The 230,686-nt window shown below is 40.1% G+C and carries 196 protein-coding genes, 2 tRNA genes and 6 pseudogenes (2 of these 204 only partly in view); 115 read left to right on the forward strand and 89 right to left on the reverse strand.

Features of this window, described 5'->3' with window-relative positions; translation table 11 throughout:
* The 3 genes from QI031_RS27515 to QI031_RS27525 all read left to right on the forward strand — a co-directional run.
* Positions 1 to 1,978, forward strand: partial view of a cation-translocating P-type ATPase gene (locus QI031_RS27515; RefSeq protein ID WP_281482741.1) — the 3' portion only. 881 nt of this gene lie to the left of the window's left edge; 1,978 of the gene's 2,859 nt are visible here — the last part of the coding sequence; its start codon lies off the left edge, out of view; its stop codon occupies positions 1,976 to 1,978.
* 291 nt (positions 1,979 to 2,269) lie between these two features.
* A complete protein-coding gene (recF, locus tag QI031_RS27520) occupies positions 2,270 to 3,388 on the forward strand; it encodes a DNA replication/repair protein RecF (RefSeq protein WP_281482742.1) in 1,119 nt (372 codons plus the stop codon).
* Between the two features lie 80 nt (positions 3,389 to 3,468).
* Complete coding sequence (locus QI031_RS27525) at positions 3,469 to 3,882, forward strand: hypothetical protein (protein ID WP_281482743.1); 414 nt, start codon at positions 3,469 to 3,471, stop codon at positions 3,880 to 3,882.
* Between the two features lie 10 nt (positions 3,883 to 3,892).
* Here the strand turns inward: QI031_RS27525 and QI031_RS27530 are convergent, their stop codons facing one another.
* On the reverse strand, positions 3,893 to 4,348 hold the full coding sequence (locus tag QI031_RS27530) for an MgtC/SapB family protein (protein ID WP_281482744.1): 456 nt from the start codon (positions 4,346 to 4,348) through the stop codon (positions 3,893 to 3,895).
* 286 nt (positions 4,349 to 4,634) lie between these two features.
* On the opposite strand from QI031_RS27530, the gene QI031_RS27535 reads away from it, so the two are divergent.
* Entirely contained in the window at positions 4,635 to 6,944 is a 2,310-nt protein-coding gene (locus QI031_RS27535; protein ID WP_281482745.1) for a putative PEP-binding protein, read from the forward strand.
* A gap of 239 nt (positions 6,945 to 7,183) precedes the next feature.
* Positions 7,184 to 8,311: a hypothetical protein gene (locus QI031_RS27540; protein WP_281482746.1), complete on the forward strand. Its 1,128-nt coding sequence runs from the start codon at positions 7,184 to 7,186 to the stop codon at positions 8,309 to 8,311.
* 214 nt (positions 8,312 to 8,525) lie between these two features.
* Here QI031_RS27540 and QI031_RS27545 read toward each other — a convergent pair whose 3' ends face one another.
* The 3 genes from QI031_RS27545 to QI031_RS27555 form a co-directional block, all read right to left on the reverse strand.
* Positions 8,526 to 9,341 carry a hypothetical protein gene (locus tag QI031_RS27545; RefSeq protein WP_281482747.1) on the reverse strand — a complete coding sequence of 272 codons (816 nt, stop codon included), beginning with the start codon at positions 9,339 to 9,341 and terminating at the stop codon, positions 8,526 to 8,528.
* Positions 9,342 to 9,389: 48 nt separating this feature from the next.
* Positions 9,390 to 9,542, reverse strand: a complete 153-nt coding sequence (locus tag QI031_RS27550) for a hypothetical protein (RefSeq protein ID WP_425525994.1) — start codon at positions 9,540 to 9,542, stop codon at positions 9,390 to 9,392.
* Positions 9,543 to 9,765: 223 nt separating this feature from the next.
* Positions 9,766 to 10,410, reverse strand: coding sequence for a DUF1361 domain-containing protein (locus QI031_RS27555; RefSeq protein WP_281482748.1), 645 nt, complete (start codon positions 10,408 to 10,410; stop codon positions 9,766 to 9,768).
* 290 nt (positions 10,411 to 10,700) lie between these two features.
* Here QI031_RS27555 and QI031_RS27560 point away from each other — a divergent pair, with 290 nt between their 5' ends.
* The gene (locus tag QI031_RS27560; RefSeq protein WP_281482749.1) at positions 10,701 to 11,381 is read left to right on the forward strand and encodes a HEAT repeat domain-containing protein; all 681 of its coding nucleotides are present in this window, start codon (positions 10,701 to 10,703) and stop codon (positions 11,379 to 11,381) included.
* Between the two features lie 59 nt (positions 11,382 to 11,440).
* Positions 11,441 to 12,007 (forward strand): phycobiliprotein lyase, encoded by a 567-nt coding sequence (locus tag QI031_RS27565; RefSeq protein ID WP_281482750.1) that lies wholly within the window; start codon positions 11,441 to 11,443, stop codon positions 12,005 to 12,007.
* Between the two features lie 139 nt (positions 12,008 to 12,146).
* On the opposite strand, the gene QI031_RS27570 is transcribed toward QI031_RS27565, so the two are convergent.
* From QI031_RS27570 to QI031_RS27580, 3 genes are all read right to left on the reverse strand, one after another.
* A complete protein-coding gene (locus tag QI031_RS27570) occupies positions 12,147 to 13,751 on the reverse strand; it encodes an NB-ARC domain-containing protein (RefSeq protein WP_281482751.1) in 1,605 nt (534 codons plus the stop codon).
* A 176-nt stretch (positions 13,752 to 13,927) separates the two neighbouring features.
* Complete coding sequence (locus QI031_RS27575; RefSeq protein WP_281482752.1) at positions 13,928 to 16,480, reverse strand: bifunctional serine/threonine-protein kinase/ABC transporter substrate-binding protein; 2,553 nt, start codon at positions 16,478 to 16,480, stop codon at positions 13,928 to 13,930.
* A 374-nt stretch (positions 16,481 to 16,854) separates the two neighbouring features.
* Positions 16,855 to 18,447, reverse strand: a complete 1,593-nt coding sequence (locus QI031_RS27580) for an iron uptake porin (protein ID WP_281482753.1) — start codon at positions 18,445 to 18,447, stop codon at positions 16,855 to 16,857.
* Between the two features lie 236 nt (positions 18,448 to 18,683).
* Between QI031_RS27580 and QI031_RS27585 the strand changes: the two genes are divergently transcribed.
* The gene (locus tag QI031_RS27585; protein ID WP_281482754.1) at positions 18,684 to 21,020 is read left to right on the forward strand and encodes a tetratricopeptide repeat protein; all 2,337 of its coding nucleotides are present in this window, start codon (positions 18,684 to 18,686) and stop codon (positions 21,018 to 21,020) included.
* 155 nt (positions 21,021 to 21,175) lie between these two features.
* Here the strand turns inward: QI031_RS27585 and QI031_RS27590 are convergent, their stop codons facing one another.
* The 3 genes from QI031_RS27590 to QI031_RS27600 all read right to left on the reverse strand — a co-directional run bounded on the left by QI031_RS27590 (position 21,176) and on the right by QI031_RS27600 (position 24,111).
* Positions 21,176 to 21,514, reverse strand: coding sequence for a glycine-rich domain-containing protein (locus tag QI031_RS27590; protein WP_281482755.1), 339 nt, complete (start codon positions 21,512 to 21,514; stop codon positions 21,176 to 21,178).
* 192 nt (positions 21,515 to 21,706) lie between these two features.
* Complete coding sequence (locus QI031_RS27595; RefSeq protein WP_281482756.1) at positions 21,707 to 22,324, reverse strand: hypothetical protein; 618 nt, start codon at positions 22,322 to 22,324, stop codon at positions 21,707 to 21,709.
* Between the two features lie 308 nt (positions 22,325 to 22,632).
* Positions 22,633 to 24,111: a site-2 protease family protein gene (locus QI031_RS27600; protein ID WP_281486141.1), complete on the reverse strand. Its 1,479-nt coding sequence runs from the start codon at positions 24,109 to 24,111 to the stop codon at positions 22,633 to 22,635.
* 192 nt (positions 24,112 to 24,303) lie between these two features.
* Between QI031_RS27600 and QI031_RS27605 the strand changes: the two genes are divergently transcribed.
* Both QI031_RS27605 and QI031_RS27610 read left to right on the forward strand, forming a co-directional pair.
* Positions 24,304 to 25,038 (forward strand): MBL fold metallo-hydrolase, encoded by a 735-nt coding sequence (locus QI031_RS27605; RefSeq protein ID WP_281482757.1) that lies wholly within the window; start codon positions 24,304 to 24,306, stop codon positions 25,036 to 25,038.
* A 102-nt stretch (positions 25,039 to 25,140) separates the two neighbouring features.
* Positions 25,141 to 25,443 carry a hypothetical protein gene (locus tag QI031_RS27610; RefSeq protein WP_281482758.1) on the forward strand — a complete coding sequence of 101 codons (303 nt, stop codon included), beginning with the start codon at positions 25,141 to 25,143 and terminating at the stop codon, positions 25,441 to 25,443.
* A 162-nt stretch (positions 25,444 to 25,605) separates the two neighbouring features.
* Here the strand turns inward: QI031_RS27610 and QI031_RS27615 are convergent.
* Positions 25,606 to 26,831, reverse strand: a protein-coding gene (locus QI031_RS27615) for an ISAzo13 family transposase (RefSeq protein ID WP_425526025.1) whose coding sequence is annotated in 2 segments (ribosomal slippage) — positions 25,606 to 26,348 and positions 26,348 to 26,831 — 1,227 coding nt in all. Because the reading frame shifts where the segments join, the coding sequence is not laid out codon by codon here.
* 133 nt (positions 26,832 to 26,964) lie between these two features.
* On the opposite strand from QI031_RS27615, the gene QI031_RS27620 reads away from it, so the two are divergent.
* On the forward strand, positions 26,965 to 27,612 hold the full coding sequence (locus QI031_RS27620) for a hypothetical protein (RefSeq protein WP_281482759.1): 648 nt from the start codon (positions 26,965 to 26,967) through the stop codon (positions 27,610 to 27,612).
* Positions 27,613 to 27,809: 197 nt separating this feature from the next.
* On the opposite strand, the gene ctpA is transcribed toward QI031_RS27620, so the two are convergent.
* Positions 27,810 to 29,063 (reverse strand): carboxyl-terminal processing protease CtpA, encoded by a 1,254-nt coding sequence (gene ctpA / locus QI031_RS27625; protein ID WP_281482760.1) that lies wholly within the window; start codon positions 29,061 to 29,063, stop codon positions 27,810 to 27,812.
* 367 nt (positions 29,064 to 29,430) lie between these two features.
* On the opposite strand from ctpA, the gene petB reads away from it, so the two are divergent.
* The 5 genes from petB to QI031_RS27650 all read left to right on the forward strand — a co-directional run bounded on the left by petB (position 29,431) and on the right by QI031_RS27650 (position 33,772).
* Entirely contained in the window at positions 29,431 to 30,078 is a 648-nt protein-coding gene (petB, locus tag QI031_RS27630; protein ID WP_281482761.1) for a cytochrome b6, read from the forward strand.
* A 228-nt stretch (positions 30,079 to 30,306) separates the two neighbouring features.
* Positions 30,307 to 30,789, forward strand: coding sequence for a cytochrome b6-f complex subunit IV (petD, locus tag QI031_RS27635; protein WP_281482762.1), 483 nt, complete (start codon positions 30,307 to 30,309; stop codon positions 30,787 to 30,789).
* A gap of 628 nt (positions 30,790 to 31,417) precedes the next feature.
* Entirely contained in the window at positions 31,418 to 31,870 is a 453-nt protein-coding gene (locus QI031_RS27640; protein ID WP_281482763.1) for an ATP-binding protein, read from the forward strand.
* 274 nt (positions 31,871 to 32,144) lie between these two features.
* Positions 32,145 to 33,308, forward strand: coding sequence for a glycosyltransferase (locus tag QI031_RS27645; protein ID WP_281482764.1), 1,164 nt, complete (start codon positions 32,145 to 32,147; stop codon positions 33,306 to 33,308).
* A gap of 92 nt (positions 33,309 to 33,400) precedes the next feature.
* The gene (locus QI031_RS27650; protein ID WP_281482765.1) at positions 33,401 to 33,772 is read left to right on the forward strand and encodes a hypothetical protein; all 372 of its coding nucleotides are present in this window, start codon (positions 33,401 to 33,403) and stop codon (positions 33,770 to 33,772) included.
* A gap of 430 nt (positions 33,773 to 34,202) precedes the next feature.
* Here QI031_RS27650 and QI031_RS27655 read toward each other — a convergent pair whose 3' ends face one another.
* Entirely contained in the window at positions 34,203 to 35,387 is a 1,185-nt protein-coding gene (locus QI031_RS27655) for an NAD(P)H-quinone oxidoreductase subunit H (RefSeq protein WP_281482766.1), read from the reverse strand.
* Between the two features lie 236 nt (positions 35,388 to 35,623).
* On the opposite strand from QI031_RS27655, the gene rsmH reads away from it, so the two are divergent.
* The 3 genes and pseudogenes from rsmH to QI031_RS27670 form a co-directional block, all read left to right on the forward strand.
* Positions 35,624 to 36,556: a 16S rRNA (cytosine(1402)-N(4))-methyltransferase RsmH gene (gene rsmH, locus QI031_RS27660; RefSeq protein WP_281482767.1), complete on the forward strand. Its 933-nt coding sequence runs from the start codon at positions 35,624 to 35,626 to the stop codon at positions 36,554 to 36,556.
* An 826-nt stretch (positions 36,557 to 37,382) separates the two neighbouring features.
* Positions 37,383 to 38,816, forward strand: a complete 1,434-nt coding sequence (locus QI031_RS27665; protein ID WP_281482768.1) for a BCD family MFS transporter — start codon at positions 37,383 to 37,385, stop codon at positions 38,814 to 38,816.
* Positions 38,817 to 39,256: 440 nt separating this feature from the next.
* Positions 39,257 to 39,451 (forward strand): annotated as a pseudogene (locus QI031_RS27670) (ISKra4 family transposase); the annotation flags it as partial.
* Between the two features lie 6 nt (positions 39,452 to 39,457).
* Here QI031_RS27670 and QI031_RS27675 read toward each other — a convergent pair.
* Entirely contained in the window at positions 39,458 to 39,919 is a 462-nt protein-coding gene (locus QI031_RS27675; RefSeq protein WP_281482769.1) for a DEAD/DEAH box helicase family protein, read from the reverse strand.
* 210 nt (positions 39,920 to 40,129) lie between these two features.
* Between QI031_RS27675 and QI031_RS27680 the strand changes: the two genes are divergently transcribed.
* Both QI031_RS27680 and QI031_RS27685 read left to right on the forward strand, forming a co-directional pair.
* On the forward strand, positions 40,130 to 40,402 hold the full coding sequence (locus tag QI031_RS27680; RefSeq protein WP_281482770.1) for a hypothetical protein: 273 nt from the start codon (positions 40,130 to 40,132) through the stop codon (positions 40,400 to 40,402).
* On the forward strand, positions 40,399 to 40,767 hold the full coding sequence (locus QI031_RS27685; protein WP_281482771.1) for a clan AA aspartic protease: 369 nt from the start codon (positions 40,399 to 40,401) through the stop codon (positions 40,765 to 40,767). The genes QI031_RS27680 and QI031_RS27685 overlap by 4 nt, the downstream gene beginning before the upstream one ends.
* A gap of 159 nt (positions 40,768 to 40,926) precedes the next feature.
* Here QI031_RS27685 and QI031_RS27690 read toward each other — a convergent pair whose 3' ends face one another.
* On the reverse strand, positions 40,927 to 41,226 hold the full coding sequence (locus QI031_RS27690) for a HigA family addiction module antitoxin (RefSeq protein ID WP_281482772.1): 300 nt from the start codon (positions 41,224 to 41,226) through the stop codon (positions 40,927 to 40,929).
* A 186-nt stretch (positions 41,227 to 41,412) separates the two neighbouring features.
* Between QI031_RS27690 and QI031_RS27695 the strand changes: the two genes are divergently transcribed.
* The 3 genes from QI031_RS27695 to QI031_RS27705 all read left to right on the forward strand — a co-directional run bounded on the left by QI031_RS27695 (position 41,413) and on the right by QI031_RS27705 (position 44,139).
* The gene (locus QI031_RS27695) at positions 41,413 to 42,219 is read left to right on the forward strand and encodes an inositol monophosphatase family protein (protein ID WP_281482773.1); all 807 of its coding nucleotides are present in this window, start codon (positions 41,413 to 41,415) and stop codon (positions 42,217 to 42,219) included.
* Positions 42,220 to 42,407: 188 nt separating this feature from the next.
* Positions 42,408 to 42,959: a hypothetical protein gene (locus tag QI031_RS27700; RefSeq protein WP_281482774.1), complete on the forward strand. Its 552-nt coding sequence runs from the start codon at positions 42,408 to 42,410 to the stop codon at positions 42,957 to 42,959.
* A 226-nt stretch (positions 42,960 to 43,185) separates the two neighbouring features.
* Positions 43,186 to 44,139, forward strand: coding sequence for an MDR/zinc-dependent alcohol dehydrogenase-like family protein (locus tag QI031_RS27705; protein ID WP_281482775.1), 954 nt, complete (start codon positions 43,186 to 43,188; stop codon positions 44,137 to 44,139).
* Between the two features lie 276 nt (positions 44,140 to 44,415).
* On the opposite strand, the gene QI031_RS27710 is transcribed toward QI031_RS27705, so the two are convergent.
* The 4 genes from QI031_RS27710 to petP form a co-directional block, all read right to left on the reverse strand.
* Complete coding sequence (locus QI031_RS27710) at positions 44,416 to 44,703, reverse strand: hypothetical protein (RefSeq protein ID WP_281482776.1); 288 nt, start codon at positions 44,701 to 44,703, stop codon at positions 44,416 to 44,418.
* A gap of 84 nt (positions 44,704 to 44,787) precedes the next feature.
* Complete coding sequence (gene chlG / locus QI031_RS27715) at positions 44,788 to 45,828, reverse strand: chlorophyll synthase ChlG (RefSeq protein WP_281482777.1); 1,041 nt, start codon at positions 45,826 to 45,828, stop codon at positions 44,788 to 44,790.
* A gap of 68 nt (positions 45,829 to 45,896) precedes the next feature.
* A complete protein-coding gene (locus tag QI031_RS27720; protein ID WP_281482778.1) occupies positions 45,897 to 46,997 on the reverse strand; it encodes a Get3/ArsA fold putative tail anchor-mediating ATPase NosAFP in 1,101 nt (366 codons plus the stop codon).
* A gap of 85 nt (positions 46,998 to 47,082) precedes the next feature.
* Positions 47,083 to 47,277, reverse strand: coding sequence for a cytochrome b6f subunit PetP (gene petP / locus QI031_RS27725; protein ID WP_281482779.1), 195 nt, complete (start codon positions 47,275 to 47,277; stop codon positions 47,083 to 47,085).
* A gap of 250 nt (positions 47,278 to 47,527) precedes the next feature.
* On the opposite strand from petP, the gene QI031_RS27730 reads away from it, so the two are divergent.
* The 12 genes from QI031_RS27730 to QI031_RS27785 all read left to right on the forward strand — a co-directional run bounded on the left by QI031_RS27730 (position 47,528) and on the right by QI031_RS27785 (position 59,796).
* Positions 47,528 to 48,298 (forward strand): Uma2 family endonuclease, encoded by a 771-nt coding sequence (locus QI031_RS27730; protein ID WP_281482780.1) that lies wholly within the window; start codon positions 47,528 to 47,530, stop codon positions 48,296 to 48,298.
* Between the two features lie 211 nt (positions 48,299 to 48,509).
* Positions 48,510 to 49,316: an ABC transporter permease gene (locus tag QI031_RS27735; RefSeq protein ID WP_281482781.1), complete on the forward strand. Its 807-nt coding sequence runs from the start codon at positions 48,510 to 48,512 to the stop codon at positions 49,314 to 49,316.
* On the forward strand, positions 49,317 to 50,057 hold the full coding sequence (locus QI031_RS27740; RefSeq protein ID WP_281482782.1) for an ABC transporter ATP-binding protein: 741 nt from the start codon (positions 49,317 to 49,319) through the stop codon (positions 50,055 to 50,057).
* A gap of 224 nt (positions 50,058 to 50,281) precedes the next feature.
* The gene (locus QI031_RS27745) at positions 50,282 to 51,694 is read left to right on the forward strand and encodes a class I SAM-dependent methyltransferase (protein ID WP_281482783.1); all 1,413 of its coding nucleotides are present in this window, start codon (positions 50,282 to 50,284) and stop codon (positions 51,692 to 51,694) included.
* Between the two features lie 53 nt (positions 51,695 to 51,747).
* Positions 51,748 to 52,839: a glycosyltransferase family 4 protein gene (locus QI031_RS27750; protein ID WP_281482784.1), complete on the forward strand. Its 1,092-nt coding sequence runs from the start codon at positions 51,748 to 51,750 to the stop codon at positions 52,837 to 52,839.
* The gene (locus tag QI031_RS27755) at positions 52,836 to 54,029 is read left to right on the forward strand and encodes a glycosyltransferase family 4 protein (protein ID WP_281482785.1); all 1,194 of its coding nucleotides are present in this window, start codon (positions 52,836 to 52,838) and stop codon (positions 54,027 to 54,029) included. The genes QI031_RS27750 and QI031_RS27755 overlap by 4 nt, the downstream gene beginning before the upstream one ends.
* Positions 54,030 to 54,156: 127 nt before the next feature.
* Positions 54,157 to 55,407 (forward strand): SAM-dependent methyltransferase, encoded by a 1,251-nt coding sequence (locus QI031_RS27760; protein ID WP_281482786.1) that lies wholly within the window; start codon positions 54,157 to 54,159, stop codon positions 55,405 to 55,407.
* A gap of 271 nt (positions 55,408 to 55,678) precedes the next feature.
* A complete protein-coding gene (locus QI031_RS27765) occupies positions 55,679 to 55,909 on the forward strand; it encodes an AbrB/MazE/SpoVT family DNA-binding domain-containing protein (protein WP_281482787.1) in 231 nt (76 codons plus the stop codon).
* Positions 55,906 to 56,316: a type II toxin-antitoxin system VapC family toxin gene (locus QI031_RS27770; protein WP_281482788.1), complete on the forward strand. Its 411-nt coding sequence runs from the start codon at positions 55,906 to 55,908 to the stop codon at positions 56,314 to 56,316. The genes QI031_RS27765 and QI031_RS27770 overlap by 4 nt, the downstream gene beginning before the upstream one ends.
* Before the next feature lie 7 nt (positions 56,317 to 56,323).
* Positions 56,324 to 57,289: a GDP-mannose 4,6-dehydratase gene (locus QI031_RS27775; RefSeq protein WP_281482789.1), complete on the forward strand. Its 966-nt coding sequence runs from the start codon at positions 56,324 to 56,326 to the stop codon at positions 57,287 to 57,289.
* Between the two features lie 136 nt (positions 57,290 to 57,425).
* Positions 57,426 to 58,715: a glycosyltransferase family 4 protein gene (locus tag QI031_RS27780; RefSeq protein ID WP_281482790.1), complete on the forward strand. Its 1,290-nt coding sequence runs from the start codon at positions 57,426 to 57,428 to the stop codon at positions 58,713 to 58,715.
* Between the two features lie 19 nt (positions 58,716 to 58,734).
* The gene (locus QI031_RS27785) at positions 58,735 to 59,796 is read left to right on the forward strand and encodes a glycosyltransferase family 4 protein (RefSeq protein WP_281482791.1); all 1,062 of its coding nucleotides are present in this window, start codon (positions 58,735 to 58,737) and stop codon (positions 59,794 to 59,796) included.
* A gap of 337 nt (positions 59,797 to 60,133) precedes the next feature.
* Here the strand turns inward: QI031_RS27785 and QI031_RS27790 are convergent.
* Positions 60,134 to 60,206, reverse strand: a tRNA-Arg gene (locus QI031_RS27790).
* Positions 60,207 to 60,509: 303 nt separating this feature from the next.
* Complete coding sequence (locus QI031_RS27795) at positions 60,510 to 61,724, reverse strand: murein hydrolase activator EnvC family protein (protein WP_281482792.1); 1,215 nt, start codon at positions 61,722 to 61,724, stop codon at positions 60,510 to 60,512.
* Here QI031_RS27795 and QI031_RS27800 point away from each other — a divergent pair.
* Positions 61,712 to 62,188: a formylmethanofuran dehydrogenase subunit E family protein gene (locus QI031_RS27800; RefSeq protein WP_281482793.1), complete on the forward strand. Its 477-nt coding sequence runs from the start codon at positions 61,712 to 61,714 to the stop codon at positions 62,186 to 62,188. The two genes, QI031_RS27795 and QI031_RS27800, sit on opposite strands and share 13 nt — an antisense overlap.
* A gap of 102 nt (positions 62,189 to 62,290) precedes the next feature.
* Here the strand turns inward: QI031_RS27800 and QI031_RS27805 are convergent, their stop codons facing one another.
* A complete protein-coding gene (locus tag QI031_RS27805) occupies positions 62,291 to 63,445 on the reverse strand; it encodes a glycoside hydrolase family 10-like protein (RefSeq protein WP_281482794.1) in 1,155 nt (384 codons plus the stop codon).
* Between the two features lie 33 nt (positions 63,446 to 63,478).
* On the reverse strand, positions 63,479 to 64,294 hold the full coding sequence (locus tag QI031_RS27810) for a DUF1206 domain-containing protein (protein ID WP_281482795.1): 816 nt from the start codon (positions 64,292 to 64,294) through the stop codon (positions 63,479 to 63,481).
* 208 nt (positions 64,295 to 64,502) lie between these two features.
* Here QI031_RS27810 and QI031_RS27815 point away from each other — a divergent pair, with 208 nt between their 5' ends.
* The 3 genes from QI031_RS27815 (at position 64,503) to QI031_RS27825 (ending at position 67,523) form a co-directional block, all read left to right on the forward strand.
* Positions 64,503 to 65,366, forward strand: coding sequence for an alpha/beta fold hydrolase (locus tag QI031_RS27815; RefSeq protein WP_281482796.1), 864 nt, complete (start codon positions 64,503 to 64,505; stop codon positions 65,364 to 65,366).
* Positions 65,367 to 65,681: 315 nt separating this feature from the next.
* A complete protein-coding gene (locus QI031_RS27820; protein WP_281482797.1) occupies positions 65,682 to 66,143 on the forward strand; it encodes a pentapeptide repeat-containing protein in 462 nt (153 codons plus the stop codon).
* Positions 66,144 to 67,091: 948 nt separating this feature from the next.
* On the forward strand, positions 67,092 to 67,523 hold the full coding sequence (locus QI031_RS27825; RefSeq protein WP_281482798.1) for a CAAD domain-containing protein: 432 nt from the start codon (positions 67,092 to 67,094) through the stop codon (positions 67,521 to 67,523).
* A 423-nt stretch (positions 67,524 to 67,946) separates the two neighbouring features.
* Here QI031_RS27825 and QI031_RS27830 read toward each other — a convergent pair whose 3' ends face one another.
* The 3 genes from QI031_RS27830 to cpcD/petH form a co-directional block, all read right to left on the reverse strand.
* Positions 67,947 to 69,026, reverse strand: a complete 1,080-nt coding sequence (locus QI031_RS27830) for an S-layer homology domain-containing protein (RefSeq protein WP_281482799.1) — start codon at positions 69,024 to 69,026, stop codon at positions 67,947 to 67,949.
* A gap of 289 nt (positions 69,027 to 69,315) precedes the next feature.
* The gene (locus tag QI031_RS27835; protein WP_281486142.1) at positions 69,316 to 70,605 is read right to left on the reverse strand and encodes a homoserine dehydrogenase; all 1,290 of its coding nucleotides are present in this window, start codon (positions 70,603 to 70,605) and stop codon (positions 69,316 to 69,318) included.
* Between the two features lie 123 nt (positions 70,606 to 70,728).
* Complete coding sequence (cpcD/petH, locus tag QI031_RS27840; protein WP_281482800.1) at positions 70,729 to 72,009, reverse strand: bifunctional rod-capping linker CpcD/ferredoxin--NADP reductase PetH; 1,281 nt, start codon at positions 72,007 to 72,009, stop codon at positions 70,729 to 70,731.
* Positions 72,010 to 73,203: 1,194 nt separating this feature from the next.
* On the opposite strand from cpcD/petH, the gene QI031_RS27845 reads away from it, so the two are divergent.
* From QI031_RS27845 to QI031_RS27885, 9 genes and pseudogenes are all read left to right on the forward strand, one after another.
* A complete protein-coding gene (locus QI031_RS27845) occupies positions 73,204 to 74,208 on the forward strand; it encodes a phosphoribulokinase (protein ID WP_281482801.1) in 1,005 nt (334 codons plus the stop codon).
* A gap of 274 nt (positions 74,209 to 74,482) precedes the next feature.
* Positions 74,483 to 75,745: a methionine adenosyltransferase gene (metK, locus tag QI031_RS27850; protein WP_281482802.1), complete on the forward strand. Its 1,263-nt coding sequence runs from the start codon at positions 74,483 to 74,485 to the stop codon at positions 75,743 to 75,745.
* Positions 75,746 to 76,598: 853 nt separating this feature from the next.
* The gene (locus QI031_RS27855; protein WP_281482803.1) at positions 76,599 to 78,323 is read left to right on the forward strand and encodes a sensor histidine kinase; all 1,725 of its coding nucleotides are present in this window, start codon (positions 76,599 to 76,601) and stop codon (positions 78,321 to 78,323) included.
* 60 nt (positions 78,324 to 78,383) lie between these two features.
* Positions 78,384 to 78,987 (forward strand): annotated as a pseudogene (locus tag QI031_RS27860) (Uma2 family endonuclease).
* A 227-nt stretch (positions 78,988 to 79,214) separates the two neighbouring features.
* Complete coding sequence (locus tag QI031_RS27865) at positions 79,215 to 79,979, forward strand: hypothetical protein (RefSeq protein ID WP_281482804.1); 765 nt, start codon at positions 79,215 to 79,217, stop codon at positions 79,977 to 79,979.
* A 153-nt stretch (positions 79,980 to 80,132) separates the two neighbouring features.
* Entirely contained in the window at positions 80,133 to 82,457 is a 2,325-nt protein-coding gene (pcrA, locus tag QI031_RS27870) for a DNA helicase PcrA (protein WP_281482805.1), read from the forward strand.
* Positions 82,458 to 82,538: 81 nt separating this feature from the next.
* Positions 82,539 to 82,838: a hypothetical protein gene (locus tag QI031_RS27875; protein WP_281482806.1), complete on the forward strand. Its 300-nt coding sequence runs from the start codon at positions 82,539 to 82,541 to the stop codon at positions 82,836 to 82,838.
* A gap of 140 nt (positions 82,839 to 82,978) precedes the next feature.
* The gene (locus QI031_RS27880) at positions 82,979 to 83,512 is read left to right on the forward strand and encodes a methanogen output domain 1-containing protein (protein WP_281482807.1); all 534 of its coding nucleotides are present in this window, start codon (positions 82,979 to 82,981) and stop codon (positions 83,510 to 83,512) included.
* Positions 83,513 to 83,792: 280 nt separating this feature from the next.
* Positions 83,793 to 85,163 carry an ATP-binding protein gene (locus QI031_RS27885; protein WP_281482808.1) on the forward strand — a complete coding sequence of 457 codons (1,371 nt, stop codon included), beginning with the start codon at positions 83,793 to 83,795 and terminating at the stop codon, positions 85,161 to 85,163.
* A gap of 111 nt (positions 85,164 to 85,274) precedes the next feature.
* On the opposite strand, the gene QI031_RS27890 is transcribed toward QI031_RS27885, so the two are convergent.
* From QI031_RS27890 to QI031_RS27915, 7 genes are all read right to left on the reverse strand, one after another.
* Positions 85,275 to 85,862 carry an IS630 family transposase gene (locus QI031_RS27890; protein ID WP_343217867.1) on the reverse strand — a complete coding sequence of 196 codons (588 nt, stop codon included), beginning with the start codon at positions 85,860 to 85,862 and terminating at the stop codon, positions 85,275 to 85,277.
* Positions 85,847 to 86,347 (reverse strand): helix-turn-helix domain-containing protein, encoded by a 501-nt coding sequence (locus QI031_RS27895; RefSeq protein ID WP_281480997.1) that lies wholly within the window; start codon positions 86,345 to 86,347, stop codon positions 85,847 to 85,849. Before QI031_RS27895 ends, QI031_RS27890 begins: the two co-directional genes overlap by 16 nt.
* Positions 86,348 to 86,443: 96 nt before the next feature.
* Positions 86,444 to 86,638, reverse strand: a complete 195-nt coding sequence (locus QI031_RS31825) for a type II toxin-antitoxin system VapC family toxin (protein ID WP_425526048.1) — start codon at positions 86,636 to 86,638, stop codon at positions 86,444 to 86,446.
* A gap of 221 nt (positions 86,639 to 86,859) precedes the next feature.
* Positions 86,860 to 88,422, reverse strand: a complete 1,563-nt coding sequence (locus QI031_RS27900) for an NAD(P)H-quinone oxidoreductase subunit N (RefSeq protein ID WP_281482809.1) — start codon at positions 88,420 to 88,422, stop codon at positions 86,860 to 86,862.
* 253 nt (positions 88,423 to 88,675) lie between these two features.
* Positions 88,676 to 88,987, reverse strand: coding sequence for an RNA-binding regulator (locus QI031_RS27905; RefSeq protein WP_281482810.1), 312 nt, complete (start codon positions 88,985 to 88,987; stop codon positions 88,676 to 88,678).
* A gap of 395 nt (positions 88,988 to 89,382) precedes the next feature.
* Complete coding sequence (locus QI031_RS27910) at positions 89,383 to 89,520, reverse strand: hypothetical protein (protein ID WP_281482811.1); 138 nt, start codon at positions 89,518 to 89,520, stop codon at positions 89,383 to 89,385.
* Positions 89,507 to 89,722, reverse strand: coding sequence for a hypothetical protein (locus QI031_RS27915; RefSeq protein ID WP_281482812.1), 216 nt, complete (start codon positions 89,720 to 89,722; stop codon positions 89,507 to 89,509). Before QI031_RS27915 ends, QI031_RS27910 begins: the two co-directional genes overlap by 14 nt.
* A 648-nt stretch (positions 89,723 to 90,370) precedes the next feature.
* On the opposite strand from QI031_RS27915, the gene topA reads away from it, so the two are divergent.
* The 5 genes from topA to QI031_RS27940 all read left to right on the forward strand — a co-directional run bounded on the left by topA (position 90,371) and on the right by QI031_RS27940 (position 98,402).
* The gene (gene topA / locus QI031_RS27920; protein WP_281482813.1) at positions 90,371 to 93,022 is read left to right on the forward strand and encodes a type I DNA topoisomerase; all 2,652 of its coding nucleotides are present in this window, start codon (positions 90,371 to 90,373) and stop codon (positions 93,020 to 93,022) included.
* A gap of 695 nt (positions 93,023 to 93,717) precedes the next feature.
* Positions 93,718 to 94,218 (forward strand): type II 3-dehydroquinate dehydratase, encoded by a 501-nt coding sequence (aroQ, locus tag QI031_RS27925; RefSeq protein WP_281482814.1) that lies wholly within the window; start codon positions 93,718 to 93,720, stop codon positions 94,216 to 94,218.
* Between the two features lie 256 nt (positions 94,219 to 94,474).
* The gene (locus QI031_RS27930) at positions 94,475 to 95,356 is read left to right on the forward strand and encodes an ADP-ribosylglycohydrolase family protein (protein WP_343217830.1); all 882 of its coding nucleotides are present in this window, start codon (positions 94,475 to 94,477) and stop codon (positions 95,354 to 95,356) included.
* 209 nt (positions 95,357 to 95,565) lie between these two features.
* A complete protein-coding gene (locus QI031_RS27935) occupies positions 95,566 to 98,184 on the forward strand; it encodes an HD family phosphohydrolase (RefSeq protein WP_281482816.1) in 2,619 nt (872 codons plus the stop codon).
* A 2-nt stretch (positions 98,185 to 98,186) separates the two neighbouring features.
* A complete protein-coding gene (locus QI031_RS27940) occupies positions 98,187 to 98,402 on the forward strand; it encodes a hypothetical protein (RefSeq protein ID WP_281482817.1) in 216 nt (71 codons plus the stop codon).
* Between the two features lie 78 nt (positions 98,403 to 98,480).
* Here QI031_RS27940 and QI031_RS27945 read toward each other — a convergent pair whose 3' ends face one another.
* The 4 genes from QI031_RS27945 to QI031_RS27960 all read right to left on the reverse strand — a co-directional run bounded on the left by QI031_RS27945 (position 98,481) and on the right by QI031_RS27960 (position 102,048).
* Complete coding sequence (locus QI031_RS27945) at positions 98,481 to 99,305, reverse strand: hypothetical protein (RefSeq protein ID WP_281482818.1); 825 nt, start codon at positions 99,303 to 99,305, stop codon at positions 98,481 to 98,483.
* A gap of 771 nt (positions 99,306 to 100,076) precedes the next feature.
* Entirely contained in the window at positions 100,077 to 100,451 is a 375-nt protein-coding gene (locus QI031_RS27950) for a DUF4870 domain-containing protein (RefSeq protein ID WP_281482819.1), read from the reverse strand.
* A gap of 149 nt (positions 100,452 to 100,600) precedes the next feature.
* Positions 100,601 to 101,146, reverse strand: coding sequence for a DoxX family protein (locus QI031_RS27955; RefSeq protein ID WP_281482820.1), 546 nt, complete (start codon positions 101,144 to 101,146; stop codon positions 100,601 to 100,603).
* Positions 101,143 to 102,048: an SMP-30/gluconolactonase/LRE family protein gene (locus QI031_RS27960; protein WP_281482821.1), complete on the reverse strand. Its 906-nt coding sequence runs from the start codon at positions 102,046 to 102,048 to the stop codon at positions 101,143 to 101,145. The genes QI031_RS27955 and QI031_RS27960 overlap by 4 nt, the downstream gene beginning before the upstream one ends.
* A gap of 842 nt (positions 102,049 to 102,890) precedes the next feature.
* On the opposite strand from QI031_RS27960, the gene QI031_RS27965 reads away from it, so the two are divergent.
* From QI031_RS27965 to QI031_RS28010, 10 genes are all read left to right on the forward strand, one after another.
* Complete coding sequence (locus QI031_RS27965; RefSeq protein WP_281482822.1) at positions 102,891 to 104,465, forward strand: GMC oxidoreductase; 1,575 nt, start codon at positions 102,891 to 102,893, stop codon at positions 104,463 to 104,465.
* The gene (locus tag QI031_RS27970; protein WP_281482823.1) at positions 104,462 to 104,962 is read left to right on the forward strand and encodes a DUF1622 domain-containing protein; all 501 of its coding nucleotides are present in this window, start codon (positions 104,462 to 104,464) and stop codon (positions 104,960 to 104,962) included. The genes QI031_RS27965 and QI031_RS27970 overlap by 4 nt, the downstream gene beginning before the upstream one ends.
* Before the next feature lie 30 nt (positions 104,963 to 104,992).
* The gene (locus QI031_RS27975) at positions 104,993 to 105,421 is read left to right on the forward strand and encodes a hypothetical protein (RefSeq protein ID WP_281482824.1); all 429 of its coding nucleotides are present in this window, start codon (positions 104,993 to 104,995) and stop codon (positions 105,419 to 105,421) included.
* Positions 105,422 to 106,162: 741 nt separating this feature from the next.
* Complete coding sequence (locus QI031_RS27980; protein WP_281482825.1) at positions 106,163 to 107,578, forward strand: cation:proton antiporter; 1,416 nt, start codon at positions 106,163 to 106,165, stop codon at positions 107,576 to 107,578.
* A gap of 85 nt (positions 107,579 to 107,663) precedes the next feature.
* The gene (locus QI031_RS27985; RefSeq protein WP_281482826.1) at positions 107,664 to 107,999 is read left to right on the forward strand and encodes a cation:proton antiporter subunit C; all 336 of its coding nucleotides are present in this window, start codon (positions 107,664 to 107,666) and stop codon (positions 107,997 to 107,999) included.
* Positions 107,996 to 109,435, forward strand: a complete 1,440-nt coding sequence (locus QI031_RS27990; protein ID WP_281482827.1) for a cation:proton antiporter — start codon at positions 107,996 to 107,998, stop codon at positions 109,433 to 109,435. Before QI031_RS27985 ends, QI031_RS27990 begins: the two co-directional genes overlap by 4 nt.
* Positions 109,420 to 109,809: a Na+/H+ antiporter subunit E gene (locus tag QI031_RS27995; RefSeq protein WP_281482828.1), complete on the forward strand. Its 390-nt coding sequence runs from the start codon at positions 109,420 to 109,422 to the stop codon at positions 109,807 to 109,809. The genes QI031_RS27990 and QI031_RS27995 overlap by 16 nt, the downstream gene beginning before the upstream one ends.
* On the forward strand, positions 109,806 to 110,063 hold the full coding sequence (locus tag QI031_RS28000; protein WP_281482829.1) for a hypothetical protein: 258 nt from the start codon (positions 109,806 to 109,808) through the stop codon (positions 110,061 to 110,063). The genes QI031_RS27995 and QI031_RS28000 overlap by 4 nt, the downstream gene beginning before the upstream one ends.
* Entirely contained in the window at positions 110,060 to 110,341 is a 282-nt protein-coding gene (locus tag QI031_RS28005; RefSeq protein ID WP_281482830.1) for a monovalent cation/H(+) antiporter subunit G, read from the forward strand. Before QI031_RS28000 ends, QI031_RS28005 begins: the two co-directional genes overlap by 4 nt.
* Positions 110,334 to 110,900, forward strand: coding sequence for a DUF4040 domain-containing protein (locus QI031_RS28010; protein ID WP_281482831.1), 567 nt, complete (start codon positions 110,334 to 110,336; stop codon positions 110,898 to 110,900). The genes QI031_RS28005 and QI031_RS28010 overlap by 8 nt, the downstream gene beginning before the upstream one ends.
* Before the next feature lie 270 nt (positions 110,901 to 111,170).
* Here the strand turns inward: QI031_RS28010 and QI031_RS28015 are convergent, their stop codons facing one another.
* From QI031_RS28015 to QI031_RS28025, 3 genes are all read right to left on the reverse strand, one after another.
* Complete coding sequence (locus QI031_RS28015) at positions 111,171 to 111,887, reverse strand: pirin family protein (protein ID WP_281486143.1); 717 nt, start codon at positions 111,885 to 111,887, stop codon at positions 111,171 to 111,173.
* 400 nt (positions 111,888 to 112,287) lie between these two features.
* Positions 112,288 to 112,854: a DNA starvation/stationary phase protection protein Dps gene (dps, locus tag QI031_RS28020; protein ID WP_281482832.1), complete on the reverse strand. Its 567-nt coding sequence runs from the start codon at positions 112,852 to 112,854 to the stop codon at positions 112,288 to 112,290.
* Between the two features lie 138 nt (positions 112,855 to 112,992).
* Positions 112,993 to 114,045 (reverse strand): aldo/keto reductase, encoded by a 1,053-nt coding sequence (locus tag QI031_RS28025; RefSeq protein WP_281482833.1) that lies wholly within the window; start codon positions 114,043 to 114,045, stop codon positions 112,993 to 112,995.
* 223 nt (positions 114,046 to 114,268) lie between these two features.
* Between QI031_RS28025 and QI031_RS28030 the strand changes: the two genes are divergently transcribed.
* The 3 genes from QI031_RS28030 to QI031_RS28040 all read left to right on the forward strand — a co-directional run bounded on the left by QI031_RS28030 (position 114,269) and on the right by QI031_RS28040 (position 116,401).
* Positions 114,269 to 114,682: a thiol-disulfide oxidoreductase DCC family protein gene (locus QI031_RS28030; protein ID WP_281482834.1), complete on the forward strand. Its 414-nt coding sequence runs from the start codon at positions 114,269 to 114,271 to the stop codon at positions 114,680 to 114,682.
* Between the two features lie 275 nt (positions 114,683 to 114,957).
* Positions 114,958 to 115,293 (forward strand): type II toxin-antitoxin system RelE/ParE family toxin, encoded by a 336-nt coding sequence (locus QI031_RS28035; protein ID WP_281482835.1) that lies wholly within the window; start codon positions 114,958 to 114,960, stop codon positions 115,291 to 115,293.
* A complete protein-coding gene (locus QI031_RS28040) occupies positions 115,286 to 116,401 on the forward strand; it encodes a HigA family addiction module antitoxin (protein ID WP_281482836.1) in 1,116 nt (371 codons plus the stop codon). The genes QI031_RS28035 and QI031_RS28040 overlap by 8 nt, the downstream gene beginning before the upstream one ends.
* 7 nt (positions 116,402 to 116,408) lie before the next feature.
* Here QI031_RS28040 and QI031_RS28045 read toward each other — a convergent pair whose 3' ends face one another.
* Complete coding sequence (locus tag QI031_RS28045; protein WP_281482837.1) at positions 116,409 to 116,837, reverse strand: hypothetical protein; 429 nt, start codon at positions 116,835 to 116,837, stop codon at positions 116,409 to 116,411.
* Positions 116,838 to 117,360: 523 nt separating this feature from the next.
* On the opposite strand from QI031_RS28045, the gene QI031_RS28050 reads away from it, so the two are divergent.
* The gene (locus QI031_RS28050; RefSeq protein ID WP_281482838.1) at positions 117,361 to 118,623 is read left to right on the forward strand and encodes a hypothetical protein; all 1,263 of its coding nucleotides are present in this window, start codon (positions 117,361 to 117,363) and stop codon (positions 118,621 to 118,623) included.
* 363 nt (positions 118,624 to 118,986) lie between these two features.
* Here QI031_RS28050 and QI031_RS28055 read toward each other — a convergent pair whose 3' ends face one another.
* From QI031_RS28055 to QI031_RS28065, 3 genes are all read right to left on the reverse strand, one after another.
* On the reverse strand, positions 118,987 to 119,661 hold the full coding sequence (locus QI031_RS28055) for a DUF6875 domain-containing protein (RefSeq protein ID WP_281482839.1): 675 nt from the start codon (positions 119,659 to 119,661) through the stop codon (positions 118,987 to 118,989).
* Between the two features lie 769 nt (positions 119,662 to 120,430).
* A complete protein-coding gene (locus QI031_RS28060) occupies positions 120,431 to 120,754 on the reverse strand; it encodes a type II toxin-antitoxin system PemK/MazF family toxin (protein WP_281482840.1) in 324 nt (107 codons plus the stop codon).
* Positions 120,748 to 121,008, reverse strand: coding sequence for an AbrB/MazE/SpoVT family DNA-binding domain-containing protein (locus QI031_RS28065; protein WP_281482841.1), 261 nt, complete (start codon positions 121,006 to 121,008; stop codon positions 120,748 to 120,750). The genes QI031_RS28060 and QI031_RS28065 overlap by 7 nt, the downstream gene beginning before the upstream one ends.
* A 271-nt stretch (positions 121,009 to 121,279) precedes the next feature.
* On the opposite strand from QI031_RS28065, the gene bioU reads away from it, so the two are divergent.
* Positions 121,280 to 122,302 carry a (S)-8-amino-7-oxononanoate synthase BioU gene (gene bioU, locus QI031_RS28070; RefSeq protein ID WP_281482842.1) on the forward strand — a complete coding sequence of 341 codons (1,023 nt, stop codon included), beginning with the start codon at positions 121,280 to 121,282 and terminating at the stop codon, positions 122,300 to 122,302.
* 68 nt (positions 122,303 to 122,370) lie between these two features.
* Here bioU and QI031_RS28075 read toward each other — a convergent pair whose 3' ends face one another.
* The 5 genes from QI031_RS28075 to QI031_RS28095 form a co-directional block, all read right to left on the reverse strand.
* The gene (locus tag QI031_RS28075) at positions 122,371 to 122,748 is read right to left on the reverse strand and encodes a four helix bundle protein (protein WP_281482843.1); all 378 of its coding nucleotides are present in this window, start codon (positions 122,746 to 122,748) and stop codon (positions 122,371 to 122,373) included.
* Positions 122,749 to 122,784: 36 nt separating this feature from the next.
* On the reverse strand, positions 122,785 to 123,342 hold the full coding sequence (locus tag QI031_RS28080) for a hypothetical protein (protein WP_281486144.1): 558 nt from the start codon (positions 123,340 to 123,342) through the stop codon (positions 122,785 to 122,787).
* A 72-nt stretch (positions 123,343 to 123,414) separates the two neighbouring features.
* A complete protein-coding gene (locus QI031_RS28085; protein ID WP_281482844.1) occupies positions 123,415 to 124,638 on the reverse strand; it encodes a type II secretion system F family protein in 1,224 nt (407 codons plus the stop codon).
* A 198-nt stretch (positions 124,639 to 124,836) separates the two neighbouring features.
* Entirely contained in the window at positions 124,837 to 125,988 is a 1,152-nt protein-coding gene (locus QI031_RS28090; RefSeq protein WP_484832958.1) for a type IV pilus twitching motility protein PilT, read from the reverse strand.
* Between the two features lie 57 nt (positions 125,989 to 126,045).
* Entirely contained in the window at positions 126,046 to 128,058 is a 2,013-nt protein-coding gene (locus tag QI031_RS28095; protein ID WP_281482846.1) for a GspE/PulE family protein, read from the reverse strand.
* Positions 128,059 to 128,588: 530 nt separating this feature from the next.
* Between QI031_RS28095 and grpE the strand changes: the two genes are divergently transcribed.
* From grpE to rsgA, 5 genes are all read left to right on the forward strand, one after another.
* Entirely contained in the window at positions 128,589 to 129,335 is a 747-nt protein-coding gene (grpE, locus tag QI031_RS28100; RefSeq protein WP_281482847.1) for a nucleotide exchange factor GrpE, read from the forward strand.
* Positions 129,336 to 129,619: 284 nt separating this feature from the next.
* Positions 129,620 to 131,581 (forward strand): molecular chaperone DnaK, encoded by a 1,962-nt coding sequence (dnaK, locus tag QI031_RS28105; RefSeq protein WP_281482848.1) that lies wholly within the window; start codon positions 129,620 to 129,622, stop codon positions 131,579 to 131,581.
* 643 nt (positions 131,582 to 132,224) lie between these two features.
* Positions 132,225 to 133,355, forward strand: a complete 1,131-nt coding sequence (gene dnaJ, locus QI031_RS28110) for a molecular chaperone DnaJ (protein ID WP_281482849.1) — start codon at positions 132,225 to 132,227, stop codon at positions 133,353 to 133,355.
* Positions 133,355 to 133,612, forward strand: coding sequence for a sulfurtransferase TusA family protein (locus QI031_RS28115; protein ID WP_281486145.1), 258 nt, complete (start codon positions 133,355 to 133,357; stop codon positions 133,610 to 133,612). The genes dnaJ and QI031_RS28115 overlap by 1 nt, the downstream gene beginning before the upstream one ends.
* Positions 133,609 to 134,670 (forward strand): small ribosomal subunit biogenesis GTPase RsgA, encoded by a 1,062-nt coding sequence (gene rsgA, locus QI031_RS28120; protein WP_281482850.1) that lies wholly within the window; start codon positions 133,609 to 133,611, stop codon positions 134,668 to 134,670. Before QI031_RS28115 ends, rsgA begins: the two co-directional genes overlap by 4 nt.
* Before the next feature lie 61 nt (positions 134,671 to 134,731).
* Here rsgA and QI031_RS28125 read toward each other — a convergent pair whose 3' ends face one another.
* Positions 134,732 to 135,838 carry a saccharopine dehydrogenase family protein gene (locus QI031_RS28125; RefSeq protein WP_281482851.1) on the reverse strand — a complete coding sequence of 369 codons (1,107 nt, stop codon included), beginning with the start codon at positions 135,836 to 135,838 and terminating at the stop codon, positions 134,732 to 134,734.
* Positions 135,839 to 136,424: 586 nt separating this feature from the next.
* Between QI031_RS28125 and QI031_RS28130 the strand changes: the two genes are divergently transcribed.
* The 11 genes and pseudogenes from QI031_RS28130 to QI031_RS28180 all read left to right on the forward strand — a co-directional run bounded on the left by QI031_RS28130 (position 136,425) and on the right by QI031_RS28180 (position 150,942).
* Complete coding sequence (locus tag QI031_RS28130; protein ID WP_281482852.1) at positions 136,425 to 136,874, forward strand: PIN domain-containing protein; 450 nt, start codon at positions 136,425 to 136,427, stop codon at positions 136,872 to 136,874.
* 169 nt (positions 136,875 to 137,043) lie between these two features.
* Positions 137,044 to 137,385 (forward strand): helix-turn-helix transcriptional regulator, encoded by a 342-nt coding sequence (locus tag QI031_RS28135; RefSeq protein ID WP_281482853.1) that lies wholly within the window; start codon positions 137,044 to 137,046, stop codon positions 137,383 to 137,385.
* Between the two features lie 273 nt (positions 137,386 to 137,658).
* Positions 137,659 to 138,357 carry a rhomboid family intramembrane serine protease gene (locus QI031_RS28140; RefSeq protein WP_281482854.1) on the forward strand — a complete coding sequence of 233 codons (699 nt, stop codon included), beginning with the start codon at positions 137,659 to 137,661 and terminating at the stop codon, positions 138,355 to 138,357.
* Between the two features lie 243 nt (positions 138,358 to 138,600).
* Positions 138,601 to 141,177: a PAS domain-containing hybrid sensor histidine kinase/response regulator gene (locus QI031_RS28145; RefSeq protein WP_281482855.1), complete on the forward strand. Its 2,577-nt coding sequence runs from the start codon at positions 138,601 to 138,603 to the stop codon at positions 141,175 to 141,177.
* A 141-nt stretch (positions 141,178 to 141,318) separates the two neighbouring features.
* Positions 141,319 to 142,923: a murein biosynthesis integral membrane protein MurJ gene (gene murJ / locus QI031_RS28150; protein WP_281482856.1), complete on the forward strand. Its 1,605-nt coding sequence runs from the start codon at positions 141,319 to 141,321 to the stop codon at positions 142,921 to 142,923.
* A gap of 152 nt (positions 142,924 to 143,075) precedes the next feature.
* A pseudogene (locus tag QI031_RS28155) lies at positions 143,076 to 144,136 on the forward strand (IS630 family transposase).
* Between the two features lie 268 nt (positions 144,137 to 144,404).
* Positions 144,405 to 145,301, forward strand: a complete 897-nt coding sequence (locus QI031_RS28160; RefSeq protein WP_281482857.1) for a pyridoxamine 5'-phosphate oxidase family protein — start codon at positions 144,405 to 144,407, stop codon at positions 145,299 to 145,301.
* 244 nt (positions 145,302 to 145,545) lie between these two features.
* A pseudogene (locus QI031_RS28165) lies at positions 145,546 to 145,812 on the forward strand (IS701 family transposase); the annotation flags it as partial.
* A 100-nt stretch (positions 145,813 to 145,912) separates the two neighbouring features.
* The gene (locus QI031_RS28170) at positions 145,913 to 147,100 is read left to right on the forward strand and encodes a sigma-70 family RNA polymerase sigma factor (protein ID WP_281482859.1); all 1,188 of its coding nucleotides are present in this window, start codon (positions 145,913 to 145,915) and stop codon (positions 147,098 to 147,100) included.
* 27 nt (positions 147,101 to 147,127) lie between these two features.
* Positions 147,128 to 148,336 carry a DUF1822 family protein gene (locus QI031_RS28175; protein WP_281482860.1) on the forward strand — a complete coding sequence of 403 codons (1,209 nt, stop codon included), beginning with the start codon at positions 147,128 to 147,130 and terminating at the stop codon, positions 148,334 to 148,336.
* A gap of 83 nt (positions 148,337 to 148,419) precedes the next feature.
* A complete protein-coding gene (locus QI031_RS28180; RefSeq protein WP_281482861.1) occupies positions 148,420 to 150,942 on the forward strand; it encodes a CHASE2 domain-containing protein in 2,523 nt (840 codons plus the stop codon).
* Between the two features lie 92 nt (positions 150,943 to 151,034).
* Here QI031_RS28180 and QI031_RS28185 read toward each other — a convergent pair whose 3' ends face one another.
* The 6 genes from QI031_RS28185 to QI031_RS31830 form a co-directional block, all read right to left on the reverse strand.
* A complete protein-coding gene (locus QI031_RS28185) occupies positions 151,035 to 151,805 on the reverse strand; it encodes an Rpn family recombination-promoting nuclease/putative transposase (protein ID WP_281482862.1) in 771 nt (256 codons plus the stop codon).
* A gap of 46 nt (positions 151,806 to 151,851) precedes the next feature.
* Positions 151,852 to 151,983: a hypothetical protein gene (locus QI031_RS28190; protein ID WP_281482863.1), complete on the reverse strand. Its 132-nt coding sequence runs from the start codon at positions 151,981 to 151,983 to the stop codon at positions 151,852 to 151,854.
* Positions 151,984 to 152,145: a hypothetical protein gene (locus tag QI031_RS28195; protein ID WP_281482864.1), complete on the reverse strand. Its 162-nt coding sequence runs from the start codon at positions 152,143 to 152,145 to the stop codon at positions 151,984 to 151,986.
* A gap of 49 nt (positions 152,146 to 152,194) precedes the next feature.
* A complete protein-coding gene (locus QI031_RS28200) occupies positions 152,195 to 153,697 on the reverse strand; it encodes an HlyD family secretion protein (protein WP_281482865.1) in 1,503 nt (500 codons plus the stop codon).
* A 392-nt stretch (positions 153,698 to 154,089) separates the two neighbouring features.
* Positions 154,090 to 156,288 carry a peptidase domain-containing ABC transporter gene (locus QI031_RS28205; RefSeq protein WP_281482866.1) on the reverse strand — a complete coding sequence of 733 codons (2,199 nt, stop codon included), beginning with the start codon at positions 156,286 to 156,288 and terminating at the stop codon, positions 154,090 to 154,092.
* Positions 156,289 to 156,688: 400 nt separating this feature from the next.
* Entirely contained in the window at positions 156,689 to 157,021 is a 333-nt protein-coding gene (locus tag QI031_RS31830) for a beta/gamma crystallin-related protein (protein ID WP_425525995.1), read from the reverse strand.
* Positions 157,022 to 157,682: 661 nt separating this feature from the next.
* Between QI031_RS31830 and QI031_RS28210 the strand changes: the two genes are divergently transcribed.
* Both QI031_RS28210 and QI031_RS28215 read left to right on the forward strand, forming a co-directional pair.
* Positions 157,683 to 160,577 (forward strand): two-partner secretion domain-containing protein, encoded by a 2,895-nt coding sequence (locus tag QI031_RS28210; protein ID WP_281482867.1) that lies wholly within the window; start codon positions 157,683 to 157,685, stop codon positions 160,575 to 160,577.
* 22 nt (positions 160,578 to 160,599) lie between these two features.
* Positions 160,600 to 163,212, forward strand: a complete 2,613-nt coding sequence (locus tag QI031_RS28215; protein ID WP_281482868.1) for a CHAT domain-containing protein — start codon at positions 160,600 to 160,602, stop codon at positions 163,210 to 163,212.
* 285 nt (positions 163,213 to 163,497) lie between these two features.
* On the opposite strand, the gene QI031_RS28220 is transcribed toward QI031_RS28215, so the two are convergent.
* Entirely contained in the window at positions 163,498 to 164,325 is an 828-nt protein-coding gene (locus QI031_RS28220; RefSeq protein WP_281482869.1) for a DUF928 domain-containing protein, read from the reverse strand.
* Positions 164,326 to 164,674: 349 nt separating this feature from the next.
* Between QI031_RS28220 and QI031_RS28225 the strand changes: the two genes are divergently transcribed.
* The 9 genes and pseudogenes from QI031_RS28225 to QI031_RS28265 all read left to right on the forward strand — a co-directional run bounded on the left by QI031_RS28225 (position 164,675) and on the right by QI031_RS28265 (position 183,613).
* Positions 164,675 to 164,908 (forward strand): hypothetical protein, encoded by a 234-nt coding sequence (locus QI031_RS28225; RefSeq protein ID WP_281482870.1) that lies wholly within the window; start codon positions 164,675 to 164,677, stop codon positions 164,906 to 164,908.
* Between the two features lie 836 nt (positions 164,909 to 165,744).
* Entirely contained in the window at positions 165,745 to 167,562 is a 1,818-nt protein-coding gene (locus QI031_RS28230; protein WP_281482871.1) for a ShlB/FhaC/HecB family hemolysin secretion/activation protein, read from the forward strand.
* Between the two features lie 146 nt (positions 167,563 to 167,708).
* Complete coding sequence (locus QI031_RS28235) at positions 167,709 to 170,183, forward strand: S-layer family protein (RefSeq protein WP_281486146.1); 2,475 nt, start codon at positions 167,709 to 167,711, stop codon at positions 170,181 to 170,183.
* Positions 170,184 to 170,227: 44 nt separating this feature from the next.
* A complete protein-coding gene (locus QI031_RS28240; RefSeq protein WP_281482872.1) occupies positions 170,228 to 172,711 on the forward strand; it encodes a two-partner secretion domain-containing protein in 2,484 nt (827 codons plus the stop codon).
* A gap of 84 nt (positions 172,712 to 172,795) precedes the next feature.
* Positions 172,796 to 175,500 (forward strand): annotated as a pseudogene (locus QI031_RS28245) (two-partner secretion domain-containing protein).
* Between the two features lie 116 nt (positions 175,501 to 175,616).
* Complete coding sequence (locus QI031_RS28250; protein WP_281482873.1) at positions 175,617 to 178,184, forward strand: CHAT domain-containing protein; 2,568 nt, start codon at positions 175,617 to 175,619, stop codon at positions 178,182 to 178,184.
* A gap of 188 nt (positions 178,185 to 178,372) precedes the next feature.
* Entirely contained in the window at positions 178,373 to 179,287 is a 915-nt protein-coding gene (locus QI031_RS28255) for a DUF928 domain-containing protein (protein ID WP_281482874.1), read from the forward strand.
* 250 nt (positions 179,288 to 179,537) lie between these two features.
* Positions 179,538 to 182,315 (forward strand): CHASE2 domain-containing protein, encoded by a 2,778-nt coding sequence (locus QI031_RS28260; protein WP_281482875.1) that lies wholly within the window; start codon positions 179,538 to 179,540, stop codon positions 182,313 to 182,315.
* Positions 182,312 to 183,613 (forward strand): sensor histidine kinase, encoded by a 1,302-nt coding sequence (locus QI031_RS28265; RefSeq protein WP_281482876.1) that lies wholly within the window; start codon positions 182,312 to 182,314, stop codon positions 183,611 to 183,613. The genes QI031_RS28260 and QI031_RS28265 overlap by 4 nt, the downstream gene beginning before the upstream one ends.
* Before the next feature lie 359 nt (positions 183,614 to 183,972).
* Here QI031_RS28265 and QI031_RS28270 read toward each other — a convergent pair whose 3' ends face one another.
* The 5 genes from QI031_RS28270 to QI031_RS28290 form a co-directional block, all read right to left on the reverse strand.
* The gene (locus QI031_RS28270) at positions 183,973 to 184,179 is read right to left on the reverse strand and encodes a pentapeptide repeat-containing protein (RefSeq protein WP_281482877.1); all 207 of its coding nucleotides are present in this window, start codon (positions 184,177 to 184,179) and stop codon (positions 183,973 to 183,975) included.
* A gap of 172 nt (positions 184,180 to 184,351) precedes the next feature.
* Complete coding sequence (locus QI031_RS31835) at positions 184,352 to 184,498, reverse strand: pentapeptide repeat-containing protein (RefSeq protein WP_281482878.1); 147 nt, start codon at positions 184,496 to 184,498, stop codon at positions 184,352 to 184,354.
* 97 nt (positions 184,499 to 184,595) lie between these two features.
* Positions 184,596 to 185,057: a ferredoxin gene (locus QI031_RS28280; protein WP_281482879.1), complete on the reverse strand. Its 462-nt coding sequence runs from the start codon at positions 185,055 to 185,057 to the stop codon at positions 184,596 to 184,598.
* A complete protein-coding gene (locus QI031_RS28285) occupies positions 185,057 to 185,443 on the reverse strand; it encodes a DUF1257 domain-containing protein (RefSeq protein ID WP_281482880.1) in 387 nt (128 codons plus the stop codon). Before QI031_RS28285 ends, QI031_RS28280 begins: the two co-directional genes overlap by 1 nt.
* 38 nt (positions 185,444 to 185,481) lie before the next feature.
* Positions 185,482 to 185,691 carry a DUF2997 domain-containing protein gene (locus tag QI031_RS28290; protein ID WP_281482881.1) on the reverse strand — a complete coding sequence of 70 codons (210 nt, stop codon included), beginning with the start codon at positions 185,689 to 185,691 and terminating at the stop codon, positions 185,482 to 185,484.
* A 513-nt stretch (positions 185,692 to 186,204) separates the two neighbouring features.
* Here QI031_RS28290 and QI031_RS28295 point away from each other — a divergent pair.
* Positions 186,205 to 186,450 carry a UPF0175 family protein gene (locus QI031_RS28295; RefSeq protein WP_281482882.1) on the forward strand — a complete coding sequence of 82 codons (246 nt, stop codon included), beginning with the start codon at positions 186,205 to 186,207 and terminating at the stop codon, positions 186,448 to 186,450.
* Between the two features lie 262 nt (positions 186,451 to 186,712).
* On the opposite strand, the gene QI031_RS28300 is transcribed toward QI031_RS28295, so the two are convergent.
* The 3 genes from QI031_RS28300 to QI031_RS28310 all read right to left on the reverse strand — a co-directional run bounded on the left by QI031_RS28300 (position 186,713) and on the right by QI031_RS28310 (position 190,775).
* The gene (locus QI031_RS28300) at positions 186,713 to 187,477 is read right to left on the reverse strand and encodes a COP23 domain-containing protein (protein WP_281482883.1); all 765 of its coding nucleotides are present in this window, start codon (positions 187,475 to 187,477) and stop codon (positions 186,713 to 186,715) included.
* A gap of 71 nt (positions 187,478 to 187,548) precedes the next feature.
* Positions 187,549 to 189,270, reverse strand: coding sequence for a M48 family metalloprotease (locus tag QI031_RS28305; protein ID WP_281482884.1), 1,722 nt, complete (start codon positions 189,268 to 189,270; stop codon positions 187,549 to 187,551).
* A 125-nt stretch (positions 189,271 to 189,395) separates the two neighbouring features.
* Positions 189,396 to 190,775, reverse strand: a complete 1,380-nt coding sequence (locus tag QI031_RS28310; protein WP_281482885.1) for a sensor histidine kinase — start codon at positions 190,773 to 190,775, stop codon at positions 189,396 to 189,398.
* Positions 190,776 to 190,917: 142 nt separating this feature from the next.
* On the opposite strand from QI031_RS28310, the gene QI031_RS28315 reads away from it, so the two are divergent.
* Together QI031_RS28315 and QI031_RS28320 are read left to right on the forward strand one after the other, a co-directional pair.
* Positions 190,918 to 191,610, forward strand: coding sequence for a response regulator transcription factor (locus QI031_RS28315; protein WP_281482886.1), 693 nt, complete (start codon positions 190,918 to 190,920; stop codon positions 191,608 to 191,610).
* A gap of 158 nt (positions 191,611 to 191,768) precedes the next feature.
* The gene (locus tag QI031_RS28320) at positions 191,769 to 192,071 is read left to right on the forward strand and encodes a hypothetical protein (RefSeq protein WP_281482887.1); all 303 of its coding nucleotides are present in this window, start codon (positions 191,769 to 191,771) and stop codon (positions 192,069 to 192,071) included.
* A 184-nt stretch (positions 192,072 to 192,255) separates the two neighbouring features.
* Here the strand turns inward: QI031_RS28320 and QI031_RS28325 are convergent, their stop codons facing one another.
* On the reverse strand, positions 192,256 to 193,302 hold the full coding sequence (locus QI031_RS28325) for an N-acetyltransferase DgcN family protein (RefSeq protein WP_281482888.1): 1,047 nt from the start codon (positions 193,300 to 193,302) through the stop codon (positions 192,256 to 192,258).
* A complete protein-coding gene (locus QI031_RS28330; protein ID WP_281482889.1) occupies positions 193,286 to 194,338 on the reverse strand; it encodes a dipeptide epimerase in 1,053 nt (350 codons plus the stop codon). The genes QI031_RS28325 and QI031_RS28330 overlap by 17 nt, the downstream gene beginning before the upstream one ends.
* Before the next feature lie 108 nt (positions 194,339 to 194,446).
* Between QI031_RS28330 and QI031_RS28335 the strand changes: the two genes are divergently transcribed.
* Complete coding sequence (locus QI031_RS28335; RefSeq protein WP_281482890.1) at positions 194,447 to 194,995, forward strand: NUDIX hydrolase; 549 nt, start codon at positions 194,447 to 194,449, stop codon at positions 194,993 to 194,995.
* Positions 194,996 to 195,101: 106 nt separating this feature from the next.
* Here QI031_RS28335 and QI031_RS28340 read toward each other — a convergent pair whose 3' ends face one another.
* Complete coding sequence (locus QI031_RS28340) at positions 195,102 to 197,363, reverse strand: IMS domain-containing protein (protein ID WP_281482891.1); 2,262 nt, start codon at positions 197,361 to 197,363, stop codon at positions 195,102 to 195,104.
* A gap of 776 nt (positions 197,364 to 198,139) precedes the next feature.
* Here QI031_RS28340 and pdhA point away from each other — a divergent pair.
* From pdhA to QI031_RS28355, 3 genes are all read left to right on the forward strand, one after another.
* Complete coding sequence (gene pdhA, locus QI031_RS28345; RefSeq protein ID WP_281482892.1) at positions 198,140 to 199,174, forward strand: pyruvate dehydrogenase (acetyl-transferring) E1 component subunit alpha; 1,035 nt, start codon at positions 198,140 to 198,142, stop codon at positions 199,172 to 199,174.
* A 231-nt stretch (positions 199,175 to 199,405) separates the two neighbouring features.
* Positions 199,406 to 200,275 carry an aldose epimerase family protein gene (locus QI031_RS28350; RefSeq protein WP_281482893.1) on the forward strand — a complete coding sequence of 290 codons (870 nt, stop codon included), beginning with the start codon at positions 199,406 to 199,408 and terminating at the stop codon, positions 200,273 to 200,275.
* Between the two features lie 61 nt (positions 200,276 to 200,336).
* Positions 200,337 to 200,408: transfer RNA gene (locus QI031_RS28355), tRNA-Lys, on the forward strand.
* Positions 200,409 to 200,593: 185 nt separating this feature from the next.
* On the opposite strand, the gene QI031_RS28360 is transcribed toward QI031_RS28355, so the two are convergent.
* Positions 200,594 to 201,355, reverse strand: a complete 762-nt coding sequence (locus tag QI031_RS28360; protein ID WP_281482894.1) for a circadian clock KaiB family protein — start codon at positions 201,353 to 201,355, stop codon at positions 200,594 to 200,596.
* Between the two features lie 190 nt (positions 201,356 to 201,545).
* A complete protein-coding gene (locus QI031_RS28365; protein WP_281482895.1) occupies positions 201,546 to 202,817 on the reverse strand; it encodes a type IV pilus twitching motility protein PilT in 1,272 nt (423 codons plus the stop codon).
* A 720-nt stretch (positions 202,818 to 203,537) separates the two neighbouring features.
* Between QI031_RS28365 and QI031_RS28370 the strand changes: the two genes are divergently transcribed.
* Both QI031_RS28370 and wecB read left to right on the forward strand, forming a co-directional pair.
* Positions 203,538 to 203,912: a hypothetical protein gene (locus QI031_RS28370; RefSeq protein WP_214439043.1), complete on the forward strand. Its 375-nt coding sequence runs from the start codon at positions 203,538 to 203,540 to the stop codon at positions 203,910 to 203,912.
* Between the two features lie 246 nt (positions 203,913 to 204,158).
* The gene (gene wecB, locus QI031_RS28375) at positions 204,159 to 205,274 is read left to right on the forward strand and encodes a non-hydrolyzing UDP-N-acetylglucosamine 2-epimerase (protein ID WP_281482896.1); all 1,116 of its coding nucleotides are present in this window, start codon (positions 204,159 to 204,161) and stop codon (positions 205,272 to 205,274) included.
* Positions 205,275 to 205,470: 196 nt separating this feature from the next.
* Here wecB and QI031_RS28380 read toward each other — a convergent pair whose 3' ends face one another.
* The 5 genes from QI031_RS28380 to QI031_RS28400 form a co-directional block, all read right to left on the reverse strand.
* Positions 205,471 to 206,073 carry a peptidoglycan-binding protein gene (locus tag QI031_RS28380; protein ID WP_281482897.1) on the reverse strand — a complete coding sequence of 201 codons (603 nt, stop codon included), beginning with the start codon at positions 206,071 to 206,073 and terminating at the stop codon, positions 205,471 to 205,473.
* Between the two features lie 225 nt (positions 206,074 to 206,298).
* Positions 206,299 to 207,210, reverse strand: coding sequence for a M23 family metallopeptidase (locus QI031_RS28385; RefSeq protein ID WP_281482898.1), 912 nt, complete (start codon positions 207,208 to 207,210; stop codon positions 206,299 to 206,301).
* Positions 207,211 to 207,760: 550 nt separating this feature from the next.
* Positions 207,761 to 208,300, reverse strand: a complete 540-nt coding sequence (locus QI031_RS28390; RefSeq protein ID WP_281482899.1) for a pentapeptide repeat-containing protein — start codon at positions 208,298 to 208,300, stop codon at positions 207,761 to 207,763.
* Positions 208,301 to 208,571: 271 nt separating this feature from the next.
* Positions 208,572 to 209,084, reverse strand: coding sequence for a GNAT family N-acetyltransferase (locus QI031_RS28395; protein WP_281482900.1), 513 nt, complete (start codon positions 209,082 to 209,084; stop codon positions 208,572 to 208,574).
* 971 nt (positions 209,085 to 210,055) lie between these two features.
* Positions 210,056 to 210,577: a phosphoribosyltransferase gene (locus tag QI031_RS28400; protein WP_281482901.1), complete on the reverse strand. Its 522-nt coding sequence runs from the start codon at positions 210,575 to 210,577 to the stop codon at positions 210,056 to 210,058.
* Positions 210,578 to 210,654: 77 nt separating this feature from the next.
* Here QI031_RS28400 and QI031_RS28405 point away from each other — a divergent pair, with 77 nt between their 5' ends.
* Positions 210,655 to 212,097, forward strand: coding sequence for an MFS transporter (locus tag QI031_RS28405; protein WP_281482902.1), 1,443 nt, complete (start codon positions 210,655 to 210,657; stop codon positions 212,095 to 212,097).
* A gap of 178 nt (positions 212,098 to 212,275) precedes the next feature.
* On the opposite strand, the gene QI031_RS28410 is transcribed toward QI031_RS28405, so the two are convergent.
* From QI031_RS28410 to QI031_RS28440, 8 genes are all read right to left on the reverse strand, one after another.
* Positions 212,276 to 212,464 (reverse strand): type II toxin-antitoxin system PemK/MazF family toxin, encoded by a 189-nt coding sequence (locus QI031_RS28410; protein ID WP_281482903.1) that lies wholly within the window; start codon positions 212,462 to 212,464, stop codon positions 212,276 to 212,278.
* A complete protein-coding gene (locus tag QI031_RS28415) occupies positions 212,457 to 212,648 on the reverse strand; it encodes a hypothetical protein (RefSeq protein WP_281482904.1) in 192 nt (63 codons plus the stop codon). Before QI031_RS28415 ends, QI031_RS28410 begins: the two co-directional genes overlap by 8 nt.
* A gap of 42 nt (positions 212,649 to 212,690) precedes the next feature.
* Complete coding sequence (locus tag QI031_RS28420; protein WP_281486147.1) at positions 212,691 to 212,906, reverse strand: DUF4926 domain-containing protein; 216 nt, start codon at positions 212,904 to 212,906, stop codon at positions 212,691 to 212,693.
* Positions 212,907 to 213,067: 161 nt separating this feature from the next.
* Positions 213,068 to 213,277, reverse strand: a complete 210-nt coding sequence (locus QI031_RS28425) for a DUF6887 family protein (RefSeq protein ID WP_281482905.1) — start codon at positions 213,275 to 213,277, stop codon at positions 213,068 to 213,070.
* The gene (locus QI031_RS31840; RefSeq protein WP_425525996.1) at positions 213,274 to 213,456 is read right to left on the reverse strand and encodes a DUF6888 family protein; all 183 of its coding nucleotides are present in this window, start codon (positions 213,454 to 213,456) and stop codon (positions 213,274 to 213,276) included. The genes QI031_RS28425 and QI031_RS31840 overlap by 4 nt, the downstream gene beginning before the upstream one ends.
* Before the next feature lie 202 nt (positions 213,457 to 213,658).
* The gene (locus tag QI031_RS28430) at positions 213,659 to 214,114 is read right to left on the reverse strand and encodes a hypothetical protein (protein WP_281482906.1); all 456 of its coding nucleotides are present in this window, start codon (positions 214,112 to 214,114) and stop codon (positions 213,659 to 213,661) included.
* Positions 214,115 to 214,127: 13 nt separating this feature from the next.
* A complete protein-coding gene (locus tag QI031_RS28435) occupies positions 214,128 to 215,531 on the reverse strand; it encodes a hypothetical protein (RefSeq protein ID WP_281482907.1) in 1,404 nt (467 codons plus the stop codon).
* A gap of 593 nt (positions 215,532 to 216,124) precedes the next feature.
* Complete coding sequence (locus QI031_RS28440; RefSeq protein WP_281482908.1) at positions 216,125 to 216,505, reverse strand: hypothetical protein; 381 nt, start codon at positions 216,503 to 216,505, stop codon at positions 216,125 to 216,127.
* Positions 216,506 to 217,752: 1,247 nt separating this feature from the next.
* Between QI031_RS28440 and QI031_RS28445 the strand changes: the two genes are divergently transcribed.
* From QI031_RS28445 to petJ, 4 genes are all read left to right on the forward strand, one after another.
* A complete protein-coding gene (locus QI031_RS28445) occupies positions 217,753 to 217,968 on the forward strand; it encodes a hypothetical protein (RefSeq protein WP_281482909.1) in 216 nt (71 codons plus the stop codon).
* A 125-nt stretch (positions 217,969 to 218,093) separates the two neighbouring features.
* A complete protein-coding gene (gene psbV / locus QI031_RS28450) occupies positions 218,094 to 218,585 on the forward strand; it encodes a photosystem II cytochrome c-550 (protein WP_281482910.1) in 492 nt (163 codons plus the stop codon).
* 253 nt (positions 218,586 to 218,838) lie between these two features.
* The gene (petE, locus tag QI031_RS28455; protein WP_281482911.1) at positions 218,839 to 219,258 is read left to right on the forward strand and encodes a plastocyanin; all 420 of its coding nucleotides are present in this window, start codon (positions 218,839 to 218,841) and stop codon (positions 219,256 to 219,258) included.
* A gap of 271 nt (positions 219,259 to 219,529) precedes the next feature.
* The gene (gene petJ / locus QI031_RS28460; protein WP_281486148.1) at positions 219,530 to 219,874 is read left to right on the forward strand and encodes a cytochrome c6 PetJ; all 345 of its coding nucleotides are present in this window, start codon (positions 219,530 to 219,532) and stop codon (positions 219,872 to 219,874) included.
* Between the two features lie 142 nt (positions 219,875 to 220,016).
* Here the strand turns inward: petJ and QI031_RS28465 are convergent, their stop codons facing one another.
* Positions 220,017 to 221,489, reverse strand: a complete 1,473-nt coding sequence (locus QI031_RS28465; RefSeq protein ID WP_281482912.1) for a hypothetical protein — start codon at positions 221,487 to 221,489, stop codon at positions 220,017 to 220,019.
* 443 nt (positions 221,490 to 221,932) lie between these two features.
* Between QI031_RS28465 and QI031_RS28470 the strand changes: the two genes are divergently transcribed.
* Positions 221,933 to 222,628 carry an esterase/lipase family protein gene (locus QI031_RS28470; protein WP_281482913.1) on the forward strand — a complete coding sequence of 232 codons (696 nt, stop codon included), beginning with the start codon at positions 221,933 to 221,935 and terminating at the stop codon, positions 222,626 to 222,628.
* Between the two features lie 105 nt (positions 222,629 to 222,733).
* Here the strand turns inward: QI031_RS28470 and QI031_RS28475 are convergent, their stop codons facing one another.
* Both QI031_RS28475 and QI031_RS28480 read right to left on the reverse strand, forming a co-directional pair.
* Positions 222,734 to 223,798 (reverse strand): WD40 repeat domain-containing protein, encoded by a 1,065-nt coding sequence (locus tag QI031_RS28475; protein ID WP_281482914.1) that lies wholly within the window; start codon positions 223,796 to 223,798, stop codon positions 222,734 to 222,736.
* A gap of 41 nt (positions 223,799 to 223,839) precedes the next feature.
* The gene (locus QI031_RS28480) at positions 223,840 to 224,385 is read right to left on the reverse strand and encodes a ferric reductase-like transmembrane domain-containing protein (RefSeq protein ID WP_281482915.1); all 546 of its coding nucleotides are present in this window, start codon (positions 224,383 to 224,385) and stop codon (positions 223,840 to 223,842) included.
* 770 nt (positions 224,386 to 225,155) lie between these two features.
* Between QI031_RS28480 and QI031_RS28485 the strand changes: the two are divergent.
* Positions 225,156 to 225,272: pseudogene (locus QI031_RS28485) on the forward strand (IS630 family transposase); the annotation flags it as partial.
* 187 nt (positions 225,273 to 225,459) lie between these two features.
* Positions 225,460 to 226,299 (forward strand): GNAT family N-acetyltransferase, encoded by an 840-nt coding sequence (locus tag QI031_RS28490; protein ID WP_281482916.1) that lies wholly within the window; start codon positions 225,460 to 225,462, stop codon positions 226,297 to 226,299.
* Between the two features lie 128 nt (positions 226,300 to 226,427).
* On the opposite strand, the gene QI031_RS28495 is transcribed toward QI031_RS28490, so the two are convergent.
* Entirely contained in the window at positions 226,428 to 227,354 is a 927-nt protein-coding gene (locus tag QI031_RS28495) for an amino acid ABC transporter permease (protein ID WP_281482917.1), read from the reverse strand.
* 167 nt (positions 227,355 to 227,521) lie between these two features.
* Positions 227,522 to 228,562 carry an amino acid ABC transporter substrate-binding protein gene (locus tag QI031_RS28500; protein WP_281482918.1) on the reverse strand — a complete coding sequence of 347 codons (1,041 nt, stop codon included), beginning with the start codon at positions 228,560 to 228,562 and terminating at the stop codon, positions 227,522 to 227,524.
* A 431-nt stretch (positions 228,563 to 228,993) separates the two neighbouring features.
* Here QI031_RS28500 and QI031_RS28505 point away from each other — a divergent pair, with 431 nt between their 5' ends.
* Together QI031_RS28505 and QI031_RS28510 are read left to right on the forward strand one after the other, a co-directional pair.
* Positions 228,994 to 229,551 (forward strand): hypothetical protein, encoded by a 558-nt coding sequence (locus tag QI031_RS28505; protein ID WP_281482919.1) that lies wholly within the window; start codon positions 228,994 to 228,996, stop codon positions 229,549 to 229,551.
* Positions 229,552 to 229,628: 77 nt separating this feature from the next.
* Positions 229,629 to 230,273, forward strand: coding sequence for a DUF3318 domain-containing protein (locus tag QI031_RS28510; RefSeq protein WP_281482920.1), 645 nt, complete (start codon positions 229,629 to 229,631; stop codon positions 230,271 to 230,273).
* A 146-nt stretch (positions 230,274 to 230,419) separates the two neighbouring features.
* Here the strand turns inward: QI031_RS28510 and QI031_RS28515 are convergent, their stop codons facing one another.
* Positions 230,420 to 230,686, reverse strand: the 3' end of a protein-coding gene (locus QI031_RS28515; RefSeq protein WP_281482921.1) for a 7-carboxy-7-deazaguanine synthase QueE. 531 nt of this gene lie beyond the right edge of the window; only the last 267 of its 798 coding nucleotides appear in the window; its start codon lies off the right edge, out of view; it ends in the stop codon at positions 230,420 to 230,422.

Here is a 230,686-nt window from a genome sequence, read left to right on the forward strand (position 1 = left end):
CCAAGAATTGTTGGAAGTATCCTTAAGTATGGCAGTGGCAGTAGTTCCAGAAGGTTTGCCTGCTGTAATTACTGTCACCTTGGCACTGGGAACTCAGCGGATGGTGCGCCACAATGCCTTGATTCGCAAATTGCCAGCAGTAGAAACATTAGGTTCTGTAACCACCATTTGTTCTGACAAAACTGGCACTCTAACTCAGAACAAAATGGTAGTGCAGTCAGTTTATACAAATGACCATACTTTTCGAGTTACAGGCGAAGGTTATGCTCCTACAGGAGATTTTCAATTAAGTGAGCAAAAAATTTCTATAGATGAGCATCCAGAGATTCCTGCTTTATTAGTCGCTTGCGCCGTTTGTAATGACGCAGTGCTGCAAAAAGAAAAAGGGGAATGGGCAATTTTAGGAGACCCTACAGAGGGCGCATTAGTCACCTTGGCAGGCAAAGCAGGTATTGAAAAAGATCAGTGGGACAGTAAATTATCCCGTGTTGGTGAATTTCCCTTTTCTTCAGAACGCAAACGCATGAGCATCATTGCTCAAGTAGAATCAATAGCCACAGGTGAACCATCCACAGCAGTTGACCCGGCGATCGCAGGGTTTGTCAATTCTGAACCTTACTTAATGTTCACCAAAGGTTCACCAGAGTTAATTTTGGCACGTTGTACTGAAATTTATTTGGGTACTAAATCAGCTCCTTTAACTGAAGCACAACGCACGCAAATTTTGGCAGCAAATGACCAAATGGCGAGTAAAGGTTTGCGGGTACTTGGTTTCGCCTACAAACCTTTAGCTGAGATTCCGCCGGAAGGCTCAGATGAGACATCTGAACAAAATTTGGTGTGGTTAGGACTAGTAGGAATGCTAGATGCCCCCCGCCCAGAAGTGAGAGCCGCAGTCCAAGAGTCTCGTGAAGCAGGTATGCGTCCAGTAATGATTACTGGCGATCATCAATTAACCGCACGAGCGATCGCTGTGGATTTGGGCATAGCCCAAGAAGGTGATACAGTCCTCACAGGGCAAGAATTGCAACGAATGAGCGACCAAGAACTAGAAGAAAACGTTGACTTGGTAAGCATCTATGCCAGGGTGGCTCCAGAACATAAACTCAGAATTGTCCAAGCACTGCAACGCCGCGGTCGATTTGTCGCCATGACAGGCGATGGTGTTAACGATGCCCCTGCTTTAAAACAAGCTGATATCGGGATTGCAATGGGTATCACTGGTACTGATGTGAGTAAAGAAGCCAGTGATATGGTCTTATTAGATGACAACTTCGCCACGATTGTTGCCGCCACCAAAGAAGGCAGAGTCGTTTACACCAACATTCGCCGCTTTATTAAATACATCTTGGGTAGTAACATCGGTGAAGTTCTCACCATCGCTGCTGCCCCACTTTTAGGATTGGGAGGTGTTCCTTTAACTCCACTGCAAATTCTGTGGATGAACTTAGTTACAGACGGTTTACCAGCCTTGGCATTAGCTGTAGAACCCCCGGAACCAGACGTAATGAAGCGTCCGCCCTTTAGTCCCCGTGAAAGTATTTTTGCTAGGGGTCTGGGTTCTTATATGATTCGGATTGGGATTATTTTTGCCATCATTACAATTATTTTGATGGAGTGGGCATATTATCATTCCCAGGCAGTGGTGGGGCTAGGACTAAGTCCAGAACGCTGGAAGACAATGGTATTTACTTCTTTGTGTATTGCCCAAATGGGTCACGCGATCGCCATTCGCTCTAATAACAGACTGACTATCGAAATGAATCCCTTCTCTAATATTTTTGTATTGGCGGCTGTGGTTGTCACAACGATTTTGCAGTTAATGCTGATTTACGTTCCCCCCCTGCGAGATTTCTTTGGTACACACTGGCTACCTCCGACAGAGTTGGCAATTTGTATTGGCTTTAGTGCTTTGATGTTTGTGTGGGTGGAATTAGAAAAGCTATTCTTACGCATTATCGGCAAGAAGAGTGTATAAAAAACATGAAGTTTTTGGGCATAGGGCAAGTGGGAATGGGGCATGGGGAAGAAGTAATCAGTTATCACTGTTGACTGATAACTGATTTAACCATCCATGAAGGGATGGAGTTTCCCGCCGCTTTCAATAAAATAAGCATTTTGAGTTTTGACTTTTGAACAGCGGTACTAACCTTTTCAAGGTAGGTAAAAATGTTAGATAATGCTCCTCTTTAAATTTCTTAACTCTGTGTTCTTTGTGTCTCTGTGGTTTATAAATTTTAACCATAGCGGCTAATACCCACATTCACTCATGTATCTCAAAACCCTACACCTTCGACAATTTCGCAACTACCAAGAGCAAAAAATTGAGTTTACTGCTGCTAAAACAATTTTGGTAGGTAATAACGCTCAGGGAAAATCTAATTTGTTGGAGGCGGTAGAGTTGTTAGCAACATTGCGATCGCATCGCATGGCACGCGATCGCGATTTAATTAAGGAAGGGGAATCTGTATCTCAAATTCAAGCCACCCTAGAGCGACAAACTGGCATCAGCGATTTAACTTTAACTCTGCGTCGTAATGGTCGCCGCAGCGTTGCTCTTAATGGCGAGTCGATGCGGCGACAAATGGATTTTCTTGGTGTTCTTAATGCGGTGCAGTTTTCCAGCTTGGATTTAGATTTAGTGCGCGGCGGCCCTGATGGTCGCCGTAATTGGTTAGATACACTTTTAATTCAACTTGAACCGATTTATGCTCACATTTTGCAGCAGTATAATCAGGTATTACGTCAACGCAATGCCTTTTTAAAACAAGCTCAAGATGCAGCTTCTAGTCCTAAGAACTTAGAACAATTAGCATTGTGGGATGCACAATTAGCAGCCACAGGAACAAAAGTAATTAGAAGACGCGATCGCGCCATTCAAAGACTTGCTCCGATTGCTGCTGCTTGGCACGCTAATATTAGCGGCAGCACAGAAGTTTTACAAATCCAATATGTGCCTAGTGTACCCTTAACACAAAATCAGCCAGAAGAAGTACAGCTAGCTTTTTTAACAAAAATTCAACAGCGAGCCGTTGCCGAAATGTACCGAGGTACTACCCTTGTCGGTCCCCATCGTGACGAAGTAGAATTGACAATTAACCAAACACCTGCTCGTCAGTATGGTTCTCAAGGTCAACAACGAACTTTAGTATTAGCTCTAAAACTAGCAGAATTACAATTAATTGAAGAAGTCGTCAAAGAGCCTCCATTACTCTTGTTGGATGACGTTTTAGCCGAGTTAGACCCATCGCGCCAAAATCAATTACTTGATGCCATTCAAGACCGTTTTCAAACCTTAATTACCACCACTCACATAAGTTCTTTTGACTCCCAGTGGTTAAATTCTTCTCAAGTTCTGCTTGTAAATGCAGGAAAACTATCATCGTGAGTGGGTATGAACATAAAGAGACAACAAAGAAAATACTTAATCTTACTCAATTTAATTTTTAATTCCCGAAGGGATGCCCCATGCCCAAAACAAACCATACCTTAGATCAAAATGAAATTGCATCACTAGGTGCATCATTACGAGAAATTGAGCAAAAATCACTAAAACAAGCTCACAAAGAAGGTAATACAAGAATTTGGTTTCAAGGTGAAGAACCGTATTTTGATGTCTTCTTTGAATTTAACAATAATAAAATTTCATGGTTTCAATTTACATTTCGCGGTAAATCTATTTCCTGGGATACAAGAAAACCAGAATTGCAAACAGGTACTACCAACGAATTATGTCTTGATGATGTGAGCTTTTATGCAGCTAGCAAAACGATTGAAAACGATCAAAAATCAGATGTGGAGTTTATTGATTTAGTTAAATCAATATTAGAAACTAGATCAAAAGAAGCTATTTTTGCTCAGGCATTAGCATTATTTAGTTAGTGAGCATTAACTAGATATCTTCTAATCTTTTAAACAATTTGAGAACTATAAAAGTTAACACAGCACCAATTAATCCTAACCGCCATAAACCAAATCCAGCCGTAATTCCCAAACCAGCAGAAACCCAAATAGATGCAGCTGATGTCAATCCGTGGATCTTTAATCGCTGTGATGTTTTGGAAGAGTTGCTGACAATTTCTCCAGCCCCAATAAATCCTACTCCCGCTGCAATACCCTGAATCACGCGACTGAGAGCATCAGAACTTGGTTGTAGCGAAACTATCTGTAGAGGTATGAGAACAAACACAGCAGAACCAAGACATACTAACATGTGGGTTCTTAAACCTGCCGGCTTATTCTTAACTTCACGTTCTACGCCAATAATTGATCCTATCAGTAAAGCAAGGCATAGCCTCAAGACGATGTTCAGCCAATCATCGGGTGCAATATAGTAAGCGTTTGACAATTTCTGTTACTAGGAAAAAATACTACATACTATAATACCAATTAATGTAGATCAAAATATTCTGACTTAAATTTTAATAACTTAAATACAAAATCAATATTTTCTTGAATCAAACATATTGAATAATACTTTTATAGCTATACAATAATCTTTTATATTTGTTTACTAGTCTGCTCAAGAAGATATTATTTTTATTCAAAAAGCTCATATTTCATTTATAATCTATGTCAACATTAATTATATTCACTAACAGCGAGATTATTACAACTGATAATTAATATACTGAGTGGATAAACTCTACTGGCTTAACCAAATTAAACTACAAGACCGTGCCCAAGTAGGTGACAAAGCATTTGACTTGAGCAGAATTATACAGCGTGGCTATCCAGTGATACCTGGTTTTGTAGTTTCAGCAGAAGTTTTACGACAATTCCTAGAAACTCTCAACAGTTCAGAGTCATTAGTTGCAGATTTACCTTATTCTTCTTTGCACCTGGATGTAGCTAATTGGCGGCAACTTCAACAGGTAGCAGGTCGCTTGCGTCAAGAAATTATGACAGCGACTGTACCATCACAGTGGGTAAGTGCGATTTTTCAGGCAACTAGAGAATGGGAAAGTAATTATCTAATTTTGCGACCAACCTTAGCATTATCAAAGGTGATGCCAGGGTTGGGTAATACATCTGGGTTACTAGAGTCAACATTTTGCTACTGTAATGAAGAAGCGATCGCCAAAGCATTAAAGCATACCTGGAGCCAACTATTCCGTGCTAGAAGTTTATTGTACTGGCAGCGATTAGGAATTAGCCTCCAAAAAATTAATTTAGCAGTATTGGTACAACCAGTTCAAAATGCGCTCGCTAGTGGCTTAATTAATGCTAATTCCTCAGGGTGGAAGATAGAGGCGACTTGGGGATTAGGAATTGCGATCGCTCAAGGAGATGTGTCACCAGACACATACTACTTGCAACATGGTACTGAGGTTGTCTTAAAGCGCCATTTAGGCAACAAAATGCTAGCTTATCGTTTTGACAATGGCACACCTGTAGATGTTTCGCACTCGATACTTAACTCAGTAGTAACAGCAGATAACACTGGTATATCAGCTTATGTACTTGAAGAAGCTCAACAAAAACAGTACGCTTTACAAGAAGAATACCTGCAACAAGTAATCACTCTGGGGAATCAACTTGTGAGTGAATTAGGTAAAAATTTTACCGTTGAATGGACTATTTCTGAGTCAGATTCAGCGCCCAAGCTCTACTTAACACAAGTGAGTAGTCCCCAATCTGCAATTCCCAATTTACAGTTTATTAAAGGATTGGGGGCAGCAACTGGACGCGTCACAGCAACAGCTTATGTAATTGCCAATTCTCAACAAAAACCAGAACAACTTCCTCAAGGAGTAATTTTAGTAGTTAAAGCATTAACACCTGATTGGTTGCCACTGCTACAACAAATTGCTGGAATTATTACACAACAGGGAGGATTAACCAGCCATGCTGCAATTCTGGCTAGAGAGCTTGGTATCCCTTCTGTCGTGAGTGCTACTGATGCCACCATCCTCATTCACAATGGCGAACGGCTACTTTTGGATGGTGATAAAGGCGAAATCTATCGGATCAAAGAAGACAGATCAAAAGAAGTAGAACATCAGGAACACCATCACCTTATAACTCCATCACCTACACCTAACCTACCCATGATTGCTACCCAGCTGTTGGTTAATCTCAGTCAACCCAACTTGGTAGAACAAGTGCAAAGTTTACCTGTGGATGGGGTAGGATTATTGCGCTCAGAATTAATGTTACTAAGTACATTAGAGGGACAGCATCCCCAGAGTTGGCTTCTAAATGGACGGCGGACAGAATTGTTAGAGTTATGGTCTGAGCAAATTATGCGGTTTGCTCGGATATTTGCTCCTAGACCAATATTTTATCGCTCTTTAGATTGGCGATCGCCCGATTTTCCCTCATACGCGAATAGTCCACAGTCGAAGTTAGGCGATCGCGGTACATTTAACTATATAGCCAATCCGGAAGTTTTTGAATTGGAACTGGCAGCTTTAGCAACTGTGCAAAAAGCTGGTTACAGCAATATTCACCTATTATTGCCTTTTGTGCGGAGTGTGGCAGAATTTTCCTTTTGTCGGCAAAAGGTTGAGCAAGCAGGGTTAACTCAGATCTCCCAGTTTCAACTGTGGATTATGGCAGAAGTGCCAAGTGTGTTGTTTTTATTACCAGAGTATATCAAAGCAGGTGTAACTGGAATTTCCATAGGTACAAATGATTTAACTCAACTGCTGCTAGGAGTAGATCGAGAAGAAGGACAATTAGCAAAAGTATTTAATGAACGTCATCCGGCGGTAATGAGAGCGATCGCCCAATTGATCAAAATGGCGAAAAGTGCGGGCATACCATGTTCAATCTGCGGTCAAGCACCAGCACTTTATCCCGAAATCATTGATCAACTAGTGGAATGGGGTATAACTTCGATTTCTGTCGAACCAGAAGCCGTAGAGCGAACATATCAGGCGATCGCTCGTGCCGAACAACGCTTGATTTTAGCAATGGCACGTCAGCAAATGAATCAGTAGGCACTGAGTCTAAGTAAAATCATCATGGTTTTTAGACTCATAACATAAATCTTTTTAAATCAGCATCACAATTTGACTAATACGCCGGGAATAATATTTTTTTGACTAATTTACATACGCTAAATCACCTATAAAATATCAATTATAGACTTTCAGTAAAGTTTATTTACAGCTCAAAAATAATTGTTTAAGCTATGTTTAGCTGGCTACGAAATACTCATGACATCGGATGACAAAGAATGTTTATTAAGCAGGAAATTTTAAACAATAATTTAGAACCAGTTTTGCATAGAGAAAATAAAAGTGGTGTTGAATCTTTAGCACAACAATGGGCTAAAAAATATGTGCAGAATCTCCAGGTTGATAGCAATCAAGAAAACTCCGAACCGCTAAATTTGTCAGAGATAGTCTCGCCAGCTGGAAGAAAGAAAACTGCTCAAAAAATAATGGAATCTTTACGCAGTGTCAGTGCTAAAGCCTGGAATAAAACAGAGGCACTGCTATCTCACCAAGTCAAGCAGCATTCCATAGATCCTGACATTATTAATCCCTGGGAGATGGCAGCGGATTCTTTTAAAATTTACCAAAAAACTTTAGATGTATACACCCAGCAAGTTACATCAAGACCCTTATCTGAGATTATAAAACTAGCCAAGTCAGGTGAGCCGCTTTACGAACAAGCCTTGTTAGTGTGTACAGAACAAATAGCTCCTAATCAACTGGCTACAGTAATTGGTGCAGATATCGGAGCTATTAGACAAAAATACACAAGTGTTGATCCTAGAGTCGTCGGCTTTGTGAATATGCAGTTTCATTACACTAGCCAAATGCTCTTACAACTGCTAGAACCTTTAGAGCGATCGCTTGTTGGTGCATACTTTAAAGTCATTGATGACCATTTATATATGCCATTGCAACGTGCTTACGAAGCAGCGGCAGAACATAATTATAATTCCTTAGCCTTATCCGCAGTACAACAGTTATTACCAGCTAGTACGCAAATTGCCCAGAACATTTGTCAAAGAGTAATTGAACTTTACCCAAATTATTACTCCATGTCTGGTGTTTTAAGCGACCCAGTAATCAAAACTTCTAGTATTCGAGATGTGGAGATGTTCCAAGTATACCTATGGGTATGTACCTTAGAAGGAAGTATCGCCGCTATTCAACAAGAGTTGTTTCCTTTATGTGTAATGCTTTATCCGACATTAAAAGTGCATTGGGAAATAATTCGCCAAATGCTGCACTTATTAGGACAGGAAATAAACACTCGCCTGACTTCTGAACAAGCTGACACCTTAATGCCATATTTTCAGGCTTTGTGGCACATGTTCTCTCCACAGGTGTTTGGTGAACTTGGTTTGTAAAAAAGTCGAATTACCAAAAATGAAGGATGAAAAATCAAAAAACTTCATCCTTCCATAAATAAGAAATAAAAAGGAAATTTTTAATTTAAGTAAGTCGGTGCAATAAAACCAAACTATGTAACGAAAAGTAAATAAGGCTCAAACTCTTTCTCCCCCTGCTCCCTGCTCCCTGCCCCCTGCTTTATTCCAACAATAATTATTTACACCGACCTACTTATTTTGTATATCCAGTTTCTCTTAAAAACTTACGTAAGTTAGCAAAATACTGGAGGCGATCGCTTTTTTGATAAGCTTGTTGCACTCGTTGCCAACCATCTTGCCCTTGACCTAACAAATACTTATCTGCCAAGTAAGGTGCTAAAAATCCTTTACCGTCGTCGCCTTGTTGCCTTGCCTGATTGTAAGTTTTCCATAATTCAAAGGCATCATTGTAGATTAATTTGGGATAGCGACGAGTAACATCAATCATTTTTCCTTGACGATATTGCCAAATTTGCAAAGGATACCCAGAAGCCGCATAAGCTGTAAAAGCGTAAGCAAAGCGATCGTCTCTACTTTCAAACTCTGGTAGCCCGTCTTTATCTACATCTTGGAGCCGATATCCACCATTGCCCCAATCATGACGAACTTGAGTATACTTTTTGGATTTGCTGTCGTAACGGTAAATCAATGAATAAGTACAACAGTGCGCTCCGCCTGTGAAAAAATCGGCAATTACTTCTGGTTCTTGATTGCCGTCTAAATCTAGGACTGGTAACTTATTATCTGTAAAAACCCCAGCAGGTCGGTCATATTCGCTTTCTTGGGGCAATTTTTGATCTAAAACAGTTTGACCAGCCCGGATAATTTGCAACCGAACATTTTTATACTGGTATTCTTCTGGTTTGTCATAAGATATTTTTGCCTGTACATTGCCCGATTGCCCTGCGATCGTTTCTGCTGTGCTGGGTTGAGTGAATACAGCTGACATGCTTAAAACAGCTAAACCGATCAGAGATTGATTGATGAAAGTACGAATAATATTGATCATGAGTGTTGTATATAGCTGGTTCTACTTTATACAACACTCCAAAAATGATCAATATCGGAAAATTGCTGCTGCTTGCGTAGACTCTGGCATTTGTTCTGGCTCAACAGTGTAAACCTCACCACCATTTAAAAGTGTCTGAATGGCAGCATCTAATATGTCTTCATCGTTTGGTTCTGGCTCTGGGTGTAAATCTACAGTCATTACTTGAAAATAATGTCATCAATAATTAAATTCCTATCTATTTCAAAGCTTCAATTACCAAAATTCATCTTTCTTTCGACAATAAATTACCCACTATGTACACCATTCTTTAGATGGATAAACAAGTGGGTAGAGATATAAATATTTTGAACTTAAAACTTAGTTTGCTGTTTAAAGCTAAAAGATAAGTTGATTAATTTTTGTTCATCCAGCATTTAAAGGATTAAATTTGGTGGTGTTGCGAATTGATGCCTGTCTCTGTTTGCCGTTGCCTAGCAAAACCCAAAGATATTTGTTTCATCAGCCAGTACAAACCTATAAGGATTAAAAAACTGACAGTAATAATCACCAACGGCTGTTTGCCAATAAGTTCCTCTACGCCTCTGGTGAGTAAAGCATCTGGTTGAGTGATGAAATCCCAACTGTTGAAACGCAAGAACCGCCCCCAATAAATACCAACAGCACAGAGAGCATGAGTAATTAATTCAACTCCTAAAATCCATTGACTTTTCCCAATGCGGTGTAAATAGTGACCCAAGTTAATTAGGGAAATTACATAAGCTTCAAACCCAGCTAAAATTACCACTAGATAAACAGGAATTAGCACTAAGGTAATCATCCATATCGATTGAATTGTGCGGATGTCGTGGATAAGATGAATTACATCAGTCAACAAATAAGGTGCATTTGGTAAAAACGCGTAGAATACCAAGAATCCTAGCCACCAAACCCAAGAACGGCCGCGTCTGCCACGAAATAGCCAGACACTTAAAGCTAAAGGGATAAAAGCCAGAAACAAATTCCAAGTCATCCAACTCATGTTAATACGCAAGACCTGCAAAACTCTGGCTATCAATTCCTCTTTCATAGCTATTTACTCACAAGACGTGTGATTGATTTAGATTTGCTTTGTATATTAATTTTAGTAACCGCTTGACAAAACAACTAAAATATGGGTTAGGTCTTATCATTGTTTCAGGAAGTTTATTTTCTGGAAAACTAGATAAGGTTTTTGTACATTTTATTAAGTTGGACTGTAGAAATAACCAGCTTAAGTAACTAGTATAGCCAGAAAATAAATAGAAACACCACGATGGCAACAGCCTGATCAGCTAATCAGTTAAAGTAAAGATAAGTAAAGAAAGTGCTTTAAACTAAATGGCTGCTCTACCTTTAGAAGAAATCTCTGCTCAATTAGAAAGTCCAAATTTGCGCGATCGCATGGTAGCCTTGGCTAATCTGCGCCATGTATCTCCCGAAGATGCAGTACCTTTAATCAAAAAAGTTTTGGATGATGAATCTCTGCAACTGCGCTCTATGGCTGTATTTGCCCTAGGAGTTAAGCCAACACCAGAAAGTTATCCAATTTTAGTCAAAATTTTGGAGAACGACCCAGACTATGGCATTCGTGCTGATGCTGCTGGTGCTTTAGGATATTTGGGTGATGCTAGGGCTTTTGAGGCACTAGCACGAGCATTTTATGAAGATACTGATTGGCTAGTACGTTTTAGTGCAGCAGTTTCCTTGGGTAATATTAAAGATCCCCGCGCTAGTGAAATTCTCATTCAGGCTTTAGATAGCAAAGAAGTTGTTTTACAAGAAGCTGCAATTTCCGCACTAGGAGAAATTGAAGATATTGAATCTGTAGATGTGATTTTGCGGTTTGCCCAATCAGAAGATTGGTTAATACGGCAGCGTCTTGCAGAAGCTTTGGGACATCTGCCTACCGCCAAAAGCATCTCAGCTTTAAAATATCTAGCAAAAGACAACCATCCCCATGTTGCCGAAGCTGCAAAAATTTCTCTCCAGAGGCTTGAAGAAATAGGCTATCAAGCTTAGTATTCGGGCTTCCTGGTATCTTTTAATCATAATTAAGTGGGATTTTTAGCATTTGAATCATGAATATTGAAGAGTTTTTTCAGTTAAGTGCTGGTAAATGGTTTTCCCACCGTACTAGCCACCATTTGGCTTTTAATAAATCTGAAGATGGCAAATCAGACATTATCATTGAAATGCTGGCAGCAGACCATCCAGAGGTAATTAAATTATGTCAGCTTGACGAAATTATTCCTAATTCAGCTGCTTGTGGTGCTAAAGTTACTTGGAACGGCACAATCGAACAGGATCAAAAAAAGCACAGCGGCTCCACTGTGTTAGTTTTAGTTCCTGATGTGGATAAAGCCAACGAAGGTAAGTTACTGCGGGAAACAGGCGATACCAAAAAAGCCCTTGTCACTGGACATTATAAAATTGGCACTGATGAGGCGCTGATCCTAACTACAGAGTCCGAAACTATCTGTTCTGAAGAACGCTTGTGGTTTGCTAGTCCCAATTTGCGGATGCGTGTACTTGTTATCAAGCGCGCTGACGGTTTTAGTACGGCTTCTTTTACTTCTGAAATTCGCATGGGTGGTAGTCCCGCAGCGGCCAAGGTATCAGAGGCGGCTAACCCCGTATCAAGTTAGTCTTGCTGTTTATAGACACTCAAAGACATAGCGAAACCCAACAAAGCTTTGATCATGTTGGGTTTTATTTCTCAAACGCCACTCACTTGAAGTCGGGAAACCGCAAACCTCTACAGGTTTTAATTTTTTACATAAATTTTCAAATATCCTCTAAGCTAGATTTTTTACAAGCCGAAATCAGATATGAAATGTTCTGGTATGCGTACTCCAAAGACAATTCTTTATCCTTCAATAAAGACAGAACTTGCTTTAATTCCTCTTCAAGATCTTGCTCCTGAATACGCAACTCGGTCAATAACATTTTTTGAATAGGTTTAACAATCCGCCTGATTTGCTCTTGATTTAGTTCCTCATCTTTGGGATATTCGGTGATGAAACTATGAATAATAAATAGCTCTGAATAATCAATTTTTTTGCTGTTAATTACTTGAAAAATCTCTCTAGAGTTTTCTTTAACAAATCTTTCTGTAGTATACTTCAAAATTACTGGATCTAATATATAAAGTGTGGTAATATCTTCTGTATTTTTAACAATGAAAGAGCGTTTTGCGATTAAATCATCTAAAACTTTAAACAACTGATTATAAGAAAAAACTTGATGACTATCTTGTACTAATTGATGCCATGTAGCTGAATTACGTCTGAGAGCTACCCAGTAAATAAGAGTTGTTTCTACTTTTGATAGCTCTTGAAATTGTTGATCTAAAAATTCAGTAATTACATCATCAACATAAATTGATGTATTTTCTAAAAAATCTGATAAATCTAAAGACACGTTCTGAACTTTCCGTGCAATTCTTTTCAGTATCCACGGGTTGCTATAGCGTTTACTAAACTCCTCTAGTTCACTATCTGTGGCATAAATACCTTCTGCTCTTAAAATTTTCGTTGCTTCTTCATAGTCCAAAACTTTTAATCTTTTTAAACGAACTAGTTTTCCTTCTAATATTTCAATATTCGGAGTTATTGTTCTACTAAGTAATAATAAACTGCTTTTGTGTGCTTCTTTAGCAACTCTATCTACAAATACGCTATAGTTCGCATAATCTTCGCTATCATCGTCTGCAACTTCTTCCCAACCATCCATTACTATTAAACATTTGTAATTATCTAAATACTGAATTATTTGAGAAATGTCACCTGATTCTTTTTCGCCTTTAGATAAAAAATGTATTAGTTTTATCAATATTTCTAGAAAAGGGGGTGCTGATGTCAAAGAAAGCCAGATCAAATAATCATATTTATCGGCGATTTTATCTACTAAATGACGAGCTAAAGCACTTTTTCCAATTCCCCCTATTCCATGAATTACAACTAACCGACAGCGTTCTTTAATGAGCCATTGCTGAATTTCGGCTAACTCTTTTGTACGACCATAAAAGTTAAATATCTCTGGTGCTTCGCTGAGGTTTTTACGGCGTTCTACATCATTTTCTGCGACATCTTCCCATTTTAAGTTTAATACTTGGCAAAAAGCCTTGAAAGTATCAGCTTTAATGGGTTGTCTTGCTTCCCGAAAGCGTTTCCAAGTCGCTAGTGCAACAGCAAATATTTCGGTATTGTCCCAGTTTTTATGCGGCTCTAGAATTTTACTTGCTTCCCTAAGAAATATTTCATCCGTATCCCAAGCCTTTTCAATCTTGCCTACTGCCTCAATTCTTTCCTTTTTGGCTTGTTCAATTTTTTTTATCCTGGCTTTTTTAATGAAAAGTTTTCCGCTTTGAGAAACTTTGAGACTTAGCATAGTCTTGTGCTGTATTCATTTTTAATCTTTAATTCTATCTTGCGTTACTAGTAGTCTATCAAGCCAACTTTGCTGGGTTAATGGGAAAAAAATCCAGTTTTTTTCTCCCCCTGCCTCCTCTGCTTCTGCTGCTTCCCCTGCTTGCCTCCACCCGTCATTGTTCGGTTGACAAACCACTAGGGATTATTTCGTTCTGGTGACTTTAAATAATTAAAGTAACATTTATTGGTGTCACGTTTACATTCAGCTTGTACTAAAATACCAATACCTTCAACTTGTTTGCGATCGTGTCGGTCATTAAGTTGGTGATTAAATTTTATTTTTGCCGTAGCACCAAGTGCAAAAAAATTCGGTTCGTTTAATTTTTCGTATACTTGTTGACGGGTTGGATTATTATTTCCTTTTAGTTTAGTCAAAGCTTCAACAAATACTTTCGCTGCATCATAAGAAGTAAGTGTTCTCCAACTCACATCTTTTGTTCCCCAAAGTTTTGTAGTTGTTCCACTGAAATTACTATCAGCAAGAGTTGCATGAGAAGATACAGCAATCACCATACCATTCGCTGCGTCTCCAAGTTCTAAAGTTTGTGGATCATACAGAACATCTCCTCCTAAAATTTGGCGACTTTGTCTTTGTGATTTAACTTCTTTTGCAATATTTAGTGCCTCTTTCAGAGTATTAGGGCTGGGAGCTAACATTAGTACTTGCACGTTTTCTCTTATTGCTTTATCTTTACAATCTTGCAATGCATTTATAAGCTTTAAATCACAACCTGTGATATTTTTATCTATTGCTCCTAGTCTTCTCAGTTCTTGTACGAATTTATCTCTTAGAGACTCGCTATAATTGTTTTCAGAATCAAAACTAATTAAGACTTTCTGCCATTGGCTATTGCTTCGCATATAGTTAGCTAAATCTTTAGCAGCAATAGAATCATTAGAAGCTGTGCGGAAAACGTATTCATTCAGAGGCTGTTGTTGACCAAACAAATCTTGTCTAATAGCAGTACTTGTGGGTGAAATCAGAACAAGCTGCTTTTTACCAAAAATATCTCCTGGTTTCCAAATTTCGTCGCTGGTGTAACGACCAATCACTCCTAATATTTTACTATTGCTAAAATATGGAAGGTCTCCGAGAATATTCTGCTCAGCAATATATTCAACTTCTTGTTGTTGACTATCATGTTTTACTATAAGTATTTGCAATACTGGCGCGCTTTCTTGTTCACTTTGAACTTGGGCGATACCACGCAATATTTCTAGAGCATTTCCCCGATCTACTTTTAAGTCTGGAATAACAACTGCTATAGTTGGAAGATTACCATTAATGGTTTGAGCAGCCTTGGAGTTGTAATAATAAATCCATGTCTCTGGATCAACTTCACACTGATTATCGGTAGAGGATGTTTTAAGAGCAGCTTGTTTAAATTTCTCTATGGATTCTAAAAAAGCATCTTCGGCTCTTCTAAAATCTGCTGGAGAACTAGCATTTGCAAATATTTTCATTCCTTGAGTTTTTAAATCATATGCTGTTCTACATTCTGGAACGGTGGCAACTGCTTGTGCTTCGGCAATTAAAGCTTCTTCTCCCCTGCTAAAATATGTTGTTAGATGTGGGTTGAAGTTTGCAATAATAAAAGCGATCGCTACTCCTAACAAAACCAAAAAGCCTAAACTTCTCCAACGCCATCGTCTAAAAATTATTCTAATCTTTTGAACAGTGAAAAGACTTCTTAATTGTGTTAATAATGCCGTTATAAGTGGTGGTGATTGTGTCGGTGGTGGTGATTGTGTCGGTGGCTGATCAAGTTTTCCTAGCACCTCTTGTGCAGACTGATATCTTTGAGCTGGAAATGGCAACAGCATTGTGTCTAAAATGACTGCAAGCTTTTGTTCTACGTTAGGAGCATATATTTTCCAGTTTTCGCCTAGAGGATTAGAAATATTGCTTATTTGTGCTGGTTCTTTACCTGTCAATAAACAAACACAGGTTGCGGCGATACCATATAAATCTGCTGTAATATCTATATTTCTACCACATAGCTGTTCTGGTGGTGCATATCCAGGTGTACCAATTGCACGAGATTGACTTACAGGAATACCAGGCTCTAATTCTCTTTTGATAGCTCCATCAAAATCGATTAAATAGATTTTATTATTATCCCTATGACGAATTATATTCGAGGGTTTAATATCTCGGTGAATAACATTTTGTGAATAAGTGTAGCTAATTATTTCTAACAGCGATCGCAAAACTTCTAATACTTCAGATTCCGAAAATCGCCTGTGAGTTTTATTGGCTAATTCCTGAGCCAGGGTTTGACCAGGAATATACTCTTGTACTAAATAAAAGAATTTTTGCTGTGCAGATATGTTTAAATCAAAATAATCGTATACTCTGGGAATTTGTTGATGGCTTAGACCATGTAAAATTTTTGCTCCTTGCTTAAATCCCTTTTCTACTAATTGGAGATCTGATGGTTTTAGCCGTTGAAGAGGACGCAAAATTTTTACAGCACATTCTTGCTCAAAGGTGAAATCATATGCGCGAAATGTTTTTCCAAATCCTCCACTGCCTATTTCCTCTAAAGCCAAATAGCGACTTTCAAGAATAAGATCTGTCCTACATCTGTCACAATATCTCTGTTCTTTAGGATTGATATCAAGCAAGCTATCAGTCAAATTCTTTTCAGGTGATGTGCAGTTAGGATTAGTGCAGTAAACTCTCATTGATTAACCTTCAGCTTGACTATAGCTACATACCAAATAGCAAAAACTTACAAGCAGACCTGTAATTTTTCTTTATTACATATGATTTTTAATGAAGCTAAATTTTTACCTCATCTCTATGTGCAATTTCTACACTTCATTTTCTGAAGCAAAAGCTAAAATAACTAGATACAAATATAGATTGTAAACTTATCCAAGCTAGTTTCAACCTCATTTGTCCTTGCATGTCACCATTATCTAATAAATAGTCATATTGCAGAATTATTATTTACGTAATAGTTATCAAATGAAGTCATTATTCTAACAACATCCTCAAAATTATATTTTTATCATAATTTAATCTTATAATTTGTGATGAAGTTTTGAGTCTTTGTTTATATTTCAAAGGTAGTTCTAATTACTCCCAGAAAAATGTCACCATTTTGACTATTGTGATTTGGTGCTGTCAGCCAAAGCAGACCAGGAGTAATGCTGATATTGTCGTTAATCTTATACTTATAAAACCCTTCAATGTGAAATCCGGTATCTGGGTCGCTACGAGGTAAGTCTGCTAAAGGTGCTGAAGTACCTGTCAATCTAGGCTGCATCCCGATAATAATCCCTCCTAAATTACCTTGTTTGCCCAAATCAGGGAAAGCTAAGGTTACAGCCCAGTTCCAAATATCAGCATCGCCTTTAACTTCTCCAGTCAGTACCCGTGCATTGGTATAGCCTACCCATCCACCGAGTTGAAAACCACTACTAATTTTGACATTCGTTTCAATACCATAAGAATTAGAAGAAACTTTTCTGCCTCCTAAGTTAGATGGTAAACTGCCAGTATTGTGGCCTAAACCGTTGTCGTTGTAAGCATTGACGTAGGTGAAAGCAATCTTAGTAGTTGTATCTTGGTTATTTGGATAAAATATAATCTGCCCCAATGCACCATAACCACTGTTAAACAAGCCACTACCAGGGTTATTGGCATTTTTTGCTAGATATATCGCCTGTGCTTTGATATTCCTGTTCGGTTGATAGGTAACTATTACACCCGTATCTCCACCCAAACGATAAATGGCATTGTATCGACCAAAGCGAGAAATTGTCGCATTTGTATCGCTTTGTAGAGGATTAATAACATCTCCATCGTCAAAGTAAGTATTAAAACCTGTAGCAGCGGTAATTGTCAACTGCTCATTTAGAGAAAAACGATATTGCAACTTACTGAGTACAGCATTATTAGTTGTATCACTACCAGATTGGAAACTTAAGCGAGCTTCATTTCCAGGTGCATTCGGATTAATCACACTACTCGCTTGAAGTCGTATACGTAGCTGATCTTTTCCAGTAAAGCTAGTATCAAAGTTGAGGCGTATTCGGCTAGAAAATGTGAGGTTGCTATTATCTTCATCACCACTACGGCTAGCATCTCCAAAAGCATCTACCGCAGCAAATATCAATTGACCATTCAATTTTGTAGTTGTAGAAAACTGCTGTTTTTCTAGTTGTTCTGTACGTGCTTCTAAAACATCAACTCTACCCTGTAAGGTAGTGAGTTCTACTTTGAACTCCTCTTGGAGCTTTTGCAAACTTACCAAATCTTCTTTGGCAACTACGTTGTTGATATCAGCAGCAATTCGTTGGTTAACTTTATTTAAACAGGCGTTTAATGCAGTAGCAAACTCAAAGCGAGTCATCGCACGACTTCCTTTGAAACTACCGTCAGGGTAGCCAGCAATACAGCCATAACGCTCAACTAGAGACTGTAATGCTTGAAATGCCCAGTCAGTTGGCTGTACATCAGAAAGCTGAGAGACTGAAATAACTGGTGTAGAATTTAGTTGCACATATTGATTAACTTCCTGAAGAGAATCATTTAAATGCTCACTAGATTGCAAACTTTCAGCTTTAACTCTTACATTCGCAATTAGTATCAAAATTAAGACTGGAGAAACTAAGCACAAAGAAAACCTGAAAAATTGCAACATATTTTTATTTTCAAAAAATCAGTTTATATACTTTTACGTTGAAGCTTTATTCATACAGTATCAGAAACATCATTCAGTTTGTGAATTGAATTTCAACTATATATTCAACTTTAAATTCAGAATATTCAATATCTTCATTTTTGTTACTCAATTGATTAAATGTATTAATTTAATTCCGAAATAAGCTAAACTCACTAAAAGGATTTTTTTCCAGTTGACAAATGGGTACTGAAAAAATGTCGGAACTCATCAGAGTGGCAAATGATCTAGTTATCCCTAAAACAGGAATAGGTTTGACAGATGTGCAAAAATCTATCCTGGAACAAGTTTTTGCAGGAAAAAAGCTTAAAGATATTCAGGTTACTGGATACGCGGATGGCACGGTACAGCGAGTATTTTGTCCAAAACTTTGGGAATTATTATCAGACGCTACAAAGCAAAAGATACGTATTAATACAGTAAAATTAGTCTTAGAAAAATTATTAAAAGAATTAAATTCTCAAAAAAGTAACGACAACGAAATTGTTACCCCCATCGAACTGCCTTCAATTCCTGCGCCTATTCTCTCCAAACAACTGCGGCACAATTTACCTGCTCCTAGTTGCACTACATTTGTAGGTCGAGAAGAAGAAATTGCTCGGCTTTTGGAGTTACTTTCACCCAGGCATTCTGCACATTTGGTGAGCGTCGATGGTATTGGTGGTGTAGGCAAAACAACCCTTGTTCTAGAAGCAGCCTACCGCTGTATGCACGCTAGTCATAACAATGAAGCCTTTCTGGGTGTGCCAACCTTCGATACTATTATTTTTACTTCGGCCAAACAGTCTTACCTTACTTGTTTCGGGTTATTACCAAGTTTGGCTCCCAGACGAACTTTACGTGATATTTTTTACCAGATTGCACGCATATTAGATGAGTTAGATATTACTGGGGTGAGTTTTGAAGAACAATTAGATTTGATTAAAGATGCCCTCTCCTGTCAGCACACGTTGCTAATTGTTGATAATTTAGAGACGGTGGAAAATCAGCAGGATGTTTTGGCATTTTTGTATGAATTACCACCAACCGTTAAAGCAGTCATTACTACCCGCGAACAAATTTTGTTTGTACCTGTGCGGTTGACATCAATGCCAGAATCAGACGGTCTTTGTTTAATTAAGCACGAAGCTGAAGAAAAAGGAGTTGCTCTCAGCAATAAAGATAGTCAAACACTTTACCAAGTTACGGGTGGTATTCCAGTCGCCATCAGTTATGCAGTAGGACAGTTAGCCAATGGCTACCCTATCAAAGAAGTATTGGGAGGGGTGTCTCAGTCTACAGGAGACGTTGCCCGTTTTTGCTTTGAAACTTCTGTGAACCCGCTTGTAGGACAATCAGCCCATAAGTTACTCATGGCACTAGCGTTATTTCCGATGCCAGCTTTACAAGATACTCTTGTGCAAGTTGCAGTGCCAGAAACAAACCCGAATACAACAAGTGCTGACTTGGCTAGATTGCGAGGACTTTCCTTGGTCAGACAAGAGAATAATCGCTACAGTATGCTACCACTAACCCGTGAGTATGCCTTAGCTGAACTAAAAACCCACCCTGAGTTTGAAGGCAAAGCCAGAGAGGGGTGGATTAGTTGGTACTTAAATTTCTCCCAGAGGTACATCGGACAAGATGCTAAAGGGTGGCAAGGAAAGTTTGATGGTTTAGAGGAAGAGTGGCAAAATTTACAAGCTGCGATTGAGTGGTGTATGGTTGAGGATCGATACGCCGAAATGTTGAAGTTTTGGCAAAATCTTGAGGCATACACTCATATTATGGGTCGGCGAGAAAGTCGTTTACGATATTGGGACGATCGCCTGACTTGGACAGCATGGCTAATTCAAGCAGCAGAACAACGCGGGGACTGGTCAGTTGCAGCCAAAGTAATGGTTGACCGTGCTTGGACTCTCACCTCGATGGGTAAACACAAGCAGTTAGAAGAAGCAGACAAACTATTTACTCAGGCTTGGGAGTTACGTCATTATCAAGAAAATTTGTTTATGCTGACCTTAGCAAGAAATACAGCAGTTTTACGCATTCAACAGCGAAGGTTGGATGAAGCGCAGACTTGGCTAACCCAAGCAAGACAATTACTGCAAGAGACACAATTAGACCAACAGCAGCGATCGCGGCAATTAGTCCAAATTAAATATTATCAAGGTGAGATTTTTTTTAAAGATGACAAATATGAGCAAGCAAGAATAATTTTTCAAGAAACTCTAGAACTTGCACAAGCAATGAACTGGACACGCGCCATCTTCTGTACCCAAAACTGGTTGGCTGATGTTGCCATCAAACAGCAAAGACTAGATGAAGCCGAACGATTATTAATAGAAGGATTGCGTGTAGCAGAAGCTAACGAAGATAAAAGTCGCATTGCATTTTGTCAACGCTCATTATCCTTTTTGGCAAAGGCAAAAGGCAACTTAATTGATGCTCAAAATTGGGCAAATAAAGCATTAGAAAACTTTGAAAAACTAGGAATGCTACCGGAAGTAGAGGAAACAATAAATGTGCTGCAAAGCCTAGATATTGAAATATGAAAAACTCCACCCATAAGGGGATGGAGTTTTTGGGCATAGGGCATTGGGAATGGAGAAAAAGTTATCAGTTACTAGTTATCACTGTTCACTAATTTAATCACCGATGAAGGAATGGAGTTTCTCGCCGCTTTATATAAATTTAAAAACAGCAAGCCTTATGTATAATTCAAAAGAATTTCACAACAAGCAGCAGGAGAGTTACCCATAGCACCTTGCCCAAAATTTAGCTCGAATAATTCCTGAGTTTGAGCAAACACTAATTGCCATTCTAAACGTTCAGCTTCTTCTTTAATACCAAAATCGGGAATGTGTTGAAGACAAGCACTAAATAGGTTTTGGCAGTCTTCTTCAAACTGATGAATATTAGCTGTATGTGCGTGTAGAACTGCATCAATTTCTTGACTAGGAACCATTCTTATATGTGGATATTTTTGGATCAAAAATAATAACATTACATACTGCTTAATTGCCGATAAAGCTTGTGTAACATCCAATTTTTGATATTTATCTGAGCTAAGAAGTCTAAAAAATATTGCTTGCCAGTCAATCAATTTGACTTGATCAAAGAAATTGTGATTGTTTCTACGCTGGCAACAATTTCTGGTTACTATTTGGATTATATTCAATTTAATCCTCCTAATATAAAGTTTATTCAAAACATGATTTAGCAAAAACTATAACTTTAATTATTCATAATTGCTCAAATTGGAGTAACGAATCTGCTCTGGGTAAACTCGAAAAGAATCAAAGAAGTTAACAGCTTCTGTAGTTAACTCATCTTTTGTCAAAGACCCCATAAAATAAAAACGCTGATTAACTACAAATGCGCGATATTGCCCCAGACTTCCATCCGAATGTTGCATCAATAATTCCAAGCCAGGATGTCCATCAATTACAAGATTAGTAGTTCTAATAATCTTGCCAGTATGACCAATCGTTTCTCGCATAGCACTTTGCAATACTTGCCGAAGTTGGGGGATAGGTATTCTGGAAGCTTTTGGAAAGTCTCTCTGTATAATGGTGTACGCAGTTTGGGTAGTAGCACTAAAAGATGTCAAGCGATTAAGTATGTTTTCTGTAACTACACCTGGCATCAGAATTTGACAATCCCGTTGTGGTCCCCAATATATGTAGTTTTGAGCCACTAATAAAGGCTGTTTAGGTGTCCGAATACTAGTATTAACAGATACTACTTTATTTGCAGATGTGGGTTGATTAACCAATGCTAATGCTGGGTCTGGAAACGCAGAAACCATTACAAAAAAACTGACAGCAAAAGTTTTTAGAGTATTTGTAAGTAACATGACTTTTTATTCTTGTCTGTGTTAAATAGATATCTCTTGGTTGAGCTATAATTAGAGATTTACCATTAAGATAAATATGAGTTCAAACCTCAGTTTTAGTTCAAAGAAGAGTTCATTTAATGCTCACAGAGAAGTTTTCAGTTTCAGCAAACCCTACTTATACCTTGAGTTCATGTATAGCTAGTTAGTTATAGGTATAAAAAAAGTCGCTACAGCTTTCAGCGCACAGCGTAGCGTTTTGCAGAGAATACCAAGGAAGTTTCCCTATTTTCCCTATGCCTAGAGTGACACAAGAAAGTTATAAATATTTAAATTTGTAATAAACGAGCGATCGCCTGGGGTAATGGCAGCACAATCATTACTAATAAAGCCATTGCAATCAATCCCAAAACGTCACGTCCGTTATTCAGTTCAGTAACATCATTCAAGGCAGGTTCATCAATTAAGGGGATGAATAATAAGATAATCGCCCAGACAAAAAATTCTGGCTGGACTAAAGAAAGTAGTAGCAATAACAAGCGAGAAATTTGCCCAATAATGATGGCAGTGCGTTGACCAAACATTGCATGAACAATGTGACCTCCATCTAATTGTCCTACAGGCATCAAATTTAATGCAGTGACAATTAGCCCTAGAAAACCAGCCACGGCGATAGGATGCAAATCAATAGCTGATTTCGCTGTTAACTGACTTCCTAATGCTAACTTTGAAAGCAACGCCAGTAAGATTGAATATTTAGGATTAAGTGCATCAGGATTTAATAGTCCTGTTTTTTCAGTCACAGGAACTACTTCAGAATGAGCTAAACCCCATATTAATAAAGGTAACGTGGCAATAAAACCTGCAATTGGCCCAGCAATGCTAACGTCAAATAAAGCTTTACGGTTAGGAATTGGACTTCGCATCTGAATAAATGCACCAAAGGTTCCCAAGAAAAAAGGCATGGGAATAAAGTAAGGCAGAGTCGAGCGAATTTTGTAGAATTTAGCTGTCAAATAATGGCCAAGTTCGTGGATGCCTAAAATAGTCATCAGCCCTAAAGCATAGGGTAATCCTTTTAAAAATATGGTTGGGTCAGATTGAAGCTTCGTCGGGTCAATACCAGCAGTTTTTGCCCCTACTAGGGTAGTAGTTAATAAAGTCGCTACCAGTAGTAATAATGCTAATCCTGGGCGAGTTAACTTTTCTGGTTTACTGGAATTTCCTGCTTTAGCTGCTTGAGTATTGGGAACAAGCACAAAGAAGGGTTTACCATTGAGACCCTCTTGAAAAATTACTAAGAAGCGATCGCCAAATTCTGCTTCAATATTTGCTTTAATCTGTTGGTAGGCTTTGCCGGGCGTTGTTCTTAACTGGCCTCGGCAGATCACAGCTTGGGGTCTGTATTCAATGTTTTGGATGTAGTATACAGACCAAGAAAAGCAATTTCGCAGTTGAGTTTCTTGTGTTGGTTCAATGGGACGCACTGGTACTGGTTCTGCGATAGGATGGATAGCCGATTGTGATTCTGGAGATTGGGGTTCAGTTTGCGTATCTTTTGGTGTTCTACGCCCCCATTGAAACAATAGCCAGTATAACAAAAGACAGATCAGTGAAGGCCAAATAATTAGTGATGGCGGTGGAGGTTGCTTCACCCCATACATTAGCGTCCACCCGCTTAATAGCAATGCTGGTGTCATTAGTACCAGCCACAACAACCAGACAGGAGTCCGGGTGATGTTAGCGACGCTGCGCTGCACCATCAGATAAGTAGCAAGTCCCAATAAAAGGAGAAACCAAAATGTCATGTGATCTTCAGTAATTTTGAAAAAACGTCCTACCAGTAATGTCAGCACCACATCTCTCACTACTAGGTAGAATCTCAATCCCAATTTTTGCCGCAATAGTTAACAGTAGTTGTTCAGTCTTAAATGTAAATTCTTAAGAAGTTCAACTCTATAACTAGATTTTTTACAACTCCTCAGTTTCAGTTTTTGCCCATGTGCCCCTTACCTCAACCGCCGAATCATCCAGTTAAGCCACCACGGGTTGTACTCTCTTACGAAGTTCCGATCGGAGGAAACCTCCGCTCTGACTTCGCGCTAGATAGCATCTTTGCCTTTCCACCAAATCGGGACACATTAGGAGGAACATCTTACTTCATTGTAAGAAATGAAGGCAACATCCTTATAGATTGCCCTGCCCTTGACCAAACAAATCAAGATTTTCTGCGATCGCATGGGGGCGTGCGTTGGTTATTTCTCACTCATCGAGGTGCTATTGGTAAAACAGCAGAAATTCAACAAACCTGGAGTTGCGAAATTCTCATTCAAGAGCAAGAAGCCTATCTATTGCCAGGATTAACCGTAACTACTTTTGACCAAGAACTTAATTTTACTGCAACAACACAAATAATTTGGACACCTGGTCATTCTCCTGGTTCATCTTGCTTATATTACAGCGACTTTGGAGGAGTGCTATTTTCTGGCCGCCATTTAGTTCCTAATCAACAGGGCGAACCAGTACCATTACGCACAGCAAAAACTTTTCACTGGCCACGACAAATTAAGAGTCTCCAGTTTTTGCTAGAACGTTATTCACCAGAGACTCTCCAATACATTTGTCCTGGGGCTAATACGGGGTTTCTCAGAGGCAAACGTGTAATAGATAATGCTTACCAGCGCCTGACAAAATTGGATTTACAAGCTTTGTTGCGGATACAGCCCCTACTTTAAACTGAAGTTCCACTGTGCCAATGTCATAATACCTAAAACTCAATAGTTTCAGTTGCAGTCTCTGAGCTAATTTCAGATTTATGATGATTTGCTAACAATTTCATGACCCGACAACCACACGACCAATTTGCTAAACAATATTTAGAAGAATTGCTTTCCCCGTTTGGAAAGGTAGAAGTAAGTCGGGAAGTCACAGATGAAGTTCGCCAAGTAGATATCTTGTTTTCTCCTACATTTTCTTCCAATGCTGACCTTCAATCTCTGGGGTTACTTGGTAGAATTGCCACAACTGCCTCATTATTAGAACCTTTCCGCAATCAACCCAGTAAAACCGAGGTACGTAATTGGGGACTTCCAAGAAATAAATTAATCAGCAAAAATCATAAGTTAATCTTTAAGAGATAATGATAATCATTCTGAAAGGGTAAGAGGTGGTTGCCGTCGGCAACCACCTCTTACCCCCTCAAACACAGAAGGAAAAGTCTGCATCTGCACTCTGTAAATAATTTCAGTGCAATATCATAATTAATATTCATGTTTTTAGATTTAAAAACTGAAGAGTGAAAATTAAGTGCTGCCACAACAAATATCAACAAACCATTTGCCTAAATCGGGAAATTTTTCATGTTCCGAGTTAGTGAGTCTTTCTATTTGTTTTTCAACAGCAGACATAGCCTCCTTAGTAAGAGTAACCCCAGTTTCATAAGTTTGAGTCACTAACTTAACCACAGGATTCTTACCTTTCCACGTCATGTTTTGAGCAAATTTTAAAGCGGTTGCAACTTCATCTAAAATACTGCCATTCCAAGAATTTTCTAATATCCCCCATACTCGCTCGATGGGATTATATTTGCTGTGATAGGGTGGATAGTAGGCTAAACGTATATTCAGTTGATATTCATGAACAAACTCAACGATACGTTTCATAAACTGGGTACGTCTAGAATTATTATCTGTCCCATTATCCTGGTTAATAATCAGGGTTTTTATTGAGGAAAATCGCCAACTCTCACTCTTCCAAAAATCTTCTAGAACGTCTACAATAAAATCACTCGTTACATTAGACTCTGTAAAGTATAAAAATAGTTCGTCTAATTCTGGAAGGAAGATGCCGTAAGGAGTTACGGTAGTTTTTGGATGAAAATTATGGTCTTCTGTTTCTGTGACAACTCGGTTTTTACCTCCTCTGTCAAAGTAGCCAATATCTACACGGGCTTTGGCATCCAGACTGAGACGTAAGATACTTGGATCATCCAGGGCGGATTGATTAACTATTGCTAATTGTTCAAAGATTGCGTCTGTTTCTGGAATTTTTTTTGAGGTAAAACTTTTGCTACTCGCTTGAGTCTATAACCTAAATCATTCAATTTAACTCTCATTGTTTCTTCAGTAGGTAACTGTTCATCCGTATAACCAAATTTATCAATTAATAGCTTTCTGACCTGACTAGCAGTTAGGCGTGTATACAGCCTTTGGCTTTTAAAACTTGGATCTGTTTGGCTTTGGAAATCAACTAATTTTTTGATATCTTCTAACAGGTTTGGTAAATGCTCTTCTACTTTCCATCTACCCCTAGCTGAATAATTATCTATACAACTAATCCCACTGGTTAGTTCTTTAATTCCTTTACGAATAGTATTTCTATCCCAGCCCAATTCTTTTTGAGCCAGTAATTGTCCTCCGTAACCTAATTCCATGACAATTTGTGCTTGAAAACGCCGCCTTGCTGCACCTTTGAGTTGGTTTGCTGTTTCCTTGAATACTTTTTTGACTGAATCAGTTAATTCGAGCAACACTCCTGTCCACCCACAAAATTCCCTCCAAATTGAATTTACTACGAATAGGGGGGAAGGAGAAGCAGCCTGCGGCTGCTTCTCCTTCCCCCCTTAGAATGATTATCATTATTATAATTGGTCATTTTATTCCTTGGAAGTCCCTTGTCTGCTGAAGCTATTTTCAGTTTATGGAGAATCGCAACGTCAAGCCAAGCGCGAAAATACATCTTTATCAGACAATGATTTACCGCGTCTGTGGATTTTGGCAACTTCAGCTTCAACAAATTTACTAGAGAGTTTTGGCGCTAGATTAGATACAGATAATTGGCTAGCGGGTGTTTACTTTCTACCAAACTCATTCAGGACAGCAATAGTAGCTATTAATCAATTACCACTGACTCTTGAGACCCTCTGGCTGAGGATTTTAGGAAAGGGAGAAACGCAACGTCAAGCTATTAGTGAATTACTGTCACTTCCTCAAAACAATCCATTACGGCAAAATATTCAAGAACTGATTACTAGTTGGCGAATAACTGTAGTAAACCAAACAAATCTTACAGAAGATGACCAAGAGGTGATTATGAACTTATCGCAAGCTTACCTAGAATGGCGGGAAGCTACATTACAAGAAGGGCAGCGTCAAGTAGTAGAAAACTTGTTGCGTGTCCGGTTTGGTCCACTAGATGAACAATTAGAACGAGTAATTGAGCCTTTATTACAGTTACCACCGCAAGAATACAGTCGTTTGTTACTCGAATTATCTTACGATGAGTTATTGAGAAGATTTGGCAGTATTTGAATTAAGAATCTATCAAGAATATGAGCAGTGATGATTTAGAAAATAAGTAAAAAGAGTAGCTGTGTATAGCAAATTCATTTACTTTATATCTATTTCAAATCACCTCTGCTAAAACTACGCCACAATTATTATTAACGATTCATGTCAGATCAACCTAGTGTCAAAATGCAGAGTTGATAATTACTCTCCCAATCAAATCAGAAGTCTATTGAATGCGAGATTGTTTGCGAATTGTTATTCAACAACTCCAATGCTGCTTGATATTGTAGATCTGCTGCTGTAGCAATTTGTTCGCGCTTGATTGGCTCTTGAGTAATCACTATATCTGGCTTAATACCTAATTTGTTAATATCTCGATGCTGAGGAGTTTCATATTTGGCAATTGTCACTGCCAATCCAGAACCATCTGACAATTCAAATAAAGATTGAATTAAGCCTTTACCGAAGGTAGTTTCACCGATTAACTGGGCGCGACCGTTATCTTGTAATGCACCGGCGAGAATCTCACTTGCACTGGCAGTTCCTTGATTGACTAAAATTACTAGAGGATCGTCTGTCAAAGCTGGCCCAAATGATTCAAAGCTACCTTGAATGCCTTGGCGATTGACGGTGTAAACTACAGGGCCAGAATTTAACCACAGGCGAGCAATTTCAATTCCTGATTGCAAAAGTCCGCCAGGATTATTTCGCAAATCTAAAATATAGGCAGCAGCGCCTTTTTTTTCTAGATGAGAAATAGCGTGTGCTAATTCCATTGAGGCGTTGGCATTAAATTGACTGAGGCGAAGGTAGCCAATGGGTATACCCTGTGCAGAAAGGCGTAAATCTGCCACAACAGGATTTAAGGCAATGCGATCGCGTATTATTTTAACTTCAAATTTTTCCTCTCCCTCTCGTTCAATCAAAAGTGTGACTAAACTACCAATAGACCCACGCATTTTGGCTGCTGCTTCGTCGAGGGTGAGGTTTTCTGTAGAAATACCTTCGATTTTGAGAATGCGATCGCGCGGTCTAATTCCTGCTTGATCTGCTGGTGAACCCTCTATTGGAGTTACTACTTGTAATACTCCTGTTTGAGGTTCCAGGGCTATTTGCAAACCTACCCCAGTTAATTCTCCGGAAGTATTAACCTGCAAGCTGCGGTACTGTTCTGGGTCTAAAAAGCGCGTGAAAGGATCATCAAGGCTCTTGAGCATCTTCTGAATCGCCGCATAAGTCGCTTTTTGGTCGTTAAGCGGCTTTTCTAGAGCCTTTAGCCGCACCGCTGACCAGTTTTGATGATTAAATGTCTCATCTAGATAAGAGCGATTAACAATTCGCCAAACTTCTGAAACTAATTTCTGTTCGTCCGTCAATGCTGCTGCTGGTTGAATGAGTAAACCCAACCCCAAGCAAAAAGCCAATAGTACTGAAAATCCTAACCGAAAAACCTGTTTGTGCATGAACCCCATTTCCAATTCCACCTCAACCCAAACTGTTTAGAACTGCCCAATTACCTCGTTGTTGATGAAATCTATCTCTCGATTATGTTACTTTTTTTATAGAAGTGGTGCATTGTTCTCATCAACTTGTTAAAGCACTGATGCTCATGCATAGCACTCAACAAACGATAAGATCTACTTTGTGTCCACCATTTTTTATGTTGGGTTGCGAAGAGAACGCAATATATTTCATATTTGCAGAGTGTTAAGTTTTTTTAAACTTTTACCACTCTGAAAGCTCAAAAGCAAACAAACCAACTTTTCTTTGTGAAAATCCCAAATACTGATAATTGGGAGATTGATCAACCGCAACCGATTTTTAGGAACTTGAGATTTTATGGCCAATGTTTACGACTGGTTTGAGGAACGCTTGGAAATTGAAGCGCTTGCTGAAGATGTCACTAGCAAGTATGTACCTCCCCACGTCAACATCTTTTACTGTCTAGGTGGCATTACTCTGGTTTGTTTTCTAATCCAGTTCGCTACTGGATTTGCGATGACATTCTACTACAGACCAACAGTTGCTGAAGCTTACACCTCGGTACAGTACATCATGAATGATGTCAACTTCGGTTGGCTAATTCGTTCCATTCACCGCTGGTCTGCCAGCATGATGGTATTGATGATGATTTTGCACGTTTTCCGGGTGTACCTCACTGGTGGTTTCAAAAAGCCCCGCGAATTGACTTGGGTAAGTGGCGTTATCCTGGCTGTGATCACTGTTTCCTTTGGAGTTACAGGCTACTCTTTACCTTGGGATCAAGTGGGCTATTGGGCTGTGAAAATTGTCAGCGGCGTACCAGAAGCAATTCCTGTAGTTGGCGTTTTAATTTCAGACTTACTGCGTGGAGGTTCTAGTGTTGGTCAAGCGACACTAACTCGCTACTACAGCGCCCACACATTTGTACTACCTTGGCTAATTGCGGTCTTCATGTTGTTCCACTTCTTGATGATCCGCAAGCAAGGTATTTCCGGCCCCTTGTAATCTAAATGAGCCAGTATGCAAAAAGGCAACAGCATTCAGTTTGCAGATCAAGTCGTTTGTTTTAAATTGATGGAAATTTGTAATAAGTTACAAAAGGAACAAACACTAGTATTCTTAACTGAAAGCTGGAGCCATCTTGAAGGTGGCTGACCGCATGTGAGGTTTGCTCATAGCTGATGGCTTTCACAAATGCTTTAATTGAATTTAAGCAGGAGAGCGCGTTAAAAAATGTCAACACAGAAAAAACCCGATCTGAGCGATCCTAAATTAAGAGCCAAACTTGCCCAAGGCATGGGTCACAACTACTATGGTGAACCCGCTTGGCCTAATGATCTACTTTATGTGTTTCCAATCGTAATCATGGGTTCGTTTGCTTGTATTGTGGCTCTAGCTGTGCTAGATCCTGCAATGACAGGTGAACCAGCGAATCCTTTTGCCACACCATTGGAAATATTGCCAGAGTGGTACTTGTATCCAGTCTTCCAAATTTTGCGATCGCTTCCTAACAAACTTTTAGGAGTGTTAGCAATGGCATCCGTGCCTCTGGGATTGATCCTCGTTCCCTTTATTGAGAACGTGAACAAGTTCCAAAATCCCTTCCGTCGTCCAGTAGCGACTACAGTGTTCCTTTTTGGTACTCTCGTTACTTTGTGGTTGGGTATTGGTGCTGCCCTTCCATTGGATAAGTCTTTAACCTTGGGATTGTTCTAAACTTAGTCACCGCAAAAAGTTTTGACGCTTGTAAGTTTTCAGAGTATGTCACAAAGTAAAGAACTGCGACAGTCGTCGCTTCTGAACTTCTTTGATATACTCTAGAACGAGTCCACAAGCGTCAATTTTAACAGTGAACACTTTGACAAGTGGTAGTTGAATCTCGACTTCTCTACGAGACGCTACGCATAGCTAGCTTCCCCGTAGGAGTACGCTCGATTGCCGCGTAGTCGAAACTCAATTTCCGCGCAGCGCCGCACTTACTTGTAATGAGTTTAGCCTGAGTGCACTTGTGCTGAACGTCCTTCGACTCCTTTCGACTGCGCCCTTCGGCTACGTTCAGGATAAACTCAAGGCAAGTCGCTCAGGAATCATAGTCGAAGTGTCGAAACTCAGTGCATCGCAGCGAACAGTGAACAATAACATCTCTGGGTTCAAGTCCTTCACCAATTGGTGGAAAACGTTGGTGTGCTTTAATGCTACACCATACCCCTGATAACTGATTTAATAATCCAGACCACTTCTTTAATTTTGAGTTTTGAATGCAAAAGCGATTCCAAAATCTCAAATCGCTATTACGACGACAAATTCCAGCATTTTTACTTATTTTATATTCAAGTCACGGTCAATGCTTAGCATGGTGAAGCGAGACCATCTGACAGTTAAGAGCGACCTTAAGCTCTTAAATAAAGTGCAACAATGGTTTGATCAATTTTGTCTGCAACATGTGTCTCAACTGGGCTGGTCAGAAGGCCAACTTTATCGCCTCAATTTAGCATTAGCAGAGGGCTTTACTAACGCAGTTCGTCATGCTCATCGTGCTTTACCACCCGAAACAACCATAGAGATTCAAGTGAGTCTGTGGATTAACAAACTAGAAATGAGAATTTGGGATCATGGAAAACCTTTTGACCCCAATGCGATCGCAGAACCAGAACCAGGTACTCTACAAGTAGGAGGTTACGGATGGTTTTTGTTGCGGCGTTTGGCTGACCATGTTGTTTACGAACGCAGTACAGATGGTAGAAATTGTCTTTTGATCGTCAAATATGCCAATGAAGGTCAAGGGCATGGAGCATAGGGAATGGGGCATGGGGAAGAGTTACTAATGCCGTAGCGTCTCATTGGCGCAGTCTCTCGTACTTTACTATGAGAACAGAAGCAAGGTTAAGTCTAGTAGCAAGACGGGGTTTAATGCTGACTTTTGCTGAAAGTTTTGGTATAAAAAAAATTACTCATTATAGTAAAGTCAGCATACGATTTGCAGTTACTCCTTTGCTAGGATTTGGCAGCAGTGCTGCAATTTCAAAACATCACCCGCTGCTATATCATCTTTGGGAAAAGTAAAGATATAAATGCTAATTGATACAGTGGGAGAAAACCTAGATATAAGCAAAAATTCTGGCAAACAAGCTCGTCATGTCTTCGTTTTTTTAGAGATTTTTACGCACGAAGGCGGGATTCAATCCTATGTAAAAGATATTTTTCGTAGTTATTTGGGATTGAATACAGGCTATCAAGCAGATGTATTTTTGCTACGCGATACTTTTAAATGCTCAAATCCTTTTGAGTCCGATAATTTAAAATTCCATTACTTTCAAAATCAATCCCCTCAAATAGGTAGAGTCAAAATGGGGGTAACTCTGCTGAAATATCTGTTACAAAAACGCCCCAAACATGTTTTTTGTGGTCATATTAACTTAGCAGTACTGATCCAAAACCTTTGCCAACCGTTGGGTATTCCCTACACAGTTCTAACTTATGGTAAAGAAGTTTGGGAACCACTTAAAAATCAAGAACACCGCGCTCTCGCTTCAGCAGCCGGAATTTGGACAATTAGTCGCTATAGCCGCGATCGCGCCTGTGCTACTAACGGTTTAGATCCCAATAAAATCAAAATGCTTCCTTGTGCGATTGATGGTGAACAATTTACTCCTGGTTCTAAGCAGCTAGAATTAGTTGAAAAGTATGGTTTAACAGGAAATAAAGTCTTAATGACTGTAGCGCGGCTATGGTCAGGAGATATTTACAAAGGCGTAGATGTGACAATTCGCGCTTTACCACAAATCGCTCAAATTTTCCCAGAAGTGAAATATTTGGTAATTGGTCGTGGTGATGACCAACCAAGATTAGCTCAGTTAGCAGAAGATTTAGGTGTGAGCGATCGCGTAGTGTTTGCGGGTTTTGTGCCTACAGAAGCATTAATGGCACATTACCACCTCGCTGATGCTTATATTATGCCTTCTCAAGAAGGCTTTGGCATTGTTTATTTAGAGGCGATGGCTTGTGGTTTGCCGGTGTTATCTGGTGACGACGATGGATCAGCCGACCCCTTGCAGGATGGTAAACTAGGATGGCGAGTACCCCATCGTAATCCAGAGGCGGTAGCAGCAGCTTGTATAGAAATTCTTAAAGGAGCTGATCAACGTTGTGATGGACAATGGTTGAGAGAGCAAGCGATCGCTCTTTTCGGTCAAGATGCCTTCCAACAGCGATTGCAAGAATTACTGTCATCTTGAGTTTTTAGTCAATAGTCCTAAGTTTTTGACCATTAACTTTTGACTCTGGGCTAAACTCGCTATCCTAGAAATAGCAGCATGATTTTTAAAAAATGGGTCTTAAATCTTTACAATTAAGTCTTGTGAATCTTCGCCCTTGGCTAATCTTGTTAGCAGTAGCTTGGTTGCTGGCATCAGTAGGTTTGGGCTGGTTAGTGAACTCGTTATTGATTCTTTTCGGATTGCTATTATTAGCACCCGTTGTGGCTTTTTTCGGGTTTCGATGGTGGCTGCAACGCAACTTGGTTACTGATCAATGTCCCGTGTGTAATTATGAATTTACAGGTTTAAATAGTAGTCAGTTGCAGTGTCCTAACTGTGGAGAGCAACTTTCAGTACAACAGGGTCATTTTCAGCGCTTCACACCAGATGGCACAATTGATGTTACAGCGATCGAAGTACCAACAAAATCACTAGAAGATTAAGCAGTTGGTCTAGTAGATATTTTATAAGTCATTTTAAAAGGGCTAATCTTAGCTACTATCAAAAGTTTGATATTTTTTAGAGACGTTGCAGTGGATACAACGTCTCTAATTAGGGCTTGCTGAAAAAGTGATGAAAAGCCAGAGAGGGATTAATTAGGGCTTGCTGAAAAAGTCTTTTGGTAGGGGTAGGCAATAGGGAACAGTTTTATCCCTATGGTTTCCAATTTTTTGAACTCCAAAAAATTTGATATCCAAGGTTTTTAAGGCTTATACGCCTATTTTCATGCACTTTAGATAGATATTTTGGCGTTGCTGATTTCATGTATGAAAATGATTCTGCATGATATTAAAATCCTTGTAGAGACGTTGCGTTGCATTGCAACATCTCTACATCTGGATTTATAACGCAATTCAGCAACGCCGATGTTTTCTACCTATCCACAGATCCCATAATCACATCAACACTGCCAAGAATCACTACAATATCTGCAACCTTCATCCCTCGCAGTAACTCAGGGATAATCTGGAGGTTGTTAAAATCCGCCGGGCGAATTTTCCACCGCCAAGGAAAGACGTTATCATCACCAACTAGATAAATTCCTAGTTCACCTTTACCGCTTTCAATACGAGAGTAGATTTCACCTTTGGGCATCTTAAAGGTAGGAGAAACTTTCTTACCAATGTATTGATAATCAAATCCATCCCACTCTGATTTTTTCCCAGCAGCTAGACGCTTGGCTTCTAGGTTTTCGTAAGGGCCTCCAGGCAGTCCTTTGATAGCTTGGCGAATAATCTTGACAGATTCGCGCATTTCCCGCATCCGCACCACATAACGGGCAAAACAATCACCGGCGGTTTCCCAATGCACGTCCCAGTCAAAGTCGTCGTAGCATTCATAATGGTCTACTTTCCGTAGATCCCATTTCACCCCAGAAGCGCGTAACATTGGCCCAGACAAGCCCCAGTTAATCGCTTGTTCGCGGGTAATAGTGCCAATTCCTTCAATACGCCGCCGGAAAATTGGGTTATTAGTAACTAAGCGTTCGTATTCATCAATTTTAGGCAATAAGTAATCACAAAAATCTAAACACTTATCTACCCAACCATAAGGTAAATCAGCAGCTACACCACCAACGCGGAAATAGTTGTTATTTACCATCCGGTAGCCTGTGGCGGCTTCCCATAAATCGTAAATCATCTCCCGTTCCCGGAACTGGTAGAAAAAGGGAGTTTGAGCGCCCACGTCAGCCAGGAATGGGCCAAACCACAGTAAGTGATTCGCGATTCGATTTAATTCCAGCATAATCACGCGGATGTAGCTGGCACGTTTAGGAACAGCAACACCTGCTAACTTTTCTGGGGCGTTGACAGTAACGGCTTCGTTAAACATTCCCGCTGCATAGTCCCAGCGACTAACGTAGGGAACATACATAACATTAGTACGATTCTCGGCAATTTTTTCCATTCCCCGATGGAGATAGCCGATAACTGGTTCACAGTCAACGACATCCTCGCCATCCAAGGTGACAATTAGCCGCAGAACCCCGTGCATTGAGGGATGGTGTGGCCCCATATTTAGCACCATTGGCTCAGTGCGGGTTTCTAGTCTGGTCATAGATTTTGTGTTCTCCCGTTGTGTTCGTGTAGCGTGCCGAAGGCAAATTTTGAATTGAACCGCTAAGATGCCAACTAGAATGTTTTAGTTTGTTGCACTTCTTCAACTATTATATGGAAGCTCGATATCCACTTAATTAAGGCATCAGATTTTTTTCACTTCATCATCCTGCAACTAAAGACATAAAAAAAGAATACATAATTAAAGTTCATCTGTGGTTTTTTGCCTTAAGTCTCATGAATCGTCAGCTAGCTATTGAAGAACCGACATTTTCTCATCTACCAGTGTTACCGCAGGAAGTTATTGCAGGTCTTGCGGTATCTCCAGGAGGTCATTATTTGGATACGACTGTAGGTGGTGGAGGTCACAGTCGTTTGATTTTAGCAGTTGCACCAGATGTACAAGTGACGGCGATTGACCAAGATGAGGATGCTTTAGCAGCAGCGAAGAAAGAATTAGCTGAGTTTGGCGATCGCGTACAATTTATCTATAGCAATTTTGCTGAGTATCAGTTTCCTCCTAACACTTTCGATGGTATTTTAGCTGATTTGGGGGTAAGTTCTTACCATTTAGACCAAGCAGAACGGGGTTTTAGCTTTCGCCAAACTGCAAATTTAGATATGCGAATGGATCGGGGGCGATCGCTAACTGCCGCTGATGTGATTAATAATTGGGATGAAGCAGAATTAGCTGATATTTTCTTTAAATATGGTGAGGAGAGATTATCACGGCGGATTGCTAGACGGATTGTCGAACGACGACCGTTGCACACGACTACAGAATTGGCTGAGGTGATTGCTTCTTCAGTTCCCCCAAAATACCGCTATGGCAGGATTCACCCCGCTACCCGTGTTTTTCAAGCTTTGCGAATTGTCGTTAACGACGAGTTAAAATCTCTAGAAACCTTTTTAGATCAAGCACCAAACGCTCTTATTGCTGGTGGTCGAATTGCGATTATCAGTTTTCATAGTCTAGAAGACCGACCAGTGAAGCATGGTTTAAGAAATTCACCTTTATTAAAAGTATTGACAAAAAAACCAATTATTGCTCAAGAAGAGGAAATTAGTAAGAATCCGCGATCGCGCTCTGCCAAACTCAGAATAGCAGAGAGAAAGCAAGACAATGTATTATCGAACTTTGATATACCTTCAAATTTGACATTTAAATGATGAGCTTTGATGAGTGATTCGCTACCTTTACGCCTATCTTTAGCCAAGCTATTTTCAATAGTTAAGCGTTGGGAGGTAAAACTATAAGGTTGGTTAAAAGGATAGTTAAATGGTAAAGATGGCTGATTATTAAAATCAGACAATGGACTACAAATATTTTTCAAACCATCTTGAGTTTGATTTTGTTCACAAGCATTATCAAGTTGTTTTCTTAATTCATCTCTAATGGCTTGAATTTTAGAATAAAAGTCCGTTTCTGAAGTAAAATTGACAGTTGCAGCTTTAACACCTAATTCTTTATTTAAAGCATTGAGTTGTTGCTGGGTTGCATTCATAGCAGTTTCATATGCAATTTCATAAACAGCTATGCGGAGTTTATTTTTCTCGTCCGATAACTTAAAAATTTTATTTTCCTGAAGTAATTGTAAAACTTTATCAAGCAACGGAATGTAATCTAGTTGTGGTAAGGGATTTGAACTTTCCTTAACAGTATGTTTTGATGCCATTGTGCAATCTGTTTTTAGGGTAAATGTTTCGATTCATACTTATCCGGTGACTTATAGTACATACGTACACAAATAATCAATTATAAAAAATTTACAAACTATATTAAATAGCTAGTGGCAGGTTGATTAAAAGTGTAGATAGGGTATGCAACCGTTACAAACTGAAGTCCTCTGCTATCAAGTCCTAACAGTCATAAAACATATCTACCGCCACAATTAAAAATTCATCTCCCGAAATAGCTGGGTTTTTTTGGAATATCGAACAGTTTATTTTTAAATTAAAGAGAGACTATTTTGATAAACCATACGAAAAAGTAGCTATGGCAAGCGGTGATGTATTTGAACCCCAAACAAAATCCCTATCTGTGCCAAGAGTAAACCTGCCGACTATGTTTCGGCTGGGTTTGTTTCAAATGGGGTTGAGCATGATGTCCATTTTGACTCTGGGGGTACTCAACAGAGTCATGATTCAAGAAATAGCAATTCCAGCGACACTGGTAGCATTAGTGCTAGCACTGCCTTTGTTTGTTGCACCTTCTCGGATTTGGTTTGGTCAAATTTCCGATGCCAAGCCATTGTGGGGATACCACCGCACGGCTTATGTGTGGGTGGGTGCGGCTATATTTGCGATCGCTGCATTTTTAGCTGTACAAGTAATGTGGCAGTTAAATTTAGCCGCCAGTAGTACAAACGGCTGGGTATGGACAACCCAAACTATTGGTTGGATAGCTGTTCTAGGTCTGATGTTTGCTGTATATGGTCTGGCAATTTGTGCTAGTGGTACAGCTTTTGCGGCGTTGTTGGTGGATATATCTGAAGAAGATAACCGTTCTCAAGTAGTTGGTGTTGTTTGGTCAATGCTGATGGTGGGGATTATTATTGGAGCGATTATCAGTTCTAGCTTGCTCAAGCAATTAACTCCAGAAGCAACTGTAGAAACCTTACAGGCAGCCGTCAATAAGCTATTTATAATTGTGCCAGCAATTGTATTTGGATTGGCGATCGCAGCAACTTTTGGCGTAGAAAAAAAGTATTCTCACTATTCTAGTCGTTCTACACTGGTAAACCGGGAAGACAGCATCACTCTAGGTAATGCTTGGAAAATCTTGACAGCGAGTCCGCAAACTGGATTGTTTTTTACCTTTTTAGTGGTAATGACACTCTGCTTGTTTATACAAGACCCGGTTTTAGAACCTTATGCAGGTCAGGTGTTTGGTATGCCTTTGGCGGAAAGTACCAAACTAAATGTTTTTTATGGCATAGGTCTACTTATTGCCTACGGTGTTACTGGCTTTTTGATTGTGCCGCGTTTGGGCAAGCGTAGAACTACACGCTTAGGCTGTATGTTAGTTGCATTCTGTGCATTATTACTCGGTATATCAGGATTCACAGCTAATGCAGCTTTCCTCAAACTGAGTTTAGTTTTGTTTGGTTTAGCTACAGGTTTTTTAACGACTGGAGCAATTAGCTTGATGCTAGATCTCACCGCCGCAGAAGCCGCAGGTACATTTATCGGCGCGTGGGGATTAGCACAGTCGATTTCTAGAGGTATCGCAGTAGTTATAGGCGGTACAGTCCTAGATATCGGGCGCAGAGTGTTACCTAACTTAGAATTAGCTTATGGATTGGTATTTGCCTTAGAAGCTGTGGGGATGGTGGTATCGATTTGGTTCCTCAACCGAGTGAATGTCACCGAATTTCAAACAAATACCAAACAGGCGATCGCTTCGGTTTTAGAAAGCGATTTGGATTAGACCTGTCTTAAAATCCTAAATCATTTGTGAGAAAATACCACACTCATTGGACTTGCTAAGCATAGTACTAAGTGCTACACAATTACTGCTAATAGTATAAGGATGCTAACAACATCCTTTTTTCAACAAAGCCAACATTATTAACAAACTCAAAAATGCTTATCTAAACCAGCTTGTTTCAATACTCCATTTGCAGTATGACGTGATTTTATTTTACTATCAACTACAAAGTTGTTATCTTTAATTGGGCTGTACCAAATTTCATGATCTCCTTTACCTTGGGTGCATCCCAGTTTTTATTTGACAACAATAGAATAAGTGTCATTGCGAGGAGGAACGACGAAGCAATCGCATTGACTTGTTTTTAGTCAGAGATTTTGCGATTGCTTCACTCCACTTCGTTACGTTCGCAATGACGTTCAAAAAAGTGGGATGCTCCCCATCGCAATCGCATTATTAACTACGAATATTATCAAGCTGAAGAAATTTGTTCGATTGGTTCTGGTTCAGTTGAATCTGCCGTTAAACAGGTTGACCGCCGAACGAAAATTTCCCGGGCACAATGGAAACGAGAAAATGTGCCTCAAGTCCTCGCCCATCGCTGTGCCTACCTCAATGGATTATTGTCGGTTTGAGCCACTTCAAAAACTGAGATGCTCCCTTCGGAATTTAGGCTCAATAATTTTGCGAATTTCTGTTTCCCAGCTATCTTTAACTTCTTTGGGAAGTTGACGATTTTGGAGTATTTCTATATGAGATTTTAATTTTTTATAAATTTCTGTCTTGAATTGATCAGGAATTTCATCATCAATAGTCAGTAGATTTTTAAGAACAGTATCTGTATTAGAGTCAATAAAAAGAACATATTTTTCAAATTCATCTTCCTTCCCGTCAGCAATAAAACGCTCTTTTAATTCGTCAATTGGCAACTTTTTCTTGAGGTTTGTAATAAATAATATTTTTATATTTTGAGCAGCAAATTCCTCGTAATTAGAATAGATAAAATTGAGGACAGTATATGTTTTACCAGAACCAGTCGGCCTACTGAGGAGAAGCAGCCCAGGATTAATTTGTTTACAGTATTCGTTTAATATTTGTTCCATATCCCTGATAATTTTAGTAAAGTTTGAGATGCTTGGATATCAATGATACATCTATATGGCGTTCGCCAACGATGACACCAGTCTTAGCAGTAAAAGCAGAAGTAAGCAACTATCTCAGTTAACTCCTATCAATGCCCATGTAACATTTTGGCGCGCTACTTGCTCTACAATGAAGTGAAGAACTTAGCAGTTTAAACAGGGGATTTTTTTATGTCCCACCCTACGCTTAGTAGCCAAGAAGTCGCCCGACGTGGAAAGGAACTCTATCAAAGAAGTATCCGTGCCAAAGTTGAGACGCAAGAGAACATCGGCAAAATTATCTCGATTAATGTTGAAACTGGAGATTACGAAATCGGTGATGATTTAGTCGAAACAAGTCTTCGATTACGATCTAAACAACCCGATGCAGCACTTTGGGGAGAAAGAATTGGTTTTGATGCCGTTTATGCAGTTGGTGGTACATTGCTCAGGACGGCACAGTGATACACGGGACTGTAATTGGACTTCAGGCAAGAATGAGTATAATTATTCTTCCCCCAGAACGTTTAGGTGTAGAAATCGAATGTGTTATTGATACAGGGTTTGAAGGGTTCTTAACCTTGCCGCCTTCTGTCATTGCTAATCTTGGCTTGCCCTACCTCATCAACATCAATGCAAACCTCGCTAATAATTCCAGCGTGGAAACCGATGTTTATTTGGCAACAGCTGTATGGAATGGTGTGGAGCGTAATATTGCAGCACTAGCAATGGGTCGTCGTCCACTTATTGGAACTGCGTTGCTTGAAGATTATCACCTAAGTATAGATTTTTGTGAGGGTGGTACGGCTCTGGTAGATGAAATTCTATAATCTTCGGCGACAAATGTTTTTTGAGTATTCATTGCTGACACAAATACCAAACAGGCGATCGCTTCAGTTCTAGAAAATGATTTAGATTAATTTTCTTACTAATACTGGAGTGCGATCGCTCTTTTAATCGGTGATAATTTAGTCGAAACGAATTTAGCTTTAGCAAGCCCGTAAATTTATAGGAGTTATATATTTCCAAGATTCTGATTCATTAGTAGCAGACCAAAGATCATACTTCTGTTGGAGGTTAAGCCAAAGTTCAGGAGTGGTTTGCAGGGCAACAGATAAACGAAGTGCCATATCAGGAGTAATGCTTGCACGTTCGTTAACTATCTCAGACACGGTTTTACGAGATACACCAATAATATCCGCAAAATCTGTAATTGTGATGTTAAGAGGTTCAAGATACTGACGCTTGATTAAACCACCGGGATGTCTGGGTTTTCTTTTAGTAATCATTGGATTTATCTCCTAGTGATAATCTTCGTAATTTACGTTAACCAAGTAAACGTCACAGAATTTCAAACAAGTACCAAACAGGCGATCGCTTCGGTTTTAGAAAGCGATTTAGATTAAACTGGAAACTTAACCCAACCCAAATCTACCTATCTTAGCTCAGGAACGCCTTGGCGCGAGAATTAACCAATGAATGATTTTTGGACAACAATTCTTGATTTTGCTCAAACTACCACTACTAGAGTGGGCAAACAGCTCATGCAGGATTTTGGAAAGGTACAGGCTTCGCAAAAAGCTGACGGTAGTTTGGTGACGCAGGCAGATAAATGGGCAGATCAGGAAATTCGGGATGCGATCGCTACTAGTTTTTCTGGTTATGGAATTTTGAGTGAAGAAAGCGATCAAGTTTTTCCGGGTACAGAGTGGTGTTGGGTAATTGACCCCTTGGATGGTACAACCAACTTTACTAGAGGCATTCCAATTTGGTCAATTTCTTTGGGCTTACTGTATCAAGGTACACCCATTTTTGGTTATGTTCATCTCCCACCCCTAAATCAAACTTTTCACGGTTTTTGGCCAGGTTCATCTAATTTAACAACGCCATTTGGGGCATTTCTCAATCACCATCCCATCCACAGCAGTACTGATACCGCCAGTAAAAATCACTTTTTCAATGTCTGCTCTCGGAGTACTGCAATTATTCAACCAAGCTTTCCTTGTAAAATTCGGATGCTGGGCGTTGCTAGTTATAATTTTTTAACGGTTGCAACCGGAGCAACACTAGGTGGTATTGAGGCGACACCCAAAGTTTGGGACTTAGCAGGGGCTTGGGTGATTGTTCAGGCAGTCGGTGGGGTCTGGTCATCACTCAAATCGGAACCATTTCCTTTATTATCAGGAAAAGATTACAGCGATCGCTCCTTTCCCACTTTAGTCGTTAGTCGTCCGGAATTGGTTTCAGTATTTACACCGTTTCTCAAAGATTTAAATATTTAACTTGGTTGCTTATTATCTCAAGTAATTGAGCTAGCATATCCGACATTAAACTTAATAAATATTCATCAAATATTTAAGTATAAAAAAAGCTTGTTATAATCCTGAATTAAAGGATAAACCAGTGTATTTACTAAATTACACAGTGTTATGACTGACATTACACTGGTTAATTTAGTATAAACAATTTTATGTTATCTAATTTAGATTTAATTAGAGAGTTTGTACAAAACTCTATCCAGAAAAAAGACGTTTTGTTAGCAAACCCTTCTTTAACAGCACAAACACTGTATAAAAGCAATCAATTGTTAGCAAAAACAGAGGGCGTAATTGCCACTGCTCAATTTACCAATACACCATCTGAATTTTCGATTAATGCAAAATCATCTCATTGGGAATTGATGAATGAAGCATTAGCCGATTATAGCTATATTCTCACAGGAGAGATAGATAGTCGTAATTGTTATGTATATAAATACTGCCAAATTCCCAAAGACTATCGAATGCATTGCACCAAATCTGTTTTACTTTGGCGGGCTTGGTGGAAATATCGTAAGAATGTTTTACGAGCCGGGATTCCCTTAGACTTGCTAATCCGTACAAGAGATTCATGGTATCCCATCAAAGATTTAATTATTAGCGATGGACTGCTTTATATCAAAACTTTAGGTAGTGAAATCGCAATTCATTCAGATGATTTGGTAATTTGGTTGAGCAAAATTGAAGTCAAGCCTCAGAATTAATATTAGCTGACAAAAGGACTAAAGTCCTGACTATTGGTCTGTCAACCCAAAAATGAGAGGCAGGGGAAGCAAGGGAGAAAAGAACTGGACTTTTTCACATTAACCCAGCAAACTTATCTTGGCAGAGTACTACCAAACTTAATAGTGATAGGCTAGACCCGTAGTCAACTGACTACCAGCATCATTTTACTGATTAAATATTCACTTTTTTGCTCTAAAAATTTGTATGAAAGGACTCTGGCTAGAAAACAATCAATTGCAACTACGCACAGATATTCCTCATCCTGAACCGACACTAGGAGAAGCCCTAGTGCGTGTATTGCGTGCGGGTATCTGTAATACTGATTTAGAACTGAAAAGAGGTTACTATCCTTACACTGGTATTTTAGGACATGAATTTGTTGGCGTTGTCGAGCAAGGGCCTGAACATCTACTTAACCAGCGGGTAGTGGGAGAAATTAACGTCGCTTGTGGTTATTGTCGTTTTTGTCGTAGTGGACAGCCAACTCACTGCGAAAACCGTACAGTTTTGGGTATTGTCAACCACCACGGAGCCTTTGCTGATTATCTCTGCTTACCAGTTACCAATTTACATCCTGTACCTGATAATGTTCCAACAGAGGTAGCAACATTTACTGAACCATTAGCAGCAGCACTAGAAATTCAGCAGCAGGTAGCCTTAGGTGCTAATGACCAAGTGCTAGTAGTTGGAGATGGCAAACTAGGACAACTAGTAGCCCAGACAATAGCTTTAACTGGTTGTAAACTTTTGGTAGTAGGTCGTCATCAAGATAAATTAGCTAATTTAGCAGCAAGAGGCATTAAAACAGGTTTAGCCAAGGATGTTACAGACAAAGCCTTTGATATCTCAGTAGAGTGTACTGGCAACCCAGAAGGATTTGCGATCGCTCGTCGTGCTTTGCGCCCCCGTGGTACGCTAGTGCTGAAAAGCACTTATGCAGGCAATCTCAGCTTGGATGCTTCTTCTTTAGTCGTAGACGAGATTACTTTGATTGGCTCTCGCTGTGGCCCCTTTGAGAAAGCACTTGAATTGTTAGCTACACAAAAAGTAGACGTAAAACCCTTAATTCACGCCTGCTACCCCCTAACTGATGGCATAGCAGCTTTTGACTTAGCTCAACGTCGGGGTGTTTTAAAAGTCTTATTGGAGATGAGTTAATAGTAAATTTTATTGGGCATGAGGCATAGACAGTTATCAGTTATCAGTTATCACTGTTCACTGCTTCTGCTTCCTCTTCTTCCCCTGCCTCCCCTGCCTCCCCTGCCTCCTCTGCCTTTCCTAGGCTAGTACTCTGGCAAGTCAACTTTGCTGGGTTAATGGGAAAAAAGTCCAGTTCTTTTCTCCCCCTGCTTCCTCTGCTTCCCCTGCTTCCCCTACTTGCCTCCACCCGTCATTTTTGGGTTGACAAACCACTAGTCCCTAATCCCTTATTTTTTAATAGAGCATAGGATTTGTCTTGGCTTGATAGTCAATACAATTGATAGCTTCTTCTGTGTTGGCAATAGATGGATGTACAGTGCATTTAAGACGATAGTCGGCTGTAAAAAATTGGCAGCCACTACAGGGAATTTGATGCATTTGCTTGGCTGTGGCGACACTATCTCTTGCTGCAACCCATAAACTCCAAGCAAAGAGAATAATTAAAACCCAAGCACCGATAAAGCAAATAGGGATTAAAAATTGCTGAATCCCATGAATGATTAAAGATATCAGTTCTAACACAACAAGTCTTGATAAAAGTTCAGAGTTAGAAGTATATTAACTCCTAACTCCTAGTTCTTAACTTCTGACCACAGAGGTATTAACTTAAACGCCAGCATGACCTAGTGCTAAACCAGCTACAAGCATTCCTAAGACCAGAAATGGTTGGGCGCTGGCTTGGTATTTAACATCATTTTCTAGGGGGTCACGCAGAAAATACATATCCTGGAAGGTAATTTGCGGGATGATTAACAGTGCCAAAACCGCTGCATACAAGTTCTCGTGGATAGTGACGAGATATGCAGCGATAAATCCTTGAAATAAATCAATCATCAGTACACAAATCCAGGCGGCAGTATTGACACCAAACATTACAGGTAACGATTGTAATCCTAGCTGGCGATCGCCTTCTACACTCTTAAAATCGTTGACAATGGCAATTCCTAATCCTGCCAAACTGTAAATTAGGGTGAGGACAACAATTTTCCAATTGAGGTCGCCAAACAGAGCATGACCTGCCCACCAAGGCAAAGCGATGTAGCTAGCCCCTAGGGCGTAATTACCTAGCCAGCCGTTTTGCTTTAGTTTCAAAGGAGGCGCAGAGTAGATGTAGGCGATGAAAGAACCAAATATGGCCAGAACTGTAACGTTGGGAAATTCATGACCAGCCCATACGTCCAGAACAAATGCTAAGGCAATACCCGATATAAATAATACTAAAATCTGTGTAATTACCTGGGGTACAGAAATTGCACCGGAGGGAATAGGGCGATAGGGTTCATTAATGGCATCGATTTCGCGATCATAGAAATCATTTAAGGTTTGGGTGTACCCTGCCAGTAAAGGTCCAGACAACAACATACAAGCTGCTGCTTTCAAGACATTTTCTAGTGTCCAAGTATAGTTACCAGAAGAAGCTGCACCACAGACTACGCCCCAAATTAAGGGAATCCAGGTAATAGGCTTCATCAGCTGCAACCGGATTTTCCAAATTGATGTTTCTCCTGGTGATGCGCCTTTCATCCCTAGTAGTTGCCTAGTTTTGGCGCTGCGATCGCTAGCTGTTTTTGAGCTAGGATTAATTGCTACTGAGTCTATTGCCTCACCTGGGTCAGAATTTGGGGTAATGGGAGATGATTCAGACATAAGCTTATTTGCTAAGAAGTTCGGAATTAGAAGTTAGAAGTTGCAATTCCTAACTTCTACTTCCTAAATTAAAACGAAATTATCAAATAACTATTCTGGAACTTCGCACCAGCAACAGGTCTACCACTCAAAGCCGGGGGTAGGAAGATATTCCGCCGCTGGTCTCCTGCTTCCACAGTGACTTCTGGCCCATACTGGGTAAGTTTGACTTGCTTTTTGTCAAATCCAGGCAAGAATAAGCGTACCTGACGGTTGTGGACATCGACTTCAATCGGTTTAGGAGCTTGTCGAGCAAGCTCTACAAAGTTAGGTAGAGCATCGATTAGCGGTTGCCAGTCACTTTTGTCAGCATCGGGAACAACGCTGACGTTTAGAGGTGTAAATTCCTCTGATAAATTGAGGTTTGTTTCCGAAGAAACAAGGATTACACCACCAACAGTTAAACCAATTTGCTGAGCGCTGCCCCACAAATAACGGGTACTTGCCAAATCAATCGGGTCTGCTGTAGTAACTAAGAAGGCAGCAATCCGATTGGGATCGGCAAGAGCAGTTCTTCCTTGATCTAAGAAATTGTTGACTTGGTTAGTCGGTTGAGCAAAGTTATCTGCTGTCCAATTGACATTGAAAAAACTGCTAATCAGCGGCTGAATCAAAGGCGATTCGGCAATAGTTTTACCCAAGTCAGAGTTAATAAACAATTGCCGAAATCGCCGAACATACCAACTGAGAGATTCTGGTAGGCCTAACATCCGTAAACTAGAGGCATCACCCGTGCCATCATAAACGATCGCATCATATTTGCCGCTGGCATCATATTCACGAATGGCGTTCAGGGCTAGGGCGTTGTCCATCCCCGGTAAAACTACCAGTTCTTGACCATAAACCTCCTTAAAAATGGGCGTGCGGAGGTATTGCGCTTCGAGTTTTTTGACTTGTTCCCAGTTGCGCTCTAACAGTACAGATGCCTGGAACTGCACAACTTGTAAGTTAGGAGCAATTTCCTGGGGGTCAGGGGCAAGGGTTTGATCGAGCAGGATCGGTAACACTGGTTCTGCCAGTCCTGCTAGAAGGACGCGCTTGCCTTGGCTTGCTAGTCGCTTGGCGGCGGCGATCGCAATTTTGGTACGAGCTATGCCGCCTTTGCCCAAAAATGTCAATATCAGGGCCATTATTTGATTCCTATGTTCACCGCCGATCTTTTCAATTACAACTTAGCACTAGGCAAATACTCTTAGCTTCCGCCTAAGGGTTTCTCTATGAGACGAGTTTGATTTCATCTTCAAAAAACCAAGTCGAAGAATTATCGTCAAATAACACTACTACACCAACGCTGCTACCATCGATGACTTTATAACCTTGAATGATGCCTACTTGTCCTAATTTTTTCACAATAGGAGCAGAAACGCGATCGCGCAGACGAACCACCTTAACCTTTTGTCCGATTTCCATGCCTAATTACAATGCAATAAACCAAGTCTCAGTTTAGCTGAATCAGTGCCGCATCTGTAATAGATTCAGGGAACAAGGACTAGGAAACAAGCAGGGCAGCAAGAGGCAGGGGAGCAGCAAGAGGCAGGGAGCAGAGGGAAATAGGTAATTTTTCTTCATCTCCCTTGCACCCCGCACCCTGCCCCAGTTCCTCTTCTTTATGCCCAATGACAGATTAAAATTAAATCAACAACCAAGCAGGTACATAACCATGTTTGTTACAGCCCAACAGCTAGAAAAACAGATGCCCGATGCAACTCGGTTGTTAAGTGATGAGCCAGAAATGGAAACTTCGTTGCATTATATGCAGTTATTGCTGCTAGTAACTTGCCTAGAGTGGCTGTGGCGCGACCATAATGATTTCTTTATAGGTGCGAATCTGACGATTTATTTTAGCCGCCAGCAGTTACGAAACCGAGATTTCCGGGGGCCAGACTTTTTTTTAGTGAAAGATACCGAAAAGCATCCTCGTAGTTCTTGGGTAGTCTGGGAGGAAGACGGTCGTTATCCAGATTTAATTATTGAATTACTTTCAGAAAGTACAGCTGATGTTGACCGGAATTTAAAGAAAAGCCTATATGAGAATCGCTTTCATACACCGGAATATTTTTGGTTTTCGCCGGAAAATTTGGAATTTGTCGGTTTTGAACTGGTTGGCAATAAGTACCAAGAAATTGTACCCGATAGACGCGGGTGGTGTTGGAGTGAGGTGCTTGGTCTGTATTTAGGTGTAGAAAATGGTAAATTGCGATATTTTACATTTGATGGAGAATTAGTGCCAACACCGGAGGAAGCTGCTATGGAAGCGCAACAGGCAGCCATCGAAGCGCAACAGATAGCCATCGAAATGCAACAGACAGCCATTGAGGCACAGCAACAAGTGTCTCAAACTGAATTGCGGTTAGAAGAAGAACAACAGCGATCGCAGCGACTAGCGGAGCATTTGCGATCTCTAGGCGTTGACCCAGATAGTTTAAATTAAGTTAATAATGGCAATGATAGCCTCAGAGGAACTAATTCATCAATTAACAGGTCTTGCGGAGGTAAAATATGCTGAGGAAGGTATTAATAACTTTTATATTCAACAGGGGAGCTTAAAATAAACTTTTGGTGGTAAGCTAATGCAGCAAAATAAACTTTGATATTATAAGATGCGCGAATAACTAGCTTGTGGTGGGTGGTGGTTTTTAAGAATGATACTTTCACTTAAAGATAATTTAAATTGGTTGCGAGCGCGCCGCTACTGGGAATTGCTGCATGTTTTAGTATCGCGGAATCTTAAAGTGCGCTACCGAGGGTCATTCCTGGGAGTTTACTGGTCACTATTAAACCCGTTGATTATGACGGGGTTGTACACTGCTATTTTTGGGGCTACTTTTGCAACATACTATGGTAATTCGATACTAAATTATATGTTGGCGGCTTTTACCGGACTAGTAGTAATCAATTTTTTTTCTGCTTCTACGATGCAAGCCTTAATAAGCGTAGTAACAAACGGGTCGCTTTTAAATAAAATTCGTTTACCAGTCAGCATTTTTCCCATATCAATGATTGCAGCAAATGTATTTCAGTTTGCGATTGGGGTGTTTCCCTTAGTTGCAGTGATGACTTTTATTAATTCCAAGAGTTTAATAAATGTCCTGGCACTAATGTTCCCAATTTTAGCACTCATTTTGGTTTGTACAGGAGTTGGGTTTTTAGTAAGTGCTTTATATGTATTTTTTAGAGATTTGCCTTATTTCTACGAGTTAGTTGTATTTGTGTTGTGGATTAGCAGTCCTGTATTTTATCCAGCAGCAATCGTCCCTAAAATAATACAACCTTTTTTAGGTTTAAATCCTTTATCTCCAATTATTGAAAGTCTGCGTCAGATAACATTATCAGGGTTGCCACCAGATTTAGGCTTAGTTTGGAGCGCGTTACTCAGTGGTATTATTATTTTGCTATTTGGATGGACTTGTTTTCAATTGTGGCGACATCAGTTTATGGATTTGCTGTAAATGGAAGTAATTCGCCTAGATGAAGTTTCGCTTTGGCGACGGACTCAAGAAGAGTTTTCTTATGATTTAAAGAAAACTTTATTATCTTTTTTGGAAGGTAAGTATCGTCAACCGGCGAAGAAGTTAGTATTAAACAAAATTGATTTGGTAGTAGAAAGAGGTGAAAAAATAGGTATTATTGGAGCAAATGGTTCTGGTAAGTCAACACTTTTAAAAATCATTTCTGGTATTCTCAAACAAAGTAGTGGAGCCGTCAGGGTACGAGGTCAAATTGCGCCTTTGATTGAATTAGGAGCAGGTTTCGATGCAGAAATTTCAGTGATGGACAATATTCTGCTGTATGGAGTACTACTAGGTTTTTCTAGATCTGAGATGCGAGAAAGAACTCAGTCAATTTTAGAGTTTGCAGAATTACAAGATTATGCGTTAGTCCCTGTCAAAGGATTATCTTCTGGTATGGTAGCTAGGCTGGGATTTGCCATTGCCACAGATACACAGCCGGATATTTTAATATTAGACGAAGTATTGTCGGTAGGAGATGAAAGTTTTAAGAATAAATGCAAGCAAAGGATTGATAAATTTTGGGATCATAACGCAACTGTGTTAGTAGTCTCACATGATTTAAGTTTTGTGAAACAATCGTGCATTCGTGGAGTTTGGTTAGATCAAGGAAAAATACGCTTTATGGGAAATGCTCACGAAACTGTAAACTGCTACTTAAATTCATTAAACTCAATTTAAGGTAAAGTGTACAACATAGATAATTCATAGATTTTCAGCAACTTTGTTTATGTTAAGCAGTTTGGAAGTAGGTATTATGACAGCAGGAGAGTTTTACTAGTCAACAGCTATTGAATCATCTCAATGGTAATGTTAGTTGTATCAATACACGATAGTGGGATGCTTCAACAAATCGTGGAAAACCGATAAGATTTCGTAGTACAAGTAGAGATGAGATACGGACAATGTTTGAAGCAAATAATCCTGAAATTAATGTTGATGTCTTGATGCAGAAAATTCGTCAAGAGGTAACACAACGTAAAAATGACTACCAACCAGTGGTCTTGAACTCCACAAAGTTTAAAAGTTCGGCAGTAAGGTTTGATGTCAGTCACATTGAAACTTTGCTAGGAGATGCAGAATCTAGAGCTAATGTCCGAACGAAGTGGCCAGACAAGTGGAATCGATTTCCTTTTAATTTTAGTAGTGTTATACAAAAAACAGCTCTTAAAATACTTGGTTTTATATTTAAAGACCAACGAGAAGTTAACTTTAATTTAATTCAGTCTCTCAAAGAGTCTTTATTACTTAATCAGCAACTAATTTCAGAAATAGCAAACTTGCGATCGCAGGTGGAGCAATCTACAATTATTATCGAAAATAGTGTTCCAGCGATAAATAAGCGTTTGGACATAGTAGATGATTCTCTGCAAACATTTAAAGAGTGTCTAACTAAAGCTGATGGTCGTCAGCAAGCATTTGAAGAGTGTCTAACTAAAGCTGATGGTCGTCAGCAAACATTTGAAGAGTGTCTAACTAAAGCCGATGTTCGTCAGCAAGCATTTGAAGAGTGTCTAACTAAAGCTGATGGTTGTCAGCAATCATTTGAAGAACGTTTACATGTTATGGAGGAACTTCTAGGCACTAAAGTTACACAAAGTTTACCACCTTGTCTAGAAGTAACTGAAGAATCTTACATTAATACAGCGATCGCTTTATCTAAAATACCAATCGAAGAGCATTATCAGCACAATAAAAAAGATTTATTCTACTATTTGTTTGAAAACGTATTTTATAACTCTGAAGTTGTTAAAGAAAAGCAGAAGATTTACTTGAAATTTATTAATCTGCACGTAAGTCAATCATATCGTTTTTTTGATGCAGGCTGTGGTAGAGGAGAATTTCTGCAAAATCTTACTGAAAAAAATATTAAATGCATAGGTGTTGATTTAAATAAATTGGAAGTAAATAACTTAATCAAGAGTGGATTTGATGCACATGAAGCAGATATATTAGATTATTTAGAAAGTCATAATGAGCAGTATTCTGGTGTATCTGCATTTCAAGTTGTCGAACATCTAAACTTTGAATACATCCACAAGTTTTTAAGCATTTCATTTGAAAGACTGGTTAATGATGGCGTAATAATCATAGAAACAGTCAACCCTCATAACTTATACGGTTTATCAAATTTTTATCAAGATCCCACCCATATAAAACCTATTCCTCCTGAGATGTTGAAATTTATATTAGAGTGGCACGGTTTTAAAAAAGTTAAAATAGTTTATTCCTCTCTTTTCCCTAAAACTACACGAATATTCCGGGATGAGAAAATGAATTATCAAGATTATGCTGTACTAGGATATAAAAAAATATAAATTTTGTTTAATGTATTGTTTTAAAAATTACTTTTGTTATCAGGAACTCAACAATGATCAATATTGCTATTTTAACCCCTTGCATCGTAGAGGGTGATGCAGTTAGCAATGATGTAGTAGGAATGTATAATTGTTTAAAAAAACACGGTTACAATGTACAGATATTTGCAGATAACTGGCACGCTTCAAATACGAATAATATTAAATATTTCAGTCAAGTTAAATCTTTTATTAAACAAAAAAAAGATATATTAATTTATCATTATTCTGTTGGTTGGGATATTGCTCTTGAGATCATTAATGAAATTAATTGTGTTAAAGTTGTTAAATATCATAATGTAACTCCGCCTGAGTTTTTTGATGGTATTAATGCAGATTATGCAAATGTATGTAGATCAGGAAGAAAACAACTAAAATTGATTGCTGATATATATGGTGCTTTATATTTATCTGATTCCGAATACAATGCAAATGAATTGTATTTAATGGGAGTTGCTAAAGACAATAGTTGGGTTATTCCGCCATTCCATCACATTGATGATTTGCAATATATTGATGCCGACACTAGCATTTTAGATGAATATATAGATGGAAAAGTAAACATTTTAATGGTCGGTCGCCTTGCTCCGAATAAAGGACACTCTACTTTGATTGATGCTTTTGATGTCTATCACAAAAACTACAATAATGATAGTCGCCTAATAATTGTTGGAAAGCATGATGAGCGCCTCAGTATTTATACTAAAAGTCTTTATGAAAAAGTTAATTACTTAGGTTTGCAAGAATCGGTAGTATTTACAGGAGGTGTTTCTACTACAACTCTAAAAGCTTATTATCTTACTGCTAATATTTTTATGATTACTAGTGAGCATGAAGGATTTTGTGTGCCGTTAGTTGAATCTATGGCAATGAAAGTGCCAATTGTAGCTTATGGTTCAACTGCTATTCCTTATACAGTTGGAAAAGCAGGTTTAGTTTGGGAACAGCCAGATCCTTATTTTATGGCTGGGTCAATAGACTGTATAGCTAGTAAAGAATCCATCAGTACTACTCTCGGTGAGATGGGATGGCGGCGCTACCAAGAAATTTTTACCAATGAACAAATTGAATCTAAATTTATCAAGGCGATTGAAAACATAGAATGAAACAGGTTGCTATCGTTGTTCAAAGAAGTCATAAAAGTATAGTAGGAGGCTCAGAAGCTTTAGCATGGCAATATGCTAATTTACTCAATGATGAGTTTAAAGTCGATATAATTACTACAACTGCATTAGATTACGCTACATGGGCGAACGAATTACCTCCCGGTTGTGAAACGCAGCAGGGTATAAATATTTATCGGTTCCCAGTTAGTATAGGTCGAAGTAACTACTGGCATAACCTGCATGAAAGACTGGTAAAAGAGTTTCAAAAATATCAGTATAGACGTATAACGAATAGCCAAACAATTCCTTGGAATATTGCGCTCCAAGAAGAATTTATACGCCGTCAAGGCCCTTACTCACTACCTTTGTTATCTTTTCTCAAACAGCGATGGAGTGATTATCAATCTATCATTTTTGCAACTTATTTATATCCAACCACTTATTTTGGAATACTTCAAGTTCCTTCTTCTAAAGTTTTGCTAATACCAACTCTTCATGACGAACCTGCTGCATATTTGAGTGCGTATAAGTACATGGCTTGTAGGGCACGCTTGTTGATTTGGGTGACTAATGCTGAAAAAGTTTTGGGAGAAAGCTTATGGGGAGAACTACCGGGTAAGGTTGTCTCAATGAGTGTAGATACAACTCCTTATAGTCCTTATAAAACAAAGTATCCATATATTCTTTACTCTGGTAGGATTGATTCGCGTAAAGGATGTAATGATTTAATCAATTTTTTTATTCAGTTTAAAAAAGATATTTCCTCTACTTTAAGATTAATTTTAACTGGTAAAAATGAAATAGAAATACCAAATCATCCAGACATTGATTTTAAAGGTTTTGTTTCATCAGAAGAAAAATTTAAACTCATGGCTGGAGCATCTATTTTTGTTATGCCATCGCCCTATGAAAGTTTTAGCATAGTAACTTTAGAAGCAATGGCTCAATGTACACCAGTATTAGTAAATGGCTTATGTCAAGTTTTGGTTGAACATGTTGAGCGTAGCGGTGGCGGCAAAATTTATCACAATTATGATGAATTTTCCGCAGCAATACAAACAATTATGGCAGATCAAAACCAACGGGTAGTAATGGGAAATTTAGCCAGAGATTATGTAGTGTCTAATGATGCTTTAAATAATATTAAAAGTCAGTTAATAGAAATAGTCAATTCATGTTGTGATGAATAACATTTTTGCAAATAATTATAGTTAAATGCATTTATATAATTTATTAATTATGATAAATAATTCGCTAAATATTAAAATTGTTAGATTGCTCAAAAAAGTTTATAAAAAATTTAACCACATGAGAAATATGGAAAAAGTTAAATATATTAATAATTTAAAAGATTTGGATATAGAAATTGCCAAAGCAGATAATAAAGCTAAAATTTCCGATGACCAGTTACGGCAAGCGTTATCAGAATTTTGCTATGTTGTGGATTACCCTTTACCTAAAGACCCATATTCTCAAGAGTATTATGAAGCTCAAATGCAATTGTATTTGAATATATCAGGCAGAAATAAGTATACAATTGCTAATGAACATTCTCCCTTTGATTTTGAAGCAATAAAAAATAATCCCTTTCCTTATTTTACTAAAAGTTCAAATACAGTAGGAGAACAGTTAATTGCCCAAGGTTTTTTAATCAAAACTATGAATTTAGCTGCTGATTCTAAAGTTGTTGAATTTGGTCCAGGATGGGGAAATACAACGTTACACCTAGCTCAAATGGGTTATAAAGTAACTGCTGTAGATTGCGAAGAATCTTTTCTTAATCTTATTAGATATAGAACACAAAATTTACCCAATCAAGTAGAAACGCTTTATCAAGACATGCTAGATTTTACCAGCAATGTTAAATATGACGCAGCTGTCTTTTTTGAGTGCTTTCACCATTGTGCTAATCATTTACAGCTATTAAGAAATCTGCATAATATTATTACAGATGAAGGATTAATAGCCTTTGCAGCAGAGCCAATTTCAGATTTTCCTTATCCTTGGGGATTAAGACTAGATGGTATGTCAGTTTGGTCTATTCGCAAGTTTGGCTGGCTTGAACTTGGTTTTGAACCATCTTACTTTCTGAGAACATTATTAATGCTGGGATGGACTCCTAAAAGATATCGTTCAGATATTAGTCCCCTCGCTAATGTAATAATTGCTAGTAAAAGTCAGATGTATTATGAACCATCTGAAATTACACTTCCGCCAGATGAATGTAGAACTTGGGCCACTAAAGAGACAGACCCCAACTTAAAATTACGGTTTACACACACCAAATCTGTGATGACTTGCGCGCAAAATATTGATGCTAAATTTATAGAATTTTGTATTAGTAACTACGCACCGTTTGATATAGATGCAAATATCAATACTGGTGATTCAGCGCAATCTATTCGCGTAAAAAAATCTTCGGAGAAAGGGTTGTACAAAATTTCTATCCAAAAGTGGAGTGGAAAATTTACTATATCAAGTAAAGTCTGGAAACCTGCTCAGGTTTTTCATAATGGTGATAATAGAGAGTTAGGGTTAGGCATACACTATGTTCGTTTTGTAAGCTAGTTTTTTTAAAGCTATAAATAATCTGTAATTTTTTACCGTTTAGACTTACTCTTGGGAAGCAGCATTTTCGGCAGAGAAATGTTTTGTGCAATATCATCAAAAAAGCGAAACTAAACGATCGCCTCTACCAAACTTCTACATTGGCGCTCATCCTGCGATCGCATACATGACACCACCAGCAAATTAAAATATTTTAGCCAACTAACGACCTTTTCAGTAGTGAAATTATGTAATACTAAAAGTAAGAAAATCCTTACTTAACATCAAAAAGATGAAAATTACATCCAAAGGACAAGTAACTATTCCCGTAGAAATACGAGAAAAATTAGGACTTATACCCAACACAGAAGTAGAGTTTGAAGTCATTGGAGACGCAGTTTACTTAAGAAAAGCTAAAGTAAACTTTAATTCTGCAAAAAATCTAGTAGAAAGAATGCGAGGTAAAGCAACAGTAAAAATGACTACCGATGAAATAATGGCACTCACTAGACAAGATAAATGAAAGAAGTACTGGTTGACAGTAACATCGTTCTTGATATTGTCACAGAAGATGCAAATTGGTTTGATTGGTCAGTCGAAAAATTAACTGAATATGCCGAACAAACTCAACTTAACATTAATCCCATTATTTATGCAGAAGTTTCAATTGGATTTCAAGAAATAGAAGAATTAGAAGCAATCTTACCTTTAAATTTTTTTCACCGTTTAGACTTACCTTGGGAAGCAGCATTTTTGGCGGGAAAATGCTTTATGCAATATCGCCAACAAAGCGGAACTAAACGATCGCCTCTACCAGACTTCTATATTGGCGCTCATGCCGCGATCGCGGATATGATGCTTTTAACCAGAGACGTTAATCGCTATCGCACTTACTTTCCCACCTTAGAACTAATAGCTCCAGAATATTAAATAGCAGATGACACTCAAAAAAGCCCTGATCACTGGCTTGACTGGACAAGACGGATCTTATCTTGCCGAACTTCTTTTAACAAAGGGATACCAAGTATTTGGTTTAGTTCGCCGTTCCAGTAGCAGCAATCTAGAACGTATCACCCACCTTTCAGGTGATATTCAAATCTTGTCAGGTGATCTTTTGGATCAATCTTCCTTGATGGATGTAATTACAGAATCACAACCTGATGAAATTTATAACCTCGCCTCTCAAAGCTACGTCCCCCTTTCTTGGACTCAACCAGCCCTGACTGCTGAATATACAGCTCTCGGTGTTTCTCGCCTTTTAGAATCAATTCGTCGCTGCAAACCAGATGCCAAATTCTACCAAGCATCCAGTAGTGAAGTCTTTGGTCAACCCGACGAATCACCACAAACTGAACGTACCGCCTTCCGTCCTCGTAACCCCTACGGTGTTGCTAAAGCTTACGCCCATTGGATGACTGTTAACTATCGGCAAAAATATAATCTTTACGGCTGCTGCGGTATTACTTATACTCACGAATCCCCTCGACGCGGCACAGAATTTGTATTTCGTAAAATTACTCACGCCGCTGCCCAAATCAAACTCGGTCTGGCAAATGAACTAAAATTAGGCAACCTTGATGCTCGTCGTGATTGGTGCTATGCCAAAGATGCTGTTTATGCAATGTGGCTAATGTTGCAACAGGAGCAACCTAATGATTATATTATCGCTAGTGGTGAAACCCACTCTGTTAGAGAACTTGTTGAGTGTGCTTTCAACTCAGTTGGTCTAAACTGGCAAGATTATGTCTCAGTTGATCCTGCTTTTTATCGCCCCGACGAACCTATACAGTTAGTAGGTTGTATTGATAAAATTAAGATGGAGGTAAATTGGCAACCTCAGTATTCTTTTAATCAATTAGTTGAGTTAATGGTTGATTATGATCTTAAGAAATTGAGTAGCTAACTTCCCAGTCATTACAAGCTAAATATTTGACGAAAAATACTCAAGAAGAAGGATATATAATTTGTTGAGGTATAAAATTTCTTGGGTATTTTCTCATGCCAATTGGGAATAAAATAAATCGGAACTAGGTTTTCAAATGAGGATATTTATAGATTGCACTCACACAGCCAAACATACATATAAAAATACTGGAATCCATCGGGTAGTCAGAGAGCTAACATCTGAACTGTTGAAATTAAATTCCAGTAGGTCAACTATAGAAATAGTAGCGGTTATGTTTGATGGCAAACGTATCTGTAGGGTAACTAATCTTAATCCGTTGACTTACGACAACAATAAGAATAATTCATACCTGCATTTAGTAGAAAAAATAAAAAATAAACTTCAAATACTGTTTTCTAAAATCACAAATAAGTTTAAAAATTTAGTTTTGAATACATTATTATTGATTTATATTTGGGATTCAAATGATGAAAAAGATATTGACATTGATTTTGAGGGCTACAAAATACAATCAGAAGATATTTACGTTATAGCTGATGCTAACTGGGATTTACCTAAAACGTATTACAGGTTTTTACAAACTTTAAAACATCATAAAGTTACTATTGTTATAGTATGCTATGACCTAATACCAATAAAATTTCCTGAATTTTCATCTCCAAAGTTTAGAGAGGCTTTTACAAAATTTTATAGAGACTATTCTATCTTATTCGATAAAATTTTATGCATCTCTAAAAATAGCGTTGAAGATTATAAAAACGCACAAAAGCAAGGAATTATACCTAGCAATAACCCAAATTTAGTAGTCAAAAATTTTCGTTTAGGATGTGATTATTATAATCATGATGATTCAATAAATTTAAATTATAACGATTTCAGCGAACTACTAAATAAACGCTATATTTTGGTGGTTGGAAGTTTAGTTCCTCATAAAAATATTAAAGCTATTATAGAAGCCTTTGATTTATTAGTAGATTCTAATTATATTGATATATACTTACTATTTGCAGGTAATAGAGGTTGGCACTTAGAAACTGATGCACTAATAGAATCCAATAAAATGTATGGCAAGCTAATACATATATTAGGCTCAGTTAGTGATGCTCAGCTAAAAACTCTTTATAAAAACTGTTATTGTTTAGTTCAAGCTTCTTTTTATGAAGGATTTGGATTACCTGTTGTGGAAGCACTGCAATATTGTAAGCCTGTAGTCGCTAGTACTGGTGGCTCTTTACCTGAAGTAGGAGGTGATTTTTGTATATATTTTAATCCTACTAAACCAGTTGAACTTTACCAAGCTTTAAAAAAGCTATTTGATTCAGATACCTACTACAATAATTTGGTAAAGCAGATCAAAAATGAGTATAGACCATTCTCATGGCAAGAATCTGCTGAGGAATTTATCTCTCACTTATGTAGTTAAATAAATTCACAATAATAAGTTGTTAATTAATCTTTCTTTTCTGTCTACAAAACCTACAGGAATTACAACCTACGCTTTAAATCTGCTTGCTAATTTAGGATCTCTAAAACCGACATTACTAATTTCGCAAATCATTCCTAAGTATGACTGTTATTCAATTTCACCAAACCTAACACCAGATCAAGGTACTAAAGGACATAGCGATCGCCTGTTATGGACGCAATTTAAATTACCACGAATCTATAAAAAGTTGCGATCGCAGCTATTATTTTCTCCACTCCCGGAAGCACCCCTATACACCAACTGCCGTTTTGTCGTCATGTCCCACGACTTAATACCATTGCGCTTTCCCAAACGCTTTTCACCATTGACACCATACCACCGCTACTACATTCCCCAAGTTCTGAGACAAGCACAACATATAATCTGTAACTCCCAAGCTACAGCTAACGACATCATCAACTTTTATCAAATTCCCGCCAGCAAAATTACTCCAATTCCCCTAGCACACGATCGCACTCATTTTCAATTTTTTAATCTCCCCACCCACAACTATTTTCTCTACATTGGGCGACACGACCCCTACAAAAATTTGCAACGACTGATCGCCGCTTTTGCAGCACTACCAAATAACAGCGACTATGAACTATGGTTAGCAGGCCCCACAGACTCTCGTTATACCCCAGTTTTACAGGCGCAAATTGAGGAACTGGGCATAACTAATCAAGTGAAGTTTCTTAACTATGTGCCATACAGCGAATTACCAACAATTATCAATCAAGCGATCGCTCTTGTGTTTCCCAGTCTTTGGGAAGGCTTTGGTTTTCCTGTTCTAGAAGCTATGGCCTGCGGAACTCCCGTCATCACCTCTAATCTCTCCTCCTTACCAGAAGTAGCTGGTGATGCAACTATGCTAATTAACCCCTACAACACAGCAGAAATTACCGCAGCCATGCAAATGATGGTTACGGATTTAGAATTGCGATCGCACCTTTCAAATCAAGGTATAAAAAGAGCCAATCAATTCAGTTGGCAAAAAACAGGATTAACCACTGCTGAAGTTTTATCCCGCTATTTATAATGGCTTTGTTGCATGAAAGAAAAAAAGACACACCAATTTGTGATGGGAGTAAAAATTAATCTTCCACTTTGTAACTGTTGGGCTTACCTAAGCGCAGGTTTTCATCTCTAGGATGTAGGTGTGCTTGCTTTTCTGGGTGTTGATAAATCTGATCCAACTACACAGAAATTACAGGTTTACTTGTATCCAAAGATGCATAGACGCGTATTGGCTGATCGTCAGACAGATCAAGTTCTGTAAGAAAATGCAAGGCGATCGCTCTTGTGCTGCCGAAAATAATACGATTAAGGAGGGTTCCTCCTTAGTAATTTAGTGAGAAATAATTAATCTAAAAAAACGAGCGCGGAGGGATTTGAACCCCCGACCCACAGAACCGGAATCTGTTGCTCTATCCACTGAGCCACGCGCCCTCAATTTACTGCATTATAGCACAGTTGCGCTCAAACTCGCTTTTCAATTAACGATGCCTACTGGTCTGTCAACCTAAAAATGACAGGTGGAGGCAGGCAGGGGAAGCAGGGGGAGAAAAGAACTGGACTTTTTCACATTAACCCAGCAAAATTATCTTGACAAAGTACTACTGGTCTGTCCCATTAATTTTGATTGGTTAACTCATTCTTAGTTTTTCTTCCTTTGTGTTCTCTGCGTCCTTTGCGGTTCGTTCTTCTAACCCTCAGAATTAATGCGATGAACCACTACACTAAAATTATAGGTTACAGATAATCAGCAGGGTTTACGGGTGTACCATTGCGCCGGACTTCAAAGTGGAGATGAGGACCAGTAGATAAACCTGTGGAACCGACAGCCGCGATCGCTTGTCCTCGTTGTACTGCTTGCCCCTCAAAAACCAATAATTCACTGCTATGTCCGTAGAGTGTGGTAATGCCTTTGCCGTGGTTAATAATTACAGCCCTGCCATAACCACCGTACCACCCCGCAAAAATCACTGTTCCCGAATCGGCTGCTCGAATTGTACTGCCGTAACTAGCAGCAAAATCGAGACCTGCATGAAACCGCCGATATCGCAAAACTGGATGCATCCGCCAACCAAAAGGACTGCTAGTAGGAGCATCGCTAGGATAGGTAAACATTCCAGTTCCATGAATAATGATGCTGGTGCGGCTATTTGTCTTAGTCTGCGCTTCTTCTCTAGCTCTTGCTGCTGCAATTTTTTGTTGAATTAAAACTTCTAGATTTTTGGAATCTTGGTCTAGTTGATTTTGGGCTGCTTCCAAAGCTAGGCGATCGCTATTGAGGCGTTGAATTAATTCTGACTGGGATTGGGCTTGATTTTGATAATCGGCTTTTTGTGCCAATAATTGCTCACGAATCAAGGCTGTTTCGTTTTTCTGCTGTTCTACTGCGATTTTTTGTTGCTTAATCAGATTTGCTTGGGTGTTGAGTTTGACCAAAATTTGCTGATCTGCTCGATAGACGAGCTTTAATTGATGACGACGGCTAATAAAGTCGCTAATATTTTGGCTTTGGAGTAAAACTGCCCATCCCTGAGAAGCTGGCGATCGCTGGAGATACCGCAACCTTGCAACTGTGGCTATTTGACGCTGTTCATAAGCACGTTCCGCTACACCTAAATCAGCTTCTAATTCCTGGAGGCGTTGATTAGCAAGTTGTAATCGCAACTCACTATCTTGAATATAGTTGGTTGTAGTTGTGAGGTTTTGGTTTAGACCAGTCAAACGATTTTGTGCTGCTTGTTGCAAATTAGTCAAGCGATCGCGTTCTTGAACCATATTCTGGCGCTCTTGATTAATTTGTTGCTGCTGCTGTCGTAAACTGTCAACTGAATTTGGGGTATTCGCATATACTGGCAAGGCTAAAATAAATAACCAGTAAAACCACAAAATCCAACAAAATACGAAATTTAACCAAGATACAGTTTTTTTATTGCCCAAAAATGACACTCTCATGGTGTGAGCTTAACCACAGCGAAGTCTCCAAAACCATGAGTATTATTCCCAAAATCAAACTTACATCTTACATAGTGATGCCTAGCAAACTTGAACGACTTATATGCTTACTAATTTGTTGGTATTTTTTAGTTGCTCCTGTAGCAGCACTAGCAGAAACTCCAGAAGAATGGGTCACTCTAGGAAGGCGTGTTCATGGAGGTTTTGGTAGTTATATTGCTCTAGGAATTCGTATCGGACTAGATGCAATCAAGCGTCTTGATGCCAAATCACGCGACTTAGACGTTACTTACTTTGATGGTATGAATGCGCCTTGTCCTTGCGTGGTGGATGGCATTATGATTGCTACGGTTGCCACGCCAGGACAAAACTCACTACGGGTTATACCCTCTAAAAGCAACTCAAGTAACTTTGGGGTTGTTGTAATTAAGAATAAAAAACAGGAGAATTACTGCGTTATGTAATACCTGCTGCGTCTGGTTCTCTACTTGATAAGTGGAATCAGGATTTGGGCGAACGCCAGCGCTATGATGCAGTGATGAATGCTCCTAGTGATTCTCTATTTCTTAGATATTTCTCAAAAAATCCCCTACCCTCCGCCAAATAGAGGGTGATTTTTTATTATTGTTCACACCCGATCCATTTAAATCTGACAAGGTGGGAAATACAGCAGGTTTAGCATAAAGATTATTCCGCAGTACTTTCGCTAGGGCATTGTTGTTCTCTCGTAAACCTTCGTAAAAAAAGAATACTTCACCATTAATACCGCGATCGCGGTTATATTCTATTGCTCGTACTAAATATTCTGGGCTAATACAGTAAGATCCCAACTTAATCAAAATTCCCGGTGCTAACTTGGGCAATGTGACATCTGTAAACTGCTGATTTACTAGTTTATCTGCGATCGCTTTGTAGCTTTGAAAGTCGCGGCGATAAATCTGAGGGTGGATAATATCGACTAGTCCTTGTTGCAACCATCGAGGTGAATCTTGCAAGTATTCTTGAAATGCCCAATCATGAATATTAGGAGCCATCGATATCAATAAATTAGGATTAACGGCTTTGACCTCTGCGTGAAGACGTGCCAAAAAATCTGTGAGAATATCTGCACGCCATTGTAACCATTGTCTATCCTTGGGGTTTTGTGGCGGATTGTGCTGAAATTGCTGGTGATAACGGGCAATAGTGACTTGATCGTAGCCACCTTCACAGGGTAATGCGGGAAAGCGATCATCTCCCTGGATGCCATCTACATCATAATTATTGACAACTTCTAATACCAAGTTCAACAGAAATTCCTGTACTTGGGAGTCAAGGGCGTTCAACCACTCAAAACCGTTTTTATTTAATAAATTACCGTTACAGTCACGGGCTGCCCATTGCGGTTTTTTCTGCAAAAGTAAACCGCCGTTCAAATTATAAGAACTGGCAAAGCCATATTCAAACCAAGGGATAACCTTTAACCCAACCCGCCGCGCTTCTATAACTACCTCTTGTAAAGGATCACGACCTTGGCATAAAGGGTCAATTTCCACCCCAAAGGTTTTTTGCATTGTGGAACTAGGATACAACGTGACAGCCTTGTTCCAAACCACAGGAAACACCACATTGAATCCTGTCTCAGCCAGGAAATGCATAGCTTCAGCAATATGCTGTTGAGAACGCAAAACCTTACTATCAGTAGTAGTGAGCCAAATGCCCCGTGTTTCTATTGTTGCCATTTCTAGAAACTATAATTATCTGGGCTGTATTTTCTAATTTATGCCTAACTGACGATACCGTGCTTGGACAATTTCATAAATTCCATAGGCAACTAAACCGAACGCCATAATACCCAAAAGCCAAGTTCCGTAAGGTTGTTGGGCTAGGGTTTGTAACACTTCATCTAAACCTCCAGCAGCCTTGGCATCTGATTTGCTAGCAGCTTGAATTAAAAACCAACCAATAATACCGAACGCTACACCCCTAGCGGCTAAACCAAATCGACAAATCCCGATTACCCATTGGCTTTGTGTGTTGCTCAACTCGGTTAAATTGAGTTTTCTGCGGAATTTAGCACTAAAAGCTTTATATAACTGATAAAAACCTAAAGCAACTATGAGTACTCCTCCAGTCGCAACTAACCATCTACCAAAAGGCTGAGAAAGTAAACGTGCTGTCCAATCTTCGGTAGAATTACTATTTCCACCACCATCTGAACCGATGACAAGCTGCACGGCACTAAAGGCTAAACCTGCATAAGCCAAACCATTAATTGCATAACCAATTCGCTTCATTAAACCTTTAGCATCATGACCTTTATGTTCAGGATCTTGAATTGCTTGTATAAAACGCCAAATTACATATCCAATCAAGCCAATCGCAACTAATGCTAATAAAAACTTACCAAATGGCTGATTAACAATTGTTTGCAGAGCGCCTTTGGAGTCTGTTGTTCTACCACCTGTACCAAAAGCTACTTGTACTGCTAGCAGTCCAACGATCCCATAAACGACTCCTTTAGAAATATAGCCAAATCGCGCCAATCGCTCGATCCATTGTGAATGATCGCGCGTCAGATTTTGTGTCATGGTAATTGAAGATAATTATAAATAAATTTTTACCAATATCTATTTATAATTCGCATCTATCAAAGGTCAAATATATTAATTTTTTCACAGAAAATTATCATTATTAATGTCTTTTATCATATTTTAATTGCAAACAAAATAATATTTTGAGTAAAAATATATGGGATATATGTAAATATCCTCTGACAATACTTCAATTTTGTTAATTATGTCTGATATAAAAGGCGACTGGAAACACGAATATATCAATACTAATGGTATTAAGCTGCATTATGTCACTCAAGGAACAGGCTCTTTGATGTTGATGCTGCATGGTTTCCCAGAATTTTGGTATTCGTGGCGACATCAAATTCCAGAATTTGCCCAATATTTTCAAGTTGTTGCTCTTGATTTACGCGGTTATAACGATAGCGATAAACCAAAAGAACAATCAGCTTATGTGATGGATGAATTTGTCAAAGATGTGGAAGGAGTAATTAAAGGATTGGGATACGATAAGTGTATTTTAGTTGGGCATGATTGGGGAGGTGCGATCGCTTGGTCATTTGCCTACGCTCATCCGCAAATGGTAGAACGCTTAATTGTACTTAATTCACCACACCCGGCTAAGTTTGCTCAAGGTTTATACACTCTCAAACAATTACTTCGTAGCTGGTATATATTATTATTTCAATTACCTTGGCTACCAGAACTTTTGTTACAACTTTCAGATTTTCAAGCCATTAAAATGGTTATTCAAGGCACAGCATTTCATAAAAAAGCTTTCACTCAAACAGACATAAACACTTATAAAAATGCTGCTGCAAAGCCTAATGCTATCACTGCAATGTTGAACTACTACCGCAACATTTTTCAGGTATTTATATTCAAGAAAAATTGGAGTATTTTACAGGTTCAAACACTGATGATTTGGGGAGAAAATGATACTGCTTTGGGCAAGGAACTCACCTATGGTACGGCAAACTATATCAATGACTTAAAAATTAGGTATATTCACTCTTGCGGACATTGGATACAGCAAGAAAAACCGGAATTAGTTAATCAGTATATCCGGGATTTTTTGGTCATATAGACTACAAATTAATACTTCTAATAAGTATTATTTAGTAACCGGAAAATAATGGTCAAAGTTTAATGACAAATCATGATGATAGTGGCATGGGTTCTTAACAAGATTTAACACTAATTTAATCGTTATATTTTCGCAGAATTTCTTGCTCAACAATAGCTAAAAACTAGAACCAATAATATTTCTAGCGTTATCACTAAAGTCATGGCAACTCAAAATTAGCTGATGAGTTAAATCAATATAATCAAGCAATTTAATGAGATAATATAAAGCGTGAGGTAAAGAACGGGCACAACTTAATTACGAAGGGGAAAATTTATGAAACTCCAGCCATTAGCGGCTTTAGCCTTAGCAACTCCCCTATTTTTCTTTATTGGCTCAGTCAACGCTGGGAATTCACAGGATTTACAAAGGCTAACTTCAACTGGGGAATGTACTGGGTGTAATCTATCAAGAGTAGATCTCAGTGGCGCTCATTTAATTGGTGCTGATTTACGAGGAGCAAATCTCCAAGGTGCGAACCTTTCTGGAGCTAACCTCGAAGGTGCTGATTTCACTAATGCCAATTTGAAAGGGGCTAACTTAACTTCAGCTATTGTCACTAACGTTAATTTCAAGAAAGCTAATCTCAACAGGGTAAATTTTACTCGCGCTCAAATTTACGACTCTAATGTGTACGGTGCATCAATGGAAAATCTAAACATCACTGATGCAGAAATCTTTCACACCGGAATCGGTATTGGTGGAGAAGACGGTGCAGAGATTCCCGATTGGGACTAGAAGTTCGCCAACCCAATATTGCCGTGTAGACCTAGCAGGGGTGCAGGGGGCACAGGGTGCAAGGGAGAGAATCTTTCCCCTCTGCTCCCTGCCCCGAAGCCTGCCACCACGCAAAGTTAACTTGTCAGACTACTAGGCTAAATTTAAGTAGTCTAGTAGTCTGTCAAGTTTAAACTGATGGATAAGGAAGTTCGTAGTCAGGACTTTAGTCCTTATTTTTCAGTCACTAAAGCCACATAATAAAGGGTTTGGTTGAAGGATAAAAGCAGTTGGCTGTTTGCAAGCATTATCCTTCAACTTAGACCAACAACAATATTCACAGCAGAGCAAATGAGTGAGGTACAGATAATCGTAGGGAACATGTTCCCTATCCGTGTACTTCATTGACGTGAAATATGCTGTGATAGATTTGTTAGGTTGCGCTATGCTTAACTAAATTGTAAACCTTATAATTTGATGCGCTTATCATAAAATAGTCATTTTGTATAGTATAGATGATCACATAAAAACTTTTACTACGCATTAACATCAAGAGCAAATATGTTAATTGACGAACGCGGCTTAAGATAGCTTTAATATCAAATAAAATTGGCGTTTATGCTTATATAAATGAGAGGTAGTCTGATTTTTGCATGATTTGTACTTTAATGAGTGCGATAATCAGCAACCGACACGGTGTAGGATAATCACAACCTGGGGATTCCAGTTGATTTACAAAAACTGAACTCAGAAAGCTGATTTTCATATATTCTGACTTCTATCCTCCTACTGACTGTCTACCTTGTAGTTGATGCAGTAGAGGTTATGGGGCAATTATGGTTATAGGGAACTAAACCCTATTCCTAAACTCAGTTGTGCTGATGCACCAGTGCGTTGCTTAATCAACAGCCTTGCGGTTGCAATTGTCCGGATTAGAAAAACCCAACTGTCAAATTTATAGGAGTGAAAATGCAAGAACCGGAATTCACAGAAACTAAGTCTACAGATACAACAGTGTCAGACATCAACGCCCAAACAGGAACCATTACTAAACTCCAGCCTCCAGCACAGTCTCAGGATCAGTGGCTAAAATACGGAGAACAAATTTCTAGTTTTTTAGCAACTCTACCAGAATACGTGACCAGCTTCTTTAATCAATATAAGCAGCCGCTGGTAAGCGTTGGTTTAATTGTAGGAGCAATTGTCACAGTTAAGGTACTATTGGCAATATTAGATTCTTTGAATGATATTCCTTTAGTAGCACCTACTTTTGAGTTGATTGGTATTGGTTACTCTGCTTGGTTTGTTTACCGCTATTTACTCAAAGCCACAACTAGAAAAGAGTTAACTACCGAAATTACAACACTCAAATCACAAGTTGTTGGCAAAAACGCTCCATAAGTTTAATATTCTGACCAAAATAATGGGATACAAGCCTCGCCCTTTTAGGGCGACTTTCTATTAACATTGCGATACAGTCGCCATAGGACATTGGGAGACTCTAAACGGACGTGGAGGGATGGTAGACTGCGTATGGTAGCACAACCCAGCGAAGCGTCAAGAAATCCTCGCTCATGCACGGACGAGGAGGTATGTCAATAGCACTACCCTTTTTTAGGAAGCTGCTTTCTAGGGGTTTAAACTCCAATTAAAAATCATTGAAGTCGAAGCGGATGGATACTTAATACATAACGGCAGTTTGTCAAAGTATCCTCTGGAAGCCACCGCTTCGACTTCTCTCAAAATTCCAAGTTAAGAATTTTTTTTGAGTTGAGGATTTTCTTGTCAGGAGTGATCATTCTCAGTATTGAGTGCTAATAAATCTTATTGGGAAGATCGCACAAGATATGGAGATGAGATTTGCTCTACTTTGCTACTTTGCGCTAAAGCTTGATAAACCATTGCTGCTACCTCTGCACGGGTAGCTTCTTTATTGGGAGCTAAAGTTTGGGAATCGGGATAGTTAATCACAAGACCATTGGCTGTAGCTGCTGCGATTTTACCGATAGCGTATTGAGGGATATCTTGAGCATCTTTGTAGATACTTAAAACTTGATCTGGAGCAGCTGGTTCTTGAAGATTTAACCCGCTGACAAGAGCGACTAACACTTGCACGCGCGGAATCTTTTGTTCTGGTTTAAAGATGTTATTAGGGTAGCCTTTTAAGAATCCAGTGCTAATAGCTTCGTTAATTGCTGGTATCGCCCAAGATGTTTTTGATACATCTTTGAAAGATAAGGTAGAATTGCTACTTTCTTTGTTAAAGGTTCGTTGGAGTATGGCAGCAAATTCGGCCCGATTAACAGGCTGATTTGGTCGAAAAGAATAATCTGGAAAACCTTTGATCATCCCACGGGAAGATAGAACATCAATAAAACGACTTGCCCAAAAGTCCGTAGGCACATCATTAAATGCGATGGGTGGGGGAATAATTGACTTGTTTCTGGCAGGAGAAACTAAAGGCAGAGGTGATGATTTGATGGACGATTCAAAGTCTGTTGATAGAGGCAGAAGCCTTTGCCTCGGTGTTGATTTGATAGCAGGATCTATATTAATAGGTGGAAATACAAAAGGAGGAATTACCTCATCAGTTGGGGCTGGGGTAGGATTTGGTGCAGTGATATCTGTATCTAAAGGCGATCGCTTGGTGTTTAAATTAGAATTTGGGGTTGGTGTTAACGTCGGGGTGGGGGATGGCGATACAGGAGTGGGTTGAACGTTAGCAGAAGGATTTAAGACAAGTGGGATGATTCGTTTGAAGTTCCAGCTAGCATCTTCACGGGAAAGTGACCAAAATAAAATCCCTCCAATGGCGCTAAAGGCAACCAAAATGCCGATAAATTCATCAAAGCCAAGGGCATTTGTTTGGGATGACTGTGGATCGTCAGGAGGTCTATTTGTCATCGTTATTACCCTGGTAACAATAAAGTTTAGTACTTAAAACCAATTAACCCACAAAATGAATCAAAGATGAAGTATGAAATTTTCATTGAAAGCGGCGAGAAACTCTATCCCTGCATGAGTGGTTAAATTAGTGAACAGTTAACAGTAGACCTCTTGCATAAATATTTTTTTGTTTCGCGCAAAGGCGCAAAGACGCAAAGAAGAACGCGAAAAAACGACTTTTGCAATAAGTCTAGTGAACAGTGATAATCTATACCCTATGCCTTTATGGGTAAAGTTTTTATCTTGCTTAAAGAACTCTTAGTAAGCTAGGAATGCTATCTATCGCTGGCAAATCCCTAATTTCTGCCAAAGCTTGTCTAAAGTCGCCTTCTCGAACGTCGTGGGTGACAACCACAATTTCTGCTAGTTTTTCCTGAAAGCCTGTCTGCACAACTGACTCTAAGCTTACGCCATAGTTGCCAAAACAAGTACCCAATTTACCAATAACTCCGGGTTGGTCTTTGGTGAGAAACCTAGTATAAAACCGAGTCACGAGTTCAGCAATCGGGGCAATTTCGCAGTAATCATCATGGCCACAAGTAAATAGGGGATTGGGGTTAGCTGTACTGGTTTGGAGGGTAGCAGCTAAATTCAAGATATCTGATGATACAGCGCTGGCAGTTGCACCAGCACCTGCACCGGGACCAAAAAACATCACTTGACCGATGGGTTCTCCTTCTACAAGAATGGCGTTATAAACACCGTTAATGCTGGCTAAGGGGTGCGTTTTGGATACTAAAGTCGGATGGACTCTCACAGACAACTGAGAGTTTTTATTGCTTTGGCGTTTGGCGATCGCTAATAGTTTAATCACAAATCCCAATTTTTCGGCATAAGCAATATCTGTCTTGCTAACTTGCCGAATCCCTTCACAATAAACGTCTTCTAAGTGAATCCGCCCACCAAAACCCAGTGACGCGAGGATAGCAATTTTATCTGCTGCGTCTAAGCCATCAACATCAGCTGTCGGATCAGCTTCTGCATAACCTAAGCGTTGGGCATCAGCTAAGACATCATCAAAGTTGCTGCCTTCTGTTTGCATCCGTGTGAGGATGTAGTTAGTTGTTCCGTTAACGATACCAGTAACGGCGTTAATTTGGTTAACACTTAATGATTGCTTTAAAGGTTGAATTACCGGAATACCACCACCGACAGCGGCTTCTAACATCACGTATACACCGGCTTGATTGGCAGCGGTAAAAATTTCTGCCCCAAACCGAGCGATCACAGCTTTATTGGCGGTGACAACGTGTTTACCGTTTTTTAAGGCTTGGAGAATCAGCGATCGCGCTGGTTCTAATCCACCCATTACCTCGACAACTATATCTACCGCCGGATCGTTGACAATTGCTTCTAAATTTGCAGTTAATATTTCTGTTGATAATTCTACTGCACGGGGTTTATCGAGCGATCGTACTCCCACTCGATATATTTCTATTTCTTGTAACAACGGATGACGGCCAATGACATTTTGCAGTAACTGTACTGTTCCCGTTCCTACCGTACCTAATCCCAATATTCCTAACTTTACACCCACAAACTTTGCACCCAATTTTACCAACAACAATAGTAGGGTAGGCACATAGCCCACCCTACTAATTATCCTTTGTCGGTTGTCAGTTTTTAGTTGTTTTTCATTAACCACTGACCACTGACTAATTTAATAGGTTTCTACGTGCCAGCGTCCGGCTTTCTTCAGGTCTTTTTGGTAATCACTCCAGGTTATTCCTTCTTTAGCAGCAGCCTTAGTTAGCGCTTCATCAATGCCACCTTCCATGCCTCGCAAACCGCAAATGTAGGTGTGGGTTTTTTCTTCTTTAATCAACTTCCACAGTTCATCTGCATGTTCTGCTACGCGGTCTTGGATGTACATCCTACCGCCTTGGGGATTTTTTTGTTCCCGGCTGATAGCACCAGTAAGGCGGAAGTTTTCGGGATATTTTTGTTGAATTTCTTCCAGTTCTTCCTTGTACAGAAGATTTGGAGTTGTGGGAACGCCGAAGATCAGCCAAGCAAATCCTTTGAATTGGTATTCTGGGTTTGCTGCTTTTTCTGCATCTTTAAACATCCGCCACAGATAAGCCCGCATCGGCGCAATACCTGTTCCTGTCGCCATCATGATCACTTTTGCATCGGGGTCATCGGGTAACAACATTTCCTTACCCACAGGCCCGGTAATTTTGACTTCATCTCCTGGTTTCAAGAAACACAAATGAGTCGAGCAAACACCGTAAACTGTTTCATTCGTTTCTGGGTGCTTATACTCTAACTGACGGACGCACAGTGATACTGTTTTATCATCCACATCATCGCCGTGACGAGTTGAGGCGATAGAATATAATCTCAGCTTTTCAGGCTTACCGTTTTTATCCAATCCTGGTGGGACAATACCGATACTTTGACCTTCTATGTATTTCAAATCACCACCAGAGATGTCAAACTTGAGGTGCTGAACAATGCCAATCCCACCTTCTTTGACTAACGCTTCGTTAGATATGCACTTACCAACAAACGGAGAATTGGGACGATAAATGTTCACAGGAACGTCAGCGTGAGCACCTTTTTTGGCTTTCGCTTGAGTCATGGTGTTGCCTTTTTTATCCTTATTCTTGAGCTGTTCTTCAGTATTCGCAGGTGTGGCTTTACCATTCCCCTCACTGTTAGCAGTTCCCCTATTTTGATATGGGTCTCTACCATTGAGTTGCTCTAAGGCACTTGCAGGTTGGATACTAACAATTTTGCCGCCTAGGCGAGTGACACGTCGCATTTCTTGATTCATGCGGTTGTAAGGCACTCTGATGAACACACTGCCACTTTTACGAATTGGGTAGTTCGTTTTATCAGTTTCTTCGTTCTGACGCAGACCCACCACTTCGTAAACGAAGATGCGGCTACCTAATTCTGTGTTGGCAGCACCCTCAACAGCACCTTGATTGTACATTCGTTCTACCACTCCGATATTTACTTAACCGTTTCTCAAAAAAAACTATTCTCATCACATGCCAGTTTTAGTTTATCGGATTTTCGTTTACCAAAACTAGCGCTCTGGGAAAGCGGCATAGTCAACTAATGCCTTGCTAGATACACTCGCCAAAGACATGCAGGCAGCAAAAAAACACACCTGTTCATCTTCTAACTTAGAGGATAAGTCTGATGGAGAATGTTAATAATGAGTCAATTTAATCTTTTTTTCGTGAATTATAACTTCCATTAAGCAGCTAGCATTTAACTACCCAAAGAGTAAGATGCAATGAATGATGACATTAGAAGGCAGGTTTGATTTGCAGAAATTCCTGCTTATTTTGCCTTCATCAAGTTGTTACTACGCTTACATTTTTTGCTATTTACACTAAATAATACCAATCAAGAAAGATTTTTTCCAATTGGTTCTACTTTTTTAAGTAGAATTATCTCTTAGTAATGCTTTTGGCTACTCTATTACTCTCGATTATGGTTAATTACCTAACGAGTAGAGGTGTAGCTATAAAACATTAATTATAGAGAGAAATGTAATATAAGCAACTATAATAAGTTTTACTTGATGTGAAACATCTGTCAACCTCTACATTCATTAGATATAAACCTGACATTGAATAAATTTGATTATTTCCCATAAATTACTGTCTAGAAATTTTATTATCCAACTTGATAGTTCACTCTTTAGATAGATTCTGACGTTGAAGGACTAGAGTGCTGCGATCGCTCAAACTAAAATTCCCAATATCAGTAAAATTTTGCGGCCAATAAAGAATACCTTCTAGACTTGATGAATAAAGTCTCAGGCATCGCCACACTAAATTATGGGTAGTGACGACACGGTATTAAAAATCTCCAACTAAATCATTAAAGAGTGTGGGTAAATCACCGGATTCATCCTGACAGCAAATCTTGTTATAGAATACCGCCTTCTGTTAAAATTAAATATATCACTAGGATTAAATACTCACCAATAGCGAATTAAAGCTAGCTCAGACGATTAACAACTATAGACTTCGTTGTAAATTCGTCTAAATATGTCTTAGCGCTACTGGGTAACAAGAACGCAGGATAAAACCGATTGGGTAAGCTCCTGGCTTCAGAATCTGCTGTGTGAAAAATTATTGATTGACACATTTATTATCGTTAGAGGAGATTTATGACAAATAAGCCGGAACGGGTGGTACTAATCGGAGTAGCCGGAGACTCCGGGTGCGGTAAATCTACGTTTTTGCGTCGTTTAATAGATTTGTTTGGTGAAGAATTAATGACAGTTATCTGTTTGGATGACTATCATTGTCTAGATCGCAAACAACGCAAAGAAACTGGGATAACTGCATTAGACCCTAGAGCTAACAATTTTGACCTGATGTATGAGCAAATTAAAGCGCTCAAAGAAGGTCAGACAATTGATAAGCCGATTTATAACCACGAAACCGGCAATATTGATCCACCAGAGAAAGTGGAGCCAAATCATATTGTAGTTGTGGAAGGGCTGCATCCTTTATATGACGAACGAGTGCGATCGCTGATTGATTTCAGCGTTTATTTTGACATTAGTGACGAAGTTAAAATTGCCTGGAAAATTCAGCGGGACATGGCCGAAAGAGGTCATCGCTACGAAGATGTAGTAGCTCAAATCAATTCTCGTAAACCCGATTTTGAGAAGTTTATAGAACCACAAAGAGAATTTGCCGATGTAGTTCTTCAGGTATTACCCACAAACTTAATCAAAAACGATACTGAACGTAAAGTACTGCGGGTACGTATGCTCCAACGAGAAGGTAAAGAAGGCTTTGAGCCAACTTACCTCTTTGATGAAGGGTCAACAATTAACTGGACTCCTTGTGGACGTAAGCTAACCTGTTCATATCCTGGAATGCAAATGTACTATGGTTCAGATGTCTACTATGGTCGCTACGTCTCTGTATTAGAAGTAGATGGTCAATTTGACAATCTAGAAGAAATAATTTACATCGAAACTCATCTCAGCAAGACATCCACCAAATATGAAGGTGAAATGACTCACTTGTTGCTCCAACACCGTGAGTATCCAGGTTCTAACAATGGTACTGGTTTGTTCCAAGTACTTACAGGCTTGAAAATGCGCGCTGCTTATGAGCGTTTAACAACAAAGGAAGCAAAGTTAGCAATTCAAGTTTAAAACAGCAGTGTTTGTGTCAAAGCTTCGGGGATACTTCCGGGTATTCCCTTTTTTATTTGCGCTATGCGGGTCAGTTGTTAGTTGTTAGTGGTCAGTTGTCAGTGACTCAATACCACATATTGAATCTTATTTAGTATTTTTTCAAGAAAATAGGATACTCACTGCTGAATGTGTCAAGATTGTTATGACTTCAGAAATTAGTCACTGAAGTAAATACCGACTATTTTAGTCGGGTATTTAATCAGTGAAAATATTTTTAAAGGAGGAATCCTCTTTGTCTAGTCGCTATTTCTTTACCTCTGAGTCAGTTACCGAAGGCCATCCAGATAAAATCTGCGATCAGATTTCTGATACGATTTTAGATGCCTTATTGACGCAAGATTCCAGTAGTCGTGTTGCTGCTGAAGTTGTAGTTAATACTGGTTTAGTGCTAATTACTGGTGAAATTACTAGTAAAGCTAATGTGAATTATGTTAACCTTGCCCGCAAAAAGATAGCAGAAATCGGCTACAACGATGCGGATAATGGTTTTTCAGCCAACAGCGCTAGCATTCTGTTAGCTTTAGATGAGCAATCACCTGATATTGCCCAAGGCGTTAATATCGCCCAAGAAACCCGCCAACAAGATAGTGATGAACTATTCGACAAAATTGGCGCGGGTGATCAAGGTATCATGTTTGGCTTTGCCTGTAACGAAACATCAGAAATGATGCCCTTGCCCATCTGTCTTGCCCATCGCATTGCTCGTCGATTGGCAGCAGTCCGCAAAACAGGCGAACTTTCATACCTGCGCCCTGATGGCAAAACCCAAGTCACTATAATCTACGAAGACGGTCGTCCCGTAGGTATTGATACTATTCTGATTTCCACCCAGCATACAGCTAATATTGGGGAAATCACTGATGAGGCGGCAGTCCAAGCCAAAATTAAACAAGACCTCTGGTCAGCAGTAGTCGAACCTGTTTTTGGTGATATTGATATTAAGCCTAATCAGCAAACACGTTTTTTGGTTAATCCTACTGGCAAATTTGTCGTTGGAGGCCCTCAAGGAGACTCTGGTCTTACAGGACGGAAAATAATCATTGATACCTACGGTGGTTATTCCCGGCATGGTGGCGGTGCTTTCTCCGGTAAAGACCCCACAAAAGTAGACCGTTCTGCTGCTTATGCTGCTCGCTACGTGGCTAAAAATATTGTTGCTGCCGGGTTAGCAGAAAAATGTGAAGTTCAGTTAAGTTATGCGATTGGCGTAGCCCGACCAGTCAGTATTTATCTGGATACATTCGGTACAGGCACAGTAGACGATGAGATTTTGCTGGCATTAGTTAAAAAGAACTTTGAACTACGTCCAGCAGGGATTATTCATGTTTTCAACTTACGTAACCTACCAAGTGAACGAGGCGGACGTTTTTACCAGGACATCGCGGCTTACGGTCATTTTGGACGGAACGATTTAGATTTGCCGTGGGAGCGTACCGATAAGGCAGAATTGTTGAAACATGAAGTTAATCTGTTACTATCAGCAGCGATCGCCTAACTAAGTCATTAAAATAAAACCTACTGGAAAAACTTCAGTTTGATCAATTCCAGTGGTAGAATGGGCAACTGTCGAAGTTGCCTTTCTTATTATTCAGGACTTACGCACATTTTGCTACTTGATAAATTAACGTTTACAGATTAGTTTTGCATAATTAATATTATGGTAATACTTGAAACATAGGTTTAGTTAAAGTCTACAGCAATTTTATTGAGAATATAAGCAAGTATTAGATACTGAATCAAGGCTTTGAGCTTTAAAATTATTCAATATTTTCTACATATACTGTGATATATAATACATTTAACTTGTGAGCAAATATTTGTTGATGTTAAAAAACTCCTCTACATTACGTATCTTGCCGATTTGTAGATAGAAGACAGTTGCAAATCTGGAGAAAGTCTGAGAAATTAGTGATAAAATCTAACAAGTTTAGTCTGTCTATCAGGAGCAGCTACTTGAATGTCATTAATAGTGGAGAATAGGAAGGCATGACTGTAGATGTTCTATAAAATGAATCGTCGAGGGGTAGATCAAAATTAAAGTGCGGTTTCGCTGAGATCTATAGAATACTGTCCTCAAAACTTCATCCTCAACAACAGTAGTGAAAAAATTAGATTTTTCCTGTCAAAAAGTATTATTACTGAAAGAAGTAATTACTGTTTGCCACTACCAAATGACTATGTAAACATTCATATCAAACCTGCTCAAACTTTATGACTTCATGCAAATTATTTAATGAGCAATGATTTGATATAAAAGAAAATAATTTCGGTGTTATTTACCAATATAAATGACTGTACAAGCGAAACTAATGTGTTGATTTTTGCGGGAGGGCAAGGAGATTTGATGGATGCAAATTCAAAAGCCAATCCCTGTTGACAGCAGTTTAAACAACAAAAAAGTGTCAGCCGAAGAGCCTTTGATAGATGAACTCCCAACCATAGAATTTCCCTCGCGAGGGAAGCTTAAAGCTAGTTCCTGGCGCATACATCAAAAAATTGGCTATGGATATTTTGTGGCAATTGGAATTGGCTTTTTTGGTTCGCTTACTGGTTTAGTAATCGCCAACTACTACCGAGGGCGAGAAATTAGGCAATTTAATCAAGCCCAAGAACAAAGGCAACTACTCAATAATTATAAAGATGCAGTAGTAGGGGCACAATTGTATAGCTCAAACTTAGTTGCTGTCTTAGAAGATGCACAGCAATTGCCATTAAAAAAAGCTCAATTTCTCTATAGTGTTGACAAAGCTAAAAATTTAGATCCAGAAATTACTAAATTTATCAAAAGTAAGCCGAAAACATTAGCAGCAACTAGGACTAATTTACAGTCTTTATTACAAGATTACGGAAGCAATTTAAAATCCTACGTTGATCAAATAGAAGCTGTATTACAAAAAATTGACTCTCAGCAATTGCAGTCCCAAGAAGTTTTACTAGTGCGAGAGCAATTATTAAAAATAATGCGTGGTGAAACAGCCAGACGGCTAGATCAACTCTCACAAGATTTGACCAGAATTTTGCAAACCGCGGAAAGGCAAGAACAGAAAAGGCAAAAAGATTTAGAGCAAGCCAAAGGAGTCGAGAGATTAATTGTCATGGTGAGTATGCTGGTATCAGTAGCGATCGCAGCTGTAATAGCATGGCGTACTAGTCGAGCGATCGCCGAACCAGTAATCACTGTAACTCAAGTAGCTGAACAAGTAGCCAGAAAATCTAATTTCGATTTGCGTGCGCCAGTTACTACTGAAGATGAAATTGGTTTATTAGCTAAATCTCTCAATCGTTTGATTGAGCGTGTATCAGAACGTACTAAAGAACTAGAGCAAGCTAAAGAATTAGCAGAAGCCGCTAGCAGAGCCAAAAGCGAATTTTTGGCCAACGTTAGTCATGAATTACGCACACCACTAAATGCCGTAATTGGCTTAAGCCAACTTCTACAAGATGACGCAACCGATTTAAGCTTATCAGGAGACTTTATTACTGATCTAGAAACAATTAACTCTGCTGGTAGACATTTATTGCAACTGATTAACGACATCCTCGACTTGTCGAAAATCGAAGCCGGAAAAATGACCCTCTATCCAGAGACATTTGAGATTGCCATGCTGATTCATAACCTTGTCCTCACAATCAAGCCAAGTATAGAAAAAAATGGCAACGTTTTAGAAATAGATTGTGATGAGCAACTAGGAACAATGTATGCAGATCAGACTAGGGTGCAACAGGTACTATTAAATCTGCTGAGTAATGCCGCTAAATTTACTACCAACGGCAAGGTGACATTAACAGTCAAGAGCGAAAAAGACAACTTTTTAGAAGATGCTCCTTTTGGCATGATTAGTTTCAACGTCAGCGATACAGGTATTGGCATGTCTCCAACTCAACAGCAACAGTTATTCCAACCCTTCACTCAAGGAGATACCTCGACTACGAAAAAGTATGGTGGTACTGGACTGGGATTAGCAATTAGTCGCCAATTCTGTCAAATGATGGGAGGTGAGATTTTTGTCAACAGTCAGCTAGGAGTTGGGTCTACTTTTACTGTTCACTTGCCACTGACTGTACAAGAATAAGCTATTGGCAAGTGCGATCGCTTAACATAATTCCCCCAGGTATGACACCAGAAATTTAAGTTGCCTAAACTTTCACCGGCTGTAGATTATGGCCAATTCAACCCTCACTATTCCCCAGAGCTTCAAAGTTAGTCAAGAGCAATTTCAAGAACTTGCCCAAGTTAACCGTGATTTAAGGCTTGAAAAAACTGCTTCAGGAGAGTTAATTATTATGCCTCCTACTGGTAGTGATACAGGTAATCGCAACTTGGATATTGAAGGGCAGCTTTGGCTGTGGAATCGTCAAGCCAAGCTAGGTAAGGCATTTAACTCATCGACAGGGTTTCATTTACCTAATGGAGCCAATCGCTCACCTGATGCCGCTTGGATAAAATTAGAGCGATGAGAAACTCTTACACCCCAAGAACAAGAAGGCTTTGCTCCTATTTGTCCTGACTTAGTTGTGGAACTGAAATCACCCTCAGATAACATCGAGACATTACGGGCAAAAATGCGGGAATATATGGAAAATGGAGCTAAGTTGGGATGGTTAATTGACCGAAAAAACCGAAAGGTTGAGGTATACAGACCAAATCAAAATGTAGAAATATTAGACAATCCCACTACTTTGTCAAGAGAAAATGTATTGCCTGGATTTATTTTAGACTTAACAGAGGTTTGGTAGCTCCTCCCCTACGGTATACATACAAGTCTAGGCGTAGCCATATCTTTTAAATCTCTTACTGTGTATCTATCCTGCTTTTAGTATCATTATTTTTACTATTAGCGATACAAGGATTGGGATGTTTCCAACTCAACAATAATTATTATTTCAATCCTGTAGGTTATCGATTAGGACAGTATTTGGGTATCCTTTGTTTAGAAGTAGAGATTTAGGTTAGCCACAAACGGATGAAGACCCTATTTTTAGACATGGAGTGGGGGCAAATTTATGGTTCTTACAGAAGAGATTTCATTCCGATAGAGATTGGTGCAGTTATATCTAGTCTAGAAGATGATGTGCCTGTTCTAGAAAGCAAAAAATTTTGCAATGATATTGATATTGTTATAAGAAAAAATATTATCAATGACATTGGCAAAACGGTTGGGTTCTCAGAAACAGTTGCAAATATCGGAAAAAGAGAATATCAAAAACAATTTGATCACAGTTATCGATTAAAAAAGCCTGATAAAAGAGTAGCAAGAGGCTTATTGATAAGGGTTCTGAATGATCTACGTCAATACATTCACAGCTTATTTCGGAGGTATCATGTTGCTCAAATTGTTTTGTTTGGAGGAAGAGAAGATCTCAATTGGTTAAAAAAAGCGAATGTTAATATATCAAACATAAAAATTGTTGATATACAGTGTGTTATTAGAAAAGAGATACACTATTTATTTTCTCTTGATAAAATTTCTTTAATTATTGCTTTTTACTCTAACAATAAGTTCTTTGGTTCCAACAATTTTCGATATCCACTGCCAGACCGTTACAAATACCTGATCAAGCCGCATAGAGCTATTGGAGATGCGTGCAGAATTTTTGTGGTGTACAAGGAATTTTATTGTGCCAAGTCTGAATTTGTACAACAGTGTAGTAGCTACTTTTATGCCAACCAAACCCATAAGATGATCACTAATACGGTTATCAAGTCATCGAGCGTCATTGCGAATTGACAATTGTTTTGGTCATTGATCTCAATATATTTTTTAGGTTGTGCGCTTTCCCATTAGCAAAAAACTGTTGCTAGAAAACCAAAGAAGCAAAAAGGTTATAGAAGACACTGCTAAAATACCAATTGACTAGCAGCGATCGCACTCCTCACACCTATGACCACAACTACTGACTTTCTCAGTCATCTTAACCCCAGCCAACGTCAAGCCGTCGAACATTATTGCGGCCCGTTGCTAGTTGTTGCTGGCGCAGGTTCTGGTAAAACACGAGCTTTGACTTATCGCATTGCTAATCTGATTCTCAAACACCGTGTTGATCCAGAAAATATCCTGGCGGTTACGTTTACCAACAAAGCCGCACGGGAAATGAAAGAACGGATTCAGAAGCTGTTTGCCGAACAATTGGCCATGAAAGAACACGGTCAACGTTTCGATTTGTTGACAGAATACCAGCAAATGCAACTGCGATCGCAAGTTTACAAAACTACCATCAAAAATTTGTGGTGTGGTACTTTCCACAGTCTTTTTTCTCGCATCCTCCGCTTTGATATTGAAAAATACGTAGACGAAAAAGGGCGAAAATGGAATCGTAATTTTTCCATCTTTGACGAATCAGATGTGCAAACTGTAATTAAAGATATTGTCAACAAACAATTAAATTTAGACGATAAAAAATTTGATGCTCGTTCTGTACGTTACGCCATCAGCAACGCTAAAAACCAAGGCTTTTCCCCTCAAGAATTTGAGCGCGAACAACCTAATTATCGCGGACGGGTAATTTCCCAAGTCTACAGTTGCTATCAGGATAGGTTAGCAGAAAATAATGCTCTCGACTTTGATGATTTAATTCTTATCCCTACTCGACTTTTCCAGCAAAACGAACAGGTACTAGGCTACTGGCATCGCAAGTTTTGCCATATCCTCGTTGATGAATACCAAGATACTAACCGGACTCAGTACGATTTGATTCGTTTGTTAGTCACAAATGGCGAAGAAAGCAAAAGTGAGTGGGAATGGCGTAATCGCTCAGTTTTTGTCGTTGGTGACGCAGATCAATCTATCTACAGCTTTCGTATGGCAGACTTTACCATCTTGCTGGAATTTCAGAATGATTTTGGTGATGGTTTGCCAGATGCAGATACTCGTTCGATGGTGAAGCTAGAAGAAAATTATCGTTCCTGTGAAAACATTCTCCAAGCAGCCAACGAACTGATCGAAAATAATACCCAAAGAATTGATAAAATTCTCAAACCTACACGGGGAGCAGGAGAGCAAATTTATTGTCACAAAGCCGACAATGAATTAGAAGAAGCTGATTTTGTCATTAATCAAATTCAGACTTTAGAAAATCAAAATCCTGAGGTGAATTGGGGCAATTTTGCCATCCTTTATCGTACTAACGCCCAATCTCGCCCCTTTGAAGAATTATTGGTGAGGAATCGCATTCCTTACACAGTTGTAGGAGGAATGAAGTTTTACGATCGCAAAGAAATTAAAGATGTTATTGCTTATTTAAGAGCCATAAATAACCCATCTGATACTGTTAGTTTATTACGAGTAATTAATACTCCCCGGCGCGGAATTGGCAAAACCACTATTGATGCTTTGGTAAATGCTTCTCAGCAATTAGGGACAACTTTGTGGGAAATACTTAGTGATGAGACATCAGTTAATACATTAGCTGGACGAGCAACAAAAGCTGTGAATAACTTTGCTGCCATGATTAGCCGCTGGCAAGAACAAGTCGCCACACTTCCTGTAACTGAGGTTTTGCAAGGAATCTTAGAAGATTCTGGTTACGTCCAAGATTTGATGAATCAAGGCACAGATGAAGCTACAGATAGAGTACAAAACGTCCAGGAACTTTATAACGCCGCCTTGCAATTTCAAGAAGAAAACGAAGAGATTTCCTTACGAGATTTTCTTAGTAGTGCCGCCCTGAGTTCTGATTTAGATAACTTAAAAGAAGGACAAACCGCAGTCTCTTTAATGACTTTGCACTCTTCTAAAGGTTTGGAATTTCCCGTAGTATTTTTGGTAGGTTTAGAACAAGGGCTATTTCCTGGCTACCGTTCGCTGAGTGATCCTGCATCTTTAGAAGAAGAACGCCGCCTGTGTTATGTAGGAATTACTCGCGCCCAAGAACGTTTATATTTATCCTTTGCCCGTGAACGCCGTTTGTATGGTTCTCGTGAACCTGCCATGCGATCGCAATTTCTAGATGAATTGCCTGAAGAATTATTAGCTACGCAACGCAAAAGTTATCAAACTTATACTAAAAGCGCTTCAGCAACTCGTGGACAGCAACAGACAAAACAAAATTGGCAAGTAGGCGATCGTGTATTACATAAAACATTTGGCATTGGTGAAATAACTCATGTTTTTGGAGAAGGTAATAAAGTTTCTGTAGCGATTAAATTCTCCAACCTAGGGCAAAAAATCATCGACCCCAGAGTAGCACAGTTACAAAAAGTAGATTAAGAGAACTCTAAAAAATGATTGACTTTATTGACTAACATTCTAATTTTTTTTATAAGTAGCCCTCAAAATCATATTATTGCTATGCGATCCTTGCTATTTAGAAACTTGATACTTACGATTCCCACAGCTTTAATATTTACAGTTGTTGGGTACGCTGTTAGTTTACCAATGAGTTTTCATATTGATGCTTATGCATTAAAATGGCAATTCAATTTTCGTAGCCCTTCAGATTTAAGTATTCAAACACAAAGACTTGATAATCTGAGAAAATTTCAGACTATGGTAGCTCTTGGAAGTACAATTTTGGGAGTTATAGTAGCTCAAACAACTTTTGTTGTATATACACTTGTTGAAAAAGGCGATCGTGGAAGCCAAGACTAAATACCTGTTAGAAACTGACTATATTATCAAGTAAATCTTAAGTAGGGTGTGTTACGGCTTTAGCCTAACGCATACCATGTAACTGTTGATAGTTTCAAGCAGTTTTTGGGAAATCTAGAGGTATCGTTTAAAAAAAATCTATGAATTTACCTCTTAAACACTCAGTAGATACCCTTAATATAACTTTAGAGCGTGATGTTTTCTTACGCACCTTAATTCGTGAACTATCAGGCACATTACAGGATGTTGTAGGCATAGCAGAAGCTTCTGGATTTATTAGTGTAGTTGGTGAACGCATGGGTAGCCAGATAAACCAAGAATACAAGTCTGCCCTAGAAGTCTCCCAACTTTCTCGCAAACAAGTTGCCGATGTTTTAGTTGATTTAAAAAAACGCATCCAGGGCGACTTTTATATTATTGAGCAGAATGATGAAAAAATTGTGTTTGGCAATCGCGTCTGTCCCTTTGCCGAAAAAGTGCTGAATCGCCCTTCGATGTGTATGATGACCTCCAACGTCTTTGGGACAATTGCAGCTAATAATGCGGGATATGCCAAAGTGGAACTGCAAGAAACCATAGCAGAGGGTGCTGCTGAATGCAGAGTTATTGTTTATTTAAAACCCACAGAAGAATCGGAAGATGCAGAAGGTCGAGAATACTTTAAGGGGATATAAGCCTAAATTTGTCGTTGAAATTTAAAGATATTTAAGCCCCTTTCCGCGTCAAAGAGGGGTTAGGGAGAGGTCAAGCCTGCGAATTTATCCGTGGGGTAATTAATTTTAGCGTGAGTTCGATGGAGCTAAAAAACCTCTTCCCTGCGGGGAGAGGCTTGGAAAGCTTTATTGTTTCGTTCAAAACTAGAAAATTTTTGCCCTTCTTTGCGTCAAAGAGGGGTTGAGGAGAGGTTTATCGAACTCACGTTAATTTTAAATTTTTAATTCGGAGCGTAGCGACGTGACTCCTGAACAATTTTTGGAGCTAGCAAGAGTTCTACCAGAACCTTTACTTTTAGTTGATGGTGAAGGTCATGTGCTTGCTACTAACAAACCAATAGCAGATATATTGAGCTTACGCCGTCAGGAACTACAAGGGAGAATGCTTTTTGATCTTGTAGATGAGTCTCCCCACGATGTTACAAAGTATCTACAAGCTTGTTCTAGTAGTCGAGCAATGGTTATTGGTACTTTGACTTTATGCAAAAATGACGGACAAAAAATAATCTGTCGTAGTCAAGGTGCAGTCATTCAACCTTGGTCTCCTGAATCTTCGGCTTTAATTCTCTTACGTCTAGAAAATCGAGCTACAGCCAGCAATAACTTTATCTTACTAAATAAAAAAATAGACGAATTAGCCAAAGAAATCCAAAGACGTAAACAAGCAGAAGCAGCTCTTGTGAAAGCCAATGAAGATTTAGAAATTCGTGTTGAAGAACGCACAACTGCTTTTAAAGCAGCACAAAAAGAACTACAAATTACCCAAATTCAGCTGATTCAAGCCGAAAAAATGTCTAGTTTAGGTCAAATGGTTGCGGGTGTTGCCCATGAAATTAATAATCCCGTCAGTTTTATTGCTGGCAATCTTTACCATGCGAATGAATACACTGAAGATTTACTAGAATTGGTGCAGCTTTATCAACAATATTTCCCTGATACTCCTCTAGAAATACAAGAGCAAATAGAAATTATAGATTTAGATTTTATTATTCAAGATCTAACCCAACTTTTCCATTCAATGAAAGTAGGAACAGAACGGATTCAAGAAATTGTTAAATCTTTGCGTAACTTTTCGAGACTTGACGAAGCAGAACTAAAACAAGTCAATATTCATGAAGGCATCGATAGTGCTTTAGTAATTCTAGAACACCGTTTACAAGCTACACATGATTCCCGAATTATCCAAGTCATCAAAGAGTACGGAAAACTGCCTAAGGTAACTTGTTATTCTAGTCAATTAAATCAGGCATTAATGAATATTTTGACTAATGCAATAGATGCTTTAGAGGATACGTCTATTAATGGTCGATGGTCAAAAATTAATTCAACAACTGAAGATTACCCTCTAATTAAAATTAGTACTGAGGTAATTGATGAAAAATGGATTGTCATCAAAATTGCTGATAATGGCTCAGGAATGAGTGAACAAGTACGCTCAAAGTTATTTGATCCCTTCTTTACAACAAAACCTGTTGGAAAAGGTACAGGATTAGGATTATTTGTTAGCTATCAAATTATAGTGGAAAAACATAGAGGAGAAATTAGCTGTTCATCTACACCAGGGAAAGGCACGGAGTTTATAGTTAAGATGCCAGTGAATATAGTTGATTAAACATAAAATAACCTGAGTTCGATAGCTCTAAATAACTCCTCTCCCTTGTGTGTACACTATAGTTCCGCGTCGGAGATGGGTTGGGAAGAGATTCATCGACCTCATACCATTTCACGAAAAGCCTGATACAAATAAAGCATCCAGAATAAAACCCCAACCTGTAATATTCGCAACAATTGATGTGTTTAATTCCTCAAGACGTTGCCAAATAACTGTTCTTAACTCGTCCAAATTAGCAAAGCATTCCCAACTTAAATTCCTTTTTACTTCTTCCCATAAACGTTCAATGGGATTGACTTGGGGAGTATGTGGAGGTTGAAATAATAAAATAATATTTTCTGGAATTTTAAGAGTCTGGCTTAAATGAAAAGCACCATTGTCTAATTGAAGTATGTGTATATCTTCCGGATACGTAGCTGCAAACTGTTCTAAAAAGATATTGAAGCAAGCTGTGTTGAGATGAGAGAATTCCCAAATATAATACTCACCAGTTAACGGCTCTACTAAACCATATAAATAGAAATTTTCTCGTTTCCATTGCATGATGCCAATAGGTTTAATGCCACAAAGCGTGATCAGTCTTCCTAATTCTGTTTTTAATCCTACACGGCTTTCATCACCACACCAGTATCTAATTTCTTTATGTTTATCTTTTGGCTCTATGACGTGTTTTTTTATAACTTCTAGGTATTGTGGCAGTTTTTTTTAAATTCTAATTCTGCTTCTTCATTGTGTTTTATCCCTACTGCTCTTGGTACTTTTAACTTCGCTTTCATTCGATAGCGTACTGTATCATGTACTACTTTATACGACGCTCTCACACCTTGAACCGCTTTCAACCATGTTCGGATTTCTTCATAGCTTTTAAATCCAAATGGCTGTTCAAGTTCTTTTAAAAGTTGTTCTTTGGTCGAACCATCAATAATTGGCGGTCGCCCTGGACTTTTTTTTGTTGACAATAGACCGTTTATTCCCGACTCTGTATATGTTTTTAACCATCTTTGCACTGTCACTCTTTCTCTGCCTACGACAAAAGCTGCATCCTGTACCGTTCTTACTTGCCCCATTTTCAGTAAATACAAAGCTTGAACTCGTTCACGGCTTGATGCTGTTTTCTGTTTGACGAGCAGTTCATGCAACTGTTGGACTGATTCTTTTATTTCGACTTTGGTGACTCCAACCATTTTTACCCGTTCATATTTATTCCTAATTTATCTGTATCATACTTTTAGTGAATTGGTATCACGTTAAAATAAATTGAAGAGAAAATTTTTTTATTATTACTTTGTCACAAACAAAATTGATACTCTATATTTTATAAATGCAGTATCAGAAGTAATTATAACCATCTTTTCTAAGATAGCTTGTGCTATTAAAAGTCTATCAAAAGGATCTTTATGATATTCAGGTAGCGATGCTGCTTTAACAGCATGGTATTCTGTAATTGATAAAAGACTCAACTGAGTATTAATAATAGCCTGTAATAAATTTTATGGAGTCTTAAGCTGCCCTTTTTTTCTGACGATATCGAACGTACTTTTTCACTAGTATACATAATATTATTTAGTTAGAAATTATCGACTATTGAGATGAAGAAGCAACATTTTTGACTTAGAGAATTATTTGGTGTTAGTTAGGTAAGTCTAATAGCTAATAGCTATGCCGAATAGCTATTAGCCATTAGTCAAAGTCTAGTTTATAATCCCTCGGATTGTTCAGGAGCGATCGCACTGACTTGAGTAGTCTTAACCAATGTTGCTTGTAACATCGGGGTACGAGAAATAGAGTTATTCGCCAGGGTAAACAGCGGATTTGACAAAACCCCTGCGATGGTAGTGGCAATTAAAGTCGTTACCAGCCCCACTTGCAAAGGTCTCAGCCCAGGTAAATCCCAACGCACTTCGGGGTAATTCTTCACCACATCGGACATTTCTTGCGGTTCTTTGACTACCATCATCTTGACTACGCGGATGTAGTAATAAATGGAGACGACGCTAGTAACTAAGCCCAGCAAAACTAACCAGTAAAGACCAGCCTGCCAACCAGCCCAAAACAAGTAAATCTTGCCGAAAAATCCAGCTAGTGGTGGAATACCGCCTAAAGAAAGTAGGGAAATACTCAAACCCAATGTTAACAATGGGTCTTTTTGGTACAAACCAGAGTATTCAGCTATTTGGTCGGTTCCTGTCCGCAGAGAGAATAGAATTATGCAGGTAAAGCCGCATAGGTTCATGAACAGGTAAACCAGTAAGTAAAATATCATGCTGGCATAACCTGCCTGAGTCCCTGCAATCATCCCAATCATCACAAACCCTGCTTGAGCAATGGATGAATAAGCTAACATCCGTTTCATGCTGGTTTGGGCGAGGGCGACTACGTTACCCAAAATCATACTCAGAACAGCAAGGGCAGTGAACACAAATCTCCACTCCTCAGCCACCAGAGGGAAGACTGTGATCAGCAAGCGAATAGCTAAGGCAAACCCAGCTGCTTTAGAACCGACAGATAAAAAGGCAATTACTGGGGTGGGAGCGCCTTCATAAACGTCTGGTGTCCATTGGTGGAAAGGTGCGGCAGAAATTTTAAAGCCAATACCTGCAATTACAAACACCAAAGCAATTACTAAACCTAACGATTGACCAACGTTAGCGTTAGCGATACCGTTGGCTATGGCTCCTAGTTCTGTTTGTCCACCTGAAAGACCATACAACAGTGAGACACCGTACAAAAAGATTGCTGTACTGGAAGCTCCAATTAACAGGTATTTTAGCGCCGCTTCATTAGAACGGGGATCACGCTTGGTATAACCTGTCAGCAAATAAGAGGAAATACTCAGGGTTTCTAGAGAGATGAAAATCATTACCAACTCACTAGCCCCGGATAAAAACATCCCTCCTAAGGTAGCAGTCAGCAAAATTGCGATAAATTCGGCTAAAGCAGTACCACTCTGCTCAATGTAGCGAATTGACATCAATATAGTGACAATGGCAGACAAAGCGATAATACCGCGGAAAACGATACTGAGGTCATCACCATTAAAACTACCAGTAAAGGAAATGGGATTAGTTGCATCCCATTGAAAATATAGGGCGACAATCGCAGCAAACAAACCTGCGATCGCTAGATACGCAATCCAGCGTGAAGACGTGCGCCCCGAAATCAAATCAACAATCAAAACCCCTAAGAAGGTGATAATTACAATCCCCTCTGGCAAAATCGTTCCAGCATTTAACTGGGATGCAAGATTAGCAAAATCCATGAGATATATAGGTTTTGGCGATTAGACATTAAGGCTAGCTGAGTTTATTCTATCTATTGTTATCAGCTAAAGTTACATTAACCTTTTTATTTTTGTGTCTTAGTGTCTTAGTGGTTGAAGATTTAGTAACCACCAAGGCACTAAGACACCAAGTATTTTACAGCTAGATGATTCTTAAACAAATAAGCAGTCCAGTTATCTACTGAACTGCTAGTTTTGGGATTATTTTTAATTGGGTAAATGATCTTAAGGCTTAATAGTCTCGTGAGTATCCACCACCGCTTTTCCCCCAGTTGCCACCGCCAGAGCGAGTACTTTTCTCCTCCCGTGGTCTAGCTTTATTAACTTTCATTACACGCCCCATCCATTCGGCACCATCTAGAGCCTCAATGGCAGCATCTTCTGCGGCTGATGATTCCATTTCTACGAAACCAAAGCCTCGTGCGCGTCCAGTTTCCCTATCTGTAGGTAGTTGAACGCGTTTTACAGTCCCGTAATCAGAAAATACTTTAGCGAGGTCGTCTTGTGTGACGCTGTAGGATAGGTTCCCTACGTAGATTGACATGAAACTCTCCAGAATCCATTGATGCAGAGATGTTCATCGGTCGAGCCGTTTGCAATTATTACTAACAACAAGATTCGGATCGTCGAAATCACTTCTCCAGGATTATGCTAGCACAACTTAATATCTAGCAAAATCTGAATATTTACCTTTGTCTAAATGTGTGATTAGATGCATTGTATTTAACTATGATTACTATTTTGTTTGTTTATTCTTCTATCCATAAATCAGGTTTGTACAGCAAATTCCTCTGGATTAATTTTCCAGTTTATCTAAATTCGTAATTCGTAATTGTTGGTTCAACAAGAGATAACCAAGTTCCAAATCGAGAAATTAATTTAGCATTAATATACAAAATTTTATTCATACTCAATTCAGAAGTTCATACTTATATTGAACTAGAGGAAGAAATAGATGAAGAAAACTTTTATGCCTTGATCAATTCGCTTTGTAGAAAGCGCGATCGCTCTCCACTTCTCTCGATAAACTAAAATCAAAGCTTCCTGCTTAGGCGTAAGCTTGTCAATCAGCGACATACCGCCAACCTTCCGGCTCATATTCCCGCTGAATTTTCACCATCCAATGACCTTGAGAAATAGAAATAGCTTGATGTTCTTCATGAACAAGTAATGCATTTGCTGAAAATACACGTAGGTACAAAGTGCCATCTTGCTTAGATAATTCGGCTTTTCCCTTAGAAATACGATGCTTATGCCCCGTAACTTCGCCTTCTGCCAAAATTAAATGATGTATCTTTTGTCCTGTAACTTCTTACACAGATAGTAATATAACATCACCTTTACGAATTGCTTGCATAGTTTAGCTTCCCAAAAATAGGTATAAACCTCACTTCGCTTTTGTTCTCAAGTCTGATTTAATTTTGGCACAACCTGTTTGGGAGATGGAAACATGAAAAGATCTAAAACAGAGTAATTTGATAATTGTTCATGTCCCTCTGCTTCTCAAGCATAGACCGTATCACTCCATTACACTTCAGGGGTATTTTGAAAACTGTAGTCGCCAATTTGCCTGAGATAAGTTAAAGATTGAAATAGCTGGAAATTCACAACCCAGCATTCCTCTGTTCTATCCTCTAAAAAGGACTGCGCCCGAAGTGAGGGCGAATTTTCCCCCTCACAGGCAGTTTGTGTGAGGATTAAATCACAACCAAAGCGTGACTAAAAAAGGATGAAGGATGAAAAAAGAGAACGAAGCCCCAAGACAGGATGAAAATTTCCTAATTTATCTCAGCCTGTGGTCAGCCCCCAAAGGGCATCTAGATACTTCTGACTTCATTCTTTAATTGGCGTTTTATCTTGATATTTCGTCGAATTTACCTCAATTCGACTGTTTAGCTGAGCAGCTACTCCTTTTATTTAAATTTCCATGTCAACTCTCGTCATTGTCGAATCTCCGACTAAAGCTCGTACCATTCGCAACTACCTGCCAAAAGGCTATCGGGTAGAAGCATCTATGGGTCATGTGCGTGACCTACCCCAGTCGGCTAGTGAAATTCCCGCTGCTGTCAAAGCAGAAAAATGGGCGCAGCTGGGGGTAAATGTGGATGCCGACTTTGAACCGGTGTATGTTGTCCCCAAAGACAAAAAGAAAATTGTTACCCAGCTCAAAGATGCGCTCAAAGATGTAGATGAATTGATCCTAGCAACTGACGAAGACCGGGAAGGTGAAAGCATTAGCTGGCATTTATACCAGTTGCTGAAGCCGAAAATCCCCACAAAGCGGATGGTTTTTCATGAAATTACTCAAGATGCCATCAAAAAAGCTTTGAAAAACTGCCGTAATATTGATGAGCAGCTGGTTCGCGCTCAAGAAACACGGCGGATTTTGGATCGATTAGTTGGCTATACTTTGTCTCCCTTATTGTGGAAGAAAATCGCTTGGGGATTATCTGCTGGGCGAGTGCAGTCTGTCGCTGTAAGGCTTCTAGTTAAAAAAGAACGTCAGCGCCGCGCCTTCCGTGAGGGAACATACTGGGATTTAAAAGCTTATTTAGAGCAAGAAAAAAATCCCTTTACCTCCCAATTAGTGACCCTAGCAGGTACAAAAGTCGCAACTGGTAGCGATTTCGATGCCGCAACAGGTCAAATAGTGGCTGGTCGCAATGTCGTCTTGCTGTCAGAAGAAGATGCAGTCAAGCTCAAGGAACGCCTAACAGGTAAACCCTGGAGTGTCAAAGATGTAGAAGAACGGCCAGTGACGCGCAAACCAGCGCCACCGTTTACTACCTCAACATTGCAACAAGAATCTAACCGGAAACTGCGTCTCTCAGCTAGAGACACCATGCGGGTTGCCCAAAATTTGTACGAGCAAGGGTATATTACCTACATGCGTACAGATTCCGTACATTTATCAGATCAAGCTGTAGCAGCAGCTCGTAGTTGTGTAGAACAACTGTATGGCCAAAACTATCTCAGCCCCCAGCCGAGGCAATACACCACCAAATCAAAAGGCGCACAAGAGGCACACGAAGCCATTCGTCCAGCGGGTAGCACCTTCCGCACCCCCCAAGAAACTGGTTTGAGTGGTCGGGAGTTTGCAGTTTATGACTTGATTTGGAAGCGTACCGTCGCCAGCCAAATGGCTGACTCTCGCCAAACCCAAATTAGCGTGCAGTTGCAAGTTGAAGATGCAGGTTTTCGCTCTTCTGGTAAGCGTATTGACTTTCCTGGATACTTACGCGCTTACGTCGAAGGTTCGGATGACCCAGAAGCGGCATTAGAAGACCAAGAAGTAATTTTGCCTAGCATGAAAGTAGGCGATCGCCCTAATTGTACAGATATAGAAGCCGTTGGTCACGAAACTCAACCACCAGCTCGGTACACCGAAGCTACTTTGGTAAAAACTTTAGAAAGCGAAGGTATCGGTCGTCCTAGCACCTACGCCAGCATCATCGGCACAATTATCGACAAAGGTTATGCTCATTTGGTGAGTAATGCCCTGATTCCCACTTTCACTGCCTTTGCTGTCACCGATTTGCTAGAAAAACATTTTCCTGATGTTGTAGACCCCAGTTTCACCTCCAAAATGGAGCAAACCCTGGATGATATTGCCGACGGTGAGGCAGAGTGGCTACCATACTTACGAAAATTTTACTTGGGAGACAAAGGCTTAGAAACCTTAGTTAAAGAACAGGAAAGTCAAATTGATGCTACTAAAGCTAGAACTGTAGAACTAGAAAATTTAGAAGCCAAAGTCCGAATCGGGAAGTATGGCCCTTATATCGAAGTTACAAACGGTGAAGGTGTAATTACTGCTTCTATTCCCAAAGACCTTACACCAGCCGACCTTGATCCCAAACAAGTAGAAGTACTGTTAAAACAAAAAACCACAGGTCCTGACCAAGTAGGTCGTCATCCGGAAACTGGCGAACCAATTTACGTGAAAATTGGTGCTTATGGTCCTTATGTGCAGTTAGGTGATAAATCTGACGAAAACCCCAAACCAAAACAAGCTTCTCTGCCTAAAGGTGTCACCCCAGAGAACGTCACGCTAGAAATGGCTGTTGGTTTATTGGCACTACCCCGGACATTAGGAGTCCATCCAGCTACTGGCAACAAAATTCAAGCAAGTTTAGGACGCTTTGGTCCTTATATTGTTCATGACCAAGGTAAAGAAGGAAAAGACTATCGTTCCCTAAAAGCTAGTGATAATGTCCTGACAGTTTCTTTAGAACGGGCATTAGAATTATTATCTGAACCCAAAAAGGGACGTAGTTCTACTAATAGCAAGTCAAAGGCTGCATTACGAGAATTAGGCACACATCCTGAAGACGGTACACCAATCAACATCTACGATGGCCCTTATGGCCCTTACATCAAGCATGAAAAAACAAACGTCAGTATTCCCGAAGGGGAATCTGTAGAAAACATAACGTTATCTACAGCGCTAGAATTGTTGGCAACCAAAGCATCAACAACGAAATCCAGTCGCAAGACTAGTAAATCCACAAATTCTAAATCCAAGTCAACTACTAAGTCATCAACATCTGCTTCTAGAAAAAAAGGTACACAAAGTTAGTAAAAATAGAAGGGAACAGGAAAAATTAAATCAGTTACTACAGTTAACTGCTCCCCAAAGAGACGAAGGGGCAGGGGGAACAAGCCCTGCCCAAAGACGTGGAGCAAAGCGGAACATGAGTATGTTCGCGTAGCGTGTCGCAGACAAGCCCCGCCCGCCCTTACTTCGACTACTTCGACTACGCTCAGCACAAGTACGCTCAGTAACCATCTAAGGCGCTCGAACTTAGGCGTAGTACAAGCTTTGTCCCAGTCTCTCCCCCTTGCTCCCTGCTCCCTGCTCCCCTGCTTCTTTTGACTGCCCCTCTGCTTCTTTTAGTCAAGGAGCTAGAGGAAGAGTATTTTGACTCTTGACTCTTGATTCAAAATACCCTTCCTTTTGAGGATGCGGTCTTATAGGCTGCTCATGTGATACTCTAAAAAGTAAGGGAGATCACAACACCAAATTTTAGAAATAGCTCATGTCTAAAATAGGGATAGTCTGTATCATCCCAATTGCAAGCTAGAGGTGCAAAAGCACGCCAGTTGTTGCGTAGCTGCCGATCAAGATTTGAGTTAGTATCTCAGGAGCGCTCAGTTCAATGGATTATATAGAAAAGGTACTGGAAAAGCTGAAGGAATTAGCACGTAAGCTGATTGAGTCCTTGTTAGGACCAGAGGCTGAGCCGGAACCGGAACTAATTCCGATTCCTGTGAATGAGCGTTCACGTCGTCGCTAATAGCCTAAAGGTACCAAACTTGACGTTGCAACCTTTAAGCATTTTGGTGCTGCATGGGCCAAATTTAAATTTGCTAGGACAGCGAGAACCAGGAATCTATGGTTCTCTAACATTAGCTGAAATTAATCGCCTGTTAGAAGCAGCAGCATTAAATTTACAGGCGAAAGTTTTTCCTTTGCAGTCAAATCATGAAGGGGTTTTAGTAGATACCATTCATGGAGCATTAGATAAACATCAGGGAATTTTGATTAACGCCGGAGCTTATACTCATACTAGTTTGGCATTACGGGATGCGATCGCTTCCGTTAATCTGCCCACAGTAGAAGTTCATCTCAGCAACATTTATCGCCGAGAAGAATTTCGTCATCATTCTTACATAGCTCCAGTAGTAATTGGACAAATTAGCGGCTTTGGTTCCCAAAGTTATCTCTTGGGCTTACAAGCATTGGTACATTATTTAAGAAAGGATGAAGTCTAGAGACTGATGAAAATCTTTCTATAGTCAGATTTCATCTTTCTTTGATATGGCAAAGAGCATCAACAGTATTTTACTTCCTATCTCCTGCCCTCTACCTCTGATCACTGAGCGTACCTGTACTGAGGTAGTCGAAGTAAGTCGAAAAAAGCCGAAGTACTGCCTCCTTCCTGCGAACACACTTGATCCTTGATGTATGCGCTACTCACTTGTAAGTCGGTTTAGAGGTACTTTACTGGGAGTATCACTGGGGCAAACTTTGGCAAAACGTGATCAACAACAGCCTCAAGTTTGTACAGATGTGGCTGAAATTGCTATCCTCGGCGCTGAAAGTTTGATTGCGCTGGGTAAATTAAATTTAGATGATTGGCTAGAACGTCAATTAAAAAAATCTCCTCATTTAGATACACCTGACAGTGTTTCACCACAAGCTATACTTGCCGCAATCCCAGTGGCACTTTTTTTTCATGAAAATAAAATTAAATTACGACAAAATTTGTTACATCTGTTAAAAATCTGGCAAGATGACCCCATTGTTCGGGATGTAACTTTAGCATTGGGATATGCGATCGCTCAATCCCTTGTTGAACAACTTGAACCCCGAACCCTCATCCCCCAAACAATTGCTTTTATTGGAGAAACAGAGACTTCAGTACCACAACAATTATTAAAAGTTAATAATTTGTTAAAACAAGGAGCTGGGTTAGAAAAGGTGCAAGCCGAATTAAATAGAGAAATAGAATGGAGTCATGCAATTGGTATGACGTTTTACTGCTTTCTCAGTACCTCAGAAGACTTTCGGCTGACAGTTTTAAGAGCTATTAGCAATAACGATATTCAAAAACAAGATTCTTGGTCTTTACGTTCACAAACTATAGCTGCAATGACTGGAGCTTTATCAGGAGCTTATAACAGCATTATGGGTATTCCTGTAAAGTGGCAAGTTCGGCTGTCACCAGAAAGAGAAATAACCAGCTTTTCCCAAATGTTAGAATTGGCTGATGCACTTGTTGGTATGTGGTCAGGAGTGTATGCTCTAGACCTCAGTGCCAATAAAACTCAGGAGGATGAAAGTATCATGTCTGACGCACAGGCTACCCTTTGTATCTATGCGGCTCCTCGCGTCATCCGGTCGCGTTAATGCTATTGTCATCATTCAATAGTGTAGGTGCGAAACACTTAATAGTACAAACCCAGCCAGTCACCGTAAAAACGCAGGGGAGTAAGAAAAATAGAATCTGAATAAATTAGATAATTTATTTTTTGGAGGTTCCTAATCATGTTCATCACCCCTTGGGTTTTTCTTTGGATTGTTTTGTTTTGAGCCATCAAAGTAAGCAACCACAGGTAATGAAAACGCAGCGATTTCTTCAGTCTTTGACCCAGCAATTGTCTCACTGGCGGCGAAGGTACAAAGCACTACGCCGAAAAAGTCAGTTGCTTGTCAAGGTGAGAAGTCAAAGTAGTAAAAGTCGCCGCCAGAGATTTTTTAGAAGTGTTATCAGCGATATACTCCTGTATTTAATCAAAATCACTGCCAATAAAAAACACCGAAAACGAAAAATAGTCCTCGGTTCAATGGCAAAATCGGTCAAACAACGGCGTGGAATTAATACAGTAATTTTAGATTGGGTTCATCAAAAGCGTTTCTCTGTTGTTTTGGCGATCGCAGTATTATCTCTAACAGGTATTATCGGACATAAGCTATACAATCAACCCCAGCTACAAGTAGACACTATAGCGCCACAGACAATTAGAGCGCCTTACACTGCGACCATTGAAGACCGCCGAGAAACTGAAGCTCAGCGCAAAGCCGTCAGTGGAAGTTATATCCCAGTACTGATAGTTGATACCCAAATAACTGAAAAAACTGACCAAAATCTGCAACAACTTCTGAATGAGGGTAATGAAATTCGGGCTGCTGCTGGGTCTTTTCCTTTTTTTGACACTTCAGTTTTGTCTATATCTACCCAGCATTATCTACGCTCTTGTTCGGTTTCAGAATGGCAAACACTACTGTTAGCTATAGAAAATAACAGCAAACAAAAGTCAGGATTGTCAGTGCCTAAACATCAATCAGACTTTAGCGCTCCCTACTCTCCATTAGCTACTCAAAAAACAGATTTTACTCAAGCATTAGCAGAACTAGAAGCTTACCGTCTCAAGACCTCAGAGCAAAACTTGTCCTCACTGATTGCTCAAATTTCCCAATCACGCGAAGCTTATGCTCAAGCCAGTGTGCAACTTCTACAGCTAGAAACTAACAACTCAGACACGGTATACAACAACACTGTTCTTTTGGATTTGTCAGATGATGAATGGGCAAAAACACAAGCAGGGATTCGCCAAAGTGCAGAACGGATTCTCGCCCAAGGCATTCCATCTGGATTACTGCCAAGTATTTTACAGAACGCGGTCAGCTTACAAGTACAGACATTTGTACCTAAAAATGCCGAATCTTTAGCAAGCAAACTGTTGTTAGCTGTGTTGCAACCGAATTTGAGAAAAGATGAAGAACAAACCAAACAACAAGCAAAACAAGCTGCTGATGAAGTGACACCCGTAATGATCAAAGTGCGCCAAGGTCAAGTGATTGTTGCTAAGGGAAAGAATATTACTGCATGGCACTTTGAGGTACTAGAGCATTACCAATTGATTCGTCGGCAAAATAACTGGCTGGGGTTAGCTAAGTTAGCAGCAGTGGTTACAGCCGCAATCGGCATTTATGTCTGGGTAGAAAAGCAGATTAAGTATCAATTACGGCAACGCGATCGCCTGTTAGTATTATTACTTGCCCTAAGTACGCCTGGGGTATTAGCACTAGGAATACCGTATACAACGTGGAGCGCCGTTGGTTTGTTGTTGGGGAGTTTCTATGGGCCAACTCTGGGTGTGACAGTTGTGGGACTGTTATTACTCCTACTTTGCATGAACTCGGAAATCAGTATGATTGCGCTTTTGGCTGGTGCAGCTGGAGGAATATTAGGCAGTTGCATTGCTCAAAAATTGCGATCGCGTGAAGAACTGGCATTACTAGGCCTTGCTATAGCTGTAACTCAGGGCATTATTTACCTGATTGCTAAGGTTTTGATTGGTGCAGTTTTTAGTGCAGGCTGGTATATTGTCCTGCAAGAAACAGGGTTCTTTGCTCTATCTGGCTTAATTTGGAGTATTGTGGCACTGGGCTTAAGTCCTTATTTAGAAAAACTATTTGATTTAGTCACGCCGATTCGGCTAGCCGAACTGGCAAATCCTAATCGTCCTTTATTAAAAAGACTTGCAACTGAAACGCCTGGAACTTTTCAACATACCTTGTTTGTGTCTACCCTGGCCGAAGCTGCTGCTAAAAAATTAGGATGTAATGTAGAACTAGTCAGGGCTGGAACCCTGTATCACGATATTGGTAAAATGCACGACCCCCTGAGCTTTATTGAAAATCAAATGGGGGGGCCAAATAAACACGAAACAGAGATTAACGATCCTTGGAAAAGTGCAGCAGTTATCAAAAAGCACGTTACTGAAGGATTAGTGATGGCGCGGAAACAACTTTTACCTACAGCAATTCAAGCTTTTATTCCCGAACATCAGGGAACAATGCTGATTGCTTATTTTCACCATCAAGCACAACAAATGGCCGAAGCAGATCCTAGCCTTATAGTAGATGAGGCTGAGTTTCGCTACGATGGCCCAATTCCCCAATCACGGGAAACCGGAATTGTCATGTTAGCAGATTCTTGTGAGGCGGCGCTGCGATCGCTCAAGGACGCTACACCAGAACAAGCCTTATCAATGCTGAATAATATTCTCCGTGCCAGATGGCAAGACAATCAAATGATCGATTCAGGACTGACACGAGCAGAAATGTCAGAAATTGCTCAAATCTTTGTAGAAGTTTGGCAGCAATTCCACCATAAACGTATTGCTTACCCCAAGTTAAAAGCTAGTAATGAAAAACTGGCTCAGGGTTAATAGTGAGAACTTTCTTTACAGATGTTAATCAAGTAATTAATGTCATTGAAATTGCTAGTAAAAGAGTGAGAGAAAGAGAGATTAAGACTGAAAATGTCACGCTAGAAGTTAGTGTACAAATTGTAGGATTAATTGAATTGAGAATGCAAACAGATGTAGCTAATACAGAAGTAATTGAAGAGAAAATGTTAGACGTTAATCATAATTTTCGTCATTAACTCTGCTCTCCTTAAAATGATTATGGATTCCCACTTGTGCAGTAAGAACCCATAATCTTCAAAAGTTTTTACTTCAGCTTACTTAGCTGCATCAGGAATAGCTGATGGATATACAGAATCAGCAACTAACACAGGTCTGTTTTTATATTCTGCTTCCAGTTTTTGTTGCAAACCTGTATCCCAAGTAAAGTCATAATCTCTTTCGATATCAGCAACAACGAAGGGGCGTAGTGTACCAGTGGCGACAACTTTTTCACCTTCTTTCACAGGTGTTTGTCCCTTGGGAAACAAGACTAACAAATCTTGACCACCTATCAGTTTATCTTCATCAAGGGTAAATGAGTTTGTGCCAACATTCTCTTCAACTTCGGCAGGTACAGCAATGACTTGATTGTAGTAAGCGCTTGGATTTGTGCTAATTTCACCAGGTTTGACTGCTTGAGCAATTGATTGAGCAACAATTGCTGGTTTATTTTCGTATTCTACATACAAATTCGGATCTAAGCTCAAATTGTACTCTTTTTCAATATCAGCAGCGACAAACTTGGCAACCTTCCCTGTGATTTGAAGTTCTGTATTTTCTGGAAGAGTCGCAGTTTCTCCAGAAGCGTTGACAACCAAGATATTTTCGCCACCGAAAAATTGATTATCACTGACTGTGAATGTAGTCGGACTAATTTTTCTAACAGGTTGACTTCTAATAGTGACAGTCTGACCTAAAAGTTGATTAGTGTTGTCAGCTACTTCTTCTGTGGTAACGTTACCTTGAGGTTCTTCAGAATTTCTTGTTTCTAGATTATTAGTACAAGCAGGAAGAAGTATAGCCATTATTGCTAGGCTTACAGCACTTGCACGAATATTTTTCAAACCGCTAATAGGGTTATGATGATTTTTATTCAACATTAAACAATCTCCTAGTAATACTTCGCTAGACTTCTTCAGGGTTAAACTGTGGAATATACTTTATTTCATGGCACAGACAGATAATTTCTATTGGGTTGGCTGGTAGTTTTGAGTTACATCTAACCGCAAGTATTTTACTTGTAAGCAATATCTTTACTGATATTTCGGCGAAAAATTGCTAGTCTCAATAATATAGGTAAAAAAATTAAAATACTTCTGCCCCAAGAAATAAAAAATTTAATCATAAAGTATTAAAAATCAGCAAAATTTCTGGTTTTGATAGCAACTTGAATATTACCAGGACTTACGCAAAAATAACGTAACTCCGTCATTACGTTGGCGTTAGCCTTCCCAAAGGGTACGATAGCGAAGTAATCTACCCTAACGCTGGGATTGCTTCCCTACACTCCGTTCCGGTCGCAATGACAATATTGGCGTTGCGTAAGTCTTAATTACTATAGTAATCCGGTTTGATTCGGTGAATTTATTTGTGTAGGTAGGGAACAGGAAACAGGAAACAGGGAACAGTTAAGAAGGGATAGATATGTACTGAATCGTGTTCCTTAATCAAATAGGAGTCCTATATGTCAAACCTATTAACTTAACTATCTATCTTTGGTTATAAGCTAATCTTTCTATAGAAGTGATTTATTGGAGTTTATTTTAATTAATACTTTCAGCATAAATATGATGCGATCGCATAATCAACAAAAAAGGGATGTTGATATCAATCCCCTTTCTCAAAACAAACTTAATTTTGTACCTATGTGATTAGAATAACCGAAAAATAAACGGGTAACGGAATGGTTCATCAGGCTGACTAAAACAGTGTAATAACGCCCAAATAGTTAGCCCCCAGTGTAGTAGAAACCCAAAAGCAACAATAGGGAAAAACAAAATACCACCTAAACCAAAGGTAAGCCAAGATAAAATTCCCAGTGGAACCCCGATTACAGTTGCCCAAAACCAAACATTGAAGTGAAAATTAATTGATTCTTTAGCATTGCTTTTAACAATTGGATCGTCAGAAAGTAAGTTAATTACAATGGGAACACCAATTGAAAACAATGTTGTACTAAAGAAAATTGCTCCGTGACACAGAGACAATAATAATTTACGTTTATCAGAATTATATGTAACTTGCATCTTTGTAGTTTCTCAAATTAATTTCTTGCTTCCATTTTAACGGTTATTTAATTGGTATAACATGGCAGTTAACCGTACTCAATCAGGTTTGCGGCTGATGTTTATTTTTAAAGTAATTCGTTAAAAGGCAATAGGGAAATTACCGTAATTCAAATGCCCCCGAAAATCAAAGCATCTAGGGAATATGCACCAGGACCTAAAACCGCGATCGCAATCAGCATAATACAATACATAAACGCCTTTTCCCAGCTGGGTGGTTCACCTTTTCCTAAAGCGCCTTGATATTGGTCTTCAGAAATTAAGTAGGGATCTTTAGCTACAAAAGGCTTACCTCCAGATATGTGTATGTATATCGCAAAAATCATCGAGCAGAGAATAGGCAAGGTTGCTAAGAGGGTAAGAAATCCAATAATCAGAAAAATTCCACCACCTAACATGGATGCAGCGGATAAAAAGCAAAGAAAGACAGGCACTTTTAAAGACTCGGCCCACTGTCGCAAATGCGTGATCTTGGGATAACCGTGGATGATAAATAACCCACCCACACTAACTCTTAGTAATAAAAGTGCTAGTCCTGGAAATCCATCAGGATACACATTATATAAAGCACTCAACAGGTGTGGGTTTAGCTGTGGGAAATTAAATACAGCTAGAAAAAAGGCGATCGCCACACCCAATGCAAATTGATAAATCATAGCTGTACACCACGGGTATTAAGGTCAATAACATATAAGGATTTGCCTGCTGTAATAAACAGGCGATCGCGTTGTTTACCGCCAAAAGTCAGATTAGCGCATGTTTCCGGTACTAAAATTTTCCCTAACTGAGTTCCGTCGGGGGCGTATATCTGCACGCTGTCTTGAGAACTAGTAAAGATGTTGCCATGTTCATCAACTCGAAAGCCATCGGGTAATCCTGGCTCAATGACTGCAAATACACGCCCATTCTTTGCCCATCGGTCATCAACGACTTCGTAAACACGAATATGATGAGGGCCGCCTGGAATCTTAAATGCAGCCGTATCTGAAACATATAACAGGCTTTCGTCTGGACTAAAAGCCAGTCCGTTAGGACGCACCATATCTGTGACTACAGGATCAATCTCACCACTAGTAGGGTCGAAGCGGTAGACGTAACTTCCGCTTTGTTCTTGTTCGCCGCCATAACCTTGATTTGGCTCAGTAATACCATAAGGCGGATCGGTAAACCAAATTGTGCTGTCACTTTTAACTACTAAATCATTGGGACTGTTAAGACGTTTACCTTGGTAGCGATCAACTAAAACCTGCCATTTACCATCATGTTCCCGTCGAATAATGGCACGTAAACCCGACGAACACGCCACCAGACGACCTTCTAAGTCACGATAATTACCACTTTGATAATCAGATGGATCGCGGAGGACGGTCACGTTGTCGGTGAGACTCCAGCGCAACAGGCGATTGCCATGAGCATCGCTCCATACTACGCTGTCATCTTCGTGAAAGTAAACAGGCCCTTCGCTGTGAACTGCACCGTTAGCAAGCTTTTTTAGGAAAGCATCTAAAGACACAATAGCACGTAGGCGATCATCATAAATTTCAATGGCTTCAGACATAGAAATCTCCTGTTATAGTGTTTCTCGTTTTAGTTAAGTGCATTTCGTTGAGATTAGGGACTAGTACCGCAAGGCGGAATTAAAAATTGAAAATTAATACAGCGTAAGCTTTTCATTGATTGGGAATGGGTGGTTTATTTTTGCCGTGACGTAATAGGGGCTATGTACCTCCTGTAATCAGGAACTTCTATATTTAACTTAGTGGTGATAATAAATAGCAGGTTCGAGTTAATAGAAAATTACTAATAAAGCTCAACTATAGGAATCCGGTTTTATTGGTAAAATTACTTGCATAGATGGGGAACTCTTAACAGGAAACAAGGCTCTTTGAGGTGTACCTAGCTTCGTAAAAATCAAATATGAGTCCTATAAATGTTTTACATTAAACTTCATTGTTGTTTTTTTAATTTACATTTACCTCAAACCGTAGATATAAATTACGCTGAGAGTTGAGTTTTCATTCATTTAAGCTTGTGATAAATCTTCAGTAATAGAATGCCCACATCAATTTTATTTAGCTAAAATTAATATATTAGGAATTTAACAAATTTTTCAAGATAGAGAATGCAGAATAATAGGAGCTTGAGAGGTATTTTGTAGGAATCCTGAATATATAAAAATGAACTTAAAATGATTTTTTCATACCTTGAGATAGAAAAAATATTAAACCATTAGGTAGAAGTGTTTTTTCTACAAAAGCTTTAATTTAAACAAAGATATCTATCTTTAGAGCTATTTAGTCTTTTCAAAAACTTACAAAATTAGCTCAAACTTATTGTCAAATTACTTTACATTAAGATGGCAGAGTGAGACTTTTTCACTCGTAATTAAGCTATGAAATTATGACGAGCATTACAGAACACTACGACATCATCATTATCGGTACAGGAGCAGGTGGAGGGACACTGGCTCATCGTCTTGCACCCACAGGTAAGAAGATTTTGGTGCTAGAAAGAGGCGACTTTTTGCCGAGAGAAAAAGATAACTGGAATCCAAAGGAAGTTTATCAAAAACATCGCTACCATACAGATGAGCAATGGTATGACAAGGAAGGTAAGGCCTTTCAACCCCAGACAGGTTATTGGGTTGGCGGCAATACTAAACTCTACGGTGCAGCATTAGTTCGATTACGGGAACGAGATTTTGAAAAGGTAATTCACAAGGGCGGAATTTCTCCAGAATGGCCTTTGAAGTATCAAGACTTTGAGCCGTACTACACCCAAGCAGAAAAGTTATATGACGTGCATGGTAAAGAAGGAGAAGACCCCACCGAACCACCCCGCAGTGAACCCTATCCTTATCCTCCAGTCAGTCATGAGCCAGATATGCAGTCCCTGGCCGATGGCATCCGCGAACTGGGTTATCATCCATTTTATCTACCACTAGGATTAAAGCTGAATGAAAGCGATCGCACCAAGAGTCCTTGTATTCGCTGCGATACTTTTGATGGATATCCTTGTTTGGTACAGGCAAAAGCTGATGCCGAAGTCAACGCCATTCGTCCTACCCGTGAAATGTATGCTAATTTTACCCTCAAGACTAATGCCAAAGTCTTGCAGTTGCATACTAGTGAGTCGGGACGAGAAGTTACAAACGTAGAAACTGAAATTGCCGGGGAAAAACATTGGTTTGCAGGCGATATTATAGTTGTTTCCTGTGGTTCTATCAATTCAGCTGCCTTATTGTTACGTTCTGCTAACGACAAGCATCCCAATGGATTAGCTAATAGTTCCGATCAAGTAGGGCGAAATTTCATGAAACAGCTGGAAACCGCGATTGTTTCCATGCATCTAAATGTCAATCACGCCAACTTTCAAAAAACGATCGCCGTTAATGATTTTTATTGGGGAGAGCCGGATTTTCCTTATCCGATGGGTATGGTGCAGAATACAGGCAATGTCTTAGCCGATATGATTCCCGCTGAAGCGCCGCCGTTGATGGCTCCGTTTGTAAAATTGATTCCTCATTTTGAGCGCCATTTGCTAGCCCAAAGGTCAGTTGGTTGGTGGTTGCAGACAGAAGACTTGCCAGACCCTAATAATCGGATTCGTGTGGTAGGTGATAAAATTCATGTTGACTATACACTAAATAATACCGAAGCCAGCGATCGCTTAATCCATCGTTGGACATCTGTACTTAAGTCAATCCCGCATTCTGCTAAACATGTCTTACCATTTAGCATTTATCCCCGCACTCATTTACCAGAACAAGCAGTAGCCCATCAATGCGGTAGTTGTCGATTTGGTACAGATCCCATAACCTCAGTCCTAGATATCAATTGCCGTACCCATGATGTCGATAATCTCTATGTTGTAGATAGTAGTTTTTTCCCTTCAAATTCTGGCGCTAACCCGACACTCACAATTATGGCGAATGCTTTGCGCGTTGGTGATCACATAGCTGAAAGATTGAAATGAAAAAAGAGGGATCACAAGATTCATTAATTAATGTGATATTGCCTTTAGCACTCATACTAGGGCTAGCTCTACTTTTGAGTTTGAATATGGAAGGTGGAGGAGAAAGCGGGGTAACTACTCCTTTAGAGACATGGCTCAAAGTCATTGTTGGTTATTTAGCAGCAGGGACAGAAATTGCCGCAGCAGTTGTGATTGGTGCAGCAGTAATCAAAGGCATTACTGCTTATTTGCGATTGTTATTCTCTCGCGCCAAACAACATTTTGATGCCACAGAAGCAATTCGTTTACAATTAGGGCGAGTGCTGGCATTAGGATTGGAATTTACTGTCGCCAGCGATATTTTACGGACGGCAGTAGCACCTACTCGCCAAGATATTCTCAATTTGGGAGCGATCGTTCTACTACGAACCTTGTTGAATTATTTCTTAGAGCGCGAAATTCAGCAGGGAGAACAACGCCGTTTACAACAAAGATCAACTATTGAAAACGTAGGATAAGTCTAGTTATTTCTTTCTAGGTATAGACAGATGACACACGACAAAAAGCCTGATTTAAAAGCGCAAGATCAAACTTCCTTGGAAACATCCTCCAATGCTCATCTTACTGATTTAGAAGCGCAAGACCAAAATTTCCCTGAAACATCTTCTATTACTCATCCTATTGCCACCGGATTGGGAGCAGCAGGAGGTGGGATTGCAGGTGCTGCACTTGGTCGCTCAATGGGGGGTAAAATAGGTGCTGCGATCGGTGGAGTTGCAGGGGCAATAACTGGTGGAGTTGCAGGCAATCAGCTAGCAGAGTACGCTGAGGAATTTATTGAAGAACTTCAGCCGACAGCTGGATTAGGATTAGGAGCCGATCATAAACCCATAGAATTACCTCGTCATTATACTTGGGAAGAATTACAAGCACTATCAAAACCCCAAGGTGGAGAAATCCAAGCTACGACGAGGTAGTGCATTTACAGTTTGGCTTCCTCTTTAACCCTATAGTGTACACAAAAGTACTCTCCATAGGACTTACGCATTGACATAATGATAAAATATAGGACTTACGCACTTGTAACGAAAAACTAAGCCTTTGCGATTACTTCGTTACCTACCCTGCGGGAACGCTAAGAGCGAACGTAATGACGTAAAATCGTAACCCATGCGTAAGTTCTGGAATTAATACACCAGTAGCCACAATTGTTAGGACATTTATCTATTCCCTGTTCCCTGGGATGCAGTGAGTTTCAACACTTCGACAGGCTACTTCAACTGCGCTCAGTACAAGTCAGTGCCGCGCTGCCGAAGTGTTCTCTTTGAATCAGAACACGATGTCCTAAACGACATGTCTGTTGCTATATAATCTTTACCTACATTATTAATTATTACAATCAAAGCAGTCAACAAGTATAGCCTTTTATCTATGCAAGCAATTTAATATTTTTTTAATATTAAGACTTGTGAATGAGCAATATAGACATATAAAGCTGTACTCTATTACTAACCGCATTTTAATCTAGCAATTAATAAAACTTGCAATTTCATGTGTAAGTTCTTTCAAGCAAATTTTTGAACTGTTTTTGACCTCAGCCTTCTCCCTTGAGGATTCATATTTAGCAACTTACTTGAATGAAAGCGCTATAATCTGCTGCTTTGCAAATCATTAAAGTTCTTCTTCGTCTAATTGAAACAAGCAACACCAACAAAAATATGATCTTTTTCGAGCCAATAGTTAATTCGTTTACCTGGTTAAATTTTTCCTCCACAAGTTTGCAGCCTTATTTACTAGCAACAACTAACGAAGCTGAATATGCTCCTATTGTCCTGACTGGCGTACTACTAAGTTTAGTAGTCATTTATCTCGCTAGTAAAATTGGCGGTGAGTTATCTAGAATGATTGACTTGCCTCCTGTATTAGGGGAATTAGTTGGTGGTGTAATTGTAGGTGCTTCGGCTCTGCATTTAGTGGTGTTTCCCGACAGCGGAGCAGCCGGTAATGATTCCATAATCATGACTGTTTTGCAATTTATCAACAACCTTACTCCTGATGCAGTCACATCAATCTTTCAAACTCAGAGTGAAGTTGTTTCTATTCTTGCCGAACTTGGTGTAATCATTCTGTTATTTGAAATTGGTTTAGAATCAGACTTAAAAGAATTACAGAAAGTTGGTTATCAAGCGATAATTGTAGCCTGTGTAGGAGTGGCTGTTCCTTTTGGTGCTGGCACTGCGGGACTAATTTTATTGTTTCATGCACCAGTGATTCCGGCAATTTTTGCGGGTGCAGCGCTAACAGCTACCAGTATTGGGATTACCTCCAAAGTTTTGTCAGAAATTGGACAGTTAAAATCTCGTGAAGGTCAAATTATTGTAGGTGCAGCGGTCATTGATGACATTCTAGGTATCATCGTATTGGCAGTAGTGGCAAGTCTAGCCAAAACTGGTGAAGTTGATGTTTTCAATGTCATTTATCTGATTGTCAGCGCTACTGTATTTCTCATTGGCTCGATTTTATTGGGCAAATATTTCAATCAGAGTTTTGTGGCGATCGCTAATAAATTGCAAACACGAGGAAACTTAATTATCCCAGCATTTGTCTTTGCCTTTTTCATGGCTTTTTTGGGTAGTGCCATTCATTTAGAAGCTATTTTAGGCGCATTTGCGGCTGGTTTAGTTTTGGATGAAACGGATAAACGTAAAGAGCTAGATGAACAGGTAAAACCTATTGCTGATATTCTAGTACCAGTTTTCTTTGTAACCGTTGGCGCGAAAGTTGATTTAGGCGTTCTTAATCCTTTCGTTCCAGGAAATCGAGAAGGATTAATTATTGCTACCTTTTTAATTGTGGTCGCAATGATCGGTAAAGTTGTCACAGGCTGGTCGGTTTTTGGTCAAGCCGGAGTTAATCGGTTAGCGGTTGGTGTAGGGATGATTCCTCGTGGCGAAGTTGGGTTAGTGTTTGCAGGGATTGGGGCAGCGAGTGGCACTCTTGATAAACCCTTACAGGCTGCAATCATTATTATGGTGATTTTGACAACTTTTGTAGCGCCTCCTTTATTGCGGTTTGCATTTAAACAGTCACCAGAAACAAAAGAATCTTTAGAAGAAGCCAATTTAATGGGCTAGCTACTTTTATCTCATACAAGATAGGTAAAAGAGACGAATTTTATTTTCTCTTTTACCCTGAAACCTTATCCAATAGGCAATTTCCGTGTTAGAAGCATGTATATTCGCAACAATATTGTGCGGATTTTTTGGCATCATCTTTAAGAAAAATCTTGTGATGAAAATCATCTCGATGGATGTTATGAGTACGGGGGTTATCGCCTATTACGTGCTGGTTGCATCACGAGATGGATTTTTTACACCAATTGTTTCTAACGCCAAAAATGGCGCTTATGCTGATCCAGTTCCTCAGGCAGTAATATTGACGGCGATCGTGATCGGTTTTTCAATTCAGGCTTTAATGCTGGTAGGTGTGATGAAACTGGCACGGGATAATCCGACTTTGGAAAGCGACGAGATCGAGAAGAACAATACGCCATGAGTAACATTACAATTGCCTGGATTGCACTACCGTTTTTTTTAGGGTTTGTCATTTATCTACTGCCCAAACTTGACCGCTACCTCGCGCTGAGTGTAGCTTTGGTTTCGGCTGGATATGCTTCACAGTTATTTGTTACTCAGTCACCACTCACATTAAAATTACTTGATAATTTTGGTGTCACATTAGCAATTGACCAATTAAGCGGCTACTTTATCTTGACCAATGCGTTGGTAACAACTGCGGTCATCCTCTACTGTTGGCAAACTGATAAGACAGCTTTTTTTTATACGCAGACCATCATTTTGCATGGTAGCGTCAATGCTGCCTTTGTCTGTGCGGATTTTATTAGTTTATACGTGGCATTAGAGGTAATTAGTATTGCTGCGTTTCTCTTGATTGCCTATCCCCGAACTGACCGATCAATTTGGGTGGCTTTGCGCTACTTATTTGTCAGCAACGTGGCAATGCTTTTTTATCTAGTTGGCGCAGTACTGGTTTATCAAGCGGATCATTCTTTTAGTTTTGCAGGTTTGCGTGTAGCACCACCAGAAGCACTTGCTCTCATATTTCTAGGACTCTTAACAAAAGGTGGAATTTTTGTATCAGGATTATGGTTGCCGTTAACTCACTCGGAATCGGAAACGCCAGTGTCGGCTATGCTGTCGGGAGTTGTGGTTAAAGCTGCTGTCTATCCATTGGTGCGGTGTGCGTTGATGGTGAATGAGGTTGACCCGATAGTGAGAACCTTTGGAGTTGGGACGGCGCTATTAGGAGTGTTTTATGCCGTCTTTGAAAAAGATACCAAGCGGATGCTAGCGTTTCACACAGTTTCGCAGTTAGGCTTTATCCTAGCTGCGCCGTCCGTGGGTGGTTTTTATGCGCTGACACACGGATTAGTCAAATCCGCGCTCTTTTTGATCGCGGGAGTTTTGCCGAGTCGCAACTTCAAAGAACTGCAACATCAGGCGATCGCTACCCCGATCTGGATTGCTTTAGTTATAGCCAGTTTCTCGATCTCTGGCTTTCCCTTGTTGTCTGGCTTTGGAGCGAAAGTGTTGACAACGAAAAATTTACTGCCTTGGCAAGCGATCGCCATGAATGTTGCAGCCTTGGGAACAGCAATATCTTTTGCTAAGTTCATCTTTCTACCGCATGGAGGAACAGCAGATGTCCGGCCTGCTTTTTGGGCAGCGGTGAGCTTGTTGATTGGTGGATTGATTTTGGCTAATGTTGTGTATTACGATGCATACACCGTCGAGAACATCATCAAACCCCTGGCAACCATCGGTATTGGATGGTTAGCATACTTTTTGGTTTTTAAACACTCAGTATTCAAGTTACCGCGTGTCCTGGAGCGATTTGAACATCTAATCGGTGTGATGAGTCTGATTTTAATTTTGCTGTTCTGGAAGGGATTTGTATGGTTGGGCATCTAAATCTCATCTTGCGACTGGCTATTTGGTTTTTGCTCACTGCCGATTTCAGTGTGGCAAATATCATCATTGGTGTAAGTATTGCACTTTTATTGCCGGGTCGTCATAAAACCCCGGAAGCATTAAAAGATTGGCTACGTGTGTTGGGTGAAGTCATAGTAGCAATTCCCCAGGCGTATATCGAAGCGTTGGAAATCATCATCCGTCCGCATCACCGCGAAGAGATCACGATGGAACGAGTCAAACCACGACGCACACCAGGACTAATATTTCTGGATATATTTGTGATTACCTTTACGCCTAAGACCATCGTTTTGAAATACCACGAAGAAGGCTGGTACGAAGTCCACCGAGTGCGACCAAGGAAAAAGACATGATCTTGAATCTGGTATTGATGGCAATGATTTTGGTGCTACTTATTCCCATATATGAAGCATGGCAGGATGATGATATTTGGCAAAAAATGCTGGCATTTGCCAGTATTGCGACCAAAACATCAATCATGATCCTGGTTGTTGCTGTCTTGCGTGATGATTGGATGATCGGTGTTGTCGGGGTAATCATTTTGAGTGTGGGGAATGCTGGATTAATGTTGCTAGCTCATGTACTCAAACGTATGAATCAAGTATGATTAACTTTCTTAGTTATCTCTGCATAGGCGTAGGAATCGTCTTTTGGTTTTGGGGAACCTTTCCGTTGATGGGCGATCGCTCTGTGTTATTCAAGCTGCATAGTCTTTCAGTCGCAGATACCCTCGGATCAATGAGTATCATTGTCGGATTGCTCTTGAAGATACCCAGCGAATGGCCGTTGCTGATTCTCGCCCTCATCTCCTTAGCGATTTGGAATACAGTGCTGGGGTATGTGTTGGCTTACTGTTCTAGTAGCGACGAGGATAGCCATGAATGATAACTATATCTATTTCATTGTTGCCCTACTGCCTTTGGCTGCTTGTATGTTGGTATTTCAAGTCAATCCATACCATGCCCTAGTAATTCGCGGCATCCTAGGAGCGATCGCGGCATTGGTATATACCGTCTTAGGGGCGGCGGATGTGGCTTTGACCGAAGCATTGGTGGGTACTATGCTAGCAATTACGCTTTATGCAGTAGCTGTACGCTCATCTTTGGTTATGCGTCTTGGTGTACTTAAAGACGAGGTAATAGAAGAGCAATTAATGGATGACTTCCGCACAATTTTTGGCAAATACCATCTGCGTCTAGAACTAATAACTTACAAGGATACACATTCTTTACACCAAGCATTAATGGATAAAGAAGTTCATGCAACCTGTGTTCGCTCAAAAGACAATGAGCAAGAAGTATTTGAGGAAAGACAGCGACCATACCACACCAAAACCAGAATCCAACGTCTTTATGACATCATGCAAACTGAACTTGTGTCACCAGCAACAAACCTTATCATGGTTAGTAGCGTTATTAACACTCCTTCTACTTTGCTTCGCTAAAGTAGGGGGATTCTTGGTTCATCCAGCCGACTTATTTACACTTGTTTGCAAGTCTAAACAGAGGTCGTTCTGTTCCCAAGCGTAAAAAGTGAAAATCTTTGGTATAGCGTAGCGAAATTTTTGTAGTCGGGAGAGTGCCAATTTAAATGTTATGGTTTGGGAGTATTCACCCTGGCGTGTGACTTGACTTGCAATTATTTCTTTCTCACCACCACATCCTTGTGGATGTGGTGGAAGTTCCTTTGCAAAATTTAAGATAGAGCTTGGATATTAACCTAGATCAAAAAGCAGGATTTCTGTGCCAACATTGGTGCTAATTTCGAGTTGTTCTTCACCGCTGATTTGCACTCCATCACCTGCTCTAAGTTCTTCACCATTCAAGATTGCTATACCTTGAGCTATTTGTAACCAAGCATAGCGATGAGGTTTAACGTGATAATTGACAACATCACCATCATCTAAAACAGATGTGTATAAATCAACATCTTGGTGAATTGTCACAGCACCATCTCGCCCATCTTTAGCAGCAATTAAGCGTAGTTTGCCACGCTTTTCTGCTAAAGGAAAAGATTTTTGTTCATATCTTGGGGCTAATCCTTGTTTATCAGGTAGAATCCAGATTTGTAGTAGATGTAGTGGTTCAGTAGGAGAAGGATTAAATTCGCTATGAGCGATTCCAGTACCAGCACTCATAATCTGAGCATCACCAGGACGAATTACTGACCCTGTACCCAAACTATCTTTATGCTCTACTGCACCTTCTAAAACGTATGTGAGAATTTCCATATCACGATGACTGTGGGTAGGAAATCCAGCACCAGGAGCAATGTGGTCTTCGTTGATGACTCTTAGCGTCCGAAATCCCATGCGGTTCGGATCGTAAAAACTACCGAAGGAAAATGTATGATAGCTATCAAGCCAGCCGATTTGAGCATGACCGCGGGCATTTCTATCATGAATTAGGTGGTTAATTGTGTTTTGAGACATCATTTACCTCTTCTGGGATGAGTTTTTTAATTTTCAAAATTTAGACAGAATTACAGCAAATTTCATGTGGATGAGGTACATTACGCTCGTCTCTAATCCCTAGTCCCTAGCCCCTCTCTTCTTAAAAGACGTACTACACCCAATCGAGAAACGCTGTAATTACACAATCTTATATTTTTGTCTACTTAACTTGAAAATGCTTGGTGTCTTTGTGTCTTGGTGGTTGAAGATTTAAAATATACAAAAGTAAATATTGTTTTTAACGGCTACTTAAAAAGTATTTTTGAACTATTTAAATAGTAAAGGATATATATATAAATGAAAAGTACGCACTTAAAAGTGACGTACTTACCAAAAAGATACTATGAGCTTTGAGAAATGCAGATATTCTCAAACTTACTTATTTAACAGCAGCTGGCTGTTTATTTGTAGTAGCTGCTGCACCATTACCGGCATTGATTTCTAATACTTGTATATGAGCCTCTAAGAACCAAAGTCTTTTATCAATGGTGCGAGAAACTTCAGTATAAAGGTCAGCTGTATCAGCATCACCTAAATCATTAGTTTTGTCGATCGCTTCTCTGACATGTTTTGCATAAGCTGCATAGCGATCTGCTAAAGCTGTGACGTGATCCATGCCTGCTAAAATATCTAGAGGATATTCTGGCAATATAGAATTAGCAGCCGCCAAGCGAGCAGTCCCAAAAGCGTATCCACCCAAAGCGGTGACGCGTTCGGCAACCATATCGACATACTCTTCTAATTCACCAGCCATTTCATCAAATAATTCATGCAACTGAAAGAAATCAGTGCCTTTGACGTTCCAGTGTGCTTGCTTTGTCTGGGTTTTGAGATCTAAAGTTGCTGCTAGAGACTGATTAAGAATTGTGACGATTTTTGACCGTGCTGCTGCTGGAAGATCAATGCGGGTGGGATATAGACGTGATAAGTCTTGATTGTCGCTCATACTTCTACCTAAATTTCAATCAATACTGTTAAGTCTACAGATAGTGGCATAATGTCCGAAACTCTCTACCGACAGATGGAATCCAGGGGTTTATGAATTATGTCTGGCTAATTATTCCAAAATCTGGCATTAGCTTTTTTAGATACGGTGGTTGTCTATGGTGTTATATGTACCACCAAACAAGCGATCGCGGATCATGTCACTTTGCAAGAAATCATGGGGAAAACCCAATTCAATTTGACTTACTTCGTCTAAGCGTTGCAGATGTTCTGGCGATAAAGTCACATCCAGACAAGCTAAATTATCTTGAAACTGAGTCAACTTGCGTGCGCCAATAATGGGAATAATCACGCCGCTTTGAGCGCGTAGCCAAGCTAGCGCTACTTGGGGGGCTGTGCAGCCAATTTCGGCGGCCACTTGACCGACTACATCTGCGATCGCTAAACTTTTTTCGGAAATACTACCGGCTGCGGCGTTTGCTAATCGCCCTTGTTCACTGCTTTCAATCAGAGGTTTATTGTATTTACCTGTCAGCACGCCACCACCCAAAGGCGACCACGGTGTTACTGCCAAATCAAAGGCTTTAGCCATTGGCATTAAATCTCTTTCTGGAGTTCGCTGAATCAAATTATATTCAATTTGTAAAGCGACAAACTGAGTCCAGCCTTGATATTGAGCAATAGTATTGGCTTGGGCAACAATCCAAGCTGGGGCATCAGAAATACCGATATAAAGTACTTTACCTTGGCGTACCACATCATCAAGCGATCGCATAACTTCTTCTATAGGAGTTGTGAAGTCCCAAGCGTGTAACCAAAATAAGTCAATATAATCGGTATTCAATCGCTTGAGACTGCCTTCTAATGACTGCATCAAGTTTTTGCGATGATTGCCGCTACCGTTGGGGTCGCCTTGATTTTCGTTCATTTGCGAGGGAAAAGAATACTTCGTTGCCACTACAAAGCGTTCTCTGTCTTTAGCAATCAACTCACCAACAATCTTTTCACTACTACCATCGGTATAACCATTAGCGGTATCAATAAAATTGCCCCCTGCTGCTACGAAAGTATCAAAAATTTTCTGACTTTCGTCTTTAGAAGCACCCCAACCCCAGTCCTCACCAAAGGTCATGGTTCCTAAGCAGAGTTCAGAAACTCGTAATCCACTTTTTCCCAGGAGTTTGTATTTCATGAAACTTGCTCACTAGTTAAAAATATTTAGATTTTGACTTGTTCTCTGTAGACTTTGGGTGTAATACTTGTGAGTTTGTGAAAAAAATTTATTTTGAGCAAAATCAACACTGAAGATTTTCTCGGTTGACATCGTTCTCACCCAATAATTTGGTTTTAAGTGTAACGCTATACTGAACTTATCAAACACCCTCAAATATTATCTTAAATCACTCACTTTTTCGATGAATTACTACGTTATCTATGATGGGAATTGTAATCTCTGCGTTACTTTGGTACAAATTCTAGAAACCTTAGATCAAGGCAAGCTGTTTCGCTATGCCTCCATGCAAGATGAGCAAGCACTTTCCCAATGGCAAATTACACCCCAAGATTGCGAACAGGGAATGATTTTAATTGATAGCAATCTGCCACAAAGACGTTGGCAAGGTAGTGCAGCAGCTGAAGAAATTGGGCGATTATTACCATTGGGAAGTATATTTGTAGATGCTTATCGGACATTACCGGGAATGAAGTGGGCAGGCGATCGCTTTTACGAACAAATCCGCGACAATCGCTATACTCTCTTTGGCAAGCGTTCTAGTACCTATCAATCGGCTTACTGTGCCGATGGTAGCTGTCAAACTAGCAATGAGTGATGGTTTAGCAACTGTACCCACCAATGGTTGTTAGTTATTGTCAATTAACAGTATTTTAAACGATACCATCTGTTAAAAACTAAACTTTTAGATACGTAGTTTCTGGTACGGCTACTAACAAAAATGTGATTTTAAACCTGAACAATATATAGTACATAAGTTCTATTATTTGGGTGATAATCCTCACTTATGTGTAATTTCTACCATTTGTGATGTAAACGCTTAAAATATTGTTAACCTCTAAGGTTAACAATATTGGTAGAACCTTTGGTATAATGGATATTGTGTTTAAAAGCAAAAAACTTGAAAAAGAGTTTAATGACCAGAGAGTTCTAGAGAAAAATCAAGGTGCAGATAGAGCAAAACGCATTCGACGGAGGCTTGATGATTTACGTGCTGCCAACGTACTTGAGGATATGCGAAATATTCCAGGACGTTGCCACGAATTGCTTTATGACCGCGCAGGTCAGTTATCTCTGGATTTAGATCATCCATATCGGCTGATATTTGAGCCGACAGATACACCGATTCCGACCAAACCAGATGGTGGCATTGACTGGAGTAAAATAACTGCCGTTAGAATACTAGGCGTGGAGGATACCCATGATTAATGAGATCCAAAATCAATACACGCCAGATTACGTTTCTCCTCCTGGGGAGACTCTTCTTGAAGTCCTAGAAGAGTGGGGGATGTCCCAGGCAGATCTGGCAGAACGCACTGGGAGACCAAAAAAAACAATTAACGAAATCATCAATGGTAAAGCAGCACTTACTCCAGAAACGGCATTACAACTAGAGAGGGTATTAAATATACCTGCTAGTTTTTGGAATAACCGCGAACGTCAATATCGAGAAGCTTTAGCGCGACAGGATGAACAAGAGCGCTTGAAAAAGCAAGTAGCTTGGCTTGATCAGATTCCTGTAAAAGCAATGATTAAGTCCGAATGGATTCAGTACTATCAAGATAAAGTTGAGCAACTTCGGGAAGTGCTAAATTTTTTTGCTGTCGCCTCCCCTGAACAATGGGAGGCAATATGGTGTAAGACTAATGTATACTTTCGTAAGTCTCAGACGTTCCCAAGTGATCCTGGTGCTGTTGCTAGTTGGCTACGTCGTGGAGAGATTGAAGCAGCTGAAATTGCTTGTGCTAGTTATGATGCTAACAAATTTAGAGAAGTACTGCAAAAAATCCGCACTTTGACCGTAGAGCCACCAGATATTTTCCAACCAGAAGTAGTGCGGTTATGTGCTAAAGCTGGTGTAGCTGTGGTTTTTGTACCTCAAATTCCTAAGGCAAGAACTAGTGGAGCAACTCATTGGTTGAAGCCTGATAAAGCCCTGATTCAACTCAGTTTACGCTACAAAACAAATGACCATTTATGGTTTGCCTTCTTCCACGAAGCTGGTCACATTTTGCTACATGGTAAGCGTGATTTATTTTTAGAGGGTACAGATGTTGCATCTGTTGAAGATCAACAAAAGGAACAAGAAGCAAACAGGTTTGCGGCTGATATACTTATTCCGCCTGCAAAGCTGAAGCAGTTCCTGGCATCAGTTCCAAAATTGAGTAAAGCAAATATTACGCATTTTGGTTGTGAAATCGGTATTGCACCAGGAATTATAGTTGGTAGACTTCAGCATGATGAAATTTTACCACCCAGTTACTGCAATGACCTCAAACAAAAGCTTGAGTGGTGTTTAGAAGAACAAGAAAATTGATAATTCCTTAGTCGCTCGGTTTATTAAACACTTCTAAAATCTGGCGACAAACTTGTTTGAGCTTTTCCCCTATTTGGGCAGAAGGCATAGATTCTCCTACAAAACTCCAGTTCTCTACCGTAGAAAGTCGCCAAGCCTCACCACGATGGTCAAAGCCAGCTACTTCTATCCCAATCGCCCGCCGTGAGTTATTTATGGGATCTTGATAAAAACGAATTTGAATCAAGATACTGCGACTGCGCCAAGATTTGCTAATACCGGGAAAGTGAAACCCAATGTCTATCGAATCTGGATCGACCAATTCTCTGGTTTCTGGGTCATTCTTCCAAGGTTTTAAATCCGATTTGGCATCGGGGAACTCGAATTTGAATAAATTAACCACCGTAGCAATCTTGCTGGCGAGTTCAAGGTTGGTTGCCTGTTCAGCTGCGTTCACGAAAAAACACTCCTATGATTGTGTCGGCTAACTTTTGGATGTGACGACAGAAAAACCGCCAGAAGGCTTATCATTTTGGTGTTTCAGCTTATCAATACCTTTAGGTTTTTGCAACTATAAATCACACTTTCCTGATAATTACCCTTGCCGAAAACTGCTAATTAAAAGCTATTGTATTAGAAAATGCATATTCAGTAATTATACTTAAATAAATTAAAATTAAGCTTACTTATCGAAAATATTAGATGATATTCATAGTTTTTCAGCAAATTAACTAGCCAATAGAAACGATAAATTATGCTACTAATCTAAAATCAATCCACCATTGACTAGAGTGCAGTTAATTTTTAATTAGTTGTTACTAAAGCTTATAGCAGCTAACGTGGCTAGGTTACTATTTAAACAGTTAGCTAAAATTGCTACAGTGAAACTGTCATTGAATTTCGATTGAGATATTTTCTCCATCGCTGTAAGTTTCCGTAAAGTTTTACCAATTAGTTGCTATTAAATTTGAGTGACAACCATGCCACATCGCCATTATCCTCCCGCCTATTTACGTTATGTCAAAGCTAGGTTATGGAATTTAGGCAAACCTAGTTTTTGGGGAACAGCAATTTTTTTATCCGTGGTTGGCCTAGTAATTCGAGAATACTGGTCAAATCCAGATGCATTCACTTACAAGCAAAAAAACCAAGTTACCTCCATACAACCTCAAGATTCCTCCCTGACGGCAGAAGACAAAGCTATTGCAGCAGACATTGATAATTCACCAACTCTGTATAATGACTTAAAGGATATAAACCTACCAGCAATTACAAGTACTTCTCAAGACAACTCTCAAGCTAAAAACAGCAAAAGCTTGTCACAGGATGTAATTGGCAAGCAACAATCTTCTAACAGTGTAAAATCAAGTTCTGGGTTAGGAACAGTTAGTAACGCGTCTATACCTAAAGAGCAAAATCCTTTTGTATCAAAGGCAGAAAATTTATTGCGGTTTGGAACACCTGAAAATAATAGCCAGTTTGCAGGTGTTAAATCTTTAAACACATCATCCGAACTAACAGGTGCAGCAGAAACTTCTTCTCGGATAGGGATTGGATTGGTTACTCCGACTGATAAGAGTGAAAATAGTAATAGCTTAATCAGCCCTCTGCAAACACCACTGAACCAATCTTCCAATCAGTCGCCATCAAGTTTTAATGGTATAAATTCAACTCCATCCAGGCTAAATGGTGGAACTGGTTATATTCAACCAACTGTACCAAACGCAAGGTCAAGTTCTGACAATAACTTAAATAATGGTCAGGTATTGCCCAGTCAAACTTTTTCACCTACTACAAAACTAAATACTGGAATCGGTTACATTCAACCAAGTTTACCCAGTCCTTACAATAACTTAAATAATGGTCAGGTATTGCCTAGTCAAACTTTTTCACCTACTACAAAACTAAATACCGGAACTAGCTATATTCAGCCCAATGTACCGAACTCAACATCAAATCCCTACAACAACTTAAACAGCAATCAGACATTACCTAATCAAGTTCAACCAGTTTCAGGGATACCACCTGTCAACTCTGTTACATCTACTAACATTACACCCTATTCTATCCAGACTCCTAATCCTAATTTTGTCACACCTCAAACCCCAATAGCGCCCAGCAATTCTGAAAATTTTATCTGGAAACAACCTACTCAATTACCACAGTCTAATCTCTCTGTTCCCCGCCAAATTCCAGGACAGTATACGGGTGGAGTTCAGAATAATGGTTACTCATATCCATGAAGGTGATCTTTTTGAGATATGTGGCGATCGCTCTTTAGAAATCATTTTATGATTAAATGACTCTGAGGCGATCGCATTTAAATTAACTGACTGAAAAATTATTTGGCTGAATAGGACGTAACTTTAATAAAGTGGTCAAGCACTCTACTGGTTGAGGATTACTATAGGACTCCTATTTGATTTTTGAACACGATTCAGTACATATCTATCCCTTCTTAACTGTTCCCTGTTTCCTGTTTCCTGTTCCCTACCTACACAAATAAATTCACCGAATCAAACCGGATTACTATATATAATAATTATCAACTCGAAGACTTGTATGGCTAACAAGGCACTTTTTGATCTCGTGGCTAGCCTTAATGATTAAGAATTTATGAGAATTTCTTGAATTTGTTCTTTAGCTAAAGCTAATGCTTGATAAGCAGTATTTAACTTTGCTTTATCTGTAGAAGTATGAGCAAAACGTTTTAAATAAGCTTCAAGATACTTACTACGCAAGTAAGGATCATCATCTGGATTTTGAAGAAAAGGAAGATCAGAATCAACCATAAAACGAATAGCCAGCAATGGAATAGGACTACGTAAGGGGCGAAAATTTGGGTTGTGCAGACCTGAACTTTGAGTATTTCGATGAAATTCCCCTAGCATTAATCCTGATTCAACAAACAACGGCTTAAGTTTTTGCTGAATCCTATCTATTAATTGAAAATTTTCATTTATGTGAACATCAGGGAAAATAAGTAAGAAGGCTCTATAGATATCAAATTCTTTGTCTTTTGTATCCCCTTGAAGGAATATATCTCGGTAGCATTTCACAATCTCTTCTAATTGCTGAAAAGTTAAATTATTTCCACGAATAACCGCCATTTGAATACTATTTGATTTGAGAGCATAAGGTACAAAAGGACAAACCGGGCCTGGTCTTCCTAAATTAGGATGATGTCTTGCTAAAAAACTTTTAACCCACTCCATAACTTCAATTAAATAGGGAAGATCTTGCTGGGTTTGCTCAATTTCTGTAACTGTGTATAGTTGCATATACTCAAGATAAATACATTAAATTGTGTAATGTTCAATTGAGAATTATTGTTATCTGTATAATCGCCATTCAATTAATAATTATCAAAGTAATAAAAAGCTTGGTTATAAACTTTTATCTTTACTTTGGTAAAAATCAACAAAGAATAAAATACACTATTCTAGTTAAACTATTGCTTCTACGTTTTGCTGATGCTACAAAATTAAAGTCAAGCTTTCATCAGAAACTAAACAGTTCTCAAAAGTTAATCCAGTCATTGGACATATTCTATGAAACCGTTTAATTTCTTAGTTAGGAAAAATAAAGAGAATGATCTAGTTGATTGGTTGCAACTATTCTGGTTTTTATTACGATACAGAGTCATCATTTTTCCGAAGTAAGGTTTTAGCCCTACCGTTTATTTTTAACTTTTTTTAATGAAAAAAATATAAAGTTTATGTATAAATACTTAGAGATATTATAAAGTTTTAATAGAGATCCACTATCATTTTTATCGTATGCTGCGATCGCCCACGACTAAACACTAGGAAAATAATTTAAAAGCTCATTTAGCGAACCACTTACTTTGAGATCATCGGATAAGGTCTTAACTGATACGTGAGTTTCAATAAAGAAAGTAATTACCACTAATTATATTAGGATGAGTGATGTTAATAGCATCACAAATACTACAGACATTAGCTGTATATTGCGATCACAAGATCATACAATCTATTAAAATATCGCTCTTATGATTACGATAGGCGATCGCTGTAGATAATAGGTCATTCACTCGGCAAACATTTCAGCCAAGGTATCAAGAACTGCTTTTTGCTCATAGTCACTAATTTGACCAAGCTGTTTAATTAATCGAGCTTTATCCACTGTGCGAATTTGATCAAGGACAATCTGTCCATCTTTGCCTTGAAACTGACAAGCTATGCGTGTGGGGTAAACTTGCCCCTTTGTAGTCATTGGAGCAACAATTACAGTAGCGATATAGCGGTTCATCTCGTCTGGCGAAATCACTACACAGGGACGCGTTTTTTGAATTTCACTACCAATAGTAGGATCAAGATTAACCAGGAAAACATCAAAACGCTTAACTACCATTCCCATTCAAGCTGATCCCAGTCTGTTGAGCTTACATCATCTAGCAGAACATCATCATGTTGTTCTGCCATTGCTGCAAAAGCTTCTTCCCACCCAACCCGTAATTTCGGCGCAGCACGAACAATTAGGTGATTACCATGAACCTCAATTTCTACCTCTGTGTGAATACCGCTTTGTTCTAAAAGAGGTTTAGGAATACGAACACCCTGAGAATTACCGATTTTAACAATTCGGGTTTTAATAACTGCGCCCATGTTTAAATCATTTTAGAAAAGAAACTAGTAATTACATTGTGAATACGAATAGAGCAATAGTCAAGTGCAGCAAGAACACAGGCGATCGCTTTAGGATCTATGCTTAAAATGCGATCGCTATCAGAACTACCACTTATGCTGTTACCATTGACCGTACTGAATAATGAATCATAATTAACCTCGGTAGCTTTTAGCTATCAGCCATCAGCCACAAGCCATAAGCTGAGATGATGAATACTGAAGGCTTTTGAATCAACTCAACTAATTGACTATGAATTTACAACAAGTCAAAGGTTCTCCAAAATTTTCGCCAGCTATCCGCATCGGAGTACTGGGTTTCGGCGGACTAGGGCAAGCAGCCGCCAGAGTACTATCTCCTAAACGGGAAATGATTTTAGTCGCAGCGGCAGATCAAAAAGGCTACGCTTACGCTGCTGAAGGATTAAATACTCAAGAATGCATTGCAGCTTACCAGTCTCAAGGTTCAGTGGGTTATTTAGAACCAGTTGGTACATTAACAAATGATAGTATTCAAGATTTAATCGCCAGCACTCATCCTGTAGATGGGTACTTTTTGGCTTTACCTAATCTGCCAAATGACTTTATTCCTTCTGTTGCCAAAGAATTTATCAAAGCTGGTTGGCGTGGAGTATTAGTAGATGCAATTAAGCGCACTAGTGCCGTAGAACAGCTATTAGCAATGAAAGAAGAATTGCAAGCAGCTGGAATTACCTACATGACAGGATGTGGGGCTACACCAGGACTTCTAACCGCCGCCGCAGCTTTAGCCGCCCAAAGCTACGCTGAAATTCACAAAGTAGAAATTACCTTTGGGGTAGGAATAGCTAACTGGGAAGCTTACCGTGCCACTGTTCGAGAAGATATTGGTCATATTCCTGGTTACACAGTGGAAACTGCTAAAGCGATGACTGACGCAGAAGTAGAAGCTTTACTAGATAAAACCAATGGCGTGTTGACCTTAGAAAATATGGAACACGCCGATGATATAATGTTAGAATTTGCCGGAATTTGCGATCGCGATCGCGTTACTGTTGGTGGTGTAGTCGATACTCGTAACCCCAAAAAGCCCCTCAGCACCAACGTTAAGGTAACAGGACGCACCTTTGAAGGCAAAATTTCCACTCATACCTTTACTCTAGGTGATGAAACCAGTATGGCCGCGAATGTTTGTGGTCCTGCCTTTGGTTATCTGAAAGCTGGTCAACAATTGCATCAGCGCGGCATCTATGGCATATTCACAGCAGCCGAAATCATGCCTCAGTTTGTGAAATAAAAGGGGCTAGGGGCTAGGGGCTAGGGATTAGTAACAAGTTGACTACCAACTAACTACTTAATAAATCCCTAATATCTAGTCCCTAGTTTGGTTTTGAGAGATTTTTGTAGTCCTCGTAGCATCCTGCCGATTTCATCTGTCTGACTCAAAGTAAATATCAATTTTTCTTTGTCTATATATGCCCGTCTTTGGGCTAACATAACTTGGGTTTCCAACTCTGCCAATGAACCCAATGTTATTGATAAGTATCGCACAAACTCCTTAGTTGATTCTCTAGCGTGTCCCTCTGCTATATTCGACGGTATTGACACCGCCGCTCTTTGCATTTGACTAGATAGTTGATAGACCTCATGCTTTGGAAAATTCTCAGTTATACAATAAATTTGTTCAACTAAATCCATACTAAACTGCCAAACTTTTAAGTCTCTATAACTATTAATACTCATTGAAAAACCTCTAATCTAGCCCCTAATGCCTAGCCTCTAATCCCTAGCCCCTAGCCCCTCTTCATCCCTAATCTCTTCTTCCAATAGCAAGGAGGGTGTTTGCATCACAAATGGCAGTTCTGCACCTGTAAGACCTCGCTGAATGCGTTCTGAAGTCTCAGGAAAAACCACAAATAAAGGATATATAGTATTAGCCCCTTCACTTAAAATATGACTGTGGCGGGGAGGCATTAGCCACTCATAATCTTGATCTAATAAAACTTGTGTTTGTCGCCAACGTCCTAACAAGTCAGAAAAGTCTTCGTGGTGACGATGAATAAAGACTAAAATTTCCGCACCAGTTTTAATTTTCCATTCTGGATCACACATTAAAATTGCCACATCACAGAGTAAGCAAGTCGCCTGTTGGGCTGTTGTCTCAGTTTGACGGTGACGGACAATTGGCAAAGGAATAGTGATTACGCTGTCATCTGGACGACGTAAACTAGGAATCATTTCCAAGTATGGACGGTATTGTTTTAATAATGCGATCGCAGCTAGATGATTACTATATTCTGCCAAGCTAGCTTCATAATAAGATTTTTGTACAGGCATGGTTTTATAAATATTAAATTTAAAGGATGAATTATCATATTTTGCTATTTTCATCCTTTATTTGCTCATTTCCTAGCCCAACTTTTCAAATACCTTAAACAAAGGCAGATACATGGCTAAAATAATCGTCCCAACCATGCCCCCTAAAACTACGATCATTATTGGTTCTAAAATACTAGTTAATGCTTTGACTGCTTGCTCAACTTCATCTTCATAAAAGTCAGCAATTTTCATCAACATTGCATCTATTTCTCCCGTTTCTTCGCCAATACTAATCATCTGAATTGCCATAGCAGGGAAAACTTGATCTTTTTGCAAGGCAATACTAATCATGCCTCCTTGTTGAATTTCTAGACGTGCTGCATCTATGGCATTTGCAACTACTTGATTTCCTGAAGTATCTCGCACAATTTCCAAAGAAGTCAAAATTGGTACACCTGAACGAGCTAAAGCTCCAAAAGTGCGACTAAAGCGAGCAACAGAAGATTTTTGAATCAAGTCACCAAACAAAGGCAATTTTAAAGAAAGACGGTCAACTGTTTCCTTTCCAACACGGGTTTTGTAGTACTGCTTAAAAGCAATATTTGCACCTACTAAAAAACCTACAATCCCTAAAGACCACCAACTTCTTAAAATGGTACTACAAGTCATCAAAAATTCAGTCAGAGCAGGTAATTCTGTTCCTAAATCTTTGAAAATACCAGCAAAAATAGGAATTAAAAAAACCGTCATCCCTACAAAGATAGCGGTAGCTAAAAAACCTACGACTGTTGGATAAGCTAGGGCTGATTTAATTTGATTTTGTAATCGAGCAACATCTTCTAATAACTTAGCGAGGCGATTTAGCACTTCATCAAGTACACCACCAACCTCACCAGCTTGAATCATGCTGACATATAATCCATCAAAACATTCAGGATGTTTACGCATAGAGTCAGAAAGGTTAACTCCGCTTTGAACATCGTTGCTAATATCAACTAAAGCTTGTTTTAGTTTAGAATTAGTACACTGATCAGCCAGTACACCCAGACTTCTGACAATTGCCACTCCTGCATTCACCAAAGTAGCAAGTTGACGAGAGAAAACCGCTTTTTCCTTAATAGAAACTTTGACGAAAGAATTTTGGATTTTTTGCAAGTCAAAACTTGCTTGAAAGCCCAAAGATTGTTTGAGATCTTGTACTACAAAACCCTGGTCTCTAAGATTAGTTCGGGCTTGTGCCAAAGATGGGGCAACAATTTTTTCTTTTCTAGATTTTCCTTGTGGGTCTCGAATACGAGCAACGTAAGTTGGCATAGATTTAAAAATTCAAAATATTCAAAAGTCTTGACTCAAGTCCTTAAAAAACAGGACTTACGCACAGGTAACGGAAAATAGAACCGCAAAGGACGCAATGCCTCCTCCTAACAACTTTTCGCTGCGTATGTGCGGTTGTGCGGTTCAAAAGTCTTTTATTCAACCACAGAGGCATAGAACAATAACAGAACAATTCATTTAATGTGCTTTAGCTGCCCCTACACCGGGTTTTGCACCTGCTTGTGGTGCGGCAGTACCAATCAGACGTTGAATTTCATCTGGTTTGGAAGTTTTAGACATTGCCGCTTCAAAAGAGATAGTTCCGGCTTTGTACAAATCAGCCAAAACTTTTTCTAAAGTCTGCATTCCCAATTTGCCACCAGTTTGAATTGCTGAGTAGATTTGAGATGTTTTACCTTCTCGAATCAAGTTAGAAACAGCGGGAGTTACAATCAGAATTTCTTGAGCCATTACCCGACCATACTCACCTGGTTTCGGGTTTTTCTTGGATACCAAAGTTTGGCTAAATACCGCCACTAATGAGTTAGACAACTGCACCCGCACTTGGGTTTGTCTTTCATGAGGGAAAACATCAATAATCCGGTCAACGGTTTGTGCAGCAGAACTGGTATGCAGTGTACCAAATACCAAGTGTCCTGTTTCCGCCGCCGAAATCGCCAAAGAAATTGTTTCCAAATCCCGCATTTCTCCCACTAGAATAATGTCTGGATCTTCCCGTAGAGCTGCTTTTAAGGCATTAGCAAAACTTTTAGTATCTTCACCCAACTGTCGCTGGTGGACTAAACTTTTGATGGGTTCATAAACAAATTCAATTGGGTCTTCTACTGTTAAGATATGCTCAGCTTTGGTGCGGTTAATCAAGTCAATCATGGCCGCTAGGGTAGTAGTTTTACCAGAACCAGTAGGCCCTGTCACTAGAATCAGTCCTCTGGGTTTATCTGACATTTCCCGCACTACATCTGGCAGACCTAATTTTTCAAAGTTAGGAATTTTAGAACTTAACGCCCGTAAACAAGCAGCATAAGCACCACGTTCTTTATAGACGTTGACCCGGAAACGAGCTAAACCTTTAACACCATAAGAACAATCCAACTCCCAAGTCTGCTCTAGGGTTTTACGCTGGGTATTGTTAAGCATACTAAAAATTAGTCTTTGGCACTGGTCAGCACTCAATACTTGGTCGCCTATGGGAGTGAGTTTGCCACTGATACGGAAGTAGGGAGGCAAACCTGCGGATAAATGTAAATCCGAGCCACCCATTTCAATCATCTGCTCCATCAAGTCTTCAATCATCATTTCCATAGTTCTATTTCCTTTGTTATTTGTCAGTTGTCAGTTGTCAGTTGTTTTCCCACTAACCACTGACAACTGACCAATTTTTATTGACTAATCTTGAAACCGAGATGTCATGCAATAAGGACAATCCAGCCATTCTGGTTGTAGTGTGGCATCACAAGTTCGGCAGGTTAGACCACTCTTGCGTTTGGCTTTTAGCTCGGCTTCTAAACCTGTGTCGGTAAACGTCACCCGTTCCACTTCTTCAAGGGTGGTAGCACCTTGACGTACTAAGTCCAGACTGTAGGCCAACAAGGTTTTCATGCCTTCTTCCACAGCTACTTCTTTAATGCGTTCTGTTGGTGCTTCTTGGTTGATTAAAGTTTGCAGGTTTTCAGTGACGCGCATGACTTCATAAACACCACAGCGACCTTTGTAACCAACGCCGTTACATGTTGGACATACCTGATTTTTGGCTTTAGCTTCCGCAATGCTTTCTAATGTCAGGCTGTTAGCTTTGTAGAAGGTTACTCCCACATCTTGAGAAGCAGATAGACCATAGCGAGCTAGTTCTTCCACCGTGGGGGTATAGGGAACACGGCAATCGGAACATACACGCCGCACTAGCCGCTGTGCTAAAACCCCAATCAGGGAACTGGAAACCATGAACGGTTCAATGCCCATTTCTCCTAGACGAGCGATCGCTCCTGGGGCATCATTAGTATGTAAGGTAGTTAATACTAAGTGACCAGTTAAAGCAGCCTCAATTGCTGTTTTTGCTGTTTCTTTGTCTCGCGTTTCACCTACAAGCAGCACATCCGGATCTTGTCGCAAAAATGCCCGCAACGCCGTCGCAAAATCCAGTCCTTTTTCCCGAATCACCTGTACTTGAGTAATCCCTGGCAAGCTATACTCAATCGGGTCTTCTACAGTACTAATATTAATTCCAGGATCATTCTTTTCAGAGAGCGCTGAATACAGTGAGGTTGTTTTCCCTGAACCAGTCGGTCCAGTTACCAAAATCAAACCGAAAGGTTTAGCTACCATATCCTGGACAATTTGTAAAGTCTCTGGATCGGTAATTAACTTATTCAATCCCAATTGAGTGGAGGAGTTATCCAAAATCCGCAGTACTACTTTTTCCCCGTAGCGACTGGGCAAAGTATTCACCCGGAAATCCACTTTACGTCCCTCAAACATCCGCCGAATACGTCCGTCTTGAGGTAAACGCCGTTCGGCAATGTCTAGGTTAGCAATGATTTTAAATCGAGCTGTCACTGCTGGGATGATTTTTTTCGGCAGGGGATCGAAAGCTTCACGCAATACCCCATCCTTGCGAAAGCGAATGCGTAAGTTTTCTTCTTGCGGTTCGATATGAATATCAGAAACCTTCTCATGCAAAGCTTTAGCCAGGATTCTGTTGACGAGGTTGATGACTGGGGCATCTTCTGCACCCTTCATTGCTGAACCAAGGTCAGCTTCCATTTCCTCAGGTGCGTCTTGGATATCAAGACTGCCGAGGTTTTCTAAGTCCTGATTAATATCTGTAAACTTTTCTTGTTCCAGATGTTTTTGCCGCACAGCCAACTCATCTAAATATTGATTGATCAGCTGTTGATAATCTTCTTGCGTAATCACCATGCGCTGCAATGCCAAGTTTTGGGGGCGCAAGATGCGGTTCAAATCATCCGAAGCTTCTAGATTATCCGGGTCGACCATTGCCACCAAAACGTATGGTGGGTTTTGGTCTTCATTTTTTGATAGTGGCACTAAGCGATGACGACGACAAATATCTACCGGGATCAGGGTTTCAATCAGGCTCCCCACCATCGTATTGCCAACGTCATTGACTTCCGGATCGAGAAATTCAACGCCGTATAGTATTTTAAGTTCAAATAGCTGCTGTTTCTTGTACTGCCTGAGGAACTCAGGTGATAGCTGCTGTCCGGTGAGCGACTCCAACACTTCCGTCAGGGGTCTGCCAGACTTGCGACTTTCAATCAGCGCCTGTCTCATTTGGTCGGTATTGACAAAACCAGACTGTACTAATTTGTTGCCGAAGGGCGAAAACTCTGTTCTTGTAGTTAGAGCGGTACTGCGCCGTTGTGGTGACGAGTAAGTCATAAATGAGCAATAATATGGGGAAAACCTCTGGTTAAAGTATTCCCAGGCTGAAGCACAAAATTTGCATTTACACTAGTAATTCATAGAAAGTGATGTTGGGCATGGGGCATGGGGCATTGGGCATGGGGCATGGGAAAAGACCACCAACTAGCTCCTAAATTTGTCTTAGGACTTACGCAAAACTAACGCAATTTCGTCATTACGAGCGATAGCGACGTAATCGCAAAAATCCTGCGATTGCTTCCCTACACTTCGTTTCGGTCGCAATGACAACTTGGGCTTGCGTAAGTCCTGTGTCTATGAAGATTTTAATTTTTAATTTTTAATTTTTAATTCCCCTAAACTCGTTCGGGTTCCCGCCCCAAAGGCATATATGCTAACGCGTTCACCATTTGTCACAATAAGAAGACGTTGATATCACTTCCAGAAAAATGTCGGTAAAAAATCAGCCTCACTTGTAAACCTTGCATAGCAACGGTTATAAGCTGTGGTGAAGTGCTGCCATAAATAGTGTCTGGAATGAATAGATAATGATGGATGAAAATAAACAAGTAAACAATATAAGCCAGCAATTGGGTGAACCAACAGAGGTAAAGCAAGTAATGATGAGTGACTCCCCAGCCCCAATAAACTCTAACGAATCTGGCAGCGAGGTTACTGAGCAAGTGGCAGCCCAAAATAATGTATCAGCAGATACGACAGTTACACAAGACGATAGCATCGCTGCAACTCAAAATGCTGAGGTAGAAACAGCAGCTTTGGCTGCATTGACTCAACAAATTGAGTCTTTAAAAACTCAACTAGAAGAACGCAGTACTCAATACATGCGGATTGCGGCAGATTTTGAAAATTACCGTAAACGCACACAAAAAGAAAAAGAAGAATTGGACGCACAGGTGAAGCGGAATACAATTCTGGAATTACTGCCAATCGTTGATAATTTTGAACGGGCGCGATCGCATCTTAAGCCTCAAAGTGAAGGCGAGATGACTATGCACAAAAGTTATCAAGGTGTCTACAAACAATTGGTAGATTGTCTAAAACGCATAGGTGTATCACCAATGCGTCCTGAAGGGCAAGAATTTGATCCCAACCTTCATGAAGCAGTAATGCGGGAACCTACGGATGAACATCCAGAAGGAACAGTGTTAGAAGAGTTAGTACGCGGATATTATTTGGGCGATCGCGTGCTGCGCCATGCAATGGTTAAAGTGGCTGCTCCTAAGGAGGATATGCCACCCGCACAGGAAAATCAGGCGAGTCCAGCTGATAGTTAAGCTGTAACTGCTCACTTTTTTGACCAACAGACCTAGGTTTTAGCTAAAGTGAGCAAGGAGCATATCTCTACAAGCAGACGGCTGTTGAGGTTGATTAAACTTTGGCAGCCTGTTTTTAATCGGGGATACGGTTCTCTAAACAGCAGCTAACCCTGGAGTAACTTTATGTATTTTAACTGTTGATAACAGTATTTACACGGTGGTTGACCTACGCTTTAAGCCCATACAAAAAAGATAGTCCGCGAAACATCACGGCATAAGCACTCAGTAAAAATACTGTAAGTATGGGAAAAGTTATAGGGATCGACTTAGGCACAACCAACAGTTGCGTCGCTGTTTTAGAAGGTGGTCAACCGATTGTGATCGCTAGTTCTGAAGGCGGACGAACCACTCCTAGTATTGTGGGATTTGGCAAGGGTGGCGATCGCTTAGTCGGTCAGCTGGCAAAACGCCAAGCCGTAACTAATGCTGAAAACACAATCTACAGTATCAAGCGATTCATCGGTCGGCGCTGGGATGATACTGATACAGAACGCGATCGTGTACCTTATGGCTGTGTTAAAGGTAGAGATGATACTGTAGATGTGCAAATTCGCGGACGTAACTACACACCGCAAGAAATATCTGCCATGATCTTGCAAAAGCTCAAGCAAGATGCAGAAAACTTCTTAGGTGAAACCGCTACTCAAGCAGTGATTACCGTACCAGCATATTTTACAGATGCCCAAAGACAAGCAACAAAAGACGCTGGTACGATTGCTGGGCTAGAAGTCTTACGGATCATCAATGAGCCAACCGCTGCTGCTTTAGCTTTCGGTTTAGATAAACAAGATCAAGAGCAGCTAATTTTAGTCTTCGACTTGGGAGGCGGTACTTTTGACGTATCAATCCTGCAACTTGGGGATGGAGTTTTTGAAGTTAAGGCTACTTGTGGCAATAACCAGTTGGGTGGAGACGACTTTGATAACTGTATCGTTCGTTGGATGATTGAATGCTTTCAGCAACAAGAAAAGTTAGACCTTTCTCAGGATAAAATGGCGTTGCAACGTCTGCGAGAAGCGGCAGAGAAGGCGAAAGTTGAACTCTCCAATATGGCGAATACTTCCATCAACTTGCCGTTCATCACCGCCGATGAAACAGGGCCAAAGCACATGGAGATGGAACTGAGCCGCTCTAAATTTGAAGAGTTGGCAGGGCATTTAATAGAAGCTACCATCGAACCGATGATCCAAGCGCTGAAAGATGCAGACTTGAAACCACAAGATATAGATCGGATTATTTTAGTAGGTGGCTCTACTCGTATTCCCGCAGTTCAAAATGCCCTGATCAAGTTTTTTAATGGCAAAGCTCCTGATCGTTCTGTTAACCCTGATGAAGCAGTGGCTTTAGGAGCTGCTATTCAAGCAGGAGTTTTGGGCGGTGAAGTAGATAACCTTCTGTTATTGGATGTCACGCCGCTGTCCTTGGGAATTGAAACTTTGGGAGAAGTATTTACCAAAATAATTGAACGCAATACCACAATTCCTACCAGCAAGTCTCAAGTTTTTTCCACAGCCGTTGACGGGCAAATTTCAGTAGAAATTCACATCCTCCAAGGTGAACGAGCTATGTCCAGGGATAATAAAAGTCTAGGCAAGTTTCTCTTGGCAGGAATCCCGCCGGCTCCCCGTGGTGTGCCGCAAATAGAAGTATCTTTTGAAATTGATGTCAACGGTATCCTCAAAGTTTCTGCCCAAGACAAAGGTACAGGTAGAGAGCAAAGCATTCGGATTACTAATACAGGTGGATTAAATACCAGTGAAGTAGAACGAATGCGGCAAGAGGCAGAAGTATTTGCGGAAGATGACAGAAGACGCAAAGAAGTAGTTGAACTGAAAAACCAAGCAAATAATCTTTTGTCTAGCTACGAATCTACCTTGAAAGATAACGGTAGCTTAATTGGCGAACAGATGAAAGTCTTAGCCCATGAAAAAGTTACACAACTCCAAGCCTTGATGACTAACTCTGATATTTCACTTCCAGAGTTTCAGCAGTGCTTAGATGATTTCCAACAAACTTTATTTGCTATTGGTGCGGATGTTTATAACCAAGCGAGTGAGCAAAATAGTGATGAATTTGAAGATACTTCAGATAATTTGCTGCCCTCAGACTTAGAGCATCCCATGAATGGAACCCTAATACCACAATTTAATTTTGATTTTGATGACGAAAGTACAGCACAGGCTGATTATGAAGCGATAGATTAGTGATTGGGCATTGAGAAGAGGAATTGGGGCAGGGTGCGGGGTGCAGAGGGGAATGAAGAAAAATTACCTCTTTCTCCTTTTATCCCTGCTCCCTGCCCCCTGCCTTTTCTTCCCCCTGCTCCCTGCCCCCTGCACCTTGTCCTCTTTCTTTTGCTCCCCTGGCTTGTTCCCCAGTCTTTTGTCATGATAAATATGGTTTTATACTCCAGCAGTTTGCTAGATTGTAAAAACGAACTGGTGTGGGCTATATAGTGTATCAATACAGATGCAATCAAATGTAATTAAATGTGTATGGGGGGTTTTCCACACCTATTGGTGCGGCTAGCCCCTCTGTTTTATCAACGGGGTTTTTCCATTCTACGTAGCACAATTGTAAAGGAGAGGGTTTTTGGCAGTGAAAAATCCAAGCGTCTGCTTCCTCTGCTTTTATCGTCTTCCACGAGTCAAGCACTTGTTGTCTAAAATTGGTTAATGATTTTTGTAAAAGGTAAAAGGTAAAATAAATTATTAATAAAAATTAACTTTGCCTTACTACCTAGTCTTTGTTAAGCTGCCTCTGGGTATTTACCAGTATTCGGGAACACCTCAGGCAATATATTGACTTAACTTCTGCTTTCTTCCTTTTAACTTTTACCTTTGCTATATGGCCAGCGACTACTACGAAATTCTAGGTGTCTCTCGTGATGCCGATAAAGAAGAAATCAAACAAGCCTACCGCCGTTTAGCCCGGAAGTATCACCCAGATGTGAACAAGGAACCGGGGGCGGAGGAACGCTTTAAGGAAATTAACCGCGCTTATGAAATCCTTTCTGAGTCGGATACCAGAGAGCGTTATAACCGTTTTGGGGAAGCAGGTGTCTCAGGTGGTGCTGGCGTAGGCTTCCAAGATATGGGTGATATGGGCGGCTTTGCCGATATCTTTGAAAGCATTTTCAGTGGCTTTGCTGGTAGTGGTGTAGGTGGTCAAACGCAAAGACGGCGCAGCGGCCCGGTGCGTGGTGATGATCTACGCTTAGACTTGAAGTTAGACTTTCGAGAAGCGGTATTTGGCGGTGAAAAAGAAATTAGAATTTCACATTTAGAAACTTGTGAAGTTTGTAGCGGATCTGGTGCTAAACCAGGAACTCGTCCCCGTACCTGTGCAACTTGTACTGGCTCAGGTCAAGTCCGCCGTGTCACTAGAACGCCTTTTGGTAGTTTCACTCAAGTTTCAACTTGTCCGACTTGTAACGGTACAGGCATGGTAATTGAAGATAAATGTGACGCTTGTGATGGTAAAGGCACTAATCAAGTAACTAAAAAACTCAAAATTACTATTCCAGCAGGTGTTGATAATGGTACGCGTTTGCGGATTTCACAAGAAGGGGATGCAGGGCAACGCAGTGGCCCTCCTGGAGATTTGTACGTTTACTTGTTTGTGAATGAAGATGAAGAGTTCCATCGAGATGGAATTAACGTTATTTCAGAAATCAAAGTTAGTTACTTACAAGCCATTTTAGGCTGCCGTTTAGAAGTAAATACAGTCGATGGGCCAGTAGAGCTAATTATTCCCGCTGGAACCCAACCCAATACGGTAATGAAGTTGGAAAACCGTGGTGTACCTCGCTTGGGAAATCCTGTGAGTCGGGGGGATCACATGTTGACAGTGTTAATTGATATTCCCACTAAGATCATCCCAGAGGAAAGAGAGTTGCTAGAAAAACTGGCTAAAATTAAGGGAGACCGTACTGGTAAGGGTGGTCTAGAAGGATTCTTGGGAAATTTGTTTAAGTGATGCAACCTTCTTCCTTATTAACTCCTGATGCTCAACTCGATTTGCGTGGCACTCCCTGCCCGATTAATTTTGTCCGAACAAAACTACGTCTAGAGCAAATGTCGCCCGGAGGTTTACTGGAAGTCTGGTTAGATGCTGGAGAACCAATTGAGCAGGTTCCTGATAGCTTGACAATGGCAGGTTATCAAGTAGAAAAAATTACAGATTGCGTTGGCTATTTTTCTTTGTTAGTACGCCATCCTGTAATTACCTCATGAAAGTTTTTCCTGATGGGCAGTTGCTAGGTACAGTGTTAGCTGTACAAGCAAATTTTTACAAAGTTCAACTAGATGTAGACGACAAAGAAATAAATGCTTGTTTTCTTTTATGTACCCGTAGAACACGCCTAAAAAAAATTGGCCAACAAGTGATGGTGGGCGATCGCGTGGTCATAGAAGAGCCAGATTGGTCTGGAAGACGCGGGGCGATCGCTGATGTTCTCCCGCGTCAAACTCAGTTAGATCGCCCACCAATCGCCAATACTAACCAAATCCTGCTGGTTTTTGCTGTTGCTGAACCACCTTTAGAACCTTATCAATTGAGTCGGTTTTTAGTGAAAGCTGAGTCTACTGAGTTAGATGTACTTTTATGTCTGAATAAAAGCGATTTGGTTTCGCCAGAGGTACAACAGCAAATTTGCGATCGCCTACTTGCTTGGGGCTATCGACCGCTGTTTATTAGTGTCAAAAATCAGATCAATATTGACCAAGCGGCTAAATATTTGAGCAATAAAATTACTGTCATTGCTGGGCCTTCCGGTGTGGGTAAATCTAGCTTAATTAATACGTTGATTCCCCATGCTAACCTGCGCGTGGGAGAAGTTTCTGGTAAGTTAGCTCGTGGTCGCCATACCACCCGCCATGTAGAATTATTTGAATTGCCTCACGGTGGTTTATTAGCAGATACTCCTGGTTTTAATCAGCCTGACTTAGATTGTACCCCAGAAGAATTAGTCTATTATTTTCCAGAAGTTAAAGAAAGATTAGCGGTTGGTAGCTGTCGCTTTAGTGATTGTCTGCATCGAGACGAACCCGATTGTGTAGTGCGAGGAGATTGGGAACGCTATCAACATTATTTAGAATTTTTGGACGAAGCGATCGCTCGTCAAACTCAGCTACACCAACAAGCTGATCCAGAATCAAACATGAAATTAAAATCTAAAGGCAAGGGTCAAAGTCAATACGAACCAAAGCTAGAAAGTAAAAAATATCGTCGAGTTTCTCGTAAAACTCAATTGCAAGCGTTACAAGATTTGTATCAGGAAAGTGAAGACTAAGAATTTGGGGCATAGAGCATGGGGCTAGTCTGTATAGCCGCGATCCAATCGCAAGGTATTTCTAAAGCCAATGATGATGAATTTTAATTTTTCGGCTTTGCATTGCGTATTCAAATAAATCTGTTGATAGTGCTTCTTCTACTGGCCAAACTCCTGGTTTTTTGAGTTTTCCTTCTAACAGTAATTGGGCAATACTTCCCGTTCCACAACCAGAAGCCACCGCTGTATTTTCATGGACTAGAGTTGAACAATAAACAGCTGTTGCACCATTTTTTAGCCCTGTAACTTCTGAACGTACTGCTACCCCAATACCACTAAAACGATTAGTGATATCTGTCATAAAGTGGCTGACATAAGATAAAAACTCAATTGCCCTATGCTGCTGCATTAATTGTTTGGGAAAAATGTGGGCTGCAATCCATGTCAGGTGATTGTAAAAATCGGGAATAGAACCAAATTTAGTAATAACAGTTTTAATTGATGGGAAAGCGTGGGGCAGTGTAAAGGTTTCTGGCATATCAAACCAGTAAACCCCACTGCGTCCATAGGGGCATGGAAACTCAATTATTTCTCTTTCGCTGTAAGGCTTGATTGTTTGCCACTTTTCATCTATCCATGCCACAAAAGGATGTTGCAATCCTAAAAAAGTTGTTCGCATAACTGTGACACCAGCACCACCAGAACCAGAAACTAAATAACTGAGATGAATTTTTTCTGCTTGATCAAATTGCTCGACACCTTGACGTACCATACTATTAGAAATACCAGGAAAAATCCCTGTATTAACAATTGCTGTCACCCCAGCAACTGCGGCTTGTTCACGATAATTTACAGCCTTGTTGGTATAAGAACGGTGGTCGCTGACATCTAGATAGTTAACGCCTTGTTCTATGCAGAGTTTGAGAACGTTAGCGTCTCGGTAATGAAATGGCCCTGCACAATGAATGACTAAATCAGAGTTAGCGATCGCTTCTTGCAGTTTACCAATTTCTGCTAAGTCTAAAACCAAATACTTGATTTTTTCTCCCCCAGACAAGCTTACATCCCTGCCTATTTCTGGGGAACGTCCAGTAATCGTAATTTGTGCGTGGGTGTGAGTGGCTAAATCCTCAGCAACACTGCTACCAATCCGTCCCCGTCCTCCAAGAATTAAAACGCGGTCTGTCATTACTCCGACATGGGTAACACCAATCTCATTTGACCAGTTTTATGTTCTGTTTGTCATCGGTAGCAAGTATGACTTGCTAGTTAATCAAGGAGGACTTAGAAATTATTCCTAGGTTAGATGCTTATATCCCCGACTTCTTTAAGGATACAGCTGGCGAATAGGGGGTCAGACCCCTCAAAAATAACGCAGTTAGAGAATAATAGAGCAATAAGTTGGCTTGCCTCAAAAAGGTGCAGTAGAATACCGCACCTTTTTGAGCATGAAAATTAAAGACCAAAGCACAAGTAAGTGTACCGGGACAAAACTGTTGCTGAAAAACTGCTTTATTAAGTAAGTCGGGGAGAATAAATTAAACTATGTTAACTAATCTAAATTTAGCTCGTAGTAAGGACTTTAGTCCTAAGAAAAGGGCTAAAGCCCTCACTACAAACATGAAATTTTTTGCATTCTTCTACTTAGTTTCAAGAATTTAGCATCTTATCCGAAATATTGTTCCTTCAGATTGTAGTGAATGATATCCAATGTCCATTTTAAATACAGAGGCTACCTTGCCAGCTAAATTTATTAGTCCATAAGGGGAGTTAAAGTGATCAGGATTTTAATAGATGCTGATTTCATTCTAGAAGCTTTGATGAATCACAATGAATTTGCAGAAGATGTCAGAGAACTATTGGACAGAGTACATCCATCAATTCAGATATATTTAACAGATATTGGCTGGGAAAAAATTTATGCTTATGTTACTCGTTTAAAAAATAGTAAAATTGCTGAAATTGTAGTTGATTGGTTACAAGAAAAAATTCAAATTTGTGTTGTTGATCAGATTATCCTTTACAAAGCGCGATCGCTACCTCTGCATGATTTTGAATCTGCTGTAGAGCTAGTCTGTGTTAGTCATCAGCAACTAAATGCAATTGTCACCCATAAACAAGCAGATTTTGCAGATATCCAAAATAAATTTTGGGTTTGGTCAATAGCAGACTTATGGTTACGTGCAAATCTAGAGACTCAGTTACAAGCAAGCATATCTATTTAGTTACGTGTCAAGAAATTTCAGTCAAGATTGATTACTAGCAATAAACATTGTATACAAAACAATTTAACCAAATTTATTGAGTGTATCAAAAGTTTTTTAGTGATTTTTTGGGCGCTGGTTTTTTTGGTGCTAGGATCTACGACTATAGATAGATAAAAGTGCTATAGCTGTGAAACACAAGCCAAAACCAAGGATCGCTTTGCTTCGTGAGAAAGCAGGGCTAACCCAGCTTGAATTGTCACGTCTTGTGGGCGTGACTGAAAGCACTATCCAAAACTGGGAAAGCGGTAGAACCGGAACAGACCATATTGAAAGAATCGTTAGATTTTGTAAAGCTTTAGATTGCCAAGTACAAGATCTAATTGAGTATGTGAACGAGTCATCAACAGAATCTACAGCCCAACACAGTTCATTAAATGAAATACATCATTTATTAGGTACTGAAGAGCCAATTCAAACTACTAATCCTGATGCTGAAATTACTCAAAAAGGAAAAGCTAAAAGCAGTTAAATAAAGATATAAAGCTTCTTGGTTGTATGCAATATCCTCAGGAATTACATACACGTAACAAAGAATCTAACCGCAGAGTACACTGAGGACGCAGTGAAACAGCGCTACGGCAAGGTTCCCGACCTAGGCGACTTGTTCTCTAAAGGGGTTCTCGTACTCCTACGGAAAAGCAAGCTACGCAGAGCGTCCCGAATAAATGATTTACAGCCGTAGCCGTTTTCGTTAGGACGTTAAAAAATTTAATCATCATTTTTTTATTCTTCATCTTTCATCATGATTCCTATTGGTGATCGCATTCGCAGTTATAGTAAACCAATTATTAATTATTGGCTGATTGGCATTAATATTGCCATATTTTTATGGGAACTAAAACTAGAATTTAGTGGAGAATTAGGCTATTTCATCAATAATTGGGGAGTGATTCCAGCCCAGATGAGTGGGGCAATTACAAATGCGTTATTTTTCAATCCGGCAGCTTGGATAGTTGTGATTTGGCGTTCGATTTCACTAATTTTAGGAATGTTTTTACATGGTAGTTTTAGCCAAATTTTAGGAAATATGCTCTTTTTATGGGTTTTTGGCAAAACTTTAGAAAATATTCTGGGACATAGAAGCTATTTAGGATTTTATCTAGCTGCTGGGATTATTACTGGAGTAACACAAATTATTGCTGATCCGAATCTGACAGTACCATTAATAGGTGCGAATGGAGCGATCGCAGCTATTTTAGGCGCTTATATTATGAAGTTTTCTCAAACCAAAATTGACACAATTTTACCTCTATTAATTGTATATATTCCTATCGAAGTTCCAGCCTTTGTTTATTTGTTTTGGTGGTTTATGCAACAATCATTTTACGGTATTGGTAGTTTAAACATTCCCCCGTCTGGCGTAAACTCTTCTAATATGTTCTACTGGTCGCAGGTTGTGGGATTGTTCATAGGTGCAGCTTTCATGCGACTAAAGAGATAAAAAACACAAATTTCAGATCCCCGACTTCTTTAAAGAAGTCGGGGATCTTGTTGTTCACTAAAAGTTTAGATTTATGGCGTTCTGTCTCTACAGATCGCTATGATGGTAAATATCTGCCTTGAGGCTAAAACTTTTATGTACCTTACGAGGGATTGAATTTTTTCTAAGAAAATTCATACTCAATCAGATTTATGAGGTGCATACCATTCAAGTTGGTATTGTTTATTGTGAGTTGTTTTCCAAATGCCAGACGTTGATAAAACTAACTGTGAACTTGATGAATTAGCAGCTCTACGACAGCGTATTACTGACCTAGAAAAATCAGAAATACAGTATCAACTAAGGCAAGTAGCACTGGAGCAACAAATAACAGAACTAAATGCAAAATTAACAAATATAGATAAAAATCCTCAGGTACAATTTACTGGGCATGACATTGAGTGGCATCTTGAAGAAGGTACATGTCAGGAAGTAGAAATTGCTCTAAGGGAAAGTGAGGAACGGCTACGCTTAGCGTTAGATGCAGTCCAAATGGGCTTTTGGGACTGGAATATTAGTACTAATAAATTAATCTGGTCAGAAATTCATGAACTGTTATTTGGCTTGGTTCCAGGCAGTTTTGCTGGTAATTATGAGGCTTTTCTTAACTGCATTCATCCTGAAGACAGCCAATCTGTGATGCAAGTTGTCACTCACACATTAGAAGAAAAGACAGAGTACACAGATGAATTTCGTGTTATTTGGCCAGATAAGAGTGTGCATTGGATTTTTGCTAAGGGAAAATTTATTTATGATGAGCAAGGCCAAGCAGTACGGATGATTGGGGTTTGTATGGATATTACTAGCCACAAATACTCAGAAGATAGTAATCGCCAGCTGACAACCCAAGTTAAAGAACAAGCAAATGTCTTAAATGCCATCCTCTCGGCATCTGTAGATCATATCTTTATTTTTGATCGCATTGGTCGCTATCAGTATGTCAGTCATGGTGGGGCTGCTGCATTAGGTTACAAACCTGAGGATATTATCGGTAAAACTGTCCAAGAATTAGATTTATCCGCAGACATCATCTATCGGCTAGATAATCAACGCCAAATTGTCATGGCGACTGGGCAATCTATTAGGGATGAATATAAATATGTCTCAACAGATGAGGTACATTTTTATGAATATATCCTCACTCCTTTACAAAATTTTGGACAAATTCAGGGTGTAATTACTGTATCACGCGATATTACAGAACATAAACAAGCTGAACAGTCCTTACGCGAAAGTGAAGCTCGATTTCGGCGCTTGTTTGAATCTAACCTTATAGGGGTAGCTTTTTGGAATGTAAACGGCTTAATCACTGATGCCAATGACGCTTACTTACAAATAGTGGGCTATACTCGTGATGAGTTTACAACCTTGGGTAAAATTAGTTGGCGAGAACTTACTCCTGTTGAGTATCAGCATTTAGACGATCGCGCCATCAAAGAAGCGCAAGCAACTGGAGTTTCTCAAATTTACGAAAAAGAGTATGTCCATCGCAATGGGGAGCGAGTGTCAATTGCGTTGGGAATAGCGTTGCTGGACGACTCTCAACAAAATGGAGTTGCTTGCGTATTAGATATTACCGAACGTAAACGTACCGAAAAAGAACGCGATCGCCTGTTCCAAGCAGAACGTGCTGCCCGTCAAGAAGCAGAAGCCGCAAATCGCATTAAAGATGAGTTTTTGGCGGTTCTCTCCCATGAACTGCGAACCCCACTCAACCCCATTATGGGCTGGTCAAAATTACTACGCTCTCGCACATTTGATGCTGCAACTACTAAGAACGCCCTGGAAACTATTGAACGTAATGCTAAATTACAAACTCAATTAATTGAAGATTTATTAGATGTATCCCGCATCCTGCAAGGAAAATTGAGCCTCAATGTCTGTCCAGTAGGCTTAACAATGGTGGTACAAGGGGCATTAGAGACAGTGCGACTTGCAGCAGAAGCCAAATCTATTAAAATTCAGACGACACTTGATCCAGCATTGGGACAAGTTATGGGCGATCCCAATCGTCTGCAACAAGTCGTGTGGAATTTGCTATCTAATGCAGTCAAATTCACACCACCTGGAGGACAAGTAGAAATTAAATTAGCTGAGGTTGATTTACAAGCTCAAATTCAAGTCAGCGATACAGGTAAGGGAATTACGGCAGCATTTTTGCCTTACGTATTCGATTATTTTCGTCAGGCTGATAGTACAACCACTCGCAAATTTGGTGGGCTAGGATTAGGATTGGCGATCGTCCGTCAAGTAGTAGAACTACATGGGGGAACAGTGAAAGCCCAAAGCCCAGGAGAAGGATTAGGTGCTACTTTCACCGTTAGGTTGCCACTTCTAGTTAGAAGTGAACAAATAAAAAATGAGGATAATAAACCCTTGCCTACACCTCATCCCCTGCTTTTAAAACACACTAAAATTTTGGTAGTAGATGATGAACCAGATATCCGAGATTTAGTATCTTTTATTTTGCAAGAGTATGGCGTAGAAGTAACTACTGTAACATCAGCTAAAGAAGCGCTTGAACGTCTGTCGCAATGGCTACCAGATATTTTGATCAGTGATATTGGGATGCCAGAAGTAGACGGTTATATGTTAATTCGTCAAGTCAGAGAGCGATCGCCCCAACAGGGAGGAACTCTCCCAGCGATCGCCCTCACAGCTTATGCTGGAGAAATTAATCAACAGCAAGCGCTAGCAGCAGGATTTCAACTACATGTATCCAAACCTGTAGATCCAGAAGTATTGATTAAAGCGATCGCTAGTTTGATTAATAAAGATTAATAGGGCATGGAGAAGAGGAATTGGGGCAGGGTGCGGGGTGCAAGGGGGATAAAGAAAAATTACCTCTTTCTCCTTTTCTCCCTGCTCCCTGCCCCTCTGCCTCCCCTGCCTCCCCTGTTCTCTGTTCCCTACTATACATTTGTGACACAAGAAAATCCAAAACCCTCTCGTTCGTTTGCTGGGATTGCTGGCATTGTTGCCGCAGCCACATTAATTAGTAAAGTATTTGGTTTAGTCAGGCAGCAAGCGATCGCGGCTGCTTTCGGCGTTGGTGCTGCTGCTACTGCTTATAGTTATGCCTATATTATTCCGGGATTTTTATTAATCTTATTAGGCGGTGTGAATGGGCCATTACACAGTGCAATCGTTAGCGTTTTAGCCAAGCGCAAGCACCAAGAATCTGCTGCTTTAGTAGAAACGGTGACAACGCTGGTGGGTGGATTGTTGCTAGTGGTGACATTCGCTCAAATTTTCTTTGCAGATGCGATCGTTGATATTGTCGGACATGGTTTAGAACCAGCAACTAGAGCGATCGCAATTCAACAACTGCGAATTATGGCTCCAATGGCTTTATTTGCCGGATTAATTGGCATCGGCTTTGGTACTCTCAATGCAGCTAATCAATATTGGTTACTTTCTATTAGTCCTTTATTATCAAGTATTACTGTTGTCGTAGGTATTGCTATTTTAACGGGACAACTAGGTAAAGATATTATCAAACCAGAATACGCTTTCATCGGTGGCATGGTGTTAGCTTGGGGAACTTTAGCAGGAGCAATTCTCCAATGGTTGGTGCAGCTAATTGTGCAGTGGCGCTTGGGACTTGGTACATTGCGCCTCCGATTTAATTTTAAATCTCCCGGCGTTCAAGAAGTAATTAGAATCATGACTCCGGCCACAATTTCTTCTGGAATGATGCCCATTAATGTCGCCACAGATCTTTACTTTGCTAGTCCGATTCCTGGTGCTGCTGCTGGTTTTAACTATGCCAATCTATTAGTGCAGACTCCTTTAGGTATTATTTCTAATATTATTTTGCTGCCTTTGTTACCCATGTTTGCCAAGTTGTCTGAGCCAGAAAATTGGCCAGACTTAAAGTTACGCATTCGCCAAGGATTACTTCTCACTGCTGTCACCATGCTACCTTTAGGAGCGCTGATGGTTGCTTTATCTGTACCAATTGTCCAGGTAGTGTATGAGCGTGGTGCTTTTAAGCAAGAAGCTACACAGTTAGTATCTTCGCTGTTGATTGCTTATGGGATTGGCATGTTTGCCTACTTAGGGCGTGATGTCCTGGTGCGGGTATTTTATGCTTTAGGCGATGGACAAACACCTTTTCGTATTAGTACTTTTAATATTTTTCTCAACGCCATCCTAGATTGGTTTTTTGTGCAACCATTTGGCGCTCCCGGTTTAGTTTTAGCAACGGTAGGTGTTAATTGTAGTTCAATAATAATGCTTTTATGGTTACTTGATCGCAAACTTAATGGCTTACCTTGGCGTGAGTGGAGTGTACCAATTTTGGGTTTGATGGCTGGTAGCATTGTTGCTGGGGCAGCCAGCTTTGGCACTTTGGTTGGTTGTCAGCAGTTGCTAGGTACACAAGGTTTACTAATTCAATTTTTGCAATTGTGCGTATCTGGTTTTGTTGGAATTTTAGTGTTTGCTGCGATCGTTTCACTGATGAAAATACCAGAGGTAAATATTTTTGTAACTCGTATGCGCCAGCGTTTACTTAAAAAATAGCTTTCACAAAAAATAGCTTTTTTGGACTTAAACAAAAAAGAGAAAGAAAATTAAGCTCATTCAACCACTAGAAGGGACGGGATTTCGTGTCAGTGGTCATATCATGTCCGGATAATCGCTTACGATAAAAGCAGGGAGCGCAAAGATGAGTCATGCCAAAACGAATTAGTGTAGCCAAACATTTAAGTATTGAAGAGCTAGAAAAACGTTATCGTCAAGCTAAAGATGGCATAGAAAGCCGTCAGTATCAGATTATTTGGTTAGTAGCACAAGGTAAAAAAACGGAAGAAGTAGAGGAAATAACAGGCTACAGCAAAACATGGATATACGGATTGGTAAAAAGATACAACGAATTTGGAGTGGGATACTTAGGCGATCGCAGGCAGTTAAACCAAGGTAAACAGCCTGTAGTGGATGATATGCAACAAGCACAGTTATGGCAGGCATTACAAGAGAAAGCACCAGATGGAGGGCTATGGAACGGTCGAAAGGTAGCAGACTGGCTAACTGAAGTCACAGGAAATCAGATCAGCCGACAGAGGGGATGGGAGATATTACGGCAGATGACTTTTAGACTCAGAGTACCTCGCCCGTCTCACACTAAAAGCGATCATTTTGAGCAAGAAGCCTGGAAAAAAAACTAGCGACACAAGTAAAACAACTCCAAACTATCTATCCAGATGCAGAAGTTCAGTTGTGGTGTGAAGATGAACATCGTTTAGGACTCAAACCGATTTTGCGACGAGTGTATGTACCTGAAGGAGAAACACCAATTGCTGATGTCCATTGGCGGTTTAAATGGTTATGGTTGTATGCTTTTGTACATCCCAAAACAGGAGAGAGCTATTGGTGGATTCTGCCTTACGTGAACACAGAATTGTTTAATCAGGTTTTGGCTGATTTTGCTCGTGAATTTGGATTAGGTAAAAATAAACACATTTTATTAGCTGTTGACCGTGCTGGCTGGCATACCAGTAAAAATTTACAGATTCCTGAAGGACTACATTTAACATTTTTGCCTTCTCACTCACCTGAGTTACAGCCGGCAGAAAGGTTGTGGACTTTGGTGGACGAACCAATCGCTAATCAATCGTTTAACTCACTCAATGATTTGGAGAATATTTTATTTCATCGCTGTCAGTCTTTACTTCAACAGCAAGATTTAATTCGTGGGTTAACTGGTTTTCATTGGTGGCTTCAGATTGGAGTTTAATCGTAAGTGATTATCCGGACATGATATCAGTGGTCAGTTGTTTTTGTTACTCACCACACTTCGGCTAGCGGTAGTTGAATCTCGACTTCTCTACAGACGCTACACGTAGCCTGTCGAAGTGTTGAAACTCAGTGCATCGCTGACTAATGACACCTAATGGCGACGGGGTTATGCTTTCTGCAAAAACTTATTAGTCTCTGGAGTAAAGTAATAAGAACGAATAGTATAAATATTATACAATGTCATTTCTGAATTACGAATTAATCCAATGTCTTTCCATTCTGGAGAAATTGCCGTTCAAACTCAGGCGGGAGTGCAAGAAGAGGCGCAACGTCTGTGTAATCTTATTAGTAGTACAATCAAACCATCTGCTCAAGAATTTCTGCATACGCAACAATTAGCAATTGCTAGCACAGTAGATATAAACAGCAGAGTTTGGGCATCTTTGTTAACAGGGGAATCTGGTTTTGTAGAGGTTTTAAACACGCAAGCTATACAGATTAATGCTATTCCCATACAAACCGACCCATCACATCAAAATCTGCAAACTAACAATGATATTGGGCTATTAATAATTGATTTGACAAACCGCAGGCGTTTGCGCTTAAATGGCAAAGCAGAAATAAATCACAAGAACATAAAAGTACAAATTCAGCAGGTATTTTTTAACTGTCCTAAATATATTCAGATACGTCACATTGAAAAAACTGTAATTGATTCACTAGAACAACCTGAAACTTTTATCACAGATGCTTTGAGCGAGACAAATCAACTTTGGATAACCCAAGCTGATACCTTTTTTATCGCTAGTTATCATCCAGAAAGTGGGGCTGATACTTCCCACAGAGGAGGACTTCCGGGATTTGTGCAAGTTGTGAATAGTAATAAGCTTGTGTTTCCCGATTACTCTGGTAATAATATGTTTCAGACCTTCGGTAACTTGATTGTAAATCCCAATGCAGGTTTATTGTTTATAGATTTTGCACAAGGTCACACGTTGCAATTAACTGGAAAAGCAAAGGTGATTTGGGATGTAGAAAGATTAAGTGAGTTTGTTGGGGCGCAGCGTATAGTAGAGTTTGATATTGAACAGATATTGGAAATTAGAAATTCCACTCCTCTACGTTGGCTTTTTGGAGAATATTCTCCAGCGAACCCAAAATGAAAATTAGTTATTGATGGTAAAGTTTGAATGTCACAAAGCAATACTGCAACTAGACTGTCATCAAATCAGTCATGACTTACGCAACTGACACAGTGCGATCGCATTTATATAGTACAAATATACTATACTAAAGTGGTATATCCAAAGGAAATTGATGAAATTAGTAACAGTAATCGGCTGTATTAAGTATTCATCAAATCATGAGAAAATGAGCTGAGGATGCATAAAATTAATCCTGTAGGTTGATGATGTACAAAAAGTGTGTAAAGTTCGATGGAAGGTTGTGGAGTTTCACAGAGAATTAAAACAATTGATTGGCATTGAATTATGTCAATGCCGTAAAGAACGTATTCAAAGAAATCATATTGCCTGCGCTATTTTAGTTTGGCTTAGGCTCAAAGATTTAGCGCGATATACTAATCAAACAATCTATCAAATGAAACATGGATTGTTATCAAATTATTTAGTTCAGCAACTAAAACGTCCGGCTGTTCCCATATTTATCGTATAGTTGTTTGGCGCGCGGCGCGGTTACACTGCGCCATTGCTTGTGACAGTTGCGTAAGTTTTGTCATAAAATACACCAGCAACGCCTATATTTTAAATTGCTTATGCGTCCTCGCCAAGAAATTACGGATATGTTCTCAACATTCGTGCAGTTGGAAAGAGGCAGATTCAGCAAATGGTTGACTGATGCCAAGCTGTATAGAAATATGCAAAATCACTTAGAGCATTCGTCATCAGCATTTAAATCAGAAAACTTCTGGGCGCTTTACTGGTACAACCAATGGCACTCTGGCTTTAACAACCTTGCTAGAATGCATTTGTTAGCTTATTTACAAGAACCATGTTATTGGGTTGCTGCAAAAACAGTTGCTAAATTTAATTTTAGCCAGTACATGCTTGCTGATTATTTCCAAATGGCGATCGCAGAAGTCGAAACAATTCTTAAAGACTTTAACCCAGAAAAATCTTCTAGCTTAAAAGCTTATGCCATCATGGCAATGTCCAGTCGGCTGAAAGATATTTTACGTCAACGTAAGGAAGCTGATATTTGCACCAATTGGGCATTATTACGCAAAGTGAGCAAAAAGCTGCTGAGTGAAGCTCTTGGTGAAGCTGGATTATCACAAAGTGCGATCGCTCAATATCGTTTAGCTTGGACTTGTTTCAAGGAATTGTACATCCAAAACCAACCAGGAGGTAACAGCCAGTTACCAGAACCGAATCGTCAACTTTGGGAAGCTATTGCCAACCTATACAACCACCAACGCCAAAGCCAAATCACTCAAACGACTGAGCAACGCAACGCTCAAACAATTGAACAGTGGTTAACCCAGACAGCTCTTTACGTGCGTGCTTATCTATTTCCATCTGTGAAATCTCTAAATGCTTTCAAGCAAAATGATGATACGACAATAACATTTGATTTGCCAGACCCATCCTCTGACTCACTAATGGCTGATATGATAGCCGAAGAGGATGTCCAAAATCGACAAAACCAAATATCTCAGATGTCTGGTGTATTGTTAAAAGCTTTACATAGCCTAGATGTACAATCCCAAGAAGTACTTAAGCTTTACTACGAACAGGGACTGACTCAGCAGCAGATCGTGCAACAGTTGCAGATGAGTCAGCCTACGGTGTCTCGCAAACTGGTTAAAGGTAGAGAATCAATACTTGCAGCACTGATTAGGTGGAGCCAGGATTTGAATATTTCTGTTAATTCCAACCAAATTAAAGATATGAGTCTTGCTTTGGAAGAATGGTTGAGAAACCAGTATGGTGGTACAACATAAAACCGTAATTTTCACAAGGTAGTAAAAATGACTTGTGCATTTGCAGATCCCAGAGAATGGTTGTTAGAAATATCACCAACTATTCAGGCGCAATTCTGGCAGCAAAGCCAGGTTTATGCCACGCCTAGTAGTCGCTGGTGCGCTTACATAAATCAAATTTGTCTCCATGCCTTCTGGGATTGGATCTCAACTGAAGATTTTCCAAGAGCGAGTATTTGGTACAGTTTCCCTGATACGCCAGCTTTTTGGGAATTTGTCAATGGCACAGCAATTTTGTTAGAGGGAAGGCGAGTCGTATTGATTCCTAGTGAAGCAATTGACGATCGCGAGTTAGAAGTTCCTCAAGAATGGGTAGACATTCCTAGTTGGGCAGCAGACTACTATTTAGCAGTGCAAATCAAACCGGATGGCGAGTGGGTAAGAATTTGGGCTTACACAACCCATGAAGAGCTAAAATCTCTAGCTCACTATGACTCAGTGGATAGGACTTATTGTATAGATGCACGACATTTAACAAAAGACCTGAATGCTTTCTCTTTGAGTTACCGATTTTGCAGCAAAGAAGAAATGAAAGCGGCTGTAGCTCCATTACCACAATTATCTACCGAGCAAGCAGAAAATCTGGTGCAACGGCTAGGCAATGCTTCTTTTCATTTCTCTAGATTGGCAGTACCATTTAGCACTTGGGGATCGTTACTAGAGAATGAACAGTGGCGGCAGCACTTGTACCAACAACGGTTCACCCTGAGCGCAGTCGAAGAGCAGCAGCCACAATCATACCCAGTGCGAGTGAATCTGAGTCGTTGGCTAGAAGGTATATACGATAATGCTTGGGATGCAGTAGAAACATTTTTGCCCCTCAATTCCAACAGTCTAGCTCTTAATTTCAGAAGTAGCTCCGGGTCAGGTTTTGGTAGTATCAAACGAGCCAAGCTGATTGACTTAGGAATGGAAATAGAGTCTCAAAAAGTAGTGTTATTAGTTGCATTCATGCCAGAGGATAACCAACAAGTTAATATTCGCGTGCAACTACATCCTGCCAATGGAGAACGCTATCTACCTGTTAATATCAAGTTAGCTTTGCTTTTAGAGTCAGAGTCAATCATTCAGCAAGTGCAAGCAAGAGAACAAGATAACTACATACAATTGAAACGCTTTGATGGAGAAGTAGGAGAATGTTTTAGTATCCAAGTTACTTTTGATAGTTACCAGATAATAGAAAATTTCGTTATTTAGTAATTAGTCACTTGTACTGAGCGAAGTCGAAGTATTGGTCATTAGTCATGAGTCATTAGATAAAGACAAACAATAAAAGACAAATGAGTCAGCTAGTTATCTTCAGCTTGTTGGGAGGAGACTTAAATCAAGGATTTGGTGTTGTTACGGCTCAACTTTGGCACAATAACCAATTATTTAAAATAACAGGGAGCCTGCCAGCAATACCAGAACTTTCCAAACTCTACAGAAGATGGAAGTTACTCTACGAAGCTGTCCATCAATGTTTGGGCAGCAATCAACGTATAAAAATGCATTCACAAGATATTACCAATATTTCTGTGAATGATTTCGATGAAGTATGTCATCAGTTAAAAACACATATCAACGCTTGGTTGAAATCTGAATCCTTCCAAAATATTGAAAGACAGTTAAGAACTCTACTCAATCGAGATGATGAAATTAGAGTTATTTTTGAAACAAACATAACTTCACTACATCGATTGCCTTGGCAACTATGGGATTTTTTTGAGAATTACCCAAAAGCTGAATTGGCTTTAAGCAATCATGAGTATGCATCACCTCAAGTAGTGCGAAAATCTTCCACAAATAGAGTCAAAATTTTAGCAATTCTCGGTAACAGTGTTGGAATTGATATTGATAAAGACCGTTCTTGGTTGCAAGGTTTAACAGATACTCAAACTACGTTTCTTGTCCAACCTACACGAAAAGAACTTGACGAGCAACTGTGGAATCAGAGTTGGGATATTCTGTTTTTTGCCGGACATAGCACTAGTATTGCAGATGGAGAAACAGGAAAAATTTATATCAACCCAACAGAGAGTTTAACAATTTATCAATTTAAAAATGCACTGAAGACAGCAATTACAAACGGTTTAAAGCTGGCAATTTTCAACTCCTGTGATGGCATTGGTTTGGCACGAAATTTGGCTGATTTGAACATTCCCCAAATGATTGTGATGCGGGAAGGAGTACCAGATTTAGTTGCACAGGAATTTTTGAAAAACTTTCTTGTCGCTTTTGCTCTTAATAAGCCATTTTATCTGGCTGTGCGAGAAGCACGGGAAAGACTTCAAGGATTGGAGAATGACTTTCCTTGTGCTAGTTGGTTGCCAGTTATCTACCAAAATCCGACAACTGTTCCTACAACTTGGCAAGAACTACGCGGTGGTTTGAGTGACACTAAGGCTCGTGACGAAGTTTCGACTCAAAGCACAATTTTGACCGCAAAGAGCAAAAGCGCAATTGTGACTCGAAAGGGCAAACTTTGGACTGTATTGCTGAGTACTGCTATTGTGACTCTTTCAACGATAGGTTTGAGATACTTGGGGGTTTTTGAGAAAGCTGAACTGCAAACTTTTGACCAAATGCTACTCCTGCGGACAAAGGAAGATTTAGATCCAAGACTGCTCGTTGTTGAAGTTACTGAAAAAGATATTCAATCCCGACAAGAGACAACAAAAGGAATAAAATCTATTTCGGATAGTACGTTAGCTCAATTACTCAATAAACTACAAAAGTATCAACCGCGAGTCATTGGACTGGATATTTATAGAGATTTTGCTGACCCCCTTCGACTGCGCCCTTTTCCTGTCAAAGACGCTGCGCGTAGCTTGCTTCCACGAAGTGGTACGACTACGCTCAGGCTAAACTCAGCAACCAACGCTCAGGACAAGTTAGGGCAAGCCCGAAATGAATCAAAGCCGATACAACTTGCTACTGAACTGAGCAAAGAAAATGTGGTAGTTGTCTGTAAAGGCAAAGATCGTCAACACGACCCCGAAGGTGTTAAACCACCTGTTAAAGTTCCTGTAGAACGTCAAGGTTTTACTGATGCAATTCAAGACTCAGATGGCATCGTTCGTCGCCAAATTATAATGATGGCACAAGAGCCTTCGTCTGCTTGTACCACGCCTTATTCACTTTCGTTGCAATTAGCCGCTCGTTATTTATCTTACGAAAATATTCAACCTGATTTGAATGAAGATTATGTACAATTTGGTTCTAAAATATTTAAACGTTTAAAACCAAGTCGCAGTGGTGGCTATCAACAAAAAGTTGATTTAGGTGGATTTCAAATACTTGTTAATTACCGGAATGCAGATTACCAAAGAGTTTCTTTGACAGATGTATTGAGTGATAAAGTTAACTTTGATTTGCTCAAAGATAAAGTTGTTCTGATCGGAGTGACAGCTAACACTATCAGCGATACTTGGTCAACTCCCGACTCTGCTGCACAGCAACCTTACCAAGAAATACCGGGCATATTTATACAAGCGCAAATGGTCAGCCAAATTGTGAGTGCAGTTTTAGACGAACGTCCAATTATTGGGGTTTTGCCTTTTTGGGGCGATGTTGTTTGGATATGGGCATGGTCGAGTATGTCTGGTTTGATTGTTTGGTATGTGTGTCGTTCGCTACCCAATAAGGGATGCGCTATATTTGCGATCGCGATCATTTTATATGGAGCTTGTGCGATCGCCCTTTGGGCAACTCCTTTTGGCAGCATCATCCTTTTAAAACAAGGGTTATGGTTACCATTTATTCCCTCAGCCTTTGCTGTGGTTGCAAGCGGTGTTATTGTGTTGTTTGTTCAACGTAGTTAGAAATTTTCTACATCTCTTGTTGCTAACGCCAAAGATATTGATAGAAGGACTTTCAACCGATTTGTTATGCCGCGATCGCCACACAGTTGGGGCTAATTTTGTGGAGACTCATTTAGTTGCTGCTGAAGTTGTTGAACTTCCTCAATCGATAAGCCCACAGAAGGGGCAATAATGTCGATCGCCACTCCTCTACGCAAGAGATTGATCGCGATCGCCCGTGTCTTTTCTTCCTCAGCCTCTCTCCAGATCGAACGATAAACGCTTGATTCCTGCATGATGTCTCTCCGTAATATGCGATAAATGACCTCATTTTCTAATTTTAGCCCAGCTAAAATCCCGGACGCTGCCATCAGATTCGCTTGTGTTACGGGATCTGAAATCCGATCCATCCTTTGAGCTGCTTGGCGTAACGTTTCCTCTGCATCCAGACTTTGACCGAGAACTGCAAAGGGAATCAGTCCGGGATATTGCAAAAAGAGTGAGGCAGGTTGCTCCCACAACCGAATCACATCAAATTCATGTCGTGTGCGTTCCATTGTGAAACTCGTTTGATAAACCAACTCTGAGCTAGTCTGCTTCAGGTAAATCACAACTTGCCGCATCGGTTTGGTTGGATCTTTGCGGTACATTCGCACGCGGTAATCCAAAACACGGAATGGAATATTGTTCTTGGGAAGTGTTTGAAACTCAATATGCAAAACAGATTCGTCCGATTCCAGCAAAATTAGGGCATCCGCGCGAATTGGATCGAGGGAGAGTTCAGAGGGTTTGAGTTCTGTCATCGTCACAGGCTTTCCTAATAGCCAACTGGCGAAGTCGGCTGAGAAGTGTTCGGCAAGGAATCGGCAGGTATCGTCATACATGGGAGAGATTGTACAACTGATTATACCGATTTGATTTTGAGCAAATCTAACGTTTAATGAAGTGTGTGTGGTAGGGCGATCGCTTTTGCGACAACACCGATAACCTTTTTGTTATGACGCGATCGCCTCCGGCGTAGCCCATCGCCACACAGTTGGGGCTAATTTTGTGGAGACTCATTCAATTGCTGCTGAAGTTGTTGAATTTCCCAATCGATAAGCCCACAGAAGGGGCAATAATGTCGATCGCCACTCCTCTACGCAAGAGATTGATCGCGATCGCCCGATTTCTTTCTTCCTCAGCCTCTCTCCAGATCGAACGATAAACGCTTGATTCCTGCATGATGTCTCTCCGTAATATGCGATAAACGTCAATTTGGCGATTGACGATCTCAAAAATCCGCCATTAATTTTGCTTTGCGGAGTACAAATTGCAGTACAGTTTCTTCGCGGGTAATAATATCAACTCTGCCATCCATACCCAATTGAATTTGACATTTCTTTGTAGCGCGACCTAAAGCAAGTTTCTCTGGTTGAATTGTGACTTCGTAAAAAGCACCTACAGCAGTTGCTTTGGGGGTAGAGTTTGTATCAGCATCAGCATCATTTTTTGGCGGACTAATAGCATCCGGGGAAATCGCTTTGACAACGCCATTGAGAGTACCGTAATCAGGATAAGGACAAGCACTAACTCGCATTTGCACCTTTTGACCGACTTTTATCTTACCTTTTTCTTCAGAACCGACAGCAGCTTTGATAACTAAAGGTGCATGACTAGGAACAATTTGCACAACTTCCTCCCCAGCCCGGAGAGTTTGACCGGGGTTTCTCAAATTTATCTTGGAAATAATCCCGTCGGCTGTAGCGGTAATAGTAGTTTGCTTCAGGTCAATTTCAGCTTGCTTGAATTCACTAGTATCGCGCTCTAATTGTTTTTGAGTTTCAATTTTCTGTTTTATCAGTGCTTGAAGTTCTCTTTCTAGCGATGCTTTATTCACTTCCCCAGCAGCTTTTTCTTGAGCAATGCGTTCAGTCGCCATTGCTACCTCTGCATTGCTTGGGTTGAGAGCTGCTTGAGCGCGATCGCGTTTAGCAATAGCCCCATTAACAGCTTGTTTTAGCCGTTCATTTGTTTTTTGTTGGGCTTTATAAGTGGCTTTTTGCGCCTCTACAGCTTGTTGTTGCTGTTTGACAGCCAGCTGGACTTCTTCTAGTTGGTCGCGGGATAATGCCCCTTGTTTAGCAACACTTTCATATCGGCTCTGCTTTGATGTCGCTGCTCCTAAAGCCGCCTCAGTTGCGTGCAGATTAGCTAATGCTGATTGTAACTGTGCTTGCCCTGCATATAATTCTTCTTGAGCCATTTTGACATCGGCTGATGCTTCTTGAAGTTCAGTGATACTGGTAATTTTTTTGTCTTGATAATTGCGATCGCGTCCTTGCAATTCAGCTTTAGCAGAGGCGATAGTCCGATTGGTGCGATCGCTTTCGGCTCGAATTTGACTCTCGATTGCATTAATTTGGGAAACGGTTTGAATTAGTTGTAACCTAGCTTGTTGAATATTGGTTTGCAGCTGGTTTTTTTTGGTTTGCAATCGAGAGTCATCAATAGCAGCAATTATATCTCCTTTTCGCAGTGTTTGATTTCCTTTGACGTAAATCTGCATTACCTGTCCTTCTATCGCCGCCTGCACAATTGGCAATTCACCCGCAGGACGGACAACCGCTTGCCCTTTGACCGTAACTTTATATTTAGCGATCGCAGCCACAGGAACAGCTAACGCTAAGGCAAACACAATAAATAGTCCGCCAAATGTAATCCATCGACTAATTGGTGGGAGAAACTCGTTGTCTTGAACTAAGGGTAAAAAATTTGTTTGAGACTTACTAATCATAAGTTATAAATATCTCTAAAATGTCTAAGAGGTTGTTTTAAAAGTAATTTGCTGTGACTTTAGGCAGTTATTAGATCTCCCCTAACCCCCCTTAAAAAGCTATCCATTATAAACATCTTTCTTAACATTTCGAGAGTATTAACTCACGTCTCTAGAACCCTGATTCGTTCGTTTTTCATTCTCAATAAAAACACTGTTTTAGCGAGAATAATAAACGATTATTTGTCAAGTAAGCCTAAAGCTTCGGCTCGTAAGACGCTTATAGGGCAATGGTTTTAAGATTTTAAATAAAGATGTGGGTAACGCATAGCTTAAAAAGGGAGATTTAGGGAGATCTAAAACGTTTTGCTACCGACGAGAGGACTTTTAAAACATCCTCTAATAAACATTAACTAATTCCGATAAAGTAAAGAAGATTTTAATCCATTACCATTATTAGAAGCATAAATCTCATCAATAAAGCTTAAATGCTCTCCAGGAATATGACGTAATTCTTCTGGAGTTCCTTGAATTTTTAAGCGCCCATCTTCTAGCAATACAATCCAATCAGCCCGTTTGATAACTTGAGGACGGTGGCTAATCATAATTGTGGTTTTACCTTGACGCTGATTAAGTAATCTATCCAAAACTTGAGTTTCACTTATTGGGTCAAGAGCGCCTGTAGATTCGTCTAAAATTAATACAGGTGGGTCAGTCACAATTGCTCTAGCTATAGCTAATCTCTGCCTTTGTCCGCCAGAAATATTTGCACCAAATTCGCCTAAAACAGTTTGATATTTATCAGGTAATTTGCTAATAAATTCATCTGCACCAGCAATTTGACAAGCAAGGACTATCTCCTCAAAACCAATGTTAGGATAACTGAAGTGAAAATTTTCTACAATCGAACGACTCCAAAAATGAGGTTCTTGGGGAACTAATACAACTTGCTGTCGCAAACATTCTAAAGATAAATCTTGCTGGTTGTATATGCCATAACGAATGTTACCAGATTTAACTTGATATAAACCAGTAATTAATTTGCCAAAAGAGCTTTTACCACAGCCAGATTGACCGATTAAGGCTATTACTTTACCTCCAGGAATAGTTAAAGAAAAGTTTTCTAACAAGTCAGTTCTACCAGGATGGTGAAAGTTAATTTGAGAACAACTAATATCTGCATTGCCAGGAATTTCTGCCCAAGGTTTTTTAAAGTCATTTTCATCTTCTGGAGTAGAATCTATCACTTCTGTCAAGCGTTGAACGACAATTTGAGCCGCGATAAATTCATCAATTAGCCCGACTGCTGATTCTAAAAATTCCAGAAAGCTACCACTCATACCGCTGTACGCCAGCAGTTGACCGATGGATAATGTCTGATTAATCACCAAGCTAGAACCTAACCAGAGTATGCCAATGCTCGTTAATTTGGAAAGAATACTAGTGGCTGTGCCGCTGTAAAGCTCCAAGATCATCGTAGTCCAGTCTAAGTTAGCAAGGCGACCAAAATTTGTCTGATATTCTTGCCAAGCTTGAGGAGTCGCTTGGGTGGTTTTGAGGACTTGAACACCGCGAAAGGTTTCGACTAAAAAGCCTTGATTTTCTGTACCTTTAACGATGAGGCTGCGGGTTTTCTGGCGTAAGGCGGGAAGAAAAAGCAGGTTGACTCCTGTGACGATCGCAAAGGCGGCGACGGAAGCTAAAGTCAGTTGCCAACTATAGAAGAGCATGAAACCCAAGGAAACCAGAGCCACAAAAAATTGACTGGGTAAACCAAGGACAATTTGAGAGACTAGATTATTGATGGTATGAACGTCAGCAATCCGGCTAACGACTTCCCCACTGCGACGTGCTTCAAAATATGATAGGGGTAAGCGTAACAGTTTTCGCCCGTATTCTAGAATTAGCCCGTATTGCAACCGTTGACCAAAATGACCGATCAGGTGAGATTGTACTAAACCAATGGCACTTTGAATTAGGTTCATGGCAATCACGCCAATTGCCACTGTTGTTAGCAGTTGGGTATCTCCCCGCACTAGCACGTCATCGGTGAGGAGTTGCATCATGATCGGAGAGGCGAGGGACAACAGTCCGATCGCAAAGTTGATCGCGATCGCCTGAGCCAAAAGATGGCGATAGGGCATAACGCGGGCAATAAAGCGCCCAAAACCGCCAATTTTATCTTCTGGTTGCTCATAGAAGCGGCTATCGTCTGGCATCAGCAGCAGCATCACACCATCACTCCAACCCGCAATTAACTCCTGGGAGGTGAGGTACAAGATGCCAACGGCAGGGTCAGAGATGACATATTTGTTCCCCTTTTTCCCGTATAATACTACCCAGTGGTAGCCTTTCCAGTGAGCGATCGCGGGCATTGGGACTTCATTTAATTTCTCAAGCAGTTCCGGGGTAGCTTGAACTTGACGGGCATGGAATCCCAGGGTTTCTGCTCCCCGCCTTAAACCTAATAGTGTAGTTCCTCGCGTTCCCGTGCCTACTGCTTCTCGTACGCGATTGAGGGCAAAGGTGCGTCCGTAGTATTTAGCGATCGTGGCTAGGCTTGCTGCACCACAATCTTCTTCACTGTGTTGCAATATACTGTGGTATTTCATTGTTTAAAAAATCAGTACCAGCCGCAGTTAACAAGGGGTGGACGAGTCCGTTTCCTACTTGATAACTGTTAACACCATTGATGTTTATTTGTACTATCTTGATATGAATAAAAAAGTAGGAGCGAAAAAGACCTCGCCCCTACGAACTGCAAGAGAAGAATGTTACTCAGCTAAAAGCTTATGTGAGAGCATTCTTTTCTACTTTGAGGTTTTGAAGGATTCGAGTACACGGTATGAAATAGACTAGAGCTGATTATGCAGGTTTGACAGACGCGATGTCGTTGTTAAAAGGACCAGTGAAGTTACCTTTTGTACCTGCTTCCAAACGCCTCGATCTACCTGTGAAATTCACACCAGTGTAGACAATAAAGTTCCTAAAACGGATGCATAGAAGTCAAATCTATGACAGGCGTTTGAGAGAACTAATTGAATCGTTAAATCCTCTAGGAAGTCTAGCGTATCGTCCTGGTCCTAAAGTTATAGACGGACCTCTAAAGTTTGCATCTTTATAAAACTTCCATCTTTGATTCCCTGTAATAAGAATAGACGAGGTTACGTCGTTGAAATTGTTATTAACTAGGGTGGCATCACTGCCAGGAAAATTCCGACGCCCTCCCTGAAAGCCAGCATCCCTCCATAGACTTACAGCACCTCCACTACAAGTAGCAGCAACCTCATCGTTAAGTTCTTTCACTGCGCTGAAACTCACTTCTGTTAAAGTTTTACTGTTCATATCTACTCCGTAATTGTTGATGTTAGACAAATTTGAACTTGAACTGAAGGCGATCGTTGGTTTAGCTTTGCCTTCTGACTCTTAATTGGTAGCAGTGAGATAAGTTTATTCACGGCTGGGAATCAAAAGTTTTTTAGCTTTGCCTTCTGATTCTTAATTGGTAGCAGTGAGATAAGTTTATTCACGGCTGGGAATCAAAAGTTTTTTAGCTTTGCCTTCTGATTCTTAATTGGTAGCAGTGAGATAATTTTATTCACGGCTAGGAATCAAAAGTTTTTTAGCTTTGCCTTCTAATTCTTAATTGGTAGCAGTGAGATAATTTTATTCACGGCTGGGAATCAGAAGTTTTTTAGCTTTGCCTTCTAATTCTTAATTGGTAGCAGTGAGATAATTTTATTCACCAGAGAAACACACATAATTTGTAAAACCCTTATTGCATAAGGATATTGATGAAAAAATAGCCTCAATGATCAAACGCTCAAACCCCTGCTATGAAAGGATTCTTATACTTAGATGCCAAGTGCGTTTGCTCTGGTTTATTCACTTGATTCAGCAGTGCCAATTTGCTAATATCCTCTGTTGTGCATAAGTTGATTCTCCTGACACTTATACTCAAGATTGAAGCTTCCGACCTAAATTTCCTTTTTTATAGGAGAATGCAATGTCTTTTAAAACTGCGCCAAACTGGTTACAAGATCTAGGACTTGCCATTTTCAGCGCAGTTACCTTATATGCAAATATCTCAGTTGCCCAAATCACCCCAGACAGCACTCTGCCAAATAATTCCAATGTGAAATTAGAGGGCAATACCAGGATTATTGAAGGTGGAACCACACGAGGTGCTAATCTGTTCCACAGCTTTTCCGAATTTTCTGTCCCTACTAACAGCACGGCTTTGTTTAAAAATGCCGCAGATATTCAAAATATTATTAGTCGAGTCACAGGTAAGTCTATCTCTAATATTGATGGTTTAATCAAATCTAACGGCACAGCCAATGTGTTTCTGATGAATCCCAATGGAATTATTTTTGGTAAAAATGCCAGTTTGAATATTGGCGGTTCCTTCGTGGCCACAACAGCGAATGCCATAAAGTTTGACAATCTGGGATTTTTCAGTGCCTCGAATCCAGAAGCACCCTCACCGTTGTTAACAGTAAACCCAAATGCTTTATTATTTAATCAAATTGTGGCTGCACCGATTCAAAATAGTTCGACTGCACCAGCAGGATCTACTCCTGGTGGCAGAGATGCATTTGGTCTACGTGTCCGGGATGGTCGAAGTTTGCTGTTAGTAGGCGGCAATGTGAACATGGATGGTGGAAGATTGAATGCTTTTGGTGGACGAGTCTCCTTAGGTGGGTTAGCTAGTGCCGATACAGTCGGGTTGAATGGAGATGGTAATAATCTAAGTTTGAGTTTTCCCAATAGTGTAGAAAGAAGCGATGTTTTCCTTAGCAATGGTGCTGTTGTAAATGTGATTGCTGACAATGGTGGTAGTATCGCAGTTAATGCCCGGAATTTAGAGATGACAAGACAAAGTCTCCTGCTTGCAGGGATAGAGAGTGGACTGGGTTCTAATAATAGTAGGGCGGGAAACATTACGGTTAATGCCACGGTCGCAATAAATCTTAACAATGGGAGTCTAATTGCTAATCAAGTAGAACCAAAAGCAAATGGACAGGCAGGTGATATCAATATAAGTGCTAGCAGATTACAAATTTCGGGTGGTGCACAGGTAAGTGCTCGTACAGGTGGTGCGGGCAATGGGGGTTCTTTGAGGGTTAATGCCCAAGATGTGCAAATCATTGGTAGAAGCGCTAATAATTGGTTTGCCAGTAGCTTGGGTGCTTCTGCACAGCCAAACTCAACAGGGGATGCGGGTGATTTGACGATCAAAACTAATAATTTGCTAGTACGAGATGGAGCGCAGGTAGCATCTAGTACATTTGGTACGGGTACAGCGGGTTCTTTGAGCATTGATGCCCAAGATGTGCAACTGATTGGTACAAGCGTTGATGGTGAGTATCCCAGTGGCTTGTTTGCTTCTGCACAGCCAAACTCAACAGGGGATGCGGGTGATTTGACGGTTAAAACTAATACCTTAGTAGTGCGAAATGGAGCAGTTGTAAATACTGCTACATTTGGTAAAGGCAAGGGGGGTTCTTTAAGCGTTGATGCCCAAGATGTGCAAATCATTGGTACAAACCCTAACGATCCTAATCAGCCTAGTGTCTTGAATGCTTCTGCACGGCAAAACTCAACAGGAAATGCTGGAGATCTTACAGTCAGAACTAATACCTTGCTAGTGCGAGACGGGGCACAGGTAGGTACTGGCACTTTCGGTGCGGGCAAGGGAGGAAATTTGAGTGTTGATGCCCAAGATGTGCAAATCATTGGTACAAGCGCTGATGGTCAGGCTTTCAGTGGCTTGTTTGCTTCTGCACAGTCAAACTCAACAGGGGATGCGGGCGATCTTATGGTCAGAACTAATACCTTGCTAGTGCGAGAAGGGGCACAGGTAAGTGCTGGCACTTTCGGTGCGGGCAAGGGGGGAAATTTGAGTGTTGATGCCCAAGATGTGCAAATCATTGGTACAAGCGTTGATGGTGAGTATCCCAGTGGCTTGTTTGCTTCTTCAGGGCTAAACTCAACAGGGGATGCGGGTAATTTTACACTAGTAAGAACCAATACCTTGTTAGTGTGGGATGGGGCAGGAGTAGGCGTGGAGAGTCTTGGAACAGGAACCGCAGGCAACATGACATTAAGTGCTCGCTCTATCCGTTTAAACAACAATGCCTCACTCAGCGCCACTACACTCAGCCCTAAAGTTGACCCGAATAGAGAACAGGCGACAATTAAGATTAACTCAAATGATTTGATTATAAGTCGCAATAGCAATATCATAACCAACGCTAGAGGAGCAAATGTTATCGGCGGCAACATTAATATTAATACCGATGTCCTGGCTGGCTTTCAAAATAGCGATATCACTGCCGACTCTACTGATTTTCGTGGCGGGAATGTCAGGATCAAAACTAAAAATATCTTTGGTATTCAGTTTCGAGATATCCCTTCCCCAAACACAAGCGACATCACCGCCACCGGAGCAACTCGCGAGTTGAGCGGTAATGTAGAAATCACTACACCTGATATTGACCCAACTAACGGTTTAATCGAACTCCCAATTAATCTCGTTGATGCGTCCCAACAAATTTCCACCGCCTGCACACCTGGCAGTCGGCAAAGTCAAAGTTCCTTTGTCTCAACAGGACGCGGTGGACTACCAATAAGTCCCACTGAACCATTACAAGATACAAGTACTCTCTCAGCGTGGGTGAGATTAAGACCAAAACCAGTAACAAGAGCTAAAACAACAATTTCGTCACAACCAATAGCAGTCTCAAATAGTACTAAAGTCGCAGCAGCGACGACCATTGTGGAAGCTACTGGTTGGATACTTGATAGTAATGGAAATGTAAAACTCGTGGCACAAGTACCTAGTGTCACCCCTCACAGTTCTTGGCAAACTCCTGTTTCTTGTCCTGCATCTCGCTAAGGTGTGAAATATGCATCCATTTATGCTGATAAAACGACTCCTGAGATTTGCGGTAACAAATGTAGTTCTATTTACCCTTGCTTTTTCCCTAACTATTATCCCCAGTACATTTGCCAAAAAACCCCAGACAAATTTACTAAATGGATTACACACTCAAAATACTAAACCTTCAACTACAACCCCACAGCAACTTGTCTCTCAAGGAGAAGCGCTTTATCAATCTGGACGCTTTACCGAAGCTGTAAATGTTCTCCAACAAGCTGTTCGTATCTATCAACTAGAAGGCGATAGACTTGCACAAGCCGCAGCACTGACTAACCTCTCTCTTGTATACCAGCAACTCGGCTCGTGGAAAGAAGCTGATGCAACTATTGACAATAGCTTAAATTTACTTGGCTGGGATGAGATCAATCAAAAGTTGAATGTCAGTCATCCAAAATCTGAATTGTTAGAAATTCTGGCACAGACTCTCAATATTCAAGGCGAATTGCAACTAGGACAGGGACAAACTGATGCATCTATAAAAACATCACAACAAGCAGAGCAAATCTGGAAGAAGTTAGGTGACAATGCTGGAGTAACGCGCAGCCAAATTAACCAAGCACAAGCTTTACGAGTTGCTGGTTTTTATCGCCGTAGTTTAAATATATTGAATGAAGTATCTCAACAATTAATTTCTCAACCTGACTCAGTTGTCAAAATAACAGCTTTGCGATCGCTCGGCAATGTCTTACAACAATTAGGCGAACTTGAGTCATCCCAGCAAATCTTACAACAAAGCTTAGAAATAGCTCAACGTCTGCAACTGTCTCCAGAAATTAGTTTAACAGAATTTTCCCTCGGTAATACTGCTAGAGTATTAGATAATACAAAAGACGCGATCGCTCATTATGAAAATGCGGCTTTAACTGCATCCAACCCACTCGCCAAAGTTCAAGCTCAAATCAATCAACTCAGCTTGCTGATCGAAAATGAACAAATAGGACAAGCGAAAACAATAATACCTAAAATCCAATCTCAACTTGCAACTGTGCCTACCACTCAAGCTGGTATTTATGCACGGATCAATTTTGCTCGTACCATCAGCAAAATTGGTGAGCCAAGAAACATCGCCCAGATTCTGGCAGACAGCGTTCAACAAGCCAAGACTATAGGTGATGAGCGTTCTCAATCATATTCGCTTGGCAGTTTAGCAGAAGTCTACGAACAAAACAATCAATGGCAAGAGGCACAGGATTTGACGCAGCAAGCATTGTTGATCGCTGAAAAAATCGATGTTTCAGATATAGCTTACCGTTGGCAGTGGCTGTTAGGACGCTTGCTCAAAGCACAGGGGAATACTGAAGGAGCGATCGCTGCTTATGATACCGCAGTCGCAACTCTTCAATCTCTCCGCACCGATTTAGTTACGGTAAACCGAGAGGTACAATTTAATTTTCGTGATAGCGTAGAACCTATTTATCGCCAGTCAGTAGAACTACTTTTACAACAGAAAGGACGAGGAAAACCAGATTTAAATAAAGTCCGCCAGCGAATTGAAGCTTTGCAATTGGCAGAACTAGACAATTTTTTCCGAGAAGCTTGCTTGAGTAACCAATTTGTGGTATTGGACAAAGTGGTAGACCGCGATCATCCTAATACTGCCATTTTTTACCCGATTATCTTAGATAACCAATTAGAAGTTATCCTCAAGCTTCCCAACCAACCTTTGATACATAAAACTTCTGTAGTGAACCATCAGCAAGTAGAGCAGGCGATCGCCCAAATGCGAGATACGATAGTTCAACCTGAAGCCAATAAGAAATTTCAAGCGGTTTCCCAGCAGCTTTATGATTGGTTAATTAAACCAGTTGCAGATGAACTCAAAAAGAGTGGAGTTAGTACTCTAGTTTTTATCCCAGACGGGTCACTACGAAATATTCCGATGTCTGCATTGTATGATGGCGCATTGTATTTAGTCCAGAAATACGCGATCGCCATTAGCCCAGGATTACAACTATTTACCCCCAAACCTCTAGCACAGTCAAGATTAAACGCTCTTGCTGGAGGACTGTCGCAACCACCTAAAAATGAAGAGTTTGCACCACTTCCCAACGTCAAAGTTGAACTGAAATTGATTCAGCAATCAGGGGTATCAACGACAATATTATTGAATGAAAATTTCAAAAGTACAACTTTAAGAAAAACGATTAACGCCCAACCTTTTAAAGTTGTTCACTTGGCAACTCACGGACAATTTAGCTCTAAAGCAAAAGATACTTTTATCCTAGCAGCCGATAAACGTATCTACGTCAATGAATTAGATAGCTTGCTCAAAAGCAGAGAGCAAAAACGAACACAGCCAGTGGAATTACTTGTTTTAAGTGCTTGCGAAACAGCACAAGGAGATAACCGTGCTGCATTAGGATTAGCGGGAGTTGCCCTGCGTGCTGGGGCGCGCAGTACTTTAGCCTCCCTATGGCAGATTGGGGATGATTCCACTGCTTTGTTTATTAGTCAATTCTACCATCAGTTAATAACTGGCAAAACTACAGCAGAAGCTTTACGCGAAGCTCAATTAAAGCTGCTGTCTAGTTCGCAATACATTCGTCCTCTTTATTGGGCACCTTATGTGTTAGTTGGTAATTGGTTGTAGAGCAATACGCTTGGGTTAAGGAAATTATTGTTAGGGCAGGCAGGGGGAGCAGGGGGAACAGGGGGAGAAATTTTGTAAATTGCTATCATACCTCGATTCAGGAACGTCAAGAAACAGTTCTTGGTATCTTGTTTAATTGATAACTATTTACTATTATTTAGCAAATTCTAGAAATTAAATTATCCAATTTTTACCTCGAAGACAATTATTCAGATTCTTTCCTCCCCTGCCTCAAGAGCCTCCCCTGCTTGCACAGCGAGGGTATATTTTTTAGTTGGAAGTCCCTTATTGCACCAGAGGAGCCGTAGCAACATTATCTAAATTGACAGATTTTAATAGACTTTGCCAATCCGAAACAACAGATGCATCATGAGGATTCTTCTGGCGCAGTTGTGCCAGCATAGTCAGAGAATCAAACCAAATACCTTCTTGTGCATAGATTACAACCTTTTGTTGCGGAGCGACTGCTGTTTGCAACTGCTGCATCATCCGAGAATCTAAATTGACTCTTTGAATGTCTCCTTCTACATAAATAGGAACACTTGCCGTTTGTTGTTGATTGCAAAAGACTTTTAAATACCAGCGATATGTTTTCTCTACTTGCAAAGATTTATTGGATGGAAGAGAAACACCTATGACACCTGGCTTTGGAGGTAGTGCGATCGCATTTCTATAAATATCGTTTTCCTCACTATCTTGTAAGATAAATTCAGCACTAGCTGTTGAATCCTGAGTGTAGGGAACATAAAACCAAAACGTTGGTCGTTGTGAAGTAGTTAGTCCTCCTACAATCTCCGAAATTGGTTTGTCTGTTTTTTTACTAATCTTTTGTTCCTCTTGCAACGGCACTAAAGCAGTAAGTGCAGTTGTCACCGCAGGACAATTATCTCGACTACCCATTCCTGCTCTACGCCCAGAGATTGGACTTAAGCGTTCAGGTGTTTTTGGCAAAACAAAAACTGGTCGGGAGGTAGGTTGTTGGGGTGAAGTTTTACCTTTGGCTGGTTGCACGGGCTGCTTGGTTGTTGCTGGTGGTTTAGTTTGAGCTGTTGCCTTTGCTGGATAATAAGTAACGCTGCTTAAAACAAGAACGATTGCTAACATCCATTTCATATAGGACTCCTATTTGATTTTTGAACACGATTCAGTACATATCTATCCCTTCTTAACTGTTCCCTGTTTCCTGTTTCCTGTTCCCTACCTACACAAATAAATTCGGTAATCAAACCGGATTACTATATTTCTAGATGCTATTAGTAGAAACGTATAGATACTCCTAGACATTTTACTCTCCTATTAAAAAGGAAATTTAGCTGGCAATCCTTTATTTATTAACTATACGTATCAGCACAATGAATTTATGCATAAGCGAGGATATTAATAAATTTTTAGCTACTGATATGAAGTACAAAAAAGTAGCCTTTAATATACAAAGTAGGCATTTTTGTCAAGTATATTAAGGTTGAAACATGGTATTCAAAAAATTGAGCAAGAAGTGTCAAGCTATTATCTTGCTGATGAAATTAAGGGAACTTATCGTGGCATGATGATTGCAATTCCCCCAAGGGAATGGAAGGTTTTCGCAAAAATGAATCTACTTGAATTGACCAAGATACTTCAACATTTGGCAGCTAACGTTAATTTATTTGTTTTTGTGTCCCATCCTCGCACACCAAAAAAACAAGAAGGGCACTAAAACGCACTCGTCCTTCCAAACGACCTCATGTTTCTACAGCTAAAATTCTATCCCAAAAATAATCCAAAAATAGACACCTTGAAAGGGCTGGTTATCACGATGGCTATGCAGAAGATTGAAAAACTTCTAGAAGATATGGGTGATAAAGGGCAGAAACTGTTAACGAAGTATCACTCAAATTAGTTCTGAGGAAAAAACATAAAGCAGATTACCTCCAGGACGAACGCATCTAAATATAGTACATATATACTAAGCAGAGAGTAATCGCAGGTGTTAGAGAGGTTAAGCGATCGCTTTTTTCTTATCTAAGTAGAAATTAGTAATAATTGAGACTTATTATATTGACAAGATGCGTTCGCCCTGTGCTTGCGGGAAACCTTTAAGGAATTTTTAGGACTTATTGTTTTTGCCCAGCCTCGCATAAATGAGAGTTTATACATCAACTTACCTTCGTAAATTGGCAAAGGTATTAATGCAGTACAAGACATAGTTTCTTCTCACTCCTCAAAAATAAGCGAACCGACAGTATTACATCAGCAGTAAAAAATAAAAATAGTATTTATACTGATGGCAGTTGTAAAAAAACACAGCGAATATTATATGGAATGATATATCACTCATTAAAATTTAACTAGATAACTAGCCGCGCAAAATAAACTATAGGAACGTACTTGAATCTTGCTAAATATACTGAGAAACAAACCTTTGTATAGCAAGCTTTTAGGCAATTTGGTTTTTCAGAAATCAAATATGAGTCCTATATTTAGTTAAGTAAAAAAACTTAATACTAAAAGAATATAGCAATTTCAATTGTGTTGAAAAATAACTCAATATTTATGCGTAGGTATGTAGAGGTGAAGAAAGAATTGATAATTTGCCATACGCAAAGACAGCAGTTGGTTTGGAAACATCGTTTAGCAACAACGAAACATTTAACATTCGGCTTTGTTATAGCGGCTGTCTTATGCAACTATCCTCCGGTAATGTCTAAGACGGGCTGTGCTTACGCCCAAACTTCTAATCCTCAAACATTTCCTCCTAGTCCGATAGAAGGTGTCCCTATCACTCCCTTCCCCTCAGATGCGCTATCACAGCCATCAGACCAAGAGCAATTACTTCCTCCTGTGCAACTACCAAACCAGCCAACACCAGAGGATGATCTTAATGCTAAATTCCGGGTTGAGCGCATTGAAGTTATTGGTAGTACAGTTTTCCAACCAAAAGATTTTATCCCGATTACGGCTCCTTTTGTCGAACGAGAAGTATCGTTTGCCCAGTTGTTGCAAGTCAAAGATGCCATCAGTAAACTCTACACTGATAACGGCTATGTCACGACTGGGGCTTTAATCACACCGCAGACTGTAGAAGCTGGAGTAATCAAGATTCAGGTAGTCGAAGGCAGTTTATCAGAAATCAAAATCGTCGGTAATCGGCGATTGCGTAGTCAATACATTCGCGATCGCATCCGCATTGGTGCTAGTAAGCCTCTAAATGTACCACGCTTACTCGAAAAGCTGCAATTACTCCGGCTCGACCCACGTATTAAAAACCTCTCTGCTGAATTGCAAACGGGTATAACTCCAGGAACCAATATCTTACTCGTAGAAGTTGAAGAAGCAGACACCTTCACCACTACAGTCACTTTGGATAATGGGAGGTCTCCTAGTGTCGGCAGCTTTCGGCGGGGTGTAGATGTGCAAGAAGCCAATTTACTAGGGCTAGGCGATACTCTGAGTGTGGGATATACCAATACTGATGGTAGTAATACAGTTGCTGCCAGTTACGCATTGCCAATTAATGCTCACAATGGCACTGTATTTTTTGCTTATAACCAAGGATGGAATAACGTCATTGAAAAACCATTCAGCGTCTTAGATATTCAGTCAAACAGCACTGCTTACGAATTTGGATTTCGACAACCATTATTGCAAAAACCAACCCAGGAATTAGCAGTAGGGCTATCGTTTTCACGCCAAGAAAGCCAGACAAAGTTAGGTCTTGATAATATAGGCGGCTTTCCTTTATCGCCCGGTGCAGACGAGAATGGCAAAACGAAGATTTCCGCCTTGCGCTTTACTCAAGAGTATACCCAACGCAGCAATAGACAAGTTTTTGCAGCGCGATCGCAATTTAGCTTCGGCGTAGATTGGTTCGATGCTAATGTCAATGAAGATGCCCCAGATAGCCGCTTTTTTGCTTGGCGGGGACAGACTCAATGGGTGCGGCAATTTGCCCCAGACACCCTATTATTAGCCAGAGGCGATTTACAACTAGCAGCAGATAGCTTACTGCCTTTAGAGCAGTTTGGGCTTGGTGGACAGTTAACTGTACGGGGCTATCGCCAAGACACATTACTGACAGATAATGGCATTTTGTTTTCATCAGAATTTAGATTTCCGATTGTGCGGGCTACCAAAATCGGAGGAGTTTTACAACTCACACCTTTTATTGATGTCGGTAAAGGCTGGAATACTAAGGGTAATACTCCCTCATCAAGTACATTGGTAGGCGCTGGTTTAGGGCTGTTGTGGAAACAGGGCAATAACTTCTCAGCTAGACTCGATTGGGGAATTCCTCTGATCTCAGTGGATGGTGAAAAGCGTAGTCTCCAAGAAAATGGTTTGTACTTTTCGTTGCAGTACTCACCGTTTTGATAGAAATAACATTCCAGGTGCAAACATCTTTAACTTGTGCTGCTGTTCCCAAGAATTTATAGTACGAAATCAAAACTCTTATTCTGTTAAAAACAATACCTTGATTGGGAACTTTAATACTATCTAGTCAAGGGATTATTAATACTATGAAAGCGATCGCCAATCTGGGAGCATTAACCATTGGGTTTTTAACTTCCGCCTTGGTACTACCAGCCTATTCTCAGGTAACATCAGATGGAAGTACTAATACTACTGTCAACTCAATTAATAATAATTTTACTATTCTTAACGGCACGCAACAAGGTAATAATTTATTTCACAGCTTCAGTAATTTCTCTGTACCGACAGGTGGCTCGGCAAGTTTTGATTTAAAAAACACACCTGACATTACGACTGTATTTAGCAGAGTTACAGGTGGGAGCGTTTCTAATATTGATGGGTTAATTCAAACTCTCAATAGTAATAATCCTGTGAGTTTATTTTTGATGAATCCCGCAGGAATTGTCTTTGGACAAAACGCCAGCTTGAATATTAGTGGCTCATTTGTCGGAACGACGGCAAATAGTATTAAATTTAGCGATGGGACAGAATTTAGCGCTGTTAACCCAAATACAACTCCTTTACTAACTATGAGTGTACCTGTTGGTTTACAGATGGGTAGCAATTCTGGTGCAATTAATGTCCAGAATACAGGACATCTTTTGACGTTCTTAATTCACCCTTTAATTTCTTCTCCAAATACTAGTAATAATCCCGTAGGATTAAGTGTTAACGCTAATAATACTTTGTCATTAGTAGGGGGAAATATAACTTTAGATGCTGGCGTGTTAAATGCACCTTCTGGACATATTGAACTCGGTAGCGCCAATAATGGCACAGTTAGTCTCAATACTTCCACTCCTATTTGGAGTTTTGATTATAGTAATATTCAGCAATTTGGTGATATTCAACTTTCGCATCAATCCCTAACTGATGCTAGTGGTACTCCTGCGGGTTCAATTCACTTTCAAGGACGAAATATTACTTTGAATGATGCTTCTGCTGCCTTATTAACTAATCAAGGAAGTGGTAATGCTGGCAATATTAGTGTGAATGCTAGTGAATCTTTAACATTGCGGGGAATTGGTACTCCTGAATTTCCCCAATCTCTGTTACGTGCTGATAACTTTGGCGATGGCGGAGGGGGTAATATCATCGTTTCTGCCGCAAAACTATTACTTCAGGATGGTGGTTCTCTTCACGGAATCAATTTTAGTGCAGGCCCAGGCAGTAATATTTTTGTAGACATTAAAGATGTGCTTCAGCTTGAGGGTGTATCACCAGTTAGCGGATTTGCTAGTTCTTTGAACACAATTACTAGAGGTTCTGGAAAAAGTGGTGATGTTGGAGTTATTACCAAAACATTGCAGGTTTTAAATGGTGCTGTAATTGGCAATTCTTCTTGGGCAACTGGGATAGGAGGTAATACCATAATTAATGCTAGTGATTTCATTGAAATTAGCGGCGAAAATCCACAAAATTTGGCTGATAGCGTCATAGTTACAGGCACATTCAACCAGGCAAACGCCGGCCAGTTAATTGTTAACACTCCCAAACTGAAGTTACAAGATGGAGGAGGCATAGTTAACTCAACTGTAAATAGCGGTAATGCCGGAGATTTAACTATCAATGTTTCAGATACCATTGAAGTCAGTGGCGCAGGTAGTATTTCCGGTCTTTCTAGCCGCATCGGTGCTAGGGCAGAATTGCTTGCACCACCAATTCGGCAACTATTTGGCTTACCCGATGTAATTACAGGTAATACAGGCACTCTTACTATTAATACCCAAAATTTGCAGATTACAAATGGCGCAATTGTCGGCGTTGATCATCAAGGTGTTGGCAATGCCGGAAAACTAGAAATTAATGCAGGTTCAATCCGGCTTGATAATGGTGGTAGCTTGACAGCAGAAACTTTTCAAGGTGAAGGCGGTAATATTTTTATTCAATCAAATGACTTGATCATGCGTCATGGTAGTTCAATTGTGACGAATGCAGGTGGTATTGGTAATGGTGGCAATATGACTATTAATTCTGCTGTAATCCTCGGTTTAGAAAATAGCGATATTGTTGCCAACGCAGTCCAAGGTAATGGCGGTAATATCAACATTACCACTCAAGGTATTTTTGGACTGCAATATCGTCCCCAACTGACAACAGAAAACGACATCACGGCCAGTTCTCAATTTGGTATCAACGGTACAGTTGATATTAACAATTTTGGTGTTGACCCCAATTCAGGTTTAGTTGAATTGCCAGCAACTGTTACCGACTCGTCCCAACAAATTGCTACAGGCTGTTCTGCAAATACTGGTAGTAGTTTTGTCGCCACGGGACGCGGTGGTGTGCCGCAAAATCCTAATCAAGAAGTGAGGAGCGATCGCACTTGGTCTGATATTCGCAATTTGAACGCATATCGTCAAAATAGCCCAGTCACAGCCAAAATAATAGAAACGCAAGCATCTTTTGTGCAAGCAACTTCCTGGCGACGTAATGCACAACGGAAAATTGAGTTAGTTGCAGATAAATCTATTGCGCCAACACCACAATCATTGACTTGTGCTGCGGTTACTAAAAGCTAATTTTGAGGGAATCCTAAGTACAAGTCTAAATGGAGATGGTGTAAATGAAGGTAACTTCCTTGTACTTGGGTTTGATTAGTGGAATCTTGACAGGTGGGATGATTTTCCCTGCAAATGCACAGGTCACACCAGATGGCACAACTAACACCATTGTCAACTCAAGTGGGAATAATTTTAATATTCTCAATGGGATTGAAAAAGGTAATAATTTATTTCATAGTTTTAGTAACTTTTCTGTGCCTACAGGTGGTTCCGCCAGCTTTGATTTAACTAATACGCCAAATATTACAACTATATTTAGTCGAGTAACTGGTGGAAATGTTTCTAATATTGATGGCTTGATTCAGACTCTCAACGGTAATTATCCTGCCAGCTTATTTTTGATGAATCCTAACGGGATTATATTTGGGCAAAATGCCAAACTGAATATTGGTGGTTCCTTTGTGGGAACTACTGCCAACAGTATTAAATTTGCCGATGGAATAGAATTTAGTGCCACGAATACTAATGCGACACCGTTGTTGACAATGAGTGTCCCCATTGGCTTGCAAATGGGTAATAATCCAACCCCTATTAAAGTTCAAGGTACAGGTCATGCTTTAACAACCGTCAGTACCCTTGCCCCCATCACTCAAAACCCCAGTGCCTCAGAACTGAGGGTAAAACCAGGAAAAACTCTCGCATTGGTAGGAGGCAACTTAAATCTCACCGAAGCAACCTTGAATGCACCCCAAGGGCGGGTGGAATTGGGAAGTTTAAGCGGAGTCGGAATTGTTAATTTGAACCCCATCTTTGAAGGTTATCAGTTAGGTTACGAAACTGGACAAAGTTTTGCAGATATTAACCTCACCCAACAATCCTTGCTGACTGTAGGAGCATTGGCAAGTTTAGGGGCGTTGAATGCTGGTTCAGTACAGTTGCAGGCAAGGCACATTCAACTCAGCGATGGTTCAATTATATTTTCCAAAAATTTGGGAAATGTCGCTGGGGGTAAAATTTTTTTACAGGCTTCGGAAGGGATTGATATTGTTGGTACAACAGCCAATGCTCAAGTTCGTAGTGGTATTCGCTCAGAAGGGTTGAATACTGGCATAGGTTCATCTATTCATCTCATTACTCCTCATTTAACACTTTCACAAGGTGCAGGAGTCAACACCAATGCTTTTGGATTAGCTGCCAGTGGCAACATTCAGATTGATGCTGAGACTGTTGAAGTATCGGGATTCACTCCCCTCATTCCTAATGGAGTCACTTCTGTGACCACGAGTTCCCGAAGTACTCAGTCAGCAGGCAATCTCTCGATTAACAGTAACAATCTACTGGTTTCTGGGGGAGCAGCCATCTCTTCAGTCACATTTGCAGCTGGTTCCACAGGGCAGATAAACATTCGTAGTAAAAATACGACTGTCACGGGAGATAACTCAGTAGGACTCTATAGCAACATTAGTGTAGTGACCTTTGGTACAGGCAATGCCCAAACTTTGACTTTGGATACGAACCGATTACAATTGCTCAATGGAGGAGCGATCGCAACTACGTCTTTCTTGATTGGTGAAGCTGGAAATTTAAACATTAATGCGACGGAATCGATTTTGATTGACGGAAACAGCCAAGCTAACAATAGCAGTATTAACTCAGCCGTCCTTTTCTCTCCAGTATTAATCCAACAGCTATTCAATTTACCAAATATCTTGTCAGCGAATGCCGGAACTGTGAATGTAACCACCCCAACTTTGACGTTGAGCAATGGCAGCGCAATCAGTGTGACGAACGAGGGTACAGGTGATGGTGGCAATATCAATATTACAGCAGATAATATTCAATTAAAAAAGCAAGGCTTAATTCAAGCACAGACAGCATCTGGTAATGGTGGTGACATCAACTTACAAGTAGGAAATTTTTTACTGATGCGCGATCGCAGTAATATTACTGCAACAGCTAATGGTACGGGTAATGGCGGTAATGTTAACATCAATGCACCCGTTATTACTGGATTGGAAAACAGTGACATTATTGCCAATGCAGTGCAAGGACGTGGGGGTAATATTAAGATTGCCACTCAGGGGATTATTGGCTTAGAATACCGTCCTCAAATCACCCTAGAAAACGATATCACAGCTAGTTCCCAATTTGGCATTAGTGGTACAGTACAAGTTAATAATATTGGTGTTGATCCCAATTCTGGCTTAGTCGAATTACCTGCAAACTTAGCAGATCCATCCCAAAAAGTTGCCGCAGGGTGTGCAGATACGAGTGGTAGTAGTTTTGTCGCTACAGGAAGAGGAGGAATACCCCAAAATCCCAGCCAAGATGTGAGGAAAGATCGCACTTGGTCTGATACCCGCAATCTTAATGCATACCGTCAAAATAAACCAGTTACAGCCTTCATCTCTAAATCACCAACAACTACCATTCAAGCAACAGGATGGCGACGTAATGCTCAAGGAAAAGTTGAGTTAGTTGCTGATAATTCTTCTACCCAGGTGCAAACATCTTTAACTTGTGCTGCTGTTCCCAAGAATTTATAGTACGAAATCAAAACTCTTATTCTGTTAAAAACAATACCTTGATTGGGAACTTTAATACTATCTAGTCAAGGGATTATTAATATTATGAAAGCGATCGCCAATTTGGGAGCATTAACCATTGGGTTTTTAACTTCCGCCTTGGTACTACCAGCCTATCCCCAAGTAACATCAGATGGGACTATCAACACCACTGTCAACTCAATTAATAATAATTTTACGATTCTTAACGGTAGACAACAAGGTAATAATTTATTTCACAGCTTCAGTAATTTCTCTGTACCGACAGGTGGCTCGGCAACTTTTGATTTGAAAAACACACCTGATATTACAACTATATTTAGTCGGGTCACTGGTGGAAATATTTCTCGTATTGATGGGTTAATTCAAACTCTCAATAGTAATAATCCTGTGAGTTTATTTTTGATGAATCCCGCAGGAATTGTCTTTGGACAAAATGCCAGCTTGAATATTAGTGGCTCATTTGTCGGGACAACAGCCAACAGTATTAAGTTTGCTGATGGCACAGAATTTAGTGCTGTAAATGCCAATGTAACTCCTTTATTGACGATGAGCGTACCTGTGGGTTTGCAGATGGGAAGTAATGCAGGAGCGATCAAAGTCCAAGGAGCGCCTGCCAACAATTTCCTGTTTCGGATGCCAACATTGTCAACAGCACCAAATCAAACCTTGGCACTGATTGGCGGACAAGTGGATATCAATAGTGCCAATATCTTTGTACCGGATGGTCATGTAGAGTTGTGGGCAATGCAAAATGGTACGGTGAATATACTTACCTCTGGTAACTGGCAATTGGCGAGTTCATCTCCATCACCAACATGGGGTAACGTTACCCTGCAACAGTCATCCTATATCAACACCAGTGGTATAACGGGAGGCGCAATCAACATTCGGGGGCGTGGGTTAACCTTGCAAGATGGCTCAAATATAGAATCTTCCACTGGTGCTAATGGACAAGGGCAGGGTATTACAGTTCAGACTACAGAATTTGTGGATCTACTGGGTGTATCTCATCTTGATAATTATATGTCTCCGGGATTAATGACGAGTGTGACTGGCAGTGGTGCGACGGCTGGAAATATCACGGTGGATACTCCACGATTACGCCTTGCTAATGGAGGATGGGTAAACTCAGTCAACTATGGCACTAACTTTTTTACCTTTGCTGCCATCAACAATGCTAAAACAGGTGACATTTTAATTCGTGCCACCGATGTAGAAATAAGTGGTTATACCCCATATATCAATCCACTTACAGGCGTGAATGTGGCAAGTTTAGTGACAACAGTTGTGATGGGAGGGCAACAGAATGAAAGTGGTGCGATTACGGTAAACGCTGAACGGGTACGACTGCTAAATGGAGGACACCTCAGCACGGATTTGCTGGGCTTTTTGCCGCCTGCATATACGATGGGCAAGGCTGGAGATATTTCTGTGACAGCGACTAAGAGCCTGGATATTCTTGGCACAACTCCAGCTAACTTTAACAGCGCAATTATTAGTTCAATTCAAAACTTGGCTGATGGTCAAGGGGGTAATGTTACAATTAATACAGGTAAACTCACTCTTGCTGGTGGTGGAACCATCTCTAGTCAGATTGCAGGTAATCCGATCGCTGCATTTGCAGGTAGAGGTCAAGCCGGGAATATCACCATTCAAGCTACCGATGTGCAAGTCAGTGATCCCGTGATTGATCTTTTTAGCCAAGCTTCTAGCGGTATCACCGTAGCAGTAGGTGAAAATTCCACAGGCAAGGGGGGCAATATTAATCTAACAGCCGACAACCTGCGCGTGTTCAATGGTGGACAAATTACCTCTTCCACAGATGGCAATGGTGCGGCAGGTAATGTCAACTTGCAAGTTAACAATATTACCGTAGAGGGTATGTCTCAACCCTTAGCTGATGGTCGCATTCTACCCAGTAGCATCACAGCAGCTTCTACTACCACCTCTGATGCTGGTTCAGTTAATCTAGTGGCTAATCGCTCAATGTTCTTGATAATGGTCAAATTTCCGTCAGTAATACAGGTGGTGGCAATTCCGGAAACTTGTTCGTGAATGCCAACCAGATCAAGCTGGAGCAAGGAGGCAGTCTGGTTTCGGAAGTTTCCGCAGGCGATCGCGGTAATATTACTCTCAATACTGATGTTCTACTGATGCGTTATGGCAGTAAAATTAATACCAATGCTACAGGTACAGCTACAGGCGGCAATATCAACATCAATGCACCAATTATTATTGGTTTAGAAAACAGCGATATTACTGCCAATGCCATTCAAGGGGCTGGTGGTAATATTTATATTCAAACTCAGGGTTTATTTGGGCTGAAATTCCGCGATCGCCTCACTCCTGAAAATGATATTACCGCTAGTTCTCAATTTGGAGTAAGTGGCACTGTTCAAGTCAATACTATTGGTGTCGATCCTAATTCTGGATTAGTCGAACTACCTGCAAATGTCACAGATTCATCTCAGCAAATTGCTACAGGCTGTTCTGCAAATACTGGTAGTAGTTTTGTCGCTACAGGAAGGGGCGGTGCGCCGCAAAATCCCACACAAGAAGTGAGGAGCGATCGCACTTGGTCAGATGTTCGCGATATCTCTGGATACCGCAAAACACAACAAGTAACAGCCCAAATACCTGCATCGCCACAAACCCTTGTCCAAGCTACTTCTTGGCGACGTAATGCTCATGGAAAAGTAGAATTAGTTGCGGCACAATCTCCCACACATATACAACCACAATTAACTTGTGCTGCGGTTCCTAATTGACTAGATACTAAAAACACAAAACGAAAAGCAAGTACGAACTGATATTTCAAAACTATTGCTGGGCAATATAAGTATATTGATTTACTCAGCACTTGTGGAGAGTATCAGTAAATTTTATGGCTTTCTCAATTAAACAAAATCGTTGGGCTTATCTGTGCTTAAGTATTTTGAGCTTATGTTTAGCAGTTACCATTACTCCTGCAAAAGCATCTGTGCAATTACTGGCAGCCTCTACCCCAAATGCACAACCATCAATTTCCCTAGTATCCTCCCAGCCTAATAACTGGTTAGAACAAGGAAGGAATCTCTATCATTCCGGACGCTTCGCAGAAGCGGTGATAGCTTGGCAAATGGCAGTACAAAAGTACCAAACTCAAGGCGATCGCACAAACGAAGCCCTCAGTTTAAGTTACCTCTCGTTGGCACAACAAGAACTCAATCAATGGGGCGCGGCTAGACAATCTATCGAACAAAGTGTAAAACTTTTGCAGATGGGTAAACCTTCTGTTGATGCTATCCTCTGGGCGCAAATACTGAATACTCAAGCGAATTTACAACTACACACTGGCAAAGCTGAAACCGCTTTAGAAAGTTGGCAACAAGCTCAAAAATATTATGAGCAAGCGGGCGACACAATAGGAAGCCTGGGTAGTCAAATCAACCAAGCACAAGCTTTACAAAGTTTGGGGTTCTACCGTCGCTCGAAACAGCAGTTGGAGACATTGACACAAAAGCTGGCAAAGATGCCGGATTCGGAAATCAAAGTCAGTGGTTTGCGATCGCTAGGTTTGGCTTTGCACGCGATCGGCGATACCCGAAGCCAGCAAGTTTTAGAACAAAGTTTAGCCACAGCTAACAAAATTGCTGCTAAAACTCAGTTAAGTTCGATTCTTTCCAGTTTGGGGAAAGTTGCCTCTGACTTTCACAATCCAGAAGCAGCATTAAATTACTTTGAAGATGCCGAAACAGTCGCTACAAACCCAAATGAAGCTTTACAAGCGCGTTTAGCTCATTTCAAATTATTAGTAGATTACGACAAACTAGAATATGCCATTCCCCTGGCATCTCCGTTAAAACAGCAATTATCGGAATTATCACCCAGTCATAGTTCCCTTGATGCAGCGATTAATTTTGTCGCCACTTTGAATCGCTTAGAAAACCCAGATCGAGTTTTACCAAGTAAGGATTTGGCACAACTGATGGCAGACACAGTTAAGTCTGCCGAAAAAATTCAGGATGGAACTGCCCAAGCTTATGCACTATATCAGTGGTCACAACTCTACCGTCGCACAAACCAGTGGTCTGAAGCACAGGAACTAGCTCAAAAATCGCTCAATATCGCCCGTCAACTCCAAGCTGACGATCTCATTGCTCAATCGGCATGGCTCTTAGGAAAGTTATATAAGCAACAGGGCGATCGCCAACAAGCGATTACAGCCTACACCGAAGCAGTTAAGTCATTAAAGGCACTGCGAGGGGATATGGTTGGTGTCAACCCTGACGTGCAATTTTCTTTCCGCGAAAGTGTGGAGCCTGTCTATCGAGAACTGGTGAGTTTACTTCTGGACAAGCAGCCAACCCAAGCTGCATTAACACAAGCACGGGAATTGATTGAATCACTACAAATTGCCGAACTCGATAACTTTTTCCGCGAAGCTTGTTTAGATAAAGCCCAGCAGATTGACCAAGTTGACCCCACAGCTACGGTTATTTATCCCATTGTCTTAAGCGATCGCTTAGGAGTAATTCTCTCCAAAGCCGGACAACCCCTGCGTTACTATGTCACTCAAAAATCTCAAGCTGAAATTGAGCAAACTTTAGATAATTTCTTAGTTGCTCTCAACCCAGTCTCAGACTCAACAGTTCGAGATCGTTTGTCCCGACAGATTTATGACTGGCTGATTCGTCCAGCAGAAACAGACCAAGCTTTCCAAGACACTCAGACATTGGTATTTGTTTTAGATGGTCGGTTACGGAACGTGCCAATGGCAGCTTTGTACGACGGTAATCAATATCTGATTGAAAAGTATGCGGTGGCGCTCTCACCAGGATTGCAATTGATGGCGGCGCGATCGCAAAACCATATTGATGCGATCGTCGGCGGTATCAGCCAATCTCGTAATGGCTTTAGTGCTTTGCCTGCTGTGGAATCAGAAGTAAAAGAAATTTCCCAAACAGTGTCATCTTCGATGTTACTCAACCAAAAATTCACCAGTCAAGCATTAGCCGATCGGGTCAAATCCGGTAGTGCCAATATTGTTCATTTAGCAACCCACGGACAGTTTAGCTCTCGTCTCGAAGATACTTTTTTACTGACATGGGATGGACAAGTAAATGTCAAGGAGTTGTCCGAACTCCTGAAAAATCGTAGTGGTAATTCATCAAAAGCGATCGAATTATTGGTACTAAGTGCCTGCGACACCGCAACTGGGGACGATCGCGCTGTTCTTGGATTAGCAGGCTTGGCTGTCAAATCCGGTGCGCGTTCCACCGTCGCCACACTTTGGCCAGTCAAAGATAAAGCAGCTCAAATGCTGATGACTCGCTTTTATGACCAATTACGGCGACCCAAAATTACCAAAGCTGAAGCATTACGACAAGCACAAATTAACCTAATTCGCCAAACTGATTTCCGCGACCCGTTCTTTTGGTCTGCCTTTGTTTTAGTTGGCAACTGGATTTAATTAAGTAATGTTTCTTAAAAAAATGCAACAAAAAAAACCAGTGTTTTATGGAATATCAGCCGTGATTCGGATATAAATAAGATCAGCCTTCCCATCTTTGAACGCCATTTACAAGTATTCCATGATTTTCTAGCACAGTGATATTTATGTATTTTTTATCACTGTTTTATAAGATGAGGTCAAACATTATGAAACTTCAACATCTAACTGCTGCATTGAGCGTCATCGCTCTAATTGCCAGCAATACATGGGCTAGTGCCTATGCAGTAACATTTACCCCACCTGCCAAAAATGGCGCTCCTAGCCAAGCAACTGGAGGAGCGTCTCGTGGCAATCTCTTTACTCCAGCCAAAGGCAATAGTGCGCCGAGGCAAGCCAGTGGTGGTGCTTCTCGTGGCAACCTCTTTACTCCAGCCAAAGGCAATAGTGCGCCGAGGCAAGCCAGTGGTGGTGCTTCTCGTGGCAACCTCTTTACTCCAGCCAAAGGCAACAGTGCGCCGAGACAAGCCAGTGGTGGTGCTTCCCGTGTTGGTACTTACTACTTGAATCCTTCGACTATAGCAGCAGGGCCAGCAGCGCTAATTGCACTCCTACCCCAAAGCTTCTACGGTACAACGGTGTCCGAGCGCCCGACAATTTTGGTATACCTTCCTGCTTCTAATGCAGACGAAGCCGTGTTCAGCCTCAAGGATGAAGCTGGCAATACACATTATCAAACAAACATTCCCGTTGCGGGAAAAACCGGAGCGATCGCGGTTAAATTACCAGCCGATGCACCCGCTTTAGCCATTGGTAAAAACTACCAGTGGTTCCTAGCATTGAAAGTGGACGGAACGCTAAGTCCAAGTACGCCCTACGTTGATGGTTGGATTCAGCGCATCCAACCTACTGCCGAATTGGCAACAGCCATACAGCAGAAAGATAGTCTCAAGCAAGCAGCAGCTTTTGGTGAAAACGGGGTGTGGTATGACTGTGTAGCAACATTAGCTGCATTACATACTGCCCAACCCAACAACGCAACTATCGTCAAGCAATGGGAAGAACTTCTTTCCTCAGTTGGCTTAAAGGATATTGCAACAGTCCCGTTAGTAGCATCTAATTAGGGACTAGGGACTGGGGACAGAATACAATAAATAATTTTCAATCCCCAATCCCCAATCTCAAATAAGTGTTATGGGACTTACGCAAAAACTCTCTCTAACCCTCTTTAGTTTGTGTCCTTTGTGTTCTTTGCGGTAGCCTGCGGCAAGCCGCTCCGCGTCTACGTTTTTTCATAATTTTGCGTAAGTCCTGTGTTAGTGGAGTCATGGCTGACGAATACTAATTACTATTATTTAAGCCTCTGACGAAATTATGTGGCGTAAATTCCAAGCTTTCATCCAACGCTCTCGCAGTATTTTGATTATTACTCCCAGTGTTGCTTTGACATTTATTGTCGGGCAGTCATTGGGACTTTTTAATTTGCCTGAATGGAAACTTCGTGATGAATGGATGCGACAGCGTTCCCAAAATACCATCGCTGACGAAATCGTAATTGTCACAATTGACGAACATGATATCCAATCAGTGGGGAAATGGCCGATTCCCGACTGGTCGCTAGCACAATTACTAGAAAAAATCACAGCGCAACAACCCCGCGCTATTGGTTTGGATCTTTATCGGGATTTACCCGAAGGCCAAGGATATGAGCAACTGATAAAAATCTTCCGCAACAGTGCCAATTTGATTGGCGTTGAGAAAATTACTGGGGAACGTGTCAATCCGCCACCAGAACTAAAGAAACTTGATCGCGTAGGATTAGCAGATTTAGTATTAGATGGCGATCGCCATGTACGTCGCGCTTTACTAACAGCAGTCGATGCCAAAGACGAAGGCCAGATTAAAGCAGGATTGGCAACTCTTGTAGCGCTTAAGTACCTAGAAACCACCAAGATAACCTTAGAATCAGTTGACGAAAAGCAACAGAAGTTTCAATTGGGTAATCAAATTTATCTACCACTCCAAAATCGAGAAGCAGGTTATACCGATGCAGATATCGGCGGCTATCAAATCATGCTTAATTGGTATGGTTCAGAGATGGCGTTTCGCACAGTTGCCATGCGAGATGTATTAGCAGGCAAAATTCCCGCAGACATGATGCGCGATCGCATGGTGTTTATTGGCTCTACTGCCGCTAGTACCAATGACTTCTTTAGTACACCCTTCAGTTCCTCCTTGATTTCTGCCCAAAAACCTACCCCTGGTGTTGTTATCCATGCCAATATTGCCCATCAACTAGTGCAAGGAGCAAAAACAGGGAAAGCAAACCTGCACGGTGTTTCTGGAATAGCTGTCTCCCTGTGGATTATTTTATGGTCTTTTATCGGTTCTGGTGGTAGTTGGTGGTTAGCGAGTGCGCGTAGTAAGTGGCAGATACCAGGCGGCAAAATTCTTTGGGCAACTGTCGGCATCAGTGGCGCATTTATGGTTGGTGGCTACGGGATGTTTTTATATGGCGTTTTGATTCCGGTGACACCTTCCTTAGCTGCATTTATCAGCAGCGTCATTGCCACAACCAATGCCTATAAACAGAGGAAGTTAGAACAAACAAATCAGCAACTAGAAATCGCTAATGGTCAACTCTTAGATTATTCCAAAACCCTAGAATTCAAAGTTGAAGAGCGAACTCATGAACTGTTGGAGGCCAAGCAAGCTGCTGATGCTGCCAACGAAGCCAAGAGCGAGTTTCTCGCCAACATGAGCCACGAATTACGCACGCCGCTCAATGGCATCCTTGGTTTTGCTCAGGTGTTGGAAGCATCGTCAAACCTGACAGACAAAAACCGTGAAGGAGTCCGCATTATCTACCAATGTGGGACACATCTGTTAATGCTGATTAATGATATTCTCGATCTTTCAAAAATTGAAGCGCGTAAATTAGAATTGATAGCTACTAATGTAAATCTGTCCGCTTTTTTGCATGGTGTCACCGAGATTTGCAGTATTCGAGCCGAACAGAAAAACGTTGGATTTAACGTGTTAATAGATGATCGCTTACCAGTTGCGATTCAGGTAGATGAAAAGCGTTTACGGCAAGTGTTGATCAACTTATTAGGCAACGCTATCAAATTTACAGATAACGGTAGCGTGACTTTCAAAGTAGATGTACTAGAAACTGAAGATAATAAACAGTCCTCAATCGCTAAGATTCGCTTTCAGATAGAAGATACAGGTATTGGGATGTCACCAGACCAATTAGAGAAAATCTTTTTAGCCTTTGAACAAGTAGGTGAGGCCGGACGAAAATCTGAAGGTACTGGCTTGGGACTAGCAATCAGTCAAAGAATTGCCACATTGATGAGCAGCCAAATTCAGGTGCAGAGCTGCTTAGGTGAAGGAAGTCTATTTTGGCTAGACTTAACCGTACCAGTACCAGTATCCCATGACTGGCATATAGAAACCATTGCCTCAACCCATCAAAAAGTTGCTGCCATTCGCGGTAATGCGCCTCAAATTCTGATTGTCGATGACGATCGCAATCATCGTTCCGTGTTAACCAGTCTGCTACAAGAAATTGGCTGTCAAACTTTGGAAGCAAGCGACGGCAAACATGGGCTACAGATGGCAACTGAACATCAACCGAATGTGATTTTAGTTGATTTAGCTATGCCTAATATGGATGGTTTTGAGTTAATGGTTCACTTACAAGAAAATTCCCAAACTCGTGCTATTCCGATTATTGTCTCTAGTGCCAGCGTATTTGAAGAAAATCGGCAACGGAGTTTGCAAGCAGGAGCAACAGCATTCTTAGCTAAACCTTTCCAAATTGATGAACTATTCAATGCACTGCGAGCAGTGCTAAAAGTTGACTGGATATATACTCCTTCTCAACCTCAGCAATTATCAGCCAAGAATGAGCGAGTAGCTCGTAATGAATTAATTTTGCCATCTCCGGAAATTTTACAACAACTCTATCATCTAGCAATGATGGGAGATATTCCGGCGATAGATGGAATGCTCAAAGAGCTAATTAAGCAAGACACTCAGTTAACTTTTTTCGCAACTGAGTTAAGCAAACTCACTGTTAACTTCCAAACTGCCAAAATTCGTAAATTTCTCAAATCATTTATAAAAACGGAGTCACATTCATGATGACCGAATCTGTTTTACAGACAATGCATATTTTATTGGTAGACGATAATCCAAATAATCTGAAGGTGCTATCTGAAGCGATTCAAGGATGTGGCTGGAAAGCACTTATGGCAACGGATGGAGAATCCGCGATCGAACAAATAGAATACGCCCATCCCGATCTGATTCTCCTTGATGTGATGATGCCCGGTCTGGATGGATTTGAAACTTGCCGCCGATTAAAAGCCAATGCCATCACTCAGAATATCCCAATTATTTTTATGACTGCTTTATCTGATGCCACAGAAAAAGTCAAAGGACTGGAAATTGGTGCAGTTGACTACATTACCAAACCCTTCCAACAAGAAGAAGTTATTGCTCGATTAAAGTTACACCTAAAAATTTCTCATCTCACCCGTACCCTAGAACAAAGAGTACAAGAACGTACCGCAGAATTAAGCCAATCTCTGCAAAAGTTACAACAAACCCAATTACAACTAATCCAAAGTGAGAAAATGTCCACCCTTGGACAACTTGTTGCAGGTATTGGTCATGAGATTAATAACCCAATCGGTTTTATTAGTGGCAATTGCTCTCATATTCAGGAATATGTAAACGATCTCTTGCGTTTAATAAATTTGCAACAGCAAAAATTACCAGATCCAGATCCAGAAATTGCAGAACTTGTTGAAGAAATTGACTTAGATTATCTGGCTGAGGATTTACCAAAACTTCTTTTATCAATGCAGCAGGGAATTGGTCGCCTCAAGGATATCAGTCTTTCTTTGAGAACTTTTGCTAGATCTGATATTTCATCTAAGGTGGAGTTTCAAATTCATGAAGGCATCAATAGTACCTTAATGTTATTAAAACATCGACTCAAAGACCAAGGCGATCGCCCAAAAATTGAAGTCATCACACAATACAGTGAGCTACCGCCAATTACTTGCTATCCTGGCCAACTCAACCAGGTATTTATGAATATTATTGCCAATGCTATCGATGCATTTGATGACTTGCATCAAAATTCTTTAGATCAAGAAAAAGGTGATTGCCAAAACACTATCACTATTACTACATCATGCGATCGTCAGCAACAAACTGTTTCAATTTGTATTGAAGATAATGCTCTTGGTATGCCTCCTGAAGTGCAAACGAAAATCTTTGAGCCATCTTTTACAACTAAGCCTGTGGGTAAAGGAACTGGTTTAGGATTAGCTATTAGCTATCAAATTATTGTCGATAAACACAATGGACTAATCAACTGCTTGTCAACCTCTAGTCAGGGAACAAAGTTTATTATTACTCTGCCCATTTAGTTTTAACTTACATTCCGCAGGTAAATGAAGAGATTGATGGTATTTTTTATTCATGACACCATCAGCATCACAAATAATAGTACAAGATTTAAAGGGGCGACAATAGCCTCTAAACCCAGCCAGATAAAGGTTTTGGATGTACAGACCCCTGGAAAAAACTGGGTGCTTATTGAGAATTAACTGGATGAGGGTAGTAGAATTTTCTGTGGAGAGCGGTTTTGTGGTCAAAAATAACGGTCTCGTAATTTGACTAAGACCGTCGAAATAATGCTGGCATCATTCTATCAAAACTTCTTAGAAAAATACCTAAATAAAGCACAGTTAATCACCTTGAAGATGTTGGTGTGGTTGCTACAAAATCAGAAACAGGTCAGGATAGGTTTATATGGTAAGCCAGCGCGTTGGGCGGCTCTGGATAAGTCTGCGTCTTGTAAGTTGGCTCCGCTCAAATCTGCGCCGATGAAGCTAGCATCTGTTAGGTTTGCATTACACAAATTTAGACCTCGTAGCGATAAACCATCAAAGTTTCTGTCTTGTTCTAGTATTGCGCCAAGGGAACTTTGCATAGTAATAAGCTGGGCGGGATTATTATTAGTTGCTTCTTTACTCCCCCTGCTCCCCCTGCTTCCCCTGCCTGCCTCCACCTGTCATTTTTGGGTTGACAGACCACTAGCCTTGTAGTTACCAACTCTTGAACTACTAATTTTTCTAAATAAGTTGTCTCAACCAGAGCCAGATTCAGTTTTTGAGCTTGAAACAACAGGTATGCGTCAAGTTAGCTTGTCTCAAATCTGTGCTTTTAAGTTCGGCTTTTTGAAAATTCGCATCTGTTAAATTGGCATGACGAAAACTAGTGCCACCTCTTTGTGTGACAAAAGCTGCCATCTGTTACAACAAAGTAAATTAGCTAATAGCCCAATAATAAAAATCAAGGACTGATAAAACAAGCCCTTGATTTTACTAAATTATTTAATTTTGTTATTTAATAACGGGATTTTTTGGTTTTTAACTTTTGCTTTTTACGCCGCTTTTCGGCAGTAGAAACTGCTTGTTCTACCGGATAACCTACAACAGGAATTACCTGATATTTGCGCTCTTCTTCTAATTTTTTCAGTTCCGTGTAATCAACCCAATGAATGCAATCAACGGGACAAGTGTCTATTGCTTCTTGGATTACTTCCTCTGCGTCCCCATCTTGGCGAACCACGCGCGATCGCCCATAATCTGCTTCAATGTAGAAAGTGTTACGCGCAACATGGGCGCAGTGCTTACAACCAATACAGGTGATTTCATCTACATAAACACCTTTTTGACGTAGCATACCGCCCAATTCCGGTTCTAAACCAGAACGTTCTGGGTCATCCCGCAAACGACCACCTAATTCTGGCTCTAAACCGGAACGGTTATCTTCTTGTTCTTCCGGCGACGGCATAAAATCAGCCATTACGCACTCCAGCGTTGTACTACCAAACGAATCGAACCATCTGCATTTTTTTGTTGTTCAGTGACTTGAAAACCAACATGAGTGGTTTCTTTCACAACTGCTTCGTAAGCGTAGCGCTGTGTTACTTGGCGTAAAAATCCATCTACAGACAGATTTTGTTGCCAGTATTGCAAATCAGCCACCAGTTCGTATTCTTTGCCATTCCATCTAAAGCCGATGTCGTAGCCGTTTTCCTGCTCAATGGTCACTTCGGCAGGATGGGTTTGACCCCGATAGCCACGTACTTCACGCGGCCCAGGTTTCCAGTCGATGCCCAATTCAGTCAGTGCATCTTTCAAAGAATCAAGGTTACGGATTTGAGTCTTAATTTGGCTAAAATGTGACATGGTGGTTGTGAATTAATGACACTAAACTATTGAAAAACTTACCAATCACTGTAAGTGGCTTGCGTATTTGCCACACTGGATTGCTGTACCTGAACGGTAAAAAATTCTGAGGTTGGCTCATGAGTGAGTACTTGCCCTAGCTGTGCTTCTATTGCTGCTGTAACCTCAGCGCAAGAAGCACCTATAATGCCGGTGACTTTCTCTTGTACCCGACCGTCTGGATAAATTATGAACTCTAATGTCTCCATGTTGTTGGCCAACCACGATAGTACGCTTGAATTGTACTGCCTTAGCAGCAAGCTAAAAATATAGCCTTTGGAACATTTTTACTTAGATGCTAACTTGGCATTTGTTAATTAATGTTCCATCTCTCGAAATATATATCTCAGAAACTTTACAAAACTTATTATTTTTTTAAGTACTCACATCTGTCATTAGTTAGTCTCTCTTAACCTTATCAATTAGTCAAGGTCGCAATTAACCTGACAAAGTCAGTAGTAACAGTTCTTAAAAAAAGCGTTGTATAGCAATGGGAGATACAAAAGCCCTAAGCTGACTGAAAAACTCTATTATTATTGAGTTTATCCTAATTTTATTCAGAGTTTCCAATAAAGTAGTTATGAGTAGCTGAGATTACTCACACTGTAAACTTATATCAAATATTAGAGGCGATCGCGCTCGACACTAAAATAGGCGACTCCCTGGTGAACTTTGCTAGACGTAAACCATTTAGAATAATAGTGATAGAAACGATTGTAACTATGAGCGTCGTCATTCCTCATGAAATATTAACCACAACTCGCATGACCGAAGATGAAATGAAGCGGGAAATTGCGGTGATGCTCTTTGAAAAAGAAAAGTTAACTCTTGGTCAAGCAAGTCGGTTTGCCGATATGAATCGGATAGCATTTCAGCATCTACTTGCAAGTCGTCAAATCCCCATGCATTATGGAATAGAGGATTTTGAACAAGACATCAATAACTTGCGCCAAATGGGTAGACTGTGATCATTGTAAGTTGTTAGATGATCTGATTAACAAAGCAGGATTCTGGGTTGCTGAACCTTTGTACAAAAGTGTTTTACAGCTTGTTGATGAAGACGACTCAATTTAGTCTGCGATCGCACTCGATACTACAATTTCTGTCAGTAGAGTTCGTCCAATTAAATAGGGTGGGACATTTGCCCACCCTAAAGTAAATTTGTATTTAAAAGAGTTATATCTGCTAAATTTGGCGAAATCGCTTACATCTGTGGAAATAACTGAGAATTTAGCGGAAGTTACCAGGGTTAAGGCGGGTAGGAACTCTATTAGGAACTTTCTTTCGCAAGCTACCGCCATCTTGAGGATCGAGGTAAGGTTTAAGATTAATCCCACTTCTAGATGATGTAGCGCGATTATTGCCACTACCCAAAAGTGTGCGACCTAAGTTGTATAATTCGTCTACTCCTCCCTTACCACCATTTCTATAAGTATTAACGGCTATGGTCTGTTGTCCGTTATCAGCAGAAACTAAGTTTTGGAAAACGCTATTACGTACAACATAAGCGTCCTTACCACGGGGTACTGTCAAGACAAGCCGACAGGAAGGATCAGCCTCAGTTGTGACGCAGACAACATTCTCGTTATTCAATACGCCTGTTTGAAGTTCTTGTAAGCCATCTGGGCGATATGATTCTAAACGACTAGCAATTGTTTCACAGCGTTTTAGTGGGTCCCAGCCACCACCTAAAGCCGCAGGAGTCGCCCAAGGAAAGTATTGTCCTGGTTGACTTTGGGGCTGATACATGACGGTATATTGACCGTTGTAAGATTGACAGAAAAACCGAGTACCGCTGTTAACGTTGGGTGAAGTGGATGGGTTTGTGGAAGTATCTATGGGTATTGATGTGCCTGTTGATGAACCTGATGGTACAGTTGGTACAACAACACCATCGCTACTAGAGTCATATTGGGCAAAAGCTACAGAGTTACCCAAAGATAGGGATAAACCAAGACAGCTTAAGGACACAAACTTCAGCAGTTGTGATGACATAAATTTTCTCCAGCGGAAATGCGGTAGGGAATTGATACTTTCATTGACGAATTATTTTAGGTTTTGATTCATCAAGAATCCTGCTTTTTTTCCTCTCGTTCTTTCTTTTCTTTGAGTAGCTGTTTTACTCTAGCTTTAATCTCTGCATGATGGGCTACTCCTTCATAAGCGTAGCGGTTGTAGCCACCACGAGTAATGAGATTTTCTATATAACTAACTCGTTCATTACCGCCTGGGTGAGAAGACAACCAAGTAGGAGGAGAATATTTTTTTTGTTTTTCTAGTGTCACCATTAAGTTACGCAAGCCATCAGCAGCATAGCCACTAGCAACAATTAAGCGAGTGCCGAGGGTATCTGCTTGACGTTCCATATCACGGCTGTAACTTAATCCGAAAAGTTGACCAACAGTACCACCTAGGGGGAGATACTGGGTAACGTTAGAGATGAGGTTCCCTTGAGTAACTAATTGAAAACCGTGGGATAAAACCACATGAGATAATTCATGACCAATTAACCCAGCTAATTCTGCTTCTGAATTAGCTTTAGCGATCGCACCTGCATTAATAAAGACTTTACCTCCAGGCAAAGCAAAGGCGTTAAGATCTTCTTCTGGAATCACGAAAAATTCGTATTTAAATTCATCCCGTCCTGCTACTTTCGCCAATTTTTGCCCGATTTCATTGACGTATCCGACAATTTGGTCGTCTATAATTACTTCTAACTGTTTTTTTGCTTGCTTTGCTACCGACTCACCGACAGATTCTTCACCTTGTAGCAGCAAAATAGTAGAGTCAAGGGCAGAAAACGGCCCCAAAAGGCTGCCAGTCACGGCATAACCTAATGCACCTGTGATAATGTTAGCGAGAGCATTACCTCTAATTTCTTCTCGGACGTGGGATTTGTAGCGTTTGAGATTTGTTTGGGCTAAATTTGTAAACTCAGGTGCTTGTGGGTCTTTAGGATTGAGAATAGCAAACTGACGCGCCGCTAAAGAAGCTTCCATCCATTTTTTCGCCTCAGCTAAAGCTGTGACTCTAGCTTTAATCAATTCTGGCTGATTAGGATATAGAGAAGTTGCCCGTTCTAATACTTCTAATGCTTCCTTGGGGCGATTATATTGTTTGAGTACTTCCGCATAGCGAATATTACCAGGAATAAATTCTGGATATTGGTCAACTAATAATTGTAATGGTACTAAAGTTCGAGTTTGCAGTTTAGTCGCAATTCCCGCTTCTGCTTCCCGCCAATAAACTTTACCTGCTGGGGATAGTTGTGCTGGATCAAGTATTGCTGCTTTGCGCGCTGGAGGCGGAATTATTTTTGTAAAGGGTCTTTTGGCTTCTCGATATAGTTTTTCTGCTTCTGCAATTTGTCCTGCTAAATAAAGCTTATCTGCTTCTATCAGTTTTAGCTGACGGGTGATTTCTTCAGGAGTAAGTGTAGGTTCTTGTGCCGAATCTGATTTTTCAGAATCAGTGGCTTCGGGAGTAGGTGTAGGTTGGTTGGGATCTGTTGTGGCTTCGGGACTGGGAGTTACCGTTGCTTCTGGGGTAGGCGTAGGTTGGTTGGGATCTGTTGTGGCTTCTGGGGTGGATGAACGTTGCAGCGCATCTTGTAGCTTTTCTGCTGGGGTTTCCAGATTGGGTGTGCTTGGAGTTTCAATAGTGCTAGAGGCAGGTTCTTGTGCTGGAACGGGTGCGATCGGTTGTGTCAAGATAATTAAAATCGTTGTACCAACTGAAAGCAATAACCAACTCAAGGCTAGCAGCAGAGACTTCTTGGTTCGTTTCATGCTGAAATATACCTATACAAAAGGCTCTTTTCTTAAATGTAGGAGCGATCGCCCCTATCCGCCTAGGGTAGTTTGATAAACTTCTTACGAAACTTAAAGGGGAGACAAAAAACTTTAAACAGTCGCTATATTTTTTGAGGAATTTTGACAGTAAATGTGGTTCCAACTCCTGCTTCACTATTTACAGCAATTTCTCCTTGATGACGTTCTACACATTTTTTGACAACTGTCAATCCCAGTCCAGTCCCAACGATATTTTCAACATTTTGACTCCGATAAAAAGGCTCATATATTTTTTCTTGTTCTCCTAGCGGAATACCTATTCCTTCATCTATCACCTGGAAAATTATCGCTTTTTGTTCAAAGCTCAAAGTTAAGTAGATTTTTCCGCCATCAAATGAGTATTTAATGGCATTTAATAGCAAGTTGCTTAGTATACAATATAAAAGTTTGTCATCTAAATTTGCACGAAAATATTGCCCATCACTCATAAATTTGATCAAATGTTGATTTGTGTCAAATAATTGCACTTCTTCTATCAAATTTAAACAAAAGTTTTCTACATTTATAGTTTGGGGTTTATAATCTAACTGATCTGCTTCTGCTCTAGTTAAAGTTAATATATCTGTTAATAGATGATTCATTAACTTAGCTGAAGATTGAATCCGAGAAAGATTTTTTAGTTGTGTTTCATCCACTAATTCTTGCAGAATCTCTCGTAATAATTGTGATGAAAGCAAAATCACACTTAAAGGTGTACGAAATTCATGAGAAATCATAGAAAATAGACGCAACTTCAGTTCACCTAATTCTTTTTCTTGAGCAAGAGAAAACTCTAAAATTTCAATTTTTTCACGTTGTATCCACTGACGCTCAAGTATTACACATAAACTAGAAATTACAAAAAGACTTAAAATTGTTCCCAATATTTCTATTAAAATTCTTAAATAAATACTATATTTAGATTGCTGTAGAGAACTTTGTAAATAACTTTGTTCTTCAACTTTAATATCTGCCATCACAGGCAAAATATTTTCCCGAACTTTAACACTGCGATCTGTAATATTGTTTTGCAGTTGTAATTGTGTTTGATCTTTTTGATAAAGTTGTATTGATTGCTCCAAAAGAGCTAGCCTCTGATTAACTAATGTATCCAATTGTGTGAATCGCTGTTCCTGAGTCAAACTAGGATGTATCTGATTTTTTAACAGCTTTAATTCAGATTGCATATTGATGATTTCATTTTGATAACGCTTGAGATCTTGTTTATTGCCTAAAAAGATATACCCTCGTCGTGCTGATTCTGCAACTGTCATTGCCGCATAAAAATTCGTTAAAGTATTGAGAGTTTGATAAGTGTACTGGACTTGATTAGCACTCTTTTGAATTTCACTTGTATTTTTAAATGAAGTAAAGGTAACTAATCCCATAAATAATAGAGTTAAACTAAATCCGATTACAATCCATTTTCTAGGAAAAGACCATTTTATCAATTGCTGAATCATAAATTTAGTGTAAAAATAATTTATTTTATGCTTACTTATTCTATAAAAAAGTAAAAAACTGGGCAGGATAATAGAAAGGTTGACATGATAAAGTTAAAGTCATGTCTTTGTACTTGTTTCCTGTTGAAAATATGGATAAATTATGCGAATTTTGGTAGTTGAAGATGACACTCAATTGGCAGAGGTATTAACAGAAGCTTTAAGCAGAAGGCAGTATGTAGTAGATGTTGCTAAAGATGGAGAAGCAGCCTGGAACTCAGCAGAGTCAATGAAATATGATTTGGTAGTGCTAGATGTGACATTACCAAAACTAGATGGTATCAGGTTTTGTCAACGCTTACGTACTACTGGAGCTAGTAATCCAGCACATCGCAACTGTGGCGCACCAGTGCTGATGTTAACAGCTCGTGATACTGTAGCTGATAAAATTTCTGGGTTGGATGCAGGAGCAGATGATTATGTGTCTAAGCCATTTGACTTAGAAGAGTTAATGGCTCGGATACGTGCTTTACTCAGGCGTGGTAGTTCGGCAACTACAGTGAGTTTATCTTGGGGAAAGTTACACTTAAATCCTAGTACTTATGAAGCTACTTACAACGATTTCCCTCTGTCATTAACTCCCAAAGAATATGCCATTTTAGAACTGCTGGTTGCCAATGGCAGAAGGGTATTAAGCCGTTCTAGTATTATTGAGCAAGTTTGGTCAGTAGACGATTCTCCAGTAGAAGAAACTGTGAGGTCTCACATTAGATGTCTTCGGCAAAAGCTGAGGGCTTTAGATGCGCCGGAAAATTTTATTGAAACAGTTCATGGACTAGGTTATCGCCTCAAATAGTCTGCTATTTCTGATACAGAAATTTATTCAAGTTGTTGTATCTGCACAATTTCTACACAATTTCTGCACAGTGATTGCATGTGTAGGTTATATCCTCTTGGTCAGATGTGTGAGGAAAGGCAAATATTTAAATCAAGGAACTAAGAGGGTAATTGGGGATGAAATGGAAATATTTATATCATGGTTGGCTGATTGAATTAATACCTTTGTCTCAGGGTTACGTATTTAAGTGTTGGATGCTAGATGAGCAAATAGGCATCAGTAATTACCATGTTTATCCTCAAATATGTGACGCTATTAGGGCAGCCAAAACAAGAGCGCAACTGGAATCTACAAGTTTGTCGCTGACGCGGTTTTTGGATACATCATACGAAAATCACTATCTTAGTTCTCAAGAACATCTGGCTTTGGTAAGTTCCATTTCCAACTTTACTATTTCAGCTAGTAAACCTAAAATTTAAGACTTTTAAATTTAGTAATGAATAACCAAGTTTTTTATTTATACAAAAATATAACTATTTCAACCCCAAGCGATCGCATCTGCAAATACTGTTTTAATCAAGTAGGGTCGAAACATTATGATCGCGGTAGTGGTAGGTAATAATTGACACTCCCTTTGCCTTATAAGCAACGGGAGAGTCAAACCTAATTCTTCATCACCGCATCTAACAGCACACCAGCATCAAAGCGTACCGGGTCAGTACAGGGTAGTCCGGTTTCTGCGGTTGTTTTGGCGATCGCTTCTTGAGCTGTAAACTCATCTAAATGAGCAGTATTTAGAGCTATACCTACCACAGGCACAATTCCAAAGGCTCCACCTGCACTAGCAACAGTCTCATAAAGCTGAATTACTTTTGGTAAAGTTGGTATTGGTACATGGGGATGATTGCGATTGTGAGTTTGTCCCGCCCGATGTGCTAACACTAGTTGGGTTGGTTGAGAACCACGGATGAGGGGTAAAGTTGCTGTGGAACCCGGATGTAATAGTGAACCTTGTCCTTCAATGTGCAAGATGTCATAGTTTTTGCCATAGCGCATCACTATTTGTTCTACAGCACCAGCGGCAAAGTCAACGCGCACGGCATCCAATGCCACACCATCACCTTCTAACATCACGCCAGTTTGACCTGTCGCCAAAAATTTAGAACGCCAGCCCCGCAATTTTGCAGCCCAATGTAACTCTAAACTAGTTGACATTTTACCAATGGCCATGTCGGTTCCTACAGTCAATACTCGGCGACAAGGCAAGGTGCGGGCGATGCCACTGGCAACATTTATATTAGAAGGTTCTTTGCGTACATCCCAAATTAATTGCCCAGATTTTAACAGTGCATTTAATTCCGGTATGTTTGCCATTGGTATATGTAAACCGTTTACCAAAGACATACCAGCTTCTAGAGCATTTTTAATTTCTAGCCAGTACTCATCAGGGACAGCACCACCACTTGGGGCAATGCCAATTACTAAGACTTCTGGTTTGTAATTTAGGGACTCTACTACAGATGCCACAATTGGCACATCACGCTTGATACCTGTTAATTTCGGTAAAGATTTGCCCGCAGATTCGCGATCAATTACGGCCACGATTGGCGCTTCACTATAACGTAAAATTGACAGCCCTGTTTTGCCATGAAGCCCAGTAACTCCTTCATGCAGCAAAATTGCTATTCGTTGATTAAGCGGCAGACGCACTGTGTTGTACCCCCAAACCTGGTAAATCGTTTGGTAAAACTTTTCCTTCTTGAATCAATGCACCCGTAAAGGGGTCATCGATTAAGTTAAGGTGACTATCTAAATCTAAATAATCAGCTAGTGGCGCTAGTTGTGCCGCTGCTGTATTCGCTAAGGTGCTGTCAGAATAACAGCCGAACATCACTTGTAAACCGTAGGCTCTTGCTGTGTGTACCATCCGCATGGCCTCGGTTAGTCCTCCCGATTTCATCAGTTTGATATTGATGCCATCTACATAGTTTGCCAGATCGGGAATATCAGCGCTAGTAAAGCAACTTTCATCAACAAATATCGGTAGGGGAGATTCTTCTTTGAGTTTTGCTAAACTCTGTTCTTGCCCCCTTGGTAATGGCTGTTCTACATACTTTATCCCTAAATCGACGAGCCAATTACACATCTCAATCGCATCTGCCAAACTCCAACCCCCATTTGCATCCACGAAACATTCTTGGTTTTTGGCTTCCTCTTGTACTGCTAATAGCATTTGGCGGTCGGCATCTATGCCTTCTGGACTGCCTAATTTGACCTTAAACAGACGCACATCAATAAATTGCAACCAGTCCCGCGCCCTTGCTCTGGCTCCTGCTGGTGAATTAATCCCAATTGTGACAGAAGTTGGTACTATGAGATGGCGATCAAGTCCCAAAATTTGCCACAGAGGTAAGCCTACACGTTTACCTAGCCAGTCATGCATTGCTATATCCAATGCTGCTCTCACAGAAGATGGAACCTGCTGTTTGATTAAAACTTGCTCAACTTGCTGGCGTTGCAAAGGACTGAATGCTTGCAAGACTGGCGCGAGTTGCTCTAAGCAGTTTTTGATTGTATCAGTGGATTGCGAATGATTGCCAACCCCAAATGGCGACGCTTCACCCCAGCCTTCGAGACCATCCTGCAAAATTCTCACCCATACATTCGTTGTCTGCGCCGTTGTACCGCGACTAATGGTCAAAGGAAATCGTTTGTTAACTGTAAATAGCTTGACTTCAACTTGCATAAGTCTGCTCCATCTTTGGTTAGAGCAAAAACAGTGTAAGTTCAAATTTTAGATGATCTGAGGTGTCTGTTATACTTTTTTACCATAATTCCATTCCTTAATTTATTTATGAACAACTTAAAAAAATGGAAAATATTACAATCAAAAATGGTATTAGATAACCGTTGGTGTCAAGTCAGACAAGATGAAATAGAATTACCAAATGGTCAAATTATAGATGACTTTTTTGTAATTGTTAGACCAGAAATTGCCTTAATTTTACCAATTACCAATCAACAAGAGATTGTTTTTGTACGTCAATATAGACATGGAGTTGGTGAGATTTTATTAGAACTACCAGCGGGAGGTTTTGATGCCAATAGAGAAGATGCAGCGATCGCAGCAGTAAGAGAATTGCAAGAAGAGACTGGTTATATTGCCCAAAAAGTAACTAAATTAGCTACTTTATACGATAATCCTGTCAAAGATACTAACAAAATACATTTATTTTTAGCAGAAAACGTGACCAAATCTGGAAACCAAAACCTAGATATTACAGAAGAAATTGAAATTGTATTAATTCCTATAGAATCAGTGTTAGATAAAATTGTTCAAGGTGAAATTTCTGTAACAGGAACTATCACAGCTCTATTTTTAGGTTTAAAATTTATTAATTAATGTCTATAACTTAAGCACACTCTATAAATTATTAGCTTTCTTGGCGCTCTTGGCGTTCTTGGCGGTTCGATTTCTTCTTTTTTGTGAATTAATTTTGCATGATAACTTAATAAACAACTGCCATATTCTGAATACGCCACACCCCTTGTTGTCGAATGAAATCATATCGGACACGCAAAGTTTCATCAGAAGATTTTTTCAGTTGACTGTTTTCATAAAACTGTGTTAATTCCTTAACCGTAGCTACCACTACTGCGCGGTCTGGGTAAATCTCAGCTTTATTAATATATTCCACCTTAACAGTGTGATTATACTGTCGATAGCGATTTGCTGCTCTTTCTTGCTGGGCAATCAACCGCCACTGAGATAAAGCTGAACCAGTTAAAATATCTTGTAAACCATCTACTTCATGATTTACTCCTAAAGCCGCAGCTTTAGTAGATAGCCAAGTTTCAATAACTTCTTTTGCAGTCTCCTCGCTTAGAGTTCCTTCTGGTGATTGTAATTTACTGTTGCTGTCAGGAATATTAATTGGTGGTTCATTAAGTTGGACAAATAATTGTTTCCCTTGTAAAGATGGTGCAGGGTAAAACAGATTTTTTAACCATCCAAAAGTTGTGGAAACTAACAGCCAAAATACTAATATACCTACCAATGAAGCAAATACTGTCCAAACTAATCGTGTTTTACCTTCTAGGGTATTGGCAAAGGTTCGCCGTTGCCCCGATGGTGTAGGCTGACTAACTTTACGCCTCCTACGCTTTTTGACTTGACGGGGTGGAGAGGTTCTTGCTGAACCGTTCAAGTTAGGGTTAGTTGCTTTCGTTGTGCGTTCAGCAGTAGAAAGCGGTGTCATCGGTATTTCTGGTCTTGCACTTGCAGTAGATGGAATATTTAATGAAGTATTGGCATACTCCGGTTTTTTGTAATTAATTGTTTCCGATAAATTTGGGTCGGATGTTCTACTATGATGAACTTGTTGAGCAACACCACTAGGATGACTGCGCTGACGTAAGTGATTTGTTTGTGGTTGAGAAAAAGACTGACGGTTAATTACAGCCCATTCATGAGTAGTTTCTGCATCCGTAGGTAAGCCTTCTAAATAAGCTTGTACTTGTTGGTTGGCAAAGTAATCTTTCAGCGAAGCTTGTTGTCTAGTTAAATCTCGAAAGTGGGGAAACACTTCATGTTGTAACCACTGTTCTGTATATAAACATAGTCCCGGTAGCAAATCTGGAGAGTCTTGGGATTTTTCTCGAATAAAAACTAAGGCTTCGTATTCTTGACTTAGTTCTAAAACACGGGTTGCTTCTTCGGTTTGACCTAGTAGTAGCGCACATAGCGACTGTTCTAAATGTACATCTTGGCGTTTACCCAAATGTATCAGCATTTGCTTTGCTTGACGAATTAAAGCTGGTTGACGTTGGGTAAATCCTCGCGCTATTAGGGCGTAAACAGCTAAGTACGTAGCAACAGCAGAAGGACGCTTGCTTTCGGCTTCAAAGAGTTTGTGCTGTTCTGCGACTGTGAGGTGATTGCGTAATTGTTGAATAAATCGCAGAAAATCATCTATGTTTAAACCTGATGCATCACTACCATTACCATCAATTCCACCGCGATCGCTTAAAATACTTTGCAATAATTCCAGACCTTGGCGGCGTTCGGCTGTTTTTTCGAGAGGTAGTGCTAGTAATTCTAAAATCCGGTACGGCCGCAATTTGTAAAGATCAGCTTGCATCTCTGCCTGTACACTGGCAAACACGCCGCCACGAGCTAGCATTTCTTGTCCAGTTTCCAAGGACACGGCAGCATTTTCGTAGTTACCTTGCTGCCATTGTTCACGACCTAATTCTAAGCAAGCCAGAGCAACAGTCAAGACAATATCTGGACTTTCTGTACTTTCCAGAAATTCTTCATTTACCAGATTATTGCCTATATTGGCAACTGCTGCGCCATTTTGATTTGCTAGGTAGTTATGACCTAGTTTCAGTACAAGTTCGTATTCTCCTAATTCTTGCAGAATTAATAAAGCACCAACTAATTCTTGTGGAGAAATTTCAATACTGAGATTTTGAGTATCAGGATCACCGTGGTTACTTTGGGCATGATCGCCCAATGCTACTCTAGCCTTACCATCAGGGTCATAGGCGTGAGCCAGATAAAGCTGGTCGTAACTGCTACGTTCTTTAGGATTTGATAAAACCACGTAAGCTTCTTCTATAAGTTGTTTGCGAGAAGAAATTGCTGATTGAGAATACTCTCGTCGCGGCAATTGTACAATGCGATCGCTGTATGCTTGCCGCAACTGTTCATTACTTGCCGCTAACGGTAGTCCTAAAATTCGGTAGTAATCTAGCGGAATTCGCACAGCCTACTTCCTCTGCACCGTGATCAACATAATTCACCTAGAGCATTCCAGGCATGTAAAACCGTGCCATAATAACGGTAAATAATACCGCGACTTACTTACACTATAAGTGTATGTTGCAACAATTAGTTTTATGACTTCCCGAAATTTGAGTCATATTTTAGTACTAATATTTTGCCACCGCCTAGAAAGCGCTGATATATTGTCTTAATTCTTAGTATTCTTGTGTTTCAGAACTGGTCAAACCTGCGACACCATCAGAAAAACCATAATAAATTTTGTTAGTGGTATGGGTGTTGTACTGGTAGAAATCTATGATTGTGTTTAGTAGTTGCGATCGCCCTGGTAGTACGGTGAGAAAAACACCACCGTAGGGTTGATTTTTATAACAATAGGGAAAAGCATACTAGCATAATTACACTTAAATTACAACTTTCTATTTAGACACATAGAGATTTTTAAGATCGTTTTTTCTAAATTGTTCATGGATAGGCAGAAACCAAGCTATTCTGTTTGATAACCTATAAGCGGGATCTGGGAGTAGAAAAACTCAGAGAACGGCTATTACCGTTAAGGTGAAATCCTCGTTAAGCCAAGGATAAAAAACGCAAAGTTTGCCCATTCTCTATTGTCTATTCTCCGTAACCTTTTGTGGTGCATAAATTTTAGTTGTTGACTCCAGCACTTCCCAGCTTGTGAAAAGCAAATATTGTGTGAAAGCAACTTATTTTTTGAGTTGGTAAATTTTAGTTTTACTAAAGGAATACTAAAAAATAATGGTTCAAGAACGCACGTTACCTACATATAATACTGCCACTACCCAGATCACCAAAGAAGAAGGGTTACGGTTGTACGAGGACATGACATTAGGGCGCTTTTTTGAAGACAAATGCGCTGAAATGTACTACAGGGGCAAAATGTTTGGTTTTGTCCACCTATACAATGGTCAAGAAGCTGTTTCTACTGGTGTAATTCAAGCAATGCGACCAGGAGAAGATTTTGTTTCTAGTACCTACCGCGACCACGTTCATGCTCTCAGCGCAGGAGTACCAGCAAAAGAAGTCATGGCAGAGCTATTTGGCAAAGCTACAGGCTGTAGTAAAGGCCGCGGCGGTTCTATGCACATGTTCTCTAAAGAACATGGTTTACTGGGTGGCTATGCTTTTGTGGCTGAGGGCATTCCTGTTGCAGCAGGTGCAGCTTTTCAAAGTAAATATCGCCGCGAAGTCCTCAAAGATGCCAACGCTGACCAAGTAACCGCTTGCTTTTTTGGTGATGGTGCTGCCAACAACGGTCAATTTTTCGAGACTTTGAATATGGCTGCCCTCTGGAAACTGCCTATTCTTTTCGTCGTAGAAAATAATAAGTGGGCAATTGGCATGTCTCACGAACGGGCAACTTCCCAACCGGAGATTTACAAAAAAGCCAGCGTGTTTAACATGGTCGGCGTAGAAGTAGATGGTATGGATGTATTGGCCGTGCGAGCCGTAGCCCAAGAAGCTGTCGCCCGCGCCCGTGCAGGAGAAGGACCAACATTAATAGAAGCTTTAACCTACCGTTTCCGGGGTCATTCCCTAGCAGACCCAGATGAACTGCGAAGCAAAACTGAAAAAGAATTTTGGTTTTCCCGTGACCCAATTAAGAAACTTGCTGCTTATCTTTTAGAGCAAAATTTAGCAGATGAGCAAGAATTGAAAGCTATTGAGCAAAAAATTCAAGATGTTATTGACGAAGCCGTTAAATTTGCCGAAAGCAGCCCTGAACCTGACCCCAGCGAGTTGTATCGCTTTATATTTGCAGAAGACGAGTAATTAAAATAGGCATGAGGTATTTTGGGCATAGGGCATGGTGTGGGAGGTGTGGGGTGCAAGGGGGAGTTTGAAACTACTTCCCTGTTATTCATTTGTAGTTAACACTCTTTCCTCTTTCTCCTTTTCTCCCTGCTCCCCTGCCTATTTCTCCTTGTCTCCCTGCTCCCTGCTCCCCTGCCTCTTCTCCCTGCTTCCCCTGCCTCCTCTAGCCCCTAACCAAGGACTAAATTTGTGTTTACCATTGCCATTCAACAGCAACAATACAAAACCTACATCCTTTCTGATGAAACCGCTGGTTCTCAACTGGAAGTTGTACCAGAACGTGGCGGTATTATCACCCGTTGGCGTGTCCAAGGGCAAGAAATTTTCTATCTGGATACTGAGCGTTTTACTAATCCTAATTTGAGCGTCAGAGGTGGGAATCCAATACTATTTCCTATCTGTGGCAACTTGCCGGATAACTCTTACATCCACAACGGTAAACAGTACAATCTCAAACAACATGGCTTTGCCCGTGATTTATCTTGGGAAGTAACTGACCAAGCGACCCAAAACCAAGCTAGTCTTACTGTTGTCCTCAATAGTACAGAGCAAACTAAAGCTGTTTATCCCTTTGACTTTCAAGTAGTTTTTACCTACAAGTTACAAGGCAATACTCTAGAGATTCAGCAAGAGTATAAAAATCTATCATCTATACAACTGCCTTTTTCTACAGGTTTCCATCCTTACTTTTTGGCAAAGGATAAAACCCAGCTAAAGTTTGAAATTCCTTCCCACGAATACCAAGACCAGAGAAGTAAGGAAATTCACCGATTTAACGGTAATTTTGACTTTAATCTCGACGAAATTGATGTTGCCTTTAAAGAACTAACAAGTCAATCGGCAACGGTGATAGACAACAGCCGCAAGTTAGAATTGACTCTAGATTACGGCAAGGAATATCCCATTTTGGTATTTTGGACACTCAAAGGCAAAGACTTTTATTGTCTAGAACCGTGGACTGCTCCACGTAATTCCTTGAATACTGGCGAACACTTAACTGTATTAAAACCAGGAGCCAGCTACAATGCATGTGTACGGTTAACAGCTAATTTTTTCTAAACCTCTTTACAAAACTACAGATGTCTGTGCTATGATAGCAAAGTTGCGAAATGCAACGGAAGGGTCGCTAACTCAACGGTAGAGTACTCGGCTTTTAACCGATTAGTTCCGGGTTCGAATCCCGGGCGACCCATAAACACAGGGATTATTTGTTTGTGTACAATATATTCTCAGTAAGAAAAAGGGTTAGGCACTAGGGTCTAAAGTATTTCGACTTGATGAAAACCTCTATAGTTGTTAGCGGTGACTAAAAGCGTACTTAAAGGTATTCTGAGGCGATCGCTTATTAATAATAATGACTGGTTGAAAATCCTAAAGTTAATTTTTTTCTTTAGCGCCTAACATCTGTAAAAGTTTTTCATCATTATCTAAATCTCCAACAATTCGCCGAATTGGATGAGGCCAAACTTTAACTAAAGTAGGAGTGGCAGAAACTTGATCGATTTCTGCTTGTTCTGGATTTGTTAAAACATCCACAACTTTCATCGTGTACGGATATCCTAGCGATCGCTCTAACATTTCGTGTAGATTTTGGAGGATGCGTTCAGTATTGGCGCTATGCCCAGCGACAAACAAACGCAGAACATAGCATTGTGTTTTTTGCTGTACATTTTGAGCTGCTATGACTGGCTGAGAGTATTTTGGTACTGGTTGGGAAAGGTCTAAGTTTACAACTAAATCATGATCTTCCCAGAGTTGAGGAAACGAAGAGCGATAAGTTGTTAGTACCATGCGATCGCACAAACCCTCTTGCCAAGGCGCTGTTTGCCAAACTAAATCATCTGTACTAAAAATAGCGTTAAGTACAGCCTGATGTCGAATTACTGCTGGATAAGCCTCTGCAAATGTTCGCACTCGGTGGCTGTGCGGATCTAGCCAGTGATCAATCGTTGCTGTGTAGCAAGGTACTAAAAAATGAGGCGGTTCTGGTAAATCTAAAATTTCTTGTAAAGCAGTACATAAATGCAAATGCCATCGACCTTGTTTATTTGGGTCGATGCAGTAAATTAAATCTCCTCCAGGTGTGAATAAGGCAATGCCTTTGAACAGCTGAGGTCTAGATAGTTTGTCTGTAGTCAATTCAGTTACAGGAGCTAGGTAATCAAAAGCAGGGGAGGCAGGGGAGTAGGGGGCAGGGGAGCAGGGAGCAGGGGAGACAGGGGAAGCAGGGGAAGCAGGGGAGGCAGAGGAGAATAATAATATCCATGCCCCATGCCCCATGCCCTATAACCATTTTTATGCTGTGTGGCCTGCTTTCTTATTACTTTACCTAAACTCGTCCTCTGAGAAACTGCGCCATTTCGTTAGGAGTTGGTGACATTTCTAAAGCTGTTTCTTCTGTGATGCGTCCGTCTTGGTAGAGGTCGAGCAGTGACTGATTCATGGTGATCATGCCATCAAAGCTTGCTTGCTTCATCAACTCGCTAATTTCATCATACTTACCATCTTTAATCCATTCTTTGATAGCTTCAGTATTGATCAAAATATCGTGGAATGCAGCCCGCTTCCCATCAGTAGTGCGGCACAAACCTTGAGCAATCACCGCTACTAAAGACTCCGAAATTGCTACCCGCATCGCGTCTTGTTCTTCACCTGAATACAGATTGAGTATCCGTTCAATAGTTTTCACCGCGCTATTTGTGTGCAGGGTTCCCATAACTAAGTGACCAGTTTGAGCAGCTTTCAAGGCGGTGTTAACAGTTTCTTTATCCCGCATTTCTCCCACTAGAATCAAATCTGGATCTTCCCGCAAAGCTGCTTTCAAAGCATTATCAAACTTTAGGGTGTGCATTCCTACTTCCCGTTGTTTGACTAGAGACTTGCGGCTTTGGTGAACAAATTCAATCGGGTCTTCAATGGTGATGATATGTTTAGCCATCTCTTTATTGATGTAGTCAATCATCGCTGCCATTGTGGTCGATTTACCAGAACCAGTAGGCCCAGTCACCAAAATTAAACCTTTATGATGATGGCAAATATCCCGAAAAACCGAGGGTAGCCTCAACTGTTCCATCGTCAAGATTTTCAGCGGAATTAACCGCAACACCATTGAATAGCCCTTAAGCGAACCAAAGACATTAATCCGCACGCGGGCAAAGTCGTACTGAGTTGCGCCGTCAAATTCTAAGTGTTCTTCAAAGCGCTGAATTTCCGCTTCACTCATTACCTCCTGCAACCAACTCATGAAAGCTTCTTTATTGGTTTCTGGATAATCCGTCGATTGAATTTCTCCTCGGTTACGGAAGCGAGGTATTTCCCCTACACCTAGATGAACGTCTGAATATCCCTGATCGTAAGCTTCCTTGATAATCTGCGCTAATGTTAATGCCGAAGTACTACTTTTTGGCATCGGTGGCGGGGGGCCTGGACGATAAGCCGCACTAGATGCAGCACTAGAGGGACTTCTATTCACTGACGACATATCCAACGTTTGTGTAGACTGGCGCTGCGTCGTCATTAACGATGGTGGCGGCGGCGGCATCGGGGGTATATTCCGGGAAGCAACAGGATTTATACTTGATGGATGCTGTGATTCTGTCATATATCTTTACAATGTGGCGTTAATAAACTTGAATCGGTTAAAAGTCTCTATCAGCAGTCTCTAGAGCGCTAGGAGGTAGAATTATGACTGTCTGTTTGCTCAAATATTCAAAGCAGTAGTTAGTTACATTTCACAATTCATACTTGTATACTTTTTGATTTTTAACTAAGTCTTCATCAGTTAATTAGAATATCTTTTGCTCACATATCCTTGTTTATCACACTATAAGACCTATAAAAGCCTCAGCAATTTTTCTAAAAGCTAAAGTAGTATTTATGACTTTAATGTTTGTTGTAAATACTTTGTATTGTTAAATGAGAAAATTTTGCTAGGCATAAATACAAGTTGCTAGCAACTAACAACAAAATTAGCAGCAGATAATTTATCTAGAGCCTTTTCAGAATTATGAGAACGTTAATCAGTTTTTATAAGAAGTGTTAAGCTTAGTCTAAGTCAAGAATTGGAAATGCATATTAAAAGCTACTGTACTTTGGCTTCTATTCCTGAAGATAGATACTAGAAACTCATTTTGAACCTAATTGTGAACTTGACTTTACATCCATAATTACAAAACATTAAGTGTAAAGTTTAGTAAAAAAATGCTCATTTTACTAATAGATTTTTATATACTGAATTTCACTAGAAACAATATCAGTTGGCTTGCTAAAAGCGAGATATAGCTGAAGTTAATTATTGCTGTGTAATTTGGGAGGAAAAGTCATGGTTTTGGCTCAGAGTTCTAATCTAGGAAAAACCTACTCCTTGTTGGTAGTTAAAAGCTTTTTAATCTGGACTTTCACGCTGGCAGTATGCTTGTTGGTTGTCGGTTTTCCATTAGTGGTTTTGATGGCTACGGTCGGTTGTCTGTTGTCGATTGTGTTGCAATCTGTAATGCCTGTTAGTGCAGTTTTACTGGTTGCAGGTGGTTTGATCATGTTTAATGTCATGGCAGTTGCGATCGCAGCGGGTGTGTTGACTTTCAAAGGCATCCATCCAAGTGATGTTAAATGGTTAAGCTGGCTGCATGGAGAAGCAGACCAGGCGCAGACCACTGTCTATGCTGCTTGTCCTTTAACTTGTGACATCGAGCTATAATTGATTCCACTAAATTCGACAAACAGTGCATCTGCCCGGTTAAGCCGGGTTTTTTCATGCTTATTTATAATTTGTTAGTTGTTAGTTGTAAAGATTTAGGGAACTCCAAAAAATAAATTATCCAATTTATTCAGATTTTATTTTTCTTACTTTCCCTGCTCGCTGCCCCCCTGCTTCTATAACGATGGGATATTTTTTTAGTTGGAAGTCCCTTACTATAGACCATTAACTATTGACTATTGACTAATGACTAATCAAAAACGAGTTTGTATTATTTTGGGTACACGTCCAGAAGCAATTAAATTAGCTCCAGTCATTCAGGTTTTTCAAGATTCCCCAGACTTTGAGTTGCAAGTAATTTTAACTGGACAGCATCGTGAAATGGTTGAGCAAGTAATGCAGCTGTTCAACTTAAAAGCAAATCACGACTTAGAGATTATGCAACCACAGCAATCTTTAAGCGATATTACTTGCCGCAGTTTACGAGGTTTGGAAGCATTATTTCAGGAAAACAAACCAGATTTAGTTATCGTCCAAGGAGATACCACCACGGCTTTTGGAGCAACTTTAGCAGCTTTTTATCAAAAAATTCCTGTAGGTCATGTAGAAGCAGGTTTAAGAACAGATGATTTATTTAATCCTTACCCTGAAGAAGCTAATCGCCGATTAATTTCTCAACTGACTCAATTGCATTTTGCACCCACTACTTTGGCTGTAGACAACTTGCAGCGTTCTGGTGTGTTGGGTGAAGTTCACTTGACAGGTAACACAGTGATTGATGCGTTGTTAAATGTAGCTGCAACCCAACCAGCTTGTGATGTAACGGATTTAAACTGGGATTCTTATCGCACTTTGTTAGCAACAGTTCATCGGCGGGAGAATTGGGGAGAACCATTACAAGCGATCGCTCAGGGTTTTTTGCAAATATTAGATAAGTTTCCTGATACTGCCTTACTCTTGCCATTGCATCGTAACCCGACAGTCAGAAAACCATTACAAGCACTTTTAGGAAATCATCCCCGAATTTTTTTAACTGAACCTTTAGATTATGCAGAACTAGTCGGTGCAATTGGGCGATCGCATTTTTTGCTAACTGATTCTGGTGGTTTGCAAGAAGAAGCACCTAGCTTAGGAAAACCTGTGCTAGTTCTTAGAGACACCACAGAAAGACCGGAAGCCGTGACTGCGGGTACAGCTAAACTTGTAGGAACTATAAGCGAGAATATTGTTACAGCTGCAACTGAGCTATTGAGTAACCCAAAGGCTTATCAAGAGATGGCTAATGCGATTAATCCCTTTGGAGATGGTCACGCAGCAGAACGCATCTTGCAAATTGTGAAAAATTATTTACAGCTTTCTTAAGCAACTTAAAGAAAACAGGGAACAGGGCATGTGTAGGAAGGGGACTGTTACCCGTCCAATACAATCGCCCCAAGGGGGCGACCCCTTGATTAGTCGATGAAACGAACAGGCAACAATTTCCGTATCTCATCAAAAATCTTCACTGTTCCCTGTTGCCCGTTCTCTGTTCCCTCAACCAAAGGTTGTGAAATTATTATTAACTTCTAAATAGAAAGCTGCGAGTTTGAGGGCCAACTATGCCATCTACACGTAGACCATTATTTGCCTGAAATTGTCTGACTCGGCTAGCAGTTGCTGGACCATATATCCCGTCAACTGCCAAGCCACCTAAAGCTCGTTGCACGTCTCTAACAGGTTGACCTTTCGCTCCACGATTTAGAATAACTTGACCGCCAACACCACCGGGTCTAGTGGTAGGACGAGGATTAGATGTACCGCTCAGCCAGTTAGCAGCAACGTATCTACCTGTAGCAAGCCTAGCAAAACCGTTATTGTATCCTGCAATCGTGGCAACTGGCGCACCATTGGGAATACATCCTACAACTTGGTAGGCTGTGCTTGGACCTGTACGAACACGTAGACAACTACCATTAGTTCTGACGTATGCTGCTGAAGCGATTTGAGCTTGGGTGACAGCAGCAAAAAGTACACTAATACCAGCTAAAGTTAACCAAGCAGAAGATTTAAGTAGTTTTCCTAAATTGAATTGCAGCTTGGGAAAATTATATTCTGTATATTCGGCTTGTCCAGTTGCCTCTTGGTTAGCAACAACCATGAGGGAATAAGCAATATATTCCATGATTCAGTACCTGTAAGTGATCTTAGAGAATAATTTGGTTTTTTCAGAATTTATATTTTTAGTATTTTAGATTACAAACAATCATAAAGCGTTTTTACTGATAACAGAATAAAAAAATACTAAGAATTGGTAAATTTTTTCATCAAAAGCGATCGCCTGACAATATTACAGTGCGATCGCTTATCTAAGATATAAATAAAATTCAATTAAGATTTAGTTTTTTAACTAATTTTTGATCGAGTTTAAAGTATGAAAATTATCAGATCTAATCTGACTACCATTTCGCCATACTTCCACTTTCTCTCGGTTAACTAAGTAGGAAAAGCTGCCATTATTTGCTTGATATGTATCTTTACCTATATTCCAAGCTGGAATCTTGACTGGTTGACTTGGGTCTTGTTTTAACTGCCCAACATAAAATAAACTGCCCTGATCATCACAAACTTTGACTCGAACGTTGGTAGTTTCACCTTCAATGATGGTGATACCATTACATGCATTATTAGTTATAGGTACAAAATTTACAGGGATCGGTTGTGAAGGTGAAACTTGCTGAGCTATTGGAGGTTTTGCGACTGGGCGATTTCTAGAAGCAGAGATTGTAGGCTGTGGTGGTATTTTGCTAGCCGTGGAGGTAGATAATTGTCGCATGGGATCAACTGCTAGGCGACCATCAGGATGAAGTTCAAAGTGTAAGTGAGGCGCTGTACTATTACCTGTAGATCCCATTTCTGCAATTACTTGACCTTGGCTGACCTGTTGATTTTTGCTCACCAAAAGACGACGATTGTGTCCGTAAACTGTGAGGCTACCATCAGGATGCTTAATTTCTAAATAATTTCCTAATCCCCAATCATCCCAACCGGCTTTGACTACCGTACCAGATGCCGCAGCCACAATTGGAGTACCAGCTGCCCCGGCAATATCAATTCCTTCGTGTTGATATTTCCGAAAGCCTTGAGAAATAAACCCTTGAGTTGGCCAAATTAACTTGGAAGCAGGAATAGGAGTTTGTTGAATTGGAGAATCGTCTACTACCTGAGTAAAGGCAGAGGTAGTTGTAGTGAGTAGAGCGATTAAGGATATTAATCCAATAGAGCCATAACTACAAAATCGACCAATAGTAAGTTTTTTCATAATTACTTAGCTTAATTTAAGATAATAATTCAGACATTCTTTAGTTACTTGTTGTTTCCACCTGATATCAAGCAGATCAGGAAAATAAACTTATCGAATTGGCAAGTTGGCAACCGTAAATACTAGGTCACTGTTGGCAAAAAATATGTAGCACCCACTAACTTAACAGCATTAGTTGCAATTGGCGAAAATACTACTAATAACACGGTCAAAGTTATCAGGCTATGGATAAAACATTAAAAAGTGATAATCACTGCTTGTAGACCGAGCAGTGATGGATATCAGCAAGTAAGAATAAAGTAATTTGTGAAATTTTATAAGGAGGTCAATTATCTAATTTATAAGGTTTTCAGCCGCCAGTGCTGTGCAACTTCCTTGCTCAGTCGCGCCTTGCAAGCTGGGGTGGCTGGGAGAGAATTATAATTTTTTATGCAAAATTCCTACAAATATTCAACAAACTATTGAAAATCGCAGGTAGCATTACAAATATTAGGACAAGAATAATATTATTGAACCTGCTCACTTAATAGTTGTAACTAAAGAAGAACTACTACCATACACAGTAAGGGCCTTCTTGAATTGTGCCATCGGGCATGGTAGTATGCCAGATTACATTGAACTTTCTGCAAAGACCTTCTCCGTTGACATCGGAGTCTCGGAAGTCAGCATGAGTCAAATCAGCACGTTGAAAGTAACCAATTTTGGCACCAATGAAAACAGTACCAACTGCTTTTACATGACTCAAGTTAGCCTTAGTCAAATCAGCACCAGTTAAATTAGCATTACTTAGGTTAGCGGAGAATAAATTAGCGTCTCTGAGAATAGTTTTTACCAAACCAGCTCCACCCAAATAAGCCCCGAACAAATCAGATCCAGTCAAATTAGCCCCGCTCAAATCGACATCTTCAAGATTAGCTCCTCGCAAGCTAATACCCTGCAAGTCAGCACCTTCGAGTCCAGTAATCAAACCACTAACTCCGTCTCTTTCGCCCATCTCGCCAACAATGCGAATCAACTCAATTCCATTAAAGTTACGCTCCCCAGATTTACAACGCTCCAACAATTCATCAGTAATGATTCTCCAAACCATAATTATTTAATGATGTGAATCAGGTGTTTACTTAGGACAACATGGAAGTTAAAAGCACCTGAAGTAAAGTATTCAGTCCTAGACTAACCTACATGAGCGATCGCTTCTCCTTCAATGTCGTGATATATGGGAAAGACAACATCTCTATGAAGGCTGAACATAAGGAAGAAGTTGAAATATTTTACGCTTCACTGTTACTAACGGAAGTGCGTTCGCATAGGCAAAAAGAAGTTCGCTACATAATCACCACAGTCACTACCTTAAGGAAAATTTAGAAGAATAATTTTTTAAACCAAAGGCACATCTGCTCAATTTCTGTTAAATTCATTAACTGCTTTTCTAAGTTGACGCAAGTTATCCAAACATTATTTTCACAGTAAAAATCTGATTCACGAATTATCTGATAACCACTTTTTTGATAAAAATTTACTGATGATAAAGATGATATTACCTCGATGACTTTATATTTATTTTGTCTAGCTATTTCTTCTATAGCACCAAGCATCTGTGTACCTATACCTTGACGCACAAAATTTGGATGAACATATATACCACCTATCCTAGGCTGTTGATTTAGAAGAGATGCAAATCCAACTATTTGATTATTATATTTTGCTACAATTATGCTCTCATTAATCTGTAATCTTGCTAATCTTTGATTTCTTATTAAAGACTCAATCTGATTGAAATTATAATTTGGTGATAATGCTCTAAGTGACTCAGCTTGTAGTTTCAAAATATTCTCTAAATCTTCAGCTTTTGATAAACGAATTTGCACATCCATAAAACTTTACAGTACGTTGTGTCCGAAACGAAAATAATAACTTTACATATAGTCTTCCCATAACACTTGAGCAACCAACATTCTAAGGCACGGATGCGTCTAGAAATCCAGCTGCTTCCTGTTTATTTATTCTTCAATCTTGTTAAGTGTCGCCAACGATGATTTATTGATGGATTGGGCATAAGTAAGAAAGGCAATTAACCCTGTTATGTCACTTTTGGAAAACAATAATCGAAGCGAAATTATCAACCTTTGATTGAATCAAGCTTTGAGCCTTTATTTACTAACAGAAACTAGAATTTCTAGCCAAAACCCAGAAATTAAAGCTCCAGAAGGCTGGAGAGCGATTGGCTTCTACTAAAGTGACACAAGAGGGTTAAGAAAGAGAATTGGTTACTTGTTCAAGTGAATAATTTGTAAGGCTTTAAGCCGCCAATGCTGCATACCTTGATTGCGCGACATTAGCAGCGATCGCAGTTTTTCCCCCCCAGCCTCCCCAGCTTCGACTGGGCAATAGAGATACGCAACAATGGCTCTCAAAATCATTGATAAGTCTTGGCTGTGACAAATAAAAGTAAGAAAATCCCGCCGCGAATTTCTTACTTTTGGAAAGTGGTGGTCGCCCCCTGCTCCCCCAGCCCCCCCAGCCTCGACCGAGCAAGAATAGAATACAGCATTGGCAACTAAAAGTATTGATATATAAAGCTTTTGAGTAAATTCAAAAAATTTTTTTGCTTAATTTTGGCTTAAAAAACATAAATAAAGCTTCCCAGAGTAGAGGTGAATCAAATTGGTATGGCGTTTAAATTGCTACGATATTTTGCAACAAATACAGTTTGTATTAATTCGTACGAGTTTAGGAAATCTTGTACTCAGCCCAAAGTATTGCACATTAAGGAATTTAGTAAACTTTACTCGCACAGATATAGTCAGTAGGATTAATTCCCAAAATACTTTCTTTTTCTAAGTATTTACCAACACAGTTGACTCATGTTTGCTGCCAGTTCTGCGGGGTTCATCTGCTCGTAATGTTCAAAAGGTTGATGAATCCAAGGGTTGTCTGGTAAGTAATCAACATAATAATCGGGTTTGATTACTGAACAGGCTTTATACCAAAGTACGGCAGTGCGTATTTCTACAATTGGAATATTACTATTTTGCTCTAGCCAAGGGATAGTCTGCTGGAGAGTGACTCCAGAATCTACTAAGTCATCCACTAAAAGAAGACGCTCACCTAAGCTTTCGGTAGTCATCGTTAAGTGATGAGAGAATATTAAATTACCTCTTGCTTGCTTACCAGAGCCACTGTAAGACGATGTTGCTAGAATAGCCAACGGCTGTTGGTATATACGGGAAAGAATGTCTCCTACTCGCAGTCCTCCTCTGGCAAGGCAGACAATTTGATTGAATTGCCAACCGGATTGATAAATTTGAGCAGCCAGTTGTTCAATTTTTTGGTGATAATCTGACCAAGAAACATAAAGGTCTGGCATAAACTTAAGGGAAGTAATTTTTAGTTAAAACTAAAGGCAACACAAAGTCTTTATTTTAGTATGAACACAAGGTATTTATGAACGATTTTGCTGATGATGCCCAAAAAACTCCTGAAAGTCAAAAACTGGATTTTAAAACAAAACTAGCTTATGGTGCAGGAGATTTAGGCCCAGCCATTACTGCTAATATTTCGATATTTTTTTTATTAGTTTTCTTTACTAATGTCGCTGGGATTCCGGCGGGTTTAGCTGGCAGCGTTTTAATGATTGGCAAAATTTGGGATGCAGTAAATGATCCAATGGTGGGAGTACTAACGGATAAAACTAAATCTCGTCGTTGGGGTCGTCGTCTTCCTTGGATGCTTTATGGAGCAATTCCCTTTGGGATTTTCTTCTTCTTGCAGTGGATTGTACCGCGATTTAGTGCCGACCAAAGTGCTAATATTTGGCCTTTGTTCTGGTATTACGTAGCAATTGGATTAATTTCTCAGGTGTTTTATACTGTCGTGAATTTGCCTTACACGGCAATGACTCCAGAATTAACTCAAGATTATGACGAACGTACTAGCCTCAATAGTTTTCGCTTCACATTTTCTATTGGTGGCAGCATACTTTCGTTGATTTTATCAAAAGTTGTGTTTTCTTTGATCAGCGATCGCCAACAACAATATCTAGTTTTAGCAGCAGTTTGTACTATAATTTCGATTTTATCTTTATATTGGTGCGTTTTTGGAGTCCGCGATCACATTTTAGCTTTTGAAGCAAAACGTACCCAACTTGAGGAACCACCAGCTATCCCTTTCTTTGAACAATTAAAAATCGTCTTTACTAATCGCCCTTTTTTATTTGTAATCGGTATATATCTTTTTTCGTGGTTAGGTGTACAGATTACAGCCAGTATTATTCCTTACTTTGTGATTAACTGTATGCGTCTGCAAGAATCAGATGTACCCACAGTCATGATTGCAGTCCAAGGAACTGCCTTACTGATGTTATTCGTTTGGACTGCGTTAAGTAAAAAAATTGGCAAAAAACTGGTTTATTTTTTAGGAATGAGTTTGTGGATAATAGCCGCCGCTGGACTATTTTTCTTACAGCCTGGTCAAATAGGTTTAATGTATATTATGGCTATCATGGCGGGTGTTGGCGTATCTACAGCTTATCTAGTTCCCTGGTCAATGATTCCAGATGTGATTGAATTAGATGAACTCCAAACCGGACAACGCCGAGAAGGAATTTTTTACGGCTTCATGGTTTTACTGCAAAAGTTTGGTTTAGCTTTCGGGTTATTTCTAGTAGGTAATGCCTTGCAAGCATCCGGTTTTCAATCAGCTGTAGCAGGACAAAGTATACTACCAACACAACCAGATTCAGCCCTATTGGCTATTCGTATTGCAGTTGGGCCACTGCCAACTATTTGTTTAATTTGTGGCTTAATATTAACGTATTTTTACCCAATTACCCGCGAGATGCACGCAGAAATTATGCTGAAACTCCAAGAACGTCAGAACAAAACCTAAAAACCGAAACCAAAGCAAGTTACCAATGTAAAAACTACTTCTGGCCTTACTCTTTAAATCCCAACTACAAAAGTAGTACTTCCTCTACTTCTGTTATTTGCTCTGGTGTCAAAGTTCCCAATTTGCGTAGAAGTTTAGCATGAGGAATTGTGATAATATTTTGTACGTCAAATACTCCTTATTGAAGGAAATTAACTTTGACTTGCACCTCAAATCTGGAACCGCGTGGGCTTGTAGTATGTAGAATTAAAGTAAATAATGCACGGTCTTGATCTAAAATAGGAACACTAATTATCAAGCATGGTCTGACTTTCGCTACATAACCTAGATCGACAAGCCAAACTTCCCCACGAAGAGGACTATTCATGAGCAGATTCTCGTTTATCTAACTCTAAAAAAAGTCTTTCAGCATTCAGAACTAAATCTTCATCAGATAAAAGCGGCAAGTCTAAATGAATTATCCGCTTCAAAATCTCTGATGTAAATTCTAATCTTTCTGAATCTGTTAAATGATCAAAATTTTTCAAAAGTTCTTGGACTAAATCAGTCATAATCTTTGTCATTGAATAGAATCAACACTATATTATGCCCATTTACACTAATGTCTTTTCATCAATTGGCTGATGATATAAAATCATTAGCTGATTAGCATTTAATGTTTCTAATGCATAAGCTTTTCCTGTTAAATCACTAAATTCCACTTCAAAAACTCCAGGTTCATATTCTTCTACAATTGTTCCTACTTGACCGCGATGCAATCCTAACTTCGGTAAGTTTTCGGTGAGAGCAACAACATCTAATAATTTCATTACTATTACCTCATTGCTTAGAGTAAAAGCTAACAAGGCGCGAAAAGCTTTCATTATTCCTCACAATCCTTAGCCTCAGATTGATCTATGCTATCTGCTCTTTAAAATTTTTCATTTATGATCAGGTAAAAGTAAAAAGAGCAGAAAAGTTTTGGTCACCGCTACTCAGCTTGATTAAACTTCTCTCTCAAAATAGCTTCGACTTCACTTTCAGGATTTGCAAGGTCAAAAGGATAGGGTTGTCGATTAGCTGGGTCACGACGCTGCATCAAAACTTTTAACGCAGACCGAAAGGCTTCCTCGTCATTCCTATGTTTAGAAAGATACTGTTTTAATTCAGCATTTGTCATCTGAGATAGATTCGGTGTCATATAACAAACTCCCAACTACCATTTTCATTAATTATGAGCGCTATTTCATCATCTATCCCAGCTTGAATGTAAATTGTTTTCAACTTTTGGTCGTAACGAAAAATTTGGATTGATTGGTACAAATTGGAAAGCAACTGACAAAGGAATATTGCAGTGTCTGCTTGTTTTTGTGTTGGCAAGTTGCTACTTTTGAAGATACACCAACTGTAGCTTACCAGAAGTCAATGTCTATACTCACTTAACAACTTAATGATTGCACCAGTTAACTACATTTATCTTCTCGACCACATCTTGAGCGTTCTCTGCATTTAAACCTTTAAATTTGTACTTAAAGATACATAGAAAATCTTCTATTTCATGCGGTTCAAGTTGTTGCAAATCTTAGGACAGTTTAGATACCTCAACGGTTTTGAATTTACTGCACACTCCTAAAGCTTCTGCTCCAACTCGTGTTCCTCGGTGCAAATAGACCACCATCGGTAGCAAGTTAAGCTTAACACCAATTCTTAGAGAAGTATCGTAAATGTATAACTCACCTGCGCCACTGATTGGTTGCAGCAACGTATCGATTAAGAGAAAGAGATCATTGAAATTTTTGCACATTTGAATTGATTTCAAATTAGCTAGTAAATCTTGTTTAGCTTGCTCAAGGGTTGATTTTTTCAGTCTCCGTTGATGTGAACATCTTTTACCCCTGCTGTCAACTGCAAGTGCAGCATATTCGATTGTTGAAGCTAAAGTTGGTTGTTGTCGAAACCAATCAAGTTCAGCTTGCGCCTCTGGTCTAATTTTCCTAATGTAAATATGTACGAATGACTTAATTGTTTGCTTTTGCATACAAAATAAAGTTTCACTTTTTAAAGTCATCTAGCTGTAAACCATACCAGCCATACCAGTGACGCACCGCTAGCCAAACAGCAGAAAGCAAACCTGCACCGCTGAGAGTCAAACCACTAAAAGATACTAATAATCCAAAAACTGGCAATACTGCACCAGCAATAGTACAAACGATCGCAGCTAAAGAAGCACTCCGAGTTAACCCCAATCCCCATGTCAAAATTAGTAAAATTAAGGAGATCATCGTCCAAGCTAACTCAGCATTCATGAAGCGAGCCAGATAAGTTAAAGTCAATAAACAAGCGAAGAAAATACTACCAGCGATCGCAACATTTTTTAAACTCATTGGTAGCGATAAATATAATAATAATATCCACCATAGAAAGATTGCTGGTGCTAACAATAAAAGACGAGGAATAATCCCAGTATTCCGAATAGGATTGGTGTTGGTAAATACTCCAAATGGGTTTTTCACCGAAACATTGTCATCAAATATCCAGGTAAATTGAGTACCCCGTGCATCAGTTTTAATCTCATTAGGTACAATACCGCTGGCAAAATCAGCAGCAGCAAAGTTAGCAATCGCTGTGAGGCGGAAGTTAGAAAGCAACTGTCCAGTGGCGCTATAAACCCAACGTGACCCTCCTTGAGCCTTGTAGGTGACGCGAAATGTAGTTTCTTGTCCTGGTTGTAGGCTAAAGGGAAAATTATAGTTACCGGGATTTGTTGGTTCTAATCGAATGCGATCGCGCTCTACTTTATAGTTAGAAAGTAGCGAATAACCGTTGGGTGGTGGTACTTCAAAGAAAAAATTATTAATATCTTTGAGTCGATTTACAACTTTGTAGTCAGCACTGTAATCTATGCGATAAACGGCGCTGCGACCTTGAACATCGGTATTTTGGTCAAGCTTGACTTGAATTTGTGATCCAGCTAATGTCAAAAAGCGGTTGACCTGTTGCGTATCATTGACTTTAACTATCTTGCCGTTAACTTGATTGGTATAGGTAATTGGCTCTTGAATAACGTAACGTATTTGGGGCGCAACTTGTTCTAGTTTATCCCCGGCCACACTTTGGTTTACTTGAGTGACTTTTGCTTGTTCCCAATAATGATAGCGATTACCCAAAGTGGAACAAAGAAAAAATCCCACCACCAACAGAACTAATACCAAAGTTAAATGCTGCAATCCCCGCAATAGTTGCGAGTAACGAACAGCCCACTCGCCAATAAAAATTAGTTGTTCTGGCTGATGGCGACGCAAGGTAAAACTTAGTAGAGCGATCGCCACTCCCAAAGCTACGATCAAAAATATCAATAATAGTGAAGCTTTGAGTACATCAGTTCCAAATTGGATTAGCTCTGTGGGATGTGTTAAATCAGGTAATCCTGGAACGCCCTGAGTAGAAAAAGACATTGGGATTGCTTACAGAATTTGGAGAATCAGACCAATATAACCTCGTAAAAGTTTCTAGTAGGGGTTAGGGGCTAGGAGCTAGGGCGTGTTTTTAAACTCGAACTGTAGGTTGGGGAGCCACTGCGTTGGGGAGACAGCGCCGTGGGCGAAGAGAAGTGTGGTCTTGGGCTTTGCCCCTCCGGGTTCAGCAGTCCCTCTTTGTTGGGACAACAAGACCGGGCTGCCTCACCAAGTGGAGCAACTTCGGGGTTTCCCGACTTGAGGCGACTGTCGTCGGCTCTGCCGACTTGTAGACGCTTCTGCGGCTACTCTGCGAGTTCTCCGAAGGAGTACCCGCAGGGTAGTAAGTGGCGTTTGACGTAAGGAAACCCAACAAAGCAACGTAAATGTTGGGTTTGAAAACAGTCTCTAGGGGTTAGGGACTAGTAGTACACCAAGTCATCTTTGCATAATGAACGGCAGGGGTGGCAGGGGGGGTAAAAGCCTGATTGAATAACAATTCTTGCTCCCCCTGCTCCCCCTGCTCGACCTACATGGCAATTTTTGGTTGGTAAACTACTAGGGACTAGATGTCCCTTATATTCCCTCATCCTCTATTTTTGAGCATTCCTTCCTCGACAAACTATCTCCATTGAATTAGCTTCTGGAGTCCCAGGTTTAGGGAAAATCTCTCGCTTGGTCTGATCATCACGGGTTAATTTTCCAACCGAGGTATAAATAGACAGTCTTTCGGAAAATAACCTCCTCTGACCACAAGCAGCACGAAGAGTTCTTTTTGCTGTACCATCGCTGTGCTTTTGTACAAGGGTATACTCGTTTCCTTTAATTGATGCCAAGTCAAGCGCCATTGGATGTCCATTACCATCAGAGCCTACTTGAATATACAGATTATTGTGACTTGTCTGCGCGATCGCTGTGCTACCTAATGAAAGTGCAAATACCGCTACTAAACTACCAAAGCTCTTTAAAAACATAAAGTTTAAAAGTGAAAAACTGTATATTCTTTTGTATTCATGTAAAGGTAATTTATGGCGCGGTGAAATTACTAAATATTTCTTATTAAATAAACAATTGACAAAAAAAATACTAGTAGTTATAGTGAAAAATTTCAGTATTGTGCTACAATAAAAATTACAGATTTTGCGGCTTTATACTTATACCGTTTCTTTGTGAAGGCGCTTCATTTTTTTTGTGCTACCTACACTCTTTGCAGCACCCTGTAGACTCACATTTGGCATCCTCAGAAGATAGCTGCTGTCGTGTCTATGTTTTTAAAGCGCATCTTAATACAGAGTTAGTATTAATACAAGAAAAATGTAAATAAAAAAACTCCAGTCCTTGTTAAACAAAGCTGGAGTACAGGATATCAATCATGATTTAAAATATATTCTTCCCCATATTGATACTGAACAATCACCAAAAATATATTAAATTCTCAGACGTGATTAAATAATATTTTTTCTCTAGATGATTTTATCGCCACAAAAAAACCGTAGCTGGACTACTACGGTTAATTTGAGTGGATTACTGAACTCTAACTCTCTATAAATATTTGCGTCTTACAACTTTAGCTATTTACCTTGCTGTAATCTCGGTAATCTCTTGGAGAATAGTCTAACTACTTCAAGATATATTTGTCATTACTGACTTTAAATATTTACTTTGGTAAAATATTCATCTATATTCCCCGTGAAATATTGTGTAGTTGGTAGCTTTAATAAAGCTATAAATTTTTTTTTACTGTAAAAACACGTAATATATAAAGATTTAGCATACTTTAAAGTCTCAAGCAAACATGTTTTGTGTAAAAATAGGCACAGTCACAGAGAATAAAAAGTCCAGTAATTTAGAGAAAATAAAAAAGAAGCGATCGCAGAGTATGTCTAATCAAAAGAAAACCCCGCTTGATAGTCGGGGTAGTATTGACGACAATATTGTGAGTATTCCACTGCATGAGATCCTAAAAACACAGCAATTATCAGGATTAAAAAAATATTACCTTGTTTATTAAAGTATTCTGTCCATCTGATTGTATATATAGTTATCTATCGTTAGTGAGATGATTTTTAGGTGTGATGTAAGTAAGAAGCGATCGCTCTTTTCAAAAGCCTCTCTGGCTTCTTAATGATCCCCAAACCATATTTTGGCCAACAAATTGCACTCTTAACGTGATATTGGTATTACAGCGACTCAATCTCTATCTGTCAGTTAAAAAAACATTATGGGTTTTGCCGACCTATCGATCGCAGAGATAGCAGCAGACTACAGTATTCCTGTAGAAGAAGTGTTTTCTCTGTGCGACCAACTGGGAATTGCCTATAAACACCAAAAGACCCGTTTGGCGTTAGAGGATGCAAAGGCAATTATTTCGCAAATATTGTCTGAAATATACCCAAGAGGTACTAGCAACTCAATGGGTGATACCAAAGTCACTTAAAGGGCTATATTCGGACTTTCGCTAATTACTAACGGCGAAAATCATCAGCCATTAGCAATTAGCAACGTGGAGATTGGGCATCGCTTTCTTAGCTGTGTTGAGCGTCAAAATCTTTAAGGGGAAACATGTTTAGAAGACTAATTGGCGTTGTTGTAGCTACCATTTTGCTAACATTCCAGCTGAGTGTTAGTAGCGCGACAGCAGTGGAAATGGACAAAGCTATCCGAACAGTGCCATTGAATGATCAGGGCGATACCGTCGTACTCAGCCTAAAACAAGTCAAAGAAGGCAAACGCTTATTTCAGTATGCTTGTGCCCAATGTCATGTTGGAGGCGTTACCAAGACCAACCAAAACGTAGGACTGGAACCAGAAGCGCTAGCACTGGCATCACCAAACCGTAACAACATTGAAGGTTTGGTGGATTATATGAAAAATCCTACTACCTATGATGGTGAAGAGGAAATTTCCGAATTACATCCCAGCATCAAGAGCGCAGATATTTTCACAGAAATGAGAAATCTGACGGATGATGACTTAGAAGCGATCGCGGGTCATATTCTCCTACAACCAAAAGTTGTTGGTGACAAATGGGGAGGCGGTAAGATTTATTACTAAAAACCTCATGATTGGGCATAGGGCATAGGGCATAGGGCATGGGGCATGGTGAGGGGTGCAGAGAAAGAAGAACTGTCTCTTTGTCTCTTACCTTTCTCCCTGTTCCCTGTTCCCTGTTCCCTAAATAGTTATTGCTATCGATTTTTCGTCATTGTTAAAAAAAAAATTGCATCTACGACAGATTGTCATATTTAGCGTTAATTGAATTTAAAATGGAATAAGGAAAATAAAAACTATTTGTTAGGAGAGACACATGAAATTGATTGCGGCAAGCTGGCGACGCTTTAGTTTAGCTGTATTGACGATTCTTTTAGTTGTTAGCAGTTTTGCTGTTTTTACTCCTAGTGCTGCGGCTGAAACGCATCAGGTGAAACTGGGTAGCGATAAAGGAATGCTGGCATTTGAACCAGCAAAGTTAACAATTAAACCAGGCGACACAATTGAATGGGTGAATAACAAAGTGCCTCCCCATAATGTTGTGTTTGATGCTGCCAAAAACCCATCTAAGAGTGCTGACCTAGCAAAATCTCTATCTCATAAGCAGTTGTTGATGAGTCCTGGTCAAACCCAAACTACAACCTTCCCCGCAGACGCACCTGCTGGTGAATACACCTTCTATTGCGAACCACACCGTGGAGCTGGCATGGTTGGTAAAATCACTGTTGAAGGCTAAAAACAGCACTATCGACACAAGATAATTTTTCTGGGTTGACTCAGCAAAATTAGCAAAATATGCCACATTTTTCTAGTGGCACATAACGATAGATAAATAGCAGTGACGAGTCCTATTTCCGCCCAGAATGCTCAACGCCCTGCGGCGATGGAGGTAATAAACTCGTCACCGCTAATTTTGTTCAAAGTTATCTGTATCAAGAACGAATAAGGTTTATACTCTCCAGAATAGTGGCTTGAGGTTTTTAGATGCTGCTTACGAGGAGACTATCTTGAGAGTATTTTTATTAATATTGCTATCAGCGATCGTTTTATTAAAATTGACATTTATTCAGCCAGCCTTAGCCGCCCAAACATCAAATGCTGCTCAGATCTTCAATAATAACTGTGCTGCTTGTCATATAGGTGGCGGCAACATCCTCATTTCTCAAAAAACTTTGAAAAAAGAAGCACTGTCTCAGTACCTAGAAAACTATAACAGCGACTCTATTCAGGCGATTATCTATCAAGTACAAAATGGCAAAAATGCTATGCCCGCCTTCAAGAGCAAATTAAGCACTCAAGAAATCTTGGAGGTAGCCAGTTACGTGTTTCAAAAAGCTGAACAAGGCTGGTAAATGATAGCAGGGGAGCAGGGGGCAGGGGAGAAGAGGAAAGAGTGTTAAGCACAAGTGAATAGTGCGAAGTAAGTAGTTTCAAACTCCCCCTTGCACCCCGCACCCTGCCCCAATTCCTCTTAATTGCCCCATGCTCCTTCTTTTATTTGTCTGTATCAGAACTTTTTCTTTGTTCCCTGACACCACGTAACTTTTGTATTAGCTTTTGATCAGCTTCTTCAGACGAAGACTGGGTGCTATTAGCTTCTGGCGTAGATAATGGTTTAGTGGTGGCTGCTGGTTTAGGTGCTGGCTGATCATTTCTCAGTCGCAGGCCGGGTAATGGTTTAACAGTAGCTGCTGGTGTTGGTTGATTAGTGACTTCTGGGGTAGATGATGGCTTGGGAAGAACTAAGTTTGGTATTGGCTTTTGAGTTGCTTCAGCAGTATTTTCAGTGTTGTTTTGAAAACGCAAGCTAAACGGATAACGGTTAGTTTGCTTATCCCCTTTAGGAGCCTTTGTATTAAAGTATTCTCTGGCTTTTGATTTTAGGTCAGGAGAAAGAGATTTGTCTTGAAACTTAATGTCTAAAACTTTACCTTCAGGATCTACTACCAAAAAACCTAAGACCGTACCTTCAAGCCCCGGTTTATTTGTAGAAACGCTGTCACGAATGACCGCTTTTTCTTCCGAGTTGGGGTATTGCTTTTGAAGGGCTTTTCTTAAATCTTCGTATGAGTTGACCTGTGCGATCAGCGCCTGTTGACTTGTTTTTGTAGGTAAATCAGGCATCTTAGGTGTAGACCCTTGACGCAACTGAGGAATATTTTCCCTTGCAATGATTAAGTCATCTCCAAGTTTGGGAGTTTTTCCTACAGGTGCTACTAGCGGTCGATTTTGAGCAAGTTTAGATGCATCGTTACTAGGCAAAGTAGTTTGTGGAACTGTATTGCTAGTGATTGGGGTCTTAACAGGACTGGGAGTAGGAGCATTCAGCAAATCACGCGGTAGTTTAGCTGAGTTTAATGCTGGTAATTTATCTACAGGCAGTGGTTTAGATGCTGTTGCTATCTCTACTTCTTTCTCGTTAAAACGAGGAACTGATGGAATTTTAGTGAATTTTTGATCAGCAGCATTAAAACCAGAAGTATCAAACCGTAAGTCTTCCTTCGGAACTACCTGCATAGATTGTTCTTGAGGTAAAGACTGTTCTTTGGGTGAAGATGCAATCCGATAGTTATCAGGTCTGGTGACGATTGGTGGTAGTACTGGCTGGGTATATGCAGGTAATGGTAATGGAGGTAACACAGTTGTCTGTGCGTCCAGGTTGGGAGGAAGTTGCTGAGAAAATTGCTGTTGTGCAGGTAACTGTGGTTGCAGAGGTAATTGCGGTTGCAAAGCAACTTGAGGTGCAGTACCTGGAGTTTGTGGCAGACGGTTTTGGTCAGCTTGGCTTAATTCCAAAATTCCGACTGTTTTTGGTGCTGTTGATTCTTTAGGTTGACTGGAATTTACAGGCATCAATGGCACAATCAATGCAATAGCACCGTGGATACCAAGAGAAGCTATTGCCGCTATTCCAGTTGGCTGACCTAAGATTTCTGGTATATTTTTTATCAAGGAGACGTAAGACATATTTGTTATCGTTCACTCAGCTCGGTTGCAGTTGACTAGCAAAGTATTTAATCTTGATTGCAATAGATGCGTTCTTCTAAAAATAATAACTTTTTGCGCTGGTACTCAAAACAGCAAAATCAGTTTTTTTTCAAGTTTTTATTTTAATGACGCAGTATTGCACTTGGAAAGTTGCACTTACTGATAAAGCTCTAGACAACGATCGCTTTTAAAAGGCGATTTTTATAAAAAGATGCACAGCAAAAACTGAAACTTAGGATAGTTGTCACTGTTGGATAGTGACATCAGTCTAAATGTATATCCATGTTTATTTGAGTCGCTGAGTCACGCTTCAGTCACAGATGACGAGCTTGCTCGTCAATGGGATGGACTGTAGGCTGAATCATACCACATCAGTTTAGTCTCAAACTGTGGTTCACTTTACTTTTTTTTAAAAAGCCAAAATGCCATTACCCACTGTTATTGTGCCTGGATATTTAGAAAGCGCGATCGCCTATCGTCAATTAGAACAATCTCTAGAACAGTTGGGTTTTCCCACAGTTACAGTACCCCTGCGCCGACGCGACTGGATACCTACGATTGGTGGCAGGCCTGTAACACCAATTTTGCAACAACTTGATTGCACAGTAAAACAAATGTTGCAAAAATATCAGGCTACTCAAGTCAATTTGATTGGCCATTCCGCCGGGGGTTGGATCTCTCGTATTTACTTAGGAGATCAGCCTTACGCAGCCAGAGGTGAAGTCAAATCTTGTGTTTGGAAAGCTCATCCTTTGGTTGCTACTCTAACTACTCTAGGCACACCCCATATTAGTCAAGAACGCTGGACACGCCAAAATTTAGATTTTGTCAGCAATAATTACCCTGGAGCGTTTTATAAACATGTACGTTACGTTTGCGTAGCCGGAAAAACAATTTTTGGGGCTAGGCGAAGAGGGAGTTGGCTAGCTTACAGCAGTTATCAACTAACTTGTGGCATCGGTAATACTTGGGGAGATGGGATCACACCCATTACAGCTGCTCATCTAGAAGGTGCGGAAAATCTTGTGATTCCAGGAGTTAACCATTCTCCCCGAAGTCCGGGAATTTGGTATGGTTCCCCAGAAATATTAAAAGCTTGGGTAAATTATTTGATTTAAACTTGCTCATTGATCAATAGACCTCTTGCATAAATATCTTTTTGTCTCACGCAAAGACGCAAAGACGCAAAGAAGAAGCTAAGAATAAGGACTTTTGCAAGAAGTTTAATTATGTTTGATCTTTTCAAATGCTTGAGTATGAGAGGTGGTGTCGTGGGGTACAGACCACAGTTTGATGGTTTCGTCACTACTACTACTTGCTAGGGTCTGCCCATCTGGGCTGAAAACGATAGACCATACAGATTTGGTATGCCCTGCAAAGTTGGCAAGAAGTTTGCCATCGCTGAACCGCCAAAGCTTGAGTGTTTTGTCATAGCTACCACTGGCTAGAGTTTGTCCATTGGGGCTGAAGGCAACTGACCACACGGCTCCAGAATGTCCTGTGAGAGTGCGTAATATTTTGCCATCGTTGAGCCGCCAGAGCTTGATGGTTTTATCTTCACTACCGCTGACTAGGGTTTGCCCATCGGTACTAAAGGCAACAGAGCGTACTGCTTGAGAATGCCTTGCCAGGGTTCGTATAAGTGTCGGACTACGAGTTTTTAGCTGCCAAATTTGAATCAAGCCATTTGTAGTACCACAGGCTAACTTCTGGCTATCAGGGCTAAAAGCAACTGATTTCACCCATTTTGCATCCTGGAGTGTCAAGAGTTCTTGTCCTGTGTCTTGATTCCAAAGTTTAATGGTATTATCAGCACTGCTACTGGCAAGCAACTTGCCGTTAGGACTTATGGCAACAGCCTCTACATTATCTCTATGCCTATCAAGGGTACGTATTAAAGTACCTGTTTTTAAATTCCACAATTTAATTCGGTTATCCCAACTACCACTAGCAAGTACATGGTCATCATTGTTAATGGAGAGAGATGAGATGGCATCAGTATGTCCTTTGAAAGTGTGGAGCAATTCGCCAGTATGCAGATTCCAAATCTTAATTGTGCCATCATAACTACCACTGGCTAAAGTTTTACCGTCTGAATTAATAGCGATCGCATAAACCCACGCTGAATGCCCTTTAAGAGTTTGAGTAGGTTTAATGATGGGTAAAGAAATAACATTGGACGTAACCTGCTTTGACAACGGCAATCTATCACAGCCAATTCCAAATATAGTTGATATAGAAGTAATTACTAAGACTGCTGTAACTTTCTTAACAATTAGTCTTGCCATATAAAAAACTTACATTTACAGATTTTGCAACAAAATTGAGGTTATTTGTTAATTTTTTCAGGAATTACTTTGCTCTCAATTTTTTGTTGTTTATTGAGGTTCTCAATCCACATACGGATAATCAATAAAGTTGCGATTGTCATAGTGGAAATAATGCTAACTGGTGTTAAATACGTCCAATGTCCTAACATTTTGTCCCAGATATGCCAAGTCAAAATAAATATGGATAAGTAAGTCAATTTATGTAATTTTTTCCAGTTTTTTCTTAGTTTTTTTACACTCCAATCATTAGAAGTTATTGCTAAAACCGTAAAAATTAGCAAAGTACTTATTCCCTGGATGTAGATCCAAAGTGTCTTCAGATCAAAAAAATCAAAGTTTCTTTTTTGAACCATCATGAATCCATGACCTAAAGCCAAAAGAAAGGCAATAATACCTATAAGGCGACGGCGTTTAAGAAGAAATTGGGGAATGCCAGTTTCTTTAGTTTGCGGAAAAACAACTTTCAGAATAGTGGGAAGTAAGGTGATAAGATAACTAGCTAATGCCGTAAACCCAAGGATATTAGCTATAGGTGAGTCATCCATTACGAACATGATTAATCTCCCAAATAAAGTAGAGTTTTTGGCTATGATGGTAACTACAAATAATTAAGAAAGTCTAGATAAGATATCAGAGATTATTTGGTAGTTTATGCAATTTCAAAAATAAATTTATTTGGATATTTTAAAATTTGATGAGAGAAAAATAATAGATAAAATTAGTTGCAGAAAAATATCACTTCCAACATTCTCTAAAGTGATGAGATCAGAAAATGTAAAAGTTAATAAATCAAATCAACATTTAAAACGTGAAAGGTTTTATGTCCGGGTTTCCCTTTTTACACAAGTGAGTTCAGAAATCAAACCGGATTGCTGTAGCTTTTCTTTTTGATATATTTTCTTAGTTACTTGACAATTCATTAATAAACTAAGTAAGTCGGTGAAATAAAATCAAACTATGTAAATAAAAATAAATAAGGCTCAAACTCTTTCTCCCATGCTCTTGGTCACTGAGCGACTTGTACTGAGTTTAGCCTGAGCGTTGGTTGCTGAGTTTCGACTTCGCTCAACTGCCGCGCAGTCGAAGCAAGCCGAAGGGCGTAGTCGAAGTAAGCCGAAGTGCTGCCTCCTACTTTATTACAGCGATAATTATTGACATCGACCTACTTATTTTAGGGATACTGATAGTTTCTTGGTACTACCCTTAAGGGTACTTTTTTAGCGACTGGATTAATGAGGCAAAAAATAAAATTTTCGCTTAAGCTAATCGGCATTTAAGCTGCATAATATAAATGCAGAGTCGATTGAAAATAACTATGCCACCACCAGCCAAAAACTTTTTAACTTCGGAACAAGTTACTCAGTTGCAGCAAGCTCTTAAGGAGAGCGAGCTACCGCACGTCACGGAAAGAATTTTAATTATTTTGCTCCAAAGATAAAAAACAAGGGCAATAGTAGCTATGTTGCAATTTAAATGCCGATTAGCTCATAATATCGATTTGTTTGGTCCACAATCGTGTAATTACCGTTTAGATGGTAGAGAGTAAAGCATATACTTGGTGGCAGGGTCAATATTTGCTTTTGGGTTAGGGCTTCCGTATGTAGGGGTGAAATGAGTATATGGACAATTTTACCGTTCGACCAATGAGGAGGTCAGAATTAGATCTAGTAATTGATTGGGCAGCAGCTGAAGGCTGGAATCCAGGAACTTATGATGCTGAATGTTTTTACCAAGCCGATCAATGCGGTTTTTTTGTGGGGGAATTGAACAATGAAATTGTGGCAAGTATTTCGGCTGTAGCTTACTCTAAGCACTTTGCCGTTATTGGCTTTTATATTGTCAAACCGCAGTTTCGTGGGCGAGGTTTTGGCATGAAGATGTGGAAAGCAGCAATGGCATACCTTGGTACTGAGCGTAACATTAGCTTAGATGGAGAGATTGCTCAACAGGAGAATTACCACAAATCAGGTTTTCAAATCGCCTATAGTCATATTCGTTATCAGGCTTTCGGCGGCGGCGTTGCGCCGAAAGGCATTGTAGAACTCAAAACTGTACCAATTGATCAGTTAGTTGCTTATAGTCAAGAGCTTTTTTTGGCTGAACGCAAGCAGTTCCTACAACTTTGGATAAAGCAACCAAACAGTGCTGCGTATGGGGTTGTTAGAGATGAGCATATCGTTGGTTATGGAGTCATCCGCCAAAGCCATACGGGTTTCCGGATTGGGCCATTGAATGCTGACGATGAACTGATTGCCGAGCAACTCTTACTCGCCTTGCTTGCTTTTGGTTCTGATGCTCCGGTGTTTCTTGATGTGCCTTCTTCCAATTTTGAAGCGATTAAGCTGGCTCAACGTTACGGGATGAAGCCAGTCTCTGAAGTTGCTCGGATGTACAATAAAGAAATTCCTAACTTGCCTATAAATCGTGTATTTGCTGTGACTTGCTTAGAAGTTGGTTAGGTAAGTGTGTATGACTTGTTGGCCAATTCATGTAAACCGCAATTTCTAGTGTCAGCAGCTTAGCTGCGCTTAGAACGTAGCGTTAGCGAGTCTGCAAGCGTCATTGCGAATTGGTTTGACTTGCTTACTTACCTTTCTGAAATTTGCACAGTGCGATTAAACAAATTCATTACTATAGAAATAGTCAAGCTAAGAGTAAGATAAGTAAGCATAATTAGCAACATGACTTCTACAGCTTTTCCTGTTTGGTTAAAAGTGGTAGAGGCGACAAAATAAATATCAGGGTAGCCGATGGCGATCGCTAAACTAGAATTTTTCGTCAAATTTAAATATTGACTTGTCAATGGGGGAATGATTACCCGCAAAGCTTGAGGGAAAACTACTAATCGCATTACTAACCTTGGTTTTAGCCCCAGTGATCGCGCTGCTTCCCATTGTCCTTTGGGTACTGATTGAATCCCACCTCGGACAATTTCGGCAATAAAAGCACCCGTGTAGAAAACCAACCCCAGCAGCAAAGCCGAAAACTCTGGAGACAAATTAAACCAAGGTAGTTCTAAACCATTTTGACTCAGACCAGCAAACCCCAAAACAGAAATCTGATTTTCTCGCTGGGGAAAACTTAAGAAAACGGCAAAGTACCAAAACAATAATTGCAATAATAAAGGCGTATTGCGGAAAATTTCTACATACACTAGAGCAATTTTCCGTACTAACCAGTTATCAGATAACCGAGCAATGCCAGCAGTTATCCCCACAATTGTAGTCAAAAAAATTCCCATCACTGCTATCCGCAATGAGTTAATTAACCCCACCCACAAAGCGCGACTATAGGTATCAGTTGGATTGTAGTTAATTATCGTTTCACCAATATCAAATGAAGCTTGCTGCTTGAGAAAATCAAATCCAAATTGAATGCCTAATTGCTGCAAATTACGGATGAGATTACCCCAAATTATTGTGACTACAATTACGGCTAAAAATACGGCGATTAATTGCGTTGCAATCAACCAAAATCGGCGATCGCGCCATATAGGTGGTTTGGAATTTATCATTGGTTAATGGGCATGGGGCATGGGGCATGGGGAAGAAGAGGAATTGGGGACAAGGAGAATTAGAGAATTGGGGAAAGAACTGTCCCCTTGTCCCCTTGTCTCCCCTGCCTCCCCTGCTCCGGTCACTGAGCGTAGTCGAAGTGCTGCTCCCCTGCCTCTTCTGCTTCTTATCGGAACGGCGGAGAATACAATAGTCCTCCTTGCTTCCATAGTTTATTTTCCCCACGTTCTAAATTGAGTTTAGTCTTTGGTCCAAGGTTGCGATTGTAAATTTCGCCGTAGTTACCAACATGTTTAACAATTCTGGCAGCAAAGTCATTTGTTAAACCAAGTCCCTGACCAAGATTACCTTCTGTACCTAAAAAGCGCTTAATATCTGGGTCGTTATTATTGGCAAACTGTCCTACATTCTGGGAATTAATATTTAACTCTTCGGCTTTAATTAAGGAAAAAACCGCCCACTTGACAGTATTTGCTAACTTAGGATTTCCTTGAGCAACTGCTGGTGCAAGTGGCTCGGAAGAAATGACTTCATCAAGAATTACATTATCTTCTGGTTTGGGTAGAGTGGTACGCCGAGCTACTAATGCCGAACGATCAGCTGTAATGCCTTGACAACGACCTTCAGCATAAGTCGCAAAGGTAATATTTACGTCTTCAAAAACAACAGGTTTATAAGTGATACCCCGTTTTCGCATTTGGTCTGCTAAATTTTGTTCAGTAGTAGTACCAGTTTGAACGCATATTGCTTTATTTTTCAAGTTTGCTATGGACTTAATACCGCTATTTTTATTAACCATGATGGCTTGACCGTCATAGAAGACGACAGGCGCAAATTCTAAACCAACTGAGGTATCACGACTCAATGTCCAAGAAGTGTTACGACTGAGTACATCAACTTCACCAGTTTGTAAAGCTGTAAATCGTTCTTTGGCATTGAGATTGCGAAATTCTACTGCATCTGGATTGTCAAACACAGCTGCTGCTACAGCGCGGCAAACATCCACATCAATGCCGCTGTATTTCCCACCAGTTCCCACAAAGCTAAACCCTGGTACTTCGCCACTAACGCCGCAAATTAATTTACCACGGTTTTTAACTGTATCCCAGCGATCGCTTGTGTTTGCTGTTTGCCCTGAATTACCGCTACAAGCAGTCATAGTCAAGATTAAAGGCGCGATCGCTAGAATTAAAGCTGATTTTTGCATAAACTTTCAGGAAACTAGAAAATAATAAATGTATGAGTCAGGAAAATAATTGTGTCTAACAGGTAGATGCTTGTAATATAAAACTTTTTCAGCACTTATATGGCATTTTCCTTTCACCAAGCGGTATTTGAGGATTTTATTGATTTTTTAAATCTTTATAATGCTTGGAATGCTAAGATCCCCGACTTTCTTAAAAAGTCGGGGATCTTATGGGAAAGTGTCAGATTTCTGGTCCTCATGCTCACTTTTAAAATCAAAGCTTGCTCAGTTCATGGAATCTAGATAAATGAGCAAAAAAGCTAAGCTATTGTGCAAAAATTCATTGCATACTTCTAAAAGAGGAGCAGTAGCCACACCAACCTAAGCATCTGCCGCTAGCAGGTTAAACTAGTTCTGGTAACAGCCGCTCCACCGTTTCTTATGAGGCTTTTATGGGAGCTAATCTTAAACAGATTGCTAATTACTTAGACAAACTAGGTTGGGACTACCGATTAGATGATGTAGAAGACCGGATTATCACAGGTGTAGAAGCTGATAACCTAGAAGATTTCTTAATAGTTGTCCAATTAGATGAGCAAGGAAAATTTTTCCGGGTATTTGCACCTCAAGTTCTGGCGGGAGTTCAAGATCATCCTTACAAAGAAGTGATCTTACAGACAATGCTGGCAATTTCTTGGGAAACTAAAATGCTGCAATGGGAATATGACCCATCTGATGGCGAAATCCGTGCCATTATTGAGTTTCCCCTAGAAGACTCGATTCTTACAGAAAAGCAATTTCACCGTTGTTTGAGTGGATTAATTCAAATTGTCGATAACATAGCCTTACCTCGTCTCAAGGAAGTAATGGTGACAGGTCAAGATCCAGGGAATTTAGAACTTGGGGAAAGAATGTTACTAAGTATTCAAGAAGAAGCTCCTGGATTGTTAGAAATTCTAGAAAAAGCAATGGAAGCTAGGAAAAAGCGTGGAAGTTTTCCTAGCGAGTGAGGCAAATGGTCACTGAAATAGCTATACTCCAAAGTGATACCCTCACTATATACTGAAGTTTTCTAGGGCTGGATTTTATGACATCCTATGCAACCTCCTCTGCCAAAGCGGAAATGAGTGAACTACGGCGGTTGAAAGGCTTATTACCGCCAGAATTACAGAGCTGGGTCACGGTTGAAGGCACAACTGAGGTCAATCCACCCCTGGTTCGTTGCGAAGAAATTGGTAAAGACCAAGTAGAAATTCAAATTGACTTGGTGAAATGGGATGCCCTGGCAATGGATCAGCGTAATTTGCTTTTCTGGCATGAAGTTGCCCGCGTTCAAAATGACACAATTCCTAAAGATGGTTGGGAAATGGCAGCACTAGCCATCGGTTTAGGCGGTGCTGTAGGTGAATTGTGGGTACAGGATGGATTGTTACTGGTGTTAGCTTTAGCGCTGTGTGGCGTTTCTGGCTGGCGACTGTACCAAAGGAATAATGGAGGCAAACAACTTGTAGAATTAGTTGATGCTGACGAGAAAGCGATCGCTTTGGCAACTCGCTTTGGTTACAGCCTACCTAATGCTTACAAGAGTCTAGGTAGTGCTTTAAAAACCTTGATTGATAATACTCCTAGCAAGCGCCAACGGTCTAAATATGAGGCAAGACTTTCTGCCCTTAAACGCAGCGCCAACAAGGCAAAAGCTAAATCTAAAACCATTGATGATGGTGGACTATAAACATCAGAAAGTAAATTGGGTGGGTAATACCCACCCTACAAAATCTTTAACTATTATTTAAAATTTGACTTCCACATAGAGGGAGACACGATCAATCGCCGTCAATCTATTCGTGAATTATTTCTCGACACCAGGCTGGAGATAATTTACAGCTGATTTAACATTTTATGAGTTTGGGGTATAACACGGACATGGGGAACAAACTTTTTCATTAAAGCTTGCCACATCAAAACTTGTTGTGGAGTCGGGGCAAGTATAGGCTCTAAAGTTAGTTTTTCAGACGCTGCTAGAGGTGTGACAGGTTGTAAAAAGACTGGAATATCAGAACTGACATCAGCCACTAAAGAAGCCGCATATTCCAACTCGGTTGGATCTGTATGATGAGAAATAATAATCTTCACAAAAGTCTCTAA

The organism is Halotia branconii CENA392, assembly GCF_029953635.1.
GTDB lineage: Bacteria > Cyanobacteriota > Cyanobacteriia > Cyanobacteriales > Nostocaceae > Halotia > Halotia branconii.

What these genes read in the sequence shown, in the direction of transcription:
- QI031_RS27945 (WP_281482818.1), bottom strand. Translation starts at nt 99,305, where the DNA reads ATGTTGAATAAAAATCATCATAACCCTATTAGCGGTTTGAAAAATATT.
- QI031_RS28315 (WP_281482886.1), top strand. Translation starts at nt 190,918, where the DNA reads ATGCGAATTTTGGTAGTTGAAGATGACACTCAATTGGCAGAGGTATTA.
- QI031_RS28230 (WP_281482871.1), top strand. Translation starts at nt 165,745, where the DNA reads ATGCGTAGGTATGTAGAGGTGAAGAAAGAATTGATAATTTGCCATACG.
- QI031_RS28430 (WP_281482906.1), bottom strand. Translation starts at nt 214,114, where the DNA reads ATGCAAAAGCAAACAATTAAGTCATTCGTACATATTTACATTAGGAAA.
- aroQ (WP_281482814.1), top strand. Translation starts at nt 93,718, where the DNA reads ATGAGCGTTCACGTCGTCGCTAATAGCCTAAAGGTACCAAACTTGACG.
- QI031_RS28300 (WP_281482883.1), bottom strand. Translation starts at nt 187,477, where the DNA reads ATGTCATCACAACTGCTGAAGTTTGTGTCCTTAAGCTGTCTTGGTTTA.
- QI031_RS27645 (WP_281482764.1), top strand. Translation starts at nt 32,145, where the DNA reads ATGCTAATTGATACAGTGGGAGAAAACCTAGATATAAGCAAAAATTCT.
- QI031_RS28170 (WP_281482859.1), top strand. Translation starts at nt 145,913, where the DNA reads ATGCGTCCTCGCCAAGAAATTACGGATATGTTCTCAACATTCGTGCAG.
- QI031_RS28015 (WP_281486143.1), bottom strand. Translation starts at nt 111,887, where the DNA reads ATGTCTCAAAACACAATTAACCACCTAATTCATGATAGAAATGCCCGC.
- QI031_RS28265 (WP_281482876.1), top strand. Translation starts at nt 182,312, where the DNA reads ATGATGACCGAATCTGTTTTACAGACAATGCATATTTTATTGGTAGAC.
- QI031_RS27825 (WP_281482798.1), top strand. Translation starts at nt 67,092, where the DNA reads ATGCAAGAACCGGAATTCACAGAAACTAAGTCTACAGATACAACAGTG.
- QI031_RS27570 (WP_281482751.1), bottom strand. Translation starts at nt 13,751, where the DNA reads ATGCTAAGTCTCAAAGTTTCTCAAAGCGGAAAACTTTTCATTAAAAAA.
- QI031_RS28095 (WP_281482846.1), bottom strand. Translation starts at nt 128,058, where the DNA reads ATGACTTACTCGTCACCACAACGGCGCAGTACCGCTCTAACTACAAGA.
- QI031_RS27805 (WP_281482794.1), bottom strand. Translation starts at nt 63,445, where the DNA reads ATGGCAACAATAGAAACACGGGGCATTTGGCTCACTACTACTGATAGT.
- QI031_RS28210 (WP_281482867.1), top strand. Translation starts at nt 157,683, where the DNA reads ATGTCTTTTAAAACTGCGCCAAACTGGTTACAAGATCTAGGACTTGCC.
- QI031_RS28310 (WP_281482885.1), bottom strand. Translation starts at nt 190,775, where the DNA reads ATGATTCAGCAATTGATAAAATGGTCTTTTCCTAGAAAATGGATTGTA.
- QI031_RS27730 (WP_281482780.1), top strand. Translation starts at nt 47,528, where the DNA reads ATGTTTGTTACAGCCCAACAGCTAGAAAAACAGATGCCCGATGCAACT.
- QI031_RS27800 (WP_281482793.1), top strand. Translation starts at nt 61,712, where the DNA reads ATGACACTCTCATGGTGTGAGCTTAACCACAGCGAAGTCTCCAAAACC.
- QI031_RS28145 (WP_281482855.1), top strand. Translation starts at nt 138,601, where the DNA reads ATGCCAGACGTTGATAAAACTAACTGTGAACTTGATGAATTAGCAGCT.
- QI031_RS28285 (WP_281482880.1), bottom strand. Translation starts at nt 185,443, where the DNA reads ATGTCACATTTTAGCCAAATTAAGACTCAAATCCGTAACCTTGATTCT.
- grpE (WP_281482847.1), top strand. Translation starts at nt 128,589, where the DNA reads ATGATGGATGAAAATAAACAAGTAAACAATATAAGCCAGCAATTGGGT.
- QI031_RS28370 (WP_214439043.1), top strand. Translation starts at nt 203,538, where the DNA reads ATGGTTTTGGCTCAGAGTTCTAATCTAGGAAAAACCTACTCCTTGTTG.
- dps (WP_281482832.1), bottom strand. Translation starts at nt 112,854, where the DNA reads ATGAGCGACAATCAAGACTTATCACGTCTATATCCCACCCGCATTGAT.
- QI031_RS28180 (WP_281482861.1), top strand. Translation starts at nt 148,420, where the DNA reads ATGAGTCAGCTAGTTATCTTCAGCTTGTTGGGAGGAGACTTAAATCAA.
- QI031_RS28175 (WP_281482860.1), top strand. Translation starts at nt 147,128, where the DNA reads ATGACTTGTGCATTTGCAGATCCCAGAGAATGGTTGTTAGAAATATCA.
- QI031_RS28290 (WP_281482881.1), bottom strand. Translation starts at nt 185,691, where the DNA reads ATGGAGACATTAGAGTTCATAATTTATCCAGACGGTCGGGTACAAGAG.
- pcrA (WP_281482805.1), top strand. Translation starts at nt 80,133, where the DNA reads ATGACCACAACTACTGACTTTCTCAGTCATCTTAACCCCAGCCAACGT.
- QI031_RS28205 (WP_281482866.1), bottom strand. Translation starts at nt 156,288, where the DNA reads ATGAAATACCACAGTATATTGCAACACAGTGAAGAAGATTGTGGTGCA.
- QI031_RS28505 (WP_281482919.1), top strand. Translation starts at nt 228,994, where the DNA reads ATGGGAGCTAATCTTAAACAGATTGCTAATTACTTAGACAAACTAGGT.
- QI031_RS28405 (WP_281482902.1), top strand. Translation starts at nt 210,655, where the DNA reads ATGAACGATTTTGCTGATGATGCCCAAAAAACTCCTGAAAGTCAAAAA.
- QI031_RS28005 (WP_281482830.1), top strand. Translation starts at nt 110,060, where the DNA reads ATGATTAACTTTCTTAGTTATCTCTGCATAGGCGTAGGAATCGTCTTT.
- QI031_RS28295 (WP_281482882.1), top strand. Translation starts at nt 186,205, where the DNA reads ATGAGCGTCGTCATTCCTCATGAAATATTAACCACAACTCGCATGACC.
- QI031_RS27980 (WP_281482825.1), top strand. Translation starts at nt 106,163, where the DNA reads ATGATCTTTTTCGAGCCAATAGTTAATTCGTTTACCTGGTTAAATTTT.
- QI031_RS27600 (WP_281486141.1), bottom strand. Translation starts at nt 24,111, where the DNA reads ATGACATTTTGGTTTCTCCTTTTATTGGGACTTGCTACTTATCTGATG.
- QI031_RS28235 (WP_281486146.1), top strand. Translation starts at nt 167,709, where the DNA reads ATGAAAGCGATCGCCAATCTGGGAGCATTAACCATTGGGTTTTTAACT.
- QI031_RS28240 (WP_281482872.1), top strand. Translation starts at nt 170,228, where the DNA reads ATGAAGGTAACTTCCTTGTACTTGGGTTTGATTAGTGGAATCTTGACA.
- QI031_RS27780 (WP_281482790.1), top strand. Translation starts at nt 57,426, where the DNA reads ATGAGGATATTTATAGATTGCACTCACACAGCCAAACATACATATAAA.
- QI031_RS28050 (WP_281482838.1), top strand. Translation starts at nt 117,361, where the DNA reads ATGCCACATCGCCATTATCCTCCCGCCTATTTACGTTATGTCAAAGCT.
- QI031_RS27595 (WP_281482756.1), bottom strand. Translation starts at nt 22,324, where the DNA reads ATGTTACTTACAAATACTCTAAAAACTTTTGCTGTCAGTTTTTTTGTA.
- QI031_RS28080 (WP_281486144.1), bottom strand. Translation starts at nt 123,342, where the DNA reads ATGCCTGTACAAAAATCTTATTATGAAGCTAGCTTGGCAGAATATAGT.
- ctpA (WP_281482760.1), bottom strand. Translation starts at nt 29,063, where the DNA reads ATGGGGTTCATGCACAAACAGGTTTTTCGGTTAGGATTTTCAGTACTA.
- QI031_RS28365 (WP_281482895.1), bottom strand. Translation starts at nt 202,817, where the DNA reads ATGACAGAATCACAGCATCCATCAAGTATAAATCCTGTTGCTTCCCGG.
- QI031_RS27990 (WP_281482827.1), top strand. Translation starts at nt 107,996, where the DNA reads ATGAGTAACATTACAATTGCCTGGATTGCACTACCGTTTTTTTTAGGG.
- QI031_RS27820 (WP_281482797.1), top strand. Translation starts at nt 65,682, where the DNA reads ATGAAACTCCAGCCATTAGCGGCTTTAGCCTTAGCAACTCCCCTATTT.
- QI031_RS28420 (WP_281486147.1), bottom strand. Translation starts at nt 212,906, where the DNA reads ATGAAATTATTAGATGTTGTTGCTCTCACCGAAAACTTACCGAAGTTA.
- QI031_RS27765 (WP_281482787.1), top strand. Translation starts at nt 55,679, where the DNA reads ATGAAAATTACATCCAAAGGACAAGTAACTATTCCCGTAGAAATACGA.
- QI031_RS27575 (WP_281482752.1), bottom strand. Translation starts at nt 16,480, where the DNA reads ATGAGAGTTTACTGCACTAATCCTAACTGCACATCACCTGAAAAGAAT.
- QI031_RS27955 (WP_281482820.1), bottom strand. Translation starts at nt 101,146, where the DNA reads ATGATTTATCAATTTGCATTGGGTGTGGCGATCGCCTTTTTTCTAGCT.
- QI031_RS27705 (WP_281482775.1), top strand. Translation starts at nt 43,186, where the DNA reads ATGAAAGGACTCTGGCTAGAAAACAATCAATTGCAACTACGCACAGAT.
- QI031_RS27525 (WP_281482743.1), top strand. Translation starts at nt 3,469, where the DNA reads ATGCCCAAAACAAACCATACCTTAGATCAAAATGAAATTGCATCACTA.
- QI031_RS27855 (WP_281482803.1), top strand. Translation starts at nt 76,599, where the DNA reads ATGCAAATTCAAAAGCCAATCCCTGTTGACAGCAGTTTAAACAACAAA.
- QI031_RS27810 (WP_281482795.1), bottom strand. Translation starts at nt 64,294, where the DNA reads ATGACACAAAATCTGACGCGCGATCATTCACAATGGATCGAGCGATTG.
- petD (WP_281482762.1), top strand. Translation starts at nt 30,307, where the DNA reads ATGTCAACACAGAAAAAACCCGATCTGAGCGATCCTAAATTAAGAGCC.
- rsgA (WP_281482850.1), top strand. Translation starts at nt 133,609, where the DNA reads ATGAAAGTTTTTCCTGATGGGCAGTTGCTAGGTACAGTGTTAGCTGTA.
- QI031_RS27995 (WP_281482828.1), top strand. Translation starts at nt 109,420, where the DNA reads ATGGTTGGGCATCTAAATCTCATCTTGCGACTGGCTATTTGGTTTTTG.
- QI031_RS27960 (WP_281482821.1), bottom strand. Translation starts at nt 102,048, where the DNA reads ATGTCTGAAGCCATTGAAATTTATGATGATCGCCTACGTGCTATTGTG.
- psbV (WP_281482910.1), top strand. Translation starts at nt 218,094, where the DNA reads ATGTTTAGAAGACTAATTGGCGTTGTTGTAGCTACCATTTTGCTAACA.
- QI031_RS28410 (WP_281482903.1), bottom strand. Translation starts at nt 212,464, where the DNA reads ATGAATAGTCCTCTTCGTGGGGAAGTTTGGCTTGTCGATCTAGGTTAT.
- QI031_RS28125 (WP_281482851.1), bottom strand. Translation starts at nt 135,838, where the DNA reads ATGACAGACCGCGTTTTAATTCTTGGAGGACGGGGACGGATTGGTAGC.
- QI031_RS27540 (WP_281482746.1), top strand. Translation starts at nt 7,184, where the DNA reads ATGTTTATTAAGCAGGAAATTTTAAACAATAATTTAGAACCAGTTTTG.
- QI031_RS28475 (WP_281482914.1), bottom strand. Translation starts at nt 223,798, where the DNA reads ATGGCAAGACTAATTGTTAAGAAAGTTACAGCAGTCTTAGTAATTACT.
- QI031_RS27680 (WP_281482770.1), top strand. Translation starts at nt 40,130, where the DNA reads ATGTCCCACCCTACGCTTAGTAGCCAAGAAGTCGCCCGACGTGGAAAG.
- QI031_RS28495 (WP_281482917.1), bottom strand. Translation starts at nt 227,354, where the DNA reads ATGATAAATTCCAAACCACCTATATGGCGCGATCGCCGATTTTGGTTG.
- QI031_RS28280 (WP_281482879.1), bottom strand. Translation starts at nt 185,057, where the DNA reads ATGGCTGATTTTATGCCGTCGCCGGAAGAACAAGAAGATAACCGTTCC.
- QI031_RS27965 (WP_281482822.1), top strand. Translation starts at nt 102,891, where the DNA reads ATGACGAGCATTACAGAACACTACGACATCATCATTATCGGTACAGGA.
- dnaJ (WP_281482849.1), top strand. Translation starts at nt 132,225, where the DNA reads ATGGCCAGCGACTACTACGAAATTCTAGGTGTCTCTCGTGATGCCGAT.
- QI031_RS27935 (WP_281482816.1), top strand. Translation starts at nt 95,566, where the DNA reads ATGAAAACGCAGCGATTTCTTCAGTCTTTGACCCAGCAATTGTCTCAC.
- QI031_RS28390 (WP_281482899.1), bottom strand. Translation starts at nt 208,300, where the DNA reads ATGGTTTGGAGAATCATTACTGATGAATTGTTGGAGCGTTGTAAATCT.
- QI031_RS27755 (WP_281482785.1), top strand. Translation starts at nt 52,836, where the DNA reads ATGAAACAGGTTGCTATCGTTGTTCAAAGAAGTCATAAAAGTATAGTA.
- QI031_RS27745 (WP_281482783.1), top strand. Translation starts at nt 50,282, where the DNA reads ATGTTTGAAGCAAATAATCCTGAAATTAATGTTGATGTCTTGATGCAG.
- QI031_RS28010 (WP_281482831.1), top strand. Translation starts at nt 110,334, where the DNA reads ATGAATGATAACTATATCTATTTCATTGTTGCCCTACTGCCTTTGGCT.
- QI031_RS28400 (WP_281482901.1), bottom strand. Translation starts at nt 210,577, where the DNA reads ATGCCAGACCTTTATGTTTCTTGGTCAGATTATCACCAAAAAATTGAA.
- QI031_RS28185 (WP_281482862.1), bottom strand. Translation starts at nt 151,805, where the DNA reads ATGTATGACGATACCTGCCGATTCCTTGCCGAACACTTCTCAGCCGAC.
- dnaK (WP_281482848.1), top strand. Translation starts at nt 129,620, where the DNA reads ATGGGAAAAGTTATAGGGATCGACTTAGGCACAACCAACAGTTGCGTC.
- QI031_RS27775 (WP_281482789.1), top strand. Translation starts at nt 56,324, where the DNA reads ATGACACTCAAAAAAGCCCTGATCACTGGCTTGACTGGACAAGACGGA.
- QI031_RS28040 (WP_281482836.1), top strand. Translation starts at nt 115,286, where the DNA reads ATGATTAATGAGATCCAAAATCAATACACGCCAGATTACGTTTCTCCT.
- cpcD/petH (WP_281482800.1), bottom strand. Translation starts at nt 72,009, where the DNA reads ATGTACAATCAAGGTGCTGTTGAGGGTGCTGCCAACACAGAATTAGGT.
- QI031_RS27735 (WP_281482781.1), top strand. Translation starts at nt 48,510, where the DNA reads ATGATACTTTCACTTAAAGATAATTTAAATTGGTTGCGAGCGCGCCGC.
- petP (WP_281482779.1), bottom strand. Translation starts at nt 47,277, where the DNA reads ATGGAAATCGGACAAAAGGTTAAGGTGGTTCGTCTGCGCGATCGCGTT.
- QI031_RS28030 (WP_281482834.1), top strand. Translation starts at nt 114,269, where the DNA reads ATGAATTACTACGTTATCTATGATGGGAATTGTAATCTCTGCGTTACT.
- QI031_RS27655 (WP_281482766.1), bottom strand. Translation starts at nt 35,387, where the DNA reads ATGACCAGACTAGAAACCCGCACTGAGCCAATGGTGCTAAATATGGGG.
- QI031_RS28500 (WP_281482918.1), bottom strand. Translation starts at nt 228,562, where the DNA reads ATGCAAAAATCAGCTTTAATTCTAGCGATCGCGCCTTTAATCTTGACT.
- QI031_RS27565 (WP_281482750.1), top strand. Translation starts at nt 11,441, where the DNA reads ATGAATATTGAAGAGTTTTTTCAGTTAAGTGCTGGTAAATGGTTTTCC.
- QI031_RS28395 (WP_281482900.1), bottom strand. Translation starts at nt 209,084, where the DNA reads ATGGATGTGCAAATTCGTTTATCAAAAGCTGAAGATTTAGAGAATATT.
- QI031_RS27545 (WP_281482747.1), bottom strand. Translation starts at nt 9,341, where the DNA reads ATGATCAATATTATTCGTACTTTCATCAATCAATCTCTGATCGGTTTA.
- QI031_RS28195 (WP_281482864.1), bottom strand. Translation starts at nt 152,145, where the DNA reads ATGCAGGAATCAAGCGTTTATCGTTCGATCTGGAGAGAGGCTGAGGAA.
- QI031_RS28305 (WP_281482884.1), bottom strand. Translation starts at nt 189,270, where the DNA reads ATGAAACGAACCAAGAAGTCTCTGCTGCTAGCCTTGAGTTGGTTATTG.
- QI031_RS27865 (WP_281482804.1), top strand. Translation starts at nt 79,215, where the DNA reads ATGAAGACCCTATTTTTAGACATGGAGTGGGGGCAAATTTATGGTTCT.
- QI031_RS27815 (WP_281482796.1), top strand. Translation starts at nt 64,503, where the DNA reads ATGTCTGATATAAAAGGCGACTGGAAACACGAATATATCAATACTAAT.
- bioU (WP_281482842.1), top strand. Translation starts at nt 121,280, where the DNA reads ATGAATTTACAACAAGTCAAAGGTTCTCCAAAATTTTCGCCAGCTATC.
- QI031_RS27950 (WP_281482819.1), bottom strand. Translation starts at nt 100,451, where the DNA reads ATGCAAGTTACATATAATTCTGATAAACGTAAATTATTATTGTCTCTG.
- QI031_RS27845 (WP_281482801.1), top strand. Translation starts at nt 73,204, where the DNA reads ATGACAAATAAGCCGGAACGGGTGGTACTAATCGGAGTAGCCGGAGAC.
- QI031_RS31830 (WP_425525995.1), bottom strand. Translation starts at nt 157,021, where the DNA reads ATGAACAGTAAAACTTTAACAGAAGTGAGTTTCAGCGCAGTGAAAGAA.
- QI031_RS28025 (WP_281482833.1), bottom strand. Translation starts at nt 114,045, where the DNA reads ATGAAATACAAACTCCTGGGAAAAAGTGGATTACGAGTTTCTGAACTC.
- QI031_RS27830 (WP_281482799.1), bottom strand. Translation starts at nt 69,026, where the DNA reads ATGACAAATAGACCTCCTGACGATCCACAGTCATCCCAAACAAATGCC.
- QI031_RS27975 (WP_281482824.1), top strand. Translation starts at nt 104,993, where the DNA reads ATGACACACGACAAAAAGCCTGATTTAAAAGCGCAAGATCAAACTTCC.
- QI031_RS28510 (WP_281482920.1), top strand. Translation starts at nt 229,629, where the DNA reads ATGACATCCTATGCAACCTCCTCTGCCAAAGCGGAAATGAGTGAACTA.
- rsmH (WP_281482767.1), top strand. Translation starts at nt 35,624, where the DNA reads ATGAATCGTCAGCTAGCTATTGAAGAACCGACATTTTCTCATCTACCA.
- QI031_RS27580 (WP_281482753.1), bottom strand. Translation starts at nt 18,447, where the DNA reads ATGTTGCAATTTTTCAGGTTTTCTTTGTGCTTAGTTTCTCCAGTCTTA.
- topA (WP_281482813.1), top strand. Translation starts at nt 90,371, where the DNA reads ATGTCAACTCTCGTCATTGTCGAATCTCCGACTAAAGCTCGTACCATT.
- QI031_RS28385 (WP_281482898.1), bottom strand. Translation starts at nt 207,210, where the DNA reads ATGAAAAAACTTACTATTGGTCGATTTTGTAGTTATGGCTCTATTGGA.
- QI031_RS28435 (WP_281482907.1), bottom strand. Translation starts at nt 215,531, where the DNA reads ATGTCTTTTTCTACTCAGGGCGTTCCAGGATTACCTGATTTAACACAT.
- QI031_RS28115 (WP_281486145.1), top strand. Translation starts at nt 133,355, where the DNA reads ATGCAACCTTCTTCCTTATTAACTCCTGATGCTCAACTCGATTTGCGT.
- QI031_RS27750 (WP_281482784.1), top strand. Translation starts at nt 51,748, where the DNA reads ATGATCAATATTGCTATTTTAACCCCTTGCATCGTAGAGGGTGATGCA.
- QI031_RS28200 (WP_281482865.1), bottom strand. Translation starts at nt 153,697, where the DNA reads ATGATTAGTAAGTCTCAAACAAATTTTTTACCCTTAGTTCAAGACAAC.
- QI031_RS27740 (WP_281482782.1), top strand. Translation starts at nt 49,317, where the DNA reads ATGGAAGTAATTCGCCTAGATGAAGTTTCGCTTTGGCGACGGACTCAA.
- QI031_RS28445 (WP_281482909.1), top strand. Translation starts at nt 217,753, where the DNA reads ATGGGTTTTGCCGACCTATCGATCGCAGAGATAGCAGCAGACTACAGT.
- QI031_RS28480 (WP_281482915.1), bottom strand. Translation starts at nt 224,385, where the DNA reads ATGGATGACTCACCTATAGCTAATATCCTTGGGTTTACGGCATTAGCT.
- QI031_RS28065 (WP_281482841.1), bottom strand. Translation starts at nt 121,008, where the DNA reads ATGGGCGCAGTTATTAAAACCCGAATTGTTAAAATCGGTAATTCTCAG.
- QI031_RS28000 (WP_281482829.1), top strand. Translation starts at nt 109,806, where the DNA reads ATGATCTTGAATCTGGTATTGATGGCAATGATTTTGGTGCTACTTATT.
- pdhA (WP_281482892.1), top strand. Translation starts at nt 198,140, where the DNA reads ATGGTTCAAGAACGCACGTTACCTACATATAATACTGCCACTACCCAG.
- QI031_RS27795 (WP_281482792.1), bottom strand. Translation starts at nt 61,724, where the DNA reads ATGAGAGTGTCATTTTTGGGCAATAAAAAAACTGTATCTTGGTTAAAT.
- QI031_RS27560 (WP_281482749.1), top strand. Translation starts at nt 10,701, where the DNA reads ATGGCTGCTCTACCTTTAGAAGAAATCTCTGCTCAATTAGAAAGTCCA.
- QI031_RS27770 (WP_281482788.1), top strand. Translation starts at nt 55,906, where the DNA reads ATGAAAGAAGTACTGGTTGACAGTAACATCGTTCTTGATATTGTCACA.
- QI031_RS28055 (WP_281482839.1), bottom strand. Translation starts at nt 119,661, where the DNA reads ATGCAACTATACACAGTTACAGAAATTGAGCAAACCCAGCAAGATCTT.
- QI031_RS28190 (WP_281482863.1), bottom strand. Translation starts at nt 151,983, where the DNA reads ATGAGTCTCCACAAAATTAGCCCCAACTGTGTGGCGATGGGCTACGCC.
- QI031_RS27895 (WP_281480997.1), bottom strand. Translation starts at nt 86,347, where the DNA reads ATGGTTGGAGTCACCAAAGTCGAAATAAAAGAATCAGTCCAACAGTTG.
- QI031_RS27880 (WP_281482807.1), top strand. Translation starts at nt 82,979, where the DNA reads ATGAATTTACCTCTTAAACACTCAGTAGATACCCTTAATATAACTTTA.
- QI031_RS28470 (WP_281482913.1), top strand. Translation starts at nt 221,933, where the DNA reads ATGCCATTACCCACTGTTATTGTGCCTGGATATTTAGAAAGCGCGATC.
- QI031_RS28215 (WP_281482868.1), top strand. Translation starts at nt 160,600, where the DNA reads ATGCTGATAAAACGACTCCTGAGATTTGCGGTAACAAATGTAGTTCTA.
- QI031_RS28270 (WP_281482877.1), bottom strand. Translation starts at nt 184,179, where the DNA reads ATGCAAAGTTCCCTTGGCGCAATACTAGAACAAGACAGAAACTTTGAT.
- QI031_RS28335 (WP_281482890.1), top strand. Translation starts at nt 194,447, where the DNA reads ATGAACAACTTAAAAAAATGGAAAATATTACAATCAAAAATGGTATTA.
- QI031_RS27610 (WP_281482758.1), top strand. Translation starts at nt 25,141, where the DNA reads ATGACCCGACAACCACACGACCAATTTGCTAAACAATATTTAGAAGAA.
- QI031_RS28320 (WP_281482887.1), top strand. Translation starts at nt 191,769, where the DNA reads ATGAAATGGAAATATTTATATCATGGTTGGCTGATTGAATTAATACCT.
- petB (WP_281482761.1), top strand. Translation starts at nt 29,431, where the DNA reads ATGGCCAATGTTTACGACTGGTTTGAGGAACGCTTGGAAATTGAAGCG.
- QI031_RS27650 (WP_281482765.1), top strand. Translation starts at nt 33,401, where the DNA reads ATGGGTCTTAAATCTTTACAATTAAGTCTTGTGAATCTTCGCCCTTGG.
- QI031_RS27760 (WP_281482786.1), top strand. Translation starts at nt 54,157, where the DNA reads ATGGAAAAAGTTAAATATATTAATAATTTAAAAGATTTGGATATAGAA.
- QI031_RS28330 (WP_281482889.1), bottom strand. Translation starts at nt 194,338, where the DNA reads ATGCAAGTTGAAGTCAAGCTATTTACAGTTAACAAACGATTTCCTTTG.
- QI031_RS28465 (WP_281482912.1), bottom strand. Translation starts at nt 221,489, where the DNA reads ATGTCTTACGTCTCCTTGATAAAAAATATACCAGAAATCTTAGGTCAG.
- QI031_RS28060 (WP_281482840.1), bottom strand. Translation starts at nt 120,754, where the DNA reads ATGGTAGTTAAGCGTTTTGATGTTTTCCTGGTTAATCTTGATCCTACT.
- QI031_RS28415 (WP_281482904.1), bottom strand. Translation starts at nt 212,648, where the DNA reads ATGACTGATTTAGTCCAAGAACTTTTGAAAAATTTTGATCATTTAACA.
- QI031_RS27695 (WP_281482773.1), top strand. Translation starts at nt 41,413, where the DNA reads ATGAATGATTTTTGGACAACAATTCTTGATTTTGCTCAAACTACCACT.
- QI031_RS27675 (WP_281482769.1), bottom strand. Translation starts at nt 39,919, where the DNA reads ATGGAACAAATATTAAACGAATACTGTAAACAAATTAATCCTGGGCTG.
- QI031_RS28250 (WP_281482873.1), top strand. Translation starts at nt 175,617, where the DNA reads ATGGCTTTCTCAATTAAACAAAATCGTTGGGCTTATCTGTGCTTAAGT.
- QI031_RS27640 (WP_281482763.1), top strand. Translation starts at nt 31,418, where the DNA reads ATGCTTAGCATGGTGAAGCGAGACCATCTGACAGTTAAGAGCGACCTT.
- QI031_RS28260 (WP_281482875.1), top strand. Translation starts at nt 179,538, where the DNA reads ATGTGGCGTAAATTCCAAGCTTTCATCCAACGCTCTCGCAGTATTTTG.
- QI031_RS27970 (WP_281482823.1), top strand. Translation starts at nt 104,462, where the DNA reads ATGAAAAAAGAGGGATCACAAGATTCATTAATTAATGTGATATTGCCT.
- QI031_RS27900 (WP_281482809.1), bottom strand. Translation starts at nt 88,422, where the DNA reads ATGGATTTTGCTAATCTTGCATCCCAGTTAAATGCTGGAACGATTTTG.
- QI031_RS27550 (WP_425525994.1), bottom strand. Translation starts at nt 9,542, where the DNA reads ATGACTGTAGATTTACACCCAGAGCCAGAACCAAACGATGAAGACATA.
- QI031_RS28255 (WP_281482874.1), top strand. Translation starts at nt 178,373, where the DNA reads ATGAAACTTCAACATCTAACTGCTGCATTGAGCGTCATCGCTCTAATT.
- QI031_RS27720 (WP_281482778.1), bottom strand. Translation starts at nt 46,997, where the DNA reads ATGGCCCTGATATTGACATTTTTGGGCAAAGGCGGCATAGCTCGTACC.
- QI031_RS27555 (WP_281482748.1), bottom strand. Translation starts at nt 10,410, where the DNA reads ATGAAAGAGGAATTGATAGCCAGAGTTTTGCAGGTCTTGCGTATTAAC.
- recF (WP_281482742.1), top strand. Translation starts at nt 2,270, where the DNA reads ATGTATCTCAAAACCCTACACCTTCGACAATTTCGCAACTACCAAGAG.
- QI031_RS27690 (WP_281482772.1), bottom strand. Translation starts at nt 41,226, where the DNA reads ATGATTACTAAAAGAAAACCCAGACATCCCGGTGGTTTAATCAAGCGT.
- QI031_RS27585 (WP_281482754.1), top strand. Translation starts at nt 18,684, where the DNA reads ATGTCGGAACTCATCAGAGTGGCAAATGATCTAGTTATCCCTAAAACA.
- QI031_RS27665 (WP_281482768.1), top strand. Translation starts at nt 37,383, where the DNA reads ATGGCAAGCGGTGATGTATTTGAACCCCAAACAAAATCCCTATCTGTG.
- QI031_RS27910 (WP_281482811.1), bottom strand. Translation starts at nt 89,520, where the DNA reads ATGTCGCTGATTGACAAGCTTACGCCTAAGCAGGAAGCTTTGATTTTA.
- wecB (WP_281482896.1), top strand. Translation starts at nt 204,159, where the DNA reads ATGACTAATCAAAAACGAGTTTGTATTATTTTGGGTACACGTCCAGAA.
- QI031_RS28490 (WP_281482916.1), top strand. Translation starts at nt 225,460, where the DNA reads ATGGACAATTTTACCGTTCGACCAATGAGGAGGTCAGAATTAGATCTA.
- petE (WP_281482911.1), top strand. Translation starts at nt 218,839, where the DNA reads ATGAAATTGATTGCGGCAAGCTGGCGACGCTTTAGTTTAGCTGTATTG.
- QI031_RS28425 (WP_281482905.1), bottom strand. Translation starts at nt 213,277, where the DNA reads ATGACACCGAATCTATCTCAGATGACAAATGCTGAATTAAAACAGTAT.
- QI031_RS28140 (WP_281482854.1), top strand. Translation starts at nt 137,659, where the DNA reads ATGATTCCTATTGGTGATCGCATTCGCAGTTATAGTAAACCAATTATT.
- QI031_RS28440 (WP_281482908.1), bottom strand. Translation starts at nt 216,505, where the DNA reads ATGTTTTTAAAGAGCTTTGGTAGTTTAGTAGCGGTATTTGCACTTTCA.
- QI031_RS28035 (WP_281482835.1), top strand. Translation starts at nt 114,958, where the DNA reads ATGGATATTGTGTTTAAAAGCAAAAAACTTGAAAAAGAGTTTAATGAC.
- QI031_RS27700 (WP_281482774.1), top strand. Translation starts at nt 42,408, where the DNA reads ATGTTATCTAATTTAGATTTAATTAGAGAGTTTGTACAAAACTCTATC.
- QI031_RS28085 (WP_281482844.1), bottom strand. Translation starts at nt 124,638, where the DNA reads ATGCCAACTTACGTTGCTCGTATTCGAGACCCACAAGGAAAATCTAGA.
- QI031_RS27875 (WP_281482806.1), top strand. Translation starts at nt 82,539, where the DNA reads ATGCGATCCTTGCTATTTAGAAACTTGATACTTACGATTCCCACAGCT.
- QI031_RS28075 (WP_281482843.1), bottom strand. Translation starts at nt 122,748, where the DNA reads ATGAGTATTAATAGTTATAGAGACTTAAAAGTTTGGCAGTTTAGTATG.
- QI031_RS28160 (WP_281482857.1), top strand. Translation starts at nt 144,405, where the DNA reads ATGTCTTTCCATTCTGGAGAAATTGCCGTTCAAACTCAGGCGGGAGTG.
- QI031_RS28380 (WP_281482897.1), bottom strand. Translation starts at nt 206,073, where the DNA reads ATGGAATATATTGCTTATTCCCTCATGGTTGTTGCTAACCAAGAGGCA.
- QI031_RS31835 (WP_281482878.1), bottom strand. Translation starts at nt 184,498, where the DNA reads ATGGCAGCTTTTGTCACACAAAGAGGTGGCACTAGTTTTCGTCATGCC.
- QI031_RS28220 (WP_281482869.1), bottom strand. Translation starts at nt 164,325, where the DNA reads ATGAAATGGATGTTAGCAATCGTTCTTGTTTTAAGCAGCGTTACTTAT.
- QI031_RS27605 (WP_281482757.1), top strand. Translation starts at nt 24,304, where the DNA reads ATGTGCCCCTTACCTCAACCGCCGAATCATCCAGTTAAGCCACCACGG.
- chlG (WP_281482777.1), bottom strand. Translation starts at nt 45,828, where the DNA reads ATGTCTGAATCATCTCCCATTACCCCAAATTCTGACCCAGGTGAGGCA.
- QI031_RS27905 (WP_281482810.1), bottom strand. Translation starts at nt 88,987, where the DNA reads ATGTCAATCTACGTAGGGAACCTATCCTACAGCGTCACACAAGACGAC.